This is a genomic window from Desulfoluna sp. HI9BLuna, assembly GCF_056829775.1.
Window position 1 is genome coordinate 5,876,885 of sequence record NZ_CP186555.1, and the last position, 230,686, is coordinate 6,107,570.

Sequence of the window (230,686 nt, forward strand, 5' to 3'; positions counted from 1 at the left end):
TTGAGCCAGACGATGAGGTCCGGCGGGTTGAAGGATGCGCCGAAGACAATGAGTCCCAGGATTGCCGTGGTGTAGACGCTGAGGCGTTTCACCATGGGGCGTCCGGACTCGTCTGCGTCGTCTGTTCCCGGGACCTCTTTTTTGACGTAGGTGATGTAGAGGTCCTTGACGATGGTGGCCGAGGCGAGGATGAGCTGGGAGTCGATGGTGCTCATGATGGCGGCCAGGGGGCCTGCCAGAAAGATCCCGGCAAACACCGGGGGCAGAACCTTGAGGGTGAGGGCAGGCATGATCTTGTCCCCTGCGGTGAGGCCGGGCACGATGACCCTGCCGAAGGCCCCGCACAGGTGCATGCCGAGCATGAGAAAGCCCAGGACAAAGGTGCCAACGATGATGGCACGGTGCATGGCGCGGCTGTCCTTGTAGCCGAAACAGCGAACGGCCGTGTGGGGGATGCCGATGACCCCGAAGCAGACCAGCACCCAGAAGGAGAGGATAAAGGGTTTGCTCAAAAAGCCGTTGGGGCCTGCCGGGGTGATAAGGGCCGGGTCCACGGCCTGGAGAGAGGCCACCAGGTTGGGGATCCCGCCCCCTGCCTTGATGACCCCGGCCAGCAGGGCTGTGGTGCCCACGAGCATCACCACGCCCTGGACGGCGTCGGTGAGGGCCACGGCCCGGAATCCGCCGATGGTGGTGTAAAGAACCACGGTGGAGGCGAAGATGACGAGGCCGGTGTTGTAGGAGAGGCCGGTCATGCCCTCAAAGAGGCGGGCGCCGCCCACGAACTGGGCCACCATGGCTGCGATGAAGAAGATCACCAGGGCCAGGGAGCCGAAGATCACCACCCACTGGTTGTCGTAGCGGGCGCGCAGGATGTCGTTGATGGTGACCGCGTTGATGCGCCGTGCGATGATGGCGTATTTTTTTCCCAGCACCGACAGGGAAAGCCAGGCCGCAGGCAGCTGGATCATGGCCAGGAGCACCCATCCCAGGCCCATTTTATAGGCGACGCCGGGGCCTCCCACAAAGCTGCTGGCACTGGTGTAGGTGGCCACCAGGGTCATGGCCAGGACAAATCCGCCCATCTGGCGACTGCCGATAAAGTACTCTTCCAGGAAGTTCCCGCTCTTGGAGAGAATTCGGTTGGCGTAGGCTGCCAGGAGATAGACCAGGATCAGATAGACCGCAAGGGGGACGATGAGGGCGGGTTGCATCATGCCTCACCTCCTTTGGGCGTGTCGGTTTTTTCCAGGGAAACCTCCCGGAACAGGAAACGCACCATCAGGGCGGCCAGCAAGGCAAACATGAGAAAACCCGCCACGCAGCTGTAGAAAAACCAGGCCGGGAGCCCCAGGACATAGGTATACTCGGAGACGGGCTTGTCCCCGAATCCGTAAGCGGTGGCATACCACCAGATAAAATAGGCCAGGCTCAAGGCAACGGCAATGGCCGCCTCTTTGTTGGCCTGGATAAAGCGTTTGTCTGTTTGGCGTTTCTTCAAAACCCTTCCCCCTTGAAAAATCAGCAGAATAGCTCTCTGTCCGCGTGGCAGATCAACGTCCGGTAAGTCGTCCATTGATCATCCAGCGCGCCCTGCACCATAGGTTGCGCACTATACCATGGAGGGCCGAGGGATGACCACTGGATTTCAAAAATAGAACATCCATTCCTTTTGCCTGTCCGGGGGAGGGGAACATTCGGGAATATCAGGTAGGGTGCGCTTGCGCACCGCCGAAGCGCCGCACCGCTCACCAAAGCCGATGAGGTTGGTGGGTTTTTGCATCGTATAAGCTAAGGAGAAGGGTGTAGATTCCCCGGGACCATGGTGCGCAAGCACACCCTACGGTGTGACGCGTGAATATCGGTGTCGGGGATATGAGGCAGGGTGCCCTTGCGCACCGCCCATCAAATCCGATGCGGTTGGTTGTTTGTTGTACAGGGCTTTCCCTTCGCCAGCCATCATACCAAAAAAGGCCGGGAGATCCCGGGGAGGGATATCCCGGCCCCATTCCACTGGTCAAGGCCGGATTGGGTAGCCGAGGAGGCGGCCTCTTGCAGGGAGGGGGAAGCTAGAAGAAGAACTCCAGTTTGTGGTACAGGGCGTAGGTGTCTTCTGTGGCAGTGCCGCCGCTGCGATCTTCCCAGTAATCCCCTGCCTGGAGGAAGGCTGCCACACCGCTGTAGACAAGGTTGTCCATGATGTTCCAGCTGAAAGTCAGGTCGTATTCGATGCCGTGGTCGTCGTCGACGTTGGCCGGGGTGTCGTCTGCCTGGGAGCTGGCGATGAGGGCGCCCAGATTGACCCTGTTGTCAAAACAGGTGTAGTTGACCCCGGCGTACATCATGCGGTAGCCGTCCAGTACCGCGGTGTAGGCGGTGCCGAAGCCGTCGCCGATGAGGTTGCCCAGGCCGTCGCCCAGGGTGGTGTTCATGCCGTGCTCGTCACTGGTGAGGATAAAGGCCTTGGCCCAGTCCGAGCCCGGGGCCACGTAGCCCATGTTGCCGATGTCGTCGTCGGTGTAGTCGGCGTCGCCGGTGGTGATGGCGTAGCCTGCCTGGAGGGTAAAGTCCGCGATGTCGTAGCGGAGCTCCCCGAACCAGGCGTAGCCTTCCACGTCCCGGTCCGTGTTGTTGGCGTCGTACTCAGCCTCGCCGAAGATGTAGTCCAGCTCTGTGGTGATGCCCAGGGGGCCGAATTTGCCGTCAAAGTAGGGGGCCAGGAGAAAAACCTTGGCTTCGGTTGTGGCGCCGCGGGGCAGGGCCTGGAGGGCGGCAGCTGCTTGCAGGGCCTCCGATGAGGCCGCGAATGCGGCGGCTTGCTGACCAGTACTTCCCGCTTGCGCAAGTGCATTTGCAGCCAAGGTACCGTATGTTGCGGCCAATGTACCATTACCATCGGTTGCAGCTGCGGTGGCAAGGGCTTGGTAAGTAGCTGCATCGACCCCGAAGCTTTGGGCTTGTGCGACAAGGCTGTCGAACTGAGCCTTGTCTGCCGTGGCCTGCTCGGCACCCCCGGCATTCTCCAGGTCGGTACTCAGCTTGGCCTGCTGGGGGTCTTGAAAGAGGTGAAAGTTGTAAAAGGCGGTGAGCAAGCCTGTGCTGTACCTTTTGGTCTTGTAGGTGGCGCCGATGTAGTACTTATCATTGTCGTCATTGGTGATGTGGTCGTTTTTGGCGTTTTCCGTCACCTTTTCGGCCACGGCCCCGATGTAGAGTTTGTTTTCGCCGATGGGGATGGGGGTGACAAGCTTGATGCGGTCGGTGTCGGTCTCGTCGTCGGACCAGCTGGTGCCCCAGACCACACCCTGCATGCGACCGATGGAGAGGAGGCCGATGGGGGTGATGATTTCCGCGTAGGCTCGGTCGAAGTCAAAGTTGTCGTCGTCTTCGTTGTTGTCAAAGGCGGAGTCCCTGGAACTGAGGACCTTGTCCAGGGCGTCGAAGCGGGTGATTATCTTGATGTTGTCGGTGATCTGGGCCTCGGTGAGGACACGAAGCCGCATTTCCCTGAAGCTGTCGGTGGAGTCGCTCTTCTGAAGGGTGGCGTTTTCGTTGTTAACGCCTTCGAACTGGAGGCTGCCGCTTATATCCAGGTCCAGGGCGAGGGCTGGGGAAGCAATCAGCATCGAAAGAACGAGGGGAAGGAAAAGCAGGCATCGTCTCATGTTTTCGTCTCCTTTGAGTGACATAGGTACCGGTGTGTGACCTGAAGTAAGGCACATAAACAACGTTTTGTGTCGGCGCGACTCAAAACCGGATCCGCCATGGGCAATGTCTCAAAATAACTCAACTGAGGGAGATGTTAGTATGCGTAAACGATGTTATTTGACCCGAAATTAAATGTCAAGTGCTATCGCAAGTAACGGCACGCTTTTTACGGGTGTCTTATTAAGCGAAACCAAGACGCTTTTGTGTGGAGTGTTAAGGGAACTTTTTCCTCGTTAAAAGGGGGGAGGGGAAAGGCTTCCTAAGCGGTGGGTCTTTTTTCTTATATACCTAACTGGGCCACCGGGTGACGTATCCGAATTGAGGAGGACCTCTGCGGATATTCACCCGGTGATGGCATGGGGGGTGAGAAAAGGCGTCTCATCACCCCCTGGCGGTCGGCGTGGCCTTTTTGGGGGCCATGGCCAGGTAGACGTTGCCCCCGAAGATGAGAAAGGCTCCGAGCCACCCGACGAGGGTGAGGGCGGGTTCGGCGGCGATGACAGGGCCCAGGAGTGCGGCCAGAAGGATGCGGGAGGACGAGATGATGCTTCCTTCCACGGCGGTGACAAACCGGAACCCAAAGGTGATGAAGACCTGCCCCATGACGCTCACCACCGAACAGAGCCCCACAAAGAAGAGGGCTTTGCCGCCGGGCCAGACAATGCGGTCCCGGAAGAGAAGAAAGATGATGACACACCCCAGGGCGAACATGAAAAAGAGGGTGGTCTCCGTGGAGTGGACCCGTCGCGAGAGGTTGAGGTAGATGATGGCCACCGACGCGCTGATGCCCGATCCCAGTCCCCAGAGGGAGTTGATATTGAAATGGGAGAAGAGGCCGCTGTGGACCATGTCCGGCACGAGGATCATCACCACCCCGGCAAAAGCAATGAGGACCACGCAGATGGATGCGTAGCTGCGCTCATCCTTCAGGGTAAACCAGCTTACCAGGGCCACAAACAGAGGGTAGGTCATGTTGAGGATATTCCCCTCGGCCACGCTGGTGAGGTCCACGGCCTTGAAAAAACAGTAGACGGCCATGGTGTTGGCCAGGGTTCTGCCGATGAGATAGTGCCAGTTTACAGGCTTAGGCGGCCGTTTTTTCATGACGAGAAGGACGCCGACCATGACGAACCCCAGGAAAAAGCGTCCGAAGACGAAGTTGGCCGAATCGATGGTCACCCCGCTGAGTCTTGCCCATCTGAGGGCGGCGGTGGCGAGGTAGAAGCAGACGGCCGATGCAAAGACCGATGAAAATCCGAGTAATTTGTTGGACGGCTGGCTCATAAGGCAATGGTTCGGGCGGGCATGCCCGTATTGGGTTTCTATATAAGATGGCGCCGGGATGTCATCAGGGCCAACGGGTCACAAAGGGGACCATTCCGGAGGGCGACGAGGGCAACGCGGCAGGGAGGGGACTCGAACGGCTCTTTTCCGCCCATGTGTCCCGTGCCGGTCAGACGGCCTGCTGCACTATGCAACCAAGCCGAATGAGGTCCTTAGATATGCCCTATTGCAGGAATTGTCAATGGGTATGGACTTTTGAAACCAAACCCTGTTTAATGTTCGTGTCCGTATCCCCTCACGGGATCTGTTTCTCACCCTTCACGCTGACACATCCTGTTTTTCGGAGAGACTGATCATGAACCGATTTGCCTTTCATTCCACCGGACTGGCCATCAAGGCCATCTATGACATGGCCCGCGCCCGGGTGAACCTGTACGGTGAGGAAAACATCCCCGACGGGTCCGTCATCTTTGCCGTGAACCATTTCACCCGCATTGAAACCATTTTCCTTCCCCTGCACCTTCAGAAACTCACGGGGGTGCCTGTGTGGTCCCTGGCCGATTCCGCCCTTTTCAAGGGGTTCGTGGGGGACTTCATCAGCGAGGCCGGGGCGGTTTCCACTCGGGATCCGGATCGGGACAGGCTCATGGTGAAGACCCTGCTTACCGGTGAGGCCAACTGGGTGATTTTTCCGGAAGGGCGCATGGTCAAGACCAAGAAAATTTACGAAAACGGGGAGTTCGTGATTCGCGCCGAGGGAGGCCCTCATCCGCCTCGAACCGGTGCGGCCACCTTGGGCCTGCGCACGGAGTTTTACAGGGAGCGCCTGAAGGTGATGCAGGAGAAGAAGCCGGAAGAGTACCTGCGTCTGCTGGCGATGTTTGGCATGGAGGCGTCCGAGGCCAGGTTGGACCAGGCCACTTCCATCGTGCCGGTGAACATTACCTACTACCCCTTGCGGGCCCGGGAATCCATCATCAGCCGCATCACCGGTTCCCTGCTGGACAATCCCTCCACCCGTACCCTGGAAGAGCTCATGACCGAGGGGAGCATGCTCCTGGACGGGGTGGACGTGGATGTCCGGTTCGGTAAGCCCATCAAGGTGCGGCCCTATCTCAAGAATCCGGTGGTGGCCTGGGACATCGCCACCACCGACCCCATCAACTTCGACGACCCCATCAACTCCAGGGACGTGCTCCGGGAAGCCTCGCGTACCTTGATGAAGGCCTACATGAGGGCCATCTACAGCATGACCACGGTGAACCACGACCACATCTTCGCCCTGCTGATGATGCGCCACAGAAGCGATTACATCGACCCCATGGATCTGAAGACCCGGGCCTTTGTGGTGAGCGACTGGCTTCGCAAGCAGATCGGGATCTACATCCACTCCAGCCTGGAGGATTCCCAGAGCCACCTCCTCACCGACGACCGGTACGAAAAATTTTCCAACATCATGGAGGTGGCCGAGGCCAAGGGGGTGGTGAGGCGAAGCGAAGAGGGGGACATCATCCGCAACACCGAGCTGTTGGGGGACGAAGGGCAGTTCCATACCCTGCGCATCCAGAATCCCTTGATGGTGATGGCCAACGAGGTGGAGCCCCTGACGGATTTCACCGCCTTTGTGGACCAGGTGGCCCGGGAGCCCGCTGCCCAGGTGCGGCGGCGGATTTTCGGGCTGTTGATGGAGAAGGGGATCAATGACTTCACCAAAGACCGCGAGGCTTTTTTCATTGACGGGGAGACCAAGCCCGCTGAGATCGGGAGTCCCTGTCTCCTCAAGGGGGACGAGGAGAGGCGGGGTGTCCTTCTCGTCCATGGATACATGGCGGCCCCGGCAGAAGTCAGGGGCCTTGCCGACGAACTCCAGCGCCATGGCTACTGGGTTTACATGCCGCGGCTCCAGGGTCACGGCACCGCCCCCGAGGACCTTGCCGAGCAGCGCTACCTGAACTGGGTGGTCTCGGTGGAGGAGGGGTACGCCCTGCTGAAGAACATGTGCGATACCCTGTTTGTGGGGGGCTTTTCCATGGGTGCGGGGCTGGCCCTGGACCTTGTGACCCGCATTGCCGGAGCCGACGGGGTGAAAGGGGTCTTTGCCGTGGCCCCGCCCATGAAACTCCAAGACTATTCCAGCCGGTTCGTGCCGGCGGTGGATACCTGGAACGCCCTCATGAAGCGGCTTCGCATCGACCGGGTGCGCAAGGAGTTCATTGAGAACAGGCCGGAGAACCCCCACATCAACTACGCGCGCAACCCCGTCTCCGGGATTCGGGAGATCGATCGCCTCATGGACCAGCTGGCGCCCAAGCTCGAAGAGATCACCATGCCCGCCCTCATCGTGCAGTCGGCCCGGGATCCTGTGGTGAGCCCCAAGGGAAGCCGGAAGATTTTTGATCGCATCGCCTCCGAAGACAAGGAGTACCGGCTTTTCAATTTTTCCCGACATGGGATTCTTCTCCATGAGGGGAGCGAAAAGGTCTACCGGGCCGTGGTGGAGTTTCTGGCCGACCACCGGCAGGGTTAACGCATTTAGATTTTTGCCTCCGGCGGCCCTGCCGGGGGCCAAACGTTTGCCAATTTAGATGCCTTGGGTTTGACAAACAGGCTTTGTTTTTTGAAGATGCGTTACTACAGAGCATAGCCCCTCTTCTTTTTTTAATTTATAAAGGCGCTTATCTCCAGCCCCTGCGGGGCTTGAGATAAGCGCCTTGATTACCGGAACGTTTTTGCGGAGCTTTTTTCAAAAAGCGACCCGCCGGAGGCAACTGATTTTTTACATGCGTTGCCCCTGCGACCACCGGTGATTCCTTTTGTGTTGGCACGGGGGTTGTGATAAAAATATCGATTTTGAGCAGAAGACCGCCGCAGGGAACAGGGCAGCCTTTACGCAGAAAGGGCCCGTTTGCTGCCGCTTTTTCATACATTTCAGACGACACCATCACACAACAACGGGTGTGAGCCAAGAGGGAGCTGCCGTACATGAGCGAGACCGAAAACAAACCGGTTGATTTTATTCGAAACATTATCAACGAAGACCTGGCTTCCGGGAAACACGAAGGCGTTGTGACCCGTTTCCCACCCGAGCCCAACGGCTACCTTCATATAGGGCACGCCAAGTCCCTCTGCCTCAACTTCGGCATTGCCGAGGAGTACGAGGGGGCTGTCTGCAACCTGCGCTTCGACGACACCAACCCGGAAAAAGAGGACGTGGAGTACATCGACGCCATCAAGGCAGACGTCTCCTGGCTGGGCTTCTCCTGGAACGGTGAGCCCCGGTACGCCTCCGATTACTTTGAGGCCCTCTACGCCTACGCCGTGGAGCTGGTCAAAATGGGCAAGGCCTATGTGGACAGCCTCACCGCAGAAGAGATCCGTGAGTACCGCGGCACCCTCACCGAGCCGGGCAAGAACAGCCCCTACCGGGACCGCAGCGTGGAAGAGAATCTGGCCCTTTTGGAGGGCATGAAACGGGGTGATTTCGAGGAGGGCACCCACATCCTCCGAGCCAAGATCGACATGGCCTCTCCCAACATGAACATGAGGGACCCGGCCATCTACCGAATCCGCAAGGCCGATCACCACCGCACCGGTGATGCCTGGTGCATCTACCCCATGTACGACTTTACCCACTGCCTCTCCGACGCCATGGAGGGCATCACCCACTCCCTGTGTACCCTGGAGTTTGCCGACCACCGCCCCTTATACGACTGGGTGCTGGAGACCCTCAAGACCCCGAGCCATCCCCAGCAGATCGAGTTCTCCCGGCTCAACATCAGCTACACGGTCCTCAGCAAGCGCAAGCTCCTTCAGTTGGTGGACCAGGGCCATGTCAGCGGGTGGGACGATCCGCGCATGCCCACCATCAGCGGGATCCGCAGGCGCGGTTATACCCCCGAGGCCCTGCGCAACTTCTGCCGCCGCATCGGTATCTCCAAAAAGGAGAGCCGCATTGACTACACCATCCTGGAAGACTGCGTCCGTGAGGATCTGAACGAAAAGGCACCCCGGGTCATGGGTGTGCTGGCGCCCCTTAAGGTGACTGTCACCAACTACCCCGAAGACCTGGTGGAGGAGATGGACGTCATGAACCATCCCCAGAAACCGGAGATGGGCACGCGCAAGGTGCCCTTCTGCAGGGAACTCTACATCGAGCAGAACGATTTCATGGAAGAGCCCCCCAAGAAGTTCTTCCGCCTGGGACCCGGCCGTGAGGTGCGCCTCCGAAGCGCCTACTACCTCACCTGTACCGACGTGGTGAAGAATGAGGCGGGCGAGGTGGTGGAACTCCTCTGCACCTACGACCCCGAGTCCAAAGGGGGCTCCACCCCTGACAACCGCAAGGTCAAGGGCACCATTCACTGGGTCTCCGCCCGCCATGCCGTCAACGCCGAGGTCCGGCTCTACGACCGCCTCTTCAAGGTGGAAAACCCGGAAAAAGAAGGGGACTCCTTTCTGGATAACCTCAACCCCGATTCCCTTACCGTTCTTGCAGACTGCAAGATCGAGCCGGGGGTGGAGAAGAACGACAACGGGGCCTTCTTTCAGTTTGAACGCACCGGGTACTTTAACCTCGATCCCGTGGACAGCACCCCTGAAAAGCCGGTGTTCAACCGCACCGCCACCCTGCGTGACGCCTGGGCCAAGATGAATAAATAAGAGCTAAGGAAGAAAGCCTCCGGCGGCCCTGCCGGGGGCCAAACGTTTAAAAAGTTTGACAAACAGGCCTTGGAAGCATTTGCAACCTGGCTCATCCCCTGGCGTTGGAGGCAAAACGTGATACGAATAGGAAAAGGGTATGATGTTCATCGCCTGGTGGAAGGGCGTGAACTTGTTCTGGGTGGGGTGACCGTGCCTTATGAGAAAGGGCTCCTGGGGCACTCCGATGCCGATGTGCTTCTCCACGCGGTGTGTGACGCCCTGTTGGGCGCGGCGGGCCTGGGGGATATCGGGGAACATTTCCCGGACAGCGACCCCCGTTTCAAGGGGATCAGCAGCCTGGTGCTGCTGGCCCACTGCACGGCTCTGTTGGGGGAGAAGGGGTATGAGGTGGTGAACATCGATGCCACCCTCATGGCGGAAAGGCCGAAAATTTCCCCCTACAAAGCGGCCATGCGGGAGAACATCGCAGAGGTGCTCTGCCTGGATCCCGATGCGGTGAACATCAAGGCCACCACCACCGAGGGGCTGGGGCCCGTGGGGCGCGGGGAGGGCATGGCGGCTCTTTGCGCGGCCCTCATACAAAAAGTGGAGAGCTGAATCCGTGCCTGCCCTGGGTGTGGCCCACAGCGATTCATTGCAGATTTATCCTTTGGTCGCCCCTCTGATGCCTTGACAGGGGCGGCAATCGTGATGATTATCTAAACTGACTTTTAGAGAAGAGAGCCCCGGTGACGGGGCTTGAGCGTTGAGGGCGGCACAACGGCCCTGCAGCGGATACATAAGGCGGCACACAGCGTGCCCGAATGATAACGACAGAGAAGAGACGGTGAACTGAGCATGGCGCTTCGCATTTACAACACATTGTCCGGACAGAAAGAAGAGTTTCAACCCATCGAAGAGGGCGAGGTCAAGATGTACGTCTGTGGGCCTACGGTCTACGACTCCAGCCATATCGGCCATGCCCGATCCGTGATCTTCTTCGACGTGGTGTACCGCTACCTCAAAGGCCTGGGCCTGGATGTGACCTATGCTCGAAACTTCACCGACATCGACGACAAGATCATCAACCGTGCCGAGCAGCTTGGGGTAACGGCCAAGGCCGTGGCCGAAAAGTACATGGACGAGTTCCATCGGGACATGGACGCCCTGCACGTCAAGCGTCCGGACCTTGCCCCCCTGGCCACCGAGCACATTGACGACATCATCGCCCTGATTACGAGACTCATCGACAAGGGCAAGGCCTATCCCGTGGACGGCGACGTTTACTTCCGCGTCACCTCCTTTGACGGCTACGGCAAGCTCTCCGGTCGAAAACTGGAGGACATGGAGGCCGGGGCCCGCATCGAAGTGGACGACCGCAAGGAGAACCCCTTTGACTTTGCCCTGTGGAAGGCCCAGAAACCGGGTGAGCCCGCCTGGGAAAGCCCCTGGGGCATGGGACGGCCCGGCTGGCACATTGAGTGCTCGGCCATGAGCTCACGTCTTCTGGGGGAAACCATCGATATCCACGGCGGCGGCAAGGACCTGATCTTTCCCCACCACGAAAACGAGATCGCCCAGTCCGAGGCGGCTTTCGACGCCCCCTTTGTGAAGTACTGGATGCACAACGGCTTTGTGAACATCAACGCCGAGAAGATGTCCAAGTCCCTGGGCAACACCACCATGATCAAGGATGTCCTCAAGAACTATCATCCTGAGGCGGTGCGTCTCTTCCTGCTCTCCAACCACTACCGCAGCCCCATCGATTACAACGAGCAGGCCATGAAAGAGGCCGCAGGCAACCTCGACAAGCTCTACACCCTGCTGCGTCGCATCTCCGATGAGTTCGGTAACCTGAGCATCCTGCGGCTCCAGTCGTTCAACAACAAGTTCGGGGACCTCTTCCGTGAGTTCTGCGAAGGCATGGAAGACGACTTCAACACGGCCCGCGGCATGGCGGCCCTGTTCGAAGCCCTTCGCGCCACGAACCGCACCATCGACGAGATGACCGATGAGAACGCCTTTGAGTCCAAGATCGAGATCGACGGGCACATGGTGGACCTGTTCAAGATGGCCAACATCCTCGGGGTACTCAACGAGAACCCGTATGAGTACTTTGAGGCCAAGAAGGACAAATCCGGAGTGGACGCAAGCCGCGTGGAGGCCCTGATTCAGGAACGGGCCGAGGTGCGCAAGGCCAAAAACTTTCAGCGGGCCGATGAGATCCGCGAAGAATTGACCGCCATGGGGGTCGCCATTGAAGACGGCCCCGGCGGCACCACCTGGAAAATGATGGACTAGGCCACGGCGCTGTTCACCCCTTCCGGGACCATCAATCGATAAAAAAAGCGGCCCGGCATACGGACCGCTTTTTTTTTGTGTATATCGGGACTCCCCGCAGACAGGCAGGTTATATCGCCATGGAACCATTTAAAATTGTATCGTCATTCACCCCCCAGGGCGATCAGCCCAAGGCGATCCGCCGCCTGGTAAAGGAGCTGAACAAGGGAACCGCCAATCAGGTCCTCCTGGGGGTGACGGGGTCGGGCAAGACCTTCACCATGGCCCACGTGGTGGAGCAGACCCAGCGTCCCACCCTGGTGCTGGCCCCCAACAAGATCCTGGCTGCCCAGCTCTACAGCGAGTTCCGGGAGCTTTTTCCTGACAACGCCGTGGAGTACTTTGTCAGCTATTACGACTACTACCAGCCGGAAGCGTACATTCCCAGCAGCGACACCTACATCCAGAAAGACTCGGCCATCAACGAGCTCATCGACAAGATGCGCCATTCGGCCACCCGCAACGTCCTGTCGCGGCGGGATGTCATCGTGGTGGCCAGTGTCTCCTGCATCTACGGCCTCGGGGCGCCGGAGGACTACCTGGCCCTGAGGGTGGAGCTCTCCACCGGGGATGAGCGGAGCCGGGAGTCTCTGCTCACGGACCTTGTCTCCATCCAGTACGAGCGCAGCGATATCGATTTTCACCGGGGCTCCTTCCGCGTGCGGGGGGACCGGGTGGAGATTTTCCCGGCCTACGAGGAGAAGGTGGCTGTGCGGGTGGAATTTTTCGGGGACGAGATCGACACCCTGGCCGAGTTCGACCCCCTCACGGGCAAGACCCTGCGAAAGCTTAAGCGCACCGTCATCTATCCGGCCAGCCATTACGTCACCCGCAAGAGCACCCTCAAGAAGATGCTCAGCAATGTGGAGGTGGAGCTCAAGGACCGTGTGGAGCACTTCCATCGGCTCAACAAGCTCATTGAGGCCCAGCGCATCGACGAACGGACCCGCCTGGACCTGGAGATGCTGCGGGAGATCGGTTACTGCAACGGCATCGAGAACTACTCCCGGTATCTCTCCGGGCGCAATGCAGGGGAGGCGCCGCCCACCCTCCTGGACTATTTCCCCGATGATTTTCTCCTGCTGGTGGATGAGAGCCATATCGCCCTTCCGCAGGTTCGGGCCATGTACAAGGGGGACCGCTCCCGCAAGGAGACCCTGGTGGGCTACGGATTTCGCCTGCCCTCGGCCCTGGACAACCGGCCCCTGAAGTTCGAGGAGTTCGAAAACAAGCGCGGGCAGGCCATTTTTGTCTCTGCCACCCCTGCGGAGTACGAGATGGAGGCCGCAGACGGCATGGTGGTGGAGCAGATTGTCCGCCCCACGGGTCTGGTGGATCCCGAAATCGTGGTGAAGCCCGCCGAGAACCAGGTGGACGATCTCTACGAAGAGATCCGAAAACGCCTGGCGGCTCGGGAGCGGGTGCTGGTCACCACCCTGACCAAGCGCATGGCCGAAGACCTCACCGACTACCTCACCGATCTCGGGGTGCGGGTGCGCTACATGCACTCGGACGTCAAGACCATGGAGCGCATCGAGATTGTTCGGGACCTGCGCCTGGGCAAGTTCGATGTGCTGGTGGGCATCAACCTCCTGCGGGAGGGTCTTGATATCCCGGAGGTCTCCCTGGTGGCGGTTCTGGACGCCGATAAAGAGGGCTTCCTCCGGTCGGAACGGTCCCTGGTACAGACCTGCGGCAGGGCCGCGCGAAACGCCAACGGCAAGGTGATTCTCTATGGGGATAACATCACCGGCTCCATGCAGTACGCCATGGACGAGACCAAGCGTCGACGGGCCATCCAGATGGCGTACAACGAAAAGCACGGCATTGTTCCAGCCACCATCTCCCGGGAGATTCAGAGCAGCTTCGGGGAGCTTTACCATTTTGACGACGAAACCGCGGATGACGCGGTGATGGAAGAGGTGGCCGAGTACGGGGCCGAGTCCATGGACGACGGCGCCCTCCTGGAAACCCTGGAGGCCTCCATGCAGGAGGCGGCCCGCAACCTGGAGTTTGAAAAAGCTGCTCGCCTGCGGGACCAGATTCAGGAGATCAGGAAGCGGATAGGGGAGGCGTCGTGAACCAGGGAATCATGATTCCGGAGGCCCTGGCCGAGCAGTTGAACTGTCTTGTGACGGACCCGGGGGTGTATCGGTTCAAAGACGAAAAGGGGACCGTCATCTATGTGGGCAAGGCCAAGAATCTGAAGAAGCGGGTCTCCAGCTATTTTAACCGCACACACACAGATCCCAAGACCGCGGCCCTGGTCCGCAAGGTGGTTTCCCTGGATACCGTGGTGACGGCCACGGAAAAAGAGGCGCTTATTCTGGAGAGCAGCCTCATTACCCGCCACAAGCCTCGTTACAACATTATCCTCAAGGACGATAAGCGCTATCCTTCCCTGCGGATAGACCCCAACGAGGAGTGGCCGGGCCTGGCTATCGTACGCCGTATTGAAAAGGACGGGGCACTCTATTTCGGCCCCTACACCTCGTCTTCGGCCGTGCACGCCACGGTGAAGTTCATCAACCGTCACTTTAAGCTGAGAAAATGCACCAACAGTACCCTCAAGAGCAGGTCTCGGCCCTGTCTCAACCACCAGATGGGCCTCTGCCTGGCCCCGTGCTGCCTGGATGTTTCCCGCGAGGCCTACATGGAGATGGTCTCTCAGGTCATCCTGTTTCTTAAAGGGCGCACCCCGGAGCTGGTGGAGAGCCTGAGGTCAGAGATGGTCCGGTGCGCCACTGAGGAGCGCTTTGAAGAGGCGGCCGAGTTGAGGGATCGCCTCTTTGCCGTGGAGAAGACCCTTGAAAAGCAGGTGGTGGTGGCTACGGACATGGGGGACCGGGACGTGGTGGATGTCTGCATGCACGGTCCTGCGGTCTGCATCACGCTGATGCAGGTGCGCGGCGGTGTACTCCTGGGGAGCCGGAGTGTCCACCTTCTGGAGACCATGGCCGGCCCCGAAGAGGTAGCCGAGAATTTTATCTGCCAGTACTACGAAAAGCACGCGGCCCCTTCCGAGGTGCTGGTTTCCCATCGTTTTGACGGGGTTGAGACCGTATCCGACCATCTGCGGGAGACCGCCGGACGCCGCGTGCAGCTTCTGTTTCCCTCCCGGGGGGAAAAGGCAAAGCTCATGGCCATGGCCCGCAAAAACGGAGAAAAACGCCTGGAGGAGATCATGTCCGGGGCGGACGCGGACCGCAAGGTTTTAGAGAACCTCATGAAACGCCTGGGCATGGACCGGCTTCCCGAGCGCATCGAGTCCTACGACAACTCCAACACGGCGGGCAATGACCCGGTTTCGGGGATGGTGGTGTTTGAAAACGGGCGGCCCAAGAAGAGCGACTACCGAACCTTCCGCATCAAGGCCGATACGCGGTACGACGACTACGCCTCCATGGCCGAGGTGCTCACCCGGCGCTTCGGGGACCCTGTGAAACGGGAGCCCCTGCCGGATCTTTTGATGGTTGACGGGGGAAAAGGGCAGCTCAATGTGGCGACCCGGGTCCTGGAGGAGCTGGGGCTTCTGGGGGCTTTTACGGTGATCGGCATCGCCAAGATGCGCGAGGAGGCCGGTGAGACCCAGGACAAAATTTACCTTCCCGGGCGTTCCAATCCCGTGAACATGGGGATGCAGCCCGACCTGCTCCTCTTCCTTCAGCGCATGCGGGACGAAGTGCACCGGTTTGCCATCACTTTTCAGCGTCGTGTGCGCGGCAAGCGGTCGGTTTCTTCGAAGCTGGACCATGTGCCCGGGGTGGGGAAGAAGAGGAAGACCATGCTCCTCAAACATTTCGGGGGGATTACGGCCATGAAGGCCGCGTCTGAAGACGAGCTGGCGGCCCTGCCCGGCATCACGCAGGAGATTGCCGGCGCTATCCGGCGCGCCCTGGAGTGATCCTTTGGGTCAGGTATGGGTGAGGCTGCGGATTTCGTGGAGTTGGGCGTTGTGGATGAAGTGACTCAGCACCTCTTCATCCGCGCTCTTCAGGCGGGTGAAACGGCATCCGGCAAACAGGGAAAGTTCATTGAATCGGCGGTTCACCCGGACCACCGAGAGGGCAGTGTCCATGGTATGGAGCTGCTCTTTTTTTTGGCTGTGGTCCCGGAGCACGATGCCCAACCGGCCCACATGGCCCGCTTCAAGTCCGGCAAGGGGGTTTTTTCCTTTGCCCAGAAGGCGGGGGATGATCAGGCCGACCCCGGTGGTGGATATATTGCAGATGCGGAACTGTTTTCCTGAGAAAAAATCATGACTGCCGACGATAAGTTTGCCCAGCACCTCGTGGGTGGCGGTGGGGATGTATCGAAAGGCGGAGCGGACGTTGACATCTTCCGGGGTGGGGTCGTAGCTCAAGGCGAGGGCCTGGGTGGTGTTTCCGTTGGCCAGGCGGTAGCCGGGGAGCGTCTTGAGGATCTTGCAGGGGAACCCGATGCGTTTCTTTTCTCCGGAGTCCATCCGGACCATGGTGCTCACGTGGAGCTGCCTGCTTGCCGCATCTTCGGAGGCACAGGATGCCCCAGTGGCTGCCACGGTGAGTCGCCTGGAGGCCGGGTCCGCTTCAAAGATGACCGAGGCATAGGAGACGGGGCTCAGGCTGTGCAGGTCTATGACAAGATCAATACCGGTTCCGGGTCTAAGGACAGAGTCGTCAACGGGTGCTGTGGCCAACGGGAAATTCCTTCTGTTATCCTGTTTCTTTTGGGCGCGGCTCAAGCCGCAGAACATGGGATTCATCTACCACAAGGCCGGGCAAAAATCAAAGCCATAGACAAACCCTGTTGGGGCTGCAGGGGAATAGACAAGTTTGCGAATTCAGTAATATGAAGGGTATGGACTAAAATAACGGAAGGTTGTGTATTTTGTGCGGCGGAAAAATGACTGATTGCGAAACGGCGAATTCAGGGGGGAGGTAAAACGGCGAAAAAAAGTGTGTCCGCCTGGTAGTGTAGACAGACGGACACGGAAAAAACAGTCGTCCGCCTACTTCAAAGCGTCTTTCAGAGCCTTGCCAGGTACAAACTTGGGAACCTTGCGTGCGTCGATGCTGATCTCCTGACCGGTCTGGGGATTGCGGCCTTTGCGGGCTTTTCTTTCAACGGCCTTGAAGGTGCCGAAGCCAACGAGGGTCACGGCGTCGTTACCGGTGAGGGCATCGGTGATGGTGGAAAGGACACAGTCTACGGCTGCCTGAGCTTCTTTTTTGGAGCTGACAACTTTTGCAACTTCGTTGACGAGATCACCTTTGTTCATCCTTGAATCTCCTTTTTGTAAGGGGTTTTAAACAACGGCTTGCTTATGATGTTATTCAGTAATGCAGTGTATATCGGGAAATCAGGATACGACATGCAGTGAGTATCCTATCTGGTAAGGCGAAGTCCAATATTGGCGGCCTTTTTTGAAGATCACCGTACTTATTTGGTTTCTAAGTGTCAAGCAATAATTGAGTTGGATGTCAAAAAAAAAAGCCCAAAAGACTTGATATATGGGCTCTTTAAGGTTTGACAATGATGAATAACCCGTGTTGGGGGCACACTTCCGGCAGATGAGTAAACAGGGTGGGAGGTATGGAAACATTGAAGGGGTTTTGTTGATAAACTCAATAAATACAAAGCTTTAACAATAAGTAAATTTTCCTCTTTCAACCGCGATGGCGCGGGTTTGAGAAACCGTCGCTTCGTCCGGATTTCAAGGGGAGAGTCTTGCTGCGGGACCGTTGATCGGGCCCGTATTTCTCGGGATAATACGCGAAGAGAGGCCGTTTTGAAAGGGTGTTCAGGCCTTCAAAACGGTTTGGTTACCCTCGAAGGATTCTGCAGGCGGTCTATTTCAGCAGGACCTTGACGGCTTCGGCCCCGGTTTCATAGATGTGGGGGGCCACTCCCCGCTTGGACAGGGCGTCTTTGAGCTTCATTTTCAGGAAGGTGCTGGTTGTGTATCGGGTGACCCCTGAATAATAGGTGGCGACAATGTGTTTGACCATGGCGGTATAGGGCTCCATGAGTTCGGGGTGGATCTGGAAATGGTCGTAGTTGACCACGGCAAAGACCTGCCTGCCTATTGTCTTGAGTTTGGATTCCACCGCTTCCTGTATCTCCTCGATCATCTCCGGTGAATCCACCACCAGCCCTTCGAAATTGACAAAGAAGAGATTGGACTCTTCGTTGTAGGTGAGCCTGTCGCTGAGTTTGACGGCCAGGAGGTCGTCCTTGAGGCCCATGGGGTCGGTGCGGAAAATCCGGCTGTCCATGGGGGCCGGTGGGAAGGGCATGGCAGGTTCGAAGGCCATGTGGGCAAGGATGTCTTTCGCAAGGTCGATGCCGGGGGCCACCTCTGTGAGGGTCATCCCCTGGTCCGTGAGGGCAAAGACGCATCGCTCCGTCACAAAGAGGACCGGCTGGTTGCGCTGCCGCGCGTAGTCCCCGCTGAAGGTCACCTGTTCCACATCGGCCATGAATTTCTGAACGGACCCTTCCCGGAGAATCTCCAGGGCGCCGTCGGCAATGCCAACCGAGAGGCCCTTGGCCGTGAAAGTACCGGTGAAGACCACCCGGCGTGCGTTCTGGCTGATGTTGATGAACCCTCCGGCCCCGGCGATACGGGGACCGAACCGGCTGACGTTGAGGTTTCCGTGGCTGTCGGCCTGGGCCAGGCCAAGGAAGGCGATGTCCAGGCCGCCTCCGTCGTAGAAGTCGAACTGGGCGGGTTGGTCGATGACGGCGTCGGGGTTGGTGCCTGCGCCGAAGCTCAGGCCCCCGGCCGGGACCCCGCCGATGAGGCCTGGCTCTGCCGTGAGGGTAATGTAGTCGAGGATGCCCTCTTCATGGGCCACGGAGGCGATGCCCTCGGGCATGCCGATACCCAGGTTCGTCACACAGTTGACGCGCAGCTCCATGGCGGCACGGCGGGCGATGATCTTGCGCGGGGTCAGGTCCATGGGCGGCATGTGCTGCAGGGGGATGCGGACTTCGCCGCTGTACGCGGGGTTGTAGGCCTCGGCAAAGGTCTGGTGATGGTATTCCGGCTTGGAGACAAAGACGCTGTCCACCATGATGCCGGGCACTTTGACAGCCTTTGGGGGGAGGGTTCGCTTTTCGGCGATGCGCTCCACCTGGGCGATGACCACGCCGCCGGAGTTCTTGGCGGCCATGGCCAGGGCGAGGCTCTCCAGGACCAGGGCCTCTTTTTCCATGGTGATGTTGCCCAGGGTGTCGGCGGTGGTGCCCCGGATGACAGCCACATCAATGGGGAAGGTTTTGTAGGCGAGGTAACGTTCCCCGTGGATCTCCATGGAGGTGACCAGGTCCTCGTGGGTGCAGCGGTTGATTTTCCCGCCGTCGATGCGCGGGTCCACAAAGGTGTTTAAACCCACCCGGCTGAGGGTGACGGGGCGGCCTGCGGCAATGTCCCTGTAGAGGTGGCAGAGCACGCCCTGGGGGAGGTTGTACGCTTCGATTTCATCGGCCACGGCCAGGGCCTGGAGGGCGGGGACCAGTCCCCAGTGCCCGCCGATGACCCGTTTGAGCATTCCTTTGTGACCCAGGTGGTTGAGGCCTTTGGAGGCGCCGTCTCCCATGCCTGCGGCGTAGACGAGGGTCAGGTCCGACGGGGTGCCTGTCCGTGTGAAGCGCTCTTCCAGGGTTACGGCGAACTCCTCGGGAAATCCGATGCCCACAAACCCGCCGAATCCGATGGTGTCCCCACTCTGGATCACCTCGGCTGCTTCGCGGGCGTTGACCACTTTTCCCTTTGGGGAGACAAGGGGGGAGAGGCTTGAAAGAATGGGATGGGACGAGCCCTGGCTTTTTTGGGTAGGCATGGCAACCTCCATATGGGGGTGTCGGAGACATGATGGCGTGTTTCCGATAGTTTACCAGAGAAGGGGGAGAGGGTGCCAGGGGCGTCTTGGGTGTGGGGAAAAACGACGGGGCGGCTGCCCCGTCGGGAGGTGCTGTCGGACGAAATATCCAGGTCAGCCCATGAGGCCGAAGTACCAGCTGATAAGGCGCGCGCCGAAGAGGGTGTAGGCCACGCCCCCGGCGGCCAGGAAGGGGCCGTAGGGGATGGCCATTTTCATGTTGCCTCGCTGGACGAGCATGATGGAGAGCCCGATGACACTGCCGGTGAGGGAGGAGAAGAAGACGGTGAACAACACACCCTCCCAGCCGATGAATGCACCCATCATCCCCAGCAGCTTGATGTCGCCGCCGCCCATGCCCGCTTTGCCCGTGGCCCGTTCATATCCCCAGGCGATGAGCCAGAGGCTGCCGCCTCCGGCAAGGATTCCCAGTGCGGCATCCTGCCAGGAGAGGGTGGGGACGGCAAAGGAGAGCAGGAAGAAAATGGGAATTCCCGGCAGGGAGATCACATCGGGGATGATGCGATGATCGATGTCGATGAAGGTGAGGGTGATGAGCACGCAGTAAAACAGAAAATGGGCCAGGGCGCTCAGGGTGGGCCCGAAGGCATACAGGGCGACAAGGGCCATGGCCCCGGTGAGGGCCTCGATGGCCGGGTAGCGGATGGAGACGCGGTGTTTGCAGGCTCGGCATCGCCCCATTAATATAAGGTAGCTCATCACGGGGATGTTGTCGTACCAGCGGATGGCCGTACCGCAGGAGGGGCAGGCGGAGCCCGGCCTGACAATGGAGCGGGAGAGGGGCACCCTGTAGATACAGACATTGAGAAAGCTGCCCACGCAGAGGCCGTAACAGAGGGTGGCCAGGCTAACGAATAAGGGGATCATGAATTTTTCCTGCTTCATCGGGTGGATGTCGTGGGCGGCTGGCCCGTCGGCCGCCTTGGGTTGTCGGCCTCATACCCGGGTAAAATAGAAGCCGTGGCCAAAAAAATCAAGAATGATATTGTAAATGGGGAAATGTGTCTTATAATTACTCCGTAGCTCTCCCTATTCCCCGGAAAAACCTTGTCTGGAGGCCGTTTCGGGCGTTGTGGCAACACGGCGCGCTGCCCGGGGGATGATGTTTGCGTTCAAAAAATCATGATGGCGTCAAAAAATCGTCGATTTTTAGACATCTCGCCTGCGCCTTTGACGTCTTCCCGGTCGGTTTTTCTCCGCCGGGGAGCCGGGACCCTTTCCCGGGCTGCGGGGCCATCGCATCATATGCAGGAGTTGGAATGGCTGTTACCGACAAAGACGATCTGATCAACCTCATCGAAGAAGAGGTTCCCGATAACGAAATCCCTGAAATTCTTCCCTTGATGCCTGTTCGGGATGTGGTGATCTTCAATGACATGCTCCTGCCCCTGTTCATCGGCAGGGACAGGTCGGTGCGCGCCGTGGAGCATGCCCTGGAAGGGGATCGCTTCATTTTCCTTGCGGCCCAGAAGGATCCGGCGGACGAAGAACCGAAGACCGAAGAGATCTTCACCGTGGGCACCGTGGGCAAGGTCCTTCGCATGGTGAAGCTGCCCGACGGCAAGATCAAGGCCCTGGTCCAGGGCATGGCCAAGGGACGGGTCGTGGAGTACGTGGACGAATCGCCGTTTTTCAAGGTGCGTCTTGAGCAGATCGAGGAGGAAGCCTCTCCGGAGATGGATCTCACCGCCGAGGCCCTTATGCGCAATGTCCGCGAGCAGAGCGAAAAAATCCTGACCCTCAAAGGGGAGTTCAGCACGGAGGTGTCCGCGGTGCTGGAGAGTATCGACTCTCCGGGCAAGCTGGCCGACCTTGTGGCTTCCAACCTGCGGCTGCGGGTGGACGAGGCCCAGCAGGTCCTCGAATGCCAGGATCCTATGGAGCGGCTGAAGAAAGTCTACGGGTACCTCAGCCGGGAGGTGGAACTGTCCGCGGTGCAGGTCAAGATCCAGACCGATGTGCGGGACGAGATCTCCAAGACCCAGCGTGATTTTTACCTGCGGGAGCAGGTGAGGGCCATCAACCGTGAGCTCGGCGAGCAGGACGACAGGATCGCAGAGCTTACCGAGTACAAGGAGAACATTGCCAAGGCCGGCATGTCTCCGGCAGCGGAAAAAGAGGCCCTGAAGCAGCTCAAGCGCCTGGAGCAGATGCACTCCGATTCGTCGGAAGCCTCGGTGATCCGGACCTACCTGGACTGGATGGTGGAGCTTCCCTGGAGCGTCAGCACCAAGGACCACCTCAACATCAAGCGTGCGGCCAAGGTGCTGGACGAAGAGCACTACGGACTGGAAAAAGTCAAGGAGCGCATCCTTGAATTTCTGAGTGTTCGAAAGCTCAACCCCAATGTAAAGGGGTCCATTCTTTGCTTTGTGGGCCCTCCCGGGGTGGGCAAGACCTCCCTGGGCAAAGCCATTGCAGCGGCCATGAAACGGGAGTTCGTACGCATCTCCCTGGGCGGAATCCGAGACGAAGCCGAGATCCGCGGCCACCGGCGGACCTACATCGGGGCCTTGCCCGGCCGGATCATCCAGGGGCTGAAGCAGTGCGGCTCCAACAACCCCGTCTTTATGATGGACGAGGTGGACAAGCTGGGTTCCGATTACAAGGGGGACCCCTCGTCGGCGCTCCTGGAGGCCCTGGATCCCGAGCAGAACAACGAGTTCAGCGATCATTACCTGAACATCGCCTTTGACCTGTCCAAGGTGATGTTCATCCTTACGGCCAACCAGCTGGATACCATTCCGTCGGCCCTGCTGGACCGCATGGAGGTGATCTATCTCTCCGGGTACAGCCATGAAGAGAAGCGGGTCATTGCCGATAACTACCTGCTGCCCCGACAGGTCAAGGAGAACGGCCTGAAAAAGCGTCACCTGCAGCTGAGCGCAGGGGCCCTGGACGACGTCATTCAGCACTACACCCTGGAGGCCGGGGTTCGAAGCCTGGAACGCGAGCTGGGTTCTGTCTGCCGCAAGATCGCCCGCAAGGTGGCCGAAGGCGCCAAGGGCGGGCAGCGTGTCAGCCGCGCCAATCTGGAAAAGTACCTTGGTCCCCCGAAGTATCTCTCGGAGCTGGACAAGGAAGAGAGCCAGGTGGGCCTTTCCACCGGCCTCGCCTGGACCCAGGTGGGCGGGGAGGTGCTCTATGTGGAAACCTCCATCATTCCCGGCAAGGGGGAACTCATTGTCACCGGCCAGCTGGGCGAGGTGATGCAGGAGTCTGTGAAGGCGGCCATGAGCTATACGCGCCATGCCCTTGCAGGCCTGGGATTCAAGGACAGTTTTGATGACCTGGATATCCACATCCACGTGCCGGACGGGGCCACCCCCAAGGACGGGCCTTCGGCGGGCATTGCCATTGCCACCTCCCTGTTCTCCGCCGTGGTGGACCGGCCGGTGAGCAGTGATGTGGCCATGACCGGCGAGATTTCCCTGCGCGGGCGGGTCCTGCCCATCGGCGGCCTGAAGGAAAAGGCCCTGGGGGCCTTGCGGGGCGGGATCAAGACCGTTCTGTTTCCGGTAAAGAATGCCAAGGACCTGGCGGAGATTCCCCAGAGTGTGAAAAAGCGGATCTCCTTTGTGCCTGTCCGGCACCTGGACGATGTGCTCAAGATCGCCATCGAGGGGTTCGACACCCTGGCTGAGGACGCTGCCCGGCTCAAGAAGGAGGAGGCTGCCGCCGCCAAAGGCAAGACCAAGGCCAAAGGCAAGCGCAAGGCTAAAGAGGAGGCGGCATGATGCGACTCCTTGCCGTGGATACCTCCACCCTGTCATGCGGCGTGGCCGTCACCGACGGGGAGGGTCTTCTGTCCGAGAGCCTCTTTACAAGTCGCCAGACCCATTCTCGCCACCTGCTGGGCATGGTGGATGAGACCCTGTCCCGTTCCGGGCTGGCCCTGGGAGACCTGGACGGCTTTGCTGTCACTGTGGGGCCCGGCAGTTTTACCGGGCTGCGCATCGGCATGAGTGTGGTCAAGGGACTGGCCGAGGTGGCGGGCAAACCCGTTGTGGGGGTCAGCACCCTGGAGGCCCTGGCCCGGGGGGCGGCCCTGGCCGGAAAACCCATCGCCTCCATGATCGACGCCCGCAAGGGCGAGGTGTATGCGGCCCTCTACCGGCCGGACGAGACAGGCGGTGTGACCGAGGTCTCTTCCCCCGAGGCTGTTCGGCCGGAAGACTTTTCGGAGCGGCTCACCGGTGAGGTCCTCTGTATCGGCACCGGTGCGTCTGCCTACGGGGATCTTTTTAGGAACGCCTTGAAAGAAAAGGTTTTTTTTGCTCCAGAGTATGATACTATCCGCCCTTCCGTTGTGGCGGCCCTTGCCCTGGAAGCCCTTGAAAGGGGGGAGGGAAAGGACGCGGCTGCCCTGACGCCTCTGTACCTGAGAAAGTCGGACGCCGAGATCGCCCTGGAGCTCCGAAATGCTTCAGAGGGGCACGGTTAGGGGCTTTCGTTTGACAAGGCATGGGTGATCTGATACTCCTCAATACAGAAGGTGGCATTTAAAAATGCCGAGATTGCGGGGCGTGGACGCCCCGCAAACAACGTTTGATTCCCATCTGTTGCCATGGCACGGATGGCGGCTGTGAGTCTTACCAACCTCATCAGATGCACCACGCCAACAGGAATCGTGCATAAGCAACGATGATATTGATGTCTTGCGTCGGCTGTCCCCGGGTGCGTGTCTGCACCAGGGTGAGACGGTGGGCGGAGGCGTTTCAACCATATGAATACTGGAACCGCGAATGGATCGTTTTACCTGGCCTGAAACACCGAGTCTGAAAGCATTTCAAGTTGCAAAACCCGGCATACCCTTTATTGTGGTGGCCTGTGTTTCCACTCTTTTCCTTGCAGGGATTCATTTCCACACTCTCGCCCTGATCTCTTTTTTCATCACCCTGTTTGTCTGCTACTTCTTCAGGGACCCGGACCGGGCCGTGGAAGTGGGGGAGGGCTACCTCTCGTCCCCTGCGGACGGCAAGGTGATTTTTGCAGAGGTGGTGGACGAGAACCCGTATGTCGAGGGGAAATGCTTTAAGATCAGCATTTTCATGAATGTGTTCAACGTGCATGTCAACAGGGTCCCCTTTGACGGCACGGTCAAGGCCATTCATTACCACCCCGGAAAGTTTTTCAACGCCAGCCTGGACAAGGCCTCAGAGCACAACGAGCGCAATGCCCTGGTGATTGAAACGGACCAGGGGGTGACCTTTGCCACCGTCCAGATCGCAGGGCTTGTGGCCCGGCGCATTATCTGCGGCGTAAACGAAGGGGACCGCGTTACACGGGGCCGACGCTACGGCATGATCTGCTTTGGCTCTCGCCTCGATCTTTACCTGCCCACCGACTTTGCCTGCCGTGTGGCCATCGGCGATAAAGTTCAGGCCGGCACAACGGTTATGGGGGTACTCTCATGAAAGATGCACGAAAAGAACGGCTGAAAAAAGGAATCTACCTGCTGCCCAACGCGTTTACATCCATGAACCTGTTCTTCGGGTTCCTCTGCATTGTCTCCGCCCTGGAGGGACGCTTTGAGTTTGCGGCCATTGCCATTTTGATTGCGGTGGTTTTTGACTCACTGGACGGCAAGATTGCCCGCGCCACCAACACCACCAGCCAGTTCGGCATTGAGTTTGACTCCCTGGCGGACCTGGTCTCCTTTGGGCTGGCGCCCTCGCTGCTGATGTATCTCTGGATCTTGAAACCCATGGGACGCATCGGATGGCTTGCAGCTTTTCTTTTTACCATCTGCGGGGCCCTTCGCCTTGCCCGGTTCAACACCATGGCCGAGGCAACGCCCAGCAACCATTTTCTGGGGCTTCCCATTCCGGCTGCCGCGGGCATGAACGCCACGGCCGTGATGTTCTGCACGAAGTTTGGTGTGCCGGCTTCGGAGTTTCCCCTTGTTTTCCTGCTCGGCATGTACGCCCTGTCGTTTTTGATGGTCAGCTCTGTGAAATACGAGAGCTTTAAAAAAGCCGAGCTCTTTAAGAAGATGAAGTTTAACATGCTGGTTTCCGCCATCCTTGTCTTTATCTTCATTGCGCAGAAACCGCATCTGGCACTTTTTGTTATTTCGCTCTGTTATGTGGTTTCCGGGCCCATTCTCACCATTGTGCTGGCCCGGCGTGCCAAGCAGGCGGAAGGACGCGCCTGATCCGCGCCCAGCGCTTTTTTTGTGTAAGAACAAGGCTCCTTCATGTATGATGGGGCCTTTCTGAAAAGATAAACAGACAAAGCCCCTTTCGTTGCCGGGGATTCAGTCGATGGATCCCAAAGGCGAAAGAGGTTTTTGTTTTTAAAGGACACTGTAACGGGGTCGGGCTTTTGCCCGGGTCCCACAGAAACACCAGGAGCACTATTTTGAAGACCATTCCCATTACCAAGGAAGGCTACGAAACGTTGAAAAGGGAACTCCACCAGCTGAAGACGGTGGACCGCCCCAAGACCATTGAAGCCATCGAGGTCGCACGAAGCCATGGGGACCTTTCGGAGAATGCCGAGTACGATGCGGCAAAAGACCGTCAGTCCTTCATTGAAGGGCGTATCATGGATCTGGAGTACAAGGTCGCCAACGCTGATGTCATCGATCCCGAAACCCTTCCCTCGGACAAGGTGGTCTTCGCCAGCCGATTTGTTCTTGAAAATGTTGACACCGGTGAAGAAGTGACCTATCAGCTGGTCGGTCAGGAAGAGTCGGACATTGCAAAGGGCAAGGTCTCTGTTTCGTCCCCCCTGGGTCAGGCCATCCTCGGCAAGGCTCCGGGAAGCGAAGTGACTGTCCAGGCCCCCGGCGGCCAGCGACTCTACGAGCTTGTTGAGATCTTGTAATCTTTTATCGGTTCGTATATAGTAATAAGTCGGCATGGGGCCCGGTTTCGTTTTTGTCACGGCCCGGCTCACCCGTAACGACAGTTGATTTTCCCCGGAAGAGCGCGGCTTTTCGCGTTTCAGACCGGTATACAAAACACGTTATTTTTCGAACACAAGGAGAATGACCTTGGCCAGAGTAACCGTTGAAGATTGCCTTGAGAAGGTTCCCAATCGCTTTATGCTCGTGCATATGGCTTCCAAGCGCGTACGTCAGATTCGTGACGGAGCTGAATTCGTCGTTCAGTCCGCCAACAACGAAGATGTTGTCACCGCCCTTAGAGAGATTGCCTCAGGCAAGGTCTTCCTGAAAACGGAAGACGAGTCGTAGCCCGCTTTCGATCAGGTCAGCCTGTGACAGGTCACCTTTCACTTCGGGCCGCAGTTTCTGTGGCGGCCTGAAGGGGTGGCTGTCGTCCTTCATGATCCTCTCCTTCCCGGCTTTTGCAGGGCCCACCCAACCATTCCACAGATTTTCAGGAACAATGTGATACGAGAAACGCGAATATACCAGCGCCTCAATCGTGCCATGGGGAAAGCCATCCACCAGTACGCCATGATTGAAGACGGCGACCGGATTGCTTTGGGGCTTTCGGGAGGAAAAGACAGTCTGACCCTTTTGACTCTTCTTGTGGAGCGGCTTCGCAGGATCCCGGTGACTTACTCCATCCACCCGATCTATATTGATCCCGGATTCGACGGCGGGTTTGCCGACGAGCTGGCGGCGCATTGCCGCGGGCTGGGGTTGACCCTGACGTGCGAAATCACGAATCACGGCCCGGAAGCCCACAAGGATGAGCAGGCCGCGAACCCCTGTTTTATCTGTTCGCGCCTGAGACGAAAGCGGTTGTTTGAATTGACCTCCGAGCTGGGGTGCCGCACCCTGGCCCTGGGTCATAACAAGGATGATGTCATTGAAACCCTGCTCATCAACATGTTTTACTCGGGACAGATCAGCACGATGATGCCTCACCAGTCGATGTTTAACGGTGAAGTTACGGTGATCCGGCCTCTCTACCTGGCCGAGGAAGCCGACATTGTCCGGTTTGCATCGGAACAGGAGTTGCCGGTCTACACCAACCCGTGCCCTTCGGCGGCGGTATCGAAACGCCGTGAAATCAAAGATCTTTTGACTGCGCTTTGCAAGGATAATCCCCACGTCAAAGGAAATCTTTTCCGATCCCTGAGCCAGGTCCGGTTGGACTACTTGTTGACATAGCGTCGTTTCTTTGCTTTTGTTGTTCTACAACTCACTTTGACAGGGGACGGAACAGACAACATGATTGATATGCAGAAACAGCCTGATTATCGCAATATTCCTATTGATCAGGTCGGCATTAAAAATTTGAAATACCCGGTGCGTGTCCTGGACAGGTCCAATGGAACCCAGCATACGGTGGCCTCCATCAACATGTATGTGGATCTGCCTCACCACTCCAAGGGTACCCATATGAGTCGCTTCGTCGAGCTGTTGCATTCCTTTCGAAACGACCTGGAACTTTCGCTGCCCACCCTCTCTCGTATACTAGTTGAGATGAAAAAAATCCTGGGCGCGAAATCTTCCCATGTGGATATTACTTTTCCCTATTTTATTGAGAAAACTGCTCCGGAAAGCCACTCCCCCGGGCTGGTGGATTATTCGTGCCGGTTCCTGGGAACGAGCAATGAGCACGACGAGGTTGATTTGATCTCGGAGGTGGTGGTTCCCATCACCTCCCTGTGCCCCTGCTCCAAGGAGATCAGCGCCCACGGAGCCCACAATCAGCGCGGTGAAGTGCGACTGGCCACGCGATTTCGCAAGTTCAACTGGATCGAGGACATGATCGAGCTGGTGGAGCAGGCCGCGTCGTGCGAGATCTATTCGGTGCTCAAGCGTGTGGACGAAAAGTACGTCACGGAGCAGGCCTACAACAACCCCAAGTTTGTTGAGGACATTGTCCGGGATATCGCCACGGCCCTGAACCGGGACGACAACATTACCTGGTTCGAGCTGAGCGCTGAGAATTTTGAGTCCATTCACAATCACAGCGCCTATGCGTACATCGCAAGCACCAAAGAGGGGATTGTCGCCGGAGCGTGAGCCTCCCTTTTTGCAGGGTATTTTGTTACGAATGATGGAAACGGGTCCGTTGACGCAATGCGTCGGCGGACCCGTTTTTTATTGGTGGGGTGTCTGGGCGGCCAGGGCGGTTTTCAGGGCTTTTAAGATGCGGCCCGCGTTTCCGTTTGCGCGGTGGGTGAAGATGACAAAGCGATACTTCCGGCCGTCGGGCATGGTGAGGTATCCCACCCGGGTGGAGACCCCGTTGAGGGTTCCGGTTTTGTAACGGGCGCCGTTCTCTTCATGGAGCAGGGGGGCGTGGGGCGCAAAGCACACCAGCAAGGCGTCCATGGTGCGCGCCGTGAGCACGTTTTTCCGGGAGATGCCGGATCCTTCAACCACGGCGGGGCACTGCCCGATGAGGCGGCTCATCACATCGCAGAAGGTACTGCGTCCTTTTTCAAGGGTGGCGGGGCTCCCTTTGGCGTGGGCGCCGGAGGCCAGGAAGAGCTGGTTGGCCATGAAGTTGTTGGAGAAGGCCATGAGCTTTTGCACAACCTCGGGAAGCGCCCAGGGGGAAAAAAGCCGCCGGGTGTAGGGGAGGGGACCTTCGGGCATGGCCTGCGGCGCCACGGTACCCGTAACGGTGATGCCGTGCTGTTTCAGGAACCAGGCGAAGAGGTGGCCCGCATAAAGGCGGCTCTCGGCCGGGGTGAGGCGGATGCGCCCGCCCGGGGCGTCCCGTGGAATCCGTTTGGCCACAAAGGTGAGCAGGGGAGTCTGGGGCTCGGCGCTCACAAGGGTTCCCTTGTTTGTCCTGCGGTAATTCACCGTATTGAAATTGGCGCAGAGGGCCCCGTTGGGGGCATCGTAGGGCTGGGTCGATCGGGTGGACACCCCGGGGATGGTGATGCGGTCAACGTAGGTGTCGTCCACACGGATGCCGGTGATGCGGCGTACTCCCCGTGCGACAAGCTCTCCTGCCACCTTTTGCCCATAGGCTGCCAGCACCTCGGAGGTGAGCAGGGGGTCGCCGTACCCTTTGAGGAAGAGGATATTCTCTTTGGTAAGGGCCACATCCGTGGGGAACCGGTAATCTTCGCCCAAGGTCTCGAAGGCCGTCAGGGCCGTGGCGACCTTCAGGGTGGAGGCGGGGACGGACAGGGTGTCGGGGTTCTGGGCGTAGACCACCCTGTGGGGCTCTTCGGTGACCAGCAGGGCGTCGGAAGGGCGAAGGACAGCCGCGAGGGATGGGGGCAGGACCTCGCCGCCTGCCAGGGAGGGCAGGAGAAGACAGGCGAGGCCCACAAGGATTAATAAAGGGCGTTTCATGGGGTTTAAGCCTCTACTTGCTCTCGACAATGAGGGTTACAGGCCCGTCGTTGGTGAGGGAGACCTCCATGTGGGTCTGGAACCGCCCGGTCTCTGCGGAGATCCCCTTGAACCGCACCGCTTCGATAAAGCAATTGTAAAGGGCATCGGCCTCATCGGGCGGGGCCGCATCAATAAAGGATGGGCGTCGGCCTTTGCTGCAGTCTCCGTAGAGGGTGAACTGGGAGACCACCAGCATGGCGCCCCCCACGTCCTGGAGGGAACGGTTCATCTTGCCGTCTTCGTCTTCAAAGATCCGCAGGCCGGAAATTTTGTCGGCCAGATAGCGGGCCTCCTTTTCCGTGTCGCCCCGGCCAACGCCGAGGAGCACCACCAGGCCTTTGTCGATGGCTCCGGTCTCTTCACCTTCCACCTGAACCGATCCCTGGCTGACGCGTTGTACCACTGCTCGCATTCCATACTCCGTATCTGGCTGTGACGGCCCGCGTTGTGCGCGGGCCAGATATCTTAAGGCCGGGCTCTCCTTGGCAGAGAGGCCCGGCAGTGGGTTATTTTTTCAAGAGGTCGGCAAAGGGGTTGTTGAAGGGGCGGCCCTTGTCTTCCCTGTGCTGGGAACCCTTGGTCTGCCGTTTGGGCTTTGTCGGCCGTTGGGGCTGTTTTTTGTCCTGGGGGGCGGATCCGCCTTCGGAGGGGCTCTTCATGGACAGGGAGATTCGCTTCCGGGGTTTGTCGATGCCGATGACCCGCACCTGCACCTTCTGGTGGACCTTCACCACGTCGGCGGGGTTCTTGACGAATTTATCGGACATTTCGCTGATGTGCACAAGCCCGTCCTGGTGGACGCCGATATCCACAAAGGCACCGAAGGCGGTGACGTTGGTGACGACGCCGGGAAGGCGCATGCCTTCCTCCAGGTCGTCCATGGTCTCCACCCCTTCCCGGTAGTTGAAGAGCTTGAAGTCGTCACGGGGGTCTCGCCCGGGCTTGGCCAGCTCCTCGCAGATGTCGGTGAGTGTGGGGAGCCCCACGGTGTCCGTGATGTAGGCGGAGAGGTCCAGTGCCTGCTTCAGGTCGGTGCGCCCGATGAGGGAGGAGACGTCCGCATGGAGGTCTTTTGCCATGGCATCCACGATCCCGTAGCTCTCCGGGTGAACCGCGCTTGAATCAAGGGGGTTTTGCGCTTTGACGATGCGGAGGAACCCGGCGCACTGTTCAAAGGCCTTGGGGCCCAGGCGGGGCACCTTGAGAAGGGCCTTTCGGGTTTCGAAGGGGCCGTTTTCATCACGGTGCGCCACAATGTTGCGGGCCAGCTGGGGACCGAGGCCCGACACATAGGTGAGGAGCTCGGCACTGGCCCGGTTGACATCCACGCCCACCCCGTTGACACAGCTGACCACGGTGTCGTCCAGGGAGTTTTTCAGGGCGGTCTGGTCCACGTCGTGCTGATACTGGCCCACGCCGATGGATTTGGGGTCGATCTTCACCAGCTCGGAGAGGGGATCCATGAGGCGCCTGCCGATGGAGACAGCGCCCCTTACGGTGAGGTCCAGATCGGGAAACTCTTTCCGTGCGGTCTCGGAGGCCGAGTAGATGGAGGCGCCGCTTTCGTTGACCAGGGTGACGATGATCTCCCTGGGCAGGCCCAGGCCTTTGACGAACCGTTCGGTCTCCCTGCCGGCCGTGCCGTTGCCGATGGCCACGGCTTCCATGTCGAACCGCTTCACCAGGTTCAGGATGGTCTCGGCGGCCTTTTTATCTTTGTGTTCCCCCATGTTGGGGTAGATGGTGTCGTGGTGGAGCAGCTTGCCCTGGCTGTCCAGGCACACAACCTTGCAGCCGGTTCGGAATCCGGGGTCGATGCCCAGGACCCGCCTGGCACCCATGGGCGGGGAGAGGAGGAGTTCTCGTAAGTTGTCGGCAAAGACCGTGATGGCCTCCCGGTCGGCCCGCTCTTTGGACAGGAGCCGCGCTTCGGTCTCCATGGCCCGTGAAAGCAGGCGCTTGTACCCCTGCTCCAGGGCTTTGCGCACCAGGGCGGAGTCGGGGCCGTCCCCTGTGATGAGCAGGGTGTTCAGGATCTGGAGGGCATCCTCTTCGGTGGGGCGGATGGTGAGGTTGAGGACCTCTTCCCGCTCACCGCGCCGGGCGGCGAGGATTCGATGGGACGGGGCGTCGTGAAGGGGTTCGTTCCAGTCGAAGTAGTCCCGGAACTTGGCGCCTTTCTCTTCCATGCCTGTGGCCACACGGCAGGAGATGGTGCTCTTTTTGGCGTAGAGCTCGCGCAGGGCCTTTCGGACAGGCTCCTGTTCGTTGATCCATTCGGCCATGATGTCCACGGCACCGGCCAGGGCATCTGCCGGGATCTCCACGCCCTTTTCGTCGTCCACGAAGTCCGGGGCCAGGGCTTCCGGGTCTTTACCTGTCTGGGCAAATATCGCCTCTGCCAGGGGCTCCAGTCCTTTTTCACGGGCCTGCTGGCCTTTGGTACGCCGTTTGGGACGGAACGGGAGGTAAATATCTTCGAGGTCGGCCAGGGCGTCCGAGGCCCGGACCCGTGCCTCCAGTTCATCGGTGAGGTGCCCGTTTTTTTCAAGGGAGGTGAGGATGGTCGCCTTGCGTGCGTCCAGCTCTCTGAGCTGGGCCGAAAGGTCCCGTATTTCGGCGACGGCCACTTCGTCGAGGCTGCCTGTGGCCTCTTTACGGTAGCGGGCGATAAAGGGAACGGTGGCGCCCTGGTCGAGGAGGGCCAGGGTTTCGGTGACCTGGGCCGGCGACACGTTCAGTCGGCCGGCAATCATTGCTGTGTTGTCCATTCAGTTGACCCGTTTAATCAGGTTAATGGGGTATGCGAGGGCTCGGGCACGAAGGCGCCGTGTCGTCACTTCGGGGCCCGCCCGGAGGAGAGCCCTGCGCCCTGTGCGCTGTCGGTTTTGTTTATGGTCTGAGCCTGCGTCCATGGACGGAGGTGGAATCCGTATCCGTCACGGGGCCATTGTCCATGGTCGGCTGTCATCGTTACCATGAAACCGGTGGCGTGAAAAACCCTTTTCGCAGAACGCAGGTGAAAAGGCGGTCCATGGTCCGTGCTGCTCATTTGTGTTTGACATCCTCCCTGTGTAAGGCAGATAATAAAAAGGTGTAGGAAAATAGCTGCACTTTACTGAAATAAAGGATAGGCATCGGATTTTCAATTGAATTTTCCTGATGGCGAGGCGTCCACCGCGAGGAGGGGCCATGCGCCTTACCTGCTGAATCACACCATCTATCAAGGGATTTTGAAATTTATGTGTTGACATAATGCGCTGAAAAAATAATATTTCTGTTTCAGAACGTGAGTTTGGCAGCCTGGTCGGCGGCCGACGGGAGGGCCTAACCTGTTCCCCATGCAGGCTTTTTTGGACCGTCGCAATCAGGCAGGCCGGTCCTGCGGCGTCCCTGATGCGGTTTGACGGTATGTCAGCCGGGAAAAGGGCACCCTCAGGGGAAAATGCAACCCCTGTGCAACTCACGTATTCACATGCGACCTGTATCATGGTTGGCGGTACAGCATTATTATCCTTCAGGGGTCGTTGAATGAATATCAAAGAGAGAGTCAAATCACTGCTCAAAGAGGCCGAGCTATACAAGTCTCAGCGCCTTTTGAGAGAAGCCCGTAAAAAATACACCCTTGTCATCGACATTCTTCAACAACAGACCCGCATCCAGAATCGTGACGTCCTCATCGCAGCCGTGGAGAAAAAACGGGAAGATCTGGACCACGCCATTGCCAAGTGGGACCAGTCCCGGGTCAACCCCGAAGTTTCAAGTAAAGTTCAGGACTTGATCAAGCGGCTCTTCACCACGACCGAAGAGGGGGTGAGCGACGATGAAAAAGAGATCAACGAAGCCATCACCCTTGCCAAATTCGGTCAGCATCGAAAAGCCCTGGAAGAGTTCCGGCGGTTGGTGCGCCGCCCCGGCATCAGCCTTTCGGCTGCGAAAAACGCAGTAAAGTGCCATCTTGAGCTTTCCGAGGCCGCTGAGGCCGTGGATATGGTGAAGCGCTGGTGGTCACAGGGCTTTTTTACTCCGGAGCAGTATACCTCCCTGACGCAGTTCATGCAGGCTGCCTTTGAGAAAAACGGCATCGCATGGGATGACGCCGCCATGGCCACCGATGGCGGGGCGGTTTCCCTGGAGGAGGACTTTACAGCTCCGGTGGACGACGATATCATCGACATCACATCCATCGGCATCAATTTTCAAGGGGGGCCCATGGAGGGGCAGCACGTGGAACTGGATGTCAGTTTTCAGTCCGGGAGCCTGCTGAGCCTCATCGTGGCGAGCAGCGAAAAGGCGCTTCTGGAGTATCTGGGAAAAGGCAAGCCCATCCACGACGTCGACTTTTTTTCCCCCATTGCGATTTTTAAGGGTGCTGCGGTGGTGGAATCCAACACCGAGATCCTCTCCGGTCCGAAAAAGGGGGATTTCAGCCTGGATATCCGTATCAACAGTATGTAACGCCCACTGCATGGCGGGTGATGCAGACAATCCGTTTTCAACAGGTACAACAAAATGGGCCACGCCCATTTGCCACAATGCGGGAACCATATGGCCATATTTAACATCCAGAAGCGTGAAATTGAGTGCAAGATTGTCTACTACGGCCCCGGCAGGTGTGGGAAGACGACCAACCTCGAGTACATATTCAAAGCCTTTAAAAAACAGGTGACCGGTGAAATGGTCTCCGTGGATACCGAAGGGGACAGCACGCTTTTTTTTGATTTTCTTCCCATGGGGCTTGGCAAAATCAACGGATGCGACGTGCGTGTCCAGATTTTTACCGTCCCCGGGCAGCAGAAGTACAGCTCCACCCGTAAGCTGGTGCTCAAGGGGCTGGACGGGGTTGTTTTTGTCGCCGACTCCCTGGCGGTTCGCCGGGAGAAGAACATGCTCTCCCTGAAAGACCTTCAGCAAAACCTGAAAGAGTACGGTCAGAGTATCACGCGGATTCCCCTGGTACTCCAGTACAACAAAAGGGACCTTGCCGATGAGGGCGTGCCCATCATGTCCGTAGAGCAGATGGAAAGGGACCTCAACCGCCAGCTCAAGGTGAAGAGTTTCGAAGCCAGTGCCACCCGGGGAACCGGTGTGGGCAAGACCCTTCAGGAGTGTCTGAAGCAGACCCTGATATCTCTTCACAAGGAGTTGCAGTGGGCCAAGTAAGGGCCGGGGCGTCGCCCCTTGGCCTTTGGTATGCGACATTGCAGTAATGGTTGATGGAGACCGCGCCCATGGTGCGGTTTCTTTGTCCGTAAACCGAATGAAAGACGATACGGGGCACGATGAGCACACAACCTGTACTGACAGGCGATTTGAGTTTTTTTGACCTTGCGGATCTTCTGCAGCTCCTCAGTGCCGACGGCAAGAGCGGCGTGGTGAAGCTTTCCAGCCGATATGTGGATACACCCGGCGTGATCTACGTCCTCGACGGCAACCCCATTAACGCTTTCTGCGACGGCAGGGAGGGGGAGGAGGCCCTGTACGCCCTGTTTGGCTGGGGCGAGGGCGGCTTTGAGGTGTCGCAGGAGGAGTTTCCCCAAGACCGGGTCATCCAGAAATCCTCCATGGCCATTATTCTGGACGCCCTGAAGATGGTGGACGAGGGCGAGATCGAAAAGGTGGGGCCCGTTCAGTACACCGGGGACAAAATGCGGGATGAATCCGGTCGCATTCACCTGCCCGTGGCTCGCGGTCCCGCGTTCTCCGATTACATGTACCTTGCCGATGAAGAGGCTTTTCGGGCCGGAGACCGTATCATTGAACAGGGTCGCCACGGCAACTGGATCTGGGTGGTCCTGGAGGGCGTGGTCAAGATCGTGAAGAACACCTCCATGGGTTCTGTGGTGGTCTCCCGTGTGGGGAGCGGCGCCTTTGTGGGGAACCTCTCCTCCCTGACGCGTCCCGACCACCCCCGCTCGGCCACGGCAGTGGCTGAAGGGGATGTCCTTTTGGGGGTCATCGATACCCGGCAGCTCACCTCGGCCCTTGCCGGGCTCTCCGAAGAGTTTCTCTATGTGGTCAGGGGGATTGAACACCGCCTTGCCATGATTTCGGACCGGGCCGTTGCATTGAAGTACGGCGGGAAGCCCATGTCCGGGCTGCCCCGTGAGATCAAGCCCGTGGTCCGCCAGGGTGACCACGTCACCAAGATGTTCTCCATCGAAGCAGGCCAGGCCTATCTTGTCCAGGAGAACGGGGGAGAAAAGGTGTTTCTGGGAGCCATGGGCCCGGGGGGCTTCATCGGTCGCCTGCCCATGTTCAAGCATGCCCATGAACCGGACATGGCCTCGGTGTATGCCTCACCGGATTTGAAACTCAGCATTCTGGACACGGATGCGCTGATGGCTGAGTATGACAAAGCGCCGAACCTTATCAAGAATATCATCGAGTACACCTCGGTCTGTGTGTCTCTGATCACGGACCTGGCCTCTCGAAATATTTTGTAAGTTACGATGCCGCAGCGGACCTTTGAAAACCTGTCGATGGTTTAGGGTCCCTGGTGCATCCATGCGATATGGTGTTGACGCAGGGGAAGGGGTGCCGGCCTTTTCCTGCAGACGAAGAGTGTCCGGCATCAACCGTCAGGACTGCCCCCATGGAAAAAAGAAAACACACACGCTACAACTCGACCAACCTCCTTTCCTACGCCTGTGTCAATGCGGAGAACACCGTGGTCCAGCAGGGCATGGGAAAAACCCTTGACGTCAGCGAAGGGGGGATCCTTCTGGAGACCCATGTCCCCATTGATCCCAGCCACAAAGTTCACCTGGACATCGGGTTCAGGGATGATGTGGTGGCGATTGTCGGAGACGTGGCCTACACCCGCACGGGGAAGACCGGGCGGGCAGAATCCGGAATCCGTTTCGGGGAGCACAGCGACAAGGACCGTGAGATCCTCCTGAAGTTTATCGAGGGGTTCCAGAAGGGGTAAATGTCGGCGGGAAACCCCGTGGTACGACCCGTTTTACCGTGTTTACGACACGGCCCGGGTCGGGTTTTTCGGGATGCATCCGCCGGTGCAGGGGGAGGGGGGCTGTCGCCTCGGCTTTCAGTGTCTCTTTGTCTGGATCTGTGCGCATCCTGAGAGGGAACACCGACCTGAAACCTTTGGATTTACCTGTTATTGAATAAGTGCTATACAGTGAAGCAACATAAATACCGGCCTGCACTGGGCATGATGTTTTTTTAAACCGAGTTTATCTTCTTTATGGAGTAATGGTATGTACACCAGCAATCTTGAAGGCGTTCAACTGGTTCAGAAGGGGAAAGTACGGGATATCTATGATCTTGGAGATTCCCTCTTGATGGTGGCAACGGACAGGCTCTCGGCCTTTGACGTGGTGCTGCCCGATCCCATCCCCGAAAAAGGGCGGGTTCTGACCCAGATTTCACTGTACTGGTATGAGCAGATGCGCTCTCTCATCGACAACCACCTGATCACAGCGGATGTGGACGCGTATCCTGAGATCCTGAAACCCCACGCGGAAGCCCTCAGGGGCCGCAGCATGATCGTCAGGAAAGCCAAGCCCCTGATGGTGGAGTGTGTGGTCAGGGGATACATTTCCGGGTCCGGCTGGAAGTCCTACAAGAAAGACGGCACCGTGTGCGGTATTCCCCTGCCCGAAGGCCTGAAGGAATCGGATCGCCTGGCCGAGCCCCTGTTTACCCCGTCCACCAAGGCGGATGTGGGGGACCACGACATCAACATCTCTTTTGAAGAGGCCGCCGAGATCATTGGAGCGGACATGGCGGAAAAGGTGCGGGACATCAGCCTTGCCATCTACAACAAAGGGGTTGAAGTCGCCGCAGAAAAGGGCATCATCATCGCCGATACCAAGTTTGAGTTCGGGATTTGCGACGGGGAGTTGATCCTCATCGATGAGGTCCTGACTCCGGACTCTTCCCGATTCTGGCCCAAGGCCACTTACAAGCCTGGCGGTGCCCAGGAGAGCTTTGACAAGCAGTTTGTCCGGGATTACCTGGAGACCCTGACCTGGGACAAAACCCCTCCGGGACCCTCCATCCCCGGGGAGGTGCTTGAGCGCACGTCCAAAAAATACCTGGAAGCCCTCGAACTCTTCACGGGAAAGGCTTAAGGGACATCGTACCCATGAGGGACATACGACCCATGACGCCTTTCCTTGCCCGTGCCGGGGGTTCCTCCCGCACCGGGTGCGGTATGTCCTTACAGATGCCGGAGTGCCTTGTTATTGAGGTGGATCGGTTCCTTGCAGGGCCTCTGCCGGAAAACCTCCCGAACACACATATGCCGTAGAAAACAAACAGCGGATCAACCCTTGATCCGCTGTTTGTCATTTGTTTTAAATTGATTAATCAATTTAAATGAGCTATAGGGTTATAGGATCTGCCTGTTATTACTTAGGATCAATGTTTTCTGGTCTGTTCGAGTAACCGGTTGATATCGACAGAAGAAACCTCTGCCTGTAGACATTCCAGACGCACTGCCGCCAGGCATGAAACCCATCAACAGATACGGAGCGAAGGACCCGCCAATATGGATTTCCCCTTTGATTTCAGTAAAAAACAGCTTGAATCCATTGAAGATGTTCTGAATGAAGAGCTCATTGAACTCGGTGTTCAGAGCGTTGTGCTTATCGACCTGGCAGGCAACGTGATTGTCAACTTGGACAACGGTCGGTGCCAACACGACGTGTATTCGCTTGCGGCCCTTGCTGCCGCGAATTTCGGTGCGGTCAGTGCCATGGCCAACATCATCGGAGAGGAAGAGTTTTCTCTGTTGTTCCACAAGGGAGAAAGCGACAGCATTCATTTCAGCAAAATTGGAACCGATTTGCTTCTCCTGACCATTTTCGGAAAAGATGTGTCCCTGGGATTTCTTCGCTTGAAAGTCAACGAGGCAAACGACAGGATCCGGGACCTCCTGGTTTAGAGGCGTCGGACCGCCGGCATGTTAGAGAATCCGGGCAATCATGTATCAGAGAGGTTAATGGTTTGGCACTGATAAATCCAAAAAAACGTGAAGTCCAAGTTAAGATTGTCTATTATGGTCCGGGCAGGGGGGGCAAGACCACAAATCTGGAGTACATCAACGAAAAGTTCCGAAGCAGGATCAAGAGTGAAATGGTGACGGTGAAGACCTACAACGACCGCACCCTTTTTTTTGACTTCCTGCCCTTTGACATCGGGATGATCAAAGGGTACACCATTAAGGTACAATTCTACACCGTACCGGGGCAGGTAAAGTACAATGCCACCCGAAAGCTGGTGCTGCGCGGTGTGGACGGGATCGTGTTTGTTGCTGATTCCATGACGCTGAGGCAGGAGATGAACATCCGTTCCCTGGAAAACCTGGCGGAAAACCTTGTCTCCTTCAATAAGAACATTGAAACCATCCCACTGGTCATGCAGTACAATAAGCGGGATCTGGAATCCGAGGGAATCCCGGTCCTGCCCGTGGAGGTGATGGAAAAAGACCTCAACACAAGCCTCAAAGCACCCTACTACACAGCCAGTGCCGTGAACGGCGATAACGTGGCGGTGACCATGAAGCGGATCATCTCCATGACGGTGATGTCCATTCGCGAAAAGCTTGAGCTCGGAGGGAGTGTTTAACAATGACGATAAACGGTTCATCCATGAACGAAGAGCTGGACAGCCGCCTGGACGAGCTGTTCGACGACGGTCCGGCCCGGAAGCCGGAGACGTCCGGGGATCCCTTGGAAACCCTCAAGGCCGTGATTCTTGAGATGGAGTGGGAGATCGGGGACAAAAACCTCGATGCCTACCTGCAGGAGTTGAAACGCCTCGGTGGCAGCTGTTGCGACGACAAGGCCCTGACCATTTATATCAAACTCCTCGACACCATCGGTCGCTACCTGAAAGCCAAAAAAGCCGCCGCCCATCCCGAAACCGTCTCGTTTTTGAAATCCCTTTTCGACAGCTTTGAAGCGGCCGTGGGCTCCGACATGTCCGAAGAGCAGAAAAACCGCTCGGCGGCGTACCATGTGCGTGAGTTCAAGCGGTTCAAGGGGCTCATTGCCCAGCACGGGGCGGCGAAGCCATCTGCCTCCGGCAGGGCAGGGGGCGGGCTTTCCGATGAGGTGAAGGCCTTTATTCGTCAGGCGGTTCGAGAAGAGATCGCTCGGTTGGTGAAACGGAAATAGGAGCAAGTGCAGGTTGCCATGGTTTTAAAAGGAAACATCGCGTCGTCCGTATACCGGCGAGCCGTCAGAGAGGACCTGGGGGAGGTGTCGCTGGACAGCCGCATGCTCACCCTGCTGATGCAGCTCAACGGTGAAAAAAATACCGCTGAGCTTGCCGGAGAACTCGGGCTGACCCTGTCCGATATCCGGGATGTCCTGATTCGCCTGGACCATCTCGGCCTCATTGAGGAGGTGGTCTCTTCGGTGCCGACCCTGTCGGGTGATTTTTACCCTTTTCTTACGGATCAGCTCTCCAAGGCCATGGGGCCCATGGCGGAAATCCTCCTTGAGGATCTTCTTCAGGAGATGGCCCTTGATCGTGAGAGTATCCCCCGACACGTGCGGCTGAGCTGGTGGACGCCCTGGCCCGGGAAATCCCCCGGGACGAAAAGAGAGCGGAGTTCCAGCAGGTCCTGTTGTCGAGGCTAAAGAATTTCTGACGGACCCACTGCAGGCCAGAGCACCTCAATTCCAACGGTGACAATCCCCAACGAGATTTCAACAGTCAAGGAGCAAGCAGGGTATGGTCGTGATATGTGAAGAGTGCGGGAAGATTTACCATCTGGACCCCGGAAAACTGATGAACCACATCAAGACTCCGGATGGCATCAAGATCAAATGCAAAGTGTGTGAACACATCATTACCATCCGTCCTCCCGGGGAAGAAGAGGTCGCTGTCGGAGAAGGCTCCGGGCCTATCCAGTCGGTGCCCGTCAGCGAAAATTCCCCTGAGCCGGACGCGGCTCCTGCATCTCCGGCCACTCCCCCCCTGAAGGTTGTCTCCAAGAATTCTGCCCCTGAAGAGAAAACGGCGGACGGTCCCCGCGTGGCCCGAAAGAAAAAGACCTCGTACAAGGGGTTCGGCCTGCGGACCAAGATGTTTTTTCTATTTTTCGGGATTCCCATTTTGCTGTTCATCGGCAGCAGCGCCTTTACCCAGTACCAGATGCTCACCCTCGCCAACAACATCACCGGAGAGAGCACCGGCGTGGTGCGCCAGATGGCCGAGGAGATCATCGTCAATAAAGCCAAGAGCGTGGCCTCCCAGTGTTCTATCTTCCTTCGGAACAACCCGGACCTGAACAAAGACGACTTTTACTACGACTTTGACATGCGGGATATTGCGGTTCAGGATGTCGGCACCGAAGGGTTTACAGCCTTGATCGAGATCCCCGCCCCGGATCAAGATGAAGAGACGGGCTACCGTATCTGGTGCCATCGCAACGAGTCCTACCTGGGTAAGCCTCTCCTGGGCAAAATGAAGGAAGAGCTTGGCCTGGGCTATCAGAGCTTTGAAGAGGTGTTCAAGGCCATGAAGGGGGGGCGGGGCATCAAGGGGTACTACCGAACGGTCAGTGCGGACAACACGGAAAAAGAGAAGTTCATGGCCGTGGAGCCCATTGAGCAGACCCCCTACCTGATTTTGAGTACCACCTTCATCGAAGACTTTACCGGGCCTATTCAGCTCATTGAAAAGAGTGCCACCGGCCTCACCGAAGCCACGCAGAAGATGACCATCGGGTTCATCGCTGTGGTGATCCTTTTCATCGGCCTGTCCATCATGATCTACGGCTACCGGCTTACCTCCAACATCCAGATGCTGACGGATGCGGCGGACCGGATCAGCGTCGGGGAGCTTGATGTGGTCATCGATATCAAATCCCGTGATGAGATCGGCAGTCTGGCCGAGGCAGTAACGCGCATGCAGGACAGTTTGCGATTTTCCATTGAACGGCTCCGCAAAAAGCGGTAGCGTTTCCATACGGGTGTTATCAGCGGGAGCAGAGACCAGGCGGAGAACGGCTGTTTTTCCACATCACCTGAGATGCTCCCGTTTGTGTTGATGCGGGGCGGCGTCCCGTGATTGCAGCCGTCAGGGACGGCAAGACTGTTTGTCCAACCAGTGAGATTGATCTATGATAGTCATTCCCAGAGAGACCCCTGTGGTCAGCAACCTGCACACCGGTTATATACGCATCAGGCGGTTTGTCGATCACTTTCGAAATGCCTTGCCCTCGGGCTGTGTCATCATGCGGGCACCCGCATCGGAAGGTGTCGTTTTTTTTGACCAGGGGGCATTGATCAATGCCCATACCTGCATCGACGGCCGGGACAGGGATCGTCAGCCAGCCCTTGACGAGCTGTTGCGCATGGCCGATGAGGCCCGGCACACCCTCTCGGTCTTCGAGATTCCGGATGAGAGCATCGGATACTGGGCCAACCTCAACGAAGCGGCGCTGATCCACAAAAACCTGACCTCCTCCACCGTGGACCTGGAGGCGCTCATGAAGAAAATTACCCAGGACCGGTTCACCGGTTTGATCGAGGTGCTGAACCCTTCGGGGAAGGCGGACCAGGTGCATGTCATCATGGGAGAGATCGCCGGAGCGGTTCTGGGTAAGAGCGGCGGCATTCTCCGGGACCCGAACCAGGAGCTCGGGCGCATCATGGCCAACGCCAAAAACAGCCGGACCCGTATTGCCATCAAGCGGGTTCAGATGGAGATCCATCGGCTCAGCGACGACTGCTTGAAGGACAGGGCGCCTCTCTCCGGCGAGGGCAAAGGGGGACAGGGGCAGAATGCCGTGGAGATGCTGGAGGTGCTTCTGGGGGTTTTCGAGCAGACCTATACCGGGGTCAAGGAGCAGGCCGATCCGTTTGATACGGTGCTGAAGCGGAAATTCCTCGAAAAAGTATCCCGGTATGAGTTCCTGGATCCGTTTACCGAGGAGTTCAGTTACCAGGGCGGTTCCATTACCTACACAGGGACCGACAAGGTCCAGCGGGTCGTGGCGGCGGTGACCGAGTGTCTTCGGGAGCTGGCCCTGGAGCGTGGGCTCGGCATGGAGCTTCAACAGAACCTGAAAACCTGGCGCCAACAGTATCAACGGGAGATCGATGCGTTTAAAGCGGTTGTCTGACGCCTTGCCCCATTGAAAGCCCGACGCCGGTATCTTTTTTATCCCTTCCCCCATGGGGGGCAGGGGAAACACAGGATGGTCACACCATGGTCAGACAGATTCTCGTCGTGGACGACAACCAGCCTTTTCTCAACCTCATCCACAAGCTGTTTTCCAAGCTGAAGGATCGGTATGCGGTCCTTACGTGCACCGACGGCGCTGAGGCTGTAGAGCTCTTGAAGCGACGCCCCATTGCCCTTGTGGTGACGGATCTCCAGATGCCCAATGTCGATGGGTACGGGCTTCTGGAAAAAATCCGGCGGTTTTTTCCCGATGTCCCCGCCATTGTCGTCACCAGTTTCGATAAGCCCAAAACCCGTGAAGCGGTTATGCGCTACGGGGCACGGGCCTATTTTACGAAGCCGCTGGTGGTTGAGGATCTGGTTCGGACCATTGACCAGATCTTCAAGGAGCAGGCCGGGGGCGGCACCCTGAAAAATGCCTCCCTGGAGATGTTCCTGCAGCTTATCGAGATGGAAGCCAAGACCTGCACCATCCGGGTGGTCAACGAGATGACCGGCACCCAGGGCGTTCTCTTTTTCCGTGACGGGGATATCCTCAATGCACGCTACGGCCCCATGACAGGCAACAAGGCCGCCTATCGCGTCCTGGGATGGGAACGGGTGACCCTGCTCATCGAAAATTCCTGTGTTCTCACCCGGAAAGGGATCCAGGGTGAGCTCCAGGCGATTTTGTTGGACGCCATGCGGCTGAAGGATGAGATGGGAAGCGGCTCGCCGGGCCAGGTTGCTGACCAGGGGAGGGATGCATCCACCGGTGATCCTGTGGATGGGGACCGGGGCGGCTCCCCGGATGAACTGGAGCGCCTTAGGGAGCTGGTCGTCAAGGCAAGCGGCAACTCCGATGCAGTGGAGTCGGCAGCCTGGGCTCCGGAGTTGACGGATAAGATGGCCGCCCTGCAGATGTTCGGAAACATTCTGGGGGCCGGGCCACTCAAGGCGGTGTTGAGCAATCGGGAAACCGATCAGCGTATGGTGGTGATGGGTGCCGGGGTCCCGGCCCGGCTGGTGGTGGGAGCAAAGGTCCAGAAAGAATCGTTAATTGACGCTGTACTGGACGTGTGAATCAGATTATAATCTTTTATGTATTCAGGTGGATATGGCAAACCATTTTGATGATTTGTTCAGCATCGACGGGGTCCAGGGGGTTTTTTACATCAGCGATGCCGGAAAGCCCCTGGTTGCCGAACTTTCCGAGTCCCATGGTGGCAGCGAGCACGAGTGTCGCGAGGCCAGGGCTTTTCTTGCTGAGAAAATGCGCTGGCGCGATATGGCTCCCCTGGTGGACGGCGCCACGGAAGGAGAGATCCTGTTCGATGCCCTGCGAGTCTACTACCGTCGAACCGTCGACGGAATCCTTTATATCCTCATGGCCCCCGGGTGCGTGGCCGCCATGGTTCGCATGACGTGCGATCTTATTTCAACCGATATGGATAAAAGTCGCAAGACACGAGGTTTCGGTCGTTTCTTTAAAATGTAGTGCACCTGAAGGTGTGCGGCAAATTTGCGAGGATACGCTTTGGAAAAACAGCTGAAGTCTAAAATCGATACCGCCAAAGCCTACAAAAAACACGGTCTCTACGGTGAGTCCATTGCCGTTTATACGGCAATTCTGGATGCATACGACGGTGACCTCGACGAAGAGGTCAACGACTTCATCGGGATGGAGCTTGGCGAATTGAAGACAAAGGCGGCCGAGCTCGATGACGACGATGAGGTCATCGAACTCAGCAGCCAGGAGCTCAGCGCCATCAAAAACTCCTGGTCCGAAGACAGCGCCGATGAGATCCTGGAGAGCGCCCACGCCTTTAAAGAGCTCGGCCTGCAGCGGGAAGCCCTGGCCGAGCTGTTGAAACTTCTCAACACCAAGTATCCGGTGGCCAAGCTGGTGCCTCAGCTTGCCGACGTCCTGATGCAGCTTCATGCCGTATCCAAAATTCGCAAAAAGGTCCTTGAACTCATAGAGACGAACAACGTGACCCAGGAAGCGGCGGCCGATATTCTCTTCCGGTTCGGGCTGGAGATGGAAAAGCTCGAAAAGAGCGACGAGGCCATGGGCTTCTACGAAGATGTCCGCGGGCTGGATGCGGGCTACACCGGGCTCGATGCCCAGGTCGAGGGGATCAAGGGAGCGCGGAGTTACGAATCCCGCTACGGCTACCTCCTGGAGACGGATCAGGTCAACACCGCTCAGTTGCAGAACGCCCTCAACCTTGCGAGAAAAACCGGGAAAAGCTGCGAATCCATTCTCATTGAAGACATGTATGTGGACAAAGAGGAGCTCGGCAAATCCCTCTCCTATTATTACGAGTGTCCCTTTGTGGAATTCGGCACCGATATTCCCATCCCCGTGGAACTCCTGGGGAAGCTGAAGAAGAGCTTTCTCATCCAGAACAGCTGGGTGCCCCTGTCATGGGACATGACCGACGGGGTGGTGGAAGTTCTGATTGATGACCCGAAAAACCTCGAAAAGACGGACCACATCTACAGCCTTCTCAGTGCCAAGCACATCCGATACTCCGTGGGTGTACGGGAAGAGATCATCGAAGTGATCAAGTTCTTCTACGATTCCGACCGCCATACCGAAGAGGGGCCCGGAGAGGAAGACGGCGACTTCGACATGATGCTCGACGTGGAGTTCGAGGAAGAGGTGGACGAGATGCCGGACGATCAGGAGGCGGATCCGTCCCTCTCCGAGTCGTCGAGCCAGATCGTGAAGATGGTGGACCAGGTGATCATCACCGCCTACCGGAAAGGGGCCTCCGATATCCATGTGGAGCCGTCCCCCCACTCCAAGAAGGTGCATATCCGTTACCGCATTGACGGCGTGTGCCAGGATGTGCTCAAGGTGCCCATCTCCAACGCCATGGGGATTCTTTCCCGCCTGAAGATCATGAGTCATCTGGACATTGCCGAACGGCGGCTTCCCCAGGACGGGAAGATCAAGTTCAAGAGAAAAGGGGTGAAGCCCTTTGAGCTGCGTTTGGCCACCCTGCCCACGGCAGGCGGGTTTGAGGATGCGGTGCTCCGTATCCTGGCAGACTCCGGGGCCATGAAAATCGACCAGATGGGGCTCAGCGACCGCAACCTGGAGATCCTGAAAAAAATCGTCGCCCAGCCTTACGGATTGATTCTCTGCGTGGGGCCCACCGGGTCGGGAAAGACCACCACCCTCCATGCGGCCATGGCAAACATCAACAAGCCCGGAATCAAGATCTGGACCGCTGAGGATCCCGTGGAAATCACCCAGCCCGGCCTGCGGCAGGTGGAGTGCAAGGCAAAGATCGGCCTGGATTTTGCCCGGGTGATGCGGGCCTTTCTCCGGGCCGATCCGGACGTGATCATGATCGGCGAGATGCGGGATCACGAAACCGCCTCCATCGGCATCGAAGCCTCCCTCACCGGCCACCTGGTTCTCTCCACCCTTCACACCAACAGTGCCCCGGAGACGGTAACCCGGCTTCTGGACATGGGGCTCAACCCCCTGAACTTCTCCGATGCGTTCCAGGGGGTCCTGGCCCAGCGGCTGGTCCGAAGGCTGTGCACCAACTGCAGGGACGAGTACACCCCGGACCGGGACGAGTTCGACCGTATCGTGGAACTCTACGGTAAGGAGGCCTTTGAGCAAACCGGGATCCGGTATTCCTCGGACATGCGCCTTTTCAAGCCCGTGGGATGCTCTGTCTGCTCCGGCTCCGGTTACAAGGGCCGGGTTGCCATCCATGAACTGATGTACGGCTCTCCTGAGGTCAAGCAGATGATCAAGCGGGCCGCCCACACCGACGAGTTGTTCCGTGTGGCCGCAGAGCAGGGGATGACGACCTTGATTCAGGACGGCCTCGTCAAGGCGCTGGACGGCGTCACCGATGTTGCGGAGATTCGCAGGGTGTGCGTCAGTTAACGGCGCTGTGCCGGGACCCAGAGAAGGTCAGTGAAGCTGGGGTAATGCGTGTCAGGGTGCCTCGGGACTTCGACCCTCCAAATAAAAGGCAAGGCAATGGCAGAAAAAATATTTCTCGGAACCAGCACCACGGCAACCTTTGTGTGCCCTGTGTGTGAGCGATCCCGGACCACGGATATCTCCAAGCTCCTGACCGCCAAGGCGCAACTCAGGATCAAGTGCACCTGCAAATGCGGTCATGTTTTTTCCGTGGTGATCGAGCGGCGAAAGTACTACCGCAAATCCCTCGAATTGTCCGGGGTGGCCTTCGGTTCCCATGACGGCCGCAAATTCATCATGACCGTCAAGGACCTGTCCCGGTCCGGGTGCCGGATCCGGGTCAACACGGCTTTTCCCTTTGCCATTGAAGATATTATCCACGTGGAGTTCAACCTCGACGATAAAGATCGGTCATTCATCAGCAAAACGGCAGTGGTCCGAAGCATCAACGGCCCGTTCCTGGGCCTTGAATTCACCGAAATAGAAAAATACGACAAAATCGGCCAGTATCTGATGTTTTCATGATTTCCGGCCGGTGAGGACGGGAAACCATGCTTGCTACGATTCTTGTGAAAGACGATTTCCAGGCGTTTATCACCTGCCCATCGTGTCTCCGGGTGAAGGAACAGGATGTCTCCACCTTCATGGGGGTCCAGAGTCATGTAAAGATCCGGTGTCGGTGCACCTGCGGCCACAGCTTTCATGTGCAGCTCGAACGGCGGCAGTTTGTGCGCAAGGATGTAGAACTGCCGGTGGTCTGCAAGGTCCAGGAGCGGGGATACAACCTGTCGGGAACGGTGACGGACATCTCCCAGTCGGGTCTGCGGGTTCGGTTGGTGACCTCGGTGCCCCTTGAGGTGGGGATGCGGGTGGATCTGGCGTTTCACCTGGACGACAGGGAGCACTCCCTCATTGAAAAGTACGGCACCATTCGCAGCATCAGCGACCTGGAGGTGGGCATGGCCTTTGACTCCACCCAGCACTACGGCAAGCTGGGACTTTACATCGAGTTTCATTAAAATCCCGAAAGCCCTTAAACCAACAAAGCCCCTCGAAGACGGAAAATCGTTTCCGTCCGAGGGGCTTTTGTTGTTAAAGCCGGTAGCCTGTTCTTTTACACGGCCAGTCGGCACGCCTCATCACCGGCGGAGCCTCGGTTGGACTCCAGGTAGGCGCGGATGCTGTCGGCCACGGTCTGGAAGGTCCACCGGCGCTTGTCGTCGTCGGTTTCAAGGAGGGTGATGCGGAAGCCTTTGCGGGAACAGCAGAACCCGGTGAGGGGAACCACGCAGATGCCGGTGGCGGCAAGCAGGTAGTAGACGAAGCGCTTGTCCACTTCCACGTTTTCGATCTTCTCTTCGATATAGCTTCGGACGCGTTCGTCGCCGATGGCAAGGGTCTGGTCGCTGTTCAGCACGCCGTCATCAAAGAGGACGGACATGTAAAAGGCCCCTTTGGGCTTGATGACCGAGATACCTTCCACATCCTTGAGCATGTCGTAGGCTTCGTCGGCCCGGCGGTGGAACATGTCCCGGCGCATTTCAAGGTGTCCCCGGTAGTTGGGGTGGCCCATGACCAGGGGGATGGAGTGCTGGGGCAGGCTTGTGGAGCACACCTCCAGCATCTTGGCGTTGACGATGCTCTGGATGTACTGGCGGAACATGGGGTAGCTGTTCTGGTTGTACACCTCGATCCATCCGCAGCGGCCGCCGGGCCAGGGGTACTCTTTGGAGATGCCGCGCAGCGCCATGCCCGGGACTTCGCCGATGACTTCGCTCAAGTGAACCGTGGAGGCGTCGTCGTAGACGATGTGGGAATAGATTTCGTCGCAGATGATGAAGATGCGGTGTCGCCGTGCAATGTCCACCATCTTTTCCAGGACCTCTCGGGGGTAGACCGCGCCCGTGGGGTTGTCCGGGTTGATGATGAGGATGCCTGCGATGGCGTCGTTGTATTTGACCTTGTTTTCCAGGTCCTCCAAGTCCGGCAGCCAGCCGTTCTCCGGGTCCAGCTCGTAGGTGAGGTGGTTGTAGCCCGAGTGGGCCGCCTCGGCAGAGGAGTGGGTGGAGTAGGCGGGGGAGGGGCCGATGACCCGGGCTTCGCGCTTGAGGAACCCGAAAATCTTGGCCACGGCGTCGCCAAGTCCGTTGAAGAAGACAATGTCATCTTTGGTGATCTGTGTGCCTCCGCGGCTGTTGACGCATTCGGCAAGGAACTGCTGGGTGTTGGAAACGCCCCGAGTGGCCACATAGCCGTAGGTGTCGTCTTGTCCCACGAGATCGGTGATGATCTCTTTGATCCAGTCAGGAATGGACTCTCCCTTTGCCACAGGGTCTCCGATGTTTTCCCAGGTGATGTCGACGCCCAGGGCTGCCAGTTCGTTGGCCACGGCTACGATTTCTCGGATTTCGTAGGTGAGCTGCCCGGATCCGACATGTACAATATTTCGTCTCATTTTTTTAAAGTCTCTTCCTCTCTCAAAAACAAAACAGCAGAGGATACGGGTGAACCGCATCCTCTGCCGTTTCTTATTCAGAAACATTCAAGCGGAGCTAATTTTCCTGCTCCGCCGCAATCTTTTCAAGTACTTTTTTGGCGATATCCCCGGGAACCTCGTCGTAGTGCGAAAATTCCCGGGTGAAGGTGCCCCGTCCACCGGTCATGGAGTTGAGGTCCGGGGCGTAGGTGAGGATCTCGGCCATGGGCACATGGGCGTTGATCACCTGGTATTTGCCTTCGCTGTCCATGCCGAGGACGCGTCCTCTTCTGGAGTTGAGGTCCCCCATAACGTCGCCGGTAAAATCATCGGGAACGATGACGGCCACGTTCATGACAGGCTCCAGAAGAACCCCGCCGGACTCTTCGCATGCCTTGCGAAAGGCAAGGGATCCGGCCATCTTGAAGGCCATCTCCGAGGAGTCCACGGCATGGAAGGAGCCGTAATCCAGGGTCACCTTGAAGTCCACACAGGGAAAACCGGCGAGGACCCCTTTGGAGGACGCCTCTGCAATCCCTTTTTCCACGGCGGGGATGTAAGTCTTGGGGATGACCCCGCCGACGATGGCGTCTACGAATTCAAAGCCGTCGCCTCTCTGCTGGGGCTCCAGGACGATCCAGCAGTCCCCGTACTGACCGTGCCCGCCGGTCTGTTTCTTGTGCTTGCCCTGGACACGGACTTTTTTGCGGACGGTCTCTCGGTAGGGGACCTTGGGGGGCTTGATCACCACTTCGAGGTTGAACTTCCGCTTGAGCTTTTCAATGGTGGCCTCCACGTGGACCATACCCATACCGTTCAAAAGGATCTCTTTTGTTTCGGCAATACGGTCGAGGCCCAGGGAGGGATCTTCCTCCTGGAGCCTGGAGAGGGAGGAGAAGACCTTGTCTTCGTCTCCCTGGTTGGCGGCCTCCACAGCAAAGGAGATTACCGGGGCGATGGGGTCCGTGGGCTTGAGGATCACCTTGCGGCTTTCATCGCACAAGGTGGCTCCTGTGAACGTCTCTTTGAGCTTGGCCACGGCCACGATGGCACCGGCTTCGGCATGGTCGATGGGCTTCTGGTCTTTTCCGGCAAGGTAGAGAAGCTGGGAAAAACGCTCCTTGCTGTCCTTGTCGGTGTTGTAGACGGTGCCGTCCTTGCCCAGGGAGCCGGAAACGATCTTGATCAGGGAGAGGCGGCCCGCGTAGGGGTCCACAATGGTCTTGAAGACATACCCTGAAAAGGGGGCGCTTGGGTCAAAGGCCACGCCCTCTCCGTCCGTGGTGGGGAAGGGGGCTCGCTCCAGGGGGCTGGGCAGGCCGTCCACGATGAAGTCGGCCAGGAGGGTCACGCCCATGTTGGCCGTGGCCGCCCCGCAGAGAACCGGCATGAACTGACGGTTTTTGGTGCCGGTTTTGAGGGCGGCCACCAGCTCTGCGTCTTTTATTTCGTCGCCTTCCAGATAGCGCTCAAGGAGCTCGTCATCTGCTTCGGCGATGTTTTCAATGAGTTCGGCTCGTTCGGATTCCACATCGTCGGCCATGTCCGCAGGGATGTCCATGGGCTCGGCCTTGCCGTCTTTGAGGCTGTAGGCCTTGTTGGCGATGAGGTCCACGACACCGGTGAAGGCGTCTTTTTCCCCGATGGGGAGTTGAATCAGAATAGGCTTGGGATCAAGGGCGTCCACCGCGCTGGTGAAGGCCTGCCTGAAGTCGGCACGCTCGTGATCGAGTTTGTTGATGAAACAGACGGTCGGGATGGCGTTTTCACCTGCAAATTGTGCGGATTGTTCGGTGCGGATATCGGAGCCCGTGCAGGCGTCGATGACGATGACGGCAGCGTCGGCTGCGGGCATGCAGGTTTTGGCGTCGGAGAAGAAGTTTTTGTCACCCGGGGTATCGATGAGGCTGATGATGTGTTTTTTCCACTCATATTGAAAAAAGGCGCTGCTGAGGGACGCGGTGCGGCGCTGCTCTTCTTCCGAGTAGTCCATCACGGTGTTGCCCTCTTCCACACGGCCAAGTCGGCTGGTTGCGCCCGCGTTGAAAATCAATGCCTCGGCAAGGGATGTCTTGCCTGCACCTCCATGGGCTGCCAGAGCGACGTTACGCAGTTTATCAGAAGATAACTTCATTAAACAACCTCCTCAATATGTGAATGATTCAAGCCTATGTCTATGTGACTGTCTCTTCTCCTGAATTACATGTTTTGCTTCTCGACCCCGCATCCCCGCCTCTTTCGTGCGGTTCGTGCCGGGTCGAGTGCTTCTGCCAACGCCCTGTGAGAAATCCCCTTGGGGCGTTGTGTATAAACATACCGTTACGAACTTAGGTATATATATCAATCCCGTCAGTATTTCAAAGAGATAATGAACTCGCGATTGCCCTTGGGGCCGAGGATGGGGGAGGGGATGACAGCCTCTTTTTCAAGGCCGAGTTCCTGGAAGAAATCGCTAAGATTGTCGATGACTTCCGCGTGCTGTGCCGGGTCCTTGACGACCCCGCCTTTTCCCACTTTCCCTTTTCCTACCTCAAACTGAGGTTTGATGAGCGCGAGAATTCGTCCCTCTTTTTTGAGAAAACCAAGGGCCGCCGGTACCACCAGCTTCAGTGAGATGAAGGAGGTGTCGATGGTGACCAGGTCCACCTTCTCGGGGACCTGCTCTTCCGTCAGGTAGCGGATATTGGTGCGTTCCAGCACCACGACCCTTTCATCGTTGCGCAGGGACCAGGCCAGCTGGCCGTAGCCCACGTCCACGGCATAGACTTTGTCTGCCCCGTGTCGGAGCAGGCAATCGGTAAAGCCTCCCGTGGAAGCGCCGATGTCCAGACATACATCATGGGCAATGTCGATTTCAAGGGTTTTCAGGGCTTCTTCCAGTTTCAGGGCCCCTCGGCTGACATACGGAATCTCGTCCTCTTTGACGTGTATCTCGGCGCTTGTCAAAACCTTGGTCCCGGCCTTGGTGACAGGTACCCGGTTTACCAGTATTTTTCCGGCCAGAATCAGCGCCTGGGCTTTGTGGCGGCTCTCCACCAGCCCCTTGTCCACGAGGAGCTGGTCAATTCTCATTTTCACTTCCTGACTCAAATGTTTTCCTTGTCCTTTCTCGTTATCGGCCCTTTCCGGCCAGGGTGGTGACGCTTTCGGTCCGTCCCGTCACACGGAACGCGGCCTCCATGACACCCTCGGTGGAGATGCCCTGGCGACGGCACAACTCTGCCCGGGGACCGTGCTCCACAAAGTGATCTTCGATGCCCACACGGGCGGTGGTGATGTGTGCCAGGCCCTCGTCAGAGAAGAGCTCCAGCACTGCGCTGCCGAAGCCGCCGGCCTTCATGTGCTCTTCCACGGTCACCACGCGGCCTGTTTTGTCCGCCCAGTGGAGGATGAGGTCCTTGTCCAGGGGTTTGACAAAGCGCGCGTTGATGACGGCAGCTTCGATGCCCTGGGCCGAGAGCTTCTCGGCCGCTTCCATGCAGGTGGCCAGGGTGGTGCCGATGGCAAGAAGGGCAAGGTCGCTGCCTTCACGGACCAGGGCGCCCTTACCAATGGGAAGGGCAGGGGCCGACGCATCCACGGGGACCCCTTCGGCAGCCCCGCGCGGGTAGCGGATGGCAATGGGGCCGTCGTGGTCCAGGGCGGTGCGGAGCATCTGCCGCAGTTCGTTTTCGTCGGCAGGGGCCATGATGACCATGTTGGGCAGGGGCCGCAGGTAGGCCAGGTCAAAGAGACCGTGGTGGGTGGGACCGTCTTCGCCCACGAGGCCGCCGCGGTCCACGGCAAAGATCACCGGGTGCCTGTCCAGGCAGACATCGTGGAGGATCTGGTCGTAGGCCCTCTGGAGGAAGGTGGAGTAGATGGCCACCACCGGTTTCATTCCTTCGGTGGCCATGCCCGCGGCAAAGGTTACCCCGTGCTGTTCGGCGATGCCCACATCAAAGAATCGCTCGGGGAACCGGGAGGCAAACTCCGTGAGCCCTGTCCCTTCGGGCATGGCCGCGGTGACGGCCACGATGCGCTTGTCGGTTTCGGCCAGCTCCACCATGCTCCTGCCGAAGACCTCGGTATAGGAGGGGGCCTTGGGCCTGGCCTTCATGCTGGTCCCCGTCTCTTTTTCAAAGGCGCCCACGCCGTGGAAATAGACGGGGTTGGCTTCGGCCGGGGCGTAGCCCATGCCTTTTTTGCTCATGACGTGCAGCAGCACCGGCTTGTTGAGCTTTTTGATGTTTTCCAGAATGTCGATGAGGTGTTCCATGTTGTGGCCGTCGATGGGCCCCAGGTATTCGAACTTGAACGCCTCAAAGAGCATGCCGGGGGTGACGAAGGCCTTGAAGGACTCTTCGGTCTTCTTGGCAAACTGGTAGATGTCGTCTCCCACCTTGGGCAGGGCTTTCATGGCCTTTTTGAACTCGCCCTTGAGGTCCTGGAGGTATTTGGCGGAAAAGGTGCGGCTCAAAAAAGAGGAGAGGGCGCCCACGTTTTTGGCGATGGACATCTCGTTGTCGTTTAAGATCACCAGGTGGTTGCGACTGGAGGGCCCGGACTGGTTAAGCCCTTCGTAGGCGATGCCGCCGGTGAGGCTGCCGTCGCCGATGATGGAGATGACCTTTCCGTCTTCGCCCTTCATGTCCCGGGCGCAGCTCATGCCGTAGCCCGCAGACACCGAGGTGCTGCTGTGGCCGGTGGTAAACGCGTCGTAGGGGCTTTCGCTCACCTTGGGAAATCCGGAGATGCCCCCCAGGGTCCTCAGGGTTGGGAAAGCATCCCGCCGTCCGGTGAGCAGTTTGTGGGCATACGCCTGGTGGCCCACGTCCCAGACGACCTTGTCAAAGGGCACGTCAAAGACGTAGTGAACCGCAATGGTCAGTTCCACCACACCTAAACTGGAGGCCAGGTGCCCGCCGTTTTTGGACACCACATCCACAATATTGTCCCGAATCTCCCGGGCAAGCTGGGGAAGCTGGCTGCGATCCAGCTTCTTCAGGTCTGCCGGGGAGTCGATCTGTTCTAAAAGGGTCATCACCATCACCTGTATGGTTCCCCCCCACCCATGGTGAGGAAATAAAAGTTCGGTTTCTGCCCCTGGGGGCGGAAATCAACGCTGGCGCTGGACAACGTACAGGGCCAGCGCCTTCAAGGGTTTTGCTCGTTCATCGAGGACGACCAGGGCGCTTACGGCCTCCTCCACCAGCTGGTTTGCGTAGGCCTTGGATTCTTCCAGCCCCATGAGGGACGGGTAGGTGGCCTTGTCGTGTTCAGCGTCCGTGCCGACCCCTTTGCCCATGAGGTCCGGGTCGCCTTCCACGTTGAGGATGTCGTCGGTTACCTGAAAGGCCAGGCCGATCTTTTCGGCGTAGCGTGTCAGAGCCTCCCGCTCTCCGTTTGCTGCATCGCCGATGACGGCGCCGGACTCCACGGAGGCGCGGATCAGGGCACCGGTTTTCAGGCCGTGCAGCTCCCTTAAAGAGCCAAGGTCCAGGGCGCGGCCTTCGGCTTCGATGTCCCGCATCTGGCCTTCGATCATGCCGAAGGCCCCCGAGGCATCGGCAATGATGCGAATGACATCCAGGGTCACTTCGGCACGGGGCCCCCGATCCAGGGCCATGAGGTGAAACGCCGAGGTGAGCAGGGCGTCCCCTGCCAGGACGGCCGTTGCTTCGTCAAAGGCCTTGTGGCAGGTGGGGCGTCCCCGCCTGAAATCATCGTCATCCATGGCGGGCAGGTCGTCGTGGACCAGGGAGTAGGTGTGGATCATCTCCAGGGCGCACGCCGCCTTCATGGCTGTTTCCGGGTCTCCGCCCACCGCTTCGCAGGCGGCCATGCAGAGGATGGGCCGCAGCCGCTTGCCCCCGGCCATGAGGGAGTAGGCCATGGCCTGTGCCACCCGCGTTTCCACGGAAGGGGTCAGGGTGTCCAGGTGTCCTTTAAGGGCGCCTTCAACCACGACCCGTTTTTCTTCGAGGTACCCTTTCAAGTCGAATGCGCTCATTCCGCGCCCCGCTGATCGGTTTCGGTAAAGGGGGCGTCCTGGAGGCCCTCGGCGGTCTCTCCGGTGAGGATCCGCACGCGGGTCTCGGCTTCGTCCAGGGTGTCCGAGCAGGTCTTGGAGAGCTTGACGCCCTCTTCAAAGCGTTTCATGGCCTTGTCCAGCGGAAGATCCCCTGACTCCAGATCTTCGACAATGGCCTCCAACTGAGCCACTGCCTCTTCAAATTTTTTCTTTGCCATCGTCTTTCCTTTCCACAACGGCTTCAAGCAAGCCGTCTGCAAGAACCACATCCAGGGAAGAACCGATCTCCACCTGGGCTGCGCGGGTGATGACCTCACCGCTTTGTGAATCGTGCACAATGCTGTAGCCCCGGTCCAGAACCAGTTTGGGGCTCAGGGCGCTGAGGTTTTGTTCCAGGCGCTTCTGGGTGTCCCGGCTCCGGGCCAGCCGTGCCTCCATGGCAAGGCTCAGGCGCCTGGACAGCTCCCGAACGTCGCGGCGCCCGGCCTCCACGGCCAGAAGGGGAGAGGCCTTGGCCAGCCGATCCCGGCGCCAGGTAAGGGCGGTCCGGCGATCGCTCAGTTCCCGGCGGATTGCCCGTGCCATTCGCTGGGTCAGTTCGTCTACCCGCAACCTGTGATCATATATCTTTTTCTTCGGGTCCACAAGGCGGCGTGATGCCGCGTTCAGTCGCAGCCTCCCGTCGTCTATCCTTCGGTCCAGACAGAGGCGGAGTCGGGCCGCCAGCAGGGCCACGTCTTCTTTGAGCCGTTTTTTGTCCGGAACCGCAAGGGACGCGGCTGCCGTGGGGGTCGGGGCCCGCATGTCCGCCGTGAAATCGGCGATGGTGTAGTCCGTCTCATGGCCCACGGCGCTGATGACGGGAAGCACCGACCCGTGGATGGCCCGGGCCACCTCTTCGCTGTTGAAGGGGGCCAGGTCCTCCAAGGACCCGCCGCCCCGCGCTACTATAATAAGGTCAGCGGCCATGTGCCGGTTGATGCCGGCGATGGCCGCCGGGATATCGAGGCAGGCCTGCTCGCCCTGGACCCTTACGGGCACCACCAGGAGCTCCGCGTTGGGATAGCGGAGACGAAAAACGGTGAGCATGTCGTGGACCACGGCCCCCGTGGGGGAGGTGACCAGGGCAATGCGCTCGGGGAAGGGGGGGAGTTTTTTCTTAATGGCCTCGTCAAAGAGTCCCTCGGCAGCGAGTTTTCGCTTGAGCTGCTCAAAGGCAAGCTGCAGGGCCCCGGCGCCCTTGGGTTCCATGTATTCAAAAATAATCTGGTAGGTACCCCTGGGCTCATACAGGCTGACGCGTCCCAACCCGGTAATGGTCTGGCCGTCCTGAAGGCGAAACTTCAGCCGGGAGGCCTGGCCGCGGAAGAGGACGCCGCTGACCTGGGCGCCCTGGTCCTTCAGCGTGAAATAGCAGTGGCCCGACGAGGGAATGCGAAGGTTGGATATCTCTCCGTAAATCCACACGTATGGGAATCGGTTCTCAAGCACGCCTTTGATTTCGCGGGTCAGGCTCGAGACCGAATAGATCTCTTTTCGTTCCGTCATCTCCAATGTCTTTCCTGAAGGGGTTGCCAAGGGGGGCCCGACGCCGGAAATCGGCACGGGCTGCGCACGGAGTATCAGCTCCGGGTTCGCCAATCTAGCACAGTTGCAGGTGGGGTTCAACAAAAGAGCCGATTTAGCCCGGCAACTGGGCCGCCGGCTACCAGCTGCCGGGTTATTGGCCGATGGGGTTTTGGGGTGGGATCGCAGCTTTCCAGATGGCGTCCCGTGTCGTCTGCCGTGGTGACAATACGCGGATCGGCGTAGATGCCGTGGCACCGTCCACAACGCGCATAGGGTTGCACCAAACGATGTGGGTCTTATGACAATGCGTTACTGAAAAAGGTATGGAATCAGATAGATGGGTGTGTCGTGGTGTAGGACTTCACCCGTTGATAACGTCCGATAATATATATTATGTAAACTTTTGCATATGGAACCCGTATCAGGGTTCGAGGGCCTCCCCTGATGCATCACGAGGCATCTCCAGAGATAAATTCCCTCACCGCAGGCGGAATGTGGACGGTGTCCAGGTCCATGCGTGCCAGGGCGCGGCCGAGGATGCGATTCTTCTCGCGGAGCTTCCGCCGTTTGTCCATGATGAAGCAGAGTTCCCCGCGAACCACGCAGAGGCCGCTCTTGACCGGGATCGTGGTGGCCCGGAAGCTGTGTTCCTGATACGTGGCACCCATTTTTTCAAGGGTCGTCTTCAGGTGCTCAAAGAGTTCGGTCTGGCTCAGTTTCATGGTGGATGGTTCCACTGCGGTTGTCGGTTGGTTTTGTGCTGCTGTGTTCATATCTCCTTCGCATATCCCGGATGGCAGGTTCGGGTCAAGTGGCGTGCCGTCCCTTTATGGAAAACCATCTCCGGGAATCTCCCGTGACCCTGCCGCTGCCATCGTGACCATGGGTTGTTTTTTTCTGTGCCCGGCCATCTGCCGCCATTAAATTTTTGAAATGAGCGGTTGTTTTTTGCTTTATGTTCCCGCGCAGATCATTCTTGCCGGGCGTTCTCGCGTTTTACAGGTTGAAATCGCGGATACCTGTGTTATCTTTTCTGCTGTGGGCCCGGATGGTCCGATAAAGATCCGGTATCCAACGAGATAGCCTCGCAACATTGCGGCGTCATCATCAACTTCTCAATTCGGAGGATCAATGCAGTCTTCATCTGTTCAAAATGTCCGTTCCCAGGCAGCGGTAAACACCTTTCTGATGAGTGTTTACAACTGGATGGCGGTGGGACTTCTTCTTACCGCCGGTGTGGCGTGGTACGTAGCCAACTCCCGTGCAATGCTCGAACTCATCTTCGGCAACCGCATGGTCTTTTTCGGTCTGATCATCGCAGAACTCGGTATGGTCGTGGCCATTTCAGCCGGTATCCAGCGGATCAAGGCAAGCACGGCCACCCTGCTCTTTGTGCTTTATTCCGCCCTGAACGGCGCCACCCTCGCCTCTATCTTTATCGTCTACACCCGGTCGTCTATCTTTTCGACCTTTGTGGTGTGTGCGGCCATGTTCGGGACGTGCAGCGTCTACGGCATGGTGACCAAAAAAGACCTGACGGGCATGGGCAACTTCATGTTCATGGGCCTCATCGGCATCATCATCGCCACGGTGGTGAACATCTTCCTTAGAAGTTCCGGCATGGCCATGATCATCTCCTACGTGGGCGTCATCGTCTTTGTGGGTCTCACCGCCTACGACACCCAGAAAATCAAGATGATGGCCCTCTCCCAGCCCGGAGACCTGGACGCAGGGACCCTGCGCAAAGGCGCCATCATGGGTGCCCTCACCCTCTACCTTGATTTCATCAACCTCTTCCTCATGCTCCTTCGCATCATGGGGAACCGCGAATAGCCCACGGCTTTTCTGGTGAATCCAAACGGCCCGTGTTTCCGGTTATCCGGGTAACACGGGCCGTTTTTTTAGGGCGTGTACGTTCGTTTCCTCGTTAAAAATGCCTCCGGAGGCCCTTCCGGGAGTTAAACTGTTAAAACGTTTAACAAACAGGTGCTCAGGCCAATCAAAATCAAAGGCGAATGTGATTTTCCCCGAGGAACGAGGGGAAAAGCGCATTGCCGCCGGAGGCTTTTTTTATCCGATCTCTCGGCGAACAGCCTCGGCAATGGCCTCGGCCCAGTAGCGTGTCAGGTCGGCGTCCTCCCCTTCCACCATCACCCGGAGCATTTTCTGGGTGCCGGAGTAGCGCACCAGGGTGCGCCCTTTTCCGTTCAATGCTTTTTCTGCTTCGTCAATGGCCTTGGGCACTGCGGTGAGCTCTTCCAATGGCTTTTTCTCGGCAACGTCCACGTTGATGAGTACCTGGGGAAACACGGTCATGGCCTGTTTCAGTTCGGACAGCGGTTTGCCGGTCTCTTTGAGGACGGTGAGCAGCAGAAGTGCGCTCAACAGGCCGTCTCCGGTGGTGTGGCGATCCAGAAAGATCATGTGGCCGGAGTCTTCCCCGCCCACCACGGCGCCCTGCTCTTTCATGGCGAGCATGACGTGGCGATCCCCCACCGCGCTCTTGGTGTGGGTGACCCCCTTTGCCTCCAGGCAGGCGGAAAGGCCCATGTTGCTCATGACGGTTGTGACCACGGTGTCGTTGGCAAGGATTCCCTGGGCCCGGTAGTATTCGGCCACAATGGCGATGACCTGGTCGCCGGAGACGATCTCCCCGGTTTCGTCCACGCAGATCAAGCGGTCGGCGTCTCCGTCAAAGGCAAGGCCGGCGGAGGCTCCGGAGGATGTCACCAGGGCCTGTACTTCGTCCGGGTGCTCGGAGCCGCAGCCTGCGTTGATGTTGATCCCGTTGGGGGCGGCGTTGATGAGGGTCAGTTCGGCTCCGGCGCCCCTGAGCAGGGGCTCGGCCAGGCTGCTTGCCGCGCCGTTGGAGGCGTCGGCCACCAGGCGCAGGCCGGAGAGGTCCACGGGGCATGCCTCTTTAAGGAAGCCCAGGTAGCGGCTGGCGGCATGGGGGATGTGGTTCATGGTTCCTACGGTGGAAACTGCTTCCAGGTTCGACTGAAGGGCGTCGGTGTCTGCAACCAGGGCTTCGATGCGGGCTTCCACGGCCTCGTTGAACTTGAAGCCATCTTCATTAAACAGCTTGATGCCGTTGTCTTCAAAGGGGTTGTGGGAGGCTGAGATCACCACGCCCAGGGCTGCCTCGTCATGGGCGGCCGTGAGAAAGGCCACGCCGGGTGTGGGAATCACACCTGCCAGGGCCACATGGGCGCCCATGCTCATGACGCCTGCGGCAAGGGCCGAGGACAGGGCCTGGCCGGATTGACGGGTATCCCGCCCGATGATGACGGTGTGCTTGGACGGTGTGGCAAAGGTGGCTGCCACGGCCTGGCCCACCCGAAGGGCGGTTTCCACGGTCATGGGATGCTGATTGAAGGTTCCGCGGATGCCGTCGGTTCCGAATAATTTCATGGATATCACCTTGGATTTCAATGGGTTGTGGCCCATGTTTTAAGCGTAAGTTAAGGAGAAGTGATCGGCCCCGAGGGCCTCGGTGCGGCGAACGATGTCGAAGAGCCAGTCCCGACCCAGGGCGCGTTCCCGGTCGTCCAGGCCGTGGATGGTTTCAATGTAACCGGCCCCGGCGGCCATCTGGCCCACGACCTCTTCGAAGGGGCCGGGAACCTTGGGGTGGGCGCCAGGAGCGGCAAAGGCCTGGAGGGCCTCCTGAAACGCTTCGAGTTGTGCCGTCACCTCTTTTTTCTGGGCGGCCAGGGAGGAGTCGGCTGGAACCGTCCCCTTTTCCATGCCCATGGCAAGGGAGGCGGGAAGCTTTTCGGCAAAGGCGCGGAATCGCTTCATGCGTTCATTCAGGGCACGGTCCAGGTTGGCCAGGTGTCCCTGGTGCACTGCCTTGGGGTAGGCCCTACCCACAAAGGCGCTTCGGACCTGGCGGGTCCAGGCGGAGAGAGCCACGAGGTTGCCCATGTAGCGGATATTGTGCTTCACGATGCGGGTGACGTTCTGGTAGATCCCTTCGGGGGCGGCAACGGAGCCTGCCCGCATGGCGCCTCCGAAGTGGAGCCGTCCTTCGGTCTCCTCGTCCTTGCGCATGAGGGTGCCTGCGGCCACCACCGTTCCGAAGGCCAGGTGGCACGGTCCCACCAGGCCCCCCTGCCCTCCCAGAAAGATGGGCTTCTTGTCCAGCATCACCCCCTCGGGGACGTTTCCTAAAAGGGAGGCCGTGGCCTTGTCCTGGTTGGGGGTGAAGTTGAAGTGGATGTAGGAGCTGCCCACCTCACTGTGGTCGCGTCGGCTGGTGCCTCCGGCCATGAGCACGTCGCAAAAGTTGATGAGGCTCCCCAGGGTGACAAAGGGGAGCAAAATGGTCTGTTTGAGCCCCACGGTGTGGGCGCAGGAGGCCTCTTCTTCCAGAATGGTGCCTTCGCGCAGATGGGCGCCGGAGCCGACTTCGGCTTTTTCCAGGAAGACAGTTTTCTGGGCAAAGCCTCCCTTGAGGCGGACGCCTTTGGCCAGCTGGCAGGAGTCCACGGTCATGGGGGCCTCTTCGCCGAGGACGACCCCCGGGCCGATGAAGGTCTCCTCCCCGGAGATGCGGCAGCCCCTGTGAAGGGTCACCCCGTCGCCGGAAATACGATCGATACGGACCTCCGGAGAGATCTCAATGCTCATGGGGGCGGGAATATTGACGCCTTTGTCCAGGAGCGCGCGAATGATGTCACCGGGTTCTGTTTCGTTCATGATGGCCTCTTATGGTAGGATGGTGTGGTCAGGTTTATAAATATCATGTTTTTAACGGCTGGTGAATGGCAAGTCAAGGGAAAGGCCCGGCGGAGGATCCCCGGACTGAGGGGGGCTGCGGCACCGGCCGGGTGGCGTAGGCGGTCATCGCCTGGTTTTCACCGTCGCCATTTTTAAAGAACGGATGTACTGGTGATCCGGTATCTTGGCCAGTCGCAGCCGTCGCGGATTTTTTTCCCTTGTCACACCCTGGCCCCGCCCTTATAATTTAATCTTTTTTTAACCCGATTGCCTCGCGGAATCACAACAACACGAACTGGAGAGACGATGGCTGAAAAAGGTTTCAGGATCAGCAAAACCCCTGTGTGGAAAAAACTCAAAGCGCATGCGGAAGAGATGAAGAGGCCTGAATACCATTTGAAGCACCTGATACAAGAAGACGGCCGGATGGAGGAGTTCTCCTTAAAGCATGTGGACTTCTTCTACGATTTTTCGCGGCAACGGGTCACGCGCAAGACCATGGACCTTCTCTTTGAACTCGCCAAGGTCGCGAAAGTTCATCGCAAATATCGCGACAAGGTGGACGGCTGCAAGGTGAACGTGACGGAAAACCGCGCTGCCCTGCACACTGCCGCCCGCAGCTTCTCCGGCCAGTCCATCTGCGTGGACGGGGTCAACGTGATGGATGAGATCGACGCGGTTCGTCGCCAGATGAAGGAGTTCAGCGAAAAGGTCCACGACGGCACGGTGTGCGGCAGCACCGGGAAAAAGTTTCGTCACATCGTGGTCATCGGCATCGGTGGCTCCTACCTGGGCACCGAGTTCGTGGCCAACGCCCTGTTTGCCTATGCCGACAAAGGCATGGAGCTCCATTTTCTCTCCAACGTGGACTCTCACAATTTCGAGACCATCAAGACCAAGATCGACCCGGAATCCACCCTGTGCATTGTCATCTCCAAGAGTTTCACCACGGTGGAGACCATGGCCAACGCCCAGCAGATGAAGGCCTACATGACCTCCTGCGGCCTGGATGCCCCCAAGCATTTCGTGACGGTGACCAGCAAGGGGAGCCCCGGGGACAAGGGCAAAGAGTCGGGCATCGAGACCTTTCACATGTTCGATTTCATCGGTGGCCGGTTCAGCGTCACCTCGGCGGTGGGGGGCGTGCCCCTGAGCCTCTACCTGGGCTACGACCGCTTCAACCAGTTTCTGGAAGGGGCCCGGGAGATGGATATCCACACCAAGTACGCCCCCTCCCCTGAGAACATCCCCCTGGTGTCGGCCCTCATCGGGATCTGGAACAACAATTTTCTCGGGTACCAGGCCCAGGCCGTGATTCCCTATGCCTCTCCCCTCTCCAAGCTGGCACCCCACATTCAGCAGCTTAACATGGAGAGCAACGGCAAGTCTGTGACCATCAACAACTACGAGATCGACCAGTCCTCAGGGGTGATCATCTTCGGAGAGCCCGGCACCAACGCCCAGCACTCCTTTTTCCAGCTGGCCCACCAGGGCCACCCCTTCCCCATCGATTTTATCGGGGTGATAACGCCCCAGTACCCGGAAGGGGGCTGCCGCCCCCACGGGGTGAGCAACCATCAGGAGCTCTGGGCCAACCTCATTTCCCAGGCCACGGCCCTTGCCGTGGGGAAAGATTCCGAGGAAAAGACCCGGTTCTTCCAGGGCAATCGCCCCTCCTCCACCATTTTGCTCAACGACCTCTCCCCGGTGAACGTGGGGCGTCTCCTCGCCTACTACGAGGCTCAGACCGTGTACAAAGCCTTTATCTGGGACATCAACCCCTTTGACCAGTTCGGGGTGGAGCTGGGCAAGACCATCGCCAACGATCTGCGCCGGGAGATCGTGGCGCGCAATACGAATCCGGAGCACAGCTTCGGTCATATGGATGAGATCACCCGGTTCTATCTGGAACGGTTGTTTGCCGGGCGGTTGCCCCTTTAAGGGGCATGCCTCCGGCGGCCCTGCCGGGGGATTTGAATGTTTTTCGGTGCGCACGGCGCACCCTACGAACCACCGACCGGTTACGCGTGCTGTAGCACCGCCTGACGCAGCGTTTGCCACCGTCCTTTGCCAAAACCCTTCCAATGTCGACATCTTGAATGGCTTTCGGTGCGCACGGCGTCCCTCACGAACCACCGACCGGCCTCGCGGATCAAAACGAAAGAAATGCCGCCACACATTGAACAGAGGAACGAGGGTCAATGTGTGGCGGCAACCAGCTTTTAAGGTGGCTCACCTTGCCGCCGGAGGCGCTTTTATTCTTTTTTTCGCCAGCCCTACAACGGAAGGCGAGCGCGCGTCCGTTAAGATGGCGCAGGTCTGGGCGCCTATGGCCCAAAACAAAAAACGGAGCCGCTTTTTAAAAAGCGGCTCCGTTTTTTTGTTTGGTCAAGTGCCTTGCGGCAGCGGCTGCTACTCGCCGAAGCGGTAGATCATGGCCGCCCAGGTGAGCCCTGCGCCCAATGCGGAGAAGAGGACGGTGCTTGATGCGGGGTCCACGAGGCCCTGCTCAATGGTTTCGTCCAGGGCGATGGGAATGGTTGCGGCGGTGGTGTTTCCGTATTTCTGGATGTTGTTGAAGATTTTGTCGCTGGGGAGCCCCAGGGTTTTCTGGTAGGCCTCGTTGATACGCAGGTTGGCCTGGTGGGGAATCACCATGTCGATCTCGTCCAGGGTCATGTCGGCCTGGTCCAGAACCTCACGGGTGACCTCGGGGAGCTTGCGGAGGGCCAGCTTGAAGATACGGGTGCCGTCCATGGTGGGGAACTGGCCGCCGGTCTTGAGCAGCTCGGCGTTGATACGCTCCGGGTACTTGGAGGCGGGCAGCTCCAGCATGAGCTTATCGGCGAATTTGCCGTCGGCCTTCAGGATGGTGCCGAGGATGCCTATGTTCTTCTCTGTCTCGATTCCCTCCAGGCAGACGGCGCCTGCACCGTCTCCGAAGAGCACGGCCACGTCACGACCGGCTGTGGTCTTGTCCAGGCCGGTGCTGTGGACTTCGGCCCCGATGACCAGGACCTTGTTGTACATGCCGCTACGGATGTAGGCGTCTGCCGTGCCCATGCCGTAGATAAAGCCGGTGCACTGCTGGCGGATATCAAGGGCCGGTGTCTCGGAGAGGCCCAGCTTGGCCTGAAGGAGGCAACCGGAGCCGGGGAAGAAGATGTCCGGGCTCAGGGTGGCGAAGATGATCAGGTCCAGCTCTTCGGCTTCCCAGCCGGCGGTGGCCAGGGCCTTTTTGGCTGCTTCCAGGGCAAGGTCGGATGCCCCGACGATCTCTCCTTCCGGAACCCAGTAACGGGTCTTGATGCCGGTGCGCTGCTGGATCCACTCGTCGTTGGTATCCATCATCTTGGAAAGATCATCGTTGGTGACGCATCGGGAGGGGATACAACGGCCGGTGCCTCTGATTACACTTCGTTTCATATATGTATGTTCCTTTCTATTTAAGGTAGATTTTAATGTCGGCCTTGTCTGCCATGGACTTTTCAAAGTAGGCGCGCTGGATCTGCAGGCGTTCTTTGGTCATGTTGTTCTTGATGGAACTTTTGACTTCGTCGAAGCCCATGGTGGAGGGCGCCTTGCGATCGGTCACTTCAATGATGTGGTAGCCGTCCAGGGACTTGACGATGCCGCTGCGCTCACCCTTTTTCAGGGAAAAGGATGCATCCAGCAGGGATTTGGCCACGGGAGAGTCTTTGGTGATGAACCCGACATCCCCGCCGTTCTTGGCGTCCACCGCGTTGGATTTGGCCTTGGCAACCTCGGCAAAGGGCTTGCCGGCGTCCAGCTCTTTTTCCACGTCCTGGATCTTTTTAAGGGCCTCTTTGGTCTCTTTGTCGGTGGCGTCGGCGGGAAGTGCGATGTGGATGTGGCTGACGCGTACCTTCTCCGGGGTGCTGAAGAGGGAGGGCTGCTCATCGTAAAAGAGTCGGGCTTCCTCGTCGGTGACCACGATGTTGGCTTTTTTATCGAGCTGCTCCATAAAGGCCTGGACCATGAGCTGCTTGCGGATGCCGTTTTTGATGTCTGCCGGTGTCTTGCCCTGGGAGGCCAGGAGCTTGTCGAAGTCTACCTTGTCGCCGCTGAACCTGTTTTTCAGCTTCTCATAGTTTTCGGTCACAAGGCTCTCTTCCACCTTGATTCCCGCTTTTACGCTTTCCTGGTAGTAGAGGGTGTTGATGATAACGCGCTTGAGGACCTCCTGCTGGAGCTTCCGATACTCCGGAAGAGTCTGGACGGCGTAGTTCAGTTCCTTGAGGGTGATGGCTTCGTCATTGACGGAAGCGATCTCCATGGCCCCGGCTCCACCCGCCATAAGCATGAGGCATGCCGAGGTGGTGGCAAGGAGTCTGGTGAGAGGTTTCAGCATGTGTGGTCTCCAAAGTATTTTTAAATGGGTACATGGTTATGCAGGACCTTGTGAGGGCTTGGATGCCCTCCATCGTGCTCTGACACTCTACGCACTGGCGTGCGATATGTCAAACAGGGACAGACGGGACGTCCCGGTGCGCATAATAAACAAGGGCCACCGCCTTATTATTAAGGTAAGCCTCCATGGAATACGCTACGGCTGTTGCCGTCCCCTGTTTTTGGATCGTGGGGTCATGTGGTCAGACTATCCCGGATAGTTCACGAGTCGAGTGCACCTATATTCAAGGCATCAGAGCTGCAGATGTAGTGGTTTACCTCAAGGCTCTGTTAACGAAGAAGATGGGTGAACTCGGCTCGCCCGGAGGCTGAGAAAATCGAGCAGAAAACCGTGGGTTTTGTAAAAAACGCTTAATATATAGCTGTTATGGTTTTTTATTGCGTGCTGCTTCCCCTTCCCTATTTCCAGTTCCTTCCTTCCTTCCTTCCTTCCTTCCTGCCGAACAGATCGGTCCTTTCCCAGCAGCTGAATAGTTACGAATGAACAACAAATTCATCGAGAACTCTTTCAAAAAGGGACATGGGCCGACCACGTATTTCACCCCGACTCCTCATTAAACGTATGATTCGCAAGAAAATGGCATATCGGTTGTTTATTCCTGAATGACAAATATATTTGTCAATATATACGACAAATATATTTGTCATTTCATTCTTTGGATCAACATATAGACAAATATATTTGTCAGGCTTTTCTTGCCCAGAGTGTAAAACAAAAAAAGAGCAACATATATTTCTGATATTAATATTTTGATTTTTTTAGAGAATAGATTTGTCTGGCCGTTTTTGAGAAGGCAGGAACGGTGTTTTGCTATGTGGCCGGCACGTAAGTTGCTGTGTGTTACTCTGTAATAGTTAATATTGTTAGCACAAGGACGGATACAAGGTTTACCGGGATATGGAATGCACTACCGCCAGTTAGATTCCTTTTGACTTTTCGATTTATTCGGATTGGGTGCAAGTGCTTGTAATGTTCTGATGCGATGAAAAAAATAGACTAAACGGTTACGAATACTAATTTTTTCATGTGCGTTTTTGGTTATGAACCCATAGCTCAGCTAAACCCCGACTGTGACGGTACTTATCTTATGAGCCGTTAAACTTTTTAGTAAAGTTGACTACTTCCACTGGTGGAACTGTCAAACTTGGGGAGTCCCCCCACCCGAGGTGGGGACCTCTGAATTTACCAGAAGAGGAGGAGGATAATGGGAGATAAGCAGGTAAACAGATGGTTTAGATTTATGGTTCTGGTTCTTGGTGGGGGAACAATATATAAACTTGCATCGTTGAAAGATGCATTTTATGTCCCTATGCAGGAATATTTCAACCTGACGCATACCCAAATAGGTAACGCCATGTCTGCTTGGGGAACTGTGGCGTCCTTTGGTTTTATTTTTTCAATCTATCTGTCCGACAGATTCTCAAAAAGGATATTGATACCTGTGTCATTGATTACGACCGGGTGCCTTGGGTTCTACCTGACGACATTTCCCAGCTATACCGGAATTCTTGTCACCTGGGCGTTATTCGGCGTTGTCTGCGACATGGCCTATTGGCCTGTTCTGCTCAAAGCGGTAAGGTTGTTAGGAAATAAAGATGAGCAGGGAAGAATGTTCGGATTCCTTGAAGCCGGAAGGGGCGTTGTCGACACCATCGTCGCTTTCAGCGCACTGGCGATATTTGCCTGGCTGGGCAAGGAGGCTGCAGGATTCAGGGGGGCAATCATATTTTATTCCGTAACTGTTATTGTTGTCGGGATTATTTCATATTTCCTGATTGAGGATGATAAGATAGAAGCGGCTCAAGCTAAAGGGGTTAGCCGAAACAAGCTTGCCATTGACGGAATGATCAAGGCCGTAAAAACCCCCCAGATCTGGACGGTGGCATTCACCATTTTCTCCGTGTATTCCGTATTCTGCGGTTTGACATATTTTATTCCCTTTTTGAAAGATATCTATGGGCTGCCTGTTACCCTGGTCGGCGCATACGGTATTATCAATGTCTATGGCCTAAAAATGGTGGGCGGTCCTATCGGCGGGATGCTGGCAGACAAAAAGGTGAAATCCGCATCACGCTATTTAAGGCTCGCCTTTATCGCGTTTATTGTCGCCATGACGGCATTTATCCTGCTGCCCCACGAATCCATGAATGTCTATGTAGGGATGGTGGTTACCCTTGGTATTGGGGCCATTGTATACACCCAGAGGGCCGTGTTTTTCGCCCCCATGGATGAAGTGGATGTTCCCAGAGAAATCAGCGGTGCCGCCATGTCCATAGGAAGTTTCATCGGATATGCTCCGGGTATGTTTATGTATTCGGTCTATGGCAGACTGCTTGACCGTACTCCGGGAATTGGCGGGTACAAGCATGTTTTCATTTTGATGACGGCTTGCGCCGTGATGGGAGTTATTGTGAGCAGCATCCTTTGCAAAATGGTTGCAAAGAAAAAAGAGGCCGCGCAAAAGGAAGCCCAGGAAGCATTTGCCTGACGTGTAGGAATAATATGACACGGACCTGAAATGGTCCGTGTCTATAAGGTACGGCCAGGCAACACACGGTTACAGATGGCCCTTGGTTTCGTCTAATAGCACATTTTAAACCGTGTTTGCAGAGGACACATCTAAGAGGTGGTGAAAGTGAATAAAACGATAAGACCAAGCGTTGTGCTGGTATCAATAGATGCCGTAAAGTCTGAATTCGTTTTCGATTCCGATCGTCTCGGGCTGAATTTACCCAACCTTCGCAAATATTTTGTGGAGAACGGCACTCATGCCTCCTGCGGCGTCAAAAGCGTTTTTCCCACATTTACGTATCCCTGTCACCAGTCCATCATCACCGGCACCCATCCGGGCACCCACGGAATACATACCAATTATGTCTTTGATCCTGAAGGAAAGCACCTTAAAGCGTACAACTGGTTTGTCAGCGAGAGGGTTCAAAACCTGTGGCACTATGCCGGGAAAAATGGTTATGTCTCAGTTAACGTGGGATTCCCGACATCCGTAGGAGCGGATGCGGATTATAATATTCCCGAGTACTGGAGGGACGGAACCTATCTGGACAGTAAAATACTTGACGCGGTAAGCCGCCCTCAGGGCCTGGTCAGGGAAGCGGAACAAGAAATGGGGCAATACCCTGCAACGGATCTGAGCCTTAAAGGAGATGGAAAACGTCTGGAATTCTCATCATGGCTACTTGAAAATAAGGTAGCCTCCGGCGCCGGAACCCCCCCCTTTTTTCTGACAACATACATTGCTGCATATGATACCGTGGCCCATGAGGTGGGAACCTACGGCAAGGAGGCCTTGGAGGCCCTGGAAAAGATCGATCAGATGTTGGGTGCGTTCATTGGCCGGATCCATGAAATGACCGGCGGTAATGTTGTTGTGTGCGTGGTCTCGGACCATGGAATGCTGGACAATATCGGAGATATAAGGCCCAATACACTTTTTACCCGGGAGGGGTTAATCTCGCTTGATGAAAGTGGCAATGTCTCGGACTGGAAGGCATGGTGCCAGCGTTCAGGCGGATCAGGGTACATCAAGCTGAAACATTCCGATGACAGCGCCGTCAGAGAGAAGGTAGAGGAAATATTGAACCGGCTTCAAGAAGATGAGGACAGCGGAATCATGGAGGTGATGACCGGTCAGCAAGCCTTTGCCAAAAGAAAAGGCGTATCTGAATTCGATTATGTTCTTGTAACCAAGCCGGGCTATGAAATACAGGAGCAGACTCAGGGAAACTACTTTAAATCAGAACCCACCTATATGGCTCAGCACGGCTATTCAGAAACGTTTCCCGAGATGAGGGCCGCCTTTTTTCTTGAAGGGGTGAGCATTCCTAAGAATAAAGACATCAACGGGATGGAGCTTGTGGACATTGCGCCGACACTTGCCCATATTATGGGTTTTGCCATTCCGACTGCCGAAGGGAGAAATGTTCTGGAGGATAATGCCTGATAGTTGTGAAGTGATCTGCTGTTGTTCTGATGACATCATGTGCCGTGCCACACAATGCCCAAGACCCGCAGAGATCATGGGGCGGGGCCGCCTTGGGTAACAAATCCTTCCAAAAGGTTGCCCGAGCCTTTATTCTGTGATTGTATCCCTCATCAGGAACCCGAACCATCACCTTTATCGAGGCACCCATGGCCCGTTTTGCCCTTGTGGACTGCAACAATTTTTACGTCTCCTGCGAGCGCGTGTTCAACCCGACCCTTGTGGGTCGCCCTGTCATCGTCCTTTCCAACAACGACGGATGCGCTGTGGCGCGTTCCAACGAGGCCAAGGCCCTGGGCATCGGCATGGGGGCTCCGGTCTTCACTCTGGAGGCCCTGCTCAAAAAGCACGACGTGGCCGTCTTCTCCTCGAACTACGCCCTCTACGGGGACATGTCCCGACGGGTGACCATCACCCTGGGCCAGCTGGTGCCGGACCTTGAGGTGTACTCCATCGACGAGTCCTTTCTGGACCTTTCCACATTCCGGGCGGCAGATGTTCCCGGCCTGTGCCGCACCATCGCCCAAACCGTGACGCAGAACACGGGCATCCCGGTCTCCGTTGGTGTGGGGCCCACCAAAACCCTGGCCAAGGTGGCCACGGGCTTTGCCAAAAAATGCCCCAGCCTTGGCGGGGTCTGCGATATCTGTGATCCGGTCTGGCATGAACGGGCCCTTGCGGCCACGCCGGTGGGCAAGGTGTGGGGCGTTGGCAGGCGGTATGCAAAATTCCTGAAGGTTCGGGGGATCAACACAGCCCTGGACCTGGCAAAGGCGGATCGGGCCATGATCCGCAAACGCATGGGGATCAACGGTACCCGGATCATGGACGAGCTCTCCGGGATCTCCTGCTACCCGTTGGAGGCCAATCCGCCCACAAAAAAAGGGGTCGGTGTATCCCGCACCTTTGTCAGGGGCATTGATGACCTCCGGGAACTTCGGGAGGCCCTCTCCTCCTATGCCGAACGGGCCGCTGAAAAGCTTCGAAAAGACGGCCTCCGGGCAGGCTCCATGGAAGTCTACGCCATGAGCAGCAGGTTCCGCAAAGACGATTTCTACTACAACACGGCCACGTTCCGGTTCCCGACCACGACCTCGGACAGTCCGGAGATCATCAAGGGCGCCCTTAAAGCCTTTGACACCATCTACCGGGAGAACACCCCGTTCAAAAAACTCGGGGTCCACATGCGGGAGCTGACCCGGGAAGCCGCGGAACAGCAGCTTCTCTTCGATACCATGGACCGCACCCGCTCTTCGGCCCTGATGAAAACCGTGGACGCCCTGAACACATCCATGGGGCGGCGTACCGTGGGCTACGCTTCTTCCGGGCTCGCCGCAAGCCGCCTGGCCCCCAAGGCCTGGCACACCCGGTTTAACCACAAGTCCCCTTCCTACACCACGCGCTGGGATCAGGTCCTTCGGGTGACCTGATCGTCCACGCAACCCACCGGGGCGGCATGATAGCCAATGCGCCCCAAGAAGATCGGGAGGAAGCATGGAACCGAAAACCATTCTCCTTACCGGAGCCACCGACGGCATTGGCCTGGAAACGGCCAGGATGCTGGCTTCGGACGGCCACACCCTGTTGCTGCACGGGCGCAACCCTGCCAAGCTTGAATCGGTTGAAAAGGTGCTGGCTGCATTGCCCGGTGCGGGGCCAATGTATGGATATGTTGCGGACCTCTCCCGGCTGGCCCATGTGGAAACCATGGCAAGAGCGGTGTTGGAGGCCCACGACAGCCTTGATGTGCTGATCAACAACGCAGGGGTGTTCACAGCACCTGAAACCGAGACGCCGGACAGGCTGGACATCCGGTTTGCGGTCAACACCATTGCACCCTATCTCCTGACCAGGCGCCTGCTTCCCTTGATGGGCGCCACAGGCCGGGTGGTCAATCTCTCGTCTGCCGCGCAGGCCTCCCTTGCCCCCAAGGCGCTCCATGGCCCGAGTCGGCTCGGCGACGGCGCTGTCTATGCCCAGAGCAAGCTGGCCCTGACCATGTGGTCCCGCCACATGGCCCTCTCCCTCAGGGATAAAGGGCCGTCCGTCATTGCGGTGAATCCCCGCTCCTTTCTGGGCAGCAAGATGGTGAAAGAAGCCTATGGCAGAGACGGCGCCGACCTGGGTATCGGCGCGGACATTCTCTGCCGTGCCGCCCTTTCCGAAGAATTCGCCCATGCCTCCGGCACATATTTCGACAACGACGTGGGCCGGTTCGCCTCACCCCATCCCGATGCCCTTGACGAGCAGAAATGCAGGGCGGTGGTGCGTGAAATCGAAACGATTCTCAGCGGTATGGCCCACCGTTAAACCTCGAGCGTGGTTTGACGTAACGGAGCTCCTCCGGCCTGTCGGCTCCCGCACCGCCTGACGCAATGGGATCCGAGGGCCTCAAACATGTCTATCCCCTCCCCTTCTTGATCATTTTTTTCTGCTCTTCCCGATAAAACGATACGATTTGATCCACGGCCTGGTATTGCCGTTCCAGAAGATCTTCGGTGATGGTGCGAAGCCCCCATTTTTTGAAATCGATCTGGAGGCCGTTTCCACCCGGGGCCTCAGCGTTCTCCAGTTCGGAAAATAAAGCTCCCACGGACGTGAGGAGGCGGTGAACGTCTTTGATGGCATCGCAGAGTTCAGAGATTTCCGACCCTGAAAACATGCCGGGGCCGGGCAGGCTGTTTGGTGAGGTCATGGTGAATCCCCTGTATTGGGTGTGAATCGTAAGTGGATCTCCATGGGTAGAGATGGATCGCCCCGATCACCCACGGCGCACCCCTGGTCAACCCGGATATTTCATGGGAAAAATCGAGAAATATCCGGACCGTGGAGTCGCCGGGCACACCGCGGGTGATTGAGGATAAGTAAACAGAGATCGCATTGAGAGATACGTCAACAGCGGTTATGGCTTATCAGTCCGCTATGGCATGCTCCCTGCGCATTGTTCACCAATCACTACCCCGCGGGAATGTACAACGCCGTTTTAGCAGGGGAAAGATGCGCAACGTTGCGCGGTTGAAGGAAAATACGACTTGAAATGGGGATGGGTGTGGTGTAAAAAACCGTGTAGCCATGACGACCTCCGTAGAAGGTTGTTTTGGTCAGGCCTGGCAGGATGTTGGTGCATCCTGTCGGGTCGCATCATGAATTCCAAAAACGTCGTAATAACTAGTTATTACATCCCAGCCTAATTTCATATTTTTACCGTGTCAATAGTTTTTTTGTGGTAAATCCTTGGGGTTATTTACTTCTATTCTTTCAGAACTACCCTGTCCCATTATGGAAAATGTCACGAAAATTAAACATTATAGTCTTGGCTGGAGATTCCTGTATATCTTTGGATGTATGGCTCTTTTTGTCTCATTGAACTGGACAGTAAACTCAGTGGCTATGGCTTCTGTCTACACATGGTTGTTTCTGTGCTCCATGGTATCTTTGATGTGCTGATTGTTATCGTTCCAATTTTATTCCTGATTGTAGCAACACGATAACGGGCCCGGTTTGGAGCCGTGGGCCTTACACGCCATGGATTCTGCCTTACTGGCCTGATCTGAAAACCTGTTCAATATCGGTGTGCTGGAAGGTTTTCGGTGCGCACGGCGCACCCTACGATTTTTCGTGCTCTGTGGGAACTCGTTAGACTGCACGTGCCGTTTTGTGTCATGCGGGCCACCGGCCGCAGCCCCCGATAACATCATATCAACCTTACTTAATTCCTCTTTTTGATATGTCGCTTTTGCGACCCCGTTCTTGTCTTGGTGTAGTACGTATGTTAATTCATTGTTTGGTAAGCATAATTTGCCCCGGATGGTGAAGGGGGATTCTTGTCTTGTTGTGCCTGGTGATTTGCTTAATTTCTGGTGGATATCTGTACAGGATCGTAAGCAGACGGGGACCACCGTTTGCCAAACCATAACGCTCCACTGTAGAGGGGGAAAACCCACATGCTAACCAGGATTTTTCCGTTTTTATCATGGTTCGAGGCGTACGATTCAGGCACATTCAAAACCGATCTCGTGGCCGGTATCACCGTTGCGATGGTGTTGATACCGCAGTCCATGGCGTACGCCCAGCTTGCCGGGCTTCCGGCGTATTACGGTCTGTATGCGGCATTCCTGCCGCCCATGATCGCAGCGCTGTTCGGGTCGAGCCGCCAGCTGGCCACAGGGCCGGTGGCCATTGTCTCCATGATGTCCGCGGCCTCCCTTGAACCGCTGGCCACCGCAGGGAGTGCCCAGTTCATCGCCTACTCTGTGCTCCTGGCTCTCACCGTGGGGATTTTTCAGTTTCTTCTGGGGGCACTTCGCCTGGGGCTGGTGGTGAACCTTCTCTCCCATCCTGTGGTGAACGGGTTTACCAATGCTGCGGCCATTATCATCGCATCCAGCCAGTTTTCAAAGCTCTTCGGTGTGTATGTGGACAAGGCTCCCCATCACTACCAGACCATTATCCATGTTATTCAGTCCGCCCTTCATTACACCCACTTGCCCACCCTGGGCCTGGGCGTCTTTGCCATTGCCGTCATGCTGGTGCTCAAACGCGTGGCGCCAAAGGTTCCCAACGTTCTGGTGGCCGTGGCCCTGACCATTGTCCTGTCCAAGGCGTTTCATTTCAACAACGATCAGGTGGTGACGACGGCCGACATCCATGCCCCTGAGGTCCTTGAGACCATTGCCGCATTCAACGATGACATCCGATCCATTGAACGCCTCGCTGAGGAACGGGCAACGCTGAACAACGGGCGAAAGGAATTGCCTAAGGGCGTGACGCCCCGGGCGCCTTCCTCGGAACAGCTTGAATTCGATTACAGGTTGGCCATGATCAACGCGGAAATCCAGGGGCTCAAAGAGGCCTCCCGGCAAAAGCGCGAAGCCCTGAGACGGGTGCACCTCCTTGCCCCGCACGAGACGGCGGGCGAGCTCGGATTCTACGTAAGCGATACCCTGCCACCGGGCATGAAGACCGATGGCCGCACATGGCGCATCCGGGTAAAAAACCGGGTCATCGCAGACGACGCCATTGAGATGATCGGTGCCGGAGCCGTTGTGGGAGAGATCCCCCGGGGCTTGAAATTCAGTGTTCCTTCCGCACCGGAGAACAGCAGCTACCTGGCGGCTTTTGCTCAGCTGTTGCCCTATGCGGTGATTATCTCTCTGCTTGGGTTCATGGAGGCCATCGCCATCGCCAAGGCCATGGCTGCCAAAACAGGACAGAAGCTTGATCCCAACCAGGAGCTCATCGGCCAGGGCCTTGCCAACATGATCGGCGCCTTTGGTCAGAGCTACGCGGTCTCCGGGTCTTTTTCCCGTTCTGCGGTCAACCTTCAGGCCAACGCGGTGAGCGGGATCTCCTCTGTGGTCACCAGCATCATGGTGGCCCTGACCCTGCTCTTTTTTACCCCCCTTCTCTACCATCTTCCCCAGGCAGTGCTGGCGGCGGTGATCATGATGGCGGTCATCGGGCTGATCAATGTGCGAGGGTTTGTCCATGCGTGGAAGGCAAAGCGGGCCGACGGCGTGATTTCCGTGGTGACCTTTGTCTGCACCCTCTACTTTGCCCCCAATCTGGAAGAAGGCATCTATGTGGGGGTGGGCATGACCTTTCTGGTTTTTCTTTTCAAGAGCCTCAGGCCCCAGGTGGCGCTTCTTTCACGATCCCATGATGATTCCCTCAAGAGCGCGGAAAAATACGGGCTCAAGGAGTGCGATCACATTGCCGTGGTCCGTTTTGACGGGGCGTTGATCTTTACCAACGCCACCTACCTTGAAGACAAGGTCCTGGCGTATATCGCCGAAAAGCCGGATTTGAAGCATGTCATTATCGAAGCCAGCGGAATCAACGACATTGATGCATCAGGGGAAGAGGCCCTGGCCATTCTGGTGGAGACCGTCCGTGAAAGCAATCGGGACGTCTCTTTCAGTGGAGTGAAGGAGAGGGTCTTCGACGTGTTGAAGCGAACCCATCTTCTGGAGACCATCGGCGAGGATCATTTCTATGTCACCGGCGACGAGGCGTTGAAATCTGTCTATGAAAAGATACACCGGGAGGGGGAGTGCCAGTCATGCCCCCTTTCCACCTACCTGCCCAGGGAAGAAAAATCCCTTCACAAGGCCCTGGCCTGATGGAAAAGGAAAGGGGCATGCGGGTTGCCTTACGGCCCCATGCCCCTTCCCTCCCCGTTTTATACAGATACACAGTATGGATCGTTTAGCCGGACGGCCGGGATTATATTTTCTGTGGCTTAAATAAGTTTGATGGGCATGGAGATTGATTTCTGGTATTCATTTAAGGATATACGTGTTGACGCATGGCGATTGCCGTGCTCATTGATTGGGCGCGTCGATACGATCCGTGACGGATGCTTCTTTTAACCGTAAATGTATGAGGAAGCCATGTCGTGCCTCGCAGATTTTAAAGTCTTACCGATTTTAGAAGACACAACAGACAAGATTGTTTCTGACCATCTGGCAAAAAGGGATTCTTCCCTTTTGAAGAAAATCACACGGAAATTGTCCACCGCTACAAGCCGGATCATTCGGAAATATATTTTTCGGAATATTTATTGAGTTCTTAGGCCCCCGCACCGCTTGACGCAACGAGGGCCATCGGCCCTACGCCTTTTGCGGTTTCGGTTACACGGGTGCCTTTTAAAAAATCGTTTAAACTCGGTTTGTTGGATTTCTTTTGGTGCGCACGGCGCACCCTACGGTACATCGTCTGCTGTCGAAACACGCGGCGGTATGCCTCATTGTCGACGTTCGGTTTTTGTAGGGTGCGGCCCCCGCACCGTTTGACGCAACGAGGACCATCGGCCTTACGCCTTTGGCGGTTTCGGTTACACGGGCGCCTTTTAAAAAATCGTCTAAACTCGGTTTGTTGGATGCCTTTCGGTGCGCACGGCGCACCCTACGGCACATCGCTTACTGTCGAAACACGCGGCGGTATGACTCACCGTCAACGTCCGGGTTTCGTTGGGTGCGGCCCCCGCACCGCGTGACGTAACGAGGGCCATCGGCCTTACGGCTTTGGCGGTTTCGGTTACACGGGTGTCTTTTAAAAAACGTTTAAACTCGGTTTGTTGAATGCCTTTCGGTGCACACGGCGCACCCTACGGTACATCGACTACTGTCGAAGCTCGCGGCGGTATGACTCATCGTCGGCGTCCGGTTTTCGTTGGGTGCGGCCTTACGCCTTTTTCGGTTTGGCTGCACGGGTGTTTTTAATTGAGCCGCCCTTAACCCCTCCCCCACAAACACCAAACGCCCTTCGGCGCGAAGCCGAAGGGCGTTTGGGTTTTCATCTTCTATTCTGAGCTCTGGCCCCGGGCGTTACACGGCCGGAGCACCGGAGCCGTTACACATAATCAAAATCTTCTTCGGCGTCGAACCACTTGCCGCGTCCCAGGTGGAGGACGAAGCAGACGCAGCCCATGACCACATAGGCGAGGACAAACTCGGAGGTGGGGAAGAAGCCGAGCATGGCGCTGTGGATAAAGCCGAACGCCGAGAGGCCCGCTGCGGCAAAGGAGACGATGGCGGCTTTGTCCAGGCGGCGGTCGATGATGAACACCACGAAGCTGCTCAGGATGATGCCGATGATGATGGCACCGGCTTTCACGGCGGGGACGCCGTTCCACATGACGCCTGCTTCCATGAGGTTCTGGGTGACTTTGGAGCCGTAGCCTGCGAGGCCGGAGGCCTGGGTTTCGGCCCAGACACCGGAGATGCCCACGGCGCCGGTTACCTGGGTGTAGAGAAAATCGGCGATGGGGGGAACCATGGCGATGCCCACACCGGCGTAGTGCTTGGGCTTGCAGTCCTTAAAGGCCTGGGCCAGCATGATGGTTGCGCACCAGAGGTAGGTGATGGCCGCCACCGCAGGGGGCACCAGGGCGCTGAAAAAAGTGAACAGACCAAATATCCCGGAAAGCCCCAGGAGAAGCCCGCCCAGCCAGGAGAACCCGATGCAGGCCCCGGCCTTTTTGAGACCGGCATGGCCCAACCATACGGTGTTGGGAACCACACCACCGAAGAGGGCGGAGATCATTGTGGCCACGCCGTCTGCGAACTGTGCGTTGCGGACGTTGTAGTTGTCCCCAGCAGCGTTGGCAGCTTCCACGTTGTCCATGGTCTCAATGAAGTTGTAGACCTCAATGGGAATGATCACGGAGAGGTAAGGCAGCACCACGGCAAACCCGTTGAGCAGCGCGTCAAAGGCTCGAACAGGGTTGGGGGTGTAGAAGCCGATGCCGCTGAAGTCGATGGAGGTGCGGCCAAGGACAAGGGCGTACACAATGCCGCCTACGATGGCAACCGCAAAGGGAGGCATGCGCTTGGGAAACAGGTACCCGCCGAACACGCCCATGACGGCCACGGCCAGGATGGGCAGCCCCACCAACGGATCGCTGTAGAGGTCGAACACGCCCTGGGTGGACATCCAGATAAAGCCGATGCCGGCCACGGTGCCGAGGAGGGCTGCACGGGGAATACGCTCCTTGAGCCAGGGGCCGATGAATCCGCCCAGGAACTCGATGAACCCGCCGATAAAGCAGGCAGCAACGGCTGCGGACCACTCCAGTTCAGGGTCGCCGAGTGCGTAGTGCAGCGGCATGATGACGCCGAAGAGGATAACGAACATGGCAGGCGTGGACACACCCGAGGGCAGCGCGGTGACATCGGTGCGGCCTTCGGTCTGGGCCAGGCGCCAGGCGTTGTAGGCATAGTAGAAACCACTCACCAGGAGTCCCATGGAGAGGCCGGGAATCACGCGTCCGTAGACAATCTCGTCCGGCCATCCGAGGACACCGGAGAGGGTCGCAATGACAATGATATAGTTTACGATGTTGTTGGCCAGGATGTAGGTGAGGCCGCCAATATCGCCTTTGCAGAACAAGGGTAACTTCGTACTCATCTTTTTAAGCCAGTCCTTTATGCTTCAATGGAAATGAAATCAAAACGGGTCACATCAAACAGCCCCATGTCGGTGAGCTTGATCTCCGGGATCACGGCAAGGGACATAAAGCAGAGGGTCATCACCGGCTCCACATCGCCGCTGACGGACAACACCTCATGGGCTTTTTCGTGGATGGCCGTGAGGCGCTCTTCCACCCATTCGCCGCTCTGGTCACTCATAAGGCCTGCGATGGGCATGGGCATGCTCTCCACCACCTCGCCGTTGTTGGCCAGGACAATGCCGCCGCCCTGGGCAATGAGGGACTCCACGGCAAAGGCCATGTCCTCGTCGGTGACGCCCACCACAATGATGTTGTGGGAGTCGTGGGCAACAGACAGGGCAATGGCGCCCTGCTTGATGCCGTAGCCACGGAGAAGTCCCACGGCCACGTTGCCGGTGTTCTGGTGGCGTTCCACCACGGCCACCTTCACCACGTCCTTGTCCGGGTTGTGGAGGAATTCGCCGTCGCTGGTGCGGGAGATCTCTTCAACGCCTTTTTCGGTGACCACGCCGCCGGGCAGGATCTGGATGACGTGGGCCTTGTCGGAGTTGATCTTAAGGGAGAGTTTCTCTTTGGAGAACTCCTTGACCTTGAAGTGACCCTTGGTGGCGGAGATGTCGTGGCGCGTGACCTCGGGCAGGTAGGCACCGCCGTCTCCCACCAGGGCTCCGTCGATCCATACCTTTTGAACGGCAAAATCGCTCAGGTTGTCAAAGAGCACGATGTCGGCCTTCAGGCCCGGGGCGATGGCGCCTCGGTCGGTGAGCTCGTAGCACTCCGCAGCGTTTAAGGTGGCCATCTGGATGGCCATGATGGGATCGATGCCCTCCTCCGCACAGATGCGCAGGTGGTTGTCCAGGTGACCGATGCTGAGGATGGTCTTGGGCTGGCAGTCGTCCGCGCAGAACAGGCAGCGCCTGCTGTTGGCGGCGGTGACGCCTTTGAGAAGGTCTTTGAGGTTGTGGCAGGCAGAGCCCTGGCGCATGAGCACGTACATGCCGCGGGCAATGCGGTCGTGCATCTCCTCCACGGTGGCGCACTCATGGTCGGTGCGGATGCGGGCGGCGGCATAGGCGTTGAGGTCGTTGCCGAAGACGCCGGGGCTGTGCCCGTCAACGGGTTTGCCCGCACGCTTTGCCACCAGGAGCTTGTCCAGGGAATCATCCAGGCCGTTGACAACGCCGGGAAAGTTCATGAACTCGCCGAGGCCCAGGACCTCGTCACGCTTGATGGGCTCTTCCATGGCCTGGGCGTCGATGGTGCAGCCGGCGTGCTCAAAGGGTGTTGCCGGCACGCAGGAGGGCAGCATCATCTGTACGTCCAGGGCAGTGAGCTTGGATGCGGAGATCATGTAATCCAGGCCATCAAACCCGCAGACGTTGGCGATCTCGTGGGGGTCGGCAATGATGGTGGTGGTACCGTGGGGAACCACCAGGCGGCCGAGCTCCTCCGGGCTTACATAAGATGATTCGATATGGATATGGCTGTCGATGAACCCCGGGGCCGCGTACTGGCCCTTGGCGTCCACTTCGTTGGCGGCGGCATACTCGCCCACACCGGCGATGAGGCCGCCTGTGACGGCAATGTCGCCTTCCACGATGGTGCCGTTGTATACATCAACAACCTTGGCGTTTTTGATAACAAGGTCGGCTTCAACGCGGCCTGCGGCCACATCGATCAAATTTTTCAGCTCTGTCTTTTTCATGGGTTTCCTCCCCTACTTCGCCGGGGTAAGGCCAAGAATGGGGTCAAAGGTTTCAAGGGCGATGCAGTCCACAGGCCCTACGTCCGTGATGGCGTAGTCGGGGATCGCCGTAATGGGCAGGAAGAACATGTACATCAGGGGCTCGGGCAGGTCGCAGCCAAGGGCCTGGGCCGCCTTGTTGAGCAGGGTCTCCTGATGCGCGATCTCCTTTGCGTCCAGGTCGCTTGCAATGCCGCCCACGGGCAGGGCAAGGAACTCGATGATTTCTCCACCTTCAACAATCACCTGGCCGCCGCCGTTTTCAATGAGATGGTTCACGGCAATGGACATGTCCTTTGCATCGGCGCCCATGACCACGATGTTGTTGTCGTCAGGTGCTGCAGAAGAAGCCATGGCTCCTTTCTTCAGTTTCCAGCCGGAGCAGAACGCCAAGGACTTGTTGCCGTTGCGGCCGAACCGTTCCACCACGGAGACCATGAGGGCGTCCTGCTCGGTATCGGGCTGGACGATGTGGTTCTTAACCTTCAAGGTCACGTCGCGGCGTTTGCGGACAAAGGGGCCCACCACGTTCATGGAGAGAACCTCTGCGGTGCCCTCTTCCATGTCCACGCGGTATTCAAAGTCGGCCTGGGTGGTTTTCTCGCATTTGAGCTCGCTAGAGAGCACGGTGCTGCGCTTGGGAGCGTTCAGTTCGTAAGTCAGGTCCCTGCCTTTGGAGACCAGCTTGCCGTTGGTGATCACCGCCTCGACGTTGAAGGTCTCGGGATTGTCCACCACGAGGATGTCCGCAAGCTTGCCCGGGGTGATGGAGCCCACCAGGTGGTCCACACGGTAAGCCTCGGCGCTGTTGATGGAGCCCATCTGGATGGCGGTCATGGGATCGACACCCTCTTTGATGGCCAGGCGGACCACGTGGTCCATGTGCCCTTTCTCCAGGATATCCGTTGCCGTGACATCATCGGTGCAGAAGCTCACGCGGCGCGCAAAGGCGGGGTTCACCTCGGTGACGGCGCGGATGTTCTCTTTCAGGAAATGGGTAACGGACGACTCGCGGATCAGCATGTGCATGCCGTTTCGCATCTTTTCCACCACCTCTTCATGATCGTAGCTCTCGTGGTCGAGGCGGACACCGGCACAGAGGTAACCGTTCAGGTCCTTGCCGCGGGCCATGGGGGCACATCCGAAGATGGGCATCCTGTTGGCCTGGGCCACAGCCAGGGCTCCCAGGGTGTCCTCGTCTTCTTCGATCACCGCTTCGCGGACCGTCTCCCACACGCCGAAACACTCCGGCCACGTCTGGACCTCTTTGTGGGTCTCTTCGGTGAAGTTGTAGGATACCGTGGATTTGGGGAAGGTGTACGGGGTCTTGTACGGGGCTCCCCAGAAGACTTTCAAGGGGCTTTCCTTGATCTCGGCAAAGACTTCCTTCAGGCCTTCGATCCCCGACACGGAGATGTACTCGTCAAGGCCGGAGACGATGCAGGTCGTTCCACAGGGAACCACCGCCTTTGCAAAGCTTGTGATGCTGAGTTTGCTGCACTCGCTGTGCAGGTGCCCGTCGATGAGGCCGGGTGCAAGGTACTTGCCGGTGGCGTCGATGATCTCGGTCTCTTCGCCGATGTAGTCTGTCACATCACCGATGGCGACGATGATCTCATCATAGATGGCCACGTCTGCGGGGTAGATTTCACTGGACATGACATTGACCAGCTGACCGCCTCGTACGACTTTGTGTGCCGGAACAAGGCCACGTCCGGCCCGAATGAGTCGTTTCAGCCTATCTTTACCCATTTGCATAAATCCTCCTATAAATAGTTATGAGATAGGCCGTCCATTTCTGGCAAATCAGGTTTCCCGTCCTGCAACACATATCTCGACGAATTTATGAAAGATTACAAGCGCTTACAAAAGAAGCTATGTTGTGGATGAGGGGCTATATTAAACCATATGGAAATTATTTCAATCTTTTTTGAACAAGACGAATTGAGGAGATGGTTTTTTAGTTTCCCTTGAAAGGCACATTGCTGAGGCAAAACAATGCCGCAGGGGGCCGGGCATGTTCTCCCCTCCCCTGACATGATGCCGCAAACACCAAAGACATTCGCACCACGCCTCCGTATGACGAGTAGCGGAGAGTGCCTGTCATGGATCATTTACCCATACCGTTCAAAACCAGTACACCCTTCTATCGCCGTCCTCACTTTTCTTTCCATGGATCTGGTATTTTCTTGTGGTGGGAATTTGTCATGGGATTTTTTGTTATCTCTCGCAATGTTTTGTTTTGCCTGGAAAAAAATGACTATTAAAGCTATAAGTGGCTCACCTGCCACTGGCGACGAACCATCATTACTGCTTACCTGAATAATTTATTTTTTACCGAGAGCCTGAGCGAATTTAAGATTGGTCTACAACCGGTTACTTGTGGCATTCATCATCAATTTTAAATGGAGGCGTTAAATGAAACATGTCATTTTAGTCATTCTGGTATCGGTTTGTCTTACTGCGTGTTGCATGAACAGTCTCAAGGTGAGACCTGAAATGAGTGCCGTCGATGTGAAAAATGCAAACGTCGGTGTTGTGAAAGCAGACATTGAATTTGATTTTAGCGAGTGTTGCCCGTCCAAAGAAGAAAAGAAGATTGCTGTGAATATCAAAAAGAAATCTGAAGAGTTGTGCGCACAGCTTGTGGCGGGTGATATAACAATTGAGGCTTACAATTCCAAGATAGAAGCCATCCATAAAGGCTTATACATGGTTGTATATGCTTGTGCTGCCAGCACAGGAAGAGATATCAACGATCTTTCGAAACCTCATTTTACGATTCCGACTGTTTCTGTCCAAGAGGCTTGGGAACATTTGGAAGAGATAGATGAAATAATCGAGTAGCCTACAGCCACCGCCAGGCCCAGGGATCCGCAGTATAGAACCCTTTAAAACAACCACATTCGCATGGCCAAATCCCGTATGATGGGCAGCGGAGCGTGCCCATCATCGGTCAATGCCCCACATCATTCATCACCATGAAAACGCTGTTTTTCTCACACGGCCATCCCGGGCATGGGCGGCTCGTCACATTCCCTCCCCCCCAAAAAAAAATCATCCTCCCTTGCCCTTAAACATCGCCACGTGATGATGTCTCCCCTTGATAACAACCGTGAACCGTACTACCATTTGGCGCGTTTTTAAGTAAATCAGGAAACCGGCAATACATTTCTGTGCGTTTGAACTGCTTTCCGGCGGCTTGACTGGATGGCCGAAACCGATGTGAGGTACAAAGAGACATGAAAAAGACGTTTAAGGGCAGCCTGCTGTCAATGATTTTTCTCATAAGCATGCTTACCCCTGCCCTTGCAGGCACCCAAACACCGCTAACAGACCGGCATCGGTTTGGCGTGGGGCTGAAAACCCACTATTTCGACTACAAGGAGCCCGGCATCATGGAGGAGACGGGGTTTATGTATGGCGTGGTCGGACACTATACGCACCACACGGCTTACAATGTGATGGTTCATGCCAGCGTCGAATACAGCATGGGCAGCCTTGATTACGACGGCCACCTCCAGGACGGGACACCTTTTGAAACAGATACGGATGATTGGCTCGTGGAGTGCCGGGGCCTTATCGGCTATGATATCGGCATCAAGGGCAGGTACCTCATAACGCCCTACACGGGAGTCGGGTATCGCTACTGGAACGACGTTATCTCCTCTGCCTACGGATATGAACGAGAAATTCACTACTGGTATGCCCCCATCGGTGTGAAAACGGCGGGACCGCTTGCCGAGAAGTGGACGTGGGGATTGACGGCAGAATACGATCTTTTTTGTCGGGGGACCGTGAAAAGCCACGTGAGCGATGCAGACCCAGCCTACAATGATCCTTCCCTTGATCAGGACTTTGGCAAAGGCTATGGGGTCCGGTGCTCCCTGATGTTTGAAAGGGCTCTTGCCGGGGGCGCTTCAGTCTCCATCGAGCCGTTTATTTCCTATTGGGACATGCAGCGTTCAGAGGTTGGCGACCTCTACTCCGATGGCGCGCCCATCGGCCATGTGGTCGAACCGGAAAACGAAACGCTCTCATACGGGCTGAGCATAAGCCTCAACCGGTAAGTAGAAAAAAAGGGCGCGTCATGCTCATTGACGCAGGCCGACAAAGGCCATTCCAGACATGGCCGGTTTTCCTCATACCTGATGGGCACGGCACCAAGGCCGTCGTCCACCCAACGGTTGCGGGCTTGCCTTTGCCCATCCTACAGGCTCGGGTTACCACAACCCCGGTAGCCGTGTGCCATACGTAGGATGGGCAAAGCGGAGCGTGCCCATCTTTGCCCGGTTACCCCACACCTTCCCAACCAACAGACCCTTTCGCCACACGCGATGGGCACGGCGCCAAGGCCATCGCCAGCCCAACGGTTTCGAGCTTGCCTTTTCCCATCCTACAGAGCTCGGTTTAACGACCCCGGTAGCCGTGTGCCACACGTAGGATGGGCAAAGCGGAGCGTGCCCATCTTTGCCTGGTTACCCCACACCTTCCCAACCAACAGACCCTTTCGCCACACGCGATGGGCACGGCGCCAGGGCCGCCGCCAGCCCAACGGGCGCGGGCTTGCCTTTGCCCATCCTACAGGCTCGGGTTAACGACCCCGGTAGCCGTGTGCCACACGTAGGATGGGCAAAGCGGAGCGTGCCCATCGTTGCCCGGTTACCCCACACCATCCCAACCAACAGACCCTTTCGCCACACGCGATGGGCACGGCACCAAGGCCGTCGCCAGCCCAACGGTTGCGGGCTTGCCTTTGCCCATCCTACAGGCTCTGGTTAACGACTCCGGTAGCCGTGTGCCACACGTAGGATGGGCAAAGCGAAGCGTGCCCATCTTTGTCTGGTTACCCCACACCTTCCCAACCAATAGAACCATTCACCACACGCGATGGGCACGGCGCCAAGTCCGTCGCCCGCCCAAAGGTTGCGGGCTTGCCTTTGCCCATCCTACAGAGCTCGGGTTTAACATGACTCCGGTCGCCGTGTGCCACACGTAGGATGGGCAAAGCGGAGCGTGCCCATCGTTGCCCGGTTACCCCACACCTTCCCAACCAACAGACCCTTTCGCCACACGCGATGGGCACGGCGCCAAGGCCGTCGCCATCCCAACGGTTGCGGGCTTGCCTTTGCCCATCCTACAGAACTCGGGTTATAACGACTCCGGCAGCCGTGTGTCACACGTAGGATGGGCAAAGCGGAGCGTGCCCATCTTTGCCTGGTTACCCCACACCTTTCCAAGCAACAGAATCTTTCGCCATACGCGATGGGCACGGCGCCAAAGCCGTCGCCCGCCCAACGGTTTCGGGTTTGCCATTGCCCATCCTACAGGCTCGGGTTAACGACCCTGGTAGCCGTGTGCCACACGTAGGATGGGCAAAGCGGAGCGTGCCCATCTTTGCACGGTTAACCCGCACCTTCCCAACCAACAGAGTCTTTCGCCACACGCGATGGGCACGGCGCCAAGGCCATCGCCCACCCAACGGTTGCGGGTTTGCCTTTGCCCATCCTACAGGGCTCGGGTTAACGACTCCGGTAGCCGTGTGCCACACGGGGGATGGGCAAAGCGAAGCGTGCCCATCGTTACATTTGCTTTTATTAGAGCTTGCCTCAGCCCTATGTCCCCTTTATACTAACCCATAACAGAGGAGATCCCGACTCCCTTCGCTACCAATTTCAGCACCTTTCCCACTGCCACAATCTCCCCTTTTCCTTTCAAGCCCAGACCTTTTTGCAGAACCCACGTTTTTTCCAAACATAGACGTTAAGTCAACGGCAACCGGCCTTTCATCCAGTACCGGATGCCCCCTCACCCCAAGCGTAAGGAGTCTTCCATGAAGCCCATCATCGTCTTTTTCGCCAGCCTCCTTGTCGTACTGGCAGTCCCTTTTCAATCCGCAGTCGCCGCTGATAAACCCAACATCCTTGTTATCTTCACTGACGATGTGGGGTGGTCCAATATCGGGGCCTATCACCAGGGGCTCATGAGTGGTCGCACCCCCAACATCGATAAGCTCGCAGCCCAAGGCATGCGATTCACCGATTACTATGCCCAGCCCACCTGCACGGCAGGGCGATCGGCGTTTATCACCGGCCAATTTCCTGTGCGGACGGGCATGCACACCGTGGGGCTTCCCGGGGATCCTGTGGGGCTGAAACCGGAGACCCCTACCCTGCCTGAGCTCCTCAAGCTTCAAGGATACGTCACCGGTCAGTTCGGCAAAAACCACCTGGGGGACCGTGATGAATTCCTTCCCACAAAACATGGGTTTGATGAGTTCTGGGGCTGGCTCTACCATCTTAACGGCATGGAATACACCTCGGATCCAGAGTGGCCGGATAGCAAGGAATTCAAAGCTTTTGAGCCGAGAAATGCCATCCACGCCTGGGCTACCTCCAAGGGCAAGCAGAAGATCGAGGATGACGGCCCAATCCCCCCCAAACGCATGGAGACCCTGGACGATGAGGTGAACAAACACGCCCTGGCCTTCATTGAAAAAGCCGTGGCTGACAAGAAACCCTTTTTTACCTGGTATTGCCCCTCACGTGCCCATGTGTGGTCCTACTTCTCTGAAAAGTACGAAAAAATGCTGGGGACCAACGGCTGGGGCATGCAGGAAGTGGTCATGAAGGACCTGGACGACCACGTGGGGGAAGTGCTGGACCGTCTGGACAAACTGGGGGTTGCCGACAACACCATTGTTATCTTCACAGCAGACAACGGACCGGAGATCATGACCTGGCCCGACGGTGGCATGACCCCCTTCCACGGCGAAAAGGGCACCACCTGGGAGGGCGGCGTGCGGGTTCCCATGCTCATCCGCTGGCCCGGCAAGATCAAAGCGGGCGTTGTAAACAACGGGCTCTTTGACGGCATGGATTTTCTTCCGACCCTGGTAGCCGCAGCGGGGGGACCAAAGGATCTGAAAAAGAAGCTGCTCAAAGGGTACAAAGGGCAAAAAGCCCACCTGGATGGGTACAATCAGATGGACCTTCTCACGGGCAAGGGCCCATCCAAACGAAAAGAGATCATCTACTACGAGCGCACCACCCTCCAGGCTGTTCGCTACGGGGACTGGAAAGCGCATTTCATCGTTCAACGCGGAGGATGGTTCGGGGCTAAAGAGAGATTAGGTGCTCCCCTTCTCTTTAACCTGCGGCAGGATCCTTACGAGCGGGCTGCCGATGAGTCCGGCATGTACATCAACTGGATGGGCAAAAAGATGTGGGCCTTCGGCCCGGCCCAACGCCTGGTTCAAAAGCACCTTGCAACCTTTGAGGAGTGGCCCCCGGCAAGTGCAAGCGCAACGAAAAACAGCGATGAGCTTAAGTCTTTTATGGAAGGAGATCAGGGCATGGGCCAGTGATCAAAGCAAGATAAATCCAGTACCTTGATTTTTTTGGCCGCTTTTGCCATAAAAGCGGCCAAAATGCGTTTGGAAGCCAAACGTTTGCAATCGACAAGCCCCCTTCTGTATATACCCCTTACAAGAAAACCTTCGAATGTAAGCCCACCTCAACCAGACCCGCAAGGAGATCAACATGATTTTATCCGGAAAAGAGATCGAATCGAGGCTCAACGGCGACATTTGCATCGAGCCTTTTGATAAAAAGAGGATAAATCCCAATAGTTACAATTTGACATTGCACGATGAGCTGTTGATCTACACCGACCCGGTCCTTGACATGAAAAAAGAGCACAGCACCGAAAGCATAACCATTCCAGCCGAGGGGCTCATCCTGGAACCCCACCGGCTGTACCTGGGCCGGACCGTCGAATACACAGAAACCAGCAATCTGGTCCCGATGCTCGAAGGCCGCTCCTCCATCGGGCGGCTCGGCCTGTTTGTTCATGTGACGGCAGGTTTTGGCGATGTCGGGTTCAAAGGGTTTTGGACGTTGGAGATATTCTGCATCCAGTCCATCAGGATTTATTCCGGTGTCGAGGTCTGTCAGATTTATTACCACACCCTTGAAGGCTCCCATGAAACCTATTCCAGCGGGAAGTATCAGGGCAACAAGGGCATTCAACCCAGTTTGCTGTACCGGGATTTCAAAAAGTAGGAAATACCTTTCATCCCCTCTTTCTCGTTGTTATTCAGGTGCGTCAATGCAATATCACGCCCTTTCGCATGGGGCCCTTGCCGTCCCTTGACGCAAGGATAAAGAACTGAGATCATTCGGATTATGAAATGGGCAACTCTCTTATTTCTCTCCTCTTTGCCTTTCACACAAAGCACCCTCACTACCCCGGCGAGCTGAATGCTCCCATCTTCTGCGTTATCAGAGCTTCAAGGTAAACAACTACATCCGCAGTTCCAACGCATCGCACAAGCTGTGACAGGAGGAAACACGATGAGAAAACAACTTCTTTTCGCATGTCTTTTTCTCGGGATGGTCAGGTCCGTGGCCGCCGACACCCTTGTCCAGACGTCAGGTGGATTTATAAACGGGTTCGGCATGATACACCCAGGCTCTCATCTATAGTGTCATTCAGAAAAGCACTTGTTTTATGGTGGGATAATGTAGATATCAGACCGGACTGGATTCGATCTTTTGAACGGGTTGGACAATGGAACGGAATCGGACAATTGTTCTGGGAACGATCGCACTGTCTTGATTGTTGAGTGAGGCTGTATGCATAAAAAGGGACTCAACACTAAAACGGATAGAAGAACTCGAGTTTTTTTCAAAGATTTCCGCAATACGGAGACCTTAGCAGCTCATTAACAGGTTTACGACTCGGTAATTTTAGTGCGTCACCCGGGGGTGGGGACTGGGTGGAGAACACCCGGCTACCCAATTGGGTGACAACAGTGTATCTCATTCATCGCGGATGACGGGTTCCATTATACGCCTTCAGGGCTGCATCTGCTTTTGAGCAGGTTACCCATAGCTCTGGAGTTGTATGACAAAGGTATTGCAAAAGGGAATGCAGAATGCTCCCTTCATCGCCTTTCAATTCCCCGAAAGCTAATTCGGTTAACCATTCCCCTGTAAACTCGCGCCATTTAGCAAGATCCTTAATGCTTGCTGATGCAACAAGACAGATTCTCACCGTCTCTGCGATTGATAAATCATACTGCGCATCACACCTGTATCTACGCATAAGGATTCGCAATTCAACGGCAAGTCCCGGATTCCTGCCAACAGTGGCCAGCCCATTCAATATGCCGAGAAGCTGTGATTTGTCTTCGACATTTGAGAGACGATAGTTCCCTATCTTAAGTGCCTTTGCTGCCAATTCTACTTGGTCGGATTCAACTCGGAAGATCCTCGCAGAATTTACAAGAGCGATAAAGGAGGATGGACCTAACTCATCAGCGTTAAGCTGTTCCTCAATAGTGTCAGAAAGATAGGGGGGTAAGACATTGAGGCTATTTTCCGCCCCCTCCAGGGGTCCCGGATAATACGGACGAGGGAACTCACTGAGTGACTGAAGGCTGTCGGGCTTTATTCCAAAAATGAGGTCACGAAGTTCGCTGCCTGCCGTATTCGTATCATAGCAAGTGGCCGCGATCATGATGCGCCCGAAGAAATCCGCCTTCATCTGAGATGCCGATGCAAGGCTAGACTCCCAGCATGGCTCCAAACGCATATCAACGAGGGATTGTATGTAATGATGCTCCCCACGATTTTTGAACGCCCACTCACAAAATGTTTCTGGAATACAGTAATTTACAAGTTGACGATTAATGAGCGCTGCCTGTGACAGTGCTGCCAACCTTCTGTAGAAAGGCGGCTCAGAAGCCATTAATCGCGTCCTAGATAGCTCTCCGTCTACGAGAACGAACAACGCCAAGAGGAGCTTCAATCCGCTTTCCGAACCGTCAAGATTGTCATCACGAATCTTTTCGATGAGACGAATAATAAGTGGCTCAATCTCGGGATATTCAGGTAGTATGCGCAAGCCAACTTCAATAGCACCAAGTTGGGATATTCTGTCTCCCTGTTTTACCAAGAACTCGAATATTCGGATAATGTCGTCACTACTTACGTGATCGATACCAATTTCGGTCGTAAGTGCATTATGTGATGACAAGAGAAGGCTAAATAAGAAGCCTTCATAGGGGTTCCATGCAGAGAGCTGCGCCAAGACCTGTTTACCTTCGCCTGTAGCATAATTCATGATGGACATACTCCCGTCGTACGCGCCAACAAGTCTGTCAAAATATCTTCGAGAAGAAGGAACGAGAGACTCAATGCCCCATTTCCCGGTTTCGATCTTATTGCATATCGATCTCGCTACATGGACCGGGGTATCGTCAAAATCACTTTGAAACTCGAGAAGTTCGTCATCTTCTAAGGGGCGTTCCGAAAGAATAGTACGCCAATATTCATAGGCATTAGTTGGTAAATTGACATCCGCCGCTTCCTGATCGAGTGTGCGGAGACGTAAAGAGGTATTGGGAGATAGCATGACGAAATTGGGGAGAAGGAGACGCCGGTCGTCGGCATAAATAACCAGCTTAGGCAAATCTTCCCCTTTAGATTCGTTTGTAAGCTTCCACTCCCTGCCAACTGTGTCGATTACGTCCAATTCGAGTGAGCCCGAAAGAACCTCACGAATAGCATCAAAGAGTATCGAACGTTGAATTGATATACCAGAATCGTTAATATCAAGAATAACAGCAGGTTTTAGGCCATAGTCATCACAAAACTCTGTTTGTTCAAGTAAGGTATTGCGTACTATTGGGGGCACTAATGACAACGCGATCTGAGCCAAATCGGTCCTGCTCAAAAGAGTATTGTTCATATCATTTCATCCTTACTCAACTCCGTATCGATCATTTCTACAATCTGTGCTTTTTGATACTCAACAATCCAAGAGTACAGGTCAGGAAACTGTTCCTTGATAGGAGCTAAAAACCTACACTCCACCCAACCCCAATAGGCATCATTTATTTCCTGCGAAACGTCGGGTAGGGGGGAAAGAAACAACCAAATTTGTAAACCACGTCCGATCCTGACAGCATTGTCACCATTCTCTGGTCCTAGACTATGAGCCCAGCCACGGACATCAACTTGATCAACGATCCAGTTAGATTGGGCCGTTACCTTGGAGAGATCAACGCCATCCGTCCACAATGTCCTCAATACCCTAATGAATGCCCTAAGAGTGGAATCTAACCAATTTACTTCCTCTGGAAGCTGAAGCCAGTCCGTCATTCGAACTTGGAGAATGCTCTCCCTGATGGCTTTCAACTCCGCCGTCTCAATAATTTGATCGTCCTTAACAGAGGACGCTATCAGATGCTGTTTCAGTTCGTGCTCGGAGACCGGCATAAAGAGAAATCCGGCACGGCGAAGTAATGACCTGTACTCGAATAGGTTTTCAGTAGATATCATGCCAGCTGAAGCCAACGTATCCATAAGATCCAACGTTGAAAATACTGGTGTTTGCCCTTTTCCATCATTAATATGCGCGTGCTGATTGAGGATCCTATCGTCTGAAATTATCGCATCGCATATGGTGGTAAGATTGATTACACCAAAAGTAGCGTGTTCAGATATTGATTGCTCGTCTGGTTTATTCAGGTTACGTCTCTTGCTAACCTTAATTTTTCCAGACACAATTCTTGAATAAATGGCACTTCGTATGCTCTCTATCGCTTCGTTGACTTTGTCAGATATGTTTTCATAAGCTATAAGTGCATTAACTTCTGATACTTTTCTATGCGAGGCGATCACTCTAAAACCCGCGGCATGAATCTTTTCTAAGAGTCCAAGATGGATAAAAAAAGTCATCGCTAAGTCATCTATATACAGTACTACTCTCTCACTTATAACTGGTTGATTTGGCCAAGGCTTCTCATGTAACTGCAAGTATGAACGCGCTCTTTTCTCCTCCTTTACTGTGAGCTGACCTCTCTCGCGCAGCTTTTCCACAATAGACAGGCAACTACTCAGAACTGTTTCATGTTCACTCAAGTCAGCTTCTTCCTCCATGAACGAAGATATCCTATGAACAGGAAACGAACGCACAACAATCCGTTGCGTGTCATCATCGTCTCTGATTTTTTCCGCTTCGGATATCAGCAGTGCCAACTCATCACCAATCTGAGCTGATAATTGGCTATCCGCAACTGTACTCGGAACAAACTTTTCCAGAACACCTCTTGCTAACAAGTCGCGTGTCCAGTGTGCACCTCTAATCCGACTCGGCTGATGGTATGCGGCCTTTTGTTTTTCCTCGAACAGCCATGGAAGGGTCGAATGCGGTATATAGACGGCGTCGAAAGCATCCAATGATTTGTCTAATAAATTTAAGAAGGTCAGGGTAAGTAAGGTCGTGGCATCAATGCCAACGGTCATATCAGCAATATTAAGCTGTGCTGTTAGTCGTTTACCACTATATGCAGGAATGATGCTTCTGCGCCTTGGGTCACCCTCTGAAAGATTTGTCAGTGCCGGAAATAGAATTAAATCGACCAATGATTTGTTGAGAGATTTAGCTGCAAGAGACATTGGGATTTGGCCACGTCTCAGCAACTGTAAAATTTCGGTCTCTCGTCGATCCCAGTCCGGTTTCCAGTCAAAGAGCTCTTTTAATGTAACTTTTTGAATTGGACCGTTGCCTCCAGAGAGTTCGGCAGCTCGGTGAAGCCACCTTCCAACCTCAGGATCGTCCTCCCATCCCGCGTTCGAAGCCAATAAATACGCATTACTATAAATCGAAGCGTCGTCACCAGCCTTTGTGATCGCCTCAAATATCAAATCTTTGGCATGACGCGATCCCAAATGTAGAGCGAGTTGAGCAGCGTCAATCAATTCGTGAGCGCTTCTTTTATTTTTTTCCGTGTATTCTCTTACGACAATCATTGATAGAGAGTTCCAATCACCAAGAGCTATAGCAATATTAACCTCTAAAGCACGATAATTTGGATTCTCCTGGTCATCACTCAGCTTCGCCAATTCGTTACGAGCCTCAAGGATTTCTCCTTCGTGGTATAACGCCCAAGAGTAGAACATTTGAAGCTTTCTGGATTGCGATAAGTGATTGAGATTTGCCCTTACAAACTCGACAATTGCTTCATTTTTATTAGCATTTACCAAAGCATTGACAAGAATTTCCGCATCACGTAACGAACCTGTCCTTTCAAATAGAATGGTTCCATATTCACAGAGATCATCCCACTTTTTTGTAATGTTGAGTTCACTGACCAAAGACGCTAAGTCTCCCAATGAATCACTTTCCTTGAACTGCAGCTTTCGAGCCGAAACAGGGTCTGCACCTTCTGCCTCTGAGATGATTCTCTGGAGACGGCCTTTCTCTGCATCAGAAAGCCCCTTGGATGATATCAGACCTAAACATTCATTTGCTCTTTCAACCAAACCAACTCTCGAATACATCTCGATCTGCAGAGACCCCATCACTTTTTCATCAAGGTACTTGGACAGCTCATCGTAGTGATGAGCAATGTAGTTTGCAGCATCTTCTGGAGTTTTTTGCGTAAAGGCGAGTGCCAAACGCGCGACTGCAGCGTCTTGTGTAATTCCACCATTAAGGGTGATCTGTCGTTCGATCTCATTCTGCACAGCCAATATGTCGAACTTCACTCCGAATTGAACGCCGAGAGGCACCAAGCGAAGAGCTGACTTGGTGTAGCGCAATTTTTCCTTTAGCTGTCGTCTTGCACTATCCGATTTCTCAGGGTCTTTTAGTTGAAGCCACAGTGCATAATCATCGTCTACCGCTGCTGCCCTATGACAATTTAGTTGCCGTGCAACGACTGCAGCAGTAACAAATTGTTGTTGTGCTCTAAGCCGTGCCTCCATCGAAGTTGCGTCTGATGCGAGAGGAAAATCAGCAGCTCCAAAAGGCAACTGGTTTAGAATAGAAACACGAAGTTCAATCGGCACTGTGCTCATGAGACGAGTTATCGCTGATATGTGATGAAGAATCGGCGCATTCTCAAAGTCTTGATCATTCAACTTATCAAGAGTCCCTGTTGCCATTGACCAAAGACCGACCTCAAGTTGCTGGTGCAGAAGATAATATTTACCGTCAGCGTCCAGATCATTAGCTTCAATCCCAACCTTTGCAAGCCAGCCAAGTGCCTCCTCACCACCTTCATGGTGAGCCACAATAATAAATGCTGCCGAGTTTGAAACAGGCGAATTAATTCCTGCCAACTTACTCAGAGCAGCACTTTTGTCGCCCTCCTGCGAAGAAATAAAAGCGTCTGTGATCTCAATTTCAGGGCAAGCCCCCAAGCTTTTTGCGAGTTCCAAGTAGCCTTCGACTTTGCCTAGCTCATCAGTTCGAGACAGCAATCGTGCACACCATGCCAGTGCCAAGCTCCTTACCGTATCTGTACCCGTGGATAGGTCCCCTTCAATAAGTCGCTTTGTAAGCATGTGTGCTGCACTGGATAGGTCAAACTCACTAAAAAATCGTGACATACGGAGAATGGATAGTTCCTCATTAATTTTTTTATCAACAAGATCTGTTGGAAAGACTGTTGTGACGTAAGTTATATCCCCTCCTGCTAACAAGTTGAAAGAACCATCACCTGACGAAATAGATTGATTATGATTATTATTCAACATTATCGTGTTTTGACTCGCTATAAAATTGTATATCCCGGCCAGCTTGAATGTTTGTTGAGTTATTGCCAGATCGTATTTTCTGAGATGTAACAGCTTGTCTTCGTACATAGATAACACGACTAATCCATGTGAGTAATACGAAGCCAGCTCCGGAAAAAAGCCATTCCTTGTTGTTAATCATCCACTCTATAAATTTATCCAATTATTACGACCTCTTAAATTGAAATTAAAGTCGCACCACTGGCCATCAGTTGCCTGTAACGGCGAAAGACCGATCCCTACAGGTTAAACTTTCAGCATGTATACTTAAAACCAACCTTGATTTCATAGCCATGGTACTGTTTCCGTCTATAGAACATGTCAGCAAAATCAGTTTCATGCTGTTCTTCCTCACTGAGCTGCACATTGATATCTGCCCAAAGTGAACATGAACTAAATTTCGTCACGTTTCTATATTTAAAACTACACCACGTCTTTACTGATAATATTTGCCACCCACCGAATAGTTAATGGACAGCCTCTAAGCACAGAAACGTCTGTAATAAAAAGCTGTTCGATTTAACCGTTGGAAAGACTGCCCGAGCAAAGACGGTGCCCGCACCAACCAATTATTTACATAGAGTTTCGATACCACACACACATCTCGAAGCGTCAATCTATGCAATGTGTATCTCTACATTGCGAGATCATCGGGTAGATTTTCAAAAGGCCTTCTTCTTTGTGATGCAGGATTAGTGAAGCACTTTATAACTTCAGTTGACTTTAAAGCAGAACTTATCAGTGCTGTCAATGCGTGAAAACTTCGAATGGAAAGGGGCCAGACCTACACACTTGACAACCATTATCTTGATCTGGATTAATGATCATGTGGAAAGGGGGCGCGTCTTGACATTTGACACAACCCCTACTCATTCGGTTAATTAGTCGGTGGCTTGAGGCCGATCTGGTTATAGGACAAGAGCCCCACAAACCAGATAATGGGGCCTGCTGTGGCATATAGTGCTAAACCGGAAGGGATTAGTCATAATGTCCAATATCAAGACGCGACCCCTTCTTCCATGATGAAGCACGGCTATTCAGAGGATGAGATCCGTAAAATTATGGTTGGAAACTGGATGAGGGTTATGAAAGAAGTCTGGGGATAGAAATGCCCCTGAATTCGGGTGTGCATCTGAAGTGTGGATCGCCTGAGTCCGGTTCAGTTCAAGTCTTTATGCTGATGATAATACGCCTTATACATCACCAATTTCTCGTCTTGGAGGGATGAGTCTCAGGCCATCGGCAACCCATTGCTTTATGCGTACCTGGGGTTGCACCAACCGGTTCATCGACAACAGCCCGCCCCGAGGTGAGCCTTGGCAGCCCCAACCTCGAAATCAATGCAATTGATCGGCTTGGAAGTGCTCATTTCGGTACTCACCCGGCGTTGCCCCTGTCCAGCCTTTGAAAGCCCGCAAAAACGAATTGCTGTCCTGGTAGCCCAGCAGGAAGGATATTTCGGGCGGAGAAATGGCAGAGCGGGAGAGGTAATGCTTGGCCAGGGCTTCCCGCGTGATGTTCAAGACCTCCTGATAACTCGAAGACTCCCGGCTCAACTGCCTCTGCAGGGTGCGTTTGCTCACCGCCAGCCTTCGAGCTGCCTCTTCAATGGTGCTTTCGCCGCTGGGGAGCATTTCGAGCAGGGCGCTCTTCACCCGCTGGCTGAAGGTTGTTTCGGCCTCCAGGTCGGAAAGCCTCTGTTTCAGCTCCGTCTCGAAAAAATTCCACATGGAAGCATCTTCCGTGAGAAAGGGACGGCCCGCATCGGTCGCAGAAAACCCGATGCGGATCGCTTTGCCTCGCCGGATCGGATTCTCGAAATACTCGGTGTAGGGGGCGCTGTTGCCCGGAAGCTCAGGTAACTCCAAAACAGTGGGAACAATCCGTTCCCGCGTTGCAAGGCGAATCAGCTGTGTGAAAAACACCAGTTCTGCAGCTCCAAGGGATCGCGGTATACGGTGGGTGTAGCCATAGCAATCCAGGGTGGCACAGGTCACCTCTCTTCCAATCTTCACGTCCATGGTCATGGGGCCGATAAGGGGCTTGAACCTGGCCAGCCGCTGCAGGGCCGTGTTCATGTCCGGGCTGCAAAGGCTTGCGAAGATCGCGGGATCAAAGGACTCCACCGAAATGGCCCGCCCCACCATCAACGGGAGCTCCTCGTTCCCGGCTATTTGTTCCAGCCCCTCCCAGAGCCTGAAATAATCAGCCGGGCTCAATGCAGCATCCTTCCGCGAAAAAAGATCCGCGGGCAAGCCCGCCAAGGCAAGCACATGGGCCGTGTTGAGCCCCATGTCCGCAAGCATGATTTTCCAGCCGCGCTGCACAACAAATCGGGATGCTTTTTTCATTTTTTTTTCCTCCGTGACGCAGCCCCTGCGCATTTGCTTACGGGCTGCGCCTGTGACTAACCAACCCTGGGGTGATTCAAAACCGTTCTGATGATGACAGCGTTCAGGTACTCGGCATCAGGTTTCCAAGAGCCTCCACCTGGCCGCCTGAGGCATCCCGAACCATCGTTACGCTCATTTTTTTTCCATGGCCTTCCGGGAAATTTTCAGCACCAGTTTCCTCGGCAGGAAGGGGATAATCCAGTTGAGGGTGAAGTTCAGGCCCGCTTCATTGATTTTGATGAGCTCGCCCTTCTCCATTGCGTCGTAGCCACACTTGGCAACGGTATCAGGGGTGGGGGCCTTGTCCCAGATATCGAGGCCGTCAAGATCGCCTGCCTTGACAAAGTCGGTGGCAACAGCGCCGGGACAGAGGGCTGTTGAGGTGACTCCGGTCCCGTCGAGCTCCTCGGCAATGGCCTGGGAGAAGGAGACCACAAAGGATTTCGTGGCGTAATAGACCGCCTGCAGCGGTCCCGGCATGAATCCGGCTGTTGAGGCCACATGGAGGATGTTCCCCCTGTTTCGTTTCACCATGCCCTGGAGGTAGAGGTGGGTCAGATTCACCAGGGAGACCATGTTGACCTGCATCATGGCCTGGTCCTTTGTAAGATTCCGCTCGTGGAATTTTCCATGCCCGCCGAACCCGGCGTTGTTGATAAGAACATCAATGACAAGGCCGGCTGCTTCGGTGGCGGCAAAGATTTTTTCTGCTGCGTCCGGTTCGGCCAGGTCGGCAGCGATTACCGTGGCAGTGATGCCGCAGGTTCTCTCCAGCTCCGCCTTGAGGTCGTTGAGTTTGTTTTCTCGTCGTGCAACCAGGACGACGTCGCCGCCTTTTGATGCATGATATCGTGCCAGCTCGGTTCCAATACCGCTCGATGCGCCGGTAATCAATGCTGTATTTCCCATGATTATCTCCCTGTATGTACTTTGAGTTGCGCCTGTGTCAGGCGTGCTGCTTTTTGGATCAATCATAGGGGAACAGGGCGATGCCATAAATAGCACACCGCGCCATACTTCATTCAAATTGTGCCACTTTTTTAAAAAGTGCGCCATAGCCAGATAGCTTTGACAAATTGATTTGGCGTGTGCCTCTGGCAACCGCAACGATTTTTTGGATTCGCCTGAAAATTCACATATGCATTGACATAGATAGAAAAATATCGACTCCCTGATGAACCTTAAATCACCGGCATCGGTCCAAAAAGCCTCATAAAAACATCATCAACGCCTTGACATTTTTTATCTCAAGGCGTAATTCTATCCCCTGTCTTTCCCTGTTAACCATGAACGTCGGCATTGCCAGAAAGGAGTAAATGTTACTTATGAATACCATCGCACGAGAGCTTGTTTGGTCCGTTGCCCTTCGGTAGCGAATGAAGCCAGGGTCCTTTCGGCCCGGGGTGATTCCCCGTCCGCCATGCTGTATTGTCGGGCGCTTTGCTTAAGCGTCACATAACACACTTCCCCATCTTCATTCCCCGCACCAAGTGCACCTGCCGTTCCGGCAACGATATCCAAACACCAAGAAGCACAGAGCACATTACGTTTCACCGCGATTCCCCTGCGCCTATCATGCGCCGTGGGTGAGCCGCCAGAACAATTGGATATCACATGAAAAACGACACCAGGCCTTTACAGGCAAAACAAACATCCCTGTTCGGAGAAGAAGCCGGTCCTCAATTCATATCATCGAATACAGGCCTGGCCCTGCGTGAAGAAACCCCGGATGATATCGTTGCCATCACATGCGTGACGGTGGCGGCCTTCATGCATCTCAAGGTAAGCAACCAGACAGAACACTACATCCTCCATGCCCTTCGAAAGGCAGGCGCTTTGACCCTTTCCCTTGTGGCGGAGACCGAAGGCCAGGTGGTGGGCCACGTGGCATTCTCCCCTGTCACCATTTCCGATGGCACCGAAGCCTGGTTCGGCCTCGGACCCATCTCCGTACTCCCCGGGCACCAGAGACAGGGGATCGGGGGTGCTCTCATTCGGGAAGGCGTCAAGCGGCTCAAGGCTATGGGTGCCAAAGGCTGCGTGCTGGTGGGTGATCCGGGATACTACAAAAAACACGGGTTCCGAAATCCTTCGGATCTTATCGTTGAAGGTGTCCCCCCGGACGTGTTCATGGCCATGCCCCTTGCCGACACCGTGCCCCGGGGTATGGTCACCTTCCATGAAGGATTTTTGGCAACGGAGTAACCTGCGTGAAGAACCAATAAGCCCAGGCTTCCACCCATAGGGAGGCAATACCCTAAAGACCGGGGCTGCCCCGCAGCCCCGTCCCACCTCTCAGTTATACGGCGGTATCTCCCTTTTCAGGCGCGCTTGAGAGGGGCTTTCTCCTCGGCCTGTCTGCCGAAGGTGACGTGCGCATTTTTTTCGAGCGTTTTCTGTTTGAACGGTCTACTGGGGAAATTGGTCGAGTCTTGATAATTGACATCCCCCCTCTTTCAGTCCGGGATCAGGCATATGATTTTGCTAAAGATAAAACGGCCCTTCAAAAAAAGGCGTCTCAATTGTCAATGGCCAACCTGGGCTGTATCGCTTGCTTGAAGCAATGGCTTTATCCGGTCAACAAGCCCATGCACATCATGAAGGTATTGGATTCGATGCTTTTTTCCGGTTTTTAGATCCAATTGTATAAAGTCTGGACATTGAGGGGCCATTACTGTGTTGATATCCCGGATTTGGGACAGTTTAATCCGCCTTACCCTTCCAAACCCAAGCATGGAGCGTACATAAAGGCTGGTCTTGGTCAGCGCGAATTGTTTCATGATGAGGTGTATATATCCGACACCCGCCGCCAAAGAGAGGGCCAAAAAGACGTGGCTGCCAGGATAGGCCTGGGGATCCGGTACATGCGCCTTCGCTGCCGGCGAAAGGTAGCCGAGCCACGAAAAGTAGAGCATGGAAGACAGTGTGGTAATGAAAAGAAGGCTCGCTGGATAGCTGGGGCGTCCTTTAAGCAGTACGGGTTCCGGCACCTTAAAAAGCATGTTGGATATGGTTCGAAGTAACAGAAAGAGAATCAAAAATACACCGAAGGCGAATGCCAGCCCCGAAACAATGGCCCAGTCTCTTTCCGATGTCAAATCAGGATCAAGATATCGTGCGTAGGATTTGTCTTGCCTCTTCTTGTCTTTGAGCCCCAGACGGCCGTACATCAGACCCCTTGCGTGATAGGCCTCAGCGTATTTCGGGTCGAGGGCGATGGCCTTATCATACGCTGAAATGGCGTCCTTAAATTTTGATTGATACCCGTATGACTTTCCCATGAGATAGTAGAGGGTTCTGGACACGATGTACCCATCTGTTGCCACTGCGTTATCAAAACGGGAAATAGCTTGATCGAACGTATTGAGCTCATACCAGCATATTCCCTCAAGGTAATGAGTATTACCTACATTTATTCCGTATGCGCCCTTTTTATTATGGCAGATGATGGGTTCTCGTTGACGAGCGTTCTGGAAGTCCCCAATTGCCTTCTTAAATTCCTGGTGCTTCAGGTAAGCGAGCCCACGTTGATAGTAGGCACACGAAAGGTTGCGCCCCTTTGAAATGTCCTCGGACCATTCTGTGATCATTTTTTGATACTCTGCGGTTGTTTCCGGAGCCGCTGATGCCATAACCGGTGCGAAAAACCATAAAATTAGCAGGCTAAATGCTCTGAGTCTCAATTTCATCGTAGGCCTTTTCATTCAGGGTGAGGGGCGCAATAAAACGGCAAGAGCCAAATCTTTGCTACAATGTTCGATAATTAGCTTTAGCTGATGCTCACCTTGAGAGCAATTCATTTCGCATGTTGTCATGCTTTTTTGATGCCACAGATCGCGGTCGTCTTTTTTTGTTCCCTTGTGTGGTATCGGAACATGCCATATGTCCGGCGTGGCCGTCCTTCCATGGGGGCATCGTTTTGCGTGTGGAGTGCCCTTACCCTTTGCTTTTTGGTGTTCGTCGCGATTTGCTTTGCAAGGATGCTGGAGCGGCTTTTGGGACGCTGACTGGTGCGGGAGCCGCACCCTACCCTTTCTCTTGGCCTGCGTTGGTTTTACGGGGCCGTGTCTTCTCTCTTGCCTTTCTTGGAAAATAGCAGCTGTGCTCAATACGAAATCAACCGTGGCACGCGTCCCCTCCTCTGTTTGCGGATGGGCCAAAAAATGCGTTTTTTGAGGCTGTGGCAATCATGGCGGTGTTGCGGGGTGAGTTCACTGTTTCTGAAAGCCGTGGGGCTCATTTGAGGGGCTTTGGCTGTGGGGGAGGATTATAGCTGAAGGGAGTGGCTGGCGGTTTTGACGCTTTATTTGTTGGGCTTGCGACGGGGGAATAAAAAAAGGGGACATCGTATTTAAACGATGTCCCCTTTTATATCTTTTTTGGTCGGGATGAGAGGATTCGAACCTCCGACCCCTGCGTCCCGAACGCAGTGCTCTACCAGACTGAGCCACATCCCGTTTGTTTTACGGACACACTTCTACCGAAACGCGTGCCAAATGTCAAACCCAAAAAAGGGATCAGAAGTGTTTTTTTAGAACGATGGTTTCCTCACGGCCGGGGCCCACGGAAACAACATCCACGGGGGTTCCGGCCAGCTCTTCGATGCGCTTGAGATAAGCCTTGGCATTCTCAGGGAGATCGTCGTAGGAACGCACGCCGGAGATGTCCTCGTCCCAGCCGGGAAGGGTCTCGCAGACCTGGGTGCAGTTGTCCAGGGCATCAAGGTCGGCGGGGAAATCGGTGATCACTTCGCCCTTGTATTCGTACCCGGTGCAGAGCTTCAGCTCCTTAAGTCCCCCGAGGACGTCAAGCTTGGTGATGACCAGGCCGGTGAGGCCGTTCAGGCGGACGGCGTTTCTCAGGACCACCATGTCGAACCAGCCGCAGCGACGGCGACGACCGGTGGTGGCGCCGAACTCTGCGCCCTTCTCCTGCATGTAGGAGCCCACCTCGTCAAACAGCTCGGAGGGGAACGGACCGGCACCCACACGGGTGGTGTAGGCCTTGACGATCCCCAGGACACCGGTGATTTTACCCGGGCCAACGCCGGCGCCGCCGCAGGCGTTGCCGGAGACGGTGTTGGAGGAAGTGACAAAGGGGTAGGTGCCGTGGTCGATGTCGAGATGGGTGCCCTGGGCACCTTCGAAGACCACGTGCTGGCCCTTGTCCATGCCGGTGTTGATTTCAACGGAGGTGTCGGTGATGTAGGGCTTCAGCTCCTCGGCCAGCTTGAGGCAGTGGGCGATGGTGGCTTCCACATCTTCGGGCTCTTCGCCAAAGTAGTTGGTCAGGAGGAAGTTCTTCTCCTCCAGGGCTTCGGTGACCTTGGCGCGGAGAACGTCGGCGTTGAGGAAATCCAGAAAGCGGATGCCCACACGGGAGGCCTTGTCCTCGTAGCAGGGGCCGATGCCGCGACCGGTGGTGCCGATCTTGCCGTCGCCTTTTTTGATCTCCCGGGCGTGGTCGATGCGCTTGTGGTAGGGCATGATCACCTGGGCCCGATCGGAGAGGCGCAGATATTCGGGGCTGACGTCAACCCCTTTGCCCCCCAAGTAGGCGATCTCTTCGAGGAGCACTTCGGGGTCTACGACCACTCCGTTTCCGATGAAGCATTTCTTTTTCTGAAGGATGCCGGAGGGAACGAGATGGCTGATGAATTTTTCTCCGTCAACAACCATGGTGTGTCCCGCATTGTTCCCACCCTGGAATCTGACAACGTAATCGGCGTGTTCGGAAAGGAGGTCTACGATCTTCCCTTTTCCTTCATCACCCCACTGTGTTCCGACAATCACATAGTTACCCACAAGATGCTCCTTGACATGTGTGCAAATTAAAGTTGATGCGTCCATGCGTTTCATTTGATGGTACAAGCGGAGGGTGGACGCCTCCCCCGCCATGCCAGCGTATATATAACTGATGGGCGGTGAGCGACTGCCTGGCATGACATGGAGGACGATGCCCGGCGCGCTTCACGTGCCATGCTTACGTGTTTTGCTGAAGGGCGCTTTTTTTGCGCGCCTTCTGTTCCCTGCGCCTGAGCCGGAAAAAATCCTGCATAAGCGTGCGGCAGGCATCGGCACAGACCGAAGGGATAACGTCAAGGGAATGATTCAACCGACTGTCGTCGGCCAGGTTGTACAGGGAACCGGCTCCCCCCCACTTTTCGTCACATGCCCCGAAGACAACGCGGGAAAAACGCGCATGGACAATGGCCCCCATGCACATGATGCAGGGCTCGATGGTGGCGTACAAGCTCATTCCGGGAAGCCTGTAATTGTTCAGTTCTTTCGAGGCTTTCCGTATGGCGAGGATTTCCGCATGGGCCGTGGGGTCCGACAGGGAAATCGTCAGGTTATGGGCGGCAGAGATCACTTCTCCGGTTTCTGCCACAATCACGCAACCTATAGGAACCTCTCCTTTTTGTCCAGCTTTTTTGGCCTCTTCAATGGCCATATCCATATAATAGGTATCGTTTTTCATGGAGCCGTCCCCGAACGCCGACAGGCACCCGGATGTCTGGTGGAAAAAATGCGCCCGCGGGCGCCGTGAATGAATGAAAAGCCTCTCTATACCCCATCGGGCCAACGGGTGCACCTTCTTTCTTGGCCGGGGCCGATGTTTCCGATTTGGGGGGCTGGACCACTCCAAAGGGAACCTGTGTCAAAAAAATCGGGAGGGCTATGGGGTTGATATCATGCTCAACCCTTGTCATACGCATGTTTCGCGGTTTTTGGACGTCAAAAAAGTGGAACTTTCACGTTGACAAGCCGACGCGCTTTGGATTAAAAGAAAGCCAACTTTGAGACGCGCTCGTAGCTCAGCTGGATAGAGTACCTGACTACGAATCAGGTGGTCGCAGGTTCGAATCCTGCCGAGCGCGCCACTTCAAAGAGACGGGCTTTGCGAACGCAACCGCAAAGCTTTTTCTTTGGTCCCCTTGTGCGCTTGTAGCTCAGCTGGATAGAGTACCTGACTACGAATCAGGTGGTCGCAGGTTCGAATCCTGCCAAGCGCGCCATTTCAAAGTTACCTGTTTGCGGGTTTCGCATCCCGCAGATATTTTTCGGTTTTTATGTGCGCTCGTAGCTCAGCTGGATAGAGTACCTGACTACGAATCAGGTGGTCGCAGGTTCGAATCCTGCCGAGCGCGCCATTTCAAAGGGACGGCCCCTGCGAAGCCACTTTATCTCCTTTGAATCCCATTTGTGCGCTTGTAGCTCAGCTGGATAGAGTACCTGACTACGAATCAGGTGGTCGCAGGTTCGAATCCTGCCAAGCGCGCCATTTTTATCTTAAACCGGAAAAACCCATTTGCGCGCTCGTAGCTCAGCTGGATAGAGTACCTGACTACGAATCAGGTGGTCGCAGGTTCGAATCCTGCCGAGCGCGCCACTTAAAAAATATCAAGGCCCTGCATGGTTATCATGCAGGGCCTTTTTTGCTTGGTCTCCCCTGCTCTCTTGTGAATCAGGGCGCGTGGGGCCGATAGTGCTTTCCAAGGCGTTCGGCCGGGACGCCGCAGACAAACAAAGTGGCCAGCAGCCAGGTCCGCACCAGCGAGTAGATCACCCCCTCTTTTTCCCAGCGACGGGGCGAGGTGGTCACCGCCTCGGGCAGGATGCAGACCCGCTCCTTTTTTTTCCGCAGGCGGCGCATCAGCTCGATGTCTTCCATGACGGGGATCTCCCGGAACCCGCCCAGGCGGAAAAAGTCGGCCCGGTGCATGAAGATGGCCTGGTCCCCGTAGGGAATGCCCGTGAGGCGGCACCGCAGGCCCGCTGCCCGGGAAATCAGGGCAAACGCTTTTTTGTCCCCGGAAAAGCGCAGGGTAAAGGCCCCGGCCACATAGCGCCCGGTGGAAAGGGTCTCCCGGATGCGGTTAAAGGCCCGGTCCGGGAGCCGGGTGTCGGCGTGGAGAAACACAAGGATCTCTCCCGTGGCTACCCTGGCCCCTGCGTTGAGCTGCGGCCCCCTGCCACCGCCTGCCGTCAGGGTGACGGCAGGGGTGCCCTCAAGGGTGGCAATGCTTTCCCCGCCGGGATCGCCGTCCACCACAACCACCTCATGGACGGCGTCTCCGAACCGGGCTCGAAGCCGGTCCAGAAACACCTTGATGTGGGGTTCCCGCAGCACGGGAACGATGACGGAGATGCGTGGCATGGTCCTCCTTTACAAAGGGGCGCGGCATGGCAATGGAGCCCGGGGCGAACGGAGCACCCCGGGACTCAGCCCGGATGCGTAACGGAAAAAGCGATGGGGTCAAACCCGGAACGCGCCCGTTACCGTGTTGATGGTGGCCACCTCACGGTTCAGGCTGTCCACATGGCCGACCACCTCGTCGGCGTGCTGTGAGGCCAGGGCAACGGCCCCGTTTACCTCGGATATCCCAGCGGACATGTGGGAGACGATGTCCGAACTCTGGGCCAGGTTTTCATTGATCTCCCGGAGCCCCACTGAGGCCTGGACCACGTTTCCGGCAATCTCCTTGGTGGCTGCGGACTGCTCTTCCACGGCCGTTGCAATGGAGTTGATGATCTCATGGACGTGGTTGATGGAGCCCACCACGTTGGTGATGCCCCTGGCCGTGGCGTGGGTGGTGGCCTGGACCCCGCCGATCTGCTCCTTGATGTCCTGGGTGGCCCTGGCTGTCTGGCCTGCCAGCTCTTTAATTTCGTTGGCAACAACGGCAAAGCCCTTGCCCGCGTCCCCTGCCCTGGCCGCTTCGATGGTGGCGTTCAGGGCCAGCAGGTTGGTCTGCTCCGAGATCTCGGTGATGGTCTGGGTGACCTTGCCGATGGCCTCGGCTGCCTGGCCCAGGGCGTCCATCTGTTCAGAGGTCTGCTGTGCTTCGGCCACGGCCTCGGTGGAGGTGTGGCGGGCTTTTTCCGAGTTGGCTGCAATCTCGTTGATGGTGGCGGTCATCTCCTCGGCGGCACTTGCCACCATGTTGGTGTTGGTGGCGGTCTGCTCCATGGCCGAGGCAATGGAGTTCATGTTGGACGAGATCTCGGAGGCCTCGCCGTCGATGCGGTCGATGCGCTGGGCCGTGGCGGACATGGTCTGGTTCATCACCTCGGCGGATTCCGTGAGCCCCCGGGAGACGCCTTCAAGGGTCTGTGAATTCCGGACCAGCCCGGTGACGATCTTCTGCAGGTTGCCTACAAAGGTGTTGAACCACCTGGAGAGCCTGCCGATTTCATTTTGGGTGCCGGTGTCGAGGCGTCGGGTCAGATCCCCCTCGCCTTCGGCAATGTCTTTGAGCATCTCACGGGCATGGTGAATGGGGGTGACGATGCTGTTGGCGATGAGGGTGCCGAGGATGCAGAAGACCAGGAACATGAAGGCGGCGACCCCGGCGATCACCTTGATGAGGCCGTAGGTGGTGTCCATGACTTCCCGGTTTTCGATCATGGAGATCACCTTCCAGCCGACCCCGGGGATGGTGTGCACCACGGCCCGGTAGTCCGTGTCTCCCACGGCGATCTCTGCGTTGCCTTCGGCCATGGTCCCAAGGGTGGCAAACCCCGGTGAACCAAGCTCGGACAGTTTCTTGAAGTTGGTGACCGGATCGTTGGCGTTGGCAAGGATCACCCCGTTGGGCTGGACCAGCATCAAATACCCGGTCTCTCCTATTTTGATGTCATTGATGAGTTTTGTCAGCACTTTTAATGAGCATTCGATGGAGGAGACCCCCACCACCTCGCCTTCCCGCCTGATGGCCGAGGTGATGGCCACCACGGTTTCGCCGTTTGACGAGAGAAAGGCCTCGGACACTAAATCTGTTGAGGGCTGGGCTGCCTGTGCCTTGTACCAGGGACGCACCCTGGGGTCATACCCGGCGGCCATGGCAATGTCGATGGAGGTGATGAAGGCGCCGTCCTTCGTGGCAAGGTAGACCTCGATATAGTTCGGGTGGGTTTCATGGATGAGCCTGGCCAGCTTGTAAAATGCCGCATCGGGCTCTCCGGCCCGGAGGTAGTCCACCTCCACGGGCTCGGTGTTGTTCAGATAGGTCGTCATGCCCGGATGGATCGCTTCTTTTAACGGGGACTCAGACAGCATGTGTGTGTTGGCTTTGGCTTCGGTGAGAAAGGATGCGTAGTGGTCTGAAATGCGGTGGAGGAGCTTTGTGCTGTTGGCGTGATAGGACCGGATGGCGTGCCTGCTGAGGGAGACCCCCATGATCACGACGATGATAAGCAGGGGGAACATCACAGCTCCCATGAACGAGGCGATAATCTTCTTGCGGATGGTCAAATTCATGCATGTCTCCGTTGTTTCGGTTATCGTGCTCTTGTGCTGCCTTGAATATGGAGGCATTCCACTCCTGATATATAAGGGCTATGTTCTTTCTATCGGAACACCGGGGGCAATAGTTAAGGACGCCATGAAACAGGGCACCCTGAAGGGCCGCCAGGGGCGGGATAAACTTGTTTTCCCGGGACCTGCGTGTTACGAATCGGTTTTGTTTGGTGTGAAGACCGGGTTTTTTTGTATGTCCAAGGGTGACGGCACCTTATCCGGGTACCTTTGGGTGGGTCCGGGCCTTTGCAGCGCGATTTTTCGGCGCGTGTTATGGATTATTCAGTTAGCCCGGATATTTCACGATTATTTAGGGTTAGAAGGGAAGCGTTGATGCCTTGTTCCGGTTGTTCATCTCCTGAATCCGGTTGCGGTGTGGTCCACCCATCCATCATGCGGCGGTTTTGCGCGGCGCGTGCGCTTCTCTGCGCCGTGATCCTGTGTTTTGCCGCCAACGCCTCGGCTGCCGAGGCGCCGAAGCGCTACCTTGATATCATCACCTCCTTTCCCCCGGAGTTCTACGCGCCTTTTATCGCTGCCTTTTCAAAAAAATACCCGGACATCCAGGTGATGACCCGCAACAAGAAGACCACCTCCGCCCTGGTGGATATCCGTAGGGACAACCCCCACCGGTTCGATGTGTTCTGGTCTTCGTCCACGGACGCTTTTGCCATCCTCAAGGCCGAGGGGCGCCTTCAGCCCGTGCCCGGGGGCAGGCGTCACCCCGCCCTTTCCATTGACGGCATCCCCATCGACGACCCGGACGGCTATGTCATGGGCTTTGCCCTCTCCGGCGTGGGCTGGATGTGGAACCCCGCCTATTTAAGGCGGGAAGGCATCCCCGTACCCAAACACTGGGAAGATCTGGCAGCCCCCGTGTATTACGGGCACCTTGCCATGTCCACGCCGTCACGCTCGGGCACCACCCATCTTATTGTGGAGAGCCTTCTCCAGGAGCTGGGGTGGGAGAAGGGCTGGGCCATGCTGCTGCGCATGGCCGGAAACCTGCGCACCGTCTCTGCCCGGAGCTTCAGCGTGCCTGAAGGGCTGATCAACGAGCGCTTCGGCGTGGGCCTCGGCATCGATTTTCTGGGCCAGTCCCGCAGGGAGCTCAGGTTTCGCTACGGCACCCCGGTGTTTCTCGTGCCCGCAGGCATCGGCATGCTCACCGGCGGATGCAATCCGAAAGAAGCCGATCTTTTCATCGATTTTATCCTCTCCCCCGAAGGCCAGGAGATCCTCCGGCAGCCCACGGTCTGCCGCTTGCCTGTCTCCCGGGAGGTCCACGACCGCTCCACCGGTGAGGCCCCCGAGCTGCTGACCCTTATCCGAAGCAACCAGGCCAAGCCCTACGACGCGGACCTCTCCCGGTGCCGCTACCACCTGGTGAACCGACTCTTTGACCGGATGATCACCTACCGGCTCACGGAGCGCCGCTCCCTGTGGAAACGCTACCTTGCCCTGGAGCGCCGATGGGATGCAGAGGAAGGCCTTCCCATGAAAGAGGAGCTGGCGAGCCTGCTCTGTGAGGTGCCGGTCTCCGACGCCCAGAGCAGGAACCATGATTTTGCGGCCCAGTTTGCCCACGCCGCCCGGGGGACCGCCCCCACGGAGATGGAGCGCGCCGAGACAGATCGCTGGGACGCCTTTCTCTCAAAGCGCCTGGACCGCGCCCGGGCCATTCTCACAAAGGCGGAGTCCGAACTCATCAGGAGCAGGCCATGAAAATAAGGGGTGTGATGTTGTTCCCCGTGCGTTACGGGATCTGGTCCCGGCTTCTCATCGCCTTCGGCATTTCAGCGGCCATTACGGTGATGGCCGCGGTTACGGCCCTCCTGGTGTTTAACCGGTCCACCACCATCCTCAACGGCTTTGCCGAGGAGCACCTCCCGGAGCTGGTGCAGGTGGCCGAACTGGAGGGCGTGGGCGGAGAGATCATGGCCATGGCCCCTCTTCTTCTCTCCGCACCGGACGAGACCACCCGCAACACCGTCCAGGCCGATCTTGACGAACTCGTGGCCTCTGTAAACCGCCATATCAATGCCCTGGGCATCACCTCCCCCACGATCCGGGGCGAGATCCAGGGGCTCCTTACCGATCTAACCGATAACCTGGCCGCTCTGCAGGGCGCTGTCTCCGGTCGCCTGGAGGAGGAGGCCCTCCTTGTGCGCCAGACCGAGCGGCTTCGCTGGCTCTACGCAGATCTTGTGGGGGAGCTGGATCCCCTCAACCAGGACCTTGCCTACAACCTGGACTCCGAGATCGAGCGGATGATCGGCGCCTCGTTGCGGGAAGGCCCCCGGTTCTCGGCCCTGAGGCTCCGGGAGAACCGCCACACCAAGGACACCGTGGAGAAGATCGGTTCCAACGGCATCCTGCTGGTGAGCCTGATGCTCCAGGCCGCCACCGTCCAGGGGGACGCCCAGGTGGACAACCTGTCGTCTCTGTCTGCTGATGCCATGGATTTTATCCGCGTGAACCTGGCTCAGTTGCCCGCGGATTCCAGCATGCTGACCCTGCGTCAGCTCTTTACGGAGATTTTTTCCCTGGCCGAAGGGCCGGACGCCCTGTTTGCCATCAAAAAACGCATCCATCTCAAGGAGGCCGAGGGCCTGGAGATCCTGGCCGACAACCGTGCCCTGGTCCTGTCCCTCAGGAAGCGCATCGACACCCTGGTGGCCGACACCCGCCACGATGTGTTCCGGGCCGCCGCAGGCATCCGCAACACCATGGACCGGGCCCAGCGCCTGCTCATCGTCATGGTGCTGTTCAGCCTGTTCATTACCGGCGTGGTGCTCTGGTTCTATGTGCGGGGCAGCATCGTGAAGCGCCTCGATGCCCTGGGCCGAAGCATGCGCGCCGTTGCTGCAGGGAACCTGGATTACGGGGTGCCCGAGGCCGGGGACGACGAGATCGGGGAGATGGCCGAGGCCCTGCGGGTGTTCAAGGAGACGGCCGAGGAGCGGCGCAAGGCCCAGAACGAACTGGTGCAGGCCGGAAAGATGGCGGCCCTGGGGCAGCTCACCGCCGGTATCTCCCACGAACTCAACCAGCCGTTGTCCGCCATACGCTACTACCTGCACAACGCCCGGCTGCTCCTTGAGCGGGGCCGCATGGAGACCCACACCGAAAACCTGTCCCGCATCGGGGATCTTGTGGAGCGCATGGCCTCCATGATCAGCCATCTCAAGACCTTTGCCCGCTGGCCTTCGGAGGCTAAAGCCCCGGTGGCCGTGGTTCCGGTCATCGACCATGCCCTCTCCCTTTTTGCCGGAAAAATCAAGGCCGGGGGGATCTGCGTGACCTCTCCGGACCCGGACCTTTCCGTGCGGGTGTGCGCCGAAGAGATCCGGCTGGAACAGGTGCTCATCAACCTGATCAGCAACGCCGTGGACGCGGTGATGGAGATGCCCCAGGAGAGTCGGCATCTTGTGATAGGGGTGGACGGCAACAGCCGGGAGGTGGTGATCAGCGTGACAGACAGCGGGCCGGGCATTCCCGATGACGCCATGGGTTCCATCTTCGATCCTTTTTACACTACCAAGGAGGTGGGTAAGGGACTTGGGCTGGGCCTTTCCATCTCTTACAATATCGTCAAGGATTTCGATGGGACCTTAAAGGCCCACACGCCCGACGAGGGCGGCACACGGTTTTCCCTTTCCCTGCCCGGGGTCCACGGGACCCCTGAGGCACACACAACAGAAGAGAGAGACGCATCATGAGAGTTCCCTTAGGTGAAATTTTCCTGGTGGACGATGAGGAGGAGATCCGCATCGCCAGCAGCCAGACCTTTGAACTGGAAGGGTACGCCGTCAGGACTTTTGCCTCGGCGGCAGAGGTCCTTCCCCATATCGACCCGGACTGGCTGGGGGTGGTGATCACCGACGTGAAAATGCCGGGCATGGACGGGCTGGAGCTTCTTGCCGCCATCCGGGACATGGCCCCGGACCTTCCCGTGGTGATCCAGACGGGCCACGGCGATGTGCCCATGGCCCTTTCCGCCATAAAGGCCGGTGCCTACGATTTCATCGAAAAGCCGGTGCCCCCGGAGTACCTCATTGATGTGGCCAACCGGGCCCTGGAGTCCCGGCGCCTTAGCCTGGAGAACCGCTCCCTTAAAAAACGCCTGGCGTCGGAGGCGGACATCGGCTCGCGCATCATCGGCGAGTCCCAGGCGGCCTCGGGGCTCAGGCGCACCATCGGATCCCTCTCCCTCATCGACGTGGATGTCCTTCTCATTGGAGAGACCGGCGTGGGCAAGGAGCTTGCCGCCCACTGCCTCCACGACCTGGGCAACCGCAAAGCCGGTAAGTTCGTCCCCTTAAACTGCGGGGCCATTCCCCCCAACCTGGTGGAGAGCGAGCTTTTCGGGCACGAGCGCGGGGCCTTTACCAGCGCCTCCACCCGGCGCATCGGCAAAATCGAGCAGGCCCACGGCGGCACCCTCTTCTTAGACGAGATCGAGTCCATGCCCCTGTCCGTTCAGGTGAAGGTGCTCAGGGCCCTGCAGGAGCGGACCATCGAGCGTGTGGGGGGCGATCGCCTGATATCCGTGGACTTTCGAGTCATCGCCGCCACCAAGGTGAACCTGCGGGACGCCGTGACCCAAGGGGCCTTCCGTGAAGATCTCTTCTACCGACTCAACGTGGCCCGGGTGCCCATCCCTCCGCTTCGGGAGCGCACCGGCGATGCCCGGCTGCTCCTTCAGTGGTTCCTCATGAAGATGGCGGAGCGGTTTCACACGGCCCCGCCGTCCCTTGATTCTTCTGTGCTGGAGCGCCTCGAAGCCTATGACTGGCCCGGCAACGTCCGGGAGCTGCGCAACGTGGCTCAGCAGCTGGTTCTGGGGCTGCCCCTGGACCTGGCCGAGCCCCGGAATCCCGGCACGGCCGAACCGGATGCGCCCGCACCCGACGGCCCATGCGGAGCCGGGCTGGACGACCAGGTGAACCGCTATGAGAAACAGCTCATCGAAGAAGCCCTTGCCCGAAACGGCGGCAGCATGACCCGCACCGCCAACGACCTGGACATCCCGCGAAAGCGGCTCTACCTGCGCATGCAAAAATTCGGCATCCAGAAGTGATGTCTTCCGGGGGCGGGTTTCTCGCCCCCGGACCGCTGCCAATGGGTCAATTCCGAACCCTGTGGGTCGATTTTGACCCATTCCCTTCCCTCTTCCCTTTTCCCCCCTTGAAAAGATAGCGAGTCATTTCAACGGCAGGTTCGGCCTTACCGACTTTGGCACGGCATTTGCTATTTATTATGCCAGGAATGACCCCGGAGCGTTGAGGATGACGCCTCCGGCACCCGGGCGGGTGACGCCCTGCAGGGCACCCCTTGAAGGATCGGCGGGAACCGTTCGACCCTTTTTTTGTGCCTTGCAGACCCATCTGCCCCATAAAGAAACATCAACCTTAGGAGAACCTGATGCGTAAAGTGATGACCCTCGTCCTGGCGTTGAGCCTTGCTCTGCCCCTCTCTCTTTCCACCGCCTTTGCGAAGGAGTACCCCTCCAAGCCCATCAAGATCATCGTGCCGTCCAAAGCCGGAGGGTCCACGGACACCGGTGCCCGCCTCTTTATCAAGGCGGCCAAGAAGTACTGGCCCGATGCCAAGTTCGTCATTAAAAACGTTCCCGGGTCCGGCGGCCAGAAAGGCTTTGAAGAGATCGCCAAGGCACGCAAAGACGGTCACACCATCGGCATGATCTTCACCACCCAGGTGGTGGCCCACGTGGTTGCCAAGCGCGCCCGCTACACCCTGGACAGCTTCCATGTCATGGGCAACGTCATGCAGGACCCGCTCATCGTGGCGGTTCCCAAGGACAGCCCCATCAAGGACATGGGCGCCTTCATCAAGGAAGCCAAGGCCCGCTCCCTCACCACCGCGGTCAACGGCATCGGCTCCGATGACTTCATCGCCGCCAAGAAGCTGGAGCGCCAGACCGGCGTGACCTTCAACCTCCTGCCCACCAAAGGCTCCACCGAGCAGAAAGCCATGATCCTGGGTGGTCACGTGGACGCCAGCGTCATGAACCTCTCCCAGCTCCAGGCCCAGCACAAGGCAGGCACCGCACGCATCATCGCCATCCTTGACGATAACCGCTCCGAGATCCTCCCCGATGTGAAGACCGCCGCCGAGCAGGGTTTCCCCGTCAACATGACCGCCACCCGCGGGTTTGTTGCTCCGGCCGGTGTGAAAAAAGAGATCCTGGCCAAGCTCGACGATCTCCTGGCCAAGGTGCAGCAGGACGAAGAGTTCATCGCCGAGTGCACCAAAGATGTCTTCTTCCTGCTGCCCATGAACGGTGTGGATTACCTTTCTTACCTCACCGACCTGCAGGCCGAAACCCAGACCTTCTACGATAAGAACCCATGGTGATAACACATGACAAAACGTGTCGCTGAGTTGCTCATTCTCGGGGGCTTCATGCTCCTGGCCATGCTGCTCTACCGCAGCACCGCCGCCTACCCCGAGGCTGTACAGGGGTCGACGGCCATGTATGTTCGATTCCTTGCCGTCTCCTTAGGGATACTGTGCGCCGTGGAGGTGGGGATGTGGCTCAAGTCACGGGAGCAGGAGATCAGCGAGAAGCTGAATATTACCGCAGCACCGATTCGGTTCTGGGGCCTTCTCGCGGAGCTGGTGGCCTACACCTTGCTCCTGGAGCCTTTGGGCTTCTACCTGGCATCCCTTATCTTCTTACCCGTGGCCATGGTGACCCAGGGGGCGAAAAAGCCGCTGACCATCGGAGCGACCACCGCAGGGGTCCTGCTGTTCGTCTTTCTGGTGTTTGAAAAGCTGCTGGCCGTTCCCCTGCCCGAGAGACTCTGGTTCTAAGCACGACGGGCCTCCACACCACGTGTGATCCGGTTGCAACACACACCACAGACCGGATCACACGGAGGCCCTACAAAGGACATCACTTATGATCGTTGAATCGTTAACTGCCCTCACAAACCCCTACTCCCTTCTGGCGGTCTTCATCGGAACCGTTTCCGGGGTGCTGGTGGGAGGCATGCCCGGGCTCACCGCCACCATGGCCGTGGCCCTTCTCATCCCCGTCACCTTTGCCCTGGAGCCCCTCACGGGCCTGCTCCTCATGGGCGGGGTCTACTGCGGTGCCATGTACGGCGGCTCCATCCCCGCCATCCTGCTGCGGACACCCGGTACCCCGGCGGCTGTCGCCACAGCCATGGAAGGCTACCCCATGACCCAGAAGGGCAAAGGGGGCCTTGCCCTGAAGGTGTCGGTGATCTCAAGCTTTGTGGGGGGAACCTTTTCCGCCTTTGTGCTGCTGCTTGTGGCGCCCATCCTTGCCAAGTTTGCCTTGAGCTTCGGGCCCCCTGAGTATTTTCTGCTGGCCCTGGTGGGCCTGGCGGGCATCGTCTCCATGGCCGACGATGAAAGCAGCCTGGTCAAGGCGCTGATCTCCGGGCTCATCGGGCTGATCCTGGCCGTGGTGGGCACCGATCCCATGTCCGGGATGCTGCGCTACACCATGAACAACCCGGACCTCTTCGACGGCATCGCCTTCATGCCCGCCCTCATCGGCCTTTTCTCCATCTCCCAGATGCTGGAACTCACCGGCTCCGGGAGCATCGTGGCCGATACCAGCGTCATCACCAAGATCAAGAGAGAGCCCATGCCCAAAGGCCTGGGCAAATACATCGGCACCGGCTCCCTGGTGGGTACCATCGTGGGGATCCTCCCCGGCGAAGGGGCCACCATCGCCGCCTTTCTCTCGTACAACGTGGCCCGCCAGCGCTCCGAGAAAAAAGAGCTCTTCGGCAAGGGCAACCCCGAGGGCATCGCCGCTGCCGAGGCAGGCAACAACGGGTGCGTGGGCGGCTCCCTTATCCCCACCCTCACCCTGGGCATCCCCGGCAACAGCGTTGCCGCAGCCCTTTTGGGCGGGTTGCTGGTCCACGGTCTCATTCCCGGGCCGGAGCTGTTCACCAAGTACGGGGTCATGACCTACGCCTTTATCCTCTCCCTCTTTCTGGCCAACGTGGTCTTCCTGATCATGGGCCTGCTCATGGCACCCCACTTTGCCAGGATCTCCCTGACCCCCACCGGGCTTCTCATCCCCGTGGTCTGTCTCTTCTCGGTCCTGGGCTCCTACGCCATGAACAACAGCATCTTCGATATCTACGTGGCCCTGGGCTGCGGTATCGTGGCCGTGGTGCTCCACAAGACCGGGTTCTCCCTGGGCGCCCTCATCCTGGGCCTCATCCTCGGCCCCATCGCCGAGAGCGGCTTTGCCCAGGCCCTCATCATGGGCCACGGGGACTACCGCATCTTCTTTAACCGGCCCCAGGCCATGGCCCTCTGGGTCCTCATCATCCTGCTGCTGGTTCCCCCCGCCTACCAGGCCGTGAAGCGGCATCGGGAGAAAAAAGAAGCAGACACCCTGCAACCGGTTTAAAAGAAACATCCGGTGGCCCATGGCCGCCTTGAAAAAATATATGCCGCAGCGCGTTGCCCTGGAAAATGAGGGGCAATGGGCTGCGGCATTTTTTTTTGACGTTTTTTGAGGTGGGGCGATGGGGCGCGTTACGCCGGGCGGTGCCACCCGCGAGATTGGTTGGTGAATTGTCGGGTGTGCTGTGTGTGTCGAAAGGCTTTCAAGATGTTGATATGGAATGGGTTTTGAGAGAGGTCAGTGGTTCGCGTTACGCTGGGCGGTGCGGGGGCCGCACCCTACAGCCCGCGAAACTGGTCGGTGAATTGTCGGGTGTGCTGTGTGTGTCGAAAGGCGCTCAAGATGTTGATATGGATCGGGCTTTGAGAGATGCCGGTGGTTCGCGTTACGTCGGGCGGTGCGGGGGCCGCACCCTACAGCCTGCGAAGCCGATCGGTGAATTGCCGGGTGTGTGTGTGCCGAAAGGCTTTCAAGGTGTTGATATGGAATGGGTTTTGAGAGAGGTCAATGGTTCGCGTTACGCCGGGCGGTGCGGGGGCCGCACCCTACAGCCTGCGAAACCGGTCGGTGAATTGTTGGGTGTGCTGTGTGTGTCGAAAGGCGTTCAAGGTATTGATATGGAACGGGTTTTGAGAGAGGCCGGTGGTTCGCGTTACGTCGGGCGGTGCGGGGGCCGCACCCTACAGCCCGCGAAGCCGGTCGGTGAATTGTCGGGTGTGCTGTGTGTGCCGAAAAGCGGTCAAGATATCGATATGTATGGGCTTTTGAAGTAGGCCGGTGGTCCGCGTTACGCCGGGCGTTGCGGGGGCCGCACCCCACAGCCTGCGAAACCGGTCGGTGAATTGTAGGGTGCGCCGTGCGCACCGTAAAACGTTCAAGATGCCGATATAGATGGGTTTTCGAGGTGGGCCGGAGATCCGCATTCCGTCAGGGGCGACGCATAGGCCGCCCCCAGGAAAAAATCAATTCCAAGCCAGGCTTTTCCGAAAAGCCCAATACGCCTCCGGGGACTCGGCCAAGGAAGAAAGGGCTTCTTCGGCTTCTGCGTCCCAGGCCACGTCAAGGGCGGTGAGGTTGGAGGCGAGGTGTTTGGTGGTGGATGCGCCGCTCAGGACCACGTGGGCCCACGGTTTGGCGAGGACCCAGGCCATGGCCAGGGCGTCCATGGTGCAGGAGAGGCGCTCAGCCTGGGCGGTGAGCACGTCGCGTGTGTGGGCAAAGTCTGGATGGGTGTTGCGCCCGGTGAGCCTGCCGTTGGCAAGGGCCTCTTTGATGATGATCCCCATGCCCGCGTCGGCTGCCTCGGCAAGGGCGGTCTGGGCCGATGGCTCCAGGAGGTTGCAGGTGGCCTGCACCGCGTCGAAGAGGGGCACGCCGTCGAAGGTGACGGCACGGGCCGCCTCAAGGGTCTGGGCCTGCATGGGGCCGCTCAAGGAGAGCCCAATAAGCACCCCTTGTGTCTGCTTGACTTCAAAGAGGCGGGCCAGGAGTCGGGTGTCGGTGAGGACCCCGCTCTCCAGGGTGGCGGAGTGGATCTGGTAGAGGTCGAGGTGGGAGCCTAATAGGGCCTGCGTCTCCTCCCACTGGGACGAGAAGTGATCCAGGGTGTGTTCCTTGATCTCGTGGTGGGCTGCGGTGACCTGCCAGTCCGCGGTGTAGCGGTAGCCCCACTTGGAGCCCACGGCGGTGCCGCCTGACGGGATCTTGCGTGTGGCAAGCCAGGAACTCAAAAAGAGTTCGGCCTTGCCGTAGGAACGCGCCGCGTCCATATACCGGATGCCGTGCTCCCAGGCCGCGTCCAGCACGGCGTGGGCGTTGGCTTCCATGTTCGCCACGTCGGTGCGGCCCTCAAGGTCTGCGCCATGGCCCAGGTTGATGTACCCGGGCCGCCCCAGTGCCGCCATGCCCAGCCCCATGGGCGAGACAAGGCAGCCTGTGTTCCCCAACGGCCTCAGTTTCATGATGGCTGATCTCCCGATTGTTTTTCGTTGATGCGCCTCTTCTGGTCCCTGGCCTGGTCAGCCCAGTAGCGATCCCGCCTCAGGTAGATCTCCGCCAGCTTGTTGAACCGCTCGGCCTGTCCGTAGTTCCCCTTTGCCATCCAGGCTTCGGCCAGATAGTAGTAGCCGGGCCCGTCCGACGGGTTGATGCCCACGGCCTTTTCCAGAAGCCTCAGGGCGCCATCCACGTCTCCTTTTTCCAGGCGCTCGTAGCCCTTGGCCGTGAGGCTGTGGGAGGCCATGGTCCGGGAATCGCTGTACCCCCGGCTCTTGTCCGGCGGGGCAATGAGCTCCGGTGCCGGCAGGGATCCGTCCGGGGTTCCTCCCGGAAGCGTGGCACAGCCGGACCCGATAACGGCAAGAAGAAATACCAGAAAAAACGTCTTTGCATTCAATGACATGGAACCATCTCTTTCATGCGTTGGTTAAAGATTTGTGCGGTGGGCCTATCCCGCCTTGCGATCACTTGAAAAGCCCTTTGACTCCCCTGCCCATGCGCTCCCACAGGGAGGCCTTGCCGTGGATAGGGCAGGTCTCGTCCGGGGTGTTGGACTCCAGGAAGTATTCTTCATAAACGTCGGGGCACTTGAGCCCGGCGGCCCGCTTGCCGCTCTCCCGGCACACCTTGAGTTTCACCACGTCCGGGGGCGGGACAAAGCCGTTGCCAGAAATGTACCCGGGAAGGGCCGACACCAGCTCCGCCCAGATGGGCAGGGCCGCGGTGGCGCCGGTGGCGTAAATGGGGTCGTTGTTGTCAAACCCCACCCATACCAAGGCCAGGAGATCGGGGGTGTAGCCCACGAACCAGGCGTCCCGGTAGTTGTTGGTGGTGCCGGTCTTGGCAGCCACGGGAAAATCGATGCCGTAACGCGCCAGGGAGCGCCCGGTTCCGCTCTTGGCGGCTCCCTCCAGCATGGAGGTGATGAGGAAGGCCTCCCCCGGGGAGAGGCTCGAGTCGATCTGCATGTGGCGGCCCACCAGGAGCTCGTCTCTTTCATCCACCACGTCTTTGAGGGACAGGGGAAACGGCTGGATGCCGTCTGAGGCGAACACGGCGTAGGCCCGGGCCAGATCCATGGGGACAACCTCTGAGGCGCCCAGTACCATGGAGGGCCAGGGGGCCACGGGGGTGGAAAAGTGAAAGGCCTCCAGCCTGTCCACTGCATGCTCCAGGCCGCCGCGCATCAGCATGTCCACGGCAGCCCGGTTGCTGGACTTGCGCAGCATATCCCGCACGGAGAGCTGTTTTTCCGGCTCTTCGCTGAAGTTTTTCGGGGTCCAGATCTTGCCGTCCACCTCGTAGTCGGTTTTTTCGTTGGAGAGCAGGTCCGCAGGTGTGAACTTGTCCAGAAGCACCGAGGCCACCACGGGCTTGAAGCAGCTCCCGGACTGTCGCCTGGCGCGGGTGGCGCGGTTGAACTGGCTGATTCGGTAATTGCGCCCGCCCACCATGGCCAGGATGTTGCCCGTGCGGGGCTGGATCACCACCACGGCGCCCTGGAGCCGCTTGGCGGGGTCGTTGCGCCGGAGCTTGGGGTTGTTGTTTTCCAAACGTTCGAGGCCACGCTTCAGGGCTCGCTCTGCCGCCTTCTGAACCTGGGTGTCCAGGGTGGTGTAAATGGAGAAACCCAGGCTGGTGAGGCTGGTGGCCGGGTAGAGTTCACGGAGCTGGGACGACACGTAGTCGAGGAAGTACGGTGCTTTCTGGCTGTAGGCTTCGTATCCTGCCACGGTGATGGGCTCGGCCGAGGCAGCGTCGCGCTCCTCTTCGGTGATCCAGCCGTTTTTCTGCATGGAGGAGAGCACCACGTTGCGTCGCCTGCGGCTTCGCTCCAGGTCCTTGTAGGGGGAGTAGAGGTTGGGCCCCTTGATGAGCCCTGCGATGGTGGCGGATTCAGCCAGGGAGAGATCCTGCACCCGCTTGTTGAAGTAGAACCGTGCCGCCTCCCCTGCCCCGTTTACCGAGGCCGAGCCCTTCTGCCCGAAGTAGATCTCGTTCAGATAGATGCCGAGGATCTCCTCCTTGTCGTACTTGAGTTCGATGGCAAAGGAGATGAAGAGCTCGTTGAGCTTGCGGGTGAAGGTGCGCTCCGGGGTGAGAAAATAGTTCTTGGCCAGCTGCTGGGTCAGGGTGGACCCGCCCTGGCGAATGGAGCCGTGCTTGAGGTTGGTGTAGACAGCCCGCAGGATGCCCCGGGGGTCCACGCCGTAGTGGGTATAGAACCGGGCGTCTTCTGCTGCCATCACCGCATGCTGGAGGCTTGCGGGGATCTCGTCGATGGGCACCACCTGGCGGATTTCTCTCTCCTTGCCGAAGTAGCGCATGAGCACTTCGGGCTCCAGCTCCAGGATGGGGAGATCCTGGCCCGAGTCCCTGCGGGCCATGGAGTGAATGGTCCCCTTCTTAAAGGTGAGGACCGCCGGAAACCCGTAGCGTACCTTGCCCGGCAGGGTGAGGTCGTTGAGGTAGATTTCGAGGCCGTCGTCCGTGGGGCGGTAATACCCCTTGCTGGCGGGGGCACCCGAGGATTCGCGGTAGCCGATGCCGATGAGTTTTTCGCGGAGGGAGGGCCAGTGGATCTTTCGGCCGGGGTAAAGCAGGGTGGTGTCCGAGTAGATGACCGAGGGAATCTGCCATCGCCTCCCGGAGAATCGCTTTTCCACCCGACCCGTCAAATGCCAACAATAAAGTGAAGCGATCAAAAACCCTGAAATACCAGCCACCAGGGCGATCTTGATCAGTCTTTTTATCCAGAGAATCATACAACCAAGCCTGAGTCATGAAGGAACACCCGCAGAGACGGCAAGGCCCTCAGGGGCCCGGCCCCGTACGGGAGACGGTGGGCTTGAACCTGTCGCACAGGCAATCCCTGCACCGGCCGTAACACCCGGCGTTGAGGTTATTTCCGGCCGCGTGACGGTTCAAGACCCGTTCTTGAATGCAGGTATCATAATCGAAGCTTGGACGAATGAACAGGGCCGAGTTTCCCCGGCCCGGTAACAAAGACCTCAGTCCATGGGGGTGTAATTGAATTTCGGGATTTCCAGATTGTAGTAAATGGCCAGGAGCCGGAGGGAAAATCCCGTGCCCAGGGTGATGAGGAGCACCGAGAGTTCAGGCAGGCCGCGGGCCTGGAGGAAGAGGAAGAGCCAGGCCGAGACAATGGAGACCCCGGCGTAGACCTCTTTCTGGAAGACCAGGGGGATATCCCGGCACAGGACATCGCGGATCACGCCCCCGGAGACCCCTGTGATCACCCCCATGATGGAGGCCACGATGAACCCGTGGCCCAGGGCCAGGGTCATGCGGACCCCGATGATGGTGAAGGTCACCAGCCCCAGGGCGTCAAGTACCAGAAAAACCCGGTGAAAATACTTCATGAAGGGGGACAGCAGGATGGTGATCAGCGCCGCGCAGGTGGTGATGACGATGTACTCCGGATGCCCCACCCAGGAGATGGGATGGTTGCCCAGAAGGACGTCCCGGATGTTTCCACCGCCGATGGCCGTGGCGCAGGCGATGATAATCACCCCGAATACATCCATTTTTTTTGTGCCTGCTTTCAAGGCCCCGGTGATGGCCTCCACGGTAATGCCCAGTATGTAGAGATGATGCAGGATCATGCGACGCTTACTCCTTTCAAACGCTGATCAATTTCCAAAAAACGCAGGAGATAAACATGAAACTGCGGGATGTGTCAATGGATGAATCAAAAAATGCTGAAAACCGTCAGGCTGGCGGTTTCAAGATCGTCGGCTGGACATGGAGGGTGGCCTCTCCGGCCGTGAACCAGAGGGTGCCGTCGTCGATGGTGGCCTGGAGGGTCATGGTGCGCCGGACCATGGCCTCGAAGTCCGTCTCCTGGGGGATGGGAAGGTGAATCACGGTGAGGTTGTTGCAGCGGCCCAGGGCCTCGCGGTTCTTCTGCCACCAGGGCTCGGTCTTGTGCTCTCCGTAGCCCACAATCATCACCTCCCCTGCCTTTGCGCAGGCTTTGCGGATCCTTTTTTCATCGGGCTGGCCCAGCTCGACCCAGAGGTCGATATCCCCCTGGGGGCTCATCTTCCAGAGTTCGGGCTCGCTGTCCGTGCTGAGCCCGCGGGTAAAGGCCAGGCCCTCGTCCGCATAAAGGGCAAAGGCCATGAGTCGGATCATCATCCGTTCGGCGGTTTCAGAGGGGTGTTTTGCCACGGTGAGGGCATAGGTCTCGTAATGGTGCCGGTCCAGGTCACTGACCTGAAGTTCGGCTTTGTAAATAGTCGCTTTAAGGGCCAACGTCGTATCCTGTGTTTCTGGTAATCAGCTTCAAAAAAGCCTCCGGCGGGTCGCTTTTTTGAAAAAAAGCTCCGCAAAAAACTTTCCTAAATGCACCCGTGCGTCGTTTTGATCGCCCCGAAGGGCGAGCAAAACGACGCACGGGTGCGAACATATCAAAAATTATTTTTTTCATTCCCAGGCTCCGCCTGGGAATGATGCATGGAGGCTCTGCCTCCACGATTGAGTTCGCCTTACCCGGTGAATTTTTAACTAAACTCTCTATATTTCACACCAGCAAGGCCGAGCCTTGCAACCAACACTCCCAGGCAGAGCCTGGGAGCGAGGGCAAAGAGGTTTCAGGAAATACATTCAAGAGAATCTAAATCAAGGGCGACTGTGCTTTCAAGGTGGCACACCTTCCGGCCGGAAGCAGCCCGGTTAAAGCTGATAATCCACGGGTTACGATAACGGATCCTAACCCGTCAGGGCTTGCCGTATCGCTCGTAGAAGCCATCAGCATATGTTTCGGAAGGCCCTTGCGCTTTGGCCCGAGGAACGAGGGACGAAGCGCAAGGGCAATCAGCTTTCGAGGTGGCTCACCTCGCCGCCGGAGGCTTGCTTTTGCTCCCGACTTTAACCTTGGAAGGCCTTCTTTTCAGCTCTACTTCACCATGGCACGGGCAAAGGCCAGGGCGCGCTCTTTGGCGTCCTCGGGCATCTGGCCGTCCATACCGCAGCCGCCGATGAACAGGTCCCCCGCATCCTCAGCCTTGTAGAAGGCACGGAGCCGTCCGAAGGCGGTAAACAGGGGTTCCACGTTGTTGTCGTACTGACCGCCACCGGTGACGAGGAGGGCCTGGCCCTTGCCCGCCACAAGGGAGGCGTGCTCCGGGGTGTGGTATCCGGTCACCAGGCTCCAGCTTCGGTCCATGAGGGACTTGACCTGGGCGGTGAATCCCCAGAAGTAGGCAGGGGAGGTAAACAGGGTGACGTCTGCGGCGATCATCTTTTCAAGGATCCCTTCGGCATCGTCCTTCTGCACGCAGGCAATGGAGGTGGTGTCCTCCTTGCATTTTGCGCACCCCAGGCACCCTCTGATGTTCTTGTTTCCGAGGTCCACACGCTCCACCTCATGGCCCAGGGCCTTGAGTTCGTCTTCCACCCATCCCAGGACACAGGCTGTGTTGCCTTTTTTCCGCGGGCTGCCAAGCAAGGTCAAAATTTTCATTTAACACCTCAATGATTTTTTATAACACGTTGTAATTATGACTTTCATGGTGGTTTATTGCTGCAAGCAGGGGGCCTGCCCCCAATAACGGTCTGCTGCCACTATTCAGCTTATACCTCCCCGGGATCTAACCGTTCAAAACATTGAACAAACCTTAATTATTCGTTTGAAATGACGTTTAGACCTTGGTTATCGCTTGGCTGTTCCCTTCAAAAAAACCGGAAAAAATCGACCGAAACGGAGCGCCGCACTCCGGTGCGGCTTTTTTGTTCGTCGTTACCCGTGCCGCACAGGAGTGCGGCGCTCCAGGGGCCAAGGGCGTCCGGGGGTGATTTAAGAGCTGAATGGTTACGGTCTGTTTTAGCAGGCGGTGGAAAAAATACAAGCGGGTACGTTCCGGGCCCGCGGGAAAACGGCCGTCTTTGACTGCTGCCATGCTGTTGCTTGTGAGGTCACGCGGAGCATCATGCTTTACTTCCCTTTGGAAACCCTGTAAGCCAAGGCTTTATGCCGAATCCTTCCCTGGTTTTCGGCCCCTTGTCATCTTCTTGAGTTGGACGGATTTACCCATGCCCCGAAGTCATACCGCCGCTGTTGGATTCAGGAGCACCCTGCCCTGGATTTTCATCATCACCGCCATGTATTTCCTGAGCTTTTTTGCCCGAAGTATCCTCTCCCCCCTGCTGGTGCCCATGGAGGGAGCTTTTGCCGCGTCCCACGCGGAAACCGCAGGGCTCATGTTCTTTCTCTCCTTAGGGTTCGGCTCGGCCCTGGCCCTTGCAGGGATCGTCTCCAGCAAAATCCGTCATAGAAACGTCCTGGTCATGGCCATCATCACCCTGGGGATCTCCCTGGTGCTCCTGGCCAAGGCCCCGGGTCTGATGACGGCACGTCTTGCCTTTTTTATTTTTGGGGTGGGCTCCGGGCTCTACCTTCCCAGCGGCATGGCCACCCTGGCCTCGGTGGCCGACGGCCGCTTCTGGGGCCGCGCCATCGCTATCCATGAGCTGGCCCCCAACATCGCCTTTATCGTGGCTCCGGTGGCCGTGGAGGCAGCCCTGGGCGTGGTGGACTGGCGGGGCATCCTCATGGCCATGGGGGCAGCCTGTTTCCTGGGGAGCGCCCTCTTCCTGAAGTTCGGCCGTGGCGGTGATGAGGTGGGCACGGCCCCCGATACCCAGACGCTGCCCCTCATGGTGAAAAGGCCCGCCTTCTGGGCCATCATGGTCCTCATCGGCCTTGGCGTGGGCCTGGAGTCCGGCCCCTACAGCCTCACGCCCCTGTTCCTCGTCAGCGAAAAAGGCATGAGCCCGTCGGCAGCCAACCACCTGCTCTCCACCTCCCGCCTGGTGACGCCCCTCATGGCCCTTGCCGGGGGCTGGCTGGCCGATCGGGTGCGGATCCCGTGGATCCTCATCGGCACCATCCTGGGCAGTGCCCTCTCCCTTGCGGGGATGGGGTTTCTGGATGGGTTCGGCCTGAGCGTCTCCATCATGGTGCAGGCCTCCATGCCTGCCCTTATGTTCCCGGCGGTCTTCAAGTCCGTGACGGAGGTCTTCGGCGTCAGGGAGCAGTCCCTGGTGCTCTCCCTCACCATGCCCGTGGCCATTTTTGTGGCCCTGGGCATCATCCCCACCCTCCTGGGCTGGTGCGGAGACCGGGGCCACTTCGGCTACGGTTTTGCCGCCGTGGGCGCCATGACCCTCTTTGCCCTGGCTGCCCTGCCCTTTCTTAAAAAATTGCCTCCGGCGGCGAGGTGAGCCACCTCGTAAGCTCATTGCCCTTGCGCTTTGGGGGTATACGGGTATGACGACAGGGATTCGCTATATTGAACATGGAGGCAGAGCCTCCAAAAACAGCGTTCCCAGGCGGAGCCTGGGAACGAGGGAATATGTGCTTAGCGGCGAAGGCCGGGAGCATTCGTGAACCAAAAAAACCCCGGGCATTTGCCCGGGGCTTTTTTTATGCAATGTGGATCCCGTTGGGGATCGGGTTATTTGATGATGGCATCCAGGACGCCCTGGCCCCAGGCTTCGCCCACGTCTTTCAGGACAACGGGCCACACCTGGCTCTGGATCTTTTTGGCGATGGCGGCAATTTCAGACTCGCTGATGGGAACAATCTGGGCGCCGCTGTCTGCCAGGCGCTTTTCATTGGCCTTCTGGTCCTCTTCGGCGGCGTTCCAGCGGCGGGTTTCAAATTCGGCGGCCACCTTGGACAGCTTAGCCTGCAGCTCGGGAGAGAGGGTGTCGTAGAGCTCCTGGTTCATGATGAAGTACCACACCTCAAAGTGGGTGTTGGCCGGGATGTAATACTTGGTCACGTCCCTGAAGGAGGCGTAGTAGCCTTCGGCACCGGAGCCGATGACCCCGTCCACCACACCGGTCTGTACGGCGGTGAAGGCATCGGAAAAGGGAATGGGCGTGCCCAGGTAGCCGGTGGTGTCAGCCATGAGCTGAAAGGTTTTCATGGGGGGGACGCGGAGCTTGATCCCTTTGGCAGCGTCCGGGTCGCCCTGGGCCACGGGGGCAGTGTTCAGGGCGATGCCGCCGAAGTAGACAGGCCAGGCGGCCAGCAGCTTGATGCCCTGCTCTGCGTACAGCGTTTCCACGGTGCCACGCAAGGGGGCGCCCGGGGAGTAGTTTTTTCGGGCCTGGTCCCAGTTCTTCACCATGTACGGGAAATAAGGCAGCTGGAACCGCTTGTCCGCGGCAGATGACGGGGGCTGACAGGCCATGTCCACGGCACCCAGGCTCACCCTCTCCTGGACCACGGTGTAATCGCCCAGGGCGCTGGCCGGGTAGACCTTGGTACGGATCTTTTTGCCGGTGGTCTCCTTGATGCTGTCGGAGAACCACCGTAAGTCGTTGTCGATGGCCGTGCCCTGGGGACGGACATGGGAAATCTTCCAGGTGCGTGCCTCGGCTCCACCGATCATCAACACAAAACACCCTGCCAGTGCCATGAGGCTGTACCTTAACGTCTTGGTCATTGCGTCACTCCTCCTACGTTGTTTCTTGCCAAAATCATAACTTTAGTAGCCGAACAGTCCCGGGATGAAAAGGGATAGTTTCGGCCATAACGAGGTCAGAAAGACCACGGGAACGTACCCGAAGATGATGAGGATCATCGCCGGTTTGATCACTTCGGAAAACTCCACTTTGCCGATGCGCATCCCGAGGTAGAGGATGCTGGCGTAGGGCGGGGTCACTCCGCCCATGGCCGTGTTGACGCCCATGATGGCCGCGAACTGCACCGGGCTGACACCGATGGCGCCCATGAGGGGCAAAAGCAGGGGCGCCAGCAGAATGATGGCGGTGATGTCGTTGACGATCATCCCCACGAAGAACAGAAGAAAATTGATGAGGATAAGCAGCAGGACCTTGTTCTGGGTCACCGTAAAGATGCCGTCCACCAGGGCCTGGGGCACGTCTTCCATGACGAAGATCTGGCTGAGCATCAGGCTGAAGACGATCATGACCATGATGGCGCCCACGGAGGTGGCCGAGTTCTTGGCGGCCTTGAAGAAGGTGTCGAAGGTGAGGCCCCGATAGACGAGGAACCCCACGGGAAGTGCGTAGATCACGGCCACTGCCGCTGCTTCGGTGGGGGTCATGATGCCCCCGTAGATGCCGCCCAGGATGATGAGGGGCATCACCAGGGCCGGAATGGCCTTGGAGGTGAGGCTCACGCCCTGGCGGACGGTCTCTTCCACGGGTTTGGGCGGGTCCAGCACCAGGGGGAATTTCCGGGAGAGGACCATGTTCACCACGGAGAAGAGAAAGGTGATGAGCAGGCCCGGCCCCATGGTGGCCAGGAAACAGGCGAGGATGGAGGTATCCGTGACCCACCCGTAGATGATCATGGTGACGCTGGGCGGGATCAAGAGCCCCAAGATGGACGAGTTGGCCACCAGGGCCGTGGCATAGCCCCTGGGGTAGCCCTTGGAGTCCATCTCCGGGATGAGGATGGGGCCTGTGGCGGCCACGCCCGTAAGCCCGCTGCCGGAGATGGCCCCGATGATGGCGCAGCTCACCGTGGCCACAACGCCCAGGCCGCCCCGGATACGTCCCACGAAAACGTTGACAAAACGCAAGAGACTTGCGGCGATGCCGCTTTCACTCATGAGGGTCCCGGCAAAGACAAAAAGCGGGATGCAGAGAAGCACGGGGTTGGCCAGCTGGCTGAATCCCCACACCATGGTGCCTTTCATGGTGGCTCCGCCCAGGCCCACCATGGTCATGAGGGCACCGCCGAAACAAAACGGCAGGGGCACGCCAAAGCTCAGCATGAGGACAAGGAGTCCCAGGGCGATGAACGAGACAGTTACGATTTCCATGCGAGCCTCCTTGCGTTTTGGGACAGGGAGATGAGCTCCCGGGTGTTTTTCACGAGGTGCCAGGCGGTGTAGAGGGTCATGAGACCCATGCCGAGGAAAAAGGCGCACTCGGCCCAGAAAGTGGGGATGTACAGGGTGGGGCTCTCCTTCCATACCCTTCGGGCGTAGAGGAAGTAGTCCCAGGCCCAGTAGGTGAGCCAGATGGAGACCACCAGGGACATGAGGTCCGCGATGACCCGAACGACCAGCCGGGACCGCTGGCTGTTCAGAAAGATATCCAGGACGTTGGCCTTGATCTGGGTGTCTTCCCGGCTTGCGTTGACGCTGCCTAAAAAGTAGAGCCACAAGGTGGGATACACGAGGATCTCGTCCAGCCCCATGACCGGGAGCTCCAGGACGTAGCGCATGACCACCTGGTAGAACTCAAGGGCGGCGACAATGGTGATCAGGGCGGTCAGCGTGTACTTGAAAAGTTTTTCCATTCCACACTCCTTCTCGTTATTTCTTGTCCAGCAACCAGTTGCCTCCGTCGGGGCCTGAGCTGAGGTCCATGGCGGCGATCTCCTCTAAGGGGATCGGTTTCAGCGGAGGACGCACCGAAAGCTGTCCGGTGCGATGCGGGGAGACCCCCAGGGCCGCTCCCACCACCTCGGCCAGGGCCGGTCCGCACATGCGCCCCTGGCAGGGGCCCATGCCGCAGCGGGTGATGATCTTTATCTCGTTAAGGTCCCGTACGCCCTCTTTCACCACCTTGTGCACGTCGCCCACGGTAACATTCTCGCACCGACAGAGGACGGTGTCGTCGGTAAAAAGGAACTGACCGGGCCTGGGTGCGTACAGGGCGTCGATGAAGGGGCGGGGCCAGGCATCGTGCATCAGGGCCTTGCGGAGAGGCAGGGCCCGGGCGTTGCGCTCCTCTTCGGAGAGGATGCCCAGGCATCGGGCAATCTCCAGGGCGGCAAGCTCCCCTTTGTACCGGGCTGCCGGAGCCCCGGAGACCCCGGCGCCGTCGCCAGCGGCAAAAACGTTTTCAAAGTTGGTGCGACCCCAGGGATCACAGGCGGGAATCCAGCAGCGCTGACCGGCATGCCAGGCCATGCGGCACCCCATTTGCCGAAAGATGTGGGTGTTGGGGATCACCCCGAAATGGAGCAGGAGCATGTCGGCCTTCAAATGCAGCTTTTTCTCTCCGCAGGTGGCCTCCACAGACTCCACGGCCTCCTCGCCCAGGGCGCGGATTCCGGTAACCCCTTTGTAGTGGGGCACGCCCGAGCGTTTGATCTCCCGGAGCATAAAGGCCCCTTTCAGGAGAAAGTCGGCCCTCAGCAGGGCCTGGGGAGCCCGGGGCAAGGCCCGGATAGACGGCACCGCCGGGGTGGTCTCCAGTACGGCGGCGATGTTCACCCCTTTTTTCACCAGAAGGGAGGCCTCCAGGAGCAGCAGGGGCCCGCTGCCCGCAAGGACCACCCGCCCCGACGGGGTCAGCCCCGCTTCCTTGGCCAGGTTGTTGGCCGCCCCTGCCCCCATGACGCCGGGGAGAGTCCAGCCCGGGATGGGCATGGGCCGCTCCATGGCCCCGGTGGCGGCCACGATGTAGTTGGCCACCACGCGCCGGGAGACGCCGTTCTGGGAATAGCAGACCGTGCCGTCGGATTCGGCCTGCCACACACAGGCACCCGGCTCGTAGCGGGCGCCGCTTTTCCTGAATCGTTGGGTGAGGTCGAGGCCCCGGGTGTAGTCCGGACCGAAAAGGGCGTGGGCCGCCTTAGGAGCCTCTTCCACGTTACGGTAGATCTGCCCTCCCACCCGATGCTGTTCGTCCAGTGTAAGGACATCAAGGCCCATCTCGGCAAGGGCTGCGCTGGCGGCAAGCCCGGCCGGTCCGGCACCGATGACGATGACATCCACGTGTCGGCTCATGGGCGGTCTCCTTTTTCGTCGTCTGTATCCTGAAGGTGGCGACGGATCACCATGCCCTCCCGGACCTCGGTCATGCAGGCCTGGCGGTTGACCCCGTCAATCTCCATGAGGCATTCAAAGCAGACCCCCATGAGGCAATGGGGAGAACACGGCCTGCCGGACGACGGCGAGGTGCGGGAGAGGATCTCGCCAATGCCCAGAAGACCCGCAGCCACGCTCACCCCGGCGGGCAGTGTCACGGGTCGCCCGTCCAGGGTCACCGACACGGTTTGGTGCGTCTTTTTTTTGTCGAGTTTAAACATGAAAGCGTCCGTTGCTGAAGTGAGAGATGATATCGTTTTCGCCCTCGTCCAGGATCCACGCGGCAATGTCGCTGGCCTGCAGGGGGGCCAGGGAGACGGCGCTGTGCAGGGCCAGGACCGTGATGTTTTCGTGGCCGGGGATGCGGCTGTAGATGGGAGCCCCGTCCGGCGTCATGACCCGGATGGCACCCCAGGAGCGGACCCAGTTGAGCTTGCCCAGCATGGGAAAGAGCCGGATGGCGTTTTTTGCCTGGGACTGCATGGCCTCGGGGGTGACCCGGGTGTCCAGGGCCGTGTCCTCCGATGAAAGGCCGATCATGAAGGTGCCGTCCACGGTCTGGCGGACGCTGAGCAGGGGCACCCGGAGCAGGCGCTTGTGCCGCTCCGTGACCATGAGCTGACCGCGCTGGGGGTAAATGGCAAGTTTTTCGCCCAGGGGGGCCACCAGGCCGGAGGAGCCGTGCCCGGCGGCAATGACAACCTTGCCGCACAGGTAGTCGCCCCGGCTGGTCGTCACTTTCACCGTGCCGTTTTTAAGGGGGACAACGGCGCGGGCGCTTTCGGCGGCCCGGTATTCCCCGCCCTTTCGCTGAAAGGCGCACCGCATGGCTGCCAGGAGCTTCAAGGGGTTCACGTGGCCCTGCTCTTTGGTGTACATGGCCCCTGAGACCTCGTCACCCAGGGTCATCTCCGGCACGATGTCCGCAAATTCGTCGCGGTTGAGGATGCGTACCGGGTAATCGAGCCCGGCTTCGGCGCAGGTGTCGGTGAGGCTGGCAACGGAATCGGCATAGCCCTGGAGCTCGTCTTCGCCAAAGGCGTGGACCGCGCCCCCTGTCCATTCGAGTTCCACGTCGTAGCCGGACTCTTCTTTGAGCTGGGCTGCAAACTCGGGCCACTGGCGTGCGGCCATGCGGCACCACCGTGCATAGTCCGGGTTGCCGGTGCCTTTGCACATGAACCAGGTGAGGCCGAAGTTGCCTCTGGAGAGGCGCTGGCTGGGAAGCTGTTCGTCCAGGAGCACGACCCTGCCTGCGGCACGGCGCATGAGGCCCAGGGCCGTGGCCGCACCGGAGAGTCCGCCGCCGATGACGAGAATATCAACGGTTTTCACAAGGCACCTCCCGGGTGGAAGGCCCTGGGCGGCACACCGTTGTGGGGAAGGAAGCGTGGTGTCTTCATAAAGGATTGCCCCCCTACGTTGTTGTGTGAATGGGAAATTGAGTTACCCGGTAAACAAAGCAAAGGGTGTACCAACGGGTTAAACCACGGGATCAGGTATTGAGTGCAACTCGCTTTATTGATTTGGTATCAAGGTATTTTTATGGCAAAAAGCCCGGTGGCCGGGCTGCCCACGTCCCCGGGAGGAAGCAGGCAAACTGTTTCATTTTGAGAAAGCCCCGAAGGAAAGGCCGCGTAAAGGGCTTGTTTTTAAAGAGAGAGGAAAGGTTTGATTCAAAATGCGACATGTGTCAAAATGAGACTCCCTGTGACCGATGACCCCAGACACACACCCGGAGGCCCATGAAACAAGGACAGATTCTCGGTGTCGATGAGATGCGCCGACAGATCGCGTTGTCACACCGGCGCTCAGCAGCGCGGGGGATCAATCCCATCCTGCGCAACACCAAACAGACCCTGCTCTCCCCTTCCGAGCTCAAGGCGAAACGCAATGAGAACAGCGAGCTTCTGGATGTGCTGCTGCCGCAGTTCGAGGAGTTTTACAACTTCCTGTCACCCAACGAGTTTGTCATCGCCGCCGTGGACTCCGAGGGCTATATCCTCCATATCGAGGGCAGCAGCAATCTCATTGAGAGCGCGGCCAAGCGAAACTGCATCCCCGGGTACCGGTGGACGGAAAAAGACGTGGGCACAACAGCCATCGCCCTGTGCCTGAAGCTGGGGAGCCCCATTCAGCTCATCGGGGATGAGCACTACTGCCGCCAGGCCCACGGCCTGACCAGCTCCACAGCCCCGGTGTTCGGGAAGAAGGGAACACTCCTCGGCGTCATCGCCGTGTCCGGTCCCTCCACCAAAGCCCATCCCCACACCCTCTACATGGTCACCACCGCGGCCCGGGCCGCCGAACAGCAGCTCCGGGTGCTCCGGCGTAACAAGGAACTGGCCCTGAACGTGCGGTTTCTGGACCAGGTCATCGACACCTCCCGCACCGGGCTTATCATCATCAACAGCGAAAACCAGATTTGGCGGGTCAACCGGCGGGGAGCCGAGATCCTCAAAATGGACAACCTGGCGGGCCAGCCCATCACAGCCCTAAAGGGCTTGAAGATCGACCTGGACGATGTGCAGACCCGCCCTGAGTCCTGGGTGAACAAGGAGAGCCGCCTCAAGATCCAGAACCAGACCCTGACCCTCATCCACACCGTGCAGCTTGTGATGTCCCCGGAGGGAGAGCGCCTGGGGGCCCTCATTACCTTTTCCGAGGTCAAGGAGATCTACAAACTGGCCGACACCATCGCAGGGACCCGGGCCCACTTCACCTTCGACAGCCTGGTGGGCTCCTGCCCTCCCTTTGTGGAGGCCCTGAACCTTGCCAAGCGGGCCGCCACATCGGACACCACCGTGCTGCTCCAGGGGGAGACCGGCACGGGCAAAGAGCTCTTTGCCCAGGCCATTCACAACCAGAGCGACCGGAGCCAGAACGCCTTTGTGCCCATCAACTGCGGGGCCATCCCCGCCAACCTTCTGGAGAGCGAGCTCTTCGGGTACGTGGAAGGGACCTTTACCGGCGCCTCCAAAGGGGGGAAACCCGGAAAATTCGAGCTGGCCAACACCGGCACCATCCTTCTGGACGAGATCGGTGATATGCCCCACAAGATGCAGGTGAAGCTCCTGCGGGTGCTCCAGACCGGAGAGGTCTACCGCATCGGCGCCGACAAGCCCGTGAAGATCAACACCCGCATCATCGCCAGCACCCACGTGAACCTTCTCGAAGCCATCCGGGAGGGCCGGTTCCGGGAGGACCTCTACTACCGCTTGAACGTCTTTCCCATTGCCATCCCGCCCCTGAACACACGAGGGCCGGAGGACATCCTTGCCCTGTCGGCCCTCTTTCTGTCGGAAAACGCCGAGGAGCCCCCGGGGCTCAGCCAGGAGGCCCGGGACCTTCTGTGTTCCCACCCGTGGCCGGGAAACGTCCGGGAGCTGGAAAACTGCATGCAGCGCGCCCTGCACCTCTGCGAAGGCCGGGAGCTTAAGCCCGAACACCTGAGCCTCTCCCCTGCTCCGGCGGATCAGCCCAGCCAGGCCGGCACCCTGGAGGAGATGAACCGGAAGATGATCCAGGACACCCTGGAGGCCACCTCCCGCAACATGGCCCGCACCGCCAAGATCCTTGGGATCTCCCGGGCGACCCTTTACCGGAAGCTGAAGCAATATGCGATGTAACGCTTTAGGTGTGGTGTCTAAGTGCTTGAAAAAATATCATGAAGCGCCGCTCTTTTGTGTGGTTTTTTCGTGAGATGAAGCGTATGCCGCACGGAGTGCGGCGCTCCACGATGTGTGGTTCTCCGGGGTATTTTTGACACTGCGGGCCTGGATGAAAAAGCCCCGGCTGGGGATGTCATATGGAGCGCCGTACTTTTGTGCGGCTTTTTTCGTAGGGAGAAGCGCATGCCGCACGGAGTGCGGCGCTCCAGGATGTGTGGTTCTCCGGGGTATTTCTGAAGCTGCGGGCCTGGATGAAAGCCCCACGGCTGGGGATGTCATATGGATCGCCGCATTTTTATGCGGCTTTTTTCGTGGGGCGAAGCGTCTGCCGTAAGGAGTCCGGCGCTTCACGATGTGTGGTTCTCCGGGGTATTTTTGACGCTGCGGGCCTGGGTGGAAAACCCCCGGCTTGAGGATGTCCTATGGAGCGCCGCACTCCTGTGCGGCTTTTTTCGTGGGACGAAGCGTATGCCGCACGGAGTGCGGCGCTCCAGGATGTGTGGTTTTACGGGGTATTTTTGACACTGCGGGCCTGGATGAAAGACCCATGGCTGGGGATGTCATATGGAGCGCCGCACTCCTGTGCGGCTTTTTTCGTTGGATGGAGCGTCTGCCGCACGGAGTGCGGCTCCATGATGTGTGGTTCTCCGGGGTATTTTTGACACTGCGGGCCTGGGTGAAAAAGCCACGGTTGGGGATGTCATATGGAGCGCCGCACTTTTGTGCGGCTTTTTTCGTGGGGCGGAGCGTATGCCGCACGGAGTGCGGCGCTCCATACTGTGTGGTTCTTTCGGGTATTTTTGACACTGCGGGCCTGGGTGAAAAAGCCACGGCTGGGATGTCAGATGGAGCGCCGCACTCCTGTGCGGCTTTTTTCGTGGGACGGAGCCTCTGCCGCACCGAAGTGCGGCACGCCAATTCCATGGGATTTACACCTCTTTCAGGCGAATCCCCGTATCGCTCAGCTCGATGAGCCCTTTTTTGTAAAGCGCCCCCACCGTACGTTTGAACTCTTTCTTGCTCATGGAAAAGACGCCCTTGATCTCTTCCGGGGCGCTCTTGTCGTGGCAGGCCACAAAGCCTCCGGCTTTTTTAAGGATCTCCAGCACTCGTTCAGAAGAGCCTTCAATGGACTGGTAGCCCGGTTTTTTCAGGGTGAGGTCGATCTTGCCGTCTTCCCGGATGCGGGAGACGTAGCCGGTGAGACGTTCTCCGATGGACACCTTTTTAAACACCTCATTGCGGTAGAGGATGCCCAGGCAGGTGTCGTCGATGACCGCCTGGATGCTCAGCTTGGTGATGCCGTAGATGAGGAGGGAGACCTCCTGGCCCACGGTCTGGTCGGTGGCCACCTTTGCGCAGTGGCGGCCCAGGCGCGTGGATCCGAAGACCCTGCCGGTCTCTTCATCCAGGCTCACATACACCACGTACTTCTCCCCCACGGCCATGGGCTTCTGCTGCTCGCTTCGGGGCACCAGGAGGTCCTTTTCCAGGCCCCAGTCGAAAAAGGTGCCGAAGGGGTTCACGTCCTTTACCGTCATGACGGCAAACTCCCCCACCATGGCATTGGGCTTCAGGGTGGTGGCCACGGGGCGGTCTTCGGAGTCGGTGTAGACAAAGACGTCGATGCGGTCCCCGAGCTTGAAGCCTTCGGGTACGTATTTGTTGGGAAGGAGAACCTGCTCCTCCCGTGGGTTGAGGTAGAAGCCGAATTCCATGTAACGCTCGGCAACGAGCGAGTTCATCTGACCGATCTTGAGCATATCCTGCCGTCCTTCAGAAGCCGTAATCCCCTGAATAAGGGCCTTCGGCGTTGACTTTCTATTTGATTCACACCGGCTCCACAGCCGATTCGCCCCGTTACATATCAGCAATGGGCCACCGAATCGAGGGATTTGACGAGAGGAAGGCGAAAAAGACCGGTTGATTACAGGGACCCCATCTTGAGAAGCCGGAAAAATTCGGTGGCCGGGACCGGGGCTTTGAAATAGTAGCCCTGGGCTTCGTCGCAACCGTAAGATTTCAGGAGCTCGTACTGCTCCTCGGTCTCGATGCCTTCGGCCAGGATCTTTTTGCCGAGGCTGTGGCCCATGGCGATGATGGCCTTGATGATGATGCGGTTGTTTTTGTGGATGGTGCTTCCGATGACAAAGGATCGGTCGATTTTGATGACGTCCACGGGAAAGGTGGTGAGGTAGCTCAAGGAGGAGTAGCCCGTGCCGAAATCGTCCAGGGCGATGCGCACCCCGAGGTCCTTGATCTCTTTGAGGGTCTCGATGGTCTCTTCGGTTTCCTGCATGAGGATGGTCTCGGTGATCTCTATTTCGATGTTGGTGGGGTCCAGGCGGGTGGTCTCCAGAACGTCCCGGATGCTGGTGACGATGTTCTGGTGGGCAAATTTGTAGCCCGAAAGGTTCACGGCGATGTTGAGGTCCGGAAACCCGTTTTTTATCCATCCGTCGCTCTGGCGGCAGGCCATGAGCAGCACCCACTTATTGATGTCGATGATGAGGCCCGACTCTTCGGCCACGTGGATGAACTTGTCGGGGGGGACCATGCCCTTTTGGGGGTGCATCCACCGGATCAGGGCCTCGGCGCCCACGATCTTCCGGGTGGCCAGGTCGATCTGGGGCTGGTAGTAGAGCACGAGCTCGTTGCGGTCGATGGCCCGGGCCAGGTCCCGTTCCAGGGAAAAACGTTCGGTGGCAACAATGTTGAGGGATTCGATGTAGAACTGGAACTGATTTTTTCCACTGTTCTTGGCGTTGTACATGGCCGAATCCGCGTTTCGAAGCAGGATGTCTGCGGTCTGCCCGTCGTTGGGGAACACGCTGATGCCGATGCTGGCGGACACCGAGACCTCCTGGCCTTCCAGGTCGTATTCGGTGGAGATCTCCTTGATGAGGCGTCTTGCTACCAGAGCCGCGCTCTCCGGGGACCTTATGTTGGAGAGGATGATGGTGAACTCATCCCCTGCCAGCCTGGAGATGGTGGGCTCGGAGCGGTCCATGACGTTGCGGGTGGCCAGGTCCGTGCTTCGGATACAGGCCTGCATCTTTTCCGCCACCTGCTTCAGGAGCAGGTCGCCTATGTGGTGGCCCAGGGTGTCATTGATGCGCTTGAACCGGTCCAGGTCCAGAAAGAGGAGCGCAAACTTCTGGTCGTTGCGGGTGGAGTCCTTGATGGCCATGTCCAGCCGGTCCAGAAAGAGCATGCGGTTGGCAAGCCCGGTGAGCCCGTCGTAGAAGGCTAAGTGCATGATCTCTTCTTCGGCGCGTTTCAACTGGGAGACATCCTGCACCACCCCCAGCATCATTTCCGGCATGCCCTGTTCGTTGAAGAGGATCTCCCCCTGGTTGAGGATGTGCTTCTGGGTGCCGTCGGGATAGAGAACGCTGTAGCTCACGCTCATATTTTTCCGTGCCTTGACCGCATCGTTCATCTCCTTTCGGACCTTCTCCTTTTCATGGCCCATGATGGGTGCCAGAAAATCATCCAGGGAGACGGGGGCGTTGCCCGTGTCGAGTCTCAGCAGGCGACTGGCTTCGGTGGAGCAATGGAAATCGTTGCTGTTGAGGTCGATCTGCCAGTTCCCCAGCTTGGCCAGCTCCTGGGTTTTGGCCAGGCGGCTCTGGCTCATGTAGAGCTCCCGAAAGGCGAATCCGGCACGGAGCATGTATCGGGCCCGATGGCCCAGCATCACCCAGTTGATTGGCTTGGAGACAAAGTCGTTGGCCCCGACTTCAAAAGCCCTGGCCGTTGACTCCACATCATCCAGGCCCGTTACCATGAGAATCTGGGGATACCGGCCGTACAGGGATTTGCGGATGGCCGCGCAGACGTCAAAGCCGTCCATCTCGGGCATGATGACGTCCAAAAGGATAAAATCCGGCTTCTCCGCATGGAACAGCGCCAGGGCCTGACGCCCGTTTTCCGCCTCCAGGACATCAAAATCGCATTTTTTCAGGGCCGCCTTTATGGAGAGGCGCAGCGACAGGTCGTCATCTGCGATGAGGGCCAGCGGTTTTTTCCGTGCATGCTTTTCATACATCATGGGATGTTATCTCCTCTTCCAGGGCGTTCCTGACCAACATGAGTTCCGATTCAATGGCGTGTACCCGTGCGTCGGCGTCATCGCCGCACTGCCTGCTGCATCTCACCTCAAGGTCCCTGCACAGGTCTGCCAGTCCGGTTGCGCCGATGTTGGCGCTGCTCGATTTGAGGCTGTGGGCCGCCCGCTGAAGGGCGGATATATCCAAGGGGTTCAGGGCCTGTGTCATCTGCGTGCGGATGGCCTCGGAATTTCTCAGGTAGGCCGTAAAGACCTGCACGAGGATGTCGGGCTCTCCGTCTGCCTTGAGTTCCTGGAGGGCGGCGAGGCGTTTCCGGTCGATGAGGTCGACGCCGTCCGCTTCGTCCGGGGCCCCTTGCCGGTCCGCTGAGGACGCGGAGAGCTTCGGGCGGGTGCCCGCCCCTTCGCCGAGCCATCGTTCCAGCGTGGCGCCGATCCTGTCGATGTCAAAGGGCTTGCTGATGAAGCCGTCCATGCCCGACGCCAGGCAGCGCCGGTCGTCTTCATCCTGTGCCTGGGCGGTGAGGGCCACGATGGGCGTCCGGGCAAACCCTTTCTCCGCTTCAATGCCACGGATCTCTTCGGCAGCGCCATACCCGTCCAGCACCGGCATCTGGCAGTCCATGAGGATGAGGTCATAGGTGCTGTTTTGCCGGAACGCTTCCACAGCCTCCCTGCCGTTTTCAACCACATCCACACGGCATCCGAACAGTTTCAGCATGGAGACGACCACCTCACGGTTTGTTTCGTTGTCCTCGGCCACGAGCACATGGCGGTGAAACCGACGCATCTCTTCGGCGATGGAGTGCTGGGTAATCAAGGGCAGGTCGGAGCGTTGGGGTGTCTCTGACATGGCCTTCACCAGGGCCGCGTGCAGATCGGTGCGGCTCACCGGCTTGGTGAGATAAGCCGAAACCCCTGCCCGTGCCGCAAGCCTGGCCTCCCCGCGGAATCCCGGGGGGGTGATGAGGATGATGGGAAGGTGGCTCAGCTCCGGGCGGGCCTTGATGGCCCGGGCCAGTCCCAGGACGTCGGTTTCGGCTGGGCTGTCCAGCAGGATCACCAGGTCAAAGGGCCGGTCCGAAGCCCTGGCGTCGTTCAGGAGGGTCAGGGCGGCGCTGCCGTCGTCGATGATCGTGCGGGGAACCCCCAAGGACGAGAGCATGGGCTCGATGATGGCCCGGTGGGGCTCAATCCTGTCGTCCACCATAAGGACGTTCAGGCCGGAGATATCCACGGATCGGCCCTCTCGTGTGCTTCGCCACGTTCCCTGCCCTGCCCTCAGGGGCACGGTGAAAAAAAAGCGGGACCCCTTCCCTGGTGTGCTTTCGCAGTCCAGACACCCCCCCATGAGGGAGATGAGCTCCATGGAGATGGCCAGCCCCAGGCCGGAGCCGCCGTATTTTCGCGTGGTGGCCCCGTCGGCCTGGGAAAAGGGCTTGAAGAGCTTGGTCCGGTCCCGGGGACTGATGCCGATGCCGGTGTCTTCCACGGACACGCTGAGCTCCACGGTCTCCTTCGTCTTCAGGGTGGTGGACGCCCGGATCACCACCGAGCCTTTATCCGTGAACTTGACGGCGTTACCCAGAAGGTTGGTGAGCACCTGGCGCAGCCGGGTGGGATCGCCGCGCAGGTGGGTGTGGGTGGCCTCGGGGATGTGAATGCTCAGCTCGTTGCCCTGGGCATGGGCGCGCAGCAGGAGCAGGTCCACAACGCCCTCGATGAGGGTCCGCAGGTCAAAGTCGATGGTCTCCAGCTCCAGCCTGCCCGCCTCGATCTTGGAAAAATCGAGGATATCGTTGATGATGGTGAGCAGGGATTCCCCGGAGTTGCGGATGGTGCGGGCAAAGCGCTCCTGCTCCGGGGTCAGGCTGGTTTGCAGCAGCAGACCCGCCATGCCCAGCACCCCGTTCATGGGGGTGCGTATCTCATGGCTCATGTTGGCCAGGAACTGGGATTTGACCCGGGTGGCCTTCTCCGCGTCGTCCTTGGCTCGGCTGAGGCCCAGGCTGTGCGTTTTCAGTTCGTTGTCCCGCCGCTGGATCTCTTCGAGCATGTCGTTGAACCGGTCGATGAGGGTCCCGAACTCATCGTCGCTCTCCTTGTGAACCCTCACCGCATAGTTTTTTTCCCGGATCACCCGGTTCATGGACTGCATGAGCCCCAGCACCGGGCCGGTGAAGATAATCTGCATCTTCACCGACATCACGATGATCACCGCAAGGGTAAAGGCCACGAAAAATGCAAACACGATGTAATCCGTGTGAAGACGGATGCGCATCTGCTGCATGTTGTCCACCAGGTGAATGGCACCGATGACCTCATCGTTGGCGATGACGGGCCGGAGCACATGGGCGTGGTGGGACACGAGGAAGATGGTTCTCTTTCCCCCGAGGACCTCACGGAAAAGCGCGGCCCTGTCCGGGTAGGCTTCCTTGAGCTCGGCCGTAAGGGCTTGCCGGTCGGCTTCCAGGGCCGTGTAGCTGCTGTAGAGTTTGCCGCGGGCATCGTAGAGGAGTGCTGCGGCGATATCGGGCTTTGCCTCCAGGGACATGAGGGTCTCCCGGGCGGACAATTCGTCGTTGAAGAGCAGGGCCGGGCCGCTGTTCACCGCAACGACCCCGGCCATGGAGCTGAGCTCTCGGGCAAGGTTCTTCCTGCTGGTCCATTTCTCCTTGAACACAAGGGCCGTGGACAGAAGAATCACCGTCAGGACTGCGGGCAGGCTGAAGAGCAGGACCAGTTTGGTCCGGATGGACAGGTTTTTCATTTGTCGTACTGCGTCGCCACCGCTCATGGGCCACCCACAATGATTGCATGCCGCAACAGCCGGGACCTGAACTTCAGCCTCACCTGCAGGGCACGTTCCACGTTGATTTCAAACCGCAGCCGGTCGTTTTTCTTGAACATGTTGATGAGCCCGCCGGACCCCAGGAAACGGGGCATGTCGTCACCAATGGTCAGGGTGGAGCCGTCCTTGACGGCGTCAAGGGCCGCAAGGCGTTTCTCCAGGGGCGTCTCCCGGCAGAAATAAACAATATGGGACCCTTCAAGTGTTTCGGGATCGTCCGTGAACCGTATTTTTAACGGCCGGGACCCGATGGGTTTGCCCTCGATGCGTTGAAAGGCCTCTTCCATGCCGGTACCCCCGAACACGGTGAGTTCACAGGGCTCGTCAGCCGTCTCAAAGTGATCTTCGGGCCACTGGGTGTACCTTGCAAAATTGAGAACAAAAGCCGCTTTGACCGTGGGTTCGTCCATGGCAGCTGCAAGGGTGTCTTTGGGCCCGAAGGAAAGCTGGGCCGGAAAGATCAGGGCCGTACACGAGACGATACGCCAGGTACGGCGAATGTATTTCGCATAGGTCATCCGATAGCCTTAAAAACGGTAGGTGATTTTACCGTACACGCTGCGAGGGACCTCTGTGGGCAGACCGTAGTTTTCCATGACATACTCCGGGTGGCGTTCGTCCAGAAGGTTCTGGCCCACCACGGAGAGCTCCAGGGCCGGGGCGGGAGCCCAGCTCAGACGGACGTCCAGGGTGAGGTAGTCGTCAATCTCATACGTGCCGTCCGGGGACGCGGCATAGGCCGCGCTGGAGTCGTCCACGTACCGGAGCCAGAGGTCCAGTTCCAGGTCATTTCCCATATCCACCGCCGAACGCAGGGAGACCTGATGGGTGGGTTCCCGTCCCACCTGCCCCTCCTCTTCCAGGTTGCTGTTCAGGTAGGTGTAGGCCAGGTCCTCCTTCAACCAGTCCGTCACCTGCCAGGCCGTTGCCAGCTCTGCGCCGTAGGCACGGGACGAAAACTCATGCACCAGGAAAAAGGGCTGCTTGATGTAGGTTCCCTGAAACTCGGGGGCGCCCTGGCGGGTGACCCGCAGGTGGTCGTAGTCGTGGTAGTAGCCTGCAATGTCCACGGAAACGGTGGGCCTTGGCATGAACCGGTACCCCACTTCGTAGGCGATGAGCTCTTCGGACTGCTCGTCGTCCACGCCGATTCCCGTAACCACCACGGGCAGGGGCGAAGGGTTCTCCGGGCTCATGGGGGGGACCACATAAAGGTTAACCACCCCGTCCCGTTCGACCCGTGACGGGGTTCGCACGGCACGGGAGACCGCGGCCCAGAGTTTGTGGTTGGGGCGGGGGGAAAAGAGGAGGCGCGCGCTGGGTTGGACCTCATAGCCCGTGGACTCGTTGTGTTCGACTTTGCTGCCCAGGGTAAGCCAGAGCCTGTTGTCGGAAAGGAGGATCTCATCCTGGAGAAAGGCGCTGAACAGGTCGTCGGTGCGGCTCTCCGGAGAGTACATCAGCACGGATGTGTCGGCCAGCTCATCGTGGATCCGCTGGTACCCGGCCCCCCAGACAATGTCATGCCGCTCCCCGGCCTTAAAGTGGTGTTGAAAATCGACGTCGATGTTCTCTTTTTCTTCGTTGGTGAAGGCCTCTTCCCGCTTTGATACGTCGTAGATGAGCTGCAGGGAGAGGTCCGATGTGGAGGAGAGGACCCGTTGCCAGCGGGTGAGCAGGTTGCCCCCGGACACATCGGCGGTGTCGTCCACGATCTCGGCATAGGGTGGTGCAAGGGTGGGAAGCACCACCTCCTGATTGATCTCCCCGTCGTAGAGATCCCCCTGGAAGGTAAAGCTGTCCCTTGCCGTTCGCCGGGTGTCCACCCGAAACCCTCCCTGGGCCATTTCCCAGTCGTCCCCTGCCCCGTCCCCTGATGCGCGCTCAAACTCATCCCGTTTGAAGCCCTTGGCATAAAAACGGCCGTGGGTGGCCTTGCCCAGGGCCGCTCCGTAACGCGCCTCGGCAAAGCCCTCTTCCGTGGTTCCCCCGCCCACAGTGGCCACGCCCCCCACCGTGTCCGAGGCCTGCTTGGTGATGATGTTGATGACCCCGTTCACCGCATTGGCTCCCCAGAGGGTAGCCCCGGGCCCTCGGATCACCTCGATGCGGTCCACGTCTTCGAGCATCACGTCCTGCACCTCCCAGTAGACCCCGGAGAAAAACGGGGTGTAGACGGTGCGTCCGTCGATGAAGACCAGCAACTTGTCGGCAAACCGGCTGGTGGCACCGCGGCTGTTCACGGCCCACTTGTTCGAGTCGATGCGGGAGACCGTGAGCCCGGGTACCATGCGCAGGGCATCGGGAATGTTGGTGACCCCGGACCGTTTCAGGTCCTGGTTGGTGATGACAAATACTGCGGCCGTGCTGTCCGAGAGGTGCTGCTCTTTTTTGCCCACCGAGGTCACGTTGATGTTCATGAGATCCTCGATACTCAAATCAACCACCTCCTGTTCGGAGGCCCGAAGCGGAGAGCTGAGAAGCAGGAGAAGAGACAAAAGCATGAAATATCGGGCCCGGGGGCCCGGAGATCCCTTGGACATTCTGTTCATGATCGATTCCCTCGGTGCTGGGAAAAGGGTGCATGGCAGTCAGGTGATCGGCCCGGCGGGCTCGGCGTCCGCATCGCAGGGAAAAGGCATGGGGATACGGAGAAGACACTGCGTCACCGAAAGCGGACGGGGGCTTTGCTCGGAAAATGGCAAGGGGGCCGCTTACGGGTACTGGAGACATCCACGGGCTGTTGGCCTGCGAGCAGTCAGCCGGATTGATTGAAAGATCACCGCAGGTAGGGGGCGCGTGAGTTCGCGTGGCGAGGTGCGCGCATCAGGTAATGGTTAAAGATGTTTATTTACTAATAATTTCATCGATTTTTCAAAAAGTCCAGTTGAAAAAACAGTTGGCACGGCCCGGTCAGCCACCATTGAAGGCGCTTTCCATGGACTCTGCCTGCCTCACCGGCATGGGAGTCTTCCCGGGAAAACAATTCAGTCAGATGGCGACAGGGCCGCCATCGGTGGGCTATGGGTTGAAATATTTCGAAAAGCTGGAAATCAGGGCTCATATGCGTTACTATACACAGAATCCGAAGCTTTTTTTGAGAAAACCGAAACCGAACCCGCTGAATTTAATGAAAACATTGAATTCATGGCGAACCAGCTATCCCTGTCCTCGATAAGGTACCGGAAAACAGTGATCAAACAAGGGGTTACCAACATAGTGACAAGACCAAATCAGAGAAGGAGCGTTTCGTGAGTTTAGTCAAGCAGAGAGAGCAGCTCGGAAGCCGCATCGGCTTCCTTTTTATTTCCGCCGGATGCGCCATCGGCCTGGGGAACGTGTGGCGTTTTCCCTTTATCACCGGAAAGTACGGGGGGGCGGCCTTTGTGTTGATCTACCTCCTCTTCCTCTTCATCCTGGGCCTGCCCATCATGGTCATGGAATTTTCCATCGGACGCGGTGGCCAGAAGAACATTGCCGGGGCCTTGAAAGCCCTGCAGCCCAAAGGAAGCCGCTGGCACCTCTACGGCTATTTCGCCATCCTCGGCAACCTGATCCTTATGATGTTCTACACCACGGTTGCCGGGTGGATGCTTGCCTATTTTTATCACACCCTCACAGGCAACCTGGCGGGCCTCTCCCCGGATGCGGTGGGCGGCTTCTTCGGCGGGCTCCTGGCAAGCCCGGGCACCCTGGTGTTCTGGATGGGTCTCACCGTGGTTTTAGGTTTTTTTACCTGCTCTCTGGGGCTGCAAAAAGGGGTGGAGAACATCACCAAGTGGATGATGTCCTCCCTGTTCGTGATCCTTATCGCCCTGGTGGTCAAGTCCGTCACCCTGCCCGGCGCGTCCGCAGGGCTCTCCTTTTATTTAATGCCCGACTTCGGCCGTCTCATGGAGACCGGGGTCTGGGAGACCGTCTACGCGGCCATGGGCCAGGCCTTTTTTACCCTGAGCCTCGGCATCGGCAGCATGGCCATCTTCGGCAGCTACATCGGCAAGGACCGCTCCCTTACCGGTGAATCCCTCAACATCATTGGCCTGGACACCTTTGTTGCCATCCTCTCCGGCCTGATCATCTTTCCGGCCTGTTTTGCCTTCGGAAAAGATCCCGGTGCCGGGCCCGGCCTGATCTTCGTCACCCTGCCCAACATCTTCAACACCATGGAGGGCGGCCGTATCTGGGGCACCCTCTTCTTCCTCTTCCTGAGCTTTGCCGCCATGTCCACAGTCATCGCCGTGTTTGAAAACATCATGGCCTTTACCATGGAGGAGTGGGGCTGGACCAGAAAGCGCGCCTCCCTGAACAACGGGGTGCTCCTCTTCCTTCTCTCCCTGCCCTGCGCCCTGGGCTTCAACGTCCTGAGCGGCATCAACCCCCTTGGGGAAGGCACCGTGATCCTCGATCTGGAGGATTTTATCGTGGGCAACAACCTGCTGCCCATCGGCTCCCTGATCTTTGCCTTTTTCTGCAGCTATAAAATAGGGTGGGGCTGGGACTCCTTCGTCAAAGAGGCCAACGAAGGCCACGGGCTCCGTTACCCGGAGAAAACCAAATTCTACGTGAAATACATCCTGCCCCTGATCATCCTGGTGGTCTTCATCGGCGGGTACATTGAAAAATTCGGCGGCTGATACCGAACCTGAGATTGCGTTACGTAAAAAAAGCCCCCGGCTGTGCCGGGGGCTTTTTTGGTTTGCCCGGCAAACCGGCTAAAGATCTGTGCTGTGGGATTTTGGGGCAACGATGGGCACGCTTCGCTTTGCCCATCCTACGACCAAACACACCGACCCGCGTCGATGAGCGAGACCATGTAGGATGGGCAAAGGCAAACCGAATCCATTGGCGTGGCGACACCCTCGGCGCCGTGCCCATCGAACGCCACGAGCACATCCGGTTGAGTGGGGTTGCCGGGCAACGATGGGCACGCTCCGCTTTGCCCATCCTACGGTCAAACACACCGAGCCGCGCCGATAAACCGCGACCACGTAGGATGGGCAAAGGCAAACCGAATCCATTGGGGTGGCGACGCCCTTGGCGCCGTGCCCATCAAACGCCACGAGCACATTCGGTTGAGTGGGGTTACCGGGCAACGATGGGCACGCTCCGCTTTGCCCATCCTACGGTCAAACACACCGAGCCACGCCGATAATCCGCGACCACGTAGGATGGGCAAAGGCAAGCCGAACCCATTGGGGTGGCGACGCCCTTGGCGCCGTGCCCATCGAACGCCACGAGCCCACCCGGTTGAATGGGGTTGCCGGGCAACGATGGGCACGCTCCGCTTTGCCCATCCTACGGTTAAACACACCGAGCCGCGCCGATAAACCGCGACCACGTAGGATGGGCAAAGGCAAGTCGAATCCATTGGGGTGGCGACGCCCTTGGCGCCGTGCCCATCGAACGCCACAAGCCACCCGGTTGAATGGGTTTGTTGGGCAATGATGGGCACGCTCCGCTTTGCCCATCCTACGATTAAACACATCAAACCGCGCCGATGGTCCGCCACCATGAATGTGGTCCCTTTTCCGCCTCTCCCTTTCATTTCTTAAAGAAGAAGGGCTCTCACAAGGGCTTTCCCGTCTTTTTTTTGATGGGCGGGTAAAAAATCGAAAACATGAACGGCGCCCGGTTTACGAATAAAAAGAAAGCGCGCCAAAAACTTTCCTTTTATCTGGTGGGTTGCGACACCGTCTTAATTAGATGCTGTATTTATTGTAAATAATACCTATCGGGTCCATCCCTGTCATCCCGCAAAAGATTGTGTTACCCTCCGATTTCTGTGTCAACGTGGAGTTGAAAAGCAACTCCCAAACAAGTGCTCGAATCGGTGGAGGTAACACCTGTGAATAAAGAGATGAAGGATATCGTTGTTGCGGGAGCAGCTCTGTTTGCCATGTTTTTTGGAGCGGGAAACCTGATCTTTCCCCCTGCCCTGGGATTTATGTCCGGAACCTCATGGTTTTTCTGCATGCTGGGCTTTTTTATCACCGGCGTGGGCCTGCCCATCCTCGGTGTGGCGGCCCTGGCCAAATCCGGCGGGTCCCTGGACCGGTTTGCCGGTCGGGTGAGCCCGGTGTTCGCCAAGGTGATGGGCACGGCCATTGTCCTGGCCATCGGCCCGTTCCTTGCCATTCCCAGGACCGGGGCCACGGTTTATGAGATCGGCATCAAGCCCCTCTTTCCGGGTGTCTCCCCTTTAACGGCCTCCGTGGCCTTTTTTGCCGTCACCCTCTTTTTTGCCCTGAAGCCCTCCAGCATCGTGGACAAGATCGGGAAATACCTGACCCCGGTCCTTCTTCTCATCATCGGCCTGATCATCGTCAAGGGCGTGGCAAGTCCCATCGGCCACCCTGTGGCCAAGGGACTCACCCAGCCTTTGGGCCGCGGCTTCATTGAAGGCTACCAGACCATGGACGCCCTGGCCTCCATTCTCTTTGCAGGGCTGGTGCTTTCGGCCATCGCGGCAAAAGGTTACAAAACTGCTGAAGAGCAGATCTCCCTGACCTGCAAGGCAGGCCTCATCGCAGGCACGGGCCTGATGCTTGTCTACGGTGGGCTCCTCTTTCTGGGGGCCACGGCAAGCGGCATGTTCGAGGACGGGATCTCCAAGTCCGATCTCATCGTGACCATCACCAACACCGTGCTGGGCAGCGCCGGTCGTACCGCCATGTGCCTGGCCGTGTCCGCCGCCTGCCTGACCACCGCCATCGGCCTTACCGCCGTGGTGGGCTCCTGGTTTGAAAAACTCTCCCACGGAAAGCTCAAGTACCAGCCCGTGGTCATCGCCACGGCTGTCTTCAGCACCCTCATCGCCGTGTCCGGCGTGGAGAAGATCGTCACCTTTTCGGTTCCCCTTCTCATCATCGCCTACCCCATCGTCATCGTTCTCATTGCCCTGGCTCTCTGGGGAAGCAAACTGAGTTCCGCCGTGTACAAGGGCGCGGTCACAGGCTGCCTTATTGTCAGCGTTTTCGATGCGCTGTCTTTCCTGAAGGTGGACACCGGGGCCGCAGGCAAGCTCATCGCCAAGCTCCCCTTTGCCGATGCCGGGTTTTCCTGGGTGCTGCCCGCCATCTTCTGTGCGGTGGTGATGGAGTTGATCCGTAGCACCATGCATCACAAGCCCCTGAACCAGAGCACCATGCCCAAGAGCTGATCCCTTTCCCCTCAAGCCCGCCTTCCTTTCTGTGACAGGAGGAAGGCGGGTTGTCCCCTCCCCCCTCATTTATTTACCGCCCCGTCTTACGCAACGCCCGTCAATGGTGTATAAGGAAACCATTGACGATTCATGGATACATGATGAACGAAAAGGGCGATACCAGCGTGGCGGAATTCAAGACACATCTTACGGTTTCCAGTTTCTGCAGCAGTGCGGCAGCTACCTTTCTGCTTGCCGCCTCCCTTGCCACCCCCGATGAGGTGTTGCTCTTTTTCGTCATGGGCGTTGTGGGCGGCCTTTTGCCCGACATCGACTCGGACAGCTCCCTTCCCGTGCGGCTCCTTTTTACCTTCATCGCCACGGTGATTTCGTTTCTCATCATGTTCAACCAGGGGGCCGATAATTCCGCAGCAGAGCTGTTCACCATCTGGCTGGTGAGTTTTTTCGTGGTCAATTTTCTCTTTTTCTCCATGTTCACGCGCATCACCGTGCATCGGGGGATCATTCATTCGGTGCCGGCCAGTTTTGTCTTCTGGTTTTCATCCACACTCATCCTCTACCACTTCTTCAGTTTTTCCAGGCAAACCGTCTGGATGGCAGGTTTTTTCGTCTTTTCAGGATTTCTCATCCACCTCCTTTTAGACGAATTGGTGAGTCTCGATCTCTTCGGCAACGGCCCGAAGCGCTCCTCGGGCACCGCCTTTAAATTTGCCAACCCCAGGGACCTGAAATCCACGGTGGCGGTCTACGGCCTGGCCGCTCTCCTCTTTGCAGCCACCCCGGACTACACCCCTTTTGTGCGTACCTATTTTTCTCCGGACAGTTTTGCTTCCCTGCGGGTGTTTCCGGACAAGGGCTGGTTTACGCACCTCTACCGAAACTACCTCAGTCGCTGGCAGACCAAACCAAAAGGGGCCCCCGGCACGTCTGCCGGGGGCCCCTCCTTTCATCAAACACACACCATCCCTACAAGGTGAAGCGGATACCGCCCATGAGGTTGAGCCCGGGCATGGGATAGCCCGGCAGGTATTCGTAGGATTCATCGGTGAGATTTTCCCCAGCCACAAAGAGCTCCCCTTCCATGCCGGGCAGGTGGAAGGCGTAGCTCAGCTGGCCGTTGACGAGGGTATACGAATCCACCGGAGAATTATTGGTTGCACCGGCTTTGCGGGCCTGGGAGCTGACGGTCATGCTCGACAGGTAGGAGGCGTCCAGACTCAGGGTAAAGGCTTTAAAGAAACGCCAGTTGAGCCCGCCGGTGACCGTGGTCTCCGGAGCGTAGGGCATGTCCCCGGGGTCGGTGTCCAGAAAGGTCGCCCCGGCAAACAGGGAGAGGTTCCGGGTGGGGTTGACGCTTACGGTGATCTCCGAGCCTTTGATGGTGAACTCTTCGATGTTGTCGTACACGGGGGGAGGCGGCGGGGGCGGCACGATGACGTACCGGTCTGTGCCGTCGTCGTAGAAGAAGGTGACGTCCACAACGGCGCGGTCCCCGAACTTCCGGGTGATTCCCGCCTCGAAATGGTCCACCTTTTCAGCGTTCAGGTCCTTCCAGGAATCCCTGAGCATGGGGATGATCTTCTCGGAGAAGACCACCACCTCAAGGCCCGGGTAGACCACGCCCCGGGCATAACTCAGGTGTAGCTCGGTCTCTTTGTAACCGGCAACAAGCCCTGCGTGGGGTGCGAGTTCGTCATCGAAGTCGGTGTTGTCGTAATAGCGTACGCCCGCCGACGGCACGGCGTAGAACCCCTCCTGGGAACCGAACTGCCTGCTCACGGCCGTGTACGGTGAAAAAAGGGTCACGTCGTGGCCGTCCCACCGGTCTGTTGAGCCGTCGCTGAAGGTCTTGTCGTACTCTCCTTCGCTGTAATCCCAGTCAAACCCCACAAGCCACTCCAGGCCATTGTCCAGGTAGAATGTTTCCCGGGCCTTGACCCCGTAAAACAGGGAGTCGTTGTAGAGGTTCTCCCTGACCCCCGGGGTGGGGGCGGGGTAGTCCAGCCAGTCCCCTTCCCCGCCGTTCCAGTACACCTTGACGCTGCCGTCGGCATGTTCGTAGCTGTTGGAGAGGGTGGCCTCGGCCAGCCAGGTCCGCGTTTCAAAGCTGCCTTCGCGCAGGGCGGGGTCTGCCCCCTCCTCGCCGGGGTCCTTGGCCTCATTATCGTTCCAGAGGGTTACCATGTTGAGGTCCCAGTTGGGGCTTAAGGCAAAACCCAGGCTGGCGTGGACGTTTTTCAGCTCACCGTCGGCTTCGTCCCTGTGGCCGTCGGAGCTTCGGTACCCGCAGCCGATGTAATAATCAACCTTGTCTTTTTTTCCGCCGTGCTCCACGGTCCCCACCAGGGTGGACCAGCGGCCTGTTGCCACCTGGCCCTTGGTGACAAAGCCTTCGGTCTCCATGCGTTTGGGCACCACATTGATCACCCCGAAGGCGTTTCCGAAGTGCTGGGGCTGAGGGCTTTTGTACACCTCAATGGCATGGGCGGCGTCCACGGGGATGGTGTCCAGGAGGGGGTGGTTCCAGACGCTTAAGTACATGGGAATGCCGTCAAACAGGGTTATTATCTCTGCCCCGGGCCTGCTGGAGCCCATGCCCCGGATAAAGACCCCGCCCCCTTCGGCCCCGCCGAAAGAGCCGATGGGGTTGTACCGGGAGATGTTGACCCCGGGGGTTCGCCGGAGGGCTGTCTCCAGGTCCTGGGCATTGAGGTCTTCCACCTGCTCCTCGGTAACCCGGGTTTTCCTGGCCCCATAGGCGTCGGTGATGTTTGCTTCGATGACAGGGGACGCGGTGACCGTCACATCGTCCAGAAGAAGTGCCGGCTCTTCGCCTGCTGTGGCGCTGCCCGGGAGTGCTGCGGTGATGAGCAGCAGGATCATGATAAGGCCTGATTTTACGTATCTGCCTGAAGGGGTTATGCCTTTCTTGCACACAGGAAATACCCCCTTGCATCATCGCTCAATTCAATAATTCGCAGCCCTGCTTCGGTGCACATGCCCTCCATCTCCCCATGTTCGGGGATCATGTCCTGTTCAACGGCTGTTCCAGCCTTGCGGTGCACGTCGTTGATGACGGACAGCGGTTTAAAGTGGCAGATGATGAGAAGGCCTTCGGGTTTCAGGCTGCGCGTCAGAAGGGCAAGGGCCCCTTCCTGGTCTTCGAGGTGGGGAAAGACCTGATGGCAGAGGGCCAGGTCCACCCCTTCCCCGGGAAGGGGACAGGCTTCGAGGCGTCCCTGCCGCAGCTCCACATGGGCCTGATCTGCGAGCCTTTCTTGGGCTGATACCACCATGCCGCGGCTGATATCCATGGCAATGACCCGGCCCGACGGCCCCACCCTGCGAGCCAGGATCTCGGTGAGGCGGCCGGTGCCGCAACCCGGCTCCACCACGGTTTTTCCCTCCAGGGGACCGGCAGACGCAAAAACCCGGTCCAGTTTTTCCAGCTCCTCCGGGCCGTACGCTTCGGTTGCCCAGGGAGCGCCTGTTTGTGAATCAAAAAAATCCGCCTTGCGTGCATACATTGGGTTGTACCCTTTCTTTTAAAACGCCTCCGGCCATGTCTTTAAGGTGTTTGGTCACCTTTCCAACAGGTTGGGCTCGGCAGGGCCGAAGGCTTTTATTTCATGGTCAGCTTGCCCCCCAAGGGGCCGTAGGCTGTTTTCATCTGCCCATACACCGGTTTTCCCACGAGAAAGGTGTAGATCTCGTCGGCCTTCGCGTCGGGGTCGATATCGGCAAACCGGTTCGGGTAGAGGATCTTGCCGATGGTGTAGGCGTCTCCCATGGCCGTGCCGATGTTGGTCATGTACCAGTTGTAAGAGTGGAGGGTATGAACCCGTCCTTCCCGGAAAGCGGTGAGACCCTGGTAAAAAACGGGTTTGGCCTGCATGTCCCGGGCCACGTTGCCCCGCCCGCCGCCGTCGATGAAAATGATGTCCGGGTCCATGGCAAGGAGGGCTTCCCTGCCCACAAACAGATGACCGGTGGTGCTTTGCCCAGCCACCACGTTTCTGGCCTTTACCCAGTCAAAGGGGGCGTAGGCGGTCTCCGTGCTTCCGATGCCCTGGGTGCCTTTAAACCCGATGCCCCCCACAAACACCCCGGGTTGTTCCTCGGGATTCTCTCCTTCCACCCGTTGGGCAAGGTCCTTTTCCGTCTCTCGGATAAAACCCACCACCTCTTCCGCCCGGTCCTCTTTGCCCAGGATTTTTCCGGCAAGGCGCAGGGAGCGGTACATGGTCTCGTCAAACCGGCCGAAGGGACCGTAGGAGAGAACCACCACGGGAATCCCCAGCTTGGCCTGGAGTTTGTCGGCTTTGCGCCGTTCAAGGTAAGTGATGAAGATGAGGTCCGGGGCTGCGGCGAGCAGGGCCTCCAGATCCGGCTCGCCGTTGATGGACCCGGGGCCTCCCGGGCCCACCGTCGGCAGGTGAGACAGCTCGCTGTTGGCGACCCAGTAGGGGCGCGTGGTGGGGAACCGTTTTTCAATGGCTTCCACCCCCACCACCTTGGTCTTGGCCTCCAGGTAGATGATGAGCCTCAGGGTGCCCGGGGCCAGGCAGACGATGCGCTGCGGGATGGCTTCAACGGTGACGGTGCGTCCGGCCATGTCCTGCACCGTCACGGCACCGACCGGGGAGATCCAGCCAAAACAGAGCAGGCATAGGATGATTACGATGCGTTTCATAAGGTGGCCTGCCCTTTCTTGACGGCAACAATCATCCGGGAGTCCAGCCTGTCCCCGAATTTGGCCAGGGGGTGGCCGGAGAAGGCGTCGGCTTCCAGGATCTCCTTGATGGTGAAGTGGCGTTCCAGAAGGTCCCTGTACGCCTCCCAGGAGAGGTCGCCTGAGAACCGGTAGATGTTGTCCCCCTTGCCCACGCCCTTGAAGGCCGAAAGGCTCCACTCCAGGTCGAGCAGCCGATCTTTGGAGCCCTCCCCTTTTCCGTAATAGACGTGCTTTGTTACAAAGAGCCCTCCGGGTTTCAGGGCATCATGGATCCGTTTTAAAAGGGCCGGGTTTTTGCCCCCCGGATTGTAGGAGAGAAAAATCACGTCGTGGTCGCTCCCCAGGTCGTCGGTAAAGAGGTTTCCGGACACAAACCGGACTCGGTCCGCGCCGTGGGCCGCCATGACCTCTTCGGCCTTGCGGGCAATGTCCGGGAAATCAAACACCGTGGCACGGAGTTCGGGGTTGATGCGGCTCAGCGCAATGGCATAGAGCCCGTGGCCGCCCCCTAAGTCCAGCAGGCTCCGGGCCTGTTGAAAGGCGGGGATGGCTGCCACGGCGTCAACGGTCTTTTGGAGCTCTCCGCAGAGGATCTCAGCTGCCAGGGAATCCACCATGCCGTTTTCGAAAAAATCCTCTTCCATGACATCCAGGGGGCCTTCGCGGAGCACTCTGTCCAGGCGGTCCCACAGGGCAAACCCGTTCTGGATGTCCCGCATGACCGCTCCTTGAAACAGGGGAGACGAGGAGACGAGATAGAGGGCGCTCAAGGGGGTGTTTCGGTAGTACCCCTCTTTCCGGCAAAGGAGCCCCAGCTCACAGAGGAGCTCCACAAGGTGCTCCGCCGCAGGGAGCTTCAGGTTGCAGGCCGTGCAGAGCCCGGTGAGGGTGAGGGGCTCTTCCAGGGCATCGAAGAGCCCCAGACGAACAGCGGCGTTCATGGCACAAAACTCTTTGTAGTGGCGCGAGGCCGTGTAAAACAGGCTGTGGAGCGCATCGGCTCCGGGTGCGTCACCTTCCCCTTTCATGTGGGTGGTCGGTTCGTCTGTAGCAAACACTGAAGGTCCCTTTCATTTATCGTTGGGTGGTAAGCGAGAATGTCGCTGGGATTTTTATCCGGCTTTGACCAGGGACGGCCCCTGCCGTCGGCTGTCCAGGGGCACGGCCACGGTGTGGCCCCGGATGCGTTCCAGGGCCACAGGAACGCCGTAGACCTCCCGGATCATCTCCGGGGTCACCTCGTCCCTGGGGCAGAAACCATGCATGGCGCCGTTTTTCAGCAACAGGAAATAGTCGGCATGGCGAAAGGCCAGGTTCAGGTCGTGCATGGAGACCACCACCGTAAGGTTCTGCCGGGTGGCGATATCGGAGATGCGTTCCATGACGTCCATCTGGTTTTTCAAATCCAGGCTGCTGGTGGGCTCGTCCATGAGGAGGAGTTCAGGCTCCTGGGCCAGGGCCCGGGCGATGGTGACTTTCTGGAGTTCCCCGCCGCTCAGGCTGCCCGCGGGCCGAAGGGCCAGGTGGTCCAGGTGCATGGTGGTGAGGATGCTCTCCACCATGGCCAGGTCCCTGCGGGACGGCGCCCAGGTGATATAGGGCTTGCGCCCCAAAAGCACGGTGTCAAAAACGGAGAGAAGCTGGGCACCGGAGCTCTGGGGCACATAGGCCACGTGCCGGGAGAGTTGTCGCCTTGGCATGCGGAGGAGGTCCAGATCGTTTAAACGCACCTCCCCGCTCAAGGGTGGCAGGATCCGTATGAGGCTTTTCAGCAGGGTGGATTTCCCGGCGCCGTTGACGCCCAGGACGCCGCAGACACACCCCGGGGGAAGCTGGAATCCCACACCCCTCAGGACCATGGCGTTGCCATACCCGACGTGGAGATTATCGACGGAAAAAGTCATCTGTGTATCCCCCTTATAAGAAGGAAAAGGAAAAGCGGGGCCCCCATAAAAGAGGTCAGCACCCCCACGGGCAGGGCCCCGGAGCCAACGAGCAGGCGGCCTGCGGTGTCTGCCCCGAGGAGCAGCAGGGCTCCGATGAGGCAGGAGAAGGGAAGAAGCAGCCTGTGATCGCCCCCCACAAGCCGTCGGCCGATGTGGGGGGCCAGGAGCCCCAGAAAGGCGATGACGCCGTGGAACGCCGTGACCAGGGCGGCCACCAGGGTGGCAAGGATCATCCCTGACAGGCGGAGCCCGGTGACGTTGACCCCCAGGGCCTGGGCTTCGTCTTCCCCGGCTGCCAGGGCGTTTAAGTTCCACCGGTTCATCAGGAAATAGACAAGCACGGCAAGGGTCACGGCCCCTAAGATGCCGAGTTCCTGCCAGCCGGAACGGGCCACGTCCCCAAAGGTCCAGAAGACAACGGCGGCCAGCTCCACCTCAGAGGCAAAGTACTGGATCAGAATCGTGCCCGAGGTAAACAGGGCGGACAGGGCGATGCCTGCAAGGATGACGGACTCCGGGGACATGCCCCGGAGTCGGGCCAGCACCAGGATCACCACCGTGGCGGTCATGGCACCGGTGAAGGCGCAGAGGGTTACGGCGCACACGCCGGGGATGGACCAGGCCTGGGGCCCTGAGGCTGCCAGGGCGCCCTGGTCCAGGCCACCGGCTCCCAGTGCCACAATGGCAAAGGCCGCGCCGCAGGCCGCTCCCTGATTGATGCCAAGTGTAAAGGGTGAGGCCAATGGATTCTTGAGAAGGCTTTGGGTGACCACACCCGAGAGCCCCAGCCCGCATCCGGCCACCACGGCCGCCGTGATCCTCGGCAGGCGGATACTCCACACCACGATGCGGCCCGTTCCCGTCTCAAGGCCCATGAGGCTTCGGATCACTTCGGAAAGCGACAGCTGATAAGAGCCCACGCTGACCGCCCAGATTCCAAGGACCACGAGCAGGATGCACAACCCTGCGAAAAGAAGGGAGCGCCGTGCCAGGGTTGTTCCGTACAGCCGGGCCACAGCACCCTGCCCTTCGCCTGTGCCGACCTGGGCTCCACTTGTTACCATGTATTCCATGCATGCCCTCCGACAGGGGGAGCTGACCCGGATATGTCATGAGAAAGTGACCAGGCTAAAAACAATCATCTGTTTTTACGCCTGGTTGTCGAGGTGCGAATGGATATTTCAAAAATGCAAAATATCATTCGCCTTTTGTGCCTCGATTTTCTCACCCATCGGCCGAGTCCCCTTTCCTGCCCGGAAAATAAAAAAGGCCACGAAGGCTCAACCACCTCTTTTTGAGATGGCGTGAGCCTTCGTGGCCTTTGGGTTGCGTATTGCGGCACCGGAAGCGCCGGGCTTAGTGCCCGAACGCATCACCGGATCACCGGGGATGTCAATAACGATCTGTCAATCGAATACCAACGGCTTCTTGCCGCAATTTATCTACACTTAAGCAGGTTTTTCGCTGTTGTCAAGGACGGGGTGGGTTCCATGGGAAAAAGTGGTCTCGGGCCGGGGGCTTGTGGCCTTTCGCCCCGACGACGACGGGGCGACGCGGCTTGATATAACAAATATGTATTTTTTATTTTTTCAAAACACAAAAATGTTACCCATTCAAAAAGCCATGACACCTCAATGCAAGTTTTGCCGGATAGATATTTGAAAGCCATGGGCTGTTGTTTCAAGGCTTTGTGTCAGTGTAGCTCACCCATATCGCGAATTTGGCATACCCGTTGCACTATACACAAGTCAACATCACGGAGACAGGAATCCACGACAAAAAAGGAGAGTTTCATGCGAAAAATTGAAGCAATCATCAAGCCGTCCCGGCTGGACGAGGTAAAAGATGCCCTCAACGAAATCGGCATCAACGGGATGACCGTCAGCGAAGTTCGCGGGTTCGGAAGGCAAAAGGGCCATACCGAGATCTTTCGCGGCGCAGAGTACCAGGTGGACTTTATCCCGAAAATCAAGATCGAGATCATTGTGGAGCGCTCCATCATGGAGAAGGTGCTCTCGGTCATCGAAGAAAAGGCTGGAACCGGAAACATCGGGGACGGCAAGGTTTTTGTCCTGCCCGTGGAGCAGGCGGTGCGGATCCGCACCGGTGAATGCGGCCGGGAAGCCCTCTAACCAGAAGCCTGTATACGGAACATCACCCAACCAAACGCTTAAGGAAAAGAGAGATGAAAAAAAGATTCATGACACTTACCGCGCTGCTGGTCGCAGCTTCGTCAGCCTGGGCAGGGGACGACACCCCCACTGCTCTGACCAACCGGGATGCCATTGCACTGGTCCAGGAGCATGCCAACTTTGTCTGGACCCTGGTGGCTGCATGCCTCGTCTTTTTTATGCAGGCGGGTTTTGCCCTGGTGGAAGCCGGGTTTACCCGGGCGAAAAACGTCATCAACATCATGATGAAAAACCTCATGGATTTTTCCATGGGGTCCCTGGCCTACTGGGCTGTGGGCTTCGGCCTGATGTTCGGCGTGAGCAAGGGTGGCCTCATCGGCACCTCAGGCTTTTTCCTGAGCGACTACACCCCCGGCGGTGATCCCTGGATCCTGGCCTTCTGGATGTTCCAGGTGGTGTTTGCGGCCACGGCAGCCACCATCGTCTCCGGTGCCATGGCCGAGCGGACCAAATTCTCCGCATACCTTATTTACAGCGTGCTCATCAGCGCCATCATCTACCCCATCTTCGGCAGCTGGGCCTGGGGCGGCCTCCTCAACGGCAGCGGATGGCTTGAAAAACTGGGATTTATCGATTTCGCCGGTTCCACGGTGGTTCACTCCGTAGGGGGCTGGGCAGCCCTGGCCGGGGCCATGGTCCTGGGGCCCAGGCTCGGCAAATACACCAAGGACGGCAAGGTCAAGCCCATCCTGGGCCACAACATCGGCCTGGCTGCCCTGGGCGTCTTTATCCTGTGGCTCGGATGGTTCGGCTTTAACCCCGGCTCCACCACCACGGCAGATAAGAGCATCGCCATGATCTTTGTCAACACCAACCTGTCGGCTGCTTCGGCCGCAGTGGCCGCCATGTTCGCCTCCTGGATCATCTTCGGCAAGCCCGAGGTGGGCATGAGCTTAAACGGCGCCCTTGCCGGCTTGGTGGGGATCACCGCAGGCTGTGCCAACGTGTCCCCGGGAAGCTCCATCATCATCGGGCTTGTGGCAGGCGTCCTGGTGGTCTTCTCCGTGCTCTTCTTCGACAAATGCCGCATCGACGATCCCGTGGGTGCCATCTCGGTCCACGGCGTGTGCGGTGCCTGGGGCACCCTGGCAGCAGGAATTTTCGACATGAACGGGTTCTCCATGTCCGTGGTGGGTGTTCAGCTCATCGGCATCGCGGCCTGTTTTGCCTGGACCTTCCCCACGGCTTACGGCCTCTTCAAGCTCCTTGAAAAGACCATGGGCCTGAGGGTCTCCCCCGAAGAGGAGATGGAAGGCCTCGACCTCTGCGAGCACGGCGGCACAGCCTACCCCAACTTTGAGGTGTTCAACTACGGCGGTGGCGGCGGTTCCGCCAAGCCAGCAGGCGAAATGGGCGCCTCCGGGACCTATGAGAGGCCGCCCGAACCAGCCCACTGACCCACGCAACCCCATGTAAAAACGGTCTCCAGCGGTGCCGTTGTGCACCACCGGAGACCGGAAGCGAAAGGAGTTTTCCATGCATACCGTATCACGCTTACCCCACTGCTGCGAACCGGGAGCCGTACTCTCTCCCGTCACCGATGCCCTTCACCTGGTCTACGGCGACACAGGCCAGAGGGCCTGCCCCGTATCCTTGCATGGAAAATCCACCGTCAACCAGACCAATAAACGTCCGCCCCTGTCCGTGCACTTGCCGGGCGTTCGGGGTCTTTCCCAGGGACGGCGCATGCTCTACAGGGGCCTCACGGATCTTATCGACGGCCATCACCCCGCCGCTGCCTTTGTCTACCCCACGGGCAAGGGAGAACGCCTGGGCGATGAGGTGGACGCGGTATGCAGCCGGGTGGAAGAAGAAAAGGGCATTCCGGTGATCCCCGTGCACTCCGAAGGCCCGAAAGGAATGCGCAAGGCCGCGGACCGGGCTGCCTGCCAGGCCCTGTTCCGGCTCATGGGAACCGGGGACATCTCCGGCATCACCCCTGCCTCGGTAAACATTCTTGCAGGACCCGGAAACAGGTGTGCCGCCATGGCCCTGAAGAACCGTTGCCGGGAGCTGGGGGCCGAGGTGGTGGCCGTGCTTCCGGGATGCAGCAGCGTGGCGGAGATCCGCCGCAGCCACGGGGCGTCCCTCAACCTGGTTTTCGGTGGCGGGGCCATGCTGCAACTGGCCCTTATGATGGAGGTGGAGTACGGCATTCCCCTGGTGCAGGTGTCGGGGGATACAAAGGAGGCGGTAAGGGCTGCCCTTGCCGGCGTAAAAAGGTAAGGCGCAACGCGTTTTTGACTGGAGACGTGCAGGCCCTTTTCGCAAAAGGGCCTGCACGGTTTTATCTGGGTATCAGCAATAGTGGCAGGCCGTTTTTCGGCCTGCCTCTTTTGTTTCCAGCTCGGGTTCCACCAGGTCACACCCTTCCTGACGGTTGGGGCACCGGGGGTGAAAGCTGCACCCCTTGGGCGGGTGGATGGGGCTCGGCACGTCCCCGGAGAGGATGATGCGTTCCCGCGGCCTGTCCGGGTCGGGATAGGGAATGGCCGAAAGAAGCGCCTTGGTGTAAGGGTGCTTCGGGTTGGCGTAGACCTCTTCGCAGGTGCCCTCTTCCACCACCTTGCCCAGGTACATGACGGCGATGCGGTCGCAGATGTGCTCCACCACGGCCAGGTCGTGGGAGATGATGATGTATGAGAGGTTGAACTCCTGCTGGATGTCGATGAGCAGGTTGATGATCTGGGCCTGGATGGAGACATCCAGGGCAGAGACGGGTTCGTCACCGATGATCATCATGGGGTTCAGGGCCAGGGCCCGGGCAATGCCGATGCGCTGGCGCTGACCGCCGGAGAATTCGTGGGGGTAGCGATTGCCCTGCTCAGGGGAGAGGCCCACCTTTTGTAAAAGCCAGGCCACCCGGTCGTTTCTCTCGGATTCGCTGCCCATGCCGTGAACCTTCATGGGCTCGCCGATGGCGCGGTTGACGGTCATGCGGGGGTTCAGGGAGGAGAACGGGTCCTGGAAGATCATCTGCATCTTCTGGCGCGTGCGCCGCATCTCGGCTGGGGTAAGGCTGTCCAGGTCGGTGCCGTTAAAGATGAGCTTTCCGTGGGTTTTTTCGATGAGCTTCATGGCGGCAAGGCCCGTGGTGGTCTTGCCGCAGCCCGATTCACCGACGATGCCCAGGGTTTCGCCCCGGCCCAGGGTCAGGTTGACGCCGTCCACGGCGTGGACAACGTCCTTGCAGCAAAAGCCGCCCTTGACGGGAAAATGGACTTTCAGGTTGTCAACGGTCAGAAGGTCTGTCACGCGTCGGCTCCTTTCACACCTGTGGATTCACACCGCCAGCACCGCACCGAATGGTCCGGAGAGACCTGGAACAGGGGCGGCAGCTCGGCATCGCATCGCTCACTCCGGTGGGGGCACCGGGGGGCGAAGCTGCACCCTTTGGGAAGATCGTAGAGGCTGGGGACCATGCCGGTGATCTCCGTAAGGCGGCTGTTGCCGTCTGAATCTTTGGAGCCGATGACGGGCACCGAGTTCATGAGCCCTTTGGTGTAGGGGTGGCCTGTCTCCCGAAACAGGATGCGCGTGGGGGCGGACTCCACGATACGGCCCGCGTACATCACGATGACCCGGTTGGCCATCTCCGCGATGATTCCCAGGTCGTGGGTGATCATCATGATGGCCGTTTTCTGCATGGCCTGGAGCTTGAGCATGAGGTCCATGATCTGGGCCTGGACCGTGACGTCCAGGGCCGTGGTGGGTTCATCGGCGATGAGGATTTCCGGGTCGCATGCGAGGGCCATGGCAATCATCACCCTTTGCCTCATGCCGCCGGAGAGCTGGTGGGGATATTCCTTCACCCGTCGTGCGGGTTCCGGCACCTGGACTTTTTCCAGCATCTCCACCGCTTTGTTCATGCTCTCCCTTTTGGATACCCCGCGGTGGAGGGCGTACACCTCACCGATCTGCCTGCCCACGGTTTTCACCGGGTTGAGGGAGGTCATGGGCTCCTGAAAAATCATGGAAATGCGATCGCCGCGGATTTTTCGCATCTGCCGGGCGGAGAGCCCGACGATGTCTTTGCCGTCGTAGAGGATTTCGCCGCTCTCGATGCGCCCGGGCGGTTCCGGGATGAGTCGCATGATGGATTGGGCGGTGACGCTCTTACCGCAGCCGGACTCCCCCACCACGCCCAGGATTTCGCCGGGGTACATCCCGAAGGAGACGCCGTTGACCGCGTGGGCCACACCCCGCTGGGTGTGAAACCGCGTGGTGAGGTTCTTCACTTCCAATAAATAATCGTTTTGCATGGTTCCCCTGATTGAATGAAAATTGAGCAAAAATTAATACCAGCAAATCATTGTCCATTCAACTCTTAAAAAAAACTCCATCGCCTTTAAACATATACCTAAGTGAATGCTTTACATATCTTACGTTCCTTAAGCGGAAACATAAAATCAGATTTAGTATAACTTATTGACAGTCAATTGATGGTGTGGTTCTATTTTTAGTTCTCGTAAAAAACTGTTTTCGAATAATCAGTCACAGTAACTCAGGAGGATCGTTTTGATGAAGAAGATTGGATTGTTGCTGCTTGCCGCAGCGACGGCTCTTCTGGTGACGGCGGGTGGGGCGGCGGCCTCATCCGGCGGGACCTTTGTATTCTGCGCGCCCTACGGCGGTGACCTTTTTTCCCTGGATATGCATAAAACCTCACGGACCCAGGACTACATCGTGGGGCTGAACATCAACCGCAGCCTCTACAAGTGGGACGCGGACCAGAGCAAGCCCGTCCTTGACCTGGCCACCGAAGCCAAGGTATCTGCCGACGGCAAGACCTACACCTTCAGCCTCCGCAAGAACGTCAAATTCCACAACGGCCGCACCCTGACCGCCGACGACGTCATCTGGAGCTACAACCGCATCGCCCAGCCCGAGACCACCTCTTCCGCGGCCAGCTACATCGCCAACATCGACGGTGCCGAGGCTGTCATCGCAGGCAAGGCCAAGACCATCACCGGTCTGGAGAAGATCGACGACCACACGTTCAAGATGACCCTGAAGCACCCCGTTGCCATCGGGTACTCCCTCTGCAAGGTGGAAACAGCCATCGTTCCCCGTGAGGCCCTCGAAGGCAAAGAAGCGGCATTCGCCACCAACCCCGTGGGTTGCGGCCCCTTCAAATTCGTTAAGTGGGTGCGCGGCAGCGAAGTGATCCTCGAAAAATTCGACGGCTACTTTGAACCCGGCAAGCCCTACATCGACAAGCTGGTCTACAAGATCATGCCTGAAGGCGCGGCCCGTGACATTGCATTCCGCGCAGGCGAACTCGACGCCAATATCGTGGGGGCTTCTCAGTACCCCATCTACCAGCGCGACCCCGAGATCAAGGACAACATGATCGAGGTGGCCGAGATGTACACCCGCATCATCGGTTTCAACCCCGAGTTCAAGCCCTTTGCCGACAAGCGCGTGCGCCAGGCCATCAACCACGCCATCAACGCCGAACTCATCATTAAAAAGCTCCTCAAGAACAAAGCGGTTCCCGCCACCGGTTACCTGCCCACCAGCTCCCCTGCCTATGAAAAGGCCATGAAGGGTTACGACTACAACCTGGCCAGGGCCAAGGAGCTCATGAAAGAGGCGGGCTACGAAGACGGCTTTACCTTTGAGTGCATCGCAACGGCCAACAAGAGCTGGGGCGTGGGCATCGTGGAGGCCCTGATCCCCTTTATGAAACGCATCAACATCACGGTCAAGCCCCAGCAGCTCGAAGGCGCCGCCCTGGGCGAGCGCTGCCGTACCGGCAAGTTCGACGCCTTTATCTGGTCCATCGAGTCCGGTCCCGATCCCCTGGAGACCCTGAACCGTTTCCGTTCCACCACCCCGAGGTCTGCCGGCAACTACACCGCCTATGCCAACGCCGATTACGACAAGGCCCTGGACCAGGCTGCCGCCGCCTCCTCCGAGACCGAGAGAATCGAGTGGGTCAAGAAAGCCAACCGCATCCTCTTTGAGGACGCCCCCTTCTGGTTCTTCAACTACAACAAGGCCATCATCGCCTATCATCCCTGGGTTCACGGCATCAAGCCCGTGGCCATCGAGATGATGCTTCAGGACTTCACCAACCTGAAACTCGACGACAGCTCTCCGCGCAAGTAAGCACGGAAGGCCGCGTAAGGGGGAGGACGCCCTCCCCCGATTCACACATCAAACCACAGAGCCTTGCCGGTACGGCAAAGGGGCTCTGTGGTTTTGCCATTGAATGCGTTTCATGGGTACCGTTACACCACAATTTCTCGGAAAGGCCTGCGTCGGCACACCCTGCCCATCGCAAGGCACCAGTGGCCTCGCCGGAATACCGGCGGGGCCATTGATACGCTTTTCGGCACCATTTATTATTTATCCCAGGTTGTTCAACGTATGAGAGCTTACGCCTTTCGCCGTATTTTACAATTCATCCCCACGATCCTGATCATCTCCATGATTATGTTCGTGCTGCTCAACCTCCTGCCGGGGAACGCCGCCCTCATGGCGGGCGACCAGCGCAAGGCACCGGACCCCCGGATCGTCGAGCAGCTTAAGAAAGAGTGGGGCATCGACAAGCCGGTGCACACCCGTTACTTTATCTACCTCAAAGGGCTTGTCCGGGGCGACCTCGGTACCTCGTTTCTGCGCCGTGAGCCGGTGAACAAGCTGGTGGGCGAGCGCATCTGGCCCACCCTGCGTCTCTCCATCGCCGCCCTTCTCATCTCCGTGGGCATCGGCATCCCCCTTGGTTTTATCTCCGCCCTGAAGCGCGGGACCCTTGTGGACACAGCGTCCATGATCGGGGCGGTTTCCGGGGTCTCCCTGCCCCAGTTCTGGCTGGGGCTCCTCTTGATGTACCTCTTTTCGGTGGTTCTCGGCTGGCTGCCCTCCTCGGGCTACGGCCACGGAAAATTCGCCAACCTCATCATGCCCGCCATCACCCTGGGCATCGGCTACACCGCCCTTCTCGCCCGGGCCACCCGGGCCGCTGTCCTTGAAGTGCTGCACAAGGATTACATCCGCACCGCACGGGCCAAGGGCCTCTCCGAGCTTCTGGTGAACTGGCGCCACGTCATGCGCAACACCATGGTGCTGGTGCTCACCACGGCAGGGCTCCAGTTCGGCGCCCTCATCGGCCAGACGGTCATCGTGGAGAAGCTCTTCTCCTGGCCGGGACTCGGCTCCCTTCTGGTGGACTCCATTTTTCAGCGGGACATCCCCGTCACCCAGGGCTGTATCCTGGTGATGATCCTTGTCTTTCTCATCGTGAACCTTGTGGTGGATCTTCTCTATTCGGTGGTGGATCCGAGGATTGAATACTGATGGCATTTTCCAAAGCGGCACTCAAAGGCAGAAGCAACCTGATCATCGGCGCGGTGCTGACCGCCCTGGTCATCGGCATGGCGGTGTTCGCCCCCCTGCTGGCACCTTATCACCCCATCAACGACGCGGACCTCATGGTCTCGGAGGAACCCCCGTCCGCAGATTACCTCTGCGGCACGGACACCCAGGGGCGGGACGTTCTCTCCCGGGTAATCTACGGCTCCCGGATCTCCCTTTCCGTGGGGCTGGTGAGCCAGCTCATCAACACCATCATCGGTGTGATCTTAGGGGTCACCGCCGGGTATTTCGGCACCTGGTGGGACGATCTGGTCATGGGGCTCACCAACATCATGCTCTCCATCCCCTCCATGGTCTTTGCCCTGGCCATCATGGCACTTTTAGGCCCGGGGCTGGTGAACGTTTATATCGCCCTGGGGCTTACCAACTGGTCCTTTACCTGCCGGATCACCCGGTCCCAGGTCCTTTCGGCCAAGCGCATCGAGTACGTCCGGGCCGCCGAAGCCCTGGGCTACGGCAAGTGGCGCATCATGTTTGCCCAGATCCTGCCCAACGTGGTGGGGCCGATCCTGGTCATGGCCACCCTGGGCATCGCCTACGCCATCCTGACGGAGGCCTCCCTCTCGTTCCTCGGCCTGGGTACCCAGCCCCCCACCCCGAGCTGGGGCGGGATGCTCTCCAACGCCCGGGAACAGTTTTTCACGGCCCCCTGGATCTCCATCTATCCGGGCCTGGCCATCTTCGTCACCGTCCTGGGGTTCAACCTTCTGGGCGACGGCCTGCGGGACCTTCTGGATCCCCATAAGCATTAAACCATGCGAGCCTCCGGCGGCCCTGCCGGGGGCCTAACAGATAAACAGGGGTTAACCCCATTTGGGGTCGCTTTTTTCCATTCCGCATACTGCGAGATGTCCCTTGGGTGATGCAACAACGGAAACATGCTGCTAAACTTGGGCTAAAAAAGCGACCCGCCGGAGGCAACATGAAGCGCGCCATTGTATCGACAAAAATCTACACGGGGGTACCCGATGCCCCCTTTGCAGAAGCCCTTCTCATGGAAGACGGCCTTATCACGGCTGTGGGCACCACCAAAGAGATCATGTCCCGGGTCACCCCGGACACCACCGTCTCCTCCATGTCCGGTCACCTTGTGGTGCCCGGGCTCGTGGACGCCCACTCCCACCTTGCCAGCTACGGCCTGACCCTGACCCGGGTCAACCTCGTGGGCCTGCCCTCCCTTGCCGCCTGCAGAAAAGCCATCGCAGAGGCCGTGGCCCAGGCCGAACCCGGTACCTGGATCATCGGGCGGGGCTGGAACCACCACTTCTGGGAAGAGCAGCGCGAACCCACCCGGGCCGACCTCGACGACATCTCTCCTGACCACCCCGTGGTCATGACCCGGGCCTGCGGCCACCTGATCTGGGTGAACCAGAAAGCCCTTGAAGTGGCCGGGGTTACCAAAGAGACCGTCACCCCCGAAGGAGGCCAGATCGACCGAGATGAGAACGGCCTTCCCACGGGCATCGTCCGCGAGTGCCTGGAGGTGATCCGGGACCACATCCCCCCCGTCACCCACGAAGAGCGAAAGGCCGCCATCCTGGAAGCCCAGAAGCGTACCCTGGCCTACGGCCTTACCGGCACCCATGTCTGCGAAGAGCTCGTCGACTACCTGGCCTACGCCGAGCTGGAAAAAGAGGGAAAACTCACGCTGCGTGTCTGCCACCTGTTGCCCCCGGAAGACCTGGAAAAAGCCGATGCCCTGGGCATCACCGCGGGCTCGGGCAGCGAGCGCCTCTGGCACACCCACGTCAAGCTCTTCATGGACGGCTCCCTGGGTGCGGAAACCGCCTGGATGTTCGATGACTACGAAGGCTCTCCCGGGTGTTGCGGCCTGGCCTGCCTCACCAACGAAGAGCTTCTCGCACAGATCGAGATGGCCTACAAAACAGGACGCAGCGTCGCCATCCACGCCATCGGGGACCGGGCCGTCTCCGCCGCCCTTGACGGGTTTGCCGCCATGCGCGTTAAGTACCCCGGCACCCGGCGGGACCGCGTTGAGCACGTTCAGCGGGTCACCGACGAGGACCTGAATCGATTCAAAGAGATGGACGTCACCGCCTCGGTACAGCCCGGGTTTCTCCCCACGGACTGGAAGACCGCCGAGGCCAAATGGGGGCGTTCACGTTGCCGCCAGGCCTACACCTGGAAACGCATTCAGGAGACAGGCATCCGCATGCAGTTTGGCTCCGATGTGCCCGTGGAGTCCAACGACCCCATGATCGGCATCCGCGCGGCCATGTTCCGCACCGACGCCCAGGACAAGCCCACCGGCGGCTGGTTCCCCGAAGAGGCCCTCACCTTTTGGGAAGCCATCGACGGCTACACCAGAACCGCTGCATGGACCGCTGGTGTGGAGGATAAGTCCGGTACCATCGAGGCCGGCAAGTGGGCAGACCTGACCATTTTTGACGATGCCTTTGACGAACCGGAAAAGTCCGTCCTCAAAGCCTCTGTGGTGAAAACCATTGTGGGGGGCAAAGAGGTATAATAAACACCAGGTCGCGGGATACCCCCACACCACGGCAAACAGGGCCATGGCCCCATGTGCTTCAAGGGGCAGGCCCTGCATCCCCTTAGGAATTCTCTCTCAACTCGTTTACAGGATGATGGACCCATGACACGACTGGTAATGATCCCCGTGCTTCTCTTCGGGATTCTTCTGCTCTACTTCTCTCAGAAGTTATTTTTTGAATCCTGGGACCTCACAAAAAACGCCGAGCACACCTACGGAGAGGTCGTGGATTACACGACCAGTCAATCCGACGGAACCACCTACTACTACCCCGTGCTCACCTTCACCACCCGGGACGGCCAAACCATCACCTTTGATGCAAAATCAGGCAGCTCCAAGCCGAAGTATGCTTACGGCGAGAAAGTTGAACTTCTCTACGACGCCACCAACCCTTCCAACGCCCGTGAAAAAGGCTTTTTCGTCCTTTGGGGCGGTGCGCTCATTGCAGGGGTCATGGGACTCATTCAGACCGGTATCGCCCTGTTCTTTCTGGACAACCCCTTTGCGTCCAAGGATGACGACGATGATGATGAAGATGACGATTACGATGAGTCGTAATCAGGCCCCTGCATCCTGATGGATGCATTCCGGCTCGACCATATAAAAACGGTTGCTCTCCCAAGGTGCGGGAGGCAACCGTTTTTTGTTTTGCAATGCTGGCGGCACTATCTGCCGGTATCCTCCTTTTGCCGCAATGCCTCCAGGGCTTCCCCGACAACCGGGGCCTGCGCGATAAAGCCCCTCAGCGTTTCACAGACATACCCAGGGCACGTTGCGCAGTGTGGCGCCTCCTTTTCCATGGCGCATTTGCGGATTTCACACAGCGATTCGGTGAAGAAAAATTTTTCTCCCTCCGACGTGCATCCCCGGCAGTTGATCTGCTCCGGAGAAATGTCGGTTTTGTACTCAATGGTCCACGCCTCGGCAACCTCTTTGCGCCTGGCATCCGAATCATCCCGGGTCGCTTTATACGCCTCGCATTGCGAGCAGTCCATACCACAACGAGCTATCATTTCTGTTCCTTTCATCAAAAAAAACGGTGCAATGCTCCACCCCGGTGTCACGACCATCCGGGCTGAACATCAGTTGACGGTAAAAAAGCGTACCTGAAGGAAAGCTGCGGTGTATTGGAAAAATGGAACCTTTTTATGCGGGGGAAAGGTACTCTGCGGGGGTAAGGCCGGTGATGCCCTTGAATTCATGGATCATATGGGACTGGTCAAAGTAGCCGCCCTCCTGGGAAAGGTGACTCCAGCCATGAAGGTTCCCATTTTTGTGCAGGGCGATGGTTTGGTGCAGGCGCACCACCTGCATCAGGAACTTGGGGGACAGGCCCGTGGCGTGGAGGCATCTGCGGGTAAAGTGCTGCCTGCTCCAGCCAATGGCATCGCTGATCTGCTGCACCGAACACTGCCCGCCAGCATTGCGGATCAGGCGAAGGGCCTCGGCAAGGGGGCGTTCCGGGGGAGATAAACCGGCCATCTGCCTGAGAAACACCTCATCGAGCAAGGCGACGCGATCCTGCGGCAAAGCCTTTTCCGCCAGTTGGTCCGAGAGTGCATGGGTGGGATCGCCCAAGGCGTCACAGGCGTCCACCATCAGGTCGGTGAAGTGATGCATGGGAGTCTTGAAAAGGGAGGTCGCCATGGCGGTGTGGAATCGCACCCCAAAAAGGTTGGTTTTCCGGCTTTGAACGGGCTTTGTCATGGCGCCCACGACAAAACACCTCAAGGGAGCTGCGGGCTCCAGATCAAAAATGATGTCCACGCAGCCATCGGGTATCACGGGCTTCCGGGCCGACAGCCGGGCTTTGGACTGGACATGGCACGACCAGTAGCAATCGATGAGAGACGCAAGGAGAGGATGGGGCCTGTACTCCGCGTATTCCGGGGGTGTCATCATGGGCATGGGCAAATTACACAACGGTAATTTCTTGGAGGCAGATGGTGTCCCCGTTGAGAATGGATTTCAGCAGGGTGACCTTCACCGGTCTGCCGAAGAGCGTCTCAAAAATCTGCCGGGTATACCCGACGGTGCAGTTGCAGAGAAACGGATGGGTCACCTTGCCGGATGTCACCATGCCGCAGGCACACTCGGTGTACTCCAGGTAGATCGTTCCATCCTTTTTATAGAGGGATGGTCTGTTGTCATACAGTTTGGCCTTGTAGGTATCAAACAACAGGTCCAGGTCATCCTTGTGGGCAACGGACTCCCGAAGGGCTCGGATTGATTCAAACCCCTCGGAGGACTTCAGGCAGGCCCTGCCGCAGTTTTCCACGGCTGCTGCGGCGTCGGGGCTCTTGCTGGTGCTCAGCTCGCTGAGGATGGTGTTGATCCATGCGGACGGGTCGTTGGATTCCATGATTCTCCCCTTTGTGTTTCCGATGCCATGGCCCGATGATGTCTCTGGCTGGGTGCATCAATGTTCCGTAAGGGGTTCCTTATACCACGATGGCATAAAAAAACAAAAACGCCACCGCCTCAGAGCACATGCCTTAAAACGCCGGACAGGGTTTGAACGGAATAGGTTTGCCCGTAATCCGCTGTTTCCCCGGGTGCCAGCAGGATGGATCTGACCCCCGCGTTTGCTGCGCAGACCATGTCTTTTTCTTCGTTGCCCACATAAAAAACGTGGCCGGGGTTTGCGCCAAACGCCTTCATCAAGTTGATGAGCCCCAATGGATGGGGTTTTCTGACCCCCACCTCGCATGACGACACAACGCGATCCATGAGGGGAACCAGCGGCCCCAGATCGTCCATCAGAAAATCCCGGGGCATGCCGTAGGGCACGTCGGAGAGCACGGCCGTAAAGACCCCTGCGTTTTTTAACTCGGTAAGGGTCGTGACCGCAGATGCTTCCACAACGGCCCTTCGCTGAAAGTAGGCAAAGAAGCTGCGCCCAAAGGCCGCCTCGTCCACTCCCAGCACCGTGGCGATTTTTCGGGTGACCTCCCCTTCTGCGACTTCGAAGGTGCGTTGATGGGTCCGCGTGTTGTAAAAATCCAGAATGGAGACGGCCAGCTCCAGATCGGGCGTGGTGACGCAGATACTGTTCTTCACAAGAAAATCGTTGATGGCATCGATGTAATGCTCGCTCCAGTTCAGCGGAATGCCGTCATAGGAAACAAGAGTCTCTCCGAGATCGAATACGACGAGGGTCATGATATCCCCACTGCTCACCCGGAGAAATATCCGGGCTACTGTTTAATACAGATAAACACCGAACCGTTCCTGCTCTCGATGGAAATCTTCCCCATTCGGTGAAGGGCAGCGCATTCTCTTTCACCATCCTGGCGGGACATGTGATCCGTCAAACGATCCGCAAGGCCGTCGGGGTCCAGGCCTCCGCACTCTTTCAGGGTACTGAGTATCTTCAACTGGTTGTCGGTGAAGGCCGTTTCCGGGTTGCGCTTGTGGAAGGACTCGGCATTGTACGTTGCCCATGGGTCGCAAAAGGCTGCCGGAGAGAGCACATCAATGTAGCAATCTTCACAGAGCATCTCTTTTTTGTGCTCTCTCTCTTCCCCTTGCGGAATCGAGGCGTTGCATTTACTGCATTCCATGGTTTCCTCCGGAAACAGTGATGAAGACACCTTCGCCCGCCCCCGGAAACATCAGGGGCGGGCTTCCCTCAACATGTAGCGGTTTTTCACATCGAACACCTGTGATGTGGCGACAACCTCAAAGCCGGAAAGCTCATAAAACATCACATTTTCATCCCTGTCTGTTTCCAGGTACGCCCTGGCGGCGCAGGCATCCACCTCGTTGCAGAATCGATCCATGAGCCTTGAGCCGATTCCCAGTCTCCGGTGGGATGGAAGCACGCCGATGGGCCCTAAGTGCCAGTGCTGCTCCTTGGGATCCTGAAGGGCCCATTCCCTCAGCCAGACGAATTTTCTCCACCGGATGTCCGTTTTGCCGTCGAATTCGGGCGGTCCGTCCGGCAAATCACGGCCGGAGCACGAATTCATCCTCATGACGCCTAGGATGTCTCTCTCTTCTTTTGCCAGGAAGACAATGCCCGGCCTCTGAGTCAAAAGGTCATCAAACATGGCCTCGATTTCGAGGCGTTCCTGTTCGCCGCTGCCCAGGAACACGGCCCGATGAAGGGGGTTGTCGAGCATGGCGAGGCTGAGGACCTTTGCCGCTTTTTTGGCCTCATTTTTTTCCATCAGCGAAATGGTTATGTTGCCCATGGTACGCGCCTTCTTTTGAATCGGACCGATCCACGTTACGGGTTTACGGGCTCCCAGATCGATTCATCCGGCCGAAAACCGGATGTCTGGGTCAGCATCGCATAGATAAAGACATCTTCATCCACCCCACTCTCTTTGATTTGCTCTTCAAGGACCATTTCAGTTATCGAGAACATGGAGGTCAAGTCAATGCGCCATGTCTTGTCTTCTTTTCGAAAGGTAAACCCAAAGGGAGCCTCCCCCTCTTCATTGACGACATGGGTTTCTGCAACATTCTTTTCAATGCTTGAGACGGTTATCTCCAGGTTTGAAATGCTTTCCTTGCCGATCCACCCATTTTCAACGGCGTAAATAAACAGCTCTTCCCCGTTCATTTCCCTCAACTGTTGATTGCTGATGGAGTGACGGGCCATGGTAACGATCATCTTCGTGCCGAATGACATATTCTTTGTCTCGGATTCCGATGCCGTCATGACCTTGTCAAGGATCTCATCATAATAGGCCTTTGTGTTGGAATCTACGTAGAAATATGCCGTAAACCCGTCCTGGTTGAGAAGTGCAGATTTGTATTGCTGAAATGACTCCTTGACCATGGGGGCTTGATCCACTTTACTGCAGCCGAAAGCAATAAGAGTCAACAATGCGGTTGCACAGATCATCTTTACCAATGACTTCATCGTGTCTTTCTCCTTAAGCGGTCGAATCACGTATGGGAAATCGGGCCTGAAAAAAGTGCGGAGACAACGTGTCTGATTGAAGGGGCATGAACATTGAAATTCTGAAGGGTTGAGTTTTAATGCATGACTCCCCTCAATAATAAATCAGGCGTAAGAATTCATGTATCACCGATAAGAACATAGTTCCCATGCCTGTGCAAGGGCAAACTCGATCTTTGAGAGGCAGTAAAACCCTACGTTACAGGCACATCACAAAGAAGGATCGCCGCCGACCTTGTCGGAGATCACCACCCCTACCCCTGCAGCCACCGCCTTTTCTATATCCTCAGGCCCATCGACGGTCCAGGCGTTGACACGTTTCCCCAGGAGCTTTGCACCTTTCATCCAGATTTTTTCCCCGGCACCGGGCTTGGGAAACAGGGTAATTTCAGGGTGAAGGGTGTCTGCGCCCGCCAGAAACCCCTTGATGCCCCACCGGTTCAGCAGCGTGTTGACTTTGAACCGCCATTTTTTTTTGTCTTCGATCCGTACCGTGCGGTCATTGAGGCGAAACAGGTAGGCCGTCTCGATGGTGCGATTAAAAAAGCGCGTGGTGATAAGGGTGTTCAGGTCAAAGGAGGAGAGGATCACCCGGTCGTCGATGCCGTGATGCCGGATGACGTTGACGGCTTTTCGGGCGGTGTGGCAGACAAAACGGTGGCTTGACTTGATTTCTACGTTGAAAATGCTCTCTTTCCTTGATGCCATGAATCCACAGGCGTCGTGGAACAACGGGACCTCTATCCCCTCTTCCCGGGCCGTTGCCCGGAGCTCTGCCAGTTCTTTTTCCCAGGGGAAAAAACCGAGCCTCGCCTTGCAGAACCAGCGGTTGATGACAATCAGCTTGCCGTCGGCCGTGGACTCCACGTCGATCTCAATGCCGCGGGCACCCCGCCGGAAGGCCTCTTCAAAGGCATCGAGGGTATTTTCTGTGACATGGGCGTGCCGGACGCCGCGATGGCCCAGGATGACAGGGCTGTCCGGGCTCTCTTCTACCAGTTTGTCGATAAGGGTGCTTCTCACGGCCGGGTGCCTTTACTCTGTGGGCAACCTTGGCTGAAGAAGGCTCTGTCAGGCAAGGTTGCCGGGTCAATGGGGAAGATAGATCGGGAAAAGGCCGGGGCCCTACCCTTTCATGGTGTTGATGTGCATCTCAAGGAGGGGGTATCCGTCTCTGGTCAGGCCCATGATGGATTTATCGAGGAGCCACATCTCCACGATGCCCCAGGTAAAGGAGACCAGGGAGAGCCCGCACAACCTGGGGTCCAGGCCGGGCTTCAGCTCCCCTGCCTCGGCAAGGGCGGCGAACACCTCGGTGACGTTGGCGATTCCCTCCTCGGTATTGAGCTTTTGAGAGGTGAGAAACGAATGCATCTCGTCGGTGTACTCCACCTTGTACTTCAGGACACGGTAGAGCCTTGCATACCGGGTGTTGGTCTCCAGAAGGGCCAAATAGCTGTGGAGAGCTTTCAGCACCGTCTCCCAGGAGTGGGGCCCGGAGTCGGTGAGTTTGAATCGCCGGTCGTCGATGGTGCCTTTGACCCAGTCGCAGCATTGGGCAAGGATGTCCTCTTTTCCCTGGAAATGCCAGTAGATGGCTCCCCGGGTGACCCCTGCCTCATGGGCGATGTCTCCCAGGGTGGTCCGGGAGTAGCCCTTGAGGTCAAAAAGGGTCAGGGCGGCATCCATGATGCCGAGTCTGGTTTTTTCAGCGTCTTCCTTGGTTTTACGTGCCATGCAACGGCCTCCTGATGTTTTGGGTCTTGTAACATATCCGGCGACTCATTTCATCCGTCAACAGGCGTCGCTATTCTTTCATCGGGACCATGGCAACGAAACCGCGGCCCCGACCCCTTGGGCTTTGGGCTACAACAGGGTCACCACCACCCCCAGGTGCCCGGCCACGATGTAGTCCTCATTGACAATGGGGCTGTTGTGGATCTCATCGCCGAAGTACTCTGCCTTGACGCCCCCCACCATGTTCAGGTTGGCTGCCACGGGAACGTCAAATGATAAAGCGACAAAACCGCTGACGTCGGCCTCGGGTTTGTATGCTGTGCGAAAGTCAGTGGCCTCGTTTTCCCGCACACCGTAGTAGTAATCCACCTGTTTGCCGCTGCGCCAGGTACTCCCTGCCGACGGGATCAGGGTGAACCGCCGGGTGCGGATGGGCATCAGGTAGGCCAGGGTCGCTTCCCCGCCGTTGTGGGTGTCCGATGCGTCCAGGCTGCCGCTGAGCTTGATGCCGCCCACGGGGCTCCAGTAAGTGATCCGTGCCCCGGCTTCGATGGCCTCCTTTCTCTCGGCCATGCCTTCAAGGTAAGGGCTGTCCGAGGCCTCGTATCCGTTGACCCCGCGTGCAATGAACACGTCGAGACGGCACTGCTTCATGTTGACGACCTTGACGCCCGCCTTGATACCTTCCACGAAAAAGCGACGGTCTTCGCCAAAAATCAACGGCATGGGCAGGTAGCGCTTGTCGTTTTCCAGGTCTTTATAGAGACGTGAAGAGGCCGCACCTCCGAATCCGATACGGAGCTTGCGGCCGTCGTCGAACGCCTGGGCCCCACCGGTCCACAGCAGGATCATGAAAAACACCAGGACGCCTCGCACACGATAATTGCTTACTTCTTGCATTGCATAACCTTTCTTGGGTGATGTTATTTATACATTCATTAATGTATGTAAAATGTGCGGCAGTTTATATACACTCGTGTATGTATGCGTCAAGGGCTTTCAACGGACCCCCCTGTTTTTTCAGGGCAACAGGAATTTCCATCCCCTCCGGTGTATTGACAAATTTGTTTAGTGGCTATACAGTCAGGCCATGGAATCAGACTACCTTTCAACAAAATTTGCCGCCTTCGATGCCATCTTTCACCGGGTGATGAACAAGATGAAACGCATCGAACAGAAACCCCGTTATTTCGGGACGGACATTCTCCTGTACCCCTCGGAGATCCACACCATTGAGGCCATCGGCAAGAACCCCGGCATCAACGTCACCGATCTCGCCGCTCTTCAGGGCGTTACCAAAGGAGCGGTGTCCCAGGTGATCCGCAAACTTGTGGATAAAGAGATGGTGATCCGGATGAAAGATGAAAAGTCGGACCGGGAAGTCCTGCTGGTGCTCTCCCCCACCGGCAAAACCGCCAACGCCGCCCATCAGAAGTTTCACTCCCGCATGGACCCCATCCTTCTGGAGCTCATCGACGGGGCCGACGAAGAAAAGATCGCCTTTATGGTGTCGGTATTTCAAGCCATTGAGCGATTCTGCGACCAGGTCCTCAGCGAATAAATGCCCCAACGCTTTAACCTTTGTTTTGTCCCTCCAGCCCACATACGTTGACGTGCTGCGCCGATTCAAAACGGCGCACCGCAACGTGCCGCCTCCACTGTCTGCATTTGTTGATAGCACGTTTTTTCCCGGGTCTCGGTCATGGTCGGGACCCTTTGCCCATGTGGCGGTACCACATCGCATCGCGGGACCAGGGCCCATGAAAGAAAGGGCCTCAGGCCCCCCCACGGGTCACCTCCATGGAAAGATGATGAGCGCCGCCCCTGCTTCGTCCCCCGGAAGAAACCGCGAAACGCAGGTGCTCCGTGGCTCTCTCTTACCTTCTGCAAAAACCTGTTTTTAAAAAATCGAAAATTGTGTTGACAGCTTTGTTTAGTCGCTATACCGTTTAATTAAAGTTTAGCACCTAAACCTTAAACCCATCTGCAAAGGAAACCTCCATGAACACAACCGTATGCCCTTTCTGGGTCGGCTACCTTCTCTTAAACCCATTGCGAAAAAAACTTCAGAATCCGGAAAACCTTTTAACCCCGTATGTGAAACCCGGCATGACTGTGGGAGACATCGGCAGTGCCATGGGGTTCTTTTCCCTTCCCATGGCTGAAATGGTTGGCCCCACCGGACGGGTTGTCTGTGTGGATATCCAGGAACGAATGCTCAAAAAACTAAAAAAGCGCGCCATCAAGGCCGGGGTGGACGATGTGCTGGAATATCGGGTCTGTTCCCCCACGTCTCTTCACCTGGAGACCCCCGGCCGTCCCTATGATTTCCTGCTGGCATCGGCAGTGGTCCACGAGGTCCCCGACGCAAAGGCTCTCTTTGAAGAATCGTTTGAGGTCCTTAAACCGGGCGGGCGCCTGTTGCTCTCCGAACCCGCCGGTCACGTTTCCCAGGCAACCTTTGATCGCGAAGTGGTCGCAGCCGAAGCGTGCGGGTTCCACGTTCTCAGCATGCGTCCAGGGCGACGGACCCTTGGAGCGGTATTTGAAAAAGCAGCCTGATCTTTTTTTACCCTTATTGTTTAGCATCTAAACCTAAAGGCACGGAGACACGTACAGGGGCTCTACGGCCCCTTGCAGCTCCACAACCCACAGGAGGACATCCATGAAAAAACTGACGCTCAACAAACACTTGTTTCTCACTGCAGCCATGCTGCTGGCCCTTTTTGCCTTTGCCTCCCCGGCGTCGGCCGCAGGGTTTGACTTTCTCTTCGGTCCCAAGGCGACACCGGGAACGGAGCTTCATGCCCTGGGAGCCCGGGCCATGGAACGCAACGCAGGAGGCGCCACCTACTTTACCAACGGAAAGGGCCGGGTTCTTGAGGTACGGGCACGCCACGCCAAGGACGGTGCCCTTCGCGTGGCCGTCAACCGGACCTACATCCCGGAGAACTTTAACGGCAGCCGTACTGCGGAAACCCTGTATCGCCGCCTGGGTCGACTGGCAAAGGAAAACAAAGCCATCAAGGCGGGGCAATACACCCTCATCGACGAGGAAAACGGGTTGGAGGCGTATCAGTACGGTGCCATGGTGGCCGAAGCCCTGGACAGGGAGTAAGTTCTGCGATCATACAGCTTACAGGATTGATTTGCAGTTCATATGGGCCAGGTGAGTTTTTGCCATGACTCCCGGGTCACATATTCATGCCAGAATCACCCTTTGGTGGCCGGAACAGTCATGCCTTACCCGTCCGTTTGTCTGTTCGTTTGAAGACATCCAGTGCATTCCGTGTGAACACCCCAAAAACACAGCCCGATTCGACGATGTGCTCGGATCGGGCTGTGTTTTGCGTATTTCACAATATGGGATATAATATTTAAAATCCCATATTGTGTTGCGCTGTCGGTTTTCACGTGTCATAGTAGCGACGTTTTGAGGGGGACACCCCCTGCCCGCCTTTTATTAGTGCCGGGCAAAACCATGACACACCACAGACACCAGGAGGATGACGATGAATGGTAAAGCCCTTATCTTAAAAGCTCTGAATCACGAAGAGGTTCCCCGCACACCCTGGGTCCCTTACACCGGGGCGCAGATCGCGAACCTCAAAGGGTATGCTGCCGATGAGATGTTTCAGGACGTCGACAAACTCGTGGCGTGCCTCCTGGAAGCCGAGGCCCAGTATGCGCCGGACGGCCTCCCGGTGATGTTTGACCTGCAGGTGGAAGCTGAGATCCTCGGGTGCGACCTGAAGTGGTACCCCAACACCCCGCCCACGGTGAGCAGCCACCCCCTGGCCGATGAATTCACCATCCCCACCCGGCGCCTGACCAGAGAGGATGGCCGAATCCCCATCATCATGGAGGCCACCCGCCGCCTCAAAGAGATGAAGCCGGATATCGCCCTGTACGGCTTGGTCTGCGGCCCCTTTACCCTGGCGTCCCACCTGCGCGGCACCAACATTTTCATGGACATGTACACCGCACCGGATCAGGTCAAGGCATTGATCACCTACTGCGAAGAGGTGGTCAGCGAGTATTCGGCGTTTCTCGTGGAGGCCGGATGCGATGTCATCGGTGCGGTGGATCCCCTGGTTTCCCAGATCTCTCCGGTTTCCTTCGAGCAGTTTTTAAGCGAGCCCTTTGCCGCCTATTTCAAAAAACTGCGGGATCAACATATTCCTTCCACCTTCTTTGTGTGTGGGGACGCCACCAAGAACATCCCGGCCATGTGCACCACCCGGCCCGATGCCATTGCCATTGATGAAAACGTGGACATCGTGGAAGCCAAAAAAGTGACCGACGAACACGGGGTCCTGATCTCCGGCAACCTCCAGCTGACCATCACCATGCTCTTCGGGTCCCAGCAGGACAACCAGAAGGCGGCCATCGACCTCATGGACGCCCTGGGGACCAAGGATTTTATCCTGGCCCCGGGATGTGACGTCCCCTTCAACGTGCCGCCGGAGAACATCGTGGGCATCGGCATGGCCGTCAATAACAAGGAAGCGGTGCGAAAAGCCCTTGAAACCTACGTAAAAAAAGAGGACCTGCCCGACGTTGAGCTGCCCGACTACCAGAGCCTTGATCACGTCCTCATCGAGGTGGTCACCATCGACGCCCAGACCTGCGCGGCCTGCGGCTACATGCTCGCCTCGGCCCAGGACGGCTCGGCCTCCTTCGGGGACAAGGTCAAGGTGGTGGAACGCTCCATCATGTATCCGGAGAATGTCTCTTTTATGGGAAAGGTGGGCCTTGAAAATGCACCGGCCATGCTCATCAACGGAGAGGTCAAGCACGTCTCCCTGATCCCCACGCGTGAAACCCTGGAAGCGGAGATCAAGGCCGCATTGGGTTAACGAGGAAGTTCAGTTGCCTCCGGCGGCCCTGCCGGGGGCCAACCTTTTAAAAAGGTTGACAAACAGATCTTAAACCGGCCTTCCGGGCTCCGCCGAAATAATGTTGCCTGTTTCGACATTAAGAACGTTTTTTGCGGAGCTTTTTTCCAAAAAAGCGACCTGCCGGAGGCCTGCTTTTGTTTTTTCTGAATCCCCCTATCTCTATAGGCGTCTTAGCGCCTCCATATCCAGTTCCGCCCCTCCGGAGTTCATCTCCGGAGGGTAGCTCCCCTTCCTGAACCCCTCCATTAAGAAAGCGGCTTCGTGACCCACGGTGGACACGCGGCAATCCCTGAACGAAGAATAGATGCTGTGGACGTTGGCGCACGGTTCCCGGGAATCCAGCAGCTCCTGAAGTCGCGAAAGATGCTCCTTTGTCAGCCAGGTGTCCGGTATCTCCGGCACCACAACGGTGGGACAGGGATCGTTTTTTTTTGTTTGTAAAAACGCCAGAAAGGCAAGGGGGTCTTCGCGGGCCCAGTCAAACGATTCGTGTGAATGCGTTGCCCCCATCTGTGTTGCACACGATGCGAGCATCACCGTAAAGACAATGGCCGAAAGAATCAGGGGAAGGTGTTTGGATCGGGGCATGGTGTTTTCCTGTGTGCGTTTTTGGTGAGAACAGTTTAGTGTGTTGGCAAGGCAACGCAGGGCGCACTCCGCGCTGCCGTTGCCGCCACAGCCCAATGGACCATAGAATCCAGGGAAATACAACGGCAAAGGGACAGGTTTAGAGGAACGGTTTATGGAATCGCTCAAAGGGTACATACTGACGCGTGAAGGGGTGGATGTGCGCGATTCACACCACCTCCGGTATGCCGGGACAAGTGACCGGGGGCCCTTTGAAATCACCATCACCACCCATCGCCCCCTGTTTTTTCTCCTTCGGGGAACCCCGCTTCCCACGGGCCTCCCGTCATGTGAGCGGCGCGCCGTCGAGTTGACCGATTTTAAAGGCCGCCCGGTGGATGCCCTCTATTTTGAAAGCCGAAACGCCCACTACAAAGCCCGGAAGCTTTTTGAGGAGTCGAGCATCCAGACCTTTGAGGCGGATGTCTACCCCGAGGACCGCTACCTCATGGAGCGGTTTATTTACGGAGGCGTGGACATCCATGGTCCCTTAAGGGTACAGGATGGTGTGATCCGATTCACCGACCCGGTCATCCGCAAAGCCGACGTGGAACCGATTTTTTCCCTTCTCTCCCTGGACATTGAGACCGGCCAGCGCGGCGAGCTCTACTCCGTGGCCTGCCACTTTACAAAACCGGTGTCAGGCGGTGTTGACGGAAGCCAGGTTTCCGAAGGCATCGTCCTGATGCTGGATCCTGGAGCGCAGAATCGAAACACTGCTCCCCCCCGCCTTCACGGCAGGCTCCCGGGAACCCCGTGCGAAGCCCTTCCCGGCGGGGGCGTGATGCACCGTTTTCCTGACGAAAAGGCACTCCTCCACGGATTTTTCAGGGTGTTGAAAGAGTTGGATCCGGACATCCTCATTGGCTGGCACGTCATCGGCTTTGACCTGCTCTTCCTTGAGGCAAAGTGCAAAAAACTGAAGATCCCTTTCTTGATGGGGCGAAACCAAAAACCGCCCAGGATCCGCGAGGTGCGCAAAGGCATCTACCGGGTCGAGGCCTGCGGCAGGATTGTCGTGGACGGTCCCCCTGCCCTGCGGGGCGCCTTTTACACCTTTGACAACTTCCGACTGGAGACCGTGGCCAAAGAGCTTCTGGGCGCGGGCAAAGAGATCGGCGAAGACGTCGACAAGGTCGCGGAGATCGAGCGCCGGTTCCGGGAAGACAAGGTAGCCCTGGCCCGCTATAACCTCTTGGACTGCACGCTGGTGACGGATATTTTCGGCAAAACCGGCCTCATCGACCATCTCTTCAAGCGGGCCATCATCAGCGGCCTTCCCATGGACCGGGTGGGGATGTCCGTGGCGGCCTTTGATTACTTTATGCTGCCCCAGGTCCACCGCAAGGGGCTCGTGGCCGCCAACGTGCGGGATGTGGAGAGCGCGGGCCACGCCAAAGGAGGCTTTGTCTTCTCCAGGGATGCGGGTTTTTACGAGCATGTGGTGGTGCTGGATTTCAAGAGCCTGTACCCCTCCATTATCCGAACCTTTCACATTGATCCCCTCTCACGGCTCCGGGCGGAGACTGCCCCTGTCTCCACACCGCCGGGCATCGATTTTTCCCGGTCCGAGCACGTGTTGCCCGGTTACATCCAGTCCCTCATGGAGAAAAGGGAGCAGGCCAAGAAAGCCGGGGACCCGCACCTCTCCCAGGCCATCAAGATTTTAATGAACAGCTTTTACGGGGTCATGGGGACCCCGGGGTGCCGCTTTTATCACCCGGATCTCCCCTCTGCCGTCACAGGCACCGGGCAGTGGGTCCTGAAGACCACACGGAACCACCTGGAAGAACAGGGTTACGAGGTGATCTACGGGGACACAGATTCGGTGTTTGTCTGCCTCAAGGCCTCTGAAATCGCCGAAGGTGAGGACGCTCCCAAGGCGCTTGTGGCAAAGCTCAACGCCTTCATGGCCCGAACCATCCAAGACATGTTCGGTGTGGCCTCCCGGCTGGAGCTGGAATTTGAAAAGCATTTCACCCGTTTTTTTCTCCCCTCCTTACGGGGCGGCGGGGAGAGTGCCAAGAAGCGCTACGCAGGCATGGTGCGTACCGGCGATACGGAAAAACTTGTCATCACCGGTTTGGAATTCGTGCGCTCCGACTGGACCCGCTTTGCACGGGACCTCCAGTTTGAGCTGTTTCAACGGATTTTCAACGACGACGAGGTGGAGACCTGGATCAAGCAGAAGGCAACAGACCTCAAAAACCACGTCTACGACGCGGACCTCATTTACCGCAAGCGCCTCACCAAGCCGCCCGGAGAGTACACCAAGGCCATCCCGCCCCATGTTAAAGCCGCCCTTCTCCTGGGCAAGGCCGGTGAAAACGCCCGGGAGAGCCGCTACGTCATGACCCTTCGGGGGCCGGTCCCCGTAGAACTCCCCCACCCCGACCTCGACTACGGCCACTACATCGAAAAACAGCTGGTCCCCATCTTCGATGCGGTGATGATGTTTTTCGGGACGTCCTTCCATGAGATCATCCACGGCCGCCAGCTGAGCCTCTTTGACGATTGATTTAAGACCTCTTTAATTTACTTAAATAAAAGTACAAAAAATAGCCTATAGCGGCAAGGTGTGCCACCTTGAAAGCAAATTACCGCCGGGCTTTGCCCCTCGTTCCTCGGGTCAAATCCCAGCGGTATTCCGGCGAACCATTGTGTGATTATTTGTTTCCGACAGCCCTCCCTCCGGCGGGTCCACGTCGTTCCTAAAACCTGTTTGTCAAACCCGGTTTTATAAATCAGGCTAAAAGTTTGGCCCCCGGCAGGGCCGCCGGAGGCTTTTTTTTAGGTCTCTCCCCCAAATGGGGGATGTTTTTTTACGGCCTCTCTCCTATGGATTTGTATGAAAGCACACTCGGATCCCTTTCGGCTGCAATACAGCATCCACAATAAGGAGGACGCCATGAGTCAATTCCGCAACGCCATGGAGATTTTCAAGCACCTGCCCCGAACAAACTGCCGGGCCTGCAATGAACCCACCTGCCTCGCCTTTGCTTCCAAGGTGTTTTTGGGTCAGAAACCCCTGGAGCTGTGTCCCCATGCAGCGCACATTTCCTGCGAAGAGAAAACAGAGGGAACCAGCATCAAGACCCTGGAGGAACAGCGGCAGGAGGGTCTCAAGGCGCTGAAATCAAAACTGGTCGACTGTGATTTAAAGGAAGCTGCGGATCGGGTGGGAGGAGTGTACGAGAACGGCAAACTGACCCTTAGAATGTTTGGAAAGCCCCTGTCTGTGGACAACGCCGGGAATCTTTCGGCGGATATCCATATCAACCCGTGGATCACCTCCGTGGTGCTCAACTACGTCCTCTCCTGTCGCGGCGCCGAACTTACCGGGGACTGGGTTCCCCTGCGGGAGCTCAAAGGGGGACGGGAAAAAAACGGCCTTTTTGTCCAGTGCTCGGAGTCGCCTTTCAAATCCCTTGCAGACATGTACCCCGACCTGTTCGAAGAGCTCATTGTTCTCTTCAACGGAGAATCCATTGAGGAGCAGTTCCAATCGGACATCGCCCTTGTGCTCCGTCCCCTTCCCCGGGTTCCGCTGCTGGTCTGCTATTGGAGCCCCGACGAGGGCATGGACTCCGACCTCCATCTCTTCTTCGACTCGTCGGCCGACGACAACGCCGGTGTGGACACCATCTACACGGTTACCACGGGGATCGTGAGGATGTTCGAGAAGATTGCCCGGAGGCACTGGCGCATATAACTGGGAAGCGCGACTGTTGCAGGGCTGTTTATGGCTCAGATAATTTTGCGTCGGGCGGCCCAGACCGCGGCCTGGGTGCGATCGCTGACGCCCAGCTTGTTGAAGAGATGGATGACGTGGCTTTTGACGGTGTGGGGGCTGATGCCGAGCTCGGCAGAGATTTGCGGGTTGGTAAAGCCCCTGCCCAAAAGGGACAGGACTTCGATCTCCCGAGGGGTCAGGGCGGCAAGCAGGGAGGCGTTGGCCTCATCCACGGCACGGCCCATGTGCACATCAGGATCGTGGGGTGGGGTGTGCTGTTGTGGAGCTGGGCGGGTGTCCACGTCAAAGGTGACAGAATCCACGGGGCGTCCGGCGGTGTCCAGAACCGGGTAGGTGACCTGCTCACTGATGGGAGGACCGAGGTGGGGACACTGGCCGGGAACGGCCCGTTGTTTGGAGACCATGGAGGCAAAGGCAAGGCAGGTGGGGTACCCGCAGGCCTTGCAGTTGGTCAGGGGCAGAAGCTTTAAGATATCCGGTACGGCAATCTTCCTGAAGACCTTGTGCTTGGGCACGATGGTCTCTTTTTTCTCCAGGATGGTGTTGAGTTTTTCCAGGAGCCTGTCCCTGAAGGCTGTGGCTTCGTCGCGGTCTTCAAAGGGCGTTGCAAGGCAGCGAAACGGGTAGAGCACGCAGAAGACCCCGTCCAGCTCAAAGCGCATCAGTGCTGGCGTCTCGTGAAGTTCGGCGCCCGGTATGACCGCGTTGATATAAGGAAAGAGAAACGAGAGATCGGTGTCGAAAAAAAAGCCTGTCATCACCGAGGCGCGACGGACCGAGCCCGGTTTGGCCATGGGGCCTTCAAGGCAGGTGAAAAAGGTATGGTATTGGATGCGATTCGTCGTCAAGGCGTACCGTTCCTTACTCTGTTTCTTCCCGTAACAGGCCGTAGACCACAAGGTCCCTGTACTGATCGTAGAATTTTTCTACCCTGCGAAGGGTGCCTTCCTCAGTGAACCCGAGCCGTTCGGGGATGGCCCTGCTCCTGATGTTTTCCACGCCGCACCGGATTTCCACTTTCTGCAGGTCCCAGTAATGATACCCCATCATGACAAGATCCTTGACGGCCCGTGTCATAATGCCCTTTCCGGTGTATTCTTCCCCCATCCAGTACCCGATGTGCCCGATACCGTTGGCATGATCCAGCAGGTTGTACCCGAGGACCCCTGCGATGCGTCCACGGTAAAAGATCGTTTCATGCAGGGCCAGGCCTTTACTGAAACGGTGCAGCTGGAGATCGATAAAGTGACGGGTGTCTTCCGGCTTTTTGATGGAGTCGAGCCAGGGCAGCCATTGTTTCAGGTAATCGCGGTTTTTCTCCGTGAGTTGAAACAACTCGTCGGCAAAATGAGGCACGGAAAGCCGGAGTTGAATGTGCCTGTCGAGCTGGCGGTAAAACATGGCAGGTTCTCTCCATCCTTTTGGGGACAGGTTCCCCTTGGTTTACCCTCTATAATATGTTTCATGAACCGAGTACGCCCATATTCAAGGCATCAGAGCTGCAGATGTGGTTGCTTCCCTTAAAGCCTTGATAACGAGGACGATGGATACACTTTGCATCTTTCCAACAGGAGGTGGGCGTTTTTCATGAAATGGCCGGGTTATTGACCTTTCTTTTGCTCCCCCATCGTCCAGAGAGCCAGGGTACCGATTCCATAGAGGACCCCGATGGCAAGGGAGAGCACAGACGAGACAAAGACAAATAAAATCCTGGTGTTCATCTCTTCCAGGTACGGATGCTCCACAAAGACGATCATCGGGATGCTGCCGATGCCCCGGGTCAGGTAGACACACGAGATCATCACAAGGGCCGCTCTGGTGAAGGGAAGCCTGCGGACATACCCGGCTCCGGAAAAAGCATAGAGACCGAACACCAGAAAGATCAGAATAATCGCCGTCGTAATCCCCATGGGGACCCATGAGCCGTTTTCCGCCATGGCGGCCATGGACTCACCGGCGCCGAAAAAACGGTACCAGTCCCCACCCCCGATGACAATGACTGTATGCAGGGCGGCAATGGCCACGCTGCAACACCCTGCGACCGCAAGACATGGATTGCCGGTTTTCATCATGGTCGTCCCCATTGTTGTTGCCCCGGCAGACCGCCGGGGCTCAGTCGAACAGGCTCGTTACGGAAAAATTTTCCGTTAATCGATGAGATACAGCGTATCCACCAGTTCATTGGCATCGTCCGGGGCAACGGGAAAATGGCTGGCCAGGAGTTCGCCGCATCGCAGGATCCCCTTGCGCATCCCCTCTTCGGGCTTGCCGCGTCTGAAGCCGCTGATGATGGTATCGCACAGGGCCTGCCAGTCTTCCCCGGTGAGCTTGGCGTTGATGGTGTCGTCTCCCACCACGTGGACCATATGCTCATACAGGGAGACATAGATCAGCACGCCGGTGGCGTCTTCGGTTTTCCTGATTTTCAGTTGCTGAAAGGTCTCCCGTGCGCGGCGCTCCACCTCCTCCTGCATCTCTCGTTTTGTGATGAGAGGGAGCCTCAGCACGGGAAAATGGCTCGCCAGGGACATGCCCATAAAAAAGGAGACAACAAGAACCGCCAGGGCAACGGCCATGGGAAGGCGTGATGCCGTTGAGGCACCCCAGGTATCGACAACGGGGGCTAGGCCCTGAATCCACCCCCAGGTGCACCCGAGCACAATCAGGGAGAACAGGAACCCGAAGAGATCCTCCGCCCTGTCGTAACGCCCGGAAGCGCTGGCAATGACCGGAACCACTTCGGCCGAAGTGTTCTTTTCCACGTCGGCAATGGCTGCTTCGATGCTTCGAATTTCGTCGTCTGTCAACAGACTGGTCGCTTTTTTCATACCGGTTACCATGATCCTGTTGCCCCCCCGCCGCCGGAAAAGCCGCCTCCGAAGCCCCCGCCGCTACCTCCGTCAGAAGAGGAGTCAGCCGAGAGCAAAATCTGGATAATAAATAAAAGAACCACGCCAAGAATTCCCAGGAGCACCCAGGCCCATCCCTTTCGCCCCGAACGGAACAGGTTGATGATAAGCATCACCATAAAAGCGATACCACCCAGCACCGCGGGAATCACCCACCAGGGCCCTTGGGGTTTGGGCAGGGAGAGCCCACGTGCCATGGCATCCAGTCCACGGACCCCGTCGGCAATTCCTGTTGCGTAATCGCCCCGTTTGAACCCGGGGATAATGAGGTCATTCATGATCTGGCCGGCCTCATAGTTATGTACCCCGCCCCAGTCAGCCCCAAGCTCGATGCGGGCTTTGCGATCCCCTTCGGAGACGAGGAGCAGGATCCCGTAGTTGCGATCCTCCCAGCCGATGCCCCAGTGGTTGAAGAGGGCGGCGGCGTACTCTTCTATGCGCATGGTCACGGCATCCTGGACGGCAAGGGCATGTATGGTGACCACATACAATGGGATGTTTTCTTCGGCAAGGAGAGCCGAAGCGATCTCATCAATTTTGGCCCCTGTCCGGGCATCGATGAGCCCTGCTTCGTCCACGTAAAAATGCTCCGACGGTGGCTTGTCCGGAAACGTTGCAGCCAGGGCACATATGGGCGTCAGCAACAGAATCGCTGCCCATGCAAACCATTTTTTTCTGTTCATCTATGAATTTCCCTTCAAGGTGTTGAGGTTAACACCTGCGACATGACGTTGAATATCAGATATAATCAAAGATAACCATACGATTTTACGCTGATGCCGTATGACGTTACCCCTTCAAAACGAGGCGGGAGTGTGTTTCTACCTGCATCTCTAACAGCTGAAAAGGTGCCGGCAAAAGAACCTGTCCCCTTCTCTTCGGCGTGTAGTAATAAGATACGGCAGGTTTGTCAATTGGTTCCGTTTGTCGGGGCTGAGCCGTGCTGATTCAGGCCTGAGCGGTCTGGTGTTTGACGTGTTCCCTCCCCTTGCGCGATGGCTCTATTCCCTGTATTGAGTTAGATTCTTGGTATAGAAAATGCAATGAGTCACCTTTTCACTCCCCATATGTTTTTCACTCTGTTTGTAGCCGCTGCTACAGACAAGAATACTCTTCTATACTTAATAGAAGCACCATCATTATCTACAATCCAGGTGGAGTAAGAAAGGGTTGAATCGTGTGTCATGCTAAACAAATTGCAGGTAATGATATCAACAAATTGTCAATAGATTTTAATTTTGAAAACACGTATTCGCCGGAGTTTGAAGCCTTTATCGTCAAGGCAAAAAAAAAGAGAGCCGCCAAGGGAGATGCCCTGTTTCTTCAAGGGGCTGCCGCAGAGGAGCTGTTTTTGATTACCGCCGGGCGTGTCAAGCTGAACAAGGTGTTTGAGAACGGCAATGAATTGACGCTTGAGATGCGGAAGTCAGGGGATTTTGTCGGTGAAAATATTTTTCTCTCAGGGGCCCAGTACCCTGTCTCGGCGTACTGCATGGAAGACACGACCACGTGCGGTTTCAGCAAAACAGAATTTGAACAGCTCATTCTGGAGTACCCGAAGATAGGCCTTCAGGTGATCAAAAACATGAGCGAACGGATCTCATGGCTGACGCGTCGCGTGAGAAGCTTGTCTCTGCCCAATATCGAGGACCGCCTCTTTCATGTGCTCCTGAACATAGCCAAAGAGCACGGGATACAGAGCCCCCAGGGTATTATCATTAAATTTCCGCTGACCCATGAGGAACTGTCCATTTTAACCGGCGCCCACAGGGTGAGCATTACCCGTGCCATGAAGGTTCTCAAACGAACCGGTAAAATCATATCCGAAGATCGAAAACTCATTGTCCCCACCATCAAATAGATGTCGGGTATTCACACATGATCCTTCCATGGATACGTACGGTTTACTCCGTACCGAGGTACCGTTGGGGTCGGAATTACAGCAGGGCGATACCAAGGATGACAAAGGCAATTCACGTTCCCGAGCATATCAAGAAAACCTGGCAGGACATGACCGACCTCATAACCGAAATCACAGGAGCGCCCGTTGCCCTTATCATGCGGTTTTCCGACCCGTGCGTGGATGTGTTTGTGTCAAGCATCGGCACAGGCAACCCCTACTCCCCGGGTGAGACGCTGGAGTTGAACAATTCAGGATTGTATTGTGAGGCGGTCATTAAAACGCGGGAGCCCCTTGTTGTCTGCGATGCCATGAAGGATGAGAGGTGGCTGGCCAACGCCAGGTCCAATCGGGACATGACCTCCTATCTGGGGTATCCTGTCTTGCTTCCCAACGGCGAGGTCTACGGGACCCTGTGCGTTTTGGACAGGGTCAGCAAGGGCTTCCCCGATCCCGTACGGCACCTTCTGCATCATTTTACCAAACAGATGGAATCCCACCTTGCGCTTCTCTGCCTCAACCATGCCATGGTGGAACAAAACAAAAAAATCACGCGGAGTCTTGCCGAGCGACAGGTGCTCCGAGGATTTATCACCATGTGCGCCAACTGCAAGAGCATCAAAGACGCCCGGGGCAACTGGCAGGATATAGAGAGCTTTCACCCGGAGGCCAACTTCAGCCACAGCATCTGCCCTTCATGCCGCCGCGTTTTGTATCCTTATTTAAAGTAATCGACAGGGGGACCCCCCACCCTTTCCCTTTTGGCTTATCCGCTATTCCGGGGTGTAGTTGAAATCCATGATAAAGGAGTGCTCCGAGGATTTGGAGGACGCATAGATGTCGTTGAGGACCTCCCGTGTGGAAAATACATCGGGCTGGGTGGCTTTCAGGGCCGCTCCGATAAAATCAAAGGCCCCTGCCCCGGCCTTGGTCTTTCCGCTGAGGACCGTTTTGACAAGGCCAAAGGGCACGTCCGGGTCATAAAAGTTCACCTGGGTCATGTCCGCGTCCACGGTGCCGAAAAACGGGTCTCCGGAGTGGTGAACCATCTGCTGGGTCTGGATGTAGACAACGTTGTACGACCTCCCTTTGATATCGAAATGCTGGGGTACGGCGCATCGTTCAAAGGCAACGCGACGGAAATAGCCTGATTCAGGGTTCTCGCCCTCAACCTTGAGAGGCGTGATTTCCCCTTTGTACTCCAGCTGCGCCTTGAGCACCTGCCCCCCGTCTGTGACCCAGTAGAGTTTCCTGAAATCCAGCATGTTTCGGTTCTCGGGCTCGATGGCCACCAGATTTACCCTGTCTTCCCGGGACACTAAGGTAACCCGGCTCCCGTTGCCGGTCATGTTTTCGTTGTCCGAGGTGTAAAACGCCGTGTCCCCCACCTTGGGGTCCGGGTGGATATAAAACCGCTCACAGACCGGCTCTTTTTTCATGCTCGAGACCACATAGCCCTGCAGGAGCGACATGCAGCCCGTGAGGGGAATCAGAAAGAAAAACGTCAATACAATAAACATGGCGCGTTTCATAAAAACTCCTTCTTAGGGGACAGGTTCATTTTGCACTTTGTAACACAAAGCCGAAAAATCGTGTGAGTCTCTTTGACTATCTGCAGATTATTTTGCCCGTTTTAAGGTGGAACACCTTCATAAGGGCCATGGGATAAAAACACTCACCAGAAAAACCGATGCAAAAATGAGCAAAAAGGCGCACCCTGCCACAAGGCCTCTTTAAGACCGACAGGAATCAGGCTTTCAAGCATGGGTTAGGCTCCGACAAGCCGTTTTAAGGAGTACATCCCATCAATCCCTTTGACACTTCGAGGAATTTTATCCCGTGCGGTTTGGTGCTTATCCTTGAACAAACCGTATGTTCTTTCGACAAAGGCCCTTGAGCCGATAATTCCTGAATCCGTGAAGTATCGCGTTTTAAACCGGAATCGTCTCACCCGGGCAATCTCGAAACCATAGGCTGTCTCCTTGTTAAGGATATGCTTTGCAAGGCTTGCCTTGCCCTGCTTTTCAACGGCACCCACATGGTAGAGAAATTTTCGGTAATCCTTCAAGCGAGCCAGCCGGTCTGTGGTTCTGGCATCTTCAAGTCCCAAGTCCAATGAAAGAAAATCATCTTTGTTGCCCGTTTGCAGATGGTAACCTATGGAACACCAGCGGTAATCCTCGGGGCGTTTCACAATTCCAGCCCGCAGAGGGTTCAGGTCGATATACGCGAGACAATGGATCAAGGAATGCCCCTGCTGAACAAGAACGCTTTTAAAGCGTTCGCCCCAGAGAGTCCCTTTGCGATTTTTTCGTTTGTTGTAACAGACGGAAAAACATTGCTTGATATCTTTGACATAGGCAGACAGGCTGCAGAACCTTTCCCGATAATCGTTAAGCAACCCGTCCGGAAATTCGGCGTCTCTCCCGTAAAGAATTCTGAATCGCCGTTTTACCTCGTCGTCGGAGACCATGGATTCGGGGGTGATCTCCACAAGCAGGTGAAAATGATTGCCCATCACAGCAAATCCCAATACATCAACAACATAAATCGAGGAAAGACGCTGAATGATGCTGACCAGCTTATCTTTATCGACCTGGCCAAAGGGGAGGCCTTCAAGTGCTGTCCGACTGATGATATGGTACGCGGTCTTTTGTCCTGGATCCGTGACAACCAAACGGGGAATTCGCGGCATAACACCCTCCTTCCTGAAACCCGGAATTGATAAGGCGATCGGTTGGTGTGAATCATTTCAAAATAAATCTTTTATAATTCAAGGATGATATCTTCGCAACCACTGTCTCACACATGGCAGAGGAAAGTCCAGCATTAAGAGCCTGTCCCTTGATGTGAGATGAGCTTGAAGTCAAATATAAATGTCAGCATAATGGTGAAGTGATGGCCTGCAGTGAACCTTACAGACAAGAGAGGTGCTCCATGAGGCTTGATTTATCTCGCTCCCTGGCAGGAGGATGGGTGATCGTTCTGTTGGTCGCCTGTATGACTCTGTCGTGTACCAAAACCACCACAACCCCTTTAAACGCGGAACAGGAAACACCAGGAGACGTGATTGTGTTCTACAGCCCCCCGACGGACCGGGAGTACGTGGAGTTAGGGCTTGTGACCACCCAGACAGGGCAGACCATTTTCCATGACCGAAGCGCAGAAGGTATGATTGAAAAACTCAAGGAAGAGGCAGCCAAACTTGGGGCCGATGCCGTAATCGTGCGGTCTGCCAACGAAGGGACCTGGGGACTGAAGGGCGGAGGCACCACCGGCTTTGATCGTGGCAACGCCCAGGCCGTTGCCATCAAGTTCAAGTGAAACATGAAAATCGAATAACCGGTATGCCTTGAAATTCTAAAGAAATCACGTCCCCCGCCGGTTGATCCATGGGGCAAGACAAAAAGAACCTGTCCCCAAAAGGAAGTCCCAGAAATGAATTACATTCCGCGCAGTTCGAATCTTACGGGCAACGTGACCCAGGTGGGTTGGGTAGATCCGCTGGCGGAAAATCGCCATTTTTTAACCCCTTTTAGGGCGCTGCGATCCAGAACGCCGTGGCCGCTCGACGTCTTCAATTTTACCTCCTCCACGTGGCCATCACCTGCCACCAGGATATCGAGAAGAACCACACCCTGATATCCCCTGCGGATGGCCGCCTTGGGATAACGGGGCTCCGGCGCGTAGACCGACGTGGGCTGTGCGTCGGTGAGGGTTCCCCCGACGGCAGGTGCAGAGGCAGGCTCAACGGTCTCTTGGGACTCCTGATCGGTCTCTTTGGCCATGGCGACCGCAACCGGGGCAGACGGCTCGTCTGGTATGGGCGAGGGCTCCGGATCTTCAGCCGCCACGGGCGGAGCAGGCGTGGGAAGCTCCTCCACGGGCTCAAGAACGGGGACCTTCTTTTTTGCTGCTTTCTTAGGCTTGATGCGCTTTGCCTGTGTTTTCTTTTTTTGAACAGGAGGCTTTTTGGAAGGAACTGGTTTTTTCTTTTTGGGGGGCGTTTTCTGGGGTTTCGGCTTTGTCACCGCTTTGGGCGGGACAGCGGACTGCACCGACGGAACAGTCATGGAAACGGAAATGGTGGTGCCGTGGGTGGGGGCAGACGGAGGGAAGACCGATGCCGTGGGCAAGGGCACCAGGAAAAAAAAAGCATGCAGCAAGGCGGCTGCACAGGCGGAAAGCATCAGGCGATTCACGGCTTTGCCACCTCCGCCTGAAGGGCGATGTCACAGATTCCCGCTCCGCGGATGGTGTCCATGACATGGAAAAGATTTTGATACGACAGGTCTTTGTGGCCGCTGAGAATGACCTGTTTTTTTTTCTTCCCCTCAAAGTATCGCTTTACCCTGGCACCTAGGTCCGCCAGGATCACTTCTTCCTTCCCCATATACACCCGGCCGTCTGCTTCCACGGAGATGATGAGCTCCGTTGTCTCCTCCATGTGCTCGGCCTGGGCAGATTCCGGGAGCTCAAGGCGGATGCCGTTGTGGTAACTCATGGAGAGCATGGCGTAGATAAAAAAAACGAGCAGGAGGAACACCACGTCGATGAGCGGCAACATGTCCGGCTTGTTCTTGATGCTGAAATCTCGTTTGACTTTCATCTGGAAAACCTTTTTCTTAAAAAACACCGCCTGAAAGGGATCCCCCCTTACATGGAGGCGATGGTGCCTTTCCGTACACTACGTAACATGCCCCGGGATTCACCACACAAGGGTATGCTCATACATTGCATGCACCCGGTACCGGGCTATTTAGATGGTTTGTGCGCGCATGCTTATCCCCTGCCCCCGGCTGCGAGCTTTCCCTCTTCCGGACGTTGCACATCGTGGTTGCCGTTGGCTCTTTTTTCATAGGTAATCTCAAGGGAGGTGGCATATTTTTCGATGGCAAGGGCCGAAGCTTCGGCACAGGCGTTGAAGTAGTTGCAGGGAAGCAGGGTCAGAATACTGATGGAAAGGCCCGCAGCCGTCGTAATGAGAGCCTGGGCAATCCCCCCTGTCACGGCCTGGGGATCGCCGATACCCTTGGCCCCAAGCATATCGAAAGAATGGATGATGCCCACCACGGTTCCCAGGATCCCCAGCAAGGGAGCCACAGTGATGATGGTTTCCAACACGCCCATGAAACGCCTCATCTTGCGCAGCTCATCCGATGCCGCCGATTCCATGGCCATGGCCATGGAGTAATCGCGATGCAGGATGCCGTTGATCAGGATACGGATAATGAAGTTGCGGGAGCCCCGTGCAGCCAGGCGGATCTCGTCCCAGAGCCCCTGCTCGGCAAGGTCCAGGACCCGATAGACCAGTTCTCGGTCCTTATCCCGCCTGATGCGGAGCCAGAAGATGGATCGCTCAATGATAAGGGTCAGTGACACAAAAGAACATAAAACCAGCGGTAGCATCAGCAGGCCGCCGCTTTTCAATAAGTGAATCATGTTGCCTGTACCTGTCTCGGGATGAAAACACCAAAGCCTCGCAGAAACAAAATCATTTCAGCAAGGCGCTGTGATAACTAGGGATCAATTGCCATGATCGCTGCGATATATAGCACAGATCATCCGGCAATGCGAGATGATCCCATCAACAAAAAATCTCCGAATCCAGCCGGATATCATGGGAGGGGGGAGGGACGCCGTTGTCCCTCCCCTGCCCCTGATTCCAACCACAGATCAGGAGATACACATGATGCTCCGAGTCAACGGGCGGAGCAACACCCCTTATCCGGCCCTTTCCTTTGCATTCGGTTCAAAAAGAACCGAACCGCCCTCCGCAAGGAGGATCTCCCGCCCTCTTAGCAGCTGCCCAATCATACAGCCAAAGACGGGAAAAACGGGGGCGGCCTGCCCTGATGCGCCGGGCACGGCCTTCAAGGGGTTTTCAAGGGGGCGACGATGCCCCCCTGATTTTCCGCCGGTGTCACAGGTCCGGCGAAAATTGGTGAGCGGGGAAACCGGTCCCAGCCCGGGTCGTGGGGACAACCCGGATTAGTAGGACCAGGTTACCCCGGCAAAAAATCGGCGGCCCGGGATGGGGTATCCCAGAACATAGGCCGCATCTTCATCAAACAGGTTTTTGACTTCACCGCGCAGGGACAGGCTCCCTAACTTGTCCGTGGTCAGCACGCGTTTGGTGATGGTGAAATTGGTCACGGTGACCGAAGGAAGCGTCACATCGGATGTTGACCAGTCAGGGTTGTACTTAACCACATCCTGGCTGCTCAGGTATGAGACGCTGAGATCCGAAGAGAACCCATCCAGATCGGTCAGAGCGATGCCTGCTGAAATATCGAGATCCGATGTATACTTGAGGTCTTTGTCGGTCTCTGCATCCTCGTATTTGAAAAGATGTGTCAGCGTGGCGTAGGGCCTGAGTTCCCAGCCCCCGAAGATGTCGGAGAATGTGTAGGAAAATTCGCCTTCAACGCCACTGATGGTTGCTTCATCCAGGTTTTTGTAGGTAGTAAATCCATGCTGCTTGTCAGTCACGATTTTATCATCATATTCGGTGGTAAAAACGGTGAGGCCTGTTTTTAAGCTACCACGGGTAATATCCACTCCCGCTTCATAGGTTCGGCTTTTCTCCGGGTTCAAATCCGGGTTGCCGACATAATGAGTCCCGTAAGACGTAAAATCAGCGGCCAGCTGTTCTGCAGAGGGCATGCGAAAGGCGTCGGCAACGGATGCCCTGAGCTTGACCTGCTTGGAGAGGTTGTAGACAACGCCCAGGCTTGGGTTCAGGTCATCATCGGATTTATCGCTGCCTTGATCTCCGGAAATATCTACGGAGTAGTGATCATACCGAGCCCCACCGATGAAAATTAATTTCTGGTCAAGAAGTTTAACCTTTCCCAGGGCAAATCCGGCTGTGTTGTCAAATGCTGTGTTATTCGGTGCACTGGGCTCGTTGGTCACATCATAATCCACCCAATCCACGCCGGTGGTAAGCCCGAATCGCTGACCATCGTATGAAACTTGGGCCTGAGCGCCCTTGCTGTCTGTTTCATGCACACTGGGAATGCCGTCATCCCACCCCGAGGCATTGCTATCTGAAGGGTCATTCCACGTGTCTTTGTCCGTTCCGCCGAAGTATCGAAGCATCCATGCCAGTGACGATGTGCTGTTTTTCCCGTCATAAGTAACGTCGTAGTAGCTGTTTTTCGAATCTTTTGTGTTGTCCAGGTCGTTGGCGTCGATACTGCCGGGGTTGCCGATGTCGTCGCCATCAAAGAGCGTATACGTCAATCCGATGCGGTGTCCGGGAGAAAACTCATACCCTGTGTTCAGGCTGGCACGAAGGATTCCATCATTACCCGTGTTCAAGTATTCCTTGCCGCTGCCTGTTTCGTAATCGCCTTCTTCGGAATGGGATACAGACGCAGAGAAATCGATTTTGCCAGCGGTTCCCGACACGTCAGTTCCAAATTCGTTGTAGTCATAAGATCCGGTCTTTGCGTAAGCTGAAACGGTGGGCTTCCCGGTCCCTTTTTTGGTAATAACGTTTACAACGCCACCCATGGCCGCCGAACCGTACTGAACGGCTGCAGGCCCCTTGATAATTTCCACTCGTTCAACATTTTTTGTGATCAGTTTGGCTGCGTTGCCGGTCCCTGCACGGCGACCATCAATGAGGATAAGCACATTACCCATCAGGTCGTTTCCATGGGTGTCTGTGCTGAACCCACGGATCTTCACAGTCGTCAGAGCTCCGGGATACTCGCGTATTTGAACGCCGCCCTTTTCCACAAGCAGCTCTCCCAAGTTTCTTGCCGAGGAGTTCTCGATTGTTTCCGAGTCAATCACCGTCACAGCCGCCGCCACTTCCGTAATGCTCTCTTTGGCTCGCGACGCGGTCACCACATATTCATCCAGGGCAGCGTCGGTTGCCCAGGCCGGGGAGCTGGCCGCCACCCAGGCGGCGACAGCACCGATCATCAGACTTTTTCTCATTACTTTTCCTTCCACAAACATCAGACTTCGTTTTGCATTGGAGGCGGCGATCCTCCATGCAGAACGACCACCTGAACCACTGCTGTTTCGAGTTGCGGGGGGCTTCCATTCAAGGGGGCTGGGTATAAGGAGAGAAGAGAGACACCTCGGGCGTTTCGCCCAAACAAAAAAGCCCCATGCCGCTCCTTAAATAAAAAGGGGGCATGGGGCCGTTTTTCCCATGTCGTCTGATCAGGTCTCCAGTTCCTACCGCGAGAACGAAACCCCTCACCTGATTGTACTTTACAAAAAGCATAAGCAGGTGAATTCACCCTGGCAGGTCTTCTGACTTCCGGATCGTCCGAACCCTCGCGCCTTCCCGCTCAGATCATGAGCAGTGGCGTATATACGAAGTTCGTCCCCGGTTACAGCGGCGGGCCCGTCCCCGATTTTCACGGGGTTCCCTTTTAAGCAGCATCTCTTTGTTAAAAAAGAAGCGTGCACCAGAGATCAATTTGTATGTTTATCTACACAAGATATTCGACGTGTGTCAAACACTTTCTTATCTTTTTTGTCACCCCTTCTGTGCGTGAACAAGGGGCGCCGTTTTTTTCTTTTGCTCATGCCTGCAGTTAAGAGTGTAATAGCCTTATATTGCAGTAAAAATAAAAACGCATAACAATAAGAAAAACAGATCCTGCGGCTTGATTCACCACGTCACCAGAAAGGTGTTACACCGTTTCCGATTCAAGGACCATGTCCATAGCCTCTTCCAGGTGCCGGACAAAGAGCCGCACAATCTCCGGCATGTACCCGATACCCCGCTCGATGAAGGTGACTTCAATGCCTTCTGTTGCAAAGAGGTTTTTCCAGGAGTCTTCATCGTTGACAGCCAGGTCTTTCAGGTAATGCACCCCGGCCACCAGCATCAGCGGAACGATCTTCACCCGAGTAAAACCGGCTGCTTTAACCGTACTTACGATATCCTCAGCCTCGGGAAAGCCCTCCACCACCCCCGTAAAGGCACTGGGGCCGTAGGTGCTTTTCAGCATCGCGTCCAGGGCGAAATAGGTGGTCCAGGCCGGGTGATCGGTGCCGTGGCCGATAAACAGGGTGGCTTCCGTGTTGGAGGCGGTTTGCGGTTGCATGGTTTCCAGGAAATATCCGGGTTATGCATTGGCTTTGGTCATGCCCCAGGCAAACAACCCGATAAAGCCCAGGAGAAAAATTGCCGCATACCACATCACCCCGGATGAGGAGAGTTTTGTGGTCTCTTCCCTGGTCTCGATTTTTTCCATCTTGTACCCCTGGACCTTTCGGTCGCCGCTGCCGGTTTCAGTCACCTCAAGGGCTTCGGCTTCTGACGGAGTTGCAGGATCGGATACCTGAGAGGCTTCGGCTTTTTCAACGGGCGCATTTGTATGGGGCTTTGCGGCCGCCAGGACCTTGTCGTGGACCGCTTTTTGTTTGGCTCGCTGATTTTCAAGGGTCGTTCCCACGGCCTCTTCCATGGCCAGGGTGAATTTTTCCACCATCTCCGGGGAGAGCATGCCGGGCATGGAGATAAGGGTCACCACCATCTGATTCAATAAGGGGTTGTTGCAGGTGTGGTCGCAGCAGGCCACGCCCTTTTCAATGACGCCCACGGCGTATTCTTTGGCCAGGTTCTTCGTCACGGATTCGTCCGGAGCCCAGTACCCTTTCCTCACGGACTCAAGCATGCGGGCCGTGAGGGATTGATAGGCCCAGGGGTTGGCCTTGTTGAAAAACGTTTTCAGGTCCAGGCCCAGGCTGTCATTCACATAGACGTCGTAAGTCTGCTGCCAGGAGGTCTCTTTGACGGCATGGGGAACCGTTACCTGCCAGCCCCACATGTACTCCACAAAATGGGCCATCTCACGTGCCCCGGCGTAATCCTCTTTTTTCATGGCCGCAATCCACTTGGGATTGATGTAGCGACTCCTGAGCTCCCGGCCGATGGTTTTGTCGATGCCCTCCACGGTGACGGCGTCCGGGCGATCCTGGCGGGTCATCACAACGTCGGGGCGGGTGCCCGTCTCTTTTTCTACGGCAAGGGAGAGGCCACCCAGGTACTGAAAGACATCGTCGTTGTCCATGGTTCCGTACAGGGCAGACGAGCTGCTGTGGACCGTTGCGGAAACGTTTTTAAGGTTCTCTGCCAACAACCCTTGTGCCTCCTCGCCCCAGAGGTCCTGGCCGAAGGCGAACCCCATGCGTCGCTTCCACACATCGGCGATCTCCTGGTCGGACTCCCAGAATCCGCTCATGCCCGTCATTTCCGACACACCGTTACCGTAGCTCCCGGGTTTGCCCGTAAAAATGCGGACCCGGGAAAGGGTCTCGGCCCGTTCAGGGGAAATGCCCTGCTCTTCCAGCGCACGTCGGGTCCGTGCGCTATGCTTTGCCAGGAAATTCTCCACATCGTTGGCTGCGATGGCCTGCTGAACGGCCTTGTCCAGAAGCGTCATCTTTTCGGGAAACAGATCCCGGTAGAGCCCTGAAGGGTTGATAAGCACGTCAATACGCGGTCGCCCCAGCATGGCACCGGGCACCACCCGCGTCCCGGAAACGCGCCCGGAGGCGTCCCACACCGGCTCCACACCCATGAGCCACAAAATAGTGCCCTCGTTGATGCCCTCGTTTCGAAGGGTCTCCGTGGCCCAGAGAACCACGGCCACCTTTTCCGGGTACTCCCCTTTTTCACGGAGCTGTCGCTGAAGAATCTCTTCGCCGGCTTTGGCCCCGAGCTTCCAGGCCTCCCTGGTGGGAATCTTGCAGGACGAAATACCGTAGAAATTTTTGCCCGTAGGAACCGACAAAGGGTTCCGAATGGGGTCGTTCCCCTCCCCCGCCGGAACAAACCGGCCGGACAGGGCCCGCACCGTGCGTTCCAGCTCCAGATTACCGGAGTTCCGGATCCCCCGGGCCATGGCCTTGGTATCCAGGCCGGGCCGGAGTTCCGCCGCCAGCGCGGAAAAATCCTCGGCCTCCTGGTCCGACGGCGAGATACCGAAAGTATGGAGCCCGTGGGGCATGAGGGTTTCTTTCAGCTCCAGGATGGCGTGCTCCAGGGTCTCGATCTCCTCCTCGTCGTAGCTGGAAAGGGAGAGCTCCCCGTGGAACCCGGTCTTGACGGAGAGGGCCCTGATCTCCTTTAAAATGGCAGGCACGGTGGCGCTGCCCACGGCCTGCCCCCGGGTGAGCCGGTTGATGAGCTCATACAAGGTGGCGTAATCGCTGTGGAGGCCAGCTTTCTGAAACAGGGGCGTCATGTGATCGATGATTACCCCGCGGCCCCGCCGCTTGGCCTGAATCCCTTCGCCCACGTCATCGACAATGTAGGGATAGACATTGGGAAGGTCCCCCACCATCACCTCCGGCGGGCAGGACGGGGAGAGCCCGGCCTGTTTTCCCGGAAGCCATTCGTAGGTGGCGTGGGTGCCCAGATGGATCATGGCGTCGGCTTTAAATCCGTTCTGGATCCAGAGGTAGGCAGCAATGTACTGGTGATGGGGCCAGACGCTGGGGTCGTGGTAGAGCTTCATGGGGTCGTCCCCCCAGCCCCTGGAGGGCTCGGGCATCATCACCAGGTTCCCGCTCATCACCACCGGCAGGATGAACTGCCCGTCTTTGACCATGATGGTGGAAGACTCGGGAGGGCCCCATTGCTTGATCACCGCGTCCTGAAAGGCCTTGGGAAGCGTTCGAAACCAGCCCGCGTAGGTGGCCACCGGAATCCGTACCACCTTGCCGGCTGCCAGCAGTTTGTCCAGCTCGCCGGGGGCCCAGGAGCCGATGTTGCGGCCGGTGCGCAGAATCATCTCCTTGATGGCGGCCTCGGAAAGATCTGCGTCAGCCCCCATCCGGTACCCCTCCTGCCGGAAACGGGCGATGAGGGTTTCGATGGATCGGAAAACGTTCAGATAACTGGCCCCGATGTTCTGTTTCCCCTGGCTGTGGTTGTAGTAGAGAAGGGCCAGCTTTTTTTCAGCGTTGGGCTTTCGCTGCAGGGCGATCCACCGCTTGAGGCGGGGCATGAGCCGACCCATGTTCTCCTCGATGGGCACGGTTGCAAACAGGGGTTTTCCTTTTTTCGGCCCCTGGACTTTCACCTTGCCTTCCAGGGGCGTCGGCTCGATAAGGCCAGAAATCTCGGGGTTCCCCACCGCCCACATCAGATCGGTCACAGGGATTCCCACAGGGTCTTTTCGCCATGCGTTGATTTTTGTGGAGTAGAGGGTGACGGCGTTGATCACGGGCACATCCAGATCCCGCAACCCGTTTTTGGTGGGCTCGGAAAGGGCCGAGTAGAACTTCATGGAAAAGGCGAGGACAAGATCCACGCGCCCTTTGCGATGATCGTCCAGGAGAAACCGGTCAAAGAGAACCTTCTCCCGCCCGAAACAGGGCAACACGTTAAAGCCCTCCTTTTCCAGGCGCTTGATAATGGATGCTGCCGAGCCGTGGGCTCCCCGCAGGACAGACGGGGTGTAAAAGGTGACCCCGATCCACGGTGCGCCGGAAACCGGATGGTACCAGTTGCGGTACGCCTCCCAGGAACCGAAGAGCTCCGGCGCATCGGGGTGGTAGATGCCGCTTTCAATGCGCACCGGCTCACCTGCGCACCCCTCGGGACGATTCAGGGCCACAGCCACTGCGCACCGGACCATGGAGGTAACATTGGCCTCGGTGAGCACCGAATACCACCCCCGGATCTTGTCATCAAAGCGGTACCCTTTTTTCTTGAGCCCCTCGGTGTCCCGGGAGCCCCGCAGGGCAAACACACTCTTTTCTGAAAAGTCCACATGGGTGTCCAGGTACGCGGGAAGCTCCCGGTGCATCACATCCACCAGAATCACGTCCGATGACCGAAGGAAGGTGCGAGCCTTTTCAGAGGCATGGAGTTCGGCGTGGGTGAAGTAACGGGCTTCGATGTCCTCGGTGTCGCTGAGCTCGGAAAGCCCCCGGCTCACCACCCCGGTGTCCGATTCGCTGATGACAAGAGAAACCGTTGTTGCGTGGACGGACACGGCAAAAAACAGACAGGCCAGACATGTGGTGACAAATACTCTCAATGACAATGCCTTCTCGTGGATAAATCAGATTTCTAAAAAACATACAAATGCGATGCCTCCGGCGGCGAGGGTAGCGAAGCCACTTAGGCAAAACACCTTGAAAGAAGGTTGTGAATGTACTTTGCCCTTCGTTCCTCAGAGAAAATCACATCCGCCTTTCAAACAAACCTCGGCCTTGCTCATCGTTTGGGCCATCGGCAACACTCTTGTCCCCTGGAGCGCCGCACTCCTGTGCGGCACGGGTAACGACGAACTAAAAAGCCGCACCGGAGTGCGGCGCTCCGTTCCGGTCGATTTTTCTCGGTTTTTTTTCATGTCACGGCCAAACGACAACCAAAGCCCAAACTTTATACAAGAAATAACTGTATAGCTTGTGCCTCCCGCGGCCCTGCCGAAAAATAACTATTTGAAAAATTCGGTAAATACACATTTCCAAATTCGCTTCGCCTCGTCCTGAATACGGATGTGATTTGACCCGAGGAACGAGGGGCAAATTCTTTCAGAAACCTGGGGTCCAGAGGATTTATTCCCTGGCCGCCGGAGGCCTGTTTTTTTTCACCCACTTTAACCATAGAAGGCCGTGCGGTTAAATCAACACAGGGCAAGTGGTGACAACGTATCCTGTAACGTCGAAGCTTGCGATCCAGTCCGCATAAACCATCAGCGTTCATGTCGGGCGCAGCCCGAGCCGAAGGCCATTGTGCTTTGCCCTTCGTTCCTCAGGGCAAAGCGCAATGGCAATAAGCTTTCGAGGTGGCTCACCTCGCCGCCGGAGGCAGGTTTTTCCATGCACTTTAACCAGTTCTCTTATTTTTTGTATTCAATCCCCTTAAGCAGGGCATCCACGGCAAGGCCAAGGGGCTTGGGCAGGTCAGTCTCTCCGGTGAAGCTCTCATCGGGAACCTGTCCCCCTGCGATTTCCGTGGCCATCTGGTTGCACCAGCCTTTGTAGGCGGAAAGATCGGTGACCAGGCCGCGCTCCCAGGCATCGGAGAGGGCCATGGCGGTCTCCAGAAAGGCGGCGTACTTCGGTTCCAGCAGCAGGGTTTCCAGCTTGGCGTAGGCGGGGATGCCCGTACCGCCGGAAGATGCGTTGCAGGGGCAGGAGCTGTCTCCCACAAGATCGGAGACGGTAAGCTGCCGATCCTTGAGACGCCTGAACACGCTGCGATTCGCCGTGAGGCCGTTTTGCTTGAAGATCGCCTCGGTAACGGCTTCATAGACTGCCGTGGCGATGAGCTCGCCCATCTTGGTGTGGCCCCCGGCGTTGTCCACGGAAACGCCCTCCCCTTCGGCGATGAGGATGTTGTCCGTGCCCGTTCCCGTGGCAGGATTCACCAGAGGGGTGTAGCTGCTTCGCACGTCCAGGTCCTGGAGGGCGGCGGTTTTGCCTTCGGTGGCCGAGATGATGGCGCGGCTCATGGCACGCTTTGATAGGTGCATGTTGGGCAGGATGAGTATGTTGATGGTACCGGGCTCGTAATAGCTGCCCGTGTCCTTGCCCATGCGCATGGCGTTGGAGCAGACCCCGGCCGTTGCCAGCACCGTGACGCTCATGTCCCGGAAAGAGGCGGTTTTTTTGCTGAAGTTGTCCATGTCGGCACCGGTGAAGAGAAAGCTCGTGGTCTCCCCCTTGATCCCCAGCATGGCAACAATGTCCTGCTTCATACCCTCAAAGCCCCCTTCGTGGGCCAGGCGCCAGCACTGGGGCGGCATGTAGTTGTTGCCCACGGTGGTGATGTTCTCCCGCCAGCCGTCCAGGGTGGAGAGAATGGTCTTGGGGGATGTGAAGGTCACCTCCAGGCTCCTGGAGGGAAAATCGTAGAGGGTGGCGTGGTTTAAGCTGGCTTTCTTTACATACGCCAGGTCCAGGGGAACCGGCGTACGATCGATTATCGCATCGGGGTGGATCTGGTTTTTCCGAATGGAAAATTCTGCGGAATAGAGGTTTGACGAAAGCCAGGAGACAAAATAGCCCACATGGGTGGAGGCCCTGCAGGTGAGCTCGCAGGGATAATAGTCGATGCGCTTGTTTTTGACGGCGGGAATCGATTCAAAGGCCGGGTTGGCGTAAAGAAGCTCTGCGGCCTCTTTGTCTCCCCCGCATCCATAGATGACGTCCGGTTTGAAGTCGATCAACTCTTTGTCCGTCATGGAAATCACGGCGCCGTCCCGTTTGATCCCGTGGGGGATGCCCCCGGCCAGCTTGATGAGTTCCTGCTGAAAGGAGTCGGCCCCGGGGGTCATGATGCTGGTGCGGCCCATGAGGCGCATCACCCGTTTGCGTTTGTCAGCCGGAATCGCCGCCACTTTTTTCCGGATATCGGCAAGGATCTGCCGGTTGTCCGTGATGATTTTCTCCGCTCCTGCCTCGCAGCCCATGATGCGTCCCATGAGCCGCATCTGCCCGAAGGCCTCGTCCACGGAGCCCGGGTCAAGCTGCACAACGAGTACGGTGCCTTCAAGGGCCTCAATCATCTCCTTCTGGATGCCGGAGACAAACACCAGGTCGGGGTTGAGTGTAAGCACCTTGTCCACCGAGGGCCTGAAGAATCCGCCCACCACGGTTTTGGTGTTGGCCTCAGCGGGCCAGGTGTCGTGGAGGGTCACCCCCACCACCCGATCCTCGGCTCCCATGACAAAAAGGGCCTCGGTGAGGGACGGCACCAGGGACACCACCCGTGTGGGCGGCTGGTCAAAGGTGACGGTACGGCCCGTGGAATCGGTGATGGTGACAGCCCGGGCAACGGGTAGAAAAACAAAGAGAAAAAGAGTAAGGACGGCCGCTGCCATCCCCCGGCGGATCCATGTCATGGTCGGGTTCCTGATTGCGTGGCGTAAACGATAATGACTCCGCTTGTCTCCAGCGGCCCTGCCGGGGCAACACGTTTGGAAAAATTGACAAACAGGCCTTGAATATGGGGGTACTCGATTCGAGAAATATCCGGGTTAGTCCGGTGCAGCCTCGTTTCCATCGGGAACGTACACCATGGAACCGTCTTCCAGACGATAGGCCACGCCCATGCGATGCCCCTCCCCTTCTCCCATGGTTTTGGAGACCTTCAGCGCTTCGATTTTTCGCTTGGATTTGGTAATGATCTCCATCTCCCCGTTTTTGTTTTTTTTGACGATGGTCATCTCGCTCTCTTCGTTGAAGAGGTCGTGGAGACGATAGGTGGAAAACAGGGTCACGATGAGCCCCACAATAAAGACCAGGCCGATGTCAAACAGGTTGGCCACCCCGTCCATGGGGTCCGAGGCCATGGGCCTCCCCTGATTTCCGCCCCCCACGGCGTAGCGTCGTTTTTTCAGGTACCTCATGCCGCCTCCCCGGCAGGTGCCCCTGTTGTCCCGTTGCCCGATGAGCCTTGCGGGGTTCCGGCCAGGGCTTCGGTGGCCACCTCCATGTTCAGGAGGTCCTCATCGGCCCAGCGGGTCTTGATGACGAGGAACAGATAAGCCAGGAGTCCCACGGCAAGGCCCACCACCGTGGTGGTAAAGGCAATGACCAGCTCCGAAGAGAGCATGGACAGGTCCCCCTGTCCCAGGGCGGCCAGCCCCGTTCCCATGGGGATCAGTGTGCCGATGAGGCCCAGGCCCGGGCCCACGCGAACCACCAGGCGATACACGTCAAGAGAGGAAAAAAGCCGGCGCGTGGTGTCCTGAAGGAGTCCCTCCACCTCAAGGGTCGAGGCGCCGCCGTTTTTTTCCAGGAGGCCTTTGAGCCGGGCCACATAACGGCTGACCCGGGGCGTGGTATGCAGGTCATGGTCGGGCCGGAAGAACACATCCGGGCCGTCGTTTTCCACCGCCATACGATGCCTTCGTACCCATTCGGAAAAGAGGGCCCCGGCACACACCACGGCCCAGAAGGTGAGAAAGGCCAGAAGGATCAGGACCGGGTAGAGAAGGGATGATGAGACCACATAGATATAACTTTTGATGAGAGCTGCCGTTTGCACGTACGAATCCTTAAAAAAACGTCAATGGGTATGGACAAAACGATCCAGAAAGATGCCGCCCCCAAAGAGGCAACATGCAACAATGGCCGCAGCAATAGGTGCGTTCCCCTCGCCGCGGGCCGAATCGGCTGCGCCGGATGCCATGGCAAAAACATCCGGCAACTCGGAGACATGGGGAACCACCAGAATTGTCAGGAGAAACCAGAGCGCCGCAAGGACCATCATCGTTCCCATGACGTGGTGAGGGGTACCGAACCGGGCCCCCAGGCATCGGGTGGTCAGAAAACCAACCGATGCAACGAGGACGAAAATCCCCCAGGCCATGGCGGTCATGCCAAAAGCATTCTCCGGGAAAAGCCCGATAACAAAGGCGATGGTCAGCAGAATAACCCCCATGCACACCGGGCACGGCAGGGCAAAGAGCAGCCATCCCCGCACGGGCCCTGATCCCTCGGCAGGTTTTTTCAGCAAGGCGGAGCCCCACACGAGGAGAAGCGAGGCCATGGCCGCGTGAACGGCCATGGCCCACTTCACCAGGTGTTCTACGATAAGGAGCTTGTTTAACAGATTGACACGGGTAAGGAGCAGGTAACACCCGGCGAACAGGAGGGTATAGGCCAAAGCCGCCACTGCGATGAAGGCAAGGCGGCGGCTCTTTCTTTGCGACCACCCGCAGGCCAGGCCGATGCCGCATTTGGCGGCGTACATTCCCATGGTAAAGACCAATCCGGCAATCAGGCTTTTCCATTCCATGGTACGTGTACTCCTTCCAAATCATACGGCAACGGAGTGGTCTCCGTCGGGTTGCGTAAAGCCGGGATGGAGGGTGCGGGCGTGAAAACAAAAAAATCCCCGCACCTGTAGGTTTAAGGTGCGGGGATCCGTATTTTCCCACAAAAAAAGCGTGACACACGATCTGTGCATGCATCGCGGCATATCTCAGCCTTTACCACGGGCATCGAGACATCTCCATCCAGGCAGGTCTTCTGACTCGTGGATCGTCCCGTCCGGCGCGCCTTCCCGAGTGTTTAACAACTCCCAGTGGCATGGTGGCCAAAACAGTCCCCACTTACAGCGGCGGGTCCGTTCCCGAATTTCACGGGATTCCCTATTCTCTTCTCCCCTTGAGCCATGCAAAGGGAAAAGCACCTGAATTTCTCGTTTACTATTCCATAGAAATGTCCTATGTCAAGGATAATTTTCCCTGTGGGGAGAATCCGGCAATCAGGCTCGAACCCTTTGGATTCAAGCATATCCAAAGATATGCGCGGACCCGGTTTCGTGGGAGGTCATGGATAACATCATGAAAAATCGAGCCTTACGCACCCTTTTCCTTCTCGCTTTGGGCGTGGCCTGGTGCGGCCTCTTCGCTGCCCGTGTGCAGGCCAAAAGCGTCACCGACACCACAGGCTGTATTGTTGATCTGCCGGACGCCCCCAAAAGAGTGGTGTCCCTTGCCCCCAGCATCACCGAGATCGTTTTTTCCCTGGGCAAGGGAGATCTCCTTGCCGGGGTCACCCGATACAGCGACTACCCTGCGGCAGCACAAAAACTTCCCCGGGTCGGCAGCTATATCCGACCGGAGCTGGAGACCATTGTCTCCCTGAAGCCCGACCTCTGCCTGGCGGTGAAGGACGGCAACCCGGATAAAGTGATCCAGCGTATCAAGGCCTTCGGCATCCCCGTGTACACGGTCAACCCCGACGGTATCGACACGATTATTCGTTCTATCAATGAGATAGGCAACCTCCTTAATGCAACGAGTGAGGCCAGAACCATCACCGATGCCATGGGCGCGCAGCTGGAGGCCATTGACCGGACCATTGCCGGGGCATCCCATAAACCCCGCCTCTTTTTCCAGATCGGGATCTCCCCCATCGTCTCCGTGGGCAAAAACACCTTTTTAAACGAAATGATCCGCCGGGCAGGGGGAGAAAACGTCGTCACCAGCAAAACGCCCTACCCCCGGTTTTCCAAGGAACAGGTCCTGGCCCTGGCACCGGAGATGATCATCATCACCTCCATGGCCAGAAACGACGACTTCGACACCATGAGACAGGAGTGGGCAAGCTGGCCGTCCCTTCCCGCCGTTCAAACCAACAACATCCATGTCGTGAATTCGGACATCCTGGATCGCCCCACCCCGCGTGTGGTGGAGGGCCTTGCCATGCTGGCGGCCCTGATCCATCCCACCCTTTTTGAGGAGGCGGCCCGGTGAACGACACATCCAGGGTACGGGGGCGCCTGCTGAAACGAATCCTCCTCATCACCGCCCTGCTCTCCATGGTTCTTGGGGCTGCGGTTCTCCTGGGCCTGGCCACTGGGCCTTCGGGTATCGACCTTACGCCTGTGGCACAGCTCATAACGGGTGATTCCCAGGCAGACAGCCTCCAGATTGCCATCATCGAGCGCATCCGGTTGCCCCGGGTGCTCATGGCCCTGTTCTGCGGGGCAGTGCTCTCCTTAGGGGGGCTGGTTTTTCAGGCCCTTCTGGGAAACCCCCTTGCCGAGCCCTATATCCTTGGCATCTCCGGCGGTGCGGCCACCGGTGCCATCATGGGGATCCTTGCCGGATTTGCCCGTGTGCCGGGGGTCAGCCTCACCGCCTTTGCCGGCAGCATGGTCACCCTCTTCCTGGTGCTTGTCCTTTCACGGGGCGAAAGCCGGGTGGGCCGGGACGCCATGCTGTTATCCGGCGTCATGGTCAACGCCTTCTGCTCGGCGGTGATTATGTTTCTCATCTCCATTTCCGAAGAGAACAAGCTCCACGACATCATGTTCTGGCTCATGGGAGACCTCTCCTCAGCAGACATGCCCCAGGTGGGCATGGTGGCCCTTCTGGTACTGCCCTGCTTTGTGGTGATCTTTCTTCTCTCCCACAAGATGAACCTCATGCTCATGGGGCGCGAGATGGCAAGGGCCATGGGGGTCTCCATCCGGCGGACCACCCTTATCCTTCTTATCGCCACCTCGTTCATGGTCAGCGCCATGGTCTGCCAGAGCGGCCTCATGGGGTTTGTGGGCCTGGTGGTGCCCCACATCCTCCGGCAGGTGTTCGGCTCGGACCACCGGGTGCTGGTGCCTGCCACCATCGTGGGCGGAGGCGCCTTCATGGTGATCTGCGACCTGCTGGCCCGTTGGATTCCCCGGGAGGGAGAGATTCCCGTGGGGGTGATCACCGCCATGATCGGGGCCCCTTTGTTCATCATGCTTCTTAAAAGGAGGGCCCGATGATGACACGCAACAATGCGGCCACGGCAGCCAGCCTTTCCACCCGTGAACTCTCCACGGGCTACGGCAGCCATGAGGTGCTGACGGACATCACCCTTTCCGTTCCCCGGGGCTCCTTTTTTATCATCGCAGGCCCCAACGGCACGGGCAAAACCACCCTGCTGAAATGCCTGGCCGGGCTTTCCCGCCCTCGAACAGGCGAAGTGTCCCTGGAAAATACCTCCCTGTCCCGGATGACGCGGCGGGAACTGGCACGGCGCATCGCATTTTTACCTCAATCGGTGGAGAGTGCTTTTTCTTTGACGGTACGGGAGGTGGTGCTCATGGGGCGGGCGCCCCACCTGGGCATGCTGGGCTTTCACAAAGATGAAGACATGGCCCTTGCCGAAGAAGCCATGGCCTTTACCGATGTCCTGCATCTGGCAGACCGTTCGGTGGAGGCGCTGAGCGGCGGGGAAAAACAACGGGTCTTTATCTCCAGGGCTGTGTGCCAGCAGCCCGAGTTCATTCTCCTCGACGAACCCACCTCGGCCCTGGATCTGGCCCATCAGGTGCGTGTCATGGATTTGATGGAGAGGTTGAAGCTGGAGCGGGGAACCGGGGTGGTGATGGTCTCCCACGATTTGAACCTGGCGGCCATGTATGCCGATACCCTCTGCCTGATCCATAAGGGCACGGTGTCGTCCTTGGGGTCGCCGTCCCAGGTCCTGGAAAAAGAACGGCTGGAAGCCGTCTACGGGTGCCGCCTCTTTGTGGAAGAGAGCCAGGCGGCCTCAAGCTTGCGCATCACCCCCGTCCCCGCTCGATTGAGCAAGGGCGTGGCGAGCCATTGAGGGGGGCTCACCCCTTGCCGGACAATTCTCCACCAAACTCCGGGTAAAGAAGGTTTCTGCACTCCGGGCAGATCCCATGGGAGAAATCCGCCTCGGAATGATGGGAGATGTAGGCCTCCAAAGGATGCCAGACGCCCTGTTTGTCGCGGATTTTTTTGCAGGAGCTGCAAATGGGAAGGATCCCCTTGAGGGTCCGGATTTCAGCCAGGGCTTTTTCAAGATCTTCCATGGCCCTGTCCCGCTCAAGCTCGGCCTTCTTTTTTTCCGTGATGTTAATGACGGTCCAGAGGATAAAAGCTGGCGGCCCTTCGTCGTTTAACAGTGGGGAAATGCGCCCCTGGAACCACTGAAGGTCCGATGGCCCGCCCCCGGGGTTGTCTTTCAACGTGTCAGGCACGAGGCTGTACTCCACCACCTGGATGGTTTCCGTATCAAGGGTGAGATGAATCATGGAAAGGTAGTGTTCGGCCAGTTCCACGGGAAGCACCTCGTGAAGCGTTTTGCCTTTGAGATACGCAGGGTCATCGTAAAGGCTCCGCTCGATGCCCCCGAACACCTCCAGATAACGCCCTTTCCGATCCATGATAAAAACCGGATCCGGAAAATGTGCCACAATGGAAACAAGGTCCTGTTTCCCCCACGTTAAATCCTGCATCCCTCGTAACCTCCCCCCAGTCAGCCGAGACAGCGCGTTAACCCATCGTTCCCATGGTGTGTTCCCCCTATGTCGAGCCTGCCTGAACAACACAAAGAGGTCAACATGAAACATCTGGCAAGGCGCTCCGGACTTGCCTAAGGAACCATATTGTTATTGCCATTCATGACGAGTTTGTTTAATGTTTGCCCGAACGCGTGCCGTCATATAATCAATGCCGCACGTCTTCAGGGTATCCTCCCTGAGGGATTGTTTTTGCCAGAGCCTTGGATGCCAAGTCATGTATGTAAACCCAGCCATCTCCGGAGGGATGCATGGAGATAGAACAGAAACGCTACCTGAACAGGACGCGCTTCACCTTTGAAAAGGAACGCCTGACCTACGCCATGGGTCAGGAATCAGGATCTCGGTCTTTCGGGGTGTATTACGCCGACATCCCCATGGAGACAACCATGGTGGAAGCACGAAATCCCTGGTTTCGAAACACAGCGGCCGTGCTCATGATCGTCTGGCTGTGCAGCCTCCTCACATGGTTTGCCGTGCCGTCTCAACAGGCGGGCCCAGCCCTCTACCTTCCCCTTGCAGCATCCATCTGCCTGCTTATCTACCGGTTTGCCTTCACCCGGTATACGGTGCTGAAAACCGAATCCGGGGAGATTTACCTGATCAACGACAATCGCTATGACGAAATCTTTGACGAGCTCATGAAGCGACGCAAAAGCCAGCTTCTCTCCTGGTACGGAGAGATCGATTACGCCAACGACCCCGGCGAAGAGATCCGCAAATTCCACTGGCTCAAAGTTCAGGGCGTCATCGGCGATGAAGAGTTCGAATCCATCCGCACCCGCATCGAGGTGTTCCACGGTCCCATGCAGGAGACTGATTTTATGGAGGGGCCGAGTATAAATTAGGAACAACAGGAAAAAAAGGTTATAGAAAAACAAAGCGCCTCCACAGCACATGTGGAGGCGCTTTTTGTTTTCGGCAAATGCATACTTTTTATTTGCCTATGACCTATTAACCTATTACCTGTATTTCCCGTTTTGTCATACCTTAAACCTCGACACCATGGACGTCAAAGACTCCGAAAGCCGGGAGAGCTCTTCGGCGCTGGTGCTCACCATGGTGCTGCTGGATGCGATCTCGGCGCTTCCGGCGTTTACGGCGCTGATCTCCCGGGCGATGTTCTCCGAGACCATGGAGGTCTCGGCCACATTGCCGTTGACCTCTTCGATGCCCTGGGCGGCCTGGGCCACGTTGCCGGAGATCTCCCGGGTGGTAACGGCCTGCTCTTCCACTGACGCGGCGATGGTGGAGACGATGTCGTTAACCTCGACGATGACGTCGGAGATGGAGCGGATCTCCGTTACGGTCTCCCGGGTGGATCCCTGGATGCCCTCCACCTGACGCTTGATCTCCTGGGTGGCCTCGGAGGTCTGGGCGGCAAGGGCCTTGATTTCGTTAGCCACAACAGCAAACCCTTTGCCCGCTTCACCGGCCCGGGCCGCCTCGATGGTGGCGTTCAGGGCCAGGAGGTTGGTCTGCTCCGAGATGTCGGTGATGGCCTCGGTGACCTTGCTGATCTCATCAGCCGACACGCCCAGGAGATCCACTTTTTCCGTGGCTGTCTTTGCCTTTGACACGGCGCCCTGGGTAATCCCGCTTGCCTTTTCGGAATTTGAGGCGATCTCCTGGACCGTGACGCTCATCTCCTCGGAGGCGGCGGCCACCATGCCCACGTTGGTGGAGGCCTGCTCGCTGGCTGCGGCCACAGAGGTCATGGTGACGTTCATCTCTTCGGCGGCGGCCGCCACGCTGTCTGAACGGGAGGAGGCTTCGTCGGCACCCTGGGAGAGCTGGGTGGCCACGGCAGAGAGTTCCGTGGAGGCGCTGTTAAGGCCCATGGCATTTTCCGCCACGTCCCGGACAATGGTCTGCAGATTTTCGATAAACACGTTGATCCAGCGGGCGAGTTCCCCGGTTTCATCTTCATTGGTGATGGCAAGCCGCGTGGTCAGGTCCCCTTCCCCTTCGGCGATGTCCTTGAGGCCGTTGATGGCCTGCCGCAGGGAACGGGTAATGGCAACGGCCATCATCAGGGTCACGGGCAGGATAATAAGAAGAAAGAACCCGCCTGCGATCCCCGCCACCAGGGTCACGCCCCGGGAGACGTCTCCCGCAATCACTTTCTGGATAGCAGCCTTTTCTTCTTCGATGTTGTCGATGTAGACGCCGGACCCGACCCAGTAGGATGTTCCGGGAATCTTCTCGGCGTAGCCGATCTTGGGCTGCACCCCTTTTCCGGGTTTCTGAAAGCTGTAGGAGACGAACCCGCCCCCGGCGCTGGCGGCTTTTTCAAGCTCAATGAGGTAGTAGACGCCGTTGGCGTCCTTGGAATTTTTTCTGTTTTCTCCGGTCAGGGACAGGTTGGCTGCATTGCACACCACTTTAAACCCGTCATAGACAAAAAAATAGCCGGACCGGTCTTCTTCAAACCGAATGGGAACGATGATCTCTCGAACAACGTCCTCCACCGACTCGGATTCCGGCGCTTTTTGAAGGGCATTTCCCAGAGCCAGGGCCATGGCGTGGGTGGCCACCTTGAGCTTTTCCTTCTGCCCCTTCAGCATCACCTCCCCGGCTTCATGGATCCCGGCGTCCCTTGCCATGGAACCGATCTTGAATGATCCGACCAGCATGCCGCTGAAGAGAAGAAAGACCATACCGATGATGATATAGATCCTTGCCTTGATTGAGACCTTCTTGAACATTACAACTCCTTATCATCTTTGATGTGACATCCGTGTCACGGCAGCATGGGATGCTGCCGACCAAATCTGAGGGATCCCCTCAACGGATCCGAGGCGAGACCGCAGTCACTCCCGCACGTGGTGAACATCTCGGTATATTTCTTTTGTATGTTCTTACTTTCCTAAAATTCTCCTCGCTATTTCCCCCCGTTTAGAAGAATCATTTCCCGGAATGGACACCAATACCGGCCCATGCCCAATGGTTTGTGAGACTGTTCTTCTTTCCATTTTGTAAATGATAGTGATTAAAATACGTATCGCCAAAAGGAACCCACAATTTAGTAAAATTTACCAAATTAATTTCCCTCGACACCTATCACGCCTTAAACACAGAACATACAGGCCATGGTTCAGCAATGCATGACAGGTTCCCTGAACAGCATCATCCGAACCGTGAGCACACCGTCAGTGGCGAGGCTTTGCCGCGCTGAGCCCAAGGTAAAAACAGGTCGACGCCCTTGGGGCATTTCTCTGGCAGTTGCCTCCCGAACCGCAGCTCCCTCAAGGACGATATGAATCCCGTTCAGTTTTTCCGGTGCAAATTTTCCTAAGGTACGTGTGCCCCTGTGCTTCCAAAGAAGACAGGTAAATTTCAGGCGTGAGTGCGCGTTTATTCCGCCACGTTCCGGAGATGAATAACAGGCGGACAGAGGCTCTCCCGCCCCATGACGTCACTGTTTTTGCCCGCAACGGAACAATTTATTTCCTCGATCTTTTCTGATAGCAATATTCAATATTCCTATTTGACATATTTAATACGTCTATATATCACTAAACCGAATCCCATGGACCGACCCGTTGCCCGTATACATAAGGGGCTCCAGGGACTTTCGTTCCCCCATACCTCACTGCACTGGAGACAAGATGCGATTTCCATCCGGGTACAACTGACAGAGCAACAAAATCCGCCCGTGCTCGGCGGATTTCCGTTGCCGGTAAGCACGCCCTTCGTGCGTGCGTCAGGTGATACCCGGAAATGTGCCCGCCTTTTTTTCCAGACGGCCCATTTCCTCTTCACCTCCCCTGCCTGGTCTTAACGGACCGGGCTCCTGACAATTGTGGACACCATTTCCGTCGACCACGGGAATCTTACATCCCGCCCACCCGAGGTGCATGCATCGGGCGGCGGAGCGAGACGTTGTTTGAAGAGGAGACGACCACACAATGATTGAACCACTGGAAGTAACCGGAACCCCATCGCGCATCCGAGACAAGGCCCTGGCCATGATCCCGGACGGGAACTTGAGCGCCTGCCTCACCTGCGGCACCTGCGCAAGCGGCTGCCCGGCAACAGGACAGATGGGCATGGACCCGCGCAGGTTTTTGCGCATGGCGGTCCTTGGCATGGATGAACAGCTGGATCGCCACCCCTGGGTATGGGTCTGCACCATGTGCAAACGGTGTTACGACGCCTGCCCCATGAGCATCAACATCCCCCAGCTCATCTACGACCTGCGGGCGGAGTGGCCACGGGAGGAACGACCCAAAGGGATCCTCGGCTCCTGCGACCACCACATCAACTCCGAGGGCGGCGCCATGGGCGTACCCCTGGAGGATTTCAAGTTCACCATCGAGGACCTGGCCGAGGAGTGCCGCGAGCAGCCCGGATTTGAAGAGCTCCGGGCCGACCTGGACCGTGAGGGCGCCTATTTTGCCCTCAACCAGAACTCCCGGGAGCCCGTCACCGAGCCCGATGAGCTCCTCCCCTTGTGGAAGATCCTCCACACCGTGGGGGCGGACTGGACCTACTACTCCAAAATGTGGGGCGGCGAGAACTACTGCATGTTCCTGGCCGATGACGAATCCTGGGAAAAAATCATCCGCGCACAGGTGGAGCACATCGAAAAGCTCGGCTGCAAGGTGTTCATCAACACCGAGTGCGGCCACTCCTTCTATGCGGTCTGGCAGGGACTGCGGCGGTTCAACATTCCCCACAACTTTGAGTTCCGAAGCATCATCGAGTACTACGCCAAATGGATCCGCGAAGGAAAACTCCCCGTCAACTCCGACTGGAACACAGGCGGCATCAAATTCACCGTCCAGGACCCCTGCAACGTGGTCCGCAAATCCCTGGGGGACAAACTGGCCGACGACCTGCGTTTTGTGGTGAAAAAAGTGGTGGGCGAGGAGAACTTCATCGACATGGTGCCCAACCGCTCCATGAACTTTTGCTGCGGCGGCGGAGGGGGCTCCCTCCAGGCCGGCTTCACGGACGAGCGGCAGGCGTACGGCAAAGTGAAGTTCGATCAGATCCAGACCACCGGTGCCGACTACGTCATCACCCCCTGCCACAACTGCCACGCCCAGGTGGAGGACATCGGCCACCACTTTGAGGGAACGTACCACACCGTGCACCTCTGGACCCTCATCTGCCTCTCTCTGGGGATCCTGGGAGAAAACGAGCGCACCTATCTCGGGCCGGACCTGGCCGACTACGGGCTGTAAGGAGACTGGAAATGACTGCAAAACAAACCATCGGATCGGTACTCATTGCCGGGGGCGGCATCGGCGGCATCCAGGCCGCCCTGGACCTGGCCAACTCGGGGTACAAAGTCTACATGGTGGAAAAGGCACCTTCCATCGGCGGGGTCATGGCCCAGCTGGACAAAACCTTCCCCACCAACGACTGCTCCATGTGCATCATGTCCCCCAAACTCGTGGAGGTGGGGCGCCACATGAACATCGAGCTCCTCACCCTTGCCGAGATCAAAGGGGTCTCAGGGGAAAAGGGTGATTTTACGGTGGAGGTCTTCCAGAAGGCCCGCTACGTGGACATGGACAAATGCATCGCCTGCGGCGCCTGTACCGAGAAGTGCCCCAAAAAAGTGGAAGACGTCTACAACCAGGGCCTGGTGAAACGCAAAGCCATCTACGCCCTCTACCCCCAGGCCGTGCCCCTGAAGTACTGCATCGACGCCGACAACTGCATCAAGCTCACCAAGGGCAAGTGCGGCATCTGCGAAAAAACCTGCCCTGCCGGGGCCATCAACTATGAGGACACGGACAAGACCCTCTCCCTCAACGTGGGCTCCATCATCCTGGCACCCGGGTTCAAGGCCTACGACCCCAGCGGAAAAGCCATCTACAATTACGACAAGAGCCCGGATGTGGTCACCTCCCTGGAATTCGAGCGCCTCCTCTCCGCCTCGGGACCCAACCAGGGCCACGTGGTGCGCATGAGCGACCACGCCGAACCCCGGAAGATCGCCTGGCTCCAGTGCATCGGCTCCCGGGACATCAACACCTGCGACAACGGCCACTGCTCCAGCGTCTGCTGCATGTACGCCATCAAGCAGGCCATCATCGCCAAGGAGCACGACCCGAGCCTGGACTGCACCATCTTCTACATGGACATGCGGACCCACGGCAAAGGCTTTGAGAGCTGCTATAACGAGGCAAAAGAGAAGCACGGGATCCGTTTTGTACGATGCCGCGTTCACTCGGTCTTCAGCCAGGTCGGAGACGAGGTGGGCCAGGTCATCGACTACGTGGATGAGGCCACGGGCAAGGTGACCCGGGAAATCTACGACCTGGTGGTCCTCTCCGTGGGGATGGAGATCTCAGACGAGGTGAAAGAGCTCGCCCACACCATGGGCGTGGAACTCACCCCCGGAGGCTTTTGCAAAACAGACTCCTTCAACCCCGTGGCCACCACCCGGGACGGGGTCTTTGTCTGCGGCGCTCTCCAGGGACCCAAGGACATTCCCCAGTCGGTCATCGAGGCGGGCTCTGCCGCCCTGTCCGCAGGGGCTGCCCTCACCTCGGCCCGGGGCACCCTCACCAAGGCCGTGGCAACTCCTGAAGAGACCGACATCTCGGGCGAGCGCCCGCGGGTGGGGGTCTTTGTCTGCCACTGCGGCATCAACATCGGCAGCGTTGTGGACGTGCCCGGCGTGCGGGATTTTGCCAGGGATCTCCCCTTTGTGGAGTATGTGGGGGACAACCTCTACTCCTGCTCCCAGGACACCCAGGACGCCATGACCAAGGTGATCAAGGAGCAGAAGCTCAACCGCATCGTGGTGGCGGCCTGCTCTCCCAGGACCCACGACCCTCTCTTTCAGGAGACCCTCATCAACGCAGGGCTCAACAAGTACCTATTTGAGATGGTCAACATCCGGAACCACAACTCCTGGGTCCACAAGGACCACCCGGCCGAAGCCACGGAAAAAGCCATGGAGATGGTGCGCATGGCCGTGGCCAAGGTGGCTCTTTTTACGCCTCTCACCGAAGCCGAACTCTCCATCGACCAGAACGCCCTGGTGGTGGGCGGCGGGCTCTCGGGTATGGCCGCAGCAAGGGCCCTCTCCGGCCAGGGGTACCACGTCTCCATCGTGGAAAAAGAAGAACGCCTGGGCGGCCAGGCCAACAGCCTGTTCACGACCTCCAAGGGCGAGTCCATTCAGCAGGGCCTGAAAGCCATGAGCGCCGAGGTGGAAGCCGACCCCAACATCGATCTGTTCCTGGGGGCCGAACTCTCCGAAGTGGAAGGCTTTGTGGGCAACTTCTCATCCACCATTTCCCAAAAGGACAAGAACACACAGGCCGAGCACGGGGTCACCGTCATTGCCACCGGCGCTGCCGAGCACACACCGGACGAGTACCTCTACGGCAAGGATCCGCGTGTCCTGACCGGCCTGGAGCTGGACGAAAAGTTCATCGCAAACGATCCCATGCTGGAGAAGACAAGCTGCGCCGTCTTCATCCAGTGCGTGGGTTCCCGGGAGCCGGGGCGTCCCTACTGCTCCCGCATCTGCTGCACCCACACCATGTCCTCGGCCCTGCACCTCAAAGAGAAGAACCCCGAGATGAAGGTGTTTGTGCTCTACCGGGACATCCGAACCTACGGCGAGCGCGAAGCCCTCTACAAAGAGGCCCGGGAAAAAGGCGTGATCTTTGTCCGCTACAACGTGGATGACAAACCCGTGGTGGATAACAGCGGGGACTGCCTGACGGTCACCGTCACCGACCACGTGCTCAATCGCCCCCTGGCCATCAAGGCAGACCTGCTCACCCTGGCTGCGGCCGTGGTTCCCCACCGGGACGAAAAGCTGGCCCAGTTCTTCAAGGTGCCCATCAACGACGAGGGCTTCTTTGCCGAGGCCCACGTGAAGCTGGCGCCCTCGGACTTTGCTGTGGACGGTGTCTTCCTCTGCGGCCTGGCCCATTATCCCAAGCCGGTGGACGAATCCATCGCCCAGGCCCAGGCCGCCGCCTCCAGCGCCACGCGCCTGCTCTCGGGCAAGACCATCAACACCAGCGGAAACGTGGCCGAGGTCAACCCCTCCCTTTGCAGTGGGTGCGGGGTCTGCGTGGCGGTCTGTCCCTACAACGCCCCGAGCCTCCAGGCATCGGGCCGGGACGAAGGCAAGGCCATCATCAACCCCGTGATCTGCAAAGGGTGCGGCGCCTGCGTCGCCTCCTGCCGCTCCGGCGCCCTGCAGCTCAAAGGGTTTGAAGAGGCCCAGCTCATGGCCATGATCGACAACATTTAGGTCCGTAACCATGTAACCACTCAGCTGGCCTCCGGCGGGTCGCTTTTTTGAAAAAAAGCTCCGCAAAAAACTTTCCATAATAGAAAAGTCGAAATTATTTCGGCGAAGCCTGGAAAGACTTGCTCAAGACCTGTTTGCCAGACTTTTCAAAAGTTTGGCCCCCGGCAGGGCCGCCGGAGGCAAGACGTTTAAGATACAGGAGAACACCAATGAGTTCGTTTGAACCGAAAATTGTCACGTTTCTCTGCAACTGGTGCAGTTACGGTGCCGCCGACCTGGCGGGTGTGAGCCGTTTTCAATATCCCCCCAACATGCGGGTGATCCGCGTGCCCTGCTCGGGCCGCATCTCGCCCAAAATGGTCCTGGCGGCCCTTCGCAAAGGGGCCGACGGGGTGTGGATCTCCGGGTGCCACCCCGGGGACTGCCACTACATCGAAGGAAACTATTATGCCCGGCGCAAGTTCACCCTCCTCAAGGAGATGCTGGAGTTCAACGGCATCGAACCGGGGCGTCTCCACTTCTCGTGGATCTCGTCCGCCGAAGGGGTGAAGTTTGCTGAGGTGGCCAACAAGGTCATTGACGAGGTGAAAGCCCTCGGGCCAGCCACCGTGTTGATCAAAGAAAGCCCCGAGGAGACTGCCGCATGAATGCCATCGTAGAAACAATCCGGACCACGGCAAAGGAGCTCCTCGCCAAAGGAGAGGTGGAAGCGGTCATCGGCTTTAAAAAAGGGAGCCTGCCCCTCTCCACCGAGCCCTTCATGGCCACGACCCCCGACGACGCAGAAAAGCTCACCTGGGACGCCAACTGCCGCCTCAACCTGGCCGCTTATCTCAACAAAGAGATGGGCAAGGTGGCGGTGGTTGCCAAGGGGTGCGATTCCCGGAACATCGTGGGGCACATCGTTGAAAACCGCGTGAAGCGTGAGAATGTGGTGGTCATCGGCGTCCCCTGCACCGGCATGATTGACCCCCTAAAGGCCATGGATGCCGCAGGGGGCGAGATTCTGGCCATGCAGGAAGACGGAGAGGTTCTGGTCCTCACGTCCGCCACAGATGAGAAGCGCATTCCCAAGGCAGAGCTGCTGCGCCAGAACTGCACCCTCTGCGCCCACCCCAACCCGGTGATCTCCGATACCATAGCAGGCGATGCAGTGCCCGAGCCCCAGGGCATCGACCGCTACGCCGATATCCGGGAGATCGAGGCCAAGCCCAGTGCGGAAAAATGGGCGTTTTTCGAAGAGGCCCTCTCCGCGTGCACCCGGTGTTACGCCTGCAAAAACGCGTGCCCCTTGTGTTACTGCCCCACCTGTTTCACAGAGGAATCCCGTCCCCAGTGGGTGGGCAAGGGCACCGATCCCGTGGACGTACGCACCTACCATATGCTCCGGGCCATCCACTGCGCCGGTCGCTGCACCGACTGCGGGGCCTGCGAATCGGCCTGCCCCATGGGCGTGCCCGTGCGGCTCCTGACGCGCAAGATGGAGAAGGCCGTGGAAGAGAACTGGGGATTTGAAGCGGGCCTTACCATTGAGACCCGCCCGGCACAGGACACCTTCCGCCTCGACGACCCGGAAGCGTTTATTCTGTAACCAGGGCATGCCCAGGTTGCAGCCTGCCTTTTCCCCTGGTTTCCCGGGCACAGGCAGGCTGCGATCGCCCAACCATGTGATGACGCCCCACGGTCGTTTACGGACGTATTCGCGACCCTGGGGTGCAGGGGCCATATAAAGGATCATACCGATGACCATATTACGTATCGATAAATCATGTTGGACCGAGGGGCTGGACCGTGCGCGGCAAGCCTACGCCCTTGTGGGACCCGCTCCGGATGGAGAGGTCCCGGGCTTTCGGGAGCTGAAAGAGAGCGAGTACCCCATCATGGACGGCAGTCAGACCCGTCTGTCTCCCAAAGGCGTCGTGTTTCCGCCGTCCCAGGTGATGATGACCTGCTCCTTCAAGGAAGGGGACCCGAAAAAAGATATCTACGAGGCCGTAAAGATTGACACCCGCCCCCGTGCGGTGGTGGGAATCCGCCCCAACGACGCCAAAGCGCTTCAACTTGTCCGCCTTAACTTTGACACCGAGCAGTACAAGGATCCCTATGTGGTGGAAGCCTTTGAGGCCTGTACCTGGATCGGCCTGGCCGTTCAGGCGCCGTCTGCCACAGATTTTTCCACAAGCTGCGGCACCGGGCCCTTTGACGAGTCCTGCCTGGACGTGATGCTGGTGGACAATGGTGAGCACTACCTTGCCAGGGTACTCACGGACAAGGGCGCGGCCTGGGCCGAGGCCGCAGGGTTTGAGACCCCGGCCGAAGAAGGCGCCGATGCCCGCATTGCCGACCTGAAAGCATCGGCGGAGAAAGCCATCTCCTCTTCCATGGCCTGGAACCGCATTCAGGAAGGCACCGTTCTGGAGCTCTACGAGGCCGATCACTGGAACAAGACCACCTTTGCCTGCCTCAACTGCGGCACCTGCACCTATGCCTGCCCCACCTGCTGGTGTTTCGACATCCAGGACGAGGTCCACGGGGAGACGGGCTACCGCATCCGAAACTGGGACTCCTGCATGACCTCTCTGTTCACCCGGCACGGCTCCGGCCACAACCCCCGGGAGACCCCCATGCAGCGGACCCGGCAGCGGTTCATGCACAAACTGAAGTATTTTCCGGACAAATACGGTCAGGGCATCATGTGCGTGGGATGCGGACGGTGCATCGAGCAGTGCCCCGCCGGCATCGACATCCGAGACGTGTGCAACACCATGAACAGCCAGGCATAGGGGGAGCCCATCATGCAGAATCCGTACGTACCCTACCCGGTCCGCATCGACGCCGTCGATACGGCCACCGAAGACAATAGCTTAAAGACCTTTACCTTCAGCTTCCTGAACCCCGGCGATGAGGAAAAATTCGCCTACCAGGCCGGGCAGTTTGCCGAGCTTTCCATCCCCGGCCAGGGGGAGATCCCCATCGGCATTGCCTCTTCCCCTACGGAAAAAGGCTTCGTCATGTTCACCGTGTTCAAGACAGGCAAGGTGACCGCCTGCCTCCACGACATGAAGGAGGGGGACATCATGGGCATCCGAGGGCCCCTGGGCAACTGGTACCCCTGGGAGACCCTCACCGGTAAGAACATTCTCATCGTGGGCGGTGGGTTTGCCTTCACCACTCTGCGTTCTTCCATCAAGATGATGCTGGAACCGGAAAACAGGTCCAAATTCGGAACCATCGACGTGGTCTACGGCGCCCGGACCCCGGGGATGCTTCTCTACAAAGAGGAGCTCATGGCCTGGGAAAAACGGGACGACATCAACATGCACATCACCGTGGACGCCACCGACGACCCGGACTGGGGCTACCACACGGGCTTTGTGCCGGCCCTCACCGAAAAAGTGGCTCCGGCCGCCTCCGAGGACACCTACGCCATCGTCTGCGGGCCGCCTGTGATGATCAAGTTCACCCTGCCGGTCCTTGAAAAACTCGGCTACAGCCACGACCGCATCATCATGAGCCTTGAAAACCGCATGAAATGCGGCATCGGCATGTGCGGTCGCTGCAACATCGGCAAGGAGCTGGTCTGCAAGGACGGTCCGGTCTTCAGCCTTGCAGAGATCAACATGACGCCCGGCGAATTTTAGCCTCATACAATCAAGATGTTATGCGCATCTATTGATGCGCTTGTTTAACCAATGGGGCATCCCCCCCATGGACACAAAGGAGTACACAAACACATGTTTACCGTCACCGAAGCGGCTCAAAACGAGATCGCCCGTTACTTTGAAAACCGAACCCCTGCCCCCATCCGCGTCTTCCTCAACTCCGGCTGCGGCGGTGCCCAACTGGCCATGGCCGTTGATATGCAGAAAGACGGGGACACCCTTTATACCATCGGGGGCATGGAGTATGTCATCGAAACCGATCTCCTCAACCAGGCCCAGCCCCTGGTGGTGGATTTCAAGGATGTCGGCTTCAAGCTCAGCTCGAGCCTGAAACTCTCAAGCGGCTGCTCATCCTGCGGTAGCCACGGTTCCTGCTGTTCCTGATCCACACTGATAACGTGCCGGATGTATTCGCCCAGCGGATGACCGGCACCTGAAAGATTTGTCCTGTCCGACCCGGCGGGCGCATGGCTGAGGGCTTACAGCCTTGCGCCTGCCGGGGACGACATTTTTTCCGGAGGCACCATGATTCGCTGCATCCATCTCACCCATCGCTTTGAAAAACAGCTCAGCGCCATGCGGCGTTCCTCAAAGATGGCGGTTGCCGCAGGTCGCAAGGCAGACACCATCATCCACCGCCTTACCGCCAACGGCCAGGGCCCCCTGCACGAAGCCGGTAAGCTCAGCAACCACGGTGAACGCCGGATCCGCCATGCCGTCAAGTTCGATATCGGCAAGGGCTACCGCATGCTGGGGGTCAAAAAAGACGACGAGCTGTTCCTGCTCTTCATCGGGCCCCACGACAGCTGCGCGGCCTGGATCGAAAACAACAGGGGTGTGGAAAACCCCGGGGACCTGGCGCGCATCAGGACCCTTGCAGTGGACCAGCCCGTCCCCGAACCGGCAGCAGCCTTCGATGGCTCCCGCGAACCCGATTACGACGACCTCCTCCTTGCCCGGGTCACCGAGCAGGACCTCTGTGTTATTTTCAAGGGGTTGAGGGGGCAGAACGGTTGAATGGCGTGAGTAGTGAGTAGTGAGTAGTGAGTAGTGAGTAGTGAGTAGGTTAACGGCGAAAGGGGTGGTGTCAATCGCAAAGGCACGTCGAAACCTCCTGACCCTTGCACCGGTGCGATGGTGCGACGGATGCCGTAATTTTATGTGTGTAGCACTCCGTAAAAAACCCCGCAGCTTTTCCTGAAAAACGTCCTCCCTTTTCCTCGACAGCCCCGACGGCCCATGTTATCACACTATCTTTAACGCCTTGCCCCTTGACGTCAAGGCAACCCATGACTTACAGGAATGTCCCATGCCGTCTCGTTCAGAATCCGCCGTCGGCCTGCTTGTTGCCATGCAGGCTTTTCTTATTTGGGGGCTCTCTCCCCTTTACTGGAACCACCTCTCCCATGTCCCCGCCTTTGAAACCCTGATGCACCGCGTGGTGTGGTCCCTGGCTTTTCTGGTTCCCATCCTTGTCTTCCAGAAGAAAATGGGGCCGTTTTTAAAGGCCCTGACCAGCCTTCGCACCCTGGCCGTCCTCACCGTCACCACCTGCCTGGTGGGGGGGAACTGGTTTCTCTTCATCTGGTCCATCAACCATGGCCACGTGATGCAGACCAGCCTGGGGTACTATATCAACCCCCTGGTCACTGTCTTTTTAGGGATGATTTTTCTAAAGGAACGGCTCACGACCAGGCAGAAAATCGCCGTGGTCCTCGCAGGGGTCGGCGTGGCCTGGCTCACCATCGATTACGGCACCCTGCCCTGGATCTCCCTGGCCCTGCCCTTCAGCTTTGCCTTTTACGGCCTTATCCGCAAAGTAGTGGACGTAGGGCCTCTGGTGGGCCTCACCGTGGAGACCCTGCTCATGGCTGTTCCGGCCTCGCTCTACCTGGGGAACCTGGCCGCAAGCGGAGAAGGCGTCTTTCTCCACACAGGGGCCACCACGGACCTTCTCCTCGTGGGCACGTCCCTGATGACGGCCCTGCCCCTGCTTCTTTTCAACCTGGGCGCCAAGGCCCTGACCCTGTCTACCATCGGGTTTATCCAGTACCTGGCCCCCACCTGCACCTTTCTGCTGGCGGTGTTCTATTTCAAAGAACCCCTGGACCCGTCCCTGGTGCGCACCTTTCTCCTGATCTGGAGCGCCCTGGCCCTGGTGACCTGGGACTCCATTGCGGCCTACCGGCGTCAGGAAAAACCCGCGGAGGCGGCCTGACCCGTCACAGGCGGTTCTTTTGCCGGAAGAGACACAACCAAAAAAGCGGAGACCGGTTGACCGGTGCTCCGCTTTGTTTATGATCCGTGGAAACGCCCCGCCTGCCGGGGCGTTTTTTTTATTAGAACTGGGGCTCCATCACGTCTCCGCTGTAGGCACCGATAAGGATGGTCAGGTCCCCTGAGGTGAAGTGATAATACGGCTCCTTGACGTCCGGGTGCAGGGCCCAGTACAGGTCGCAGGAGGCCCCCTGGAGGTCAAAGCCCGGCGGCAGCTTTTTGGCGGCATCAATGGCGCTGATCATGCGGCTCACATCAATGGGCCGCATGCCGATGGGCAACGGAATCTTGTCATGCTGAAGCACCCCGCCGTATCGCCAGGTCTCGGCCCAGGGTTCGGGATCGGGAACCACGGGGATGACTTTCATCATCACCTGGACCCAGTCGTAAGGGGGTTGGGAGACATGGCTGTCCTTGGCTGACAAGAGTTGAACGCTTACGCCCGTCTCTCCGAACTGCTCGAAGGTTTTCTTGATATCCTCGTCAAATCGTTTGGCATCCATACACGGCACTCCTTGCTTGTTTTGGATGGAATGTAGGGAGGGCCTTACCGGGTGGCAGATGGGATCGATGGGGACGTCACGGACGGTGGGATCCGGTTTGTGAAAACGGATGAGAGACGCGTGGTGTCTGTCAGGGGCCCTTTTCGGGTGATCTGTGGCAGATCATTTTTTTCCTTAGTGAAGTTTACCATACAGCCCCTGTGTCCACAAGGGATGTCGATACCGGAAAAAGGCCCAACGAAAAAAGCCGAAGCAAATGCTTCGGCTTTTTTCATAGTGGTGGGTCGTACTGGGCTCGAACCAGTGACTCTCTGCTTAAAAGGCAGATACTCTACCGACTGAGTTAACGACCCGCGGATGGTGGGCGAAACAGGGCTCGAACCTGTGACTTCAACCTTGTAAGGGTTGCACTCTTCCAACTGAGTTATTCGCCCGGTCAACCGGGGCGACACCGAAAGGTGCCTTATGTATGGTGGGTCGTACTGGGCTCGAACCAGTGACTCTCTGCTTAAAAGGCAGATACTCTACCAACTGAGTTAACGACCCGGAAGATGGTGGGCGAAACAGGGCTCGAACCTGTGACTTCAACCTTGTAAGGGTTGCACTCTTCCAACTGAGTTATTCGCCCGGACATCCGGAGCGACGCCAAAAGGCGCCATATGTGTTGCCAGCCATGCCGGCTTGTCTTCTGGTGGGTCGTACTGGGCTCGAACCAGTGACTCTCTGCTTAAAAGGCAGATACTCTACCGACTGAGTTAACGACCCATTGGGTGGTGGGCGAAACAGGGCTCGAACCTGTGACTTCAACCTTGTAAGGGTTGCACTCTTCCAACTGAGTTATTCGCCCGAAGAACGAGGAAACTTTTACAGGACCCTCCCATGCATGTCAACACCTGAAAGCCACATTTTTCGATGCTTTCAGCCTCTGGGAACTATGGGACCGGAATATCAATCGATATTGTACCATTATTTTAAAACGGTTGATAATCGAAAATGGGCAATCCCCCTTCCCACCCCGTTTGGGGCCGGTTTCAGCCCCCACGGGACCGGTCTGAAGGCACCCGCAGCGTTCCCGGATACGCCTCATATCAATTTGCCCGTGCGGCCCCCAGCATGGCCGTGAAGTCCGCCCCGAACCGATAGATGGGCCCCGGGGTGAGACGACGCACCCAGTACAACAGCTTGGTGCGCACACCGGGTACAATAAGGAACCGGCCCTGCTCAATGCCCCGGATCAGCTTGGCCGCGGCCACGTCCACGGGAAGGACACCGGCAAAATCCTTGAGGGCGCGGGTCTCTTTGGGGATGGTGGGCTTTTCCCGCTCCAGCATGGGGGTGTCCACCTCGGAGGGGCAGAACAGGCTGACCTGCACCTCAAAACGCGCCAGTTCGCAGCGCAGCACCTCGGCAAAACCCATGACGGCAAACTTGGAGGTGCTGTACGCCGAATACCCGAACACAGGGATAAAGCCGGCAGAGGACGCAATCAGGACAAGGGCGCCCTTGTTCTTCTTGAGCCAGGGCAGAGTGGCCGCGGCCATGTTGCGACTCCCCGAGACGTTGATGGCCAGCACCTTGTCAAAGGCCTCGGCATCGATGTTTTCGAAATGGTCGGCAATCCCCACCCCCGCGCAATTGATCACCACATCCGGTGCCCCGAAGTCGGCGACGGCCTGAGCGATTTTGCCGTTCACATCCTCCCAGTCGGACACATCCATGGGCAGGGAGAACACCTCTGGCTCATCCGATCTCGCCCTGAAGGCACCGGCCACGGCGGTCAGCGCCTTCTCCCCCCGGGCAAAAAGCGCCACACGGGCCCCGTTGTCAAAAAGCTGCCTTGCTGTCTCCAGCCCAATACCGCTTGAACCGCCCGTCACATAGACGGTGATACCCTTCCAGTCCATGGTCGCCTCCTTTCGTAGTAAGAATGTTGCCGGTGGTTACAAGGTCTCGATCCCTCGCTTTTCAAAACAGGTTTCCCATTGTGCCACCTCCTCCGGTGCCATGAACCCACCCGGGACACCGTCCACGCGGCCTCCGATGTTAACGGTTTTCCCGTGCCAGAGCGGGTTGTAAGGCAGGAGCTGCACCTTCCGGGCCCCCAGGGCGCTGAGGTGGTCGGCCACGGCCGTGATGTTTGCAAGGGTTGCCGTGATGCCGGGGACCAGGGGAATCCTGGGGAGAAGCTCCAGGCCCCCTGCCCGGTGAAAGGCCAGGAGATGTTCAAGGTTTTCGAGGATGCGTGCGTTGCCCACACCGCAATACTGTTTGTGGGCTTCAGGGGAGATGAGCTTGATATCAACGTATACCGTGTCGGTGTGGGGGCGGATGTGGGCGTCAAAGGCCGACCGGGAGAAGTGGCCGCTGGTCTCAAGGAGGGTGTGAATGCCCCGTGCCTTGAACCGCTGCATGACCTCGCCGCAGTATCGGGGAAACAGGGTCGGCTCGCCCCCGGACAGGGTCACCCCTCCCCCTGAGGCATCGAAAAAGGGCATGTCTTTTGACACCGCCGACACCACCTCATCCGGTTCCATGGTACGACCCACAGGCTCCAGGGCCTTTGACGGACACACCTCGGTGCATGCCATGCAGAGGGTACATCGGGAACGGTCCGGCCCCCTCCCGGGGTCGAGGGCCCCTTCGCGGCACACTGACAGGCACTCTCGGCAACCGATGCATTTTTCCGCATCGAAGGAGAGTTCCGGCCCGGCCTTCTTGCTTTCGGGGTTATGGCACCAGGCACAGTCAAGGGGGCACCCCTTGAGAAAAACCACCGTCCTGATACCGGGGCCGTCATCCAGAGACGCGCCCTTGATCTCCAGGACCAGGGGCGCATCACGTTTATCCGCCGTTGCTAAGGAGTTCATGCGCACTTTCATGTATGGGGTAAATCCATCTGTTTTTACATCGGATCAGTCCCTATGGGCATGAAATACCGTAACCATGTTTACAAAAGCGGTCAATCCTTATCTACGGTCGGACATACAGGATAAATTCAACGATATACTTTCCGGCGGTTCCCGCCAGGACAAGGCAGAGGAGCCACTTGAGCCCACGCTCCGGCATGTATTTCTGGCATCGGGCGCCCATGTAGATGCCTGCGATGCCGCCCAGGCCGAAGAGAAGCCCCAGGCCCCAGTCCGGGGCAATGTGCATGGCGGAAAAAAAAGGGGCCATGCCCTGATAAAAAAGCACCCCGGTAACGGAGGTCACAAAGGTGCCCATGAGGGTCGCTCCGGCGATGGTGTGGACCGGAAGCCTGTAAAACGAAACAAAGAACGGCGCGATGATGGCCCCGCCGCCAATGCCGTAGATGCCTCCGATGATGCCCACCACAAAACTCATGAAGGAGATGCCGGGCACCGAGAAGCGATGGGTGCGCCCGCGGAAGGTATAGGCCATCTCCCGAAGGTTCCAGAAAAGGACCGTGGTCTTAAAATCACTCCCCTCTTCCGCTTTCGGCTCTTTTCCCCTGGTATCGAGGAGCTGCCTGACCATGCGAAATCCGATGTACAGAAGGACCATGCCCACAAACATCTTGAAATGAAGCGGGTCCGGCAGGTAGAGCACCCGGATCACCGCACCCAGGATCACCCCGGGCATGGTGCCCACCACCACCACCAGGGTCAGGGGCCAGACCATGCGCCCCTCCTTGATGAACCGCCACACCCCCGAGGGGATGGCAACAATATTGAAGAGCTGGTTGGTGGCGCTCACCGAGGGATGCACGTACCCAAGGACGGACATCTGAAAGGGAAGGAGCAGAAAGGCGCCGGAGAGTCCGGCCATGGAGGTAATGAAGGAGACGCCGAAGGCCACGACGGGGGGGATCCAGGGGGCCACGTGAACGCCTGCGGTTTCGAAAAGCATGGTCACCTCCTTTGAACAGGGGGTTGTCATGAAGTGCGCCTGTTGGTCAATTGGCACGGTTTTTATAATTTACATGTCACTTGTACCACCCGATTTCCAACCATGTCAACCCGATTTCCTTGGAAATAAACGGATCTGTCGCTATAATGCCCTCCATGAAAACACCGCCGCATGCATCCGCCAACCCATCGACCATCCTCACGCCTTCCGAGGAGGAGCGCACCCTCGACCCTGTTCAGCTGGCCGCCCTGGAAACAGCCTTTCGGGACTGGGTCTCGGCTGCACGGCGCTCCGACGTGCGAAGGTCCCGGCAGAGAATTTTCTGCATCTTCCTGCTCATTCGCTACACCGGTGCCCGTTTAGGGGAAATCCTGGGCATCGCCTCCACCGATCAGATCGACTTTACGGGCCACACCGTGCATATCGGAAGCCGGTCCGCCGGGTACCGGGATGTCCAGATCCCTCCCCACGTGGCCGAGGGAATCCTCGAGGTCCTGCCGCCATCCACCGAAGCTCCTTTTTCCGTGGATCCGGGGCATGTGCGGAGAAAGTTCTATGAACAGGCAGAGTCCTGCGGGCTGGCCAAGGCCATGGGAAGCCCCAACGTCATCCGCCGATCCCGTGCCCTGGAGCTCTTGCGCAGCAACCTGCCCCTTCCCGTGGTTCAGAAGATGCTCGGCCACAGCACGGCAGGTCTGACCGCCTCCTGGCTCGATTTTTCCGAACGGGACATGCAGCGGGTGGTGGCCCATGTCACCCGACGCGAGAGCAGGATCAAAACAAGCGCAAGGAACAGCTTTGCCGGAAAGGTGGCCAGCATGGCTTCCGGAGAGATCCAGACGGTGGTCACCCTGGACACCCTGGGGGGCTACCCCATCACCGCCATCATTACCAATGAAAGCGCCGACCGCCTGGCCCTGAAGCCGGGAACCCTTCTCACCGCCGAGGTAAAGGCCCCCTGGGTCCTGGTGGCCGCAGGGCCCCACCCGCCCCTGACCAGCTGCGCCAACACCCTTGAAGGAAAGGTGCGCCGTATTATTAAAGGTGGAAACACAACAGAGGTGATCCTCGGTCTCAAGGACGGCACCGAGGTCTGCGCCCTCATGACCCGCTCCGGGGACGATGACCTGGGGCTGCGGCAGGACGATACGGCCTGGGCCCTCATCGATGCGTTTTCCGTGATTCTCCGTATGGGGGACCTGTAGCGCCAAAAAGGCGCCTTGAGCTGGGGGCAAGGTATGGTATAAGTGGGATCTTGTGATGATCAAACGGGGAACCGGAGGACGAAAGACGTGAGCCAGACAACGGACAAAGAGATTATTTATGTGGGCGACCCCATGTGCGCCTGGTGCTTCGGATTTGAGCCGGTCCTTGATGCCCTCATGGAGCGCCTCGGGTCTTCGGTTCCCTTCCGGTTTATCATGGGGGGACTGCGGGTGGAGGACCCCATTGCCATCACCGACGCCATCAAGCCGAAGCTCCTTGAAAACTGGCACGGGGTGACCCGGGCCACGGGCCAGCCCATCAACGGCCACCTGCTGGCAGATGCCCCAGATTTTCTCTACGACTCGGCACCGGCCAGTCGGGCCTTTGTTGCCGTCAGGCGCCTGGACCCTGCCCTGGCCCTGCCTTACTACCGGGCCCTTCATCACGCGTTTTACCTGGAAATGAAAGACATCACGCAGCCGGAGATCCTCTGCGACCTCGCCAAAGGGATCGGCGTGTCCCCGGAGCAGTTTCTGCACCTTGCACAAAGCGACTCCGTCCGCTCAGAAACCTTCGACGATTTTGCCCTGGCCCGGGACTACAACGCCCTGGCCTTTCCCGCTCTGGTTCTCAGGGAAGGCGAGGCGGCATCGGTGCTCAACCAGGGCTACAAACCGCTTTCCGCCCTCACCGGCATCCTCGATGACTGGGTGGCGGGCACCCTGCCCACCTCCGAGATCACCCCAGCCCTTCTCATCTTCGGCCGCGCATCCTGATGCGTGAGCGCGCCGGGTTTCTTTCAGGGCAATACGTATCGCAACATCTCAATATTTATATCAATGTTTAGAAAAATAACACTTCATATTCATTCCGTGCCGTGACATAATTCAATCATCCGTAAACGGTCGGACACCCCCACGTCTCCACATCCCCACTGCGTTTTTCAACCAAAACCCACCTCACCATCAGGCTCCCAGACCGAAGGCGCCGGGCCAGGCCCGGGCACCAGCCATCATGAAGCAGCCAAACCATTGGGCCATCCCGCAAGGCTGACACGCCTTTCGGGTCGATCCGGCCTGCCGCGGAACGGATAAAGCGCCTGCTTTCCCCATGGGACAGACGGGGTTGCAGGGATGTGTGACGGGTTGTAAGTCGCTGTTTTTCATTCTTTAAGAATCAGGAGAATTCCATGCTCAAGC

186 protein-coding genes, 12 tRNA genes and 2 riboswitches (2 of these 200 cut by a window edge) are annotated in these 230,686 nt (G+C 57.5%); of the genes, 94 read left to right on the top strand and 104 right to left on the bottom strand.

Features of this window, described 5'->3' with window-relative positions:
* The 4 genes from panF to ACOYW0_RS23865 form a co-directional block, all read right to left on the bottom strand.
* Nucleotides 1–1,217: the 5' portion of a sodium/pantothenate symporter gene (gene panF, locus ACOYW0_RS23850; RefSeq protein WP_482416227.1), read on the bottom strand. The gene continues 274 nt to the left of window position 1, outside the view; only the first 1,217 of its 1,491 coding nucleotides appear in the window; the start codon lies at nucleotides 1,215–1,217; the stop codon falls past the left edge of the window.
* The gene (locus ACOYW0_RS23855) at nucleotides 1,214–1,501 is read right to left on the bottom strand and encodes a YhdT family protein (RefSeq protein WP_482416228.1); all 288 of its coding nucleotides are present in this window, start codon (nucleotides 1,499–1,501) and stop codon (nucleotides 1,214–1,216) included. Before ACOYW0_RS23855 ends, panF begins: the two co-directional genes overlap by 4 nt.
* Nucleotides 1,502–2,069: 568 nt before the next feature.
* The gene (locus tag ACOYW0_RS23860; protein WP_482416229.1) at nucleotides 2,070–3,665 is read right to left on the bottom strand and encodes a hypothetical protein; all 1,596 of its coding nucleotides are present in this window, start codon (nucleotides 3,663–3,665) and stop codon (nucleotides 2,070–2,072) included.
* A 424-nt stretch (nucleotides 3,666–4,089) separates the two neighbouring features.
* Nucleotides 4,090–4,992 carry a DMT family transporter gene (locus tag ACOYW0_RS23865; protein WP_482416230.1) on the bottom strand — a complete coding sequence of 301 codons (903 nt, stop codon included), beginning with the start codon at nucleotides 4,990–4,992 and terminating at the stop codon, nucleotides 4,090–4,092.
* A gap of 355 nt (nucleotides 4,993–5,347) precedes the next feature.
* On the opposite strand from ACOYW0_RS23865, the gene ACOYW0_RS23870 reads away from it, so the two are divergent.
* Complete coding sequence (locus tag ACOYW0_RS23870) at nucleotides 5,348–7,519, top strand: alpha/beta fold hydrolase (protein ID WP_482416231.1); 2,172 nt, start codon at nucleotides 5,348–5,350, stop codon at nucleotides 7,517–7,519.
* A 148-nt stretch (nucleotides 7,520–7,667) separates the two neighbouring features.
* On the opposite strand, the gene ACOYW0_RS23875 is transcribed toward ACOYW0_RS23870, so the two are convergent.
* The gene (locus ACOYW0_RS23875) at nucleotides 7,668–7,919 is read right to left on the bottom strand and encodes a hypothetical protein (RefSeq protein WP_482416232.1); all 252 of its coding nucleotides are present in this window, start codon (nucleotides 7,917–7,919) and stop codon (nucleotides 7,668–7,670) included.
* 55 nt (nucleotides 7,920–7,974) lie between these two features.
* Between ACOYW0_RS23875 and ACOYW0_RS23880 the strand changes: the two genes are divergently transcribed.
* The 5 genes from ACOYW0_RS23880 (at nucleotide 7,975) to uvrC (ending at nucleotide 15,877) form a co-directional block, all read left to right on the top strand.
* Nucleotides 7,975–9,651 (top strand): glutamine--tRNA ligase/YqeY domain fusion protein, encoded by a 1,677-nt coding sequence (locus ACOYW0_RS23880; protein WP_482416233.1) that lies wholly within the window; start codon nucleotides 7,975–7,977, stop codon nucleotides 9,649–9,651.
* Between the two features lie 120 nt (nucleotides 9,652–9,771).
* Nucleotides 9,772–10,251: a 2-C-methyl-D-erythritol 2,4-cyclodiphosphate synthase gene (gene ispF, locus ACOYW0_RS23885; protein WP_482418860.1), complete on the top strand. Its 480-nt coding sequence runs from the start codon at nucleotides 9,772–9,774 to the stop codon at nucleotides 10,249–10,251.
* A gap of 240 nt (nucleotides 10,252–10,491) precedes the next feature.
* Nucleotides 10,492–11,934 carry a cysteine--tRNA ligase gene (gene cysS / locus ACOYW0_RS23890; protein ID WP_482416234.1) on the top strand — a complete coding sequence of 481 codons (1,443 nt, stop codon included), beginning with the start codon at nucleotides 10,492–10,494 and terminating at the stop codon, nucleotides 11,932–11,934.
* Nucleotides 11,935–12,053: 119 nt separating this feature from the next.
* Entirely contained in the window at nucleotides 12,054–14,054 is a 2,001-nt protein-coding gene (uvrB, locus tag ACOYW0_RS23895) for an excinuclease ABC subunit UvrB (protein WP_482416235.1), read from the top strand.
* Nucleotides 14,051–15,877 (top strand): excinuclease ABC subunit UvrC, encoded by a 1,827-nt coding sequence (gene uvrC, locus ACOYW0_RS23900; protein ID WP_482416236.1) that lies wholly within the window; start codon nucleotides 14,051–14,053, stop codon nucleotides 15,875–15,877. The genes uvrB and uvrC overlap by 4 nt, the downstream gene beginning before the upstream one ends.
* A gap of 9 nt (nucleotides 15,878–15,886) precedes the next feature.
* Here uvrC and ACOYW0_RS23905 read toward each other — a convergent pair whose 3' ends face one another.
* The 4 genes from ACOYW0_RS23905 to ACOYW0_RS23920 all read right to left on the bottom strand — a co-directional run bounded on the left by ACOYW0_RS23905 (nucleotide 15,887) and on the right by ACOYW0_RS23920 (nucleotide 20,726).
* Entirely contained in the window at nucleotides 15,887–16,651 is a 765-nt protein-coding gene (locus ACOYW0_RS23905; RefSeq protein WP_482416237.1) for a PilZ domain-containing protein, read from the bottom strand.
* A gap of 312 nt (nucleotides 16,652–16,963) precedes the next feature.
* Nucleotides 16,964–17,233, bottom strand: a complete 270-nt coding sequence (locus tag ACOYW0_RS23910) for an HU family DNA-binding protein (RefSeq protein WP_092211056.1) — start codon at nucleotides 17,231–17,233, stop codon at nucleotides 16,964–16,966.
* A 571-nt stretch (nucleotides 17,234–17,804) separates the two neighbouring features.
* On the bottom strand, nucleotides 17,805–19,799 hold the full coding sequence (locus tag ACOYW0_RS23915; RefSeq protein ID WP_482416238.1) for an acyl CoA:acetate/3-ketoacid CoA transferase: 1,995 nt from the start codon (nucleotides 19,797–19,799) through the stop codon (nucleotides 17,805–17,807).
* 153 nt (nucleotides 19,800–19,952) lie between these two features.
* Nucleotides 19,953–20,726, bottom strand: a complete 774-nt coding sequence (locus ACOYW0_RS23920; RefSeq protein ID WP_482416239.1) for a prepilin peptidase — start codon at nucleotides 20,724–20,726, stop codon at nucleotides 19,953–19,955.
* A 392-nt stretch (nucleotides 20,727–21,118) separates the two neighbouring features.
* Between ACOYW0_RS23920 and lon the strand changes: the two genes are divergently transcribed.
* The 8 genes from lon (at nucleotide 21,119) to folE2 (ending at nucleotide 28,809) form a co-directional block, all read left to right on the top strand.
* Nucleotides 21,119–23,596: an endopeptidase La gene (lon, locus tag ACOYW0_RS23925; RefSeq protein WP_482416240.1), complete on the top strand. Its 2,478-nt coding sequence runs from the start codon at nucleotides 21,119–21,121 to the stop codon at nucleotides 23,594–23,596.
* Nucleotides 23,593–24,303 (top strand): tRNA (adenosine(37)-N6)-threonylcarbamoyltransferase complex dimerization subunit type 1 TsaB, encoded by a 711-nt coding sequence (gene tsaB / locus ACOYW0_RS23930; protein WP_482416241.1) that lies wholly within the window; start codon nucleotides 23,593–23,595, stop codon nucleotides 24,301–24,303. The genes lon and tsaB overlap by 4 nt, the downstream gene beginning before the upstream one ends.
* 301 nt (nucleotides 24,304–24,604) lie before the next feature.
* A complete protein-coding gene (locus tag ACOYW0_RS23935) occupies nucleotides 24,605–25,276 on the top strand; it encodes a phosphatidylserine decarboxylase family protein (protein ID WP_180144874.1) in 672 nt (223 codons plus the stop codon).
* Nucleotides 25,273–26,016: a CDP-diacylglycerol--serine O-phosphatidyltransferase gene (pssA, locus tag ACOYW0_RS23940; protein WP_482416242.1), complete on the top strand. Its 744-nt coding sequence runs from the start codon at nucleotides 25,273–25,275 to the stop codon at nucleotides 26,014–26,016. The genes ACOYW0_RS23935 and pssA overlap by 4 nt, the downstream gene beginning before the upstream one ends.
* A gap of 206 nt (nucleotides 26,017–26,222) precedes the next feature.
* Complete coding sequence (gene greA / locus ACOYW0_RS23945; protein ID WP_180144880.1) at nucleotides 26,223–26,690, top strand: transcription elongation factor GreA; 468 nt, start codon at nucleotides 26,223–26,225, stop codon at nucleotides 26,688–26,690.
* Between the two features lie 169 nt (nucleotides 26,691–26,859).
* A complete protein-coding gene (rpoZ, locus tag ACOYW0_RS23950) occupies nucleotides 26,860–27,060 on the top strand; it encodes a DNA-directed RNA polymerase subunit omega (RefSeq protein ID WP_180144883.1) in 201 nt (66 codons plus the stop codon).
* Nucleotides 27,061–27,216: 156 nt separating this feature from the next.
* The gene (locus ACOYW0_RS23955) at nucleotides 27,217–27,948 is read left to right on the top strand and encodes a PP-loop family protein (protein ID WP_482416243.1); all 732 of its coding nucleotides are present in this window, start codon (nucleotides 27,217–27,219) and stop codon (nucleotides 27,946–27,948) included.
* A 60-nt stretch (nucleotides 27,949–28,008) separates the two neighbouring features.
* Nucleotides 28,009–28,809: a GTP cyclohydrolase FolE2 gene (folE2, locus tag ACOYW0_RS23960; protein ID WP_482416244.1), complete on the top strand. Its 801-nt coding sequence runs from the start codon at nucleotides 28,009–28,011 to the stop codon at nucleotides 28,807–28,809.
* 78 nt (nucleotides 28,810–28,887) lie between these two features.
* Here the strand turns inward: folE2 and ACOYW0_RS23965 are convergent, their stop codons facing one another.
* The 3 genes from ACOYW0_RS23965 to ACOYW0_RS23975 all read right to left on the bottom strand — a co-directional run bounded on the left by ACOYW0_RS23965 (nucleotide 28,888) and on the right by ACOYW0_RS23975 (nucleotide 32,915).
* The gene (locus ACOYW0_RS23965) at nucleotides 28,888–30,102 is read right to left on the bottom strand and encodes a D-alanyl-D-alanine carboxypeptidase/D-alanyl-D-alanine-endopeptidase (RefSeq protein ID WP_482416245.1); all 1,215 of its coding nucleotides are present in this window, start codon (nucleotides 30,100–30,102) and stop codon (nucleotides 28,888–28,890) included.
* A gap of 13 nt (nucleotides 30,103–30,115) precedes the next feature.
* Nucleotides 30,116–30,556, bottom strand: a complete 441-nt coding sequence (gene dtd, locus ACOYW0_RS23970) for a D-aminoacyl-tRNA deacylase (protein WP_482416246.1) — start codon at nucleotides 30,554–30,556, stop codon at nucleotides 30,116–30,118.
* Between the two features lie 94 nt (nucleotides 30,557–30,650).
* Nucleotides 30,651–32,915 (bottom strand): Tex family protein, encoded by a 2,265-nt coding sequence (locus ACOYW0_RS23975; protein ID WP_482416247.1) that lies wholly within the window; start codon nucleotides 32,913–32,915, stop codon nucleotides 30,651–30,653.
* 760 nt (nucleotides 32,916–33,675) lie between these two features.
* Here ACOYW0_RS23975 and ACOYW0_RS23980 point away from each other — a divergent pair.
* From ACOYW0_RS23980 to ACOYW0_RS24055, 16 genes are all read left to right on the top strand, one after another.
* A complete protein-coding gene (locus tag ACOYW0_RS23980; RefSeq protein ID WP_482416248.1) occupies nucleotides 33,676–34,602 on the top strand; it encodes a hypothetical protein in 927 nt (308 codons plus the stop codon).
* Between the two features lie 90 nt (nucleotides 34,603–34,692).
* Nucleotides 34,693–35,307, top strand: a complete 615-nt coding sequence (locus ACOYW0_RS23985) for a GTP-binding protein (RefSeq protein WP_180144903.1) — start codon at nucleotides 34,693–34,695, stop codon at nucleotides 35,305–35,307.
* 119 nt (nucleotides 35,308–35,426) lie between these two features.
* The gene (locus tag ACOYW0_RS23990; protein ID WP_482416249.1) at nucleotides 35,427–36,590 is read left to right on the top strand and encodes a cyclic nucleotide-binding domain-containing protein; all 1,164 of its coding nucleotides are present in this window, start codon (nucleotides 35,427–35,429) and stop codon (nucleotides 36,588–36,590) included.
* A gap of 149 nt (nucleotides 36,591–36,739) precedes the next feature.
* The gene (locus tag ACOYW0_RS23995) at nucleotides 36,740–37,075 is read left to right on the top strand and encodes a PilZ domain-containing protein (protein WP_482416250.1); all 336 of its coding nucleotides are present in this window, start codon (nucleotides 36,740–36,742) and stop codon (nucleotides 37,073–37,075) included.
* A gap of 289 nt (nucleotides 37,076–37,364) precedes the next feature.
* On the top strand, nucleotides 37,365–38,240 hold the full coding sequence (locus tag ACOYW0_RS24000) for a phosphoribosylaminoimidazolesuccinocarboxamide synthase (protein WP_180144912.1): 876 nt from the start codon (nucleotides 37,365–37,367) through the stop codon (nucleotides 38,238–38,240).
* A gap of 419 nt (nucleotides 38,241–38,659) precedes the next feature.
* Nucleotides 38,660–39,055 (top strand): roadblock/LC7 domain-containing protein, encoded by a 396-nt coding sequence (locus ACOYW0_RS24005; RefSeq protein ID WP_180144915.1) that lies wholly within the window; start codon nucleotides 38,660–38,662, stop codon nucleotides 39,053–39,055.
* 62 nt (nucleotides 39,056–39,117) lie between these two features.
* Nucleotides 39,118–39,738, top strand: a complete 621-nt coding sequence (locus ACOYW0_RS24010; RefSeq protein ID WP_180144918.1) for a GTP-binding protein — start codon at nucleotides 39,118–39,120, stop codon at nucleotides 39,736–39,738.
* 2 nt (nucleotides 39,739–39,740) lie between these two features.
* Nucleotides 39,741–40,289: a hypothetical protein gene (locus tag ACOYW0_RS24015; protein WP_482416251.1), complete on the top strand. Its 549-nt coding sequence runs from the start codon at nucleotides 39,741–39,743 to the stop codon at nucleotides 40,287–40,289.
* Nucleotides 40,290–40,681: 392 nt separating this feature from the next.
* The gene (locus tag ACOYW0_RS24020) at nucleotides 40,682–40,768 is read left to right on the top strand and encodes a hypothetical protein (protein ID WP_482418861.1); all 87 of its coding nucleotides are present in this window, start codon (nucleotides 40,682–40,684) and stop codon (nucleotides 40,766–40,768) included.
* An 83-nt stretch (nucleotides 40,769–40,851) separates the two neighbouring features.
* Nucleotides 40,852–42,081, top strand: a complete 1,230-nt coding sequence (locus tag ACOYW0_RS24025) for a HAMP domain-containing protein (protein WP_482416252.1) — start codon at nucleotides 40,852–40,854, stop codon at nucleotides 42,079–42,081.
* Nucleotides 42,082–42,244: 163 nt separating this feature from the next.
* Entirely contained in the window at nucleotides 42,245–43,249 is a 1,005-nt protein-coding gene (locus tag ACOYW0_RS24030) for a hypothetical protein (protein WP_482416253.1), read from the top strand.
* 86 nt (nucleotides 43,250–43,335) lie between these two features.
* Nucleotides 43,336–44,373, top strand: coding sequence for a response regulator (locus ACOYW0_RS24035; protein WP_482416254.1), 1,038 nt, complete (start codon nucleotides 43,336–43,338; stop codon nucleotides 44,371–44,373).
* Between the two features lie 34 nt (nucleotides 44,374–44,407).
* Nucleotides 44,408–44,788, top strand: a complete 381-nt coding sequence (locus ACOYW0_RS24040) for a hypothetical protein (RefSeq protein WP_180144937.1) — start codon at nucleotides 44,408–44,410, stop codon at nucleotides 44,786–44,788.
* 39 nt (nucleotides 44,789–44,827) lie between these two features.
* The gene (locus ACOYW0_RS24045) at nucleotides 44,828–47,209 is read left to right on the top strand and encodes a GspE/PulE family protein (RefSeq protein ID WP_482416255.1); all 2,382 of its coding nucleotides are present in this window, start codon (nucleotides 44,828–44,830) and stop codon (nucleotides 47,207–47,209) included.
* Between the two features lie 96 nt (nucleotides 47,210–47,305).
* Nucleotides 47,306–47,773: a PilZ domain-containing protein gene (locus ACOYW0_RS24050; RefSeq protein WP_482416256.1), complete on the top strand. Its 468-nt coding sequence runs from the start codon at nucleotides 47,306–47,308 to the stop codon at nucleotides 47,771–47,773.
* A gap of 26 nt (nucleotides 47,774–47,799) precedes the next feature.
* Nucleotides 47,800–48,267, top strand: coding sequence for a PilZ domain-containing protein (locus tag ACOYW0_RS24055; RefSeq protein ID WP_482416257.1), 468 nt, complete (start codon nucleotides 47,800–47,802; stop codon nucleotides 48,265–48,267).
* A 95-nt stretch (nucleotides 48,268–48,362) separates the two neighbouring features.
* On the opposite strand, the gene ACOYW0_RS24060 is transcribed toward ACOYW0_RS24055, so the two are convergent.
* The 8 genes from ACOYW0_RS24060 to ACOYW0_RS24095 form a co-directional block, all read right to left on the bottom strand.
* Nucleotides 48,363–49,703, bottom strand: a complete 1,341-nt coding sequence (locus ACOYW0_RS24060) for a pyridoxal phosphate-dependent aminotransferase (protein WP_482416258.1) — start codon at nucleotides 49,701–49,703, stop codon at nucleotides 48,363–48,365.
* Between the two features lie 97 nt (nucleotides 49,704–49,800).
* Nucleotides 49,801–51,858, bottom strand: a complete 2,058-nt coding sequence (fusA, locus tag ACOYW0_RS24065) for an elongation factor G (protein WP_482416259.1) — start codon at nucleotides 51,856–51,858, stop codon at nucleotides 49,801–49,803.
* Between the two features lie 215 nt (nucleotides 51,859–52,073).
* On the bottom strand, nucleotides 52,074–52,796 hold the full coding sequence (locus ACOYW0_RS24070) for a TlyA family RNA methyltransferase (RefSeq protein WP_482416260.1): 723 nt from the start codon (nucleotides 52,794–52,796) through the stop codon (nucleotides 52,074–52,076).
* Between the two features lie 40 nt (nucleotides 52,797–52,836).
* A complete protein-coding gene (gene dxs / locus ACOYW0_RS24075) occupies nucleotides 52,837–54,747 on the bottom strand; it encodes a 1-deoxy-D-xylulose-5-phosphate synthase (RefSeq protein ID WP_482416261.1) in 1,911 nt (636 codons plus the stop codon).
* A gap of 75 nt (nucleotides 54,748–54,822) precedes the next feature.
* Nucleotides 54,823–55,716 (bottom strand): polyprenyl synthetase family protein, encoded by an 894-nt coding sequence (locus ACOYW0_RS24080; protein WP_482416262.1) that lies wholly within the window; start codon nucleotides 55,714–55,716, stop codon nucleotides 54,823–54,825.
* Nucleotides 55,713–55,955 (bottom strand): exodeoxyribonuclease VII small subunit, encoded by a 243-nt coding sequence (gene xseB, locus ACOYW0_RS24085; RefSeq protein WP_180144955.1) that lies wholly within the window; start codon nucleotides 55,953–55,955, stop codon nucleotides 55,713–55,715. Before xseB ends, ACOYW0_RS24080 begins: the two co-directional genes overlap by 4 nt.
* A complete protein-coding gene (gene xseA / locus ACOYW0_RS24090; protein ID WP_482416263.1) occupies nucleotides 55,936–57,285 on the bottom strand; it encodes an exodeoxyribonuclease VII large subunit in 1,350 nt (449 codons plus the stop codon). The genes xseB and xseA overlap by 20 nt, the downstream gene beginning before the upstream one ends.
* 470 nt (nucleotides 57,286–57,755) lie before the next feature.
* Nucleotides 57,756–58,028, bottom strand: coding sequence for a hypothetical protein (locus ACOYW0_RS24095; RefSeq protein ID WP_180144961.1), 273 nt, complete (start codon nucleotides 58,026–58,028; stop codon nucleotides 57,756–57,758).
* Nucleotides 58,029–58,437: 409 nt separating this feature from the next.
* Between ACOYW0_RS24095 and ACOYW0_RS24100 the strand changes: the two genes are divergently transcribed.
* Entirely contained in the window at nucleotides 58,438–59,139 is a 702-nt protein-coding gene (locus ACOYW0_RS24100; protein ID WP_482416264.1) for a Bax inhibitor-1/YccA family protein, read from the top strand.
* A gap of 237 nt (nucleotides 59,140–59,376) precedes the next feature.
* Here the strand turns inward: ACOYW0_RS24100 and glmM are convergent, their stop codons facing one another.
* Both glmM and ACOYW0_RS24110 read right to left on the bottom strand, forming a co-directional pair.
* Entirely contained in the window at nucleotides 59,377–60,720 is a 1,344-nt protein-coding gene (gene glmM / locus ACOYW0_RS24105; RefSeq protein WP_482416265.1) for a phosphoglucosamine mutase, read from the bottom strand.
* 39 nt (nucleotides 60,721–60,759) lie between these two features.
* The gene (locus ACOYW0_RS24110) at nucleotides 60,760–62,010 is read right to left on the bottom strand and encodes a protein GlmU (RefSeq protein WP_482416266.1); all 1,251 of its coding nucleotides are present in this window, start codon (nucleotides 62,008–62,010) and stop codon (nucleotides 60,760–60,762) included.
* Between the two features lie 327 nt (nucleotides 62,011–62,337).
* Between ACOYW0_RS24110 and pgi the strand changes: the two genes are divergently transcribed.
* Complete coding sequence (pgi, locus tag ACOYW0_RS24115) at nucleotides 62,338–63,972, top strand: glucose-6-phosphate isomerase (protein WP_482416267.1); 1,635 nt, start codon at nucleotides 62,338–62,340, stop codon at nucleotides 63,970–63,972.
* 471 nt (nucleotides 63,973–64,443) lie between these two features.
* On the opposite strand, the gene ACOYW0_RS24120 is transcribed toward pgi, so the two are convergent.
* From ACOYW0_RS24120 to ACOYW0_RS24130, 3 genes are all read right to left on the bottom strand, one after another.
* Nucleotides 64,444–65,457, bottom strand: coding sequence for a 3-oxoacyl-ACP synthase III family protein (locus ACOYW0_RS24120; RefSeq protein WP_482416268.1), 1,014 nt, complete (start codon nucleotides 65,455–65,457; stop codon nucleotides 64,444–64,446).
* A 16-nt stretch (nucleotides 65,458–65,473) separates the two neighbouring features.
* On the bottom strand, nucleotides 65,474–66,403 hold the full coding sequence (locus ACOYW0_RS24125; protein WP_482416269.1) for a foldase protein PrsA: 930 nt from the start codon (nucleotides 66,401–66,403) through the stop codon (nucleotides 65,474–65,476).
* Between the two features lie 424 nt (nucleotides 66,404–66,827).
* Nucleotides 66,828–67,004 (bottom strand): hypothetical protein, encoded by a 177-nt coding sequence (locus ACOYW0_RS24130; RefSeq protein ID WP_482416270.1) that lies wholly within the window; start codon nucleotides 67,002–67,004, stop codon nucleotides 66,828–66,830.
* A 663-nt stretch (nucleotides 67,005–67,667) separates the two neighbouring features.
* On the opposite strand from ACOYW0_RS24130, the gene ACOYW0_RS24135 reads away from it, so the two are divergent.
* The 4 genes from ACOYW0_RS24135 (at nucleotide 67,668) to ACOYW0_RS24150 (ending at nucleotide 72,770) form a co-directional block, all read left to right on the top strand.
* Nucleotides 67,668–68,951, top strand: coding sequence for an MFS transporter (locus tag ACOYW0_RS24135; protein ID WP_482416271.1), 1,284 nt, complete (start codon nucleotides 67,668–67,670; stop codon nucleotides 68,949–68,951).
* Between the two features lie 147 nt (nucleotides 68,952–69,098).
* Nucleotides 69,099–70,421: an alkaline phosphatase family protein gene (locus ACOYW0_RS24140; RefSeq protein WP_482416272.1), complete on the top strand. Its 1,323-nt coding sequence runs from the start codon at nucleotides 69,099–69,101 to the stop codon at nucleotides 70,419–70,421.
* 188 nt (nucleotides 70,422–70,609) lie between these two features.
* Nucleotides 70,610–71,890 carry a Y-family DNA polymerase gene (locus ACOYW0_RS24145; protein WP_482416273.1) on the top strand — a complete coding sequence of 427 codons (1,281 nt, stop codon included), beginning with the start codon at nucleotides 70,610–70,612 and terminating at the stop codon, nucleotides 71,888–71,890.
* Nucleotides 71,891–71,954: 64 nt separating this feature from the next.
* On the top strand, nucleotides 71,955–72,770 hold the full coding sequence (locus ACOYW0_RS24150; protein ID WP_482416274.1) for an SDR family NAD(P)-dependent oxidoreductase: 816 nt from the start codon (nucleotides 71,955–71,957) through the stop codon (nucleotides 72,768–72,770).
* A gap of 91 nt (nucleotides 72,771–72,861) precedes the next feature.
* On the opposite strand, the gene ACOYW0_RS24155 is transcribed toward ACOYW0_RS24150, so the two are convergent.
* Entirely contained in the window at nucleotides 72,862–73,155 is a 294-nt protein-coding gene (locus ACOYW0_RS24155) for a hypothetical protein (RefSeq protein WP_482416275.1), read from the bottom strand.
* Between the two features lie 1,249 nt (nucleotides 73,156–74,404).
* Here ACOYW0_RS24155 and ACOYW0_RS24160 point away from each other — a divergent pair.
* Nucleotides 74,405–76,582 (top strand): SulP family inorganic anion transporter, encoded by a 2,178-nt coding sequence (locus tag ACOYW0_RS24160; RefSeq protein ID WP_482416276.1) that lies wholly within the window; start codon nucleotides 74,405–74,407, stop codon nucleotides 76,580–76,582.
* Nucleotides 76,583–77,813: 1,231 nt separating this feature from the next.
* Here the strand turns inward: ACOYW0_RS24160 and ACOYW0_RS24165 are convergent.
* The 3 genes from ACOYW0_RS24165 to ACOYW0_RS24175 are packed head-to-tail and all read right to left on the bottom strand — an operon-like array spanning nucleotide 77,814 to nucleotide 82,909.
* Nucleotides 77,814–79,370: a hypothetical protein gene (locus ACOYW0_RS24165; RefSeq protein ID WP_482416277.1), complete on the bottom strand. Its 1,557-nt coding sequence runs from the start codon at nucleotides 79,368–79,370 to the stop codon at nucleotides 77,814–77,816.
* Nucleotides 79,371–79,387: 17 nt separating this feature from the next.
* Nucleotides 79,388–81,118 carry an adenine deaminase gene (gene ade / locus ACOYW0_RS24170; RefSeq protein WP_482416278.1) on the bottom strand — a complete coding sequence of 577 codons (1,731 nt, stop codon included), beginning with the start codon at nucleotides 81,116–81,118 and terminating at the stop codon, nucleotides 79,388–79,390.
* 12 nt (nucleotides 81,119–81,130) lie between these two features.
* On the bottom strand, nucleotides 81,131–82,909 hold the full coding sequence (locus ACOYW0_RS24175) for an adenine deaminase (RefSeq protein ID WP_482416279.1): 1,779 nt from the start codon (nucleotides 82,907–82,909) through the stop codon (nucleotides 81,131–81,133).
* Between the two features lie 666 nt (nucleotides 82,910–83,575).
* Between ACOYW0_RS24175 and ACOYW0_RS24180 the strand changes: the two genes are divergently transcribed.
* The 4 genes from ACOYW0_RS24180 to dcd all read left to right on the top strand — a co-directional run bounded on the left by ACOYW0_RS24180 (nucleotide 83,576) and on the right by dcd (nucleotide 89,220).
* Nucleotides 83,576–84,004 carry a hypothetical protein gene (locus ACOYW0_RS24180; RefSeq protein WP_482416280.1) on the top strand — a complete coding sequence of 143 codons (429 nt, stop codon included), beginning with the start codon at nucleotides 83,576–83,578 and terminating at the stop codon, nucleotides 84,002–84,004.
* 395 nt (nucleotides 84,005–84,399) lie between these two features.
* Entirely contained in the window at nucleotides 84,400–85,227 is an 828-nt protein-coding gene (locus tag ACOYW0_RS24185) for an autotransporter domain-containing protein (protein ID WP_482416281.1), read from the top strand.
* A 1,763-nt stretch (nucleotides 85,228–86,990) separates the two neighbouring features.
* Nucleotides 86,991–88,523, top strand: coding sequence for an arylsulfatase (locus ACOYW0_RS24190; RefSeq protein ID WP_482416282.1), 1,533 nt, complete (start codon nucleotides 86,991–86,993; stop codon nucleotides 88,521–88,523).
* Nucleotides 88,524–88,698: 175 nt separating this feature from the next.
* Entirely contained in the window at nucleotides 88,699–89,220 is a 522-nt protein-coding gene (gene dcd / locus ACOYW0_RS24195) for a dCTP deaminase (protein WP_482416283.1), read from the top strand.
* Between the two features lie 763 nt (nucleotides 89,221–89,983).
* On the opposite strand, the gene ACOYW0_RS24200 is transcribed toward dcd, so the two are convergent.
* Both ACOYW0_RS24200 and ACOYW0_RS24205 read right to left on the bottom strand, forming a co-directional pair.
* Nucleotides 89,984–91,912, bottom strand: coding sequence for a hypothetical protein (locus ACOYW0_RS24200; protein WP_482416284.1), 1,929 nt, complete (start codon nucleotides 91,910–91,912; stop codon nucleotides 89,984–89,986).
* Nucleotides 91,909–95,817 carry an HTH domain-containing protein gene (locus tag ACOYW0_RS24205; RefSeq protein WP_482416285.1) on the bottom strand — a complete coding sequence of 1,303 codons (3,909 nt, stop codon included), beginning with the start codon at nucleotides 95,815–95,817 and terminating at the stop codon, nucleotides 91,909–91,911. Before ACOYW0_RS24205 ends, ACOYW0_RS24200 begins: the two co-directional genes overlap by 4 nt.
* 869 nt (nucleotides 95,818–96,686) lie before the next feature.
* Here ACOYW0_RS24205 and ACOYW0_RS24210 point away from each other — a divergent pair.
* Nucleotides 96,687–96,854 carry a membrane dipeptidase gene (locus ACOYW0_RS24210; protein ID WP_482416286.1) on the top strand — a complete coding sequence of 56 codons (168 nt, stop codon included), beginning with the start codon at nucleotides 96,687–96,689 and terminating at the stop codon, nucleotides 96,852–96,854.
* 231 nt (nucleotides 96,855–97,085) lie between these two features.
* Here ACOYW0_RS24210 and ACOYW0_RS24215 read toward each other — a convergent pair whose 3' ends face one another.
* Both ACOYW0_RS24215 and ACOYW0_RS24220 read right to left on the bottom strand, forming a co-directional pair.
* The gene (locus ACOYW0_RS24215) at nucleotides 97,086–98,099 is read right to left on the bottom strand and encodes an AraC family transcriptional regulator (protein WP_482416287.1); all 1,014 of its coding nucleotides are present in this window, start codon (nucleotides 98,097–98,099) and stop codon (nucleotides 97,086–97,088) included.
* 174 nt (nucleotides 98,100–98,273) lie between these two features.
* Nucleotides 98,274–99,050 (bottom strand): SDR family NAD(P)-dependent oxidoreductase, encoded by a 777-nt coding sequence (locus ACOYW0_RS24220; protein WP_180145469.1) that lies wholly within the window; start codon nucleotides 99,048–99,050, stop codon nucleotides 98,274–98,276.
* 705 nt (nucleotides 99,051–99,755) lie between these two features.
* Here ACOYW0_RS24220 and ACOYW0_RS24225 point away from each other — a divergent pair.
* Nucleotides 99,756–100,346, top strand: a complete 591-nt coding sequence (locus tag ACOYW0_RS24225) for a GNAT family N-acetyltransferase (protein WP_482416288.1) — start codon at nucleotides 99,756–99,758, stop codon at nucleotides 100,344–100,346.
* 320 nt (nucleotides 100,347–100,666) lie between these two features.
* Here ACOYW0_RS24225 and ACOYW0_RS24230 read toward each other — a convergent pair whose 3' ends face one another.
* The 4 genes from ACOYW0_RS24230 to tadA all read right to left on the bottom strand — a co-directional run bounded on the left by ACOYW0_RS24230 (nucleotide 100,667) and on the right by tadA (nucleotide 104,621).
* Complete coding sequence (locus tag ACOYW0_RS24230) at nucleotides 100,667–101,830, bottom strand: tetratricopeptide repeat protein (RefSeq protein WP_482416289.1); 1,164 nt, start codon at nucleotides 101,828–101,830, stop codon at nucleotides 100,667–100,669.
* Between the two features lie 691 nt (nucleotides 101,831–102,521).
* Nucleotides 102,522–102,598, bottom strand: a tRNA-Pro gene (locus tag ACOYW0_RS24235).
* A 60-nt stretch (nucleotides 102,599–102,658) separates the two neighbouring features.
* Nucleotides 102,659–103,945 carry an adenylosuccinate synthase gene (locus tag ACOYW0_RS24240; RefSeq protein ID WP_180145456.1) on the bottom strand — a complete coding sequence of 429 codons (1,287 nt, stop codon included), beginning with the start codon at nucleotides 103,943–103,945 and terminating at the stop codon, nucleotides 102,659–102,661.
* Between the two features lie 178 nt (nucleotides 103,946–104,123).
* Nucleotides 104,124–104,621 (bottom strand): tRNA adenosine(34) deaminase TadA, encoded by a 498-nt coding sequence (tadA, locus tag ACOYW0_RS24245; protein WP_482416290.1) that lies wholly within the window; start codon nucleotides 104,619–104,621, stop codon nucleotides 104,124–104,126.
* Between the two features lie 326 nt (nucleotides 104,622–104,947).
* Between tadA and ACOYW0_RS24250 the strand changes: the two genes are divergently transcribed.
* From ACOYW0_RS24250 to ACOYW0_RS24270, 5 genes are all read left to right on the top strand, one after another.
* Nucleotides 104,948–105,024, top strand: a tRNA-Arg gene (locus tag ACOYW0_RS24250).
* Nucleotides 105,025–105,082: 58 nt separating this feature from the next.
* Nucleotides 105,083–105,159: transfer RNA gene (locus ACOYW0_RS24255), tRNA-Arg, on the top strand.
* A gap of 58 nt (nucleotides 105,160–105,217) precedes the next feature.
* Nucleotides 105,218–105,294, top strand: a tRNA-Arg gene (locus tag ACOYW0_RS24260).
* 54 nt (nucleotides 105,295–105,348) lie between these two features.
* Nucleotides 105,349–105,425, top strand: a tRNA-Arg gene (locus ACOYW0_RS24265).
* 31 nt (nucleotides 105,426–105,456) lie between these two features.
* Nucleotides 105,457–105,533 (top strand) — tRNA-Arg (locus ACOYW0_RS24270).
* A gap of 75 nt (nucleotides 105,534–105,608) precedes the next feature.
* On the opposite strand, the gene ACOYW0_RS24275 is transcribed toward ACOYW0_RS24270, so the two are convergent.
* On the bottom strand, nucleotides 105,609–106,301 hold the full coding sequence (locus ACOYW0_RS24275; protein WP_482416291.1) for a TIGR04283 family arsenosugar biosynthesis glycosyltransferase: 693 nt from the start codon (nucleotides 106,299–106,301) through the stop codon (nucleotides 105,609–105,611).
* Between the two features lie 99 nt (nucleotides 106,302–106,400).
* Nucleotides 106,401–108,404, bottom strand: a complete 2,004-nt coding sequence (locus tag ACOYW0_RS24280; RefSeq protein ID WP_482416292.1) for a methyl-accepting chemotaxis protein — start codon at nucleotides 108,402–108,404, stop codon at nucleotides 106,401–106,403.
* A 414-nt stretch (nucleotides 108,405–108,818) separates the two neighbouring features.
* Here ACOYW0_RS24280 and ACOYW0_RS24285 point away from each other — a divergent pair, with 414 nt between their 5' ends.
* From ACOYW0_RS24285 to ACOYW0_RS24315, 7 genes are all read left to right on the top strand, one after another.
* Nucleotides 108,819–110,168: an ABC transporter substrate-binding protein gene (locus tag ACOYW0_RS24285; RefSeq protein WP_482416293.1), complete on the top strand. Its 1,350-nt coding sequence runs from the start codon at nucleotides 108,819–108,821 to the stop codon at nucleotides 110,166–110,168.
* Entirely contained in the window at nucleotides 110,165–112,165 is a 2,001-nt protein-coding gene (locus tag ACOYW0_RS24290; RefSeq protein ID WP_482416294.1) for an ATP-binding protein, read from the top strand. The genes ACOYW0_RS24285 and ACOYW0_RS24290 overlap by 4 nt, the downstream gene beginning before the upstream one ends.
* A complete protein-coding gene (locus tag ACOYW0_RS24295) occupies nucleotides 112,162–113,526 on the top strand; it encodes a sigma-54-dependent transcriptional regulator (protein WP_482416295.1) in 1,365 nt (454 codons plus the stop codon). The genes ACOYW0_RS24290 and ACOYW0_RS24295 overlap by 4 nt, the downstream gene beginning before the upstream one ends.
* A 344-nt stretch (nucleotides 113,527–113,870) precedes the next feature.
* Nucleotides 113,871–114,824: a tripartite tricarboxylate transporter substrate binding protein gene (locus tag ACOYW0_RS24300; RefSeq protein WP_482416296.1), complete on the top strand. Its 954-nt coding sequence runs from the start codon at nucleotides 113,871–113,873 to the stop codon at nucleotides 114,822–114,824.
* Between the two features lie 6 nt (nucleotides 114,825–114,830).
* Nucleotides 114,831–115,283 carry a tripartite tricarboxylate transporter TctB family protein gene (locus ACOYW0_RS24305; protein ID WP_482416297.1) on the top strand — a complete coding sequence of 151 codons (453 nt, stop codon included), beginning with the start codon at nucleotides 114,831–114,833 and terminating at the stop codon, nucleotides 115,281–115,283.
* Nucleotides 115,284–115,371: 88 nt separating this feature from the next.
* On the top strand, nucleotides 115,372–116,871 hold the full coding sequence (locus ACOYW0_RS24310; RefSeq protein WP_482416298.1) for a tripartite tricarboxylate transporter permease: 1,500 nt from the start codon (nucleotides 115,372–115,374) through the stop codon (nucleotides 116,869–116,871).
* Nucleotides 116,872–117,350: 479 nt separating this feature from the next.
* Complete coding sequence (locus ACOYW0_RS24315) at nucleotides 117,351–117,641, top strand: hypothetical protein (RefSeq protein WP_482416299.1); 291 nt, start codon at nucleotides 117,351–117,353, stop codon at nucleotides 117,639–117,641.
* Nucleotides 117,642–117,830: 189 nt separating this feature from the next.
* Here the strand turns inward: ACOYW0_RS24315 and ACOYW0_RS24320 are convergent, their stop codons facing one another.
* From ACOYW0_RS24320 to ACOYW0_RS24345, 6 genes are all read right to left on the bottom strand, one after another.
* Nucleotides 117,831–118,829 (bottom strand): aldo/keto reductase, encoded by a 999-nt coding sequence (locus tag ACOYW0_RS24320; RefSeq protein ID WP_482416300.1) that lies wholly within the window; start codon nucleotides 118,827–118,829, stop codon nucleotides 117,831–117,833.
* Nucleotides 118,826–119,269, bottom strand: coding sequence for a tetratricopeptide repeat protein (locus tag ACOYW0_RS24325; protein ID WP_482416301.1), 444 nt, complete (start codon nucleotides 119,267–119,269; stop codon nucleotides 118,826–118,828). Before ACOYW0_RS24325 ends, ACOYW0_RS24320 begins: the two co-directional genes overlap by 4 nt.
* Nucleotides 119,270–119,330: 61 nt before the next feature.
* Entirely contained in the window at nucleotides 119,331–121,532 is a 2,202-nt protein-coding gene (locus tag ACOYW0_RS24330) for a PBP1A family penicillin-binding protein (RefSeq protein WP_482416302.1), read from the bottom strand.
* Between the two features lie 345 nt (nucleotides 121,533–121,877).
* On the bottom strand, nucleotides 121,878–122,492 hold the full coding sequence (locus ACOYW0_RS24335) for a trimeric intracellular cation channel family protein (protein ID WP_180145410.1): 615 nt from the start codon (nucleotides 122,490–122,492) through the stop codon (nucleotides 121,878–121,880).
* Nucleotides 122,493–122,598: 106 nt separating this feature from the next.
* Complete coding sequence (locus tag ACOYW0_RS24340; RefSeq protein WP_482416303.1) at nucleotides 122,599–123,144, bottom strand: YaeQ family protein; 546 nt, start codon at nucleotides 123,142–123,144, stop codon at nucleotides 122,599–122,601.
* A 643-nt stretch (nucleotides 123,145–123,787) separates the two neighbouring features.
* The gene (locus ACOYW0_RS24345; protein ID WP_482416304.1) at nucleotides 123,788–124,354 is read right to left on the bottom strand and encodes a flavodoxin family protein; all 567 of its coding nucleotides are present in this window, start codon (nucleotides 124,352–124,354) and stop codon (nucleotides 123,788–123,790) included.
* A 569-nt stretch (nucleotides 124,355–124,923) separates the two neighbouring features.
* Between ACOYW0_RS24345 and ACOYW0_RS24350 the strand changes: the two genes are divergently transcribed.
* Nucleotides 124,924–126,114, top strand: a complete 1,191-nt coding sequence (locus ACOYW0_RS24350) for an MFS transporter (RefSeq protein WP_482416305.1) — start codon at nucleotides 124,924–124,926, stop codon at nucleotides 126,112–126,114.
* A 233-nt stretch (nucleotides 126,115–126,347) separates the two neighbouring features.
* On the opposite strand, the gene dctP is transcribed toward ACOYW0_RS24350, so the two are convergent.
* Genes dctP through ACOYW0_RS24380 form a run of 6 tightly spaced genes read right to left on the bottom strand, consistent with a single transcriptional unit; the run spans nucleotide 126,348 to nucleotide 132,029 of the window.
* A complete protein-coding gene (gene dctP / locus ACOYW0_RS24355) occupies nucleotides 126,348–127,346 on the bottom strand; it encodes a TRAP transporter substrate-binding protein DctP (protein ID WP_482416306.1) in 999 nt (332 codons plus the stop codon).
* 42 nt (nucleotides 127,347–127,388) lie between these two features.
* Nucleotides 127,389–128,693, bottom strand: a complete 1,305-nt coding sequence (locus tag ACOYW0_RS24360) for a TRAP transporter large permease (RefSeq protein WP_218951117.1) — start codon at nucleotides 128,691–128,693, stop codon at nucleotides 127,389–127,391.
* Nucleotides 128,681–129,175 (bottom strand): TRAP transporter small permease, encoded by a 495-nt coding sequence (locus tag ACOYW0_RS24365; RefSeq protein ID WP_482416307.1) that lies wholly within the window; start codon nucleotides 129,173–129,175, stop codon nucleotides 128,681–128,683. Before ACOYW0_RS24365 ends, ACOYW0_RS24360 begins: the two co-directional genes overlap by 13 nt.
* A 16-nt stretch (nucleotides 129,176–129,191) precedes the next feature.
* A complete protein-coding gene (locus ACOYW0_RS24370; RefSeq protein WP_482416308.1) occupies nucleotides 129,192–130,613 on the bottom strand; it encodes an FAD/NAD(P)-dependent oxidoreductase in 1,422 nt (473 codons plus the stop codon).
* Nucleotides 130,610–130,915, bottom strand: a complete 306-nt coding sequence (locus ACOYW0_RS24375) for a (2Fe-2S)-binding protein (RefSeq protein ID WP_482416309.1) — start codon at nucleotides 130,913–130,915, stop codon at nucleotides 130,610–130,612. The genes ACOYW0_RS24370 and ACOYW0_RS24375 overlap by 4 nt, the downstream gene beginning before the upstream one ends.
* Nucleotides 130,908–132,029, bottom strand: coding sequence for an NAD(P)/FAD-dependent oxidoreductase (locus tag ACOYW0_RS24380; protein WP_482416310.1), 1,122 nt, complete (start codon nucleotides 132,027–132,029; stop codon nucleotides 130,908–130,910). Before ACOYW0_RS24380 ends, ACOYW0_RS24375 begins: the two co-directional genes overlap by 8 nt.
* Before the next feature lie 410 nt (nucleotides 132,030–132,439).
* Here ACOYW0_RS24380 and ACOYW0_RS24385 point away from each other — a divergent pair, with 410 nt between their 5' ends.
* Nucleotides 132,440–134,323 (top strand): sigma-54-dependent Fis family transcriptional regulator, encoded by a 1,884-nt coding sequence (locus tag ACOYW0_RS24385; protein WP_482416311.1) that lies wholly within the window; start codon nucleotides 132,440–132,442, stop codon nucleotides 134,321–134,323.
* A 971-nt stretch (nucleotides 134,324–135,294) separates the two neighbouring features.
* Here the strand turns inward: ACOYW0_RS24385 and ACOYW0_RS24390 are convergent.
* The 5 genes from ACOYW0_RS24390 to ACOYW0_RS24410 form a co-directional block, all read right to left on the bottom strand.
* Nucleotides 135,295–136,128, bottom strand: a complete 834-nt coding sequence (locus tag ACOYW0_RS24390) for a CvfB family protein (RefSeq protein ID WP_482416312.1) — start codon at nucleotides 136,126–136,128, stop codon at nucleotides 135,295–135,297.
* Nucleotides 136,129–136,292: 164 nt separating this feature from the next.
* Nucleotides 136,293–138,419: an EAL domain-containing protein gene (locus ACOYW0_RS24395; RefSeq protein ID WP_482416313.1), complete on the bottom strand. Its 2,127-nt coding sequence runs from the start codon at nucleotides 138,417–138,419 to the stop codon at nucleotides 136,293–136,295.
* A complete protein-coding gene (locus ACOYW0_RS24400) occupies nucleotides 138,409–141,207 on the bottom strand; it encodes a hybrid sensor histidine kinase/response regulator (RefSeq protein WP_482416314.1) in 2,799 nt (932 codons plus the stop codon). The genes ACOYW0_RS24395 and ACOYW0_RS24400 overlap by 11 nt, the downstream gene beginning before the upstream one ends.
* 23 nt (nucleotides 141,208–141,230) lie before the next feature.
* Complete coding sequence (locus ACOYW0_RS24405; protein ID WP_482416315.1) at nucleotides 141,231–141,806, bottom strand: YfiR family protein; 576 nt, start codon at nucleotides 141,804–141,806, stop codon at nucleotides 141,231–141,233.
* 9 nt (nucleotides 141,807–141,815) lie between these two features.
* Nucleotides 141,816–143,840, bottom strand: a complete 2,025-nt coding sequence (locus ACOYW0_RS24410) for a TonB-dependent receptor plug domain-containing protein (RefSeq protein WP_482416316.1) — start codon at nucleotides 143,838–143,840, stop codon at nucleotides 141,816–141,818.
* A 281-nt stretch (nucleotides 143,841–144,121) separates the two neighbouring features.
* On the opposite strand from ACOYW0_RS24410, the gene ACOYW0_RS24415 reads away from it, so the two are divergent.
* The 4 genes from ACOYW0_RS24415 (at nucleotide 144,122) to ACOYW0_RS24430 (ending at nucleotide 149,427) form a co-directional block, all read left to right on the top strand.
* On the top strand, nucleotides 144,122–144,466 hold the full coding sequence (locus ACOYW0_RS24415; protein WP_482416317.1) for a hypothetical protein: 345 nt from the start codon (nucleotides 144,122–144,124) through the stop codon (nucleotides 144,464–144,466).
* 73 nt (nucleotides 144,467–144,539) lie between these two features.
* A complete protein-coding gene (locus ACOYW0_RS24420) occupies nucleotides 144,540–145,922 on the top strand; it encodes a sodium-dependent transporter (protein WP_482416318.1) in 1,383 nt (460 codons plus the stop codon).
* 1,211 nt (nucleotides 145,923–147,133) lie between these two features.
* On the top strand, nucleotides 147,134–148,447 hold the full coding sequence (gene brnQ, locus ACOYW0_RS24425) for a branched-chain amino acid transport system II carrier protein (RefSeq protein WP_482416319.1): 1,314 nt from the start codon (nucleotides 147,134–147,136) through the stop codon (nucleotides 148,445–148,447).
* Between the two features lie 122 nt (nucleotides 148,448–148,569).
* A complete protein-coding gene (locus tag ACOYW0_RS24430; protein ID WP_482416320.1) occupies nucleotides 148,570–149,427 on the top strand; it encodes a metal-dependent hydrolase in 858 nt (285 codons plus the stop codon).
* On the opposite strand, the gene ACOYW0_RS24435 is transcribed toward ACOYW0_RS24430, so the two are convergent.
* The 6 genes from ACOYW0_RS24435 to ACOYW0_RS24460 all read right to left on the bottom strand — a co-directional run bounded on the left by ACOYW0_RS24435 (nucleotide 149,417) and on the right by ACOYW0_RS24460 (nucleotide 156,204).
* Nucleotides 149,417–151,333 carry a TonB-dependent receptor gene (locus tag ACOYW0_RS24435; RefSeq protein WP_482416321.1) on the bottom strand — a complete coding sequence of 639 codons (1,917 nt, stop codon included), beginning with the start codon at nucleotides 151,331–151,333 and terminating at the stop codon, nucleotides 149,417–149,419. The two genes, ACOYW0_RS24430 and ACOYW0_RS24435, sit on opposite strands and share 11 nt — an antisense overlap.
* Before the next feature lie 35 nt (nucleotides 151,334–151,368).
* Nucleotides 151,369–151,977, bottom strand: coding sequence for a class I SAM-dependent methyltransferase (locus ACOYW0_RS24440; RefSeq protein ID WP_482416322.1), 609 nt, complete (start codon nucleotides 151,975–151,977; stop codon nucleotides 151,369–151,371).
* 95 nt (nucleotides 151,978–152,072) lie between these two features.
* Nucleotides 152,073–153,143 carry an iron ABC transporter substrate-binding protein gene (locus tag ACOYW0_RS24445; protein ID WP_482416323.1) on the bottom strand — a complete coding sequence of 357 codons (1,071 nt, stop codon included), beginning with the start codon at nucleotides 153,141–153,143 and terminating at the stop codon, nucleotides 152,073–152,075.
* Nucleotides 153,140–154,243, bottom strand: a complete 1,104-nt coding sequence (locus tag ACOYW0_RS24450) for a class I SAM-dependent methyltransferase (RefSeq protein WP_482416324.1) — start codon at nucleotides 154,241–154,243, stop codon at nucleotides 153,140–153,142. The genes ACOYW0_RS24445 and ACOYW0_RS24450 overlap by 4 nt, the downstream gene beginning before the upstream one ends.
* A 54-nt stretch (nucleotides 154,244–154,297) precedes the next feature.
* Nucleotides 154,298–155,089 carry an ABC transporter ATP-binding protein gene (locus ACOYW0_RS24455; protein ID WP_482416325.1) on the bottom strand — a complete coding sequence of 264 codons (792 nt, stop codon included), beginning with the start codon at nucleotides 155,087–155,089 and terminating at the stop codon, nucleotides 154,298–154,300.
* Nucleotides 155,086–156,204, bottom strand: a complete 1,119-nt coding sequence (locus ACOYW0_RS24460) for a FecCD family ABC transporter permease (RefSeq protein ID WP_482416326.1) — start codon at nucleotides 156,202–156,204, stop codon at nucleotides 155,086–155,088. Before ACOYW0_RS24460 ends, ACOYW0_RS24455 begins: the two co-directional genes overlap by 4 nt.
* A gap of 720 nt (nucleotides 156,205–156,924) precedes the next feature.
* Here ACOYW0_RS24460 and ACOYW0_RS24465 point away from each other — a divergent pair.
* The 3 genes from ACOYW0_RS24465 (at nucleotide 156,925) to ACOYW0_RS24475 (ending at nucleotide 159,549) form a co-directional block, all read left to right on the top strand.
* Nucleotides 156,925–157,263 (top strand): P-II family nitrogen regulator, encoded by a 339-nt coding sequence (locus ACOYW0_RS24465; RefSeq protein WP_482416327.1) that lies wholly within the window; start codon nucleotides 156,925–156,927, stop codon nucleotides 157,261–157,263.
* A 53-nt stretch (nucleotides 157,264–157,316) separates the two neighbouring features.
* Nucleotides 157,317–158,720 (top strand): ammonium transporter, encoded by a 1,404-nt coding sequence (locus ACOYW0_RS24470; protein WP_482416328.1) that lies wholly within the window; start codon nucleotides 157,317–157,319, stop codon nucleotides 158,718–158,720.
* A gap of 79 nt (nucleotides 158,721–158,799) precedes the next feature.
* Nucleotides 158,800–159,549 (top strand): nitrogenase component 1, encoded by a 750-nt coding sequence (locus ACOYW0_RS24475; RefSeq protein WP_482416329.1) that lies wholly within the window; start codon nucleotides 158,800–158,802, stop codon nucleotides 159,547–159,549.
* A 72-nt stretch (nucleotides 159,550–159,621) separates the two neighbouring features.
* Here the strand turns inward: ACOYW0_RS24475 and ACOYW0_RS24480 are convergent, their stop codons facing one another.
* On the bottom strand, nucleotides 159,622–160,578 hold the full coding sequence (locus tag ACOYW0_RS24480) for an ABC transporter ATP-binding protein (protein WP_482416330.1): 957 nt from the start codon (nucleotides 160,576–160,578) through the stop codon (nucleotides 159,622–159,624).
* Entirely contained in the window at nucleotides 160,575–161,585 is a 1,011-nt protein-coding gene (locus ACOYW0_RS24485) for an ABC transporter ATP-binding protein (protein WP_482416331.1), read from the bottom strand. The genes ACOYW0_RS24480 and ACOYW0_RS24485 overlap by 4 nt, the downstream gene beginning before the upstream one ends.
* Before the next feature lie 259 nt (nucleotides 161,586–161,844).
* Here ACOYW0_RS24485 and ACOYW0_RS24490 point away from each other — a divergent pair, with 259 nt between their 5' ends.
* From ACOYW0_RS24490 to ACOYW0_RS24510, 5 genes are all read left to right on the top strand, one after another.
* Nucleotides 161,845–163,437, top strand: a complete 1,593-nt coding sequence (locus ACOYW0_RS24490) for an ABC transporter substrate-binding protein (protein WP_482416332.1) — start codon at nucleotides 161,845–161,847, stop codon at nucleotides 163,435–163,437.
* A 261-nt stretch (nucleotides 163,438–163,698) separates the two neighbouring features.
* Nucleotides 163,699–164,628: an ABC transporter permease gene (locus ACOYW0_RS24495; protein ID WP_482416333.1), complete on the top strand. Its 930-nt coding sequence runs from the start codon at nucleotides 163,699–163,701 to the stop codon at nucleotides 164,626–164,628.
* Nucleotides 164,628–165,458, top strand: a complete 831-nt coding sequence (locus tag ACOYW0_RS24500) for an ABC transporter permease (protein WP_482416334.1) — start codon at nucleotides 164,628–164,630, stop codon at nucleotides 165,456–165,458. The genes ACOYW0_RS24495 and ACOYW0_RS24500 overlap by 1 nt, the downstream gene beginning before the upstream one ends.
* Before the next feature lie 170 nt (nucleotides 165,459–165,628).
* Entirely contained in the window at nucleotides 165,629–167,194 is a 1,566-nt protein-coding gene (locus tag ACOYW0_RS24505; protein WP_482416335.1) for an amidohydrolase, read from the top strand.
* Nucleotides 167,195–167,320: 126 nt separating this feature from the next.
* Nucleotides 167,321–167,776 carry a DUF3592 domain-containing protein gene (locus tag ACOYW0_RS24510; protein WP_482416336.1) on the top strand — a complete coding sequence of 152 codons (456 nt, stop codon included), beginning with the start codon at nucleotides 167,321–167,323 and terminating at the stop codon, nucleotides 167,774–167,776.
* Nucleotides 167,777–167,883: 107 nt separating this feature from the next.
* On the opposite strand, the gene ACOYW0_RS24515 is transcribed toward ACOYW0_RS24510, so the two are convergent.
* The 10 genes from ACOYW0_RS24515 to ACOYW0_RS24560 all read right to left on the bottom strand — a co-directional run bounded on the left by ACOYW0_RS24515 (nucleotide 167,884) and on the right by ACOYW0_RS24560 (nucleotide 174,719).
* Entirely contained in the window at nucleotides 167,884–168,231 is a 348-nt protein-coding gene (locus tag ACOYW0_RS24515; protein WP_482416337.1) for a DUF3795 domain-containing protein, read from the bottom strand.
* Between the two features lie 133 nt (nucleotides 168,232–168,364).
* Nucleotides 168,365–169,126 (bottom strand): DUF6597 domain-containing transcriptional factor, encoded by a 762-nt coding sequence (locus ACOYW0_RS24520; RefSeq protein ID WP_482416338.1) that lies wholly within the window; start codon nucleotides 169,124–169,126, stop codon nucleotides 168,365–168,367.
* Nucleotides 169,127–169,133: 7 nt separating this feature from the next.
* Nucleotides 169,134–169,580: a DUF6144 family protein gene (locus ACOYW0_RS24525; RefSeq protein WP_482416339.1), complete on the bottom strand. Its 447-nt coding sequence runs from the start codon at nucleotides 169,578–169,580 to the stop codon at nucleotides 169,134–169,136.
* Between the two features lie 119 nt (nucleotides 169,581–169,699).
* Nucleotides 169,700–170,380, bottom strand: a complete 681-nt coding sequence (locus ACOYW0_RS24530; RefSeq protein WP_482416340.1) for an HAD family hydrolase — start codon at nucleotides 170,378–170,380, stop codon at nucleotides 169,700–169,702.
* Between the two features lie 35 nt (nucleotides 170,381–170,415).
* Entirely contained in the window at nucleotides 170,416–170,781 is a 366-nt protein-coding gene (locus ACOYW0_RS24535) for a hypothetical protein (RefSeq protein WP_482416341.1), read from the bottom strand.
* Between the two features lie 51 nt (nucleotides 170,782–170,832).
* On the bottom strand, nucleotides 170,833–171,414 hold the full coding sequence (locus tag ACOYW0_RS24540; RefSeq protein ID WP_482416342.1) for a GNAT family N-acetyltransferase: 582 nt from the start codon (nucleotides 171,412–171,414) through the stop codon (nucleotides 170,833–170,835).
* 35 nt (nucleotides 171,415–171,449) lie between these two features.
* Nucleotides 171,450–172,091: a hypothetical protein gene (locus ACOYW0_RS24545; RefSeq protein WP_482416343.1), complete on the bottom strand. Its 642-nt coding sequence runs from the start codon at nucleotides 172,089–172,091 to the stop codon at nucleotides 171,450–171,452.
* Nucleotides 172,092–172,340: 249 nt separating this feature from the next.
* Nucleotides 172,341–173,153: a glycerophosphodiester phosphodiesterase gene (locus ACOYW0_RS24550; RefSeq protein WP_482416344.1), complete on the bottom strand. Its 813-nt coding sequence runs from the start codon at nucleotides 173,151–173,153 to the stop codon at nucleotides 172,341–172,343.
* A gap of 102 nt (nucleotides 173,154–173,255) precedes the next feature.
* Entirely contained in the window at nucleotides 173,256–173,867 is a 612-nt protein-coding gene (locus ACOYW0_RS24555; RefSeq protein ID WP_482416345.1) for a TetR family transcriptional regulator, read from the bottom strand.
* Nucleotides 173,868–173,996: 129 nt separating this feature from the next.
* Nucleotides 173,997–174,719 carry a MipA/OmpV family protein gene (locus ACOYW0_RS24560; protein WP_482416346.1) on the bottom strand — a complete coding sequence of 241 codons (723 nt, stop codon included), beginning with the start codon at nucleotides 174,717–174,719 and terminating at the stop codon, nucleotides 173,997–173,999.
* Nucleotides 174,720–174,957: 238 nt separating this feature from the next.
* Here ACOYW0_RS24560 and ACOYW0_RS24565 point away from each other — a divergent pair, with 238 nt between their 5' ends.
* From ACOYW0_RS24565 to ACOYW0_RS24580, 4 genes are all read left to right on the top strand, one after another.
* The gene (locus ACOYW0_RS24565) at nucleotides 174,958–175,428 is read left to right on the top strand and encodes a MarR family transcriptional regulator (protein WP_482416347.1); all 471 of its coding nucleotides are present in this window, start codon (nucleotides 174,958–174,960) and stop codon (nucleotides 175,426–175,428) included.
* Between the two features lie 440 nt (nucleotides 175,429–175,868).
* Nucleotides 175,869–176,429 (top strand): class I SAM-dependent methyltransferase, encoded by a 561-nt coding sequence (locus tag ACOYW0_RS24570; protein ID WP_482416348.1) that lies wholly within the window; start codon nucleotides 175,869–175,871, stop codon nucleotides 176,427–176,429.
* Nucleotides 176,430–176,532: 103 nt separating this feature from the next.
* Complete coding sequence (locus ACOYW0_RS24575; RefSeq protein ID WP_482416349.1) at nucleotides 176,533–176,985, top strand: hypothetical protein; 453 nt, start codon at nucleotides 176,533–176,535, stop codon at nucleotides 176,983–176,985.
* Between the two features lie 394 nt (nucleotides 176,986–177,379).
* Complete coding sequence (locus tag ACOYW0_RS24580) at nucleotides 177,380–178,726, top strand: uroporphyrinogen decarboxylase family protein (RefSeq protein ID WP_482416350.1); 1,347 nt, start codon at nucleotides 177,380–177,382, stop codon at nucleotides 178,724–178,726.
* A gap of 201 nt (nucleotides 178,727–178,927) precedes the next feature.
* Here ACOYW0_RS24580 and ACOYW0_RS24585 read toward each other — a convergent pair whose 3' ends face one another.
* Nucleotides 178,928–179,356 carry a hypothetical protein gene (locus tag ACOYW0_RS24585; RefSeq protein ID WP_482416351.1) on the bottom strand — a complete coding sequence of 143 codons (429 nt, stop codon included), beginning with the start codon at nucleotides 179,354–179,356 and terminating at the stop codon, nucleotides 178,928–178,930.
* A 154-nt stretch (nucleotides 179,357–179,510) separates the two neighbouring features.
* Between ACOYW0_RS24585 and ACOYW0_RS24590 the strand changes: the two genes are divergently transcribed.
* Together ACOYW0_RS24590 and ACOYW0_RS24595 are read left to right on the top strand one after the other, a co-directional pair.
* Nucleotides 179,511–181,913 carry a DNA polymerase II gene (locus tag ACOYW0_RS24590; protein WP_482416352.1) on the top strand — a complete coding sequence of 801 codons (2,403 nt, stop codon included), beginning with the start codon at nucleotides 179,511–179,513 and terminating at the stop codon, nucleotides 181,911–181,913.
* Between the two features lie 390 nt (nucleotides 181,914–182,303).
* The gene (locus tag ACOYW0_RS24595) at nucleotides 182,304–183,107 is read left to right on the top strand and encodes a DUF3786 domain-containing protein (protein ID WP_482416353.1); all 804 of its coding nucleotides are present in this window, start codon (nucleotides 182,304–182,306) and stop codon (nucleotides 183,105–183,107) included.
* Nucleotides 183,108–183,142: 35 nt separating this feature from the next.
* Here ACOYW0_RS24595 and ACOYW0_RS24600 read toward each other — a convergent pair whose 3' ends face one another.
* The 5 genes from ACOYW0_RS24600 to ACOYW0_RS24620 form a co-directional block, all read right to left on the bottom strand.
* Complete coding sequence (locus tag ACOYW0_RS24600; RefSeq protein ID WP_482416354.1) at nucleotides 183,143–183,997, bottom strand: LuxR C-terminal-related transcriptional regulator; 855 nt, start codon at nucleotides 183,995–183,997, stop codon at nucleotides 183,143–183,145.
* 13 nt (nucleotides 183,998–184,010) lie between these two features.
* Nucleotides 184,011–184,550: a GNAT family N-acetyltransferase gene (locus ACOYW0_RS24605; RefSeq protein WP_482416355.1), complete on the bottom strand. Its 540-nt coding sequence runs from the start codon at nucleotides 184,548–184,550 to the stop codon at nucleotides 184,011–184,013.
* A gap of 200 nt (nucleotides 184,551–184,750) precedes the next feature.
* Nucleotides 184,751–185,221 carry a hypothetical protein gene (locus ACOYW0_RS24610; RefSeq protein ID WP_482416356.1) on the bottom strand — a complete coding sequence of 157 codons (471 nt, stop codon included), beginning with the start codon at nucleotides 185,219–185,221 and terminating at the stop codon, nucleotides 184,751–184,753.
* Between the two features lie 75 nt (nucleotides 185,222–185,296).
* Nucleotides 185,297–185,977, bottom strand: coding sequence for a TPM domain-containing protein (locus tag ACOYW0_RS24615; protein ID WP_482416357.1), 681 nt, complete (start codon nucleotides 185,975–185,977; stop codon nucleotides 185,297–185,299).
* Between the two features lie 5 nt (nucleotides 185,978–185,982).
* Nucleotides 185,983–186,741 carry a TPM domain-containing protein gene (locus tag ACOYW0_RS24620; RefSeq protein ID WP_482416358.1) on the bottom strand — a complete coding sequence of 253 codons (759 nt, stop codon included), beginning with the start codon at nucleotides 186,739–186,741 and terminating at the stop codon, nucleotides 185,983–185,985.
* A gap of 536 nt (nucleotides 186,742–187,277) precedes the next feature.
* Between ACOYW0_RS24620 and ACOYW0_RS24625 the strand changes: the two genes are divergently transcribed.
* Together ACOYW0_RS24625 and ACOYW0_RS24630 are read left to right on the top strand one after the other, a co-directional pair.
* Entirely contained in the window at nucleotides 187,278–187,919 is a 642-nt protein-coding gene (locus ACOYW0_RS24625) for a Crp/Fnr family transcriptional regulator (protein ID WP_482416359.1), read from the top strand.
* A gap of 98 nt (nucleotides 187,920–188,017) precedes the next feature.
* On the top strand, nucleotides 188,018–188,689 hold the full coding sequence (locus tag ACOYW0_RS24630) for a GAF domain-containing protein (RefSeq protein ID WP_482416360.1): 672 nt from the start codon (nucleotides 188,018–188,020) through the stop codon (nucleotides 188,687–188,689).
* Nucleotides 188,690–188,731: 42 nt separating this feature from the next.
* Here ACOYW0_RS24630 and ACOYW0_RS24635 read toward each other — a convergent pair whose 3' ends face one another.
* A complete protein-coding gene (locus ACOYW0_RS24635) occupies nucleotides 188,732–189,490 on the bottom strand; it encodes a hypothetical protein (protein ID WP_482416361.1) in 759 nt (252 codons plus the stop codon).
* Nucleotides 189,491–189,726: 236 nt separating this feature from the next.
* Nucleotides 189,727–190,653 carry a transposase gene (locus ACOYW0_RS24640; RefSeq protein ID WP_482416362.1) on the bottom strand — a complete coding sequence of 309 codons (927 nt, stop codon included), beginning with the start codon at nucleotides 190,651–190,653 and terminating at the stop codon, nucleotides 189,727–189,729.
* Between the two features lie 377 nt (nucleotides 190,654–191,030).
* On the opposite strand from ACOYW0_RS24640, the gene ACOYW0_RS24645 reads away from it, so the two are divergent.
* Entirely contained in the window at nucleotides 191,031–191,282 is a 252-nt protein-coding gene (locus ACOYW0_RS24645; RefSeq protein WP_218951113.1) for a hypothetical protein, read from the top strand.
* Between the two features lie 119 nt (nucleotides 191,283–191,401).
* Here ACOYW0_RS24645 and ACOYW0_RS24650 read toward each other — a convergent pair whose 3' ends face one another.
* The 10 genes from ACOYW0_RS24650 to ACOYW0_RS24695 all read right to left on the bottom strand — a co-directional run bounded on the left by ACOYW0_RS24650 (nucleotide 191,402) and on the right by ACOYW0_RS24695 (nucleotide 205,701).
* Nucleotides 191,402–192,160, bottom strand: coding sequence for an energy transducer TonB (locus tag ACOYW0_RS24650; protein WP_482416363.1), 759 nt, complete (start codon nucleotides 192,158–192,160; stop codon nucleotides 191,402–191,404).
* Nucleotides 192,157–192,567: an ExbD/TolR family protein gene (locus tag ACOYW0_RS24655; protein WP_482416364.1), complete on the bottom strand. Its 411-nt coding sequence runs from the start codon at nucleotides 192,565–192,567 to the stop codon at nucleotides 192,157–192,159. Before ACOYW0_RS24655 ends, ACOYW0_RS24650 begins: the two co-directional genes overlap by 4 nt.
* 173 nt (nucleotides 192,568–192,740) lie before the next feature.
* A complete protein-coding gene (locus ACOYW0_RS24660; protein WP_482416365.1) occupies nucleotides 192,741–193,340 on the bottom strand; it encodes a MotA/TolQ/ExbB proton channel family protein in 600 nt (199 codons plus the stop codon).
* A 609-nt stretch (nucleotides 193,341–193,949) separates the two neighbouring features.
* Complete coding sequence (locus ACOYW0_RS24665; protein ID WP_482416366.1) at nucleotides 193,950–195,911, bottom strand: TonB-dependent receptor plug domain-containing protein; 1,962 nt, start codon at nucleotides 195,909–195,911, stop codon at nucleotides 193,950–193,952.
* 297 nt (nucleotides 195,912–196,208) lie between these two features.
* Nucleotides 196,209–196,413, bottom strand: a riboswitch (cobalamin riboswitch).
* A 208-nt stretch (nucleotides 196,414–196,621) separates the two neighbouring features.
* Complete coding sequence (locus tag ACOYW0_RS24670) at nucleotides 196,622–197,038, bottom strand: sirohydrochlorin cobaltochelatase (RefSeq protein ID WP_482416367.1); 417 nt, start codon at nucleotides 197,036–197,038, stop codon at nucleotides 196,622–196,624.
* A gap of 21 nt (nucleotides 197,039–197,059) precedes the next feature.
* Nucleotides 197,060–200,992, bottom strand: a complete 3,933-nt coding sequence (locus ACOYW0_RS24675) for a cobaltochelatase subunit CobN (RefSeq protein ID WP_482416368.1) — start codon at nucleotides 200,990–200,992, stop codon at nucleotides 197,060–197,062.
* Between the two features lie 801 nt (nucleotides 200,993–201,793).
* Nucleotides 201,794–203,800, bottom strand: coding sequence for a helical backbone metal receptor (locus ACOYW0_RS24680; RefSeq protein ID WP_482416369.1), 2,007 nt, complete (start codon nucleotides 203,798–203,800; stop codon nucleotides 201,794–201,796).
* A gap of 135 nt (nucleotides 203,801–203,935) precedes the next feature.
* Nucleotides 203,936–204,307, bottom strand: a complete 372-nt coding sequence (locus ACOYW0_RS24685) for a DUF2149 domain-containing protein (protein ID WP_482416370.1) — start codon at nucleotides 204,305–204,307, stop codon at nucleotides 203,936–203,938.
* Nucleotides 204,304–204,948: a MotA/TolQ/ExbB proton channel family protein gene (locus ACOYW0_RS24690; RefSeq protein WP_482416371.1), complete on the bottom strand. Its 645-nt coding sequence runs from the start codon at nucleotides 204,946–204,948 to the stop codon at nucleotides 204,304–204,306. Before ACOYW0_RS24690 ends, ACOYW0_RS24685 begins: the two co-directional genes overlap by 4 nt.
* Nucleotides 204,949–204,969: 21 nt before the next feature.
* Complete coding sequence (locus tag ACOYW0_RS24695; protein WP_482416372.1) at nucleotides 204,970–205,701, bottom strand: DUF2162 family putative transporter; 732 nt, start codon at nucleotides 205,699–205,701, stop codon at nucleotides 204,970–204,972.
* Between the two features lie 206 nt (nucleotides 205,702–205,907).
* A riboswitch (cobalamin riboswitch) is annotated at nucleotides 205,908–206,116 on the bottom strand.
* A gap of 135 nt (nucleotides 206,117–206,251) precedes the next feature.
* Between ACOYW0_RS24695 and ACOYW0_RS24700 the strand changes: the two genes are divergently transcribed.
* The 3 genes from ACOYW0_RS24700 to ACOYW0_RS24710 are packed head-to-tail and all read left to right on the top strand — an operon-like array spanning nucleotide 206,252 to nucleotide 209,012.
* A complete protein-coding gene (locus tag ACOYW0_RS24700) occupies nucleotides 206,252–207,166 on the top strand; it encodes an ABC transporter substrate-binding protein (protein WP_482416373.1) in 915 nt (304 codons plus the stop codon).
* On the top strand, nucleotides 207,163–208,182 hold the full coding sequence (locus ACOYW0_RS24705) for a FecCD family ABC transporter permease (RefSeq protein WP_482416374.1): 1,020 nt from the start codon (nucleotides 207,163–207,165) through the stop codon (nucleotides 208,180–208,182). Before ACOYW0_RS24700 ends, ACOYW0_RS24705 begins: the two co-directional genes overlap by 4 nt.
* A complete protein-coding gene (locus ACOYW0_RS24710) occupies nucleotides 208,179–209,012 on the top strand; it encodes an ABC transporter ATP-binding protein (protein ID WP_482416375.1) in 834 nt (277 codons plus the stop codon). Before ACOYW0_RS24705 ends, ACOYW0_RS24710 begins: the two co-directional genes overlap by 4 nt.
* Before the next feature lie 7 nt (nucleotides 209,013–209,019).
* On the opposite strand, the gene ACOYW0_RS24715 is transcribed toward ACOYW0_RS24710, so the two are convergent.
* The gene (locus ACOYW0_RS24715) at nucleotides 209,020–209,667 is read right to left on the bottom strand and encodes a PAS domain-containing protein (RefSeq protein WP_482416376.1); all 648 of its coding nucleotides are present in this window, start codon (nucleotides 209,665–209,667) and stop codon (nucleotides 209,020–209,022) included.
* A 314-nt stretch (nucleotides 209,668–209,981) separates the two neighbouring features.
* On the opposite strand from ACOYW0_RS24715, the gene ACOYW0_RS24720 reads away from it, so the two are divergent.
* On the top strand, nucleotides 209,982–210,578 hold the full coding sequence (locus tag ACOYW0_RS24720; RefSeq protein WP_482416377.1) for a hypothetical protein: 597 nt from the start codon (nucleotides 209,982–209,984) through the stop codon (nucleotides 210,576–210,578).
* A gap of 135 nt (nucleotides 210,579–210,713) precedes the next feature.
* Here ACOYW0_RS24720 and ACOYW0_RS24725 read toward each other — a convergent pair whose 3' ends face one another.
* On the bottom strand, nucleotides 210,714–212,438 hold the full coding sequence (locus ACOYW0_RS24725; protein WP_482416378.1) for a methyl-accepting chemotaxis protein: 1,725 nt from the start codon (nucleotides 212,436–212,438) through the stop codon (nucleotides 210,714–210,716).
* A gap of 1,203 nt (nucleotides 212,439–213,641) precedes the next feature.
* Here ACOYW0_RS24725 and ACOYW0_RS24730 point away from each other — a divergent pair.
* The 9 genes from ACOYW0_RS24730 to rarD all read left to right on the top strand — a co-directional run bounded on the left by ACOYW0_RS24730 (nucleotide 213,642) and on the right by rarD (nucleotide 223,849).
* Nucleotides 213,642–214,922, top strand: coding sequence for a (Fe-S)-binding protein (locus ACOYW0_RS24730; RefSeq protein WP_482416379.1), 1,281 nt, complete (start codon nucleotides 213,642–213,644; stop codon nucleotides 214,920–214,922).
* Between the two features lie 11 nt (nucleotides 214,923–214,933).
* A complete protein-coding gene (locus tag ACOYW0_RS24735) occupies nucleotides 214,934–217,969 on the top strand; it encodes an FAD-dependent oxidoreductase (protein WP_482416380.1) in 3,036 nt (1,011 codons plus the stop codon).
* A gap of 209 nt (nucleotides 217,970–218,178) precedes the next feature.
* The gene (locus ACOYW0_RS24740; protein ID WP_482416381.1) at nucleotides 218,179–218,616 is read left to right on the top strand and encodes a hydrogenase iron-sulfur subunit; all 438 of its coding nucleotides are present in this window, start codon (nucleotides 218,179–218,181) and stop codon (nucleotides 218,614–218,616) included.
* The gene (locus ACOYW0_RS24745) at nucleotides 218,613–219,560 is read left to right on the top strand and encodes a 4Fe-4S ferredoxin (RefSeq protein WP_482416382.1); all 948 of its coding nucleotides are present in this window, start codon (nucleotides 218,613–218,615) and stop codon (nucleotides 219,558–219,560) included. Before ACOYW0_RS24740 ends, ACOYW0_RS24745 begins: the two co-directional genes overlap by 4 nt.
* Nucleotides 219,561–219,711: 151 nt before the next feature.
* Nucleotides 219,712–220,752 carry a 4Fe-4S dicluster domain-containing protein gene (locus ACOYW0_RS24750; RefSeq protein ID WP_482416383.1) on the top strand — a complete coding sequence of 347 codons (1,041 nt, stop codon included), beginning with the start codon at nucleotides 219,712–219,714 and terminating at the stop codon, nucleotides 220,750–220,752.
* A gap of 12 nt (nucleotides 220,753–220,764) precedes the next feature.
* Nucleotides 220,765–221,610, top strand: a complete 846-nt coding sequence (locus ACOYW0_RS24755) for an FAD/NAD(P)-binding protein (protein WP_482416384.1) — start codon at nucleotides 220,765–220,767, stop codon at nucleotides 221,608–221,610.
* 93 nt (nucleotides 221,611–221,703) lie between these two features.
* Nucleotides 221,704–222,015, top strand: coding sequence for an IscA/HesB family protein (locus tag ACOYW0_RS24760; protein ID WP_482416385.1), 312 nt, complete (start codon nucleotides 221,704–221,706; stop codon nucleotides 222,013–222,015).
* A gap of 141 nt (nucleotides 222,016–222,156) precedes the next feature.
* Nucleotides 222,157–222,648: a hypothetical protein gene (locus tag ACOYW0_RS24765; RefSeq protein WP_482416386.1), complete on the top strand. Its 492-nt coding sequence runs from the start codon at nucleotides 222,157–222,159 to the stop codon at nucleotides 222,646–222,648.
* Nucleotides 222,649–222,940: 292 nt separating this feature from the next.
* Nucleotides 222,941–223,849: an EamA family transporter RarD gene (gene rarD / locus ACOYW0_RS24770; RefSeq protein WP_482416387.1), complete on the top strand. Its 909-nt coding sequence runs from the start codon at nucleotides 222,941–222,943 to the stop codon at nucleotides 223,847–223,849.
* 121 nt (nucleotides 223,850–223,970) lie between these two features.
* Here rarD and ACOYW0_RS24775 read toward each other — a convergent pair whose 3' ends face one another.
* The 10 genes from ACOYW0_RS24775 to ACOYW0_RS24820 form a co-directional block, all read right to left on the bottom strand.
* Nucleotides 223,971–224,411, bottom strand: a complete 441-nt coding sequence (locus ACOYW0_RS24775) for a hypothetical protein (protein ID WP_482416388.1) — start codon at nucleotides 224,409–224,411, stop codon at nucleotides 223,971–223,973.
* Between the two features lie 277 nt (nucleotides 224,412–224,688).
* Nucleotides 224,689–224,764: transfer RNA gene (locus tag ACOYW0_RS24780), tRNA-Lys, on the bottom strand.
* A 5-nt stretch (nucleotides 224,765–224,769) separates the two neighbouring features.
* Nucleotides 224,770–224,845 (bottom strand) — tRNA-Val (locus ACOYW0_RS24785).
* A gap of 36 nt (nucleotides 224,846–224,881) precedes the next feature.
* A tRNA-Lys gene (locus tag ACOYW0_RS24790) sits at nucleotides 224,882–224,957 on the bottom strand.
* Between the two features lie 6 nt (nucleotides 224,958–224,963).
* Nucleotides 224,964–225,039: transfer RNA gene (locus tag ACOYW0_RS24795), tRNA-Val, on the bottom strand.
* Between the two features lie 61 nt (nucleotides 225,040–225,100).
* Nucleotides 225,101–225,176: transfer RNA gene (locus ACOYW0_RS24800), tRNA-Lys, on the bottom strand.
* Nucleotides 225,177–225,182: 6 nt separating this feature from the next.
* Nucleotides 225,183–225,258, bottom strand: a tRNA-Val gene (locus ACOYW0_RS24805).
* A 241-nt stretch (nucleotides 225,259–225,499) separates the two neighbouring features.
* Entirely contained in the window at nucleotides 225,500–226,315 is an 816-nt protein-coding gene (locus ACOYW0_RS24810) for an SDR family NAD(P)-dependent oxidoreductase (protein WP_482416389.1), read from the bottom strand.
* A gap of 36 nt (nucleotides 226,316–226,351) precedes the next feature.
* Entirely contained in the window at nucleotides 226,352–227,278 is a 927-nt protein-coding gene (locus tag ACOYW0_RS24815; protein ID WP_482416390.1) for a glycyl-radical enzyme activating protein, read from the bottom strand.
* 103 nt (nucleotides 227,279–227,381) lie between these two features.
* Nucleotides 227,382–228,281 (bottom strand): sulfite exporter TauE/SafE family protein, encoded by a 900-nt coding sequence (locus ACOYW0_RS24820; RefSeq protein WP_482416391.1) that lies wholly within the window; start codon nucleotides 228,279–228,281, stop codon nucleotides 227,382–227,384.
* A 155-nt stretch (nucleotides 228,282–228,436) separates the two neighbouring features.
* Here ACOYW0_RS24820 and ACOYW0_RS24825 point away from each other — a divergent pair, with 155 nt between their 5' ends.
* The 3 genes from ACOYW0_RS24825 to ACOYW0_RS24835 all read left to right on the top strand — a co-directional run.
* Entirely contained in the window at nucleotides 228,437–229,486 is a 1,050-nt protein-coding gene (locus ACOYW0_RS24825) for a TOBE domain-containing protein (protein ID WP_482416392.1), read from the top strand.
* Between the two features lie 87 nt (nucleotides 229,487–229,573).
* A complete protein-coding gene (locus ACOYW0_RS24830) occupies nucleotides 229,574–230,263 on the top strand; it encodes a DsbA family protein (RefSeq protein WP_482416393.1) in 690 nt (229 codons plus the stop codon).
* 413 nt (nucleotides 230,264–230,676) lie between these two features.
* A protein-coding gene (locus tag ACOYW0_RS24835; protein ID WP_180145134.1) for a hypothetical protein crosses the window boundary here: on the top strand, nucleotides 230,677–230,686 show its beginning. The gene runs 338 nt beyond the window's last position; 10 of the gene's 348 nt are visible here — the first part of the coding sequence; it begins with the start codon at nucleotides 230,677–230,679; the stop codon falls past the right edge of the window.

Bases quoted from the DNA above. Each gene is read 5' to 3' on its own strand.
- ACOYW0_RS23860 (WP_482416229.1), bottom strand. From the start codon at position 3,665: ATGAGACGATGCCTGCTTTTCCTTCCCCTCGTTCTTTCGATGCTGATT.
- ACOYW0_RS23865 (WP_482416230.1), bottom strand. From the start codon at position 4,992: ATGAGCCAGCCGTCCAACAAATTACTCGGATTTTCATCGGTCTTTGCA.
- ACOYW0_RS23870 (WP_482416231.1), top strand. From the start codon at position 5,348: ATGAACCGATTTGCCTTTCATTCCACCGGACTGGCCATCAAGGCCATC.
- ACOYW0_RS23875 (WP_482416232.1), bottom strand. From the start codon at position 7,919: ATGTATGAAAAAGCGGCAGCAAACGGGCCCTTTCTGCGTAAAGGCTGC.
- ACOYW0_RS23880 (WP_482416233.1), top strand. From the start codon at position 7,975: ATGAGCGAGACCGAAAACAAACCGGTTGATTTTATTCGAAACATTATC.
- cysS (WP_482416234.1), top strand. From the start codon at position 10,492: ATGGCGCTTCGCATTTACAACACATTGTCCGGACAGAAAGAAGAGTTT.
- uvrB (WP_482416235.1), top strand. From the start codon at position 12,054: ATGGAACCATTTAAAATTGTATCGTCATTCACCCCCCAGGGCGATCAG.
- ACOYW0_RS23910 (WP_092211056.1), bottom strand. From the start codon at position 17,233: ATGAACAAAGGTGATCTCGTCAACGAAGTTGCAAAAGTTGTCAGCTCC.
- ACOYW0_RS23915 (WP_482416238.1), bottom strand. From the start codon at position 19,799: ATGCCTACCCAAAAAAGCCAGGGCTCGTCCCATCCCATTCTTTCAAGC.
- ACOYW0_RS23920 (WP_482416239.1), bottom strand. From the start codon at position 20,726: ATGATCCCCTTATTCGTTAGCCTGGCCACCCTCTGTTACGGCCTCTGC.
- lon (WP_482416240.1), top strand. From the start codon at position 21,119: ATGGCTGTTACCGACAAAGACGATCTGATCAACCTCATCGAAGAAGAG.
- tsaB (WP_482416241.1), top strand. From the start codon at position 23,593: ATGATGCGACTCCTTGCCGTGGATACCTCCACCCTGTCATGCGGCGTG.
- ACOYW0_RS23935 (WP_180144874.1), top strand. From the start codon at position 24,605: ATGGATCGTTTTACCTGGCCTGAAACACCGAGTCTGAAAGCATTTCAA.
- pssA (WP_482416242.1), top strand. From the start codon at position 25,273: ATGAAAGATGCACGAAAAGAACGGCTGAAAAAAGGAATCTACCTGCTG.
- folE2 (WP_482416244.1), top strand. From the start codon at position 28,009: ATGATTGATATGCAGAAACAGCCTGATTATCGCAATATTCCTATTGAT.
- ACOYW0_RS23965 (WP_482416245.1), bottom strand. From the start codon at position 30,102: ATGAAACGCCCTTTATTAATCCTTGTGGGCCTCGCCTGTCTTCTCCTG.
- dtd (WP_482416246.1), bottom strand. From the start codon at position 30,556: ATGCGAGCAGTGGTACAACGCGTCAGCCAGGGATCGGTTCAGGTGGAA.
- ACOYW0_RS23975 (WP_482416247.1), bottom strand. From the start codon at position 32,915: ATGGACAACACAGCAATGATTGCCGGCCGACTGAACGTGTCGCCGGCC.
- ACOYW0_RS23980 (WP_482416248.1), top strand. From the start codon at position 33,676: ATGAATATCAAAGAGAGAGTCAAATCACTGCTCAAAGAGGCCGAGCTA.
- ACOYW0_RS23985 (WP_180144903.1), top strand. From the start codon at position 34,693: ATGGCCATATTTAACATCCAGAAGCGTGAAATTGAGTGCAAGATTGTC.
- ACOYW0_RS23990 (WP_482416249.1), top strand. From the start codon at position 35,427: ATGAGCACACAACCTGTACTGACAGGCGATTTGAGTTTTTTTGACCTT.
- ACOYW0_RS23995 (WP_482416250.1), top strand. From the start codon at position 36,740: ATGGAAAAAAGAAAACACACACGCTACAACTCGACCAACCTCCTTTCC.
- ACOYW0_RS24000 (WP_180144912.1), top strand. From the start codon at position 37,365: ATGTACACCAGCAATCTTGAAGGCGTTCAACTGGTTCAGAAGGGGAAA.
- ACOYW0_RS24005 (WP_180144915.1), top strand. From the start codon at position 38,660: ATGGATTTCCCCTTTGATTTCAGTAAAAAACAGCTTGAATCCATTGAA.
- ACOYW0_RS24015 (WP_482416251.1), top strand. From the start codon at position 39,741: ATGACGATAAACGGTTCATCCATGAACGAAGAGCTGGACAGCCGCCTG.
- ACOYW0_RS24025 (WP_482416252.1), top strand. From the start codon at position 40,852: ATGGTCGTGATATGTGAAGAGTGCGGGAAGATTTACCATCTGGACCCC.
- ACOYW0_RS24030 (WP_482416253.1), top strand. From the start codon at position 42,245: ATGATAGTCATTCCCAGAGAGACCCCTGTGGTCAGCAACCTGCACACC.
- ACOYW0_RS24035 (WP_482416254.1), top strand. From the start codon at position 43,336: ATGGTCAGACAGATTCTCGTCGTGGACGACAACCAGCCTTTTCTCAAC.
- ACOYW0_RS24040 (WP_180144937.1), top strand. From the start codon at position 44,408: ATGGCAAACCATTTTGATGATTTGTTCAGCATCGACGGGGTCCAGGGG.
- ACOYW0_RS24050 (WP_482416256.1), top strand. From the start codon at position 47,306: ATGGCAGAAAAAATATTTCTCGGAACCAGCACCACGGCAACCTTTGTG.
- ACOYW0_RS24055 (WP_482416257.1), top strand. From the start codon at position 47,800: ATGCTTGCTACGATTCTTGTGAAAGACGATTTCCAGGCGTTTATCACC.
- ACOYW0_RS24060 (WP_482416258.1), bottom strand. From the start codon at position 49,703: ATGAGACGAAATATTGTACATGTCGGATCCGGGCAGCTCACCTACGAA.
- fusA (WP_482416259.1), bottom strand. From the start codon at position 51,858: ATGAAGTTATCTTCTGATAAACTGCGTAACGTCGCTCTGGCAGCCCAT.
- ACOYW0_RS24070 (WP_482416260.1), bottom strand. From the start codon at position 52,796: ATGAGAATTGACCAGCTCCTCGTGGACAAGGGGCTGGTGGAGAGCCGC.
- dxs (WP_482416261.1), bottom strand. From the start codon at position 54,747: ATGACCCTTTTAGAACAGATCGACTCCCCGGCAGACCTGAAGAAGCTG.
- ACOYW0_RS24080 (WP_482416262.1), bottom strand. From the start codon at position 55,716: ATGAGCGCATTCGACTTGAAAGGGTACCTCGAAGAAAAACGGGTCGTG.
- xseB (WP_180144955.1), bottom strand. From the start codon at position 55,955: ATGGCAAAGAAAAAATTTGAAGAGGCAGTGGCTCAGTTGGAGGCCATT.
- xseA (WP_482416263.1), bottom strand. From the start codon at position 57,285: ATGACGGAACGAAAAGAGATCTATTCGGTCTCGAGCCTGACCCGCGAA.
- ACOYW0_RS24095 (WP_180144961.1), bottom strand. From the start codon at position 58,028: ATGAAACTGAGCCAGACCGAACTCTTTGAGCACCTGAAGACGACCCTT.
- ACOYW0_RS24100 (WP_482416264.1), top strand. From the start codon at position 58,438: ATGCAGTCTTCATCTGTTCAAAATGTCCGTTCCCAGGCAGCGGTAAAC.
- glmM (WP_482416265.1), bottom strand. From the start codon at position 60,720: ATGAAATTATTCGGAACCGACGGCATCCGCGGAACCTTCAATCAGCAT.
- ACOYW0_RS24110 (WP_482416266.1), bottom strand. From the start codon at position 62,010: ATGAACGAAACAGAACCCGGTGACATCATTCGCGCGCTCCTGGACAAA.
- pgi (WP_482416267.1), top strand. From the start codon at position 62,338: ATGGCTGAAAAAGGTTTCAGGATCAGCAAAACCCCTGTGTGGAAAAAA.
- ACOYW0_RS24120 (WP_482416268.1), bottom strand. From the start codon at position 65,457: ATGAAACGAAGTGTAATCAGAGGCACCGGCCGTTGTATCCCCTCCCGA.
- ACOYW0_RS24125 (WP_482416269.1), bottom strand. From the start codon at position 66,403: ATGCTGAAACCTCTCACCAGACTCCTTGCCACCACCTCGGCATGCCTC.
- ACOYW0_RS24135 (WP_482416271.1), top strand. From the start codon at position 67,668: ATGGGAGATAAGCAGGTAAACAGATGGTTTAGATTTATGGTTCTGGTT.
- ACOYW0_RS24145 (WP_482416273.1), top strand. From the start codon at position 70,610: ATGGCCCGTTTTGCCCTTGTGGACTGCAACAATTTTTACGTCTCCTGC.
- ACOYW0_RS24150 (WP_482416274.1), top strand. From the start codon at position 71,955: ATGGAACCGAAAACCATTCTCCTTACCGGAGCCACCGACGGCATTGGC.
- ACOYW0_RS24155 (WP_482416275.1), bottom strand. From the start codon at position 73,155: ATGACCTCACCAAACAGCCTGCCCGGCCCCGGCATGTTTTCAGGGTCG.
- ACOYW0_RS24160 (WP_482416276.1), top strand. From the start codon at position 74,405: ATGCTAACCAGGATTTTTCCGTTTTTATCATGGTTCGAGGCGTACGAT.
- ACOYW0_RS24165 (WP_482416277.1), bottom strand. From the start codon at position 79,370: ATGAGTACGAAGTTACCCTTGTTCTGCAAAGGCGATATTGGCGGCCTC.
- ade (WP_482416278.1), bottom strand. From the start codon at position 81,118: ATGAAAAAGACAGAGCTGAAAAATTTGATCGATGTGGCCGCAGGCCGC.
- ACOYW0_RS24175 (WP_482416279.1), bottom strand. From the start codon at position 82,909: ATGGGTAAAGATAGGCTGAAACGACTCATTCGGGCCGGACGTGGCCTT.
- ACOYW0_RS24180 (WP_482416280.1), top strand. From the start codon at position 83,576: ATGAAACATGTCATTTTAGTCATTCTGGTATCGGTTTGTCTTACTGCG.
- ACOYW0_RS24185 (WP_482416281.1), top strand. From the start codon at position 84,400: ATGAAAAAGACGTTTAAGGGCAGCCTGCTGTCAATGATTTTTCTCATA.
- ACOYW0_RS24190 (WP_482416282.1), top strand. From the start codon at position 86,991: ATGAAGCCCATCATCGTCTTTTTCGCCAGCCTCCTTGTCGTACTGGCA.
- dcd (WP_482416283.1), top strand. From the start codon at position 88,699: ATGATTTTATCCGGAAAAGAGATCGAATCGAGGCTCAACGGCGACATT.
- ACOYW0_RS24200 (WP_482416284.1), bottom strand. From the start codon at position 91,912: ATGAACAATACTCTTTTGAGCAGGACCGATTTGGCTCAGATCGCGTTG.
- ACOYW0_RS24205 (WP_482416285.1), bottom strand. From the start codon at position 95,817: ATGTACGAAGACAAGCTGTTACATCTCAGAAAATACGATCTGGCAATA.
- ACOYW0_RS24210 (WP_482416286.1), top strand. From the start codon at position 96,687: ATGGGGCCTGCTGTGGCATATAGTGCTAAACCGGAAGGGATTAGTCAT.
- ACOYW0_RS24215 (WP_482416287.1), bottom strand. From the start codon at position 98,099: ATGAAAAAAGCATCCCGATTTGTTGTGCAGCGCGGCTGGAAAATCATG.
- ACOYW0_RS24220 (WP_180145469.1), bottom strand. From the start codon at position 99,050: ATGGGAAATACAGCATTGATTACCGGCGCATCGAGCGGTATTGGAACC.
- ACOYW0_RS24225 (WP_482416288.1), top strand. From the start codon at position 99,756: ATGAAAAACGACACCAGGCCTTTACAGGCAAAACAAACATCCCTGTTC.
- ACOYW0_RS24230 (WP_482416289.1), bottom strand. From the start codon at position 101,830: ATGAAATTGAGACTCAGAGCATTTAGCCTGCTAATTTTATGGTTTTTC.
- tadA (WP_482416290.1), bottom strand. From the start codon at position 104,621: ATGAAAAACGATACCTATTATATGGATATGGCCATTGAAGAGGCCAAA.
- ACOYW0_RS24275 (WP_482416291.1), bottom strand. From the start codon at position 106,301: ATGCCACGCATCTCCGTCATCGTTCCCGTGCTGCGGGAACCCCACATC.
- ACOYW0_RS24280 (WP_482416292.1), bottom strand. From the start codon at position 108,404: ATGAATTTGACCATCCGCAAGAAGATTATCGCCTCGTTCATGGGAGCT.
- ACOYW0_RS24290 (WP_482416294.1), top strand. From the start codon at position 110,165: ATGAAAATAAGGGGTGTGATGTTGTTCCCCGTGCGTTACGGGATCTGG.
- ACOYW0_RS24295 (WP_482416295.1), top strand. From the start codon at position 112,162: ATGAGAGTTCCCTTAGGTGAAATTTTCCTGGTGGACGATGAGGAGGAG.
- ACOYW0_RS24300 (WP_482416296.1), top strand. From the start codon at position 113,871: ATGCGTAAAGTGATGACCCTCGTCCTGGCGTTGAGCCTTGCTCTGCCC.
- ACOYW0_RS24305 (WP_482416297.1), top strand. From the start codon at position 114,831: ATGACAAAACGTGTCGCTGAGTTGCTCATTCTCGGGGGCTTCATGCTC.
- ACOYW0_RS24310 (WP_482416298.1), top strand. From the start codon at position 115,372: ATGATCGTTGAATCGTTAACTGCCCTCACAAACCCCTACTCCCTTCTG.
- ACOYW0_RS24315 (WP_482416299.1), top strand. From the start codon at position 117,351: ATGGAATGGGTTTTGAGAGAGGTCAATGGTTCGCGTTACGCCGGGCGG.
- ACOYW0_RS24320 (WP_482416300.1), bottom strand. From the start codon at position 118,829: ATGAAACTGAGGCCGTTGGGGAACACAGGCTGCCTTGTCTCGCCCATG.
- ACOYW0_RS24325 (WP_482416301.1), bottom strand. From the start codon at position 119,269: ATGTCATTGAATGCAAAGACGTTTTTTCTGGTATTTCTTCTTGCCGTT.
- ACOYW0_RS24335 (WP_180145410.1), bottom strand. From the start codon at position 122,492: ATGATCCTGCATCATCTCTACATACTGGGCATTACCGTGGAGGCCATC.
- ACOYW0_RS24345 (WP_482416304.1), bottom strand. From the start codon at position 124,354: ATGAAAATTTTGACCTTGCTTGGCAGCCCGCGGAAAAAAGGCAACACA.
- ACOYW0_RS24350 (WP_482416305.1), top strand. From the start codon at position 124,924: ATGCCCCGAAGTCATACCGCCGCTGTTGGATTCAGGAGCACCCTGCCC.
- dctP (WP_482416306.1), bottom strand. From the start codon at position 127,346: ATGACCAAGACGTTAAGGTACAGCCTCATGGCACTGGCAGGGTGTTTT.
- ACOYW0_RS24360 (WP_218951117.1), bottom strand. From the start codon at position 128,693: ATGGAAATCGTAACTGTCTCGTTCATCGCCCTGGGACTCCTTGTCCTC.
- ACOYW0_RS24365 (WP_482416307.1), bottom strand. From the start codon at position 129,175: ATGGAAAAACTTTTCAAGTACACGCTGACCGCCCTGATCACCATTGTC.
- ACOYW0_RS24370 (WP_482416308.1), bottom strand. From the start codon at position 130,613: ATGAGCCGACACGTGGATGTCATCGTCATCGGTGCCGGACCGGCCGGG.
- ACOYW0_RS24375 (WP_482416309.1), bottom strand. From the start codon at position 130,915: ATGTTTAAACTCGACAAAAAAAAGACGCACCAAACCGTGTCGGTGACC.
- ACOYW0_RS24385 (WP_482416311.1), top strand. From the start codon at position 132,440: ATGAAACAAGGACAGATTCTCGGTGTCGATGAGATGCGCCGACAGATC.
- ACOYW0_RS24390 (WP_482416312.1), bottom strand. From the start codon at position 136,128: ATGCTCAAGATCGGTCAGATGAACTCGCTCGTTGCCGAGCGTTACATG.
- ACOYW0_RS24395 (WP_482416313.1), bottom strand. From the start codon at position 138,419: ATGATGTATGAAAAGCATGCACGGAAAAAACCGCTGGCCCTCATCGCA.
- ACOYW0_RS24400 (WP_482416314.1), bottom strand. From the start codon at position 141,207: ATGAAAAACCTGTCCATCCGGACCAAACTGGTCCTGCTCTTCAGCCTG.
- ACOYW0_RS24405 (WP_482416315.1), bottom strand. From the start codon at position 141,806: ATGACCTATGCGAAATACATTCGCCGTACCTGGCGTATCGTCTCGTGT.
- ACOYW0_RS24410 (WP_482416316.1), bottom strand. From the start codon at position 143,840: ATGAACAGAATGTCCAAGGGATCTCCGGGCCCCCGGGCCCGATATTTC.
- ACOYW0_RS24415 (WP_482416317.1), top strand. From the start codon at position 144,122: ATGGTTAAAGATGTTTATTTACTAATAATTTCATCGATTTTTCAAAAA.
- ACOYW0_RS24435 (WP_482416321.1), bottom strand. From the start codon at position 151,333: ATGATCCTGCTGCTCATCACCGCAGCACTCCCGGGCAGCGCCACAGCA.
- ACOYW0_RS24440 (WP_482416322.1), bottom strand. From the start codon at position 151,977: ATGTATGCACGCAAGGCGGATTTTTTTGATTCACAAACAGGCGCTCCC.
- ACOYW0_RS24445 (WP_482416323.1), bottom strand. From the start codon at position 153,143: ATGAAACGCATCGTAATCATCCTATGCCTGCTCTGTTTTGGCTGGATC.
- ACOYW0_RS24455 (WP_482416325.1), bottom strand. From the start codon at position 155,089: ATGACTTTTTCCGTCGATAATCTCCACGTCGGGTATGGCAACGCCATG.
- ACOYW0_RS24460 (WP_482416326.1), bottom strand. From the start codon at position 156,204: ATGGAATACATGGTAACAAGTGGAGCCCAGGTCGGCACAGGCGAAGGG.
- ACOYW0_RS24465 (WP_482416327.1), top strand. From the start codon at position 156,925: ATGCGAAAAATTGAAGCAATCATCAAGCCGTCCCGGCTGGACGAGGTA.
- ACOYW0_RS24470 (WP_482416328.1), top strand. From the start codon at position 157,317: ATGAAAAAAAGATTCATGACACTTACCGCGCTGCTGGTCGCAGCTTCG.
- ACOYW0_RS24475 (WP_482416329.1), top strand. From the start codon at position 158,800: ATGCATACCGTATCACGCTTACCCCACTGCTGCGAACCGGGAGCCGTA.
- ACOYW0_RS24485 (WP_482416331.1), bottom strand. From the start codon at position 161,585: ATGCAAAACGATTATTTATTGGAAGTGAAGAACCTCACCACGCGGTTT.
- ACOYW0_RS24490 (WP_482416332.1), top strand. From the start codon at position 161,845: ATGAAGAAGATTGGATTGTTGCTGCTTGCCGCAGCGACGGCTCTTCTG.
- ACOYW0_RS24495 (WP_482416333.1), top strand. From the start codon at position 163,699: ATGAGAGCTTACGCCTTTCGCCGTATTTTACAATTCATCCCCACGATC.
- ACOYW0_RS24500 (WP_482416334.1), top strand. From the start codon at position 164,628: ATGGCATTTTCCAAAGCGGCACTCAAAGGCAGAAGCAACCTGATCATC.
- ACOYW0_RS24505 (WP_482416335.1), top strand. From the start codon at position 165,629: ATGAAGCGCGCCATTGTATCGACAAAAATCTACACGGGGGTACCCGAT.
- ACOYW0_RS24510 (WP_482416336.1), top strand. From the start codon at position 167,321: ATGACACGACTGGTAATGATCCCCGTGCTTCTCTTCGGGATTCTTCTG.
- ACOYW0_RS24515 (WP_482416337.1), bottom strand. From the start codon at position 168,231: ATGATAGCTCGTTGTGGTATGGACTGCTCGCAATGCGAGGCGTATAAA.
- ACOYW0_RS24520 (WP_482416338.1), bottom strand. From the start codon at position 169,126: ATGCCCATGATGACACCCCCGGAATACGCGGAGTACAGGCCCCATCCT.
- ACOYW0_RS24525 (WP_482416339.1), bottom strand. From the start codon at position 169,580: ATGGAATCCAACGACCCGTCCGCATGGATCAACACCATCCTCAGCGAG.
- ACOYW0_RS24530 (WP_482416340.1), bottom strand. From the start codon at position 170,380: ATGACCCTCGTCGTATTCGATCTCGGAGAGACTCTTGTTTCCTATGAC.
- ACOYW0_RS24535 (WP_482416341.1), bottom strand. From the start codon at position 170,781: ATGGAATGCAGTAAATGCAACGCCTCGATTCCGCAAGGGGAAGAGAGA.
- ACOYW0_RS24540 (WP_482416342.1), bottom strand. From the start codon at position 171,414: ATGGGCAACATAACCATTTCGCTGATGGAAAAAAATGAGGCCAAAAAA.
- ACOYW0_RS24545 (WP_482416343.1), bottom strand. From the start codon at position 172,091: ATGAAGTCATTGGTAAAGATGATCTGTGCAACCGCATTGTTGACTCTT.
- ACOYW0_RS24555 (WP_482416345.1), bottom strand. From the start codon at position 173,867: ATGGCACGTAAAACCAAGGAAGACGCTGAAAAAACCAGACTCGGCATC.
- ACOYW0_RS24560 (WP_482416346.1), bottom strand. From the start codon at position 174,719: ATGATCCTGCTGTGGACCGGTGGGGCCCAGGCGTTCGACGACGGCCGC.
- ACOYW0_RS24565 (WP_482416347.1), top strand. From the start codon at position 174,958: ATGGAATCAGACTACCTTTCAACAAAATTTGCCGCCTTCGATGCCATC.
- ACOYW0_RS24570 (WP_482416348.1), top strand. From the start codon at position 175,869: ATGAACACAACCGTATGCCCTTTCTGGGTCGGCTACCTTCTCTTAAAC.
- ACOYW0_RS24575 (WP_482416349.1), top strand. From the start codon at position 176,533: ATGAAAAAACTGACGCTCAACAAACACTTGTTTCTCACTGCAGCCATG.
- ACOYW0_RS24580 (WP_482416350.1), top strand. From the start codon at position 177,380: ATGAATGGTAAAGCCCTTATCTTAAAAGCTCTGAATCACGAAGAGGTT.
- ACOYW0_RS24585 (WP_482416351.1), bottom strand. From the start codon at position 179,356: ATGCCCCGATCCAAACACCTTCCCCTGATTCTTTCGGCCATTGTCTTT.
- ACOYW0_RS24590 (WP_482416352.1), top strand. From the start codon at position 179,511: ATGGAATCGCTCAAAGGGTACATACTGACGCGTGAAGGGGTGGATGTG.
- ACOYW0_RS24595 (WP_482416353.1), top strand. From the start codon at position 182,304: ATGAGTCAATTCCGCAACGCCATGGAGATTTTCAAGCACCTGCCCCGA.
- ACOYW0_RS24605 (WP_482416355.1), bottom strand. From the start codon at position 184,550: ATGTTTTACCGCCAGCTCGACAGGCACATTCAACTCCGGCTTTCCGTG.
- ACOYW0_RS24610 (WP_482416356.1), bottom strand. From the start codon at position 185,221: ATGATGAAAACCGGCAATCCATGTCTTGCGGTCGCAGGGTGTTGCAGC.
- ACOYW0_RS24615 (WP_482416357.1), bottom strand. From the start codon at position 185,977: ATGAAAAAAGCGACCAGTCTGTTGACAGACGACGAAATTCGAAGCATC.
- ACOYW0_RS24620 (WP_482416358.1), bottom strand. From the start codon at position 186,741: ATGAACAGAAAAAAATGGTTTGCATGGGCAGCGATTCTGTTGCTGACG.
- ACOYW0_RS24630 (WP_482416360.1), top strand. From the start codon at position 188,018: ATGACAAAGGCAATTCACGTTCCCGAGCATATCAAGAAAACCTGGCAG.
- ACOYW0_RS24635 (WP_482416361.1), bottom strand. From the start codon at position 189,490: ATGAAACGCGCCATGTTTATTGTATTGACGTTTTTCTTTCTGATTCCC.
- ACOYW0_RS24640 (WP_482416362.1), bottom strand. From the start codon at position 190,653: ATGCCGCGAATTCCCCGTTTGGTTGTCACGGATCCAGGACAAAAGACC.
- ACOYW0_RS24655 (WP_482416364.1), bottom strand. From the start codon at position 192,567: ATGAAAGTCAAACGAGATTTCAGCATCAAGAACAAGCCGGACATGTTG.
- ACOYW0_RS24665 (WP_482416366.1), bottom strand. From the start codon at position 195,911: ATGAGAAAAAGTCTGATGATCGGTGCTGTCGCCGCCTGGGTGGCGGCC.
- ACOYW0_RS24670 (WP_482416367.1), bottom strand. From the start codon at position 197,038: ATGCAACCGCAAACCGCCTCCAACACGGAAGCCACCCTGTTTATCGGC.
- ACOYW0_RS24680 (WP_482416369.1), bottom strand. From the start codon at position 203,800: ATGACATGGATCCGCCGGGGGATGGCAGCGGCCGTCCTTACTCTTTTT.
- ACOYW0_RS24685 (WP_482416370.1), bottom strand. From the start codon at position 204,307: ATGAGGTACCTGAAAAAACGACGCTACGCCGTGGGGGGCGGAAATCAG.
- ACOYW0_RS24695 (WP_482416372.1), bottom strand. From the start codon at position 205,701: ATGGAATGGAAAAGCCTGATTGCCGGATTGGTCTTTACCATGGGAATG.
- ACOYW0_RS24700 (WP_482416373.1), top strand. From the start codon at position 206,252: ATGAAAAATCGAGCCTTACGCACCCTTTTCCTTCTCGCTTTGGGCGTG.
- ACOYW0_RS24710 (WP_482416375.1), top strand. From the start codon at position 208,179: ATGATGACACGCAACAATGCGGCCACGGCAGCCAGCCTTTCCACCCGT.
- ACOYW0_RS24715 (WP_482416376.1), bottom strand. From the start codon at position 209,667: ATGCAGGATTTAACGTGGGGGAAACAGGACCTTGTTTCCATTGTGGCA.
- ACOYW0_RS24720 (WP_482416377.1), top strand. From the start codon at position 209,982: ATGGAGATAGAACAGAAACGCTACCTGAACAGGACGCGCTTCACCTTT.
- ACOYW0_RS24725 (WP_482416378.1), bottom strand. From the start codon at position 212,438: ATGTTCAAGAAGGTCTCAATCAAGGCAAGGATCTATATCATCATCGGT.
- ACOYW0_RS24730 (WP_482416379.1), top strand. From the start codon at position 213,642: ATGATTGAACCACTGGAAGTAACCGGAACCCCATCGCGCATCCGAGAC.
- ACOYW0_RS24735 (WP_482416380.1), top strand. From the start codon at position 214,934: ATGACTGCAAAACAAACCATCGGATCGGTACTCATTGCCGGGGGCGGC.
- ACOYW0_RS24740 (WP_482416381.1), top strand. From the start codon at position 218,179: ATGAGTTCGTTTGAACCGAAAATTGTCACGTTTCTCTGCAACTGGTGC.
- ACOYW0_RS24745 (WP_482416382.1), top strand. From the start codon at position 218,613: ATGAATGCCATCGTAGAAACAATCCGGACCACGGCAAAGGAGCTCCTC.
- ACOYW0_RS24750 (WP_482416383.1), top strand. From the start codon at position 219,712: ATGACCATATTACGTATCGATAAATCATGTTGGACCGAGGGGCTGGAC.
- ACOYW0_RS24755 (WP_482416384.1), top strand. From the start codon at position 220,765: ATGCAGAATCCGTACGTACCCTACCCGGTCCGCATCGACGCCGTCGAT.
- ACOYW0_RS24760 (WP_482416385.1), top strand. From the start codon at position 221,704: ATGTTTACCGTCACCGAAGCGGCTCAAAACGAGATCGCCCGTTACTTT.
- ACOYW0_RS24765 (WP_482416386.1), top strand. From the start codon at position 222,157: ATGATTCGCTGCATCCATCTCACCCATCGCTTTGAAAAACAGCTCAGC.
- rarD (WP_482416387.1), top strand. From the start codon at position 222,941: ATGCCGTCTCGTTCAGAATCCGCCGTCGGCCTGCTTGTTGCCATGCAG.
- ACOYW0_RS24775 (WP_482416388.1), bottom strand. From the start codon at position 224,411: ATGGATGCCAAACGATTTGACGAGGATATCAAGAAAACCTTCGAGCAG.
- ACOYW0_RS24810 (WP_482416389.1), bottom strand. From the start codon at position 226,315: ATGGACTGGAAGGGTATCACCGTCTATGTGACGGGCGGTTCAAGCGGT.
- ACOYW0_RS24815 (WP_482416390.1), bottom strand. From the start codon at position 227,278: ATGAACTCCTTAGCAACGGCGGATAAACGTGATGCGCCCCTGGTCCTG.
- ACOYW0_RS24820 (WP_482416391.1), bottom strand. From the start codon at position 228,281: ATGCTTTTCGAAACCGCAGGCGTTCACGTGGCCCCCTGGATCCCCCCC.
- ACOYW0_RS24825 (WP_482416392.1), top strand. From the start codon at position 228,437: ATGAAAACACCGCCGCATGCATCCGCCAACCCATCGACCATCCTCACG.